Source organism: Micromonospora sp. TSRI0369 (assembly GCF_001905625.1).
Taxonomy (GTDB): Bacteria; Actinomycetota; Actinomycetes; order Mycobacteriales; family Micromonosporaceae; genus Micromonospora; species Micromonospora echinospora_A.
Map to the genome: position 1 here is coordinate 1 of NZ_LIVU01000009.1, position 175,349 is coordinate 175,349.

155 protein-coding genes, 1 tRNA gene and 3 pseudogenes are annotated in these 175,349 nt (G+C 73.5%); 51 read left to right on the top strand and 108 right to left on the bottom strand.

Annotation, left to right across the window (positions count from 1 at the left end; genetic code table 11):
• A partial coding sequence (locus AMK25_RS32545; protein ID WP_206744915.1) for a hypothetical protein occupies positions 1-183 on the top strand: 183 nt, incomplete at its 5' end.
• On the opposite strand, the pseudogene AMK25_RS33275 reads toward AMK25_RS32545, so the two are convergent.
• Together AMK25_RS33275 and AMK25_RS25365 are read right to left on the bottom strand one after the other, a co-directional pair.
• A pseudogene (locus AMK25_RS33275) lies at positions 138-437 on the bottom strand (sigma factor-like helix-turn-helix DNA-binding protein); the annotation flags it as partial. The gene AMK25_RS32545 and the pseudogene AMK25_RS33275 sit on opposite strands and share 46 nt — an antisense overlap.
• 557 nt (positions 438-994) lie before the next feature.
• Positions 995-1,660 carry a class I SAM-dependent methyltransferase gene (locus AMK25_RS25365; RefSeq protein ID WP_073830906.1) on the bottom strand — a complete coding sequence of 222 codons (666 nt, stop codon included), beginning with the start codon at positions 1,658-1,660 and terminating at the stop codon, positions 995-997.
• Positions 1,661-1,721: 61 nt separating this feature from the next.
• On the opposite strand from AMK25_RS25365, the gene AMK25_RS25370 reads away from it, so the two are divergent.
• Positions 1,722-2,588, top strand: a complete 867-nt coding sequence (locus AMK25_RS25370; protein WP_073830907.1) for a serine hydrolase — start codon at positions 1,722-1,724, stop codon at positions 2,586-2,588.
• A gap of 5 nt (positions 2,589-2,593) precedes the next feature.
• On the opposite strand, the gene AMK25_RS25375 is transcribed toward AMK25_RS25370, so the two are convergent.
• Positions 2,594-3,391, bottom strand: a complete 798-nt coding sequence (locus AMK25_RS25375; protein WP_073830908.1) for a tyrosine-protein phosphatase — start codon at positions 3,389-3,391, stop codon at positions 2,594-2,596.
• Positions 3,392-3,435: 44 nt separating this feature from the next.
• Between AMK25_RS25375 and AMK25_RS25380 the strand changes: the two genes are divergently transcribed.
• Positions 3,436-4,533, top strand: a complete 1,098-nt coding sequence (locus AMK25_RS25380) for a mandelate racemase/muconate lactonizing enzyme family protein (RefSeq protein WP_073830909.1) — start codon at positions 3,436-3,438, stop codon at positions 4,531-4,533.
• A 59-nt stretch (positions 4,534-4,592) separates the two neighbouring features.
• A complete protein-coding gene (locus AMK25_RS25385) occupies positions 4,593-5,501 on the top strand; it encodes a C40 family peptidase (protein WP_073830910.1) in 909 nt (302 codons plus the stop codon).
• Between the two features lie 60 nt (positions 5,502-5,561).
• On the opposite strand, the gene AMK25_RS25390 is transcribed toward AMK25_RS25385, so the two are convergent.
• Positions 5,562-6,560 (bottom strand): TerC family protein, encoded by a 999-nt coding sequence (locus tag AMK25_RS25390; protein WP_073830911.1) that lies wholly within the window; start codon positions 6,558-6,560, stop codon positions 5,562-5,564.
• 384 nt (positions 6,561-6,944) lie between these two features.
• Here AMK25_RS25390 and AMK25_RS25395 point away from each other — a divergent pair, with 384 nt between their 5' ends.
• The gene (locus tag AMK25_RS25395) at positions 6,945-7,238 is read left to right on the top strand and encodes an antibiotic biosynthesis monooxygenase family protein (RefSeq protein WP_073830912.1); all 294 of its coding nucleotides are present in this window, start codon (positions 6,945-6,947) and stop codon (positions 7,236-7,238) included.
• Positions 7,239-7,354: 116 nt separating this feature from the next.
• On the opposite strand, the gene AMK25_RS25400 is transcribed toward AMK25_RS25395, so the two are convergent.
• The 4 genes from AMK25_RS25400 to uvrB form a co-directional block, all read right to left on the bottom strand.
• Positions 7,355-8,251, bottom strand: coding sequence for a DUF5753 domain-containing protein (locus AMK25_RS25400; protein ID WP_073831034.1), 897 nt, complete (start codon positions 8,249-8,251; stop codon positions 7,355-7,357).
• A 95-nt stretch (positions 8,252-8,346) separates the two neighbouring features.
• Positions 8,347-8,715, bottom strand: coding sequence for a VOC family protein (locus AMK25_RS25405; protein WP_073830913.1), 369 nt, complete (start codon positions 8,713-8,715; stop codon positions 8,347-8,349).
• A 24-nt stretch (positions 8,716-8,739) separates the two neighbouring features.
• Positions 8,740-9,573 carry a helix-turn-helix transcriptional regulator gene (locus tag AMK25_RS25410; protein WP_073830914.1) on the bottom strand — a complete coding sequence of 278 codons (834 nt, stop codon included), beginning with the start codon at positions 9,571-9,573 and terminating at the stop codon, positions 8,740-8,742.
• 25 nt (positions 9,574-9,598) lie between these two features.
• A complete protein-coding gene (uvrB, locus tag AMK25_RS25415; RefSeq protein WP_073830915.1) occupies positions 9,599-11,704 on the bottom strand; it encodes an excinuclease ABC subunit UvrB in 2,106 nt (701 codons plus the stop codon).
• 434 nt (positions 11,705-12,138) lie between these two features.
• On the opposite strand from uvrB, the gene AMK25_RS25420 reads away from it, so the two are divergent.
• Entirely contained in the window at positions 12,139-13,623 is a 1,485-nt protein-coding gene (locus AMK25_RS25420; protein WP_241826487.1) for a hypothetical protein, read from the top strand.
• 54 nt (positions 13,624-13,677) lie between these two features.
• Here the strand turns inward: AMK25_RS25420 and coaE are convergent, their stop codons facing one another.
• Positions 13,678-14,856, bottom strand: a complete 1,179-nt coding sequence (gene coaE / locus AMK25_RS25425; protein WP_073830916.1) for a dephospho-CoA kinase — start codon at positions 14,854-14,856, stop codon at positions 13,678-13,680.
• Positions 14,857-15,018: 162 nt separating this feature from the next.
• Positions 15,019-16,551, bottom strand: a complete 1,533-nt coding sequence (gene rpsA / locus AMK25_RS25430) for a 30S ribosomal protein S1 (RefSeq protein ID WP_073830917.1) — start codon at positions 16,549-16,551, stop codon at positions 15,019-15,021.
• A gap of 312 nt (positions 16,552-16,863) precedes the next feature.
• On the opposite strand from rpsA, the gene AMK25_RS25435 reads away from it, so the two are divergent.
• The 7 genes from AMK25_RS25435 to AMK25_RS25465 are packed head-to-tail and all read left to right on the top strand — an operon-like array spanning position 16,864 to position 21,030.
• Positions 16,864-17,667: a class I SAM-dependent methyltransferase gene (locus tag AMK25_RS25435; protein WP_073830918.1), complete on the top strand. Its 804-nt coding sequence runs from the start codon at positions 16,864-16,866 to the stop codon at positions 17,665-17,667.
• Positions 17,668-17,723: 56 nt separating this feature from the next.
• Complete coding sequence (locus tag AMK25_RS25440; protein WP_241826488.1) at positions 17,724-18,326, top strand: Uma2 family endonuclease; 603 nt, start codon at positions 17,724-17,726, stop codon at positions 18,324-18,326.
• A gap of 41 nt (positions 18,327-18,367) precedes the next feature.
• Positions 18,368-18,586 carry a DUF2945 domain-containing protein gene (locus AMK25_RS25445; protein WP_013287506.1) on the top strand — a complete coding sequence of 73 codons (219 nt, stop codon included), beginning with the start codon at positions 18,368-18,370 and terminating at the stop codon, positions 18,584-18,586.
• Positions 18,573-18,920, top strand: coding sequence for a DUF3140 domain-containing protein (locus AMK25_RS25450; protein ID WP_073830920.1), 348 nt, complete (start codon positions 18,573-18,575; stop codon positions 18,918-18,920). The genes AMK25_RS25445 and AMK25_RS25450 overlap by 14 nt, the downstream gene beginning before the upstream one ends.
• A gap of 39 nt (positions 18,921-18,959) precedes the next feature.
• Positions 18,960-19,826 carry a CPBP family intramembrane glutamic endopeptidase gene (locus AMK25_RS25455; protein WP_073830921.1) on the top strand — a complete coding sequence of 289 codons (867 nt, stop codon included), beginning with the start codon at positions 18,960-18,962 and terminating at the stop codon, positions 19,824-19,826.
• 48 nt (positions 19,827-19,874) lie between these two features.
• The gene (locus tag AMK25_RS25460) at positions 19,875-20,624 is read left to right on the top strand and encodes an SDR family NAD(P)-dependent oxidoreductase (protein ID WP_073830922.1); all 750 of its coding nucleotides are present in this window, start codon (positions 19,875-19,877) and stop codon (positions 20,622-20,624) included.
• A 31-nt stretch (positions 20,625-20,655) separates the two neighbouring features.
• The gene (locus AMK25_RS25465) at positions 20,656-21,030 is read left to right on the top strand and encodes a MerR family transcriptional regulator (RefSeq protein ID WP_241826489.1); all 375 of its coding nucleotides are present in this window, start codon (positions 20,656-20,658) and stop codon (positions 21,028-21,030) included.
• A 101-nt stretch (positions 21,031-21,131) separates the two neighbouring features.
• On the opposite strand, the gene polA is transcribed toward AMK25_RS25465, so the two are convergent.
• From polA to AMK25_RS25520, 11 genes are all read right to left on the bottom strand, one after another.
• Complete coding sequence (polA, locus tag AMK25_RS25470) at positions 21,132-23,831, bottom strand: DNA polymerase I (RefSeq protein ID WP_073830923.1); 2,700 nt, start codon at positions 23,829-23,831, stop codon at positions 21,132-21,134.
• Between the two features lie 72 nt (positions 23,832-23,903).
• Positions 23,904-24,707: an amino acid ABC transporter ATP-binding protein gene (locus AMK25_RS25475; protein ID WP_073830924.1), complete on the bottom strand. Its 804-nt coding sequence runs from the start codon at positions 24,705-24,707 to the stop codon at positions 23,904-23,906.
• On the bottom strand, positions 24,704-25,678 hold the full coding sequence (locus AMK25_RS25480; protein ID WP_073830925.1) for an amino acid ABC transporter permease: 975 nt from the start codon (positions 25,676-25,678) through the stop codon (positions 24,704-24,706). The genes AMK25_RS25475 and AMK25_RS25480 overlap by 4 nt, the downstream gene beginning before the upstream one ends.
• A gap of 2 nt (positions 25,679-25,680) precedes the next feature.
• A complete protein-coding gene (locus AMK25_RS25485; RefSeq protein WP_073830926.1) occupies positions 25,681-26,592 on the bottom strand; it encodes an ABC transporter substrate-binding protein in 912 nt (303 codons plus the stop codon).
• Positions 26,593-26,624: 32 nt separating this feature from the next.
• On the bottom strand, positions 26,625-27,335 hold the full coding sequence (locus AMK25_RS25490) for an ABC transporter ATP-binding protein (RefSeq protein WP_073830927.1): 711 nt from the start codon (positions 27,333-27,335) through the stop codon (positions 26,625-26,627).
• Positions 27,325-28,170 (bottom strand): ABC transporter ATP-binding protein, encoded by an 846-nt coding sequence (locus AMK25_RS25495; RefSeq protein WP_073830928.1) that lies wholly within the window; start codon positions 28,168-28,170, stop codon positions 27,325-27,327. The genes AMK25_RS25490 and AMK25_RS25495 overlap by 11 nt, the downstream gene beginning before the upstream one ends.
• The gene (locus AMK25_RS25500) at positions 28,163-29,302 is read right to left on the bottom strand and encodes a branched-chain amino acid ABC transporter permease (RefSeq protein WP_073830929.1); all 1,140 of its coding nucleotides are present in this window, start codon (positions 29,300-29,302) and stop codon (positions 28,163-28,165) included. The genes AMK25_RS25495 and AMK25_RS25500 overlap by 8 nt, the downstream gene beginning before the upstream one ends.
• Positions 29,299-30,249, bottom strand: coding sequence for a branched-chain amino acid ABC transporter permease (locus AMK25_RS25505; RefSeq protein ID WP_030503806.1), 951 nt, complete (start codon positions 30,247-30,249; stop codon positions 29,299-29,301). Before AMK25_RS25505 ends, AMK25_RS25500 begins: the two co-directional genes overlap by 4 nt.
• A gap of 105 nt (positions 30,250-30,354) precedes the next feature.
• Complete coding sequence (locus tag AMK25_RS25510; protein WP_073830930.1) at positions 30,355-31,515, bottom strand: branched-chain amino acid ABC transporter substrate-binding protein; 1,161 nt, start codon at positions 31,513-31,515, stop codon at positions 30,355-30,357.
• A 257-nt stretch (positions 31,516-31,772) separates the two neighbouring features.
• Positions 31,773-32,990, bottom strand: coding sequence for a hypothetical protein (locus AMK25_RS25515; protein WP_073830931.1), 1,218 nt, complete (start codon positions 32,988-32,990; stop codon positions 31,773-31,775).
• A gap of 36 nt (positions 32,991-33,026) precedes the next feature.
• Positions 33,027-33,647, bottom strand: a complete 621-nt coding sequence (locus AMK25_RS25520) for an ANTAR domain-containing response regulator (protein WP_030503803.1) — start codon at positions 33,645-33,647, stop codon at positions 33,027-33,029.
• A gap of 94 nt (positions 33,648-33,741) precedes the next feature.
• Between AMK25_RS25520 and AMK25_RS25525 the strand changes: the two genes are divergently transcribed.
• A tRNA-Leu gene (locus AMK25_RS25525) sits at positions 33,742-33,819 on the top strand.
• A 32-nt stretch (positions 33,820-33,851) separates the two neighbouring features.
• The gene (locus AMK25_RS25530) at positions 33,852-34,601 is read left to right on the top strand and encodes a helix-turn-helix domain-containing protein (RefSeq protein WP_073830932.1); all 750 of its coding nucleotides are present in this window, start codon (positions 33,852-33,854) and stop codon (positions 34,599-34,601) included.
• A 36-nt stretch (positions 34,602-34,637) separates the two neighbouring features.
• Here the strand turns inward: AMK25_RS25530 and AMK25_RS25535 are convergent, their stop codons facing one another.
• Positions 34,638-35,813, bottom strand: coding sequence for a trans-sulfuration enzyme family protein (locus AMK25_RS25535; protein WP_073830933.1), 1,176 nt, complete (start codon positions 35,811-35,813; stop codon positions 34,638-34,640).
• An 83-nt stretch (positions 35,814-35,896) separates the two neighbouring features.
• Between AMK25_RS25535 and AMK25_RS25540 the strand changes: the two genes are divergently transcribed.
• Together AMK25_RS25540 and AMK25_RS25545 are read left to right on the top strand one after the other, a co-directional pair.
• Entirely contained in the window at positions 35,897-36,376 is a 480-nt protein-coding gene (locus tag AMK25_RS25540) for an Lrp/AsnC family transcriptional regulator (protein ID WP_047894721.1), read from the top strand.
• Positions 36,377-36,437: 61 nt separating this feature from the next.
• Positions 36,438-37,433, top strand: coding sequence for an LLM class flavin-dependent oxidoreductase (locus AMK25_RS25545; RefSeq protein ID WP_192900086.1), 996 nt, complete (start codon positions 36,438-36,440; stop codon positions 37,431-37,433).
• 167 nt (positions 37,434-37,600) lie between these two features.
• Here AMK25_RS25545 and AMK25_RS25550 read toward each other — a convergent pair whose 3' ends face one another.
• The 7 genes from AMK25_RS25550 to AMK25_RS25580 form a co-directional block, all read right to left on the bottom strand.
• Positions 37,601-39,883 carry a rhamnogalacturonan lyase family protein gene (locus AMK25_RS25550; RefSeq protein WP_073830935.1) on the bottom strand — a complete coding sequence of 761 codons (2,283 nt, stop codon included), beginning with the start codon at positions 39,881-39,883 and terminating at the stop codon, positions 37,601-37,603.
• Between the two features lie 517 nt (positions 39,884-40,400).
• Positions 40,401-41,501: a sulfite exporter TauE/SafE family protein gene (locus AMK25_RS25555; RefSeq protein ID WP_073830936.1), complete on the bottom strand. Its 1,101-nt coding sequence runs from the start codon at positions 41,499-41,501 to the stop codon at positions 40,401-40,403.
• A 111-nt stretch (positions 41,502-41,612) separates the two neighbouring features.
• Positions 41,613-42,080 carry an RrF2 family transcriptional regulator gene (locus AMK25_RS25560; RefSeq protein WP_073830937.1) on the bottom strand — a complete coding sequence of 156 codons (468 nt, stop codon included), beginning with the start codon at positions 42,078-42,080 and terminating at the stop codon, positions 41,613-41,615.
• A 9-nt stretch (positions 42,081-42,089) separates the two neighbouring features.
• Complete coding sequence (locus AMK25_RS25565; RefSeq protein ID WP_073830938.1) at positions 42,090-42,989, bottom strand: acyl-CoA thioesterase; 900 nt, start codon at positions 42,987-42,989, stop codon at positions 42,090-42,092.
• A 114-nt stretch (positions 42,990-43,103) separates the two neighbouring features.
• Positions 43,104-44,552 carry a pyruvate kinase gene (pyk, locus tag AMK25_RS25570; RefSeq protein WP_073830939.1) on the bottom strand — a complete coding sequence of 483 codons (1,449 nt, stop codon included), beginning with the start codon at positions 44,550-44,552 and terminating at the stop codon, positions 43,104-43,106.
• Between the two features lie 168 nt (positions 44,553-44,720).
• Complete coding sequence (locus AMK25_RS25575; protein WP_073830940.1) at positions 44,721-46,148, bottom strand: FAD-binding oxidoreductase; 1,428 nt, start codon at positions 46,146-46,148, stop codon at positions 44,721-44,723.
• A gap of 119 nt (positions 46,149-46,267) precedes the next feature.
• Positions 46,268-46,633: a YciI family protein gene (locus tag AMK25_RS25580; RefSeq protein ID WP_073830941.1), complete on the bottom strand. Its 366-nt coding sequence runs from the start codon at positions 46,631-46,633 to the stop codon at positions 46,268-46,270.
• A 177-nt stretch (positions 46,634-46,810) separates the two neighbouring features.
• Here AMK25_RS25580 and AMK25_RS25585 point away from each other — a divergent pair, with 177 nt between their 5' ends.
• Both AMK25_RS25585 and AMK25_RS25590 read left to right on the top strand, forming a co-directional pair.
• Positions 46,811-47,677, top strand: coding sequence for an aldo/keto reductase (locus AMK25_RS25585; protein WP_073830942.1), 867 nt, complete (start codon positions 46,811-46,813; stop codon positions 47,675-47,677).
• Positions 47,678-47,766: 89 nt separating this feature from the next.
• On the top strand, positions 47,767-49,359 hold the full coding sequence (locus tag AMK25_RS25590) for a GMC family oxidoreductase (protein WP_073830943.1): 1,593 nt from the start codon (positions 47,767-47,769) through the stop codon (positions 49,357-49,359).
• Between the two features lie 39 nt (positions 49,360-49,398).
• On the opposite strand, the gene AMK25_RS25595 is transcribed toward AMK25_RS25590, so the two are convergent.
• From AMK25_RS25595 to AMK25_RS25610, 4 genes are all read right to left on the bottom strand, one after another.
• A complete protein-coding gene (locus tag AMK25_RS25595; RefSeq protein WP_073830944.1) occupies positions 49,399-50,202 on the bottom strand; it encodes a lipase family alpha/beta hydrolase in 804 nt (267 codons plus the stop codon).
• A 170-nt stretch (positions 50,203-50,372) separates the two neighbouring features.
• Positions 50,373-50,636, bottom strand: a complete 264-nt coding sequence (locus AMK25_RS25600) for a DUF6244 family protein (RefSeq protein ID WP_073830945.1) — start codon at positions 50,634-50,636, stop codon at positions 50,373-50,375.
• 166 nt (positions 50,637-50,802) lie between these two features.
• Complete coding sequence (locus tag AMK25_RS25605) at positions 50,803-51,618, bottom strand: hypothetical protein (RefSeq protein ID WP_073830946.1); 816 nt, start codon at positions 51,616-51,618, stop codon at positions 50,803-50,805.
• Positions 51,615-54,131, bottom strand: a complete 2,517-nt coding sequence (locus AMK25_RS25610) for an FtsK/SpoIIIE domain-containing protein (protein WP_073830947.1) — start codon at positions 54,129-54,131, stop codon at positions 51,615-51,617. The genes AMK25_RS25605 and AMK25_RS25610 overlap by 4 nt, the downstream gene beginning before the upstream one ends.
• Positions 54,132-54,313: 182 nt before the next feature.
• Between AMK25_RS25610 and AMK25_RS25615 the strand changes: the two genes are divergently transcribed.
• Positions 54,314-55,723 carry an alkaline phosphatase PhoX gene (locus AMK25_RS25615; protein WP_073830948.1) on the top strand — a complete coding sequence of 470 codons (1,410 nt, stop codon included), beginning with the start codon at positions 54,314-54,316 and terminating at the stop codon, positions 55,721-55,723.
• A 293-nt stretch (positions 55,724-56,016) separates the two neighbouring features.
• On the opposite strand, the gene AMK25_RS25620 is transcribed toward AMK25_RS25615, so the two are convergent.
• Positions 56,017-56,217: a DUF397 domain-containing protein gene (locus AMK25_RS25620; protein ID WP_083664827.1), complete on the bottom strand. Its 201-nt coding sequence runs from the start codon at positions 56,215-56,217 to the stop codon at positions 56,017-56,019.
• A complete protein-coding gene (locus AMK25_RS25625; RefSeq protein ID WP_073830950.1) occupies positions 56,214-56,981 on the bottom strand; it encodes a DUF5753 domain-containing protein in 768 nt (255 codons plus the stop codon). The genes AMK25_RS25620 and AMK25_RS25625 overlap by 4 nt, the downstream gene beginning before the upstream one ends.
• A 124-nt stretch (positions 56,982-57,105) precedes the next feature.
• On the opposite strand from AMK25_RS25625, the gene AMK25_RS32815 reads away from it, so the two are divergent.
• Together AMK25_RS32815 and AMK25_RS25635 are read left to right on the top strand one after the other, a co-directional pair.
• Positions 57,106-57,453 (top strand): hypothetical protein, encoded by a 348-nt coding sequence (locus AMK25_RS32815; RefSeq protein WP_241826490.1) that lies wholly within the window; start codon positions 57,106-57,108, stop codon positions 57,451-57,453.
• A gap of 26 nt (positions 57,454-57,479) precedes the next feature.
• Positions 57,480-57,719 carry a hypothetical protein gene (locus AMK25_RS25635; RefSeq protein ID WP_073831037.1) on the top strand — a complete coding sequence of 80 codons (240 nt, stop codon included), beginning with the start codon at positions 57,480-57,482 and terminating at the stop codon, positions 57,717-57,719.
• Positions 57,720-58,138: 419 nt separating this feature from the next.
• Here the strand turns inward: AMK25_RS25635 and AMK25_RS25645 are convergent, their stop codons facing one another.
• From AMK25_RS25645 to AMK25_RS25670, 6 genes are all read right to left on the bottom strand, one after another.
• On the bottom strand, positions 58,139-60,385 hold the full coding sequence (locus AMK25_RS25645) for a GmrSD restriction endonuclease domain-containing protein (RefSeq protein WP_073830952.1): 2,247 nt from the start codon (positions 60,383-60,385) through the stop codon (positions 58,139-58,141).
• A 44-nt stretch (positions 60,386-60,429) separates the two neighbouring features.
• A complete protein-coding gene (locus tag AMK25_RS25650; RefSeq protein WP_073830953.1) occupies positions 60,430-61,902 on the bottom strand; it encodes a type I restriction-modification system subunit M in 1,473 nt (490 codons plus the stop codon).
• A gap of 5 nt (positions 61,903-61,907) precedes the next feature.
• Positions 61,908-63,401 (bottom strand): restriction endonuclease subunit S, encoded by a 1,494-nt coding sequence (locus AMK25_RS31655; protein ID WP_083664826.1) that lies wholly within the window; start codon positions 63,399-63,401, stop codon positions 61,908-61,910.
• Positions 63,398-66,889 carry a DEAD/DEAH box helicase family protein gene (locus AMK25_RS25660; protein WP_073830955.1) on the bottom strand — a complete coding sequence of 1,164 codons (3,492 nt, stop codon included), beginning with the start codon at positions 66,887-66,889 and terminating at the stop codon, positions 63,398-63,400. The genes AMK25_RS31655 and AMK25_RS25660 overlap by 4 nt, the downstream gene beginning before the upstream one ends.
• Before the next feature lie 177 nt (positions 66,890-67,066).
• Positions 67,067-69,745, bottom strand: a complete 2,679-nt coding sequence (locus AMK25_RS25665) for a hypothetical protein (protein ID WP_073830956.1) — start codon at positions 69,743-69,745, stop codon at positions 67,067-67,069.
• Between the two features lie 117 nt (positions 69,746-69,862).
• On the bottom strand, positions 69,863-70,648 hold the full coding sequence (locus tag AMK25_RS25670) for an SGNH/GDSL hydrolase family protein (protein WP_073830957.1): 786 nt from the start codon (positions 70,646-70,648) through the stop codon (positions 69,863-69,865).
• Between the two features lie 196 nt (positions 70,649-70,844).
• Here AMK25_RS25670 and AMK25_RS25675 point away from each other — a divergent pair, with 196 nt between their 5' ends.
• Entirely contained in the window at positions 70,845-72,380 is a 1,536-nt protein-coding gene (locus AMK25_RS25675; RefSeq protein ID WP_073830958.1) for a M1 family metallopeptidase, read from the top strand.
• A gap of 52 nt (positions 72,381-72,432) precedes the next feature.
• Here AMK25_RS25675 and AMK25_RS25680 read toward each other — a convergent pair whose 3' ends face one another.
• The 3 genes from AMK25_RS25680 to gltB form a co-directional block, all read right to left on the bottom strand.
• A complete protein-coding gene (locus AMK25_RS25680; protein ID WP_043329534.1) occupies positions 72,433-72,960 on the bottom strand; it encodes a hypothetical protein in 528 nt (175 codons plus the stop codon).
• 144 nt (positions 72,961-73,104) lie between these two features.
• Complete coding sequence (locus AMK25_RS25685; RefSeq protein WP_073830959.1) at positions 73,105-74,610, bottom strand: glutamate synthase subunit beta; 1,506 nt, start codon at positions 74,608-74,610, stop codon at positions 73,105-73,107.
• Positions 74,603-79,261, bottom strand: coding sequence for a glutamate synthase large subunit (gltB, locus tag AMK25_RS25690; protein WP_073830960.1), 4,659 nt, complete (start codon positions 79,259-79,261; stop codon positions 74,603-74,605). The genes AMK25_RS25685 and gltB overlap by 8 nt, the downstream gene beginning before the upstream one ends.
• 145 nt (positions 79,262-79,406) lie before the next feature.
• On the opposite strand from gltB, the gene AMK25_RS25695 reads away from it, so the two are divergent.
• Positions 79,407-80,249, top strand: coding sequence for a GNAT family N-acetyltransferase (locus AMK25_RS25695; protein ID WP_073830961.1), 843 nt, complete (start codon positions 79,407-79,409; stop codon positions 80,247-80,249).
• A gap of 20 nt (positions 80,250-80,269) precedes the next feature.
• On the opposite strand, the gene AMK25_RS25700 is transcribed toward AMK25_RS25695, so the two are convergent.
• Positions 80,270-81,457 carry an FAD-dependent oxidoreductase gene (locus AMK25_RS25700; RefSeq protein ID WP_073830962.1) on the bottom strand — a complete coding sequence of 396 codons (1,188 nt, stop codon included), beginning with the start codon at positions 81,455-81,457 and terminating at the stop codon, positions 80,270-80,272.
• Positions 81,458-81,468: 11 nt separating this feature from the next.
• Positions 81,469-82,695, bottom strand: coding sequence for a prolipoprotein diacylglyceryl transferase (gene lgt / locus AMK25_RS25705; RefSeq protein ID WP_073830963.1), 1,227 nt, complete (start codon positions 82,693-82,695; stop codon positions 81,469-81,471).
• A gap of 102 nt (positions 82,696-82,797) precedes the next feature.
• Between lgt and AMK25_RS25710 the strand changes: the two genes are divergently transcribed.
• Positions 82,798-83,334 (top strand): NUDIX hydrolase, encoded by a 537-nt coding sequence (locus tag AMK25_RS25710; protein ID WP_073830964.1) that lies wholly within the window; start codon positions 82,798-82,800, stop codon positions 83,332-83,334.
• Positions 83,335-83,476: 142 nt separating this feature from the next.
• On the opposite strand, the gene trpA is transcribed toward AMK25_RS25710, so the two are convergent.
• Genes trpA through trpC form a run of 3 tightly spaced genes read right to left on the bottom strand, consistent with a single transcriptional unit; the run spans position 83,477 to position 86,350 of the window.
• The gene (trpA, locus tag AMK25_RS25715) at positions 83,477-84,280 is read right to left on the bottom strand and encodes a tryptophan synthase subunit alpha (protein ID WP_073830965.1); all 804 of its coding nucleotides are present in this window, start codon (positions 84,278-84,280) and stop codon (positions 83,477-83,479) included.
• 4 nt (positions 84,281-84,284) lie between these two features.
• Positions 84,285-85,511: a tryptophan synthase subunit beta gene (gene trpB, locus AMK25_RS25720; RefSeq protein ID WP_073830966.1), complete on the bottom strand. Its 1,227-nt coding sequence runs from the start codon at positions 85,509-85,511 to the stop codon at positions 84,285-84,287.
• A 35-nt stretch (positions 85,512-85,546) separates the two neighbouring features.
• On the bottom strand, positions 85,547-86,350 hold the full coding sequence (trpC, locus tag AMK25_RS25725; RefSeq protein WP_030271968.1) for an indole-3-glycerol phosphate synthase TrpC: 804 nt from the start codon (positions 86,348-86,350) through the stop codon (positions 85,547-85,549).
• A gap of 442 nt (positions 86,351-86,792) precedes the next feature.
• Here trpC and AMK25_RS25730 point away from each other — a divergent pair, with 442 nt between their 5' ends.
• On the top strand, positions 86,793-87,068 hold the full coding sequence (locus tag AMK25_RS25730; RefSeq protein ID WP_073831040.1) for a hypothetical protein: 276 nt from the start codon (positions 86,793-86,795) through the stop codon (positions 87,066-87,068).
• Here AMK25_RS25730 and AMK25_RS25735 read toward each other — a convergent pair.
• From AMK25_RS25735 to AMK25_RS25750, 5 genes and pseudogenes are all read right to left on the bottom strand, one after another.
• The gene (locus tag AMK25_RS25735; RefSeq protein WP_073830967.1) at positions 87,061-87,618 is read right to left on the bottom strand and encodes a Trp biosynthesis-associated membrane protein; all 558 of its coding nucleotides are present in this window, start codon (positions 87,616-87,618) and stop codon (positions 87,061-87,063) included. The genes AMK25_RS25730 and AMK25_RS25735 overlap by 8 nt on opposite strands.
• Positions 87,615-89,168, bottom strand: coding sequence for an anthranilate synthase component I (locus tag AMK25_RS25740; RefSeq protein WP_073830968.1), 1,554 nt, complete (start codon positions 89,166-89,168; stop codon positions 87,615-87,617). The genes AMK25_RS25735 and AMK25_RS25740 overlap by 4 nt, the downstream gene beginning before the upstream one ends.
• The gene (hisI, locus tag AMK25_RS32820) at positions 89,165-89,578 is read right to left on the bottom strand and encodes a phosphoribosyl-AMP cyclohydrolase (RefSeq protein WP_073831039.1); all 414 of its coding nucleotides are present in this window, start codon (positions 89,576-89,578) and stop codon (positions 89,165-89,167) included. Before hisI ends, AMK25_RS25740 begins: the two co-directional genes overlap by 4 nt.
• Positions 89,579-89,758: 180 nt before the next feature.
• Positions 89,759-90,409 (bottom strand): annotated as a pseudogene (locus AMK25_RS32825) (phosphoribosyl-AMP cyclohydrolase); the annotation flags it as partial.
• A gap of 151 nt (positions 90,410-90,560) precedes the next feature.
• Positions 90,561-90,950, bottom strand: coding sequence for a MerR family transcriptional regulator (locus AMK25_RS25750; protein ID WP_073830969.1), 390 nt, complete (start codon positions 90,948-90,950; stop codon positions 90,561-90,563).
• A gap of 110 nt (positions 90,951-91,060) precedes the next feature.
• Here AMK25_RS25750 and AMK25_RS25755 point away from each other — a divergent pair, with 110 nt between their 5' ends.
• From AMK25_RS25755 to AMK25_RS25765, 3 genes are read left to right on the top strand one after another with little or no spacing between them, the layout of a single operon-like run.
• Positions 91,061-91,783, top strand: a complete 723-nt coding sequence (locus AMK25_RS25755) for an ABC transporter ATP-binding protein (protein WP_073830970.1) — start codon at positions 91,061-91,063, stop codon at positions 91,781-91,783.
• Positions 91,780-92,535, top strand: a complete 756-nt coding sequence (locus AMK25_RS25760; protein ID WP_073830971.1) for an ABC transporter permease — start codon at positions 91,780-91,782, stop codon at positions 92,533-92,535. The genes AMK25_RS25755 and AMK25_RS25760 overlap by 4 nt, the downstream gene beginning before the upstream one ends.
• The gene (locus AMK25_RS25765) at positions 92,532-93,128 is read left to right on the top strand and encodes a TetR/AcrR family transcriptional regulator (RefSeq protein ID WP_073830972.1); all 597 of its coding nucleotides are present in this window, start codon (positions 92,532-92,534) and stop codon (positions 93,126-93,128) included. The genes AMK25_RS25760 and AMK25_RS25765 overlap by 4 nt, the downstream gene beginning before the upstream one ends.
• 43 nt (positions 93,129-93,171) lie before the next feature.
• Here AMK25_RS25765 and AMK25_RS25770 read toward each other — a convergent pair whose 3' ends face one another.
• Positions 93,172-93,903, bottom strand: coding sequence for a DUF2470 domain-containing protein (locus tag AMK25_RS25770; RefSeq protein ID WP_073830973.1), 732 nt, complete (start codon positions 93,901-93,903; stop codon positions 93,172-93,174).
• A gap of 67 nt (positions 93,904-93,970) precedes the next feature.
• Here AMK25_RS25770 and AMK25_RS25775 point away from each other — a divergent pair.
• Positions 93,971-94,285 (top strand): annotated as a pseudogene (locus tag AMK25_RS25775) (30S ribosomal protein S4); the annotation flags it as partial.
• Between the two features lie 47 nt (positions 94,286-94,332).
• On the opposite strand, the gene AMK25_RS25780 reads toward AMK25_RS25775, so the two are convergent.
• Together AMK25_RS25780 and AMK25_RS25785 are read right to left on the bottom strand one after the other, a co-directional pair.
• Positions 94,333-96,114, bottom strand: coding sequence for an ABC transporter ATP-binding protein (locus tag AMK25_RS25780; protein WP_073830974.1), 1,782 nt, complete (start codon positions 96,112-96,114; stop codon positions 94,333-94,335).
• Positions 96,111-98,009 carry an ABC transporter ATP-binding protein gene (locus tag AMK25_RS25785; RefSeq protein ID WP_241826491.1) on the bottom strand — a complete coding sequence of 633 codons (1,899 nt, stop codon included), beginning with the start codon at positions 98,007-98,009 and terminating at the stop codon, positions 96,111-96,113. Before AMK25_RS25785 ends, AMK25_RS25780 begins: the two co-directional genes overlap by 4 nt.
• A gap of 168 nt (positions 98,010-98,177) precedes the next feature.
• On the opposite strand from AMK25_RS25785, the gene AMK25_RS25790 reads away from it, so the two are divergent.
• The 3 genes from AMK25_RS25790 (at position 98,178) to AMK25_RS25800 (ending at position 101,850) form a co-directional block, all read left to right on the top strand.
• A complete protein-coding gene (locus tag AMK25_RS25790) occupies positions 98,178-98,807 on the top strand; it encodes a TIGR03085 family metal-binding protein (protein WP_073830975.1) in 630 nt (209 codons plus the stop codon).
• Positions 98,808-98,933: 126 nt separating this feature from the next.
• Complete coding sequence (locus AMK25_RS25795) at positions 98,934-99,884, top strand: terpene synthase family protein (RefSeq protein WP_073830976.1); 951 nt, start codon at positions 98,934-98,936, stop codon at positions 99,882-99,884.
• A 139-nt stretch (positions 99,885-100,023) separates the two neighbouring features.
• The gene (locus AMK25_RS25800; RefSeq protein ID WP_073830977.1) at positions 100,024-101,850 is read left to right on the top strand and encodes an AMP-dependent synthetase/ligase; all 1,827 of its coding nucleotides are present in this window, start codon (positions 100,024-100,026) and stop codon (positions 101,848-101,850) included.
• A 63-nt stretch (positions 101,851-101,913) separates the two neighbouring features.
• On the opposite strand, the gene AMK25_RS25805 is transcribed toward AMK25_RS25800, so the two are convergent.
• Together AMK25_RS25805 and yczR are read right to left on the bottom strand one after the other, a co-directional pair.
• Positions 101,914-103,185 (bottom strand): low temperature requirement protein A, encoded by a 1,272-nt coding sequence (locus AMK25_RS25805; RefSeq protein WP_073830978.1) that lies wholly within the window; start codon positions 103,183-103,185, stop codon positions 101,914-101,916.
• A gap of 113 nt (positions 103,186-103,298) precedes the next feature.
• On the bottom strand, positions 103,299-104,750 hold the full coding sequence (gene yczR / locus AMK25_RS25810; RefSeq protein WP_073830979.1) for a MocR-like transcription factor YczR: 1,452 nt from the start codon (positions 104,748-104,750) through the stop codon (positions 103,299-103,301).
• A gap of 59 nt (positions 104,751-104,809) precedes the next feature.
• On the opposite strand from yczR, the gene yczE reads away from it, so the two are divergent.
• The gene (gene yczE, locus AMK25_RS25815; RefSeq protein ID WP_073830980.1) at positions 104,810-105,445 is read left to right on the top strand and encodes a membrane protein YczE; all 636 of its coding nucleotides are present in this window, start codon (positions 104,810-104,812) and stop codon (positions 105,443-105,445) included.
• Positions 105,446-105,561: 116 nt separating this feature from the next.
• Positions 105,562-106,023: a hypothetical protein gene (locus tag AMK25_RS25820; RefSeq protein WP_073830981.1), complete on the top strand. Its 462-nt coding sequence runs from the start codon at positions 105,562-105,564 to the stop codon at positions 106,021-106,023.
• Between the two features lie 9 nt (positions 106,024-106,032).
• Here AMK25_RS25820 and hisF read toward each other — a convergent pair whose 3' ends face one another.
• The 12 genes from hisF to hisD form a co-directional block, all read right to left on the bottom strand.
• The gene (hisF, locus tag AMK25_RS25825; protein WP_073830982.1) at positions 106,033-106,800 is read right to left on the bottom strand and encodes an imidazole glycerol phosphate synthase subunit HisF; all 768 of its coding nucleotides are present in this window, start codon (positions 106,798-106,800) and stop codon (positions 106,033-106,035) included.
• 86 nt (positions 106,801-106,886) lie between these two features.
• Complete coding sequence (locus tag AMK25_RS25830) at positions 106,887-107,894, bottom strand: NADP-dependent oxidoreductase (protein WP_073830983.1); 1,008 nt, start codon at positions 107,892-107,894, stop codon at positions 106,887-106,889.
• Complete coding sequence (locus AMK25_RS25835) at positions 107,891-108,316, bottom strand: organic hydroperoxide resistance protein (protein ID WP_073830984.1); 426 nt, start codon at positions 108,314-108,316, stop codon at positions 107,891-107,893. The genes AMK25_RS25830 and AMK25_RS25835 overlap by 4 nt, the downstream gene beginning before the upstream one ends.
• 1 nt (position 108,317) lies before the next feature.
• On the bottom strand, positions 108,318-108,764 hold the full coding sequence (locus AMK25_RS25840; RefSeq protein WP_073831042.1) for a MarR family winged helix-turn-helix transcriptional regulator: 447 nt from the start codon (positions 108,762-108,764) through the stop codon (positions 108,318-108,320).
• A gap of 79 nt (positions 108,765-108,843) precedes the next feature.
• Positions 108,844-109,269, bottom strand: a complete 426-nt coding sequence (locus AMK25_RS25845) for a RidA family protein (RefSeq protein WP_073830985.1) — start codon at positions 109,267-109,269, stop codon at positions 108,844-108,846.
• The gene (gene priA / locus AMK25_RS25850) at positions 109,266-109,994 is read right to left on the bottom strand and encodes a bifunctional 1-(5-phosphoribosyl)-5-((5-phosphoribosylamino)methylideneamino)imidazole-4-carboxamide isomerase/phosphoribosylanthranilate isomerase PriA (RefSeq protein ID WP_073830986.1); all 729 of its coding nucleotides are present in this window, start codon (positions 109,992-109,994) and stop codon (positions 109,266-109,268) included. Before priA ends, AMK25_RS25845 begins: the two co-directional genes overlap by 4 nt.
• Positions 109,995-110,013: 19 nt before the next feature.
• On the bottom strand, positions 110,014-110,334 hold the full coding sequence (locus AMK25_RS25855) for a hypothetical protein (RefSeq protein WP_073830987.1): 321 nt from the start codon (positions 110,332-110,334) through the stop codon (positions 110,014-110,016).
• Positions 110,335-110,353: 19 nt separating this feature from the next.
• Complete coding sequence (hisH, locus tag AMK25_RS25860) at positions 110,354-110,977, bottom strand: imidazole glycerol phosphate synthase subunit HisH (protein WP_073830988.1); 624 nt, start codon at positions 110,975-110,977, stop codon at positions 110,354-110,356.
• The gene (locus AMK25_RS32495; protein WP_198937681.1) at positions 110,977-111,144 is read right to left on the bottom strand and encodes a hypothetical protein; all 168 of its coding nucleotides are present in this window, start codon (positions 111,142-111,144) and stop codon (positions 110,977-110,979) included. The genes hisH and AMK25_RS32495 overlap by 1 nt, the downstream gene beginning before the upstream one ends.
• Positions 111,144-111,755, bottom strand: coding sequence for an imidazoleglycerol-phosphate dehydratase HisB (gene hisB, locus AMK25_RS25865; RefSeq protein WP_030500263.1), 612 nt, complete (start codon positions 111,753-111,755; stop codon positions 111,144-111,146). Before hisB ends, AMK25_RS32495 begins: the two co-directional genes overlap by 1 nt.
• Complete coding sequence (locus AMK25_RS25870) at positions 111,752-112,825, bottom strand: histidinol-phosphate transaminase (RefSeq protein WP_073830989.1); 1,074 nt, start codon at positions 112,823-112,825, stop codon at positions 111,752-111,754. The genes hisB and AMK25_RS25870 overlap by 4 nt, the downstream gene beginning before the upstream one ends.
• Entirely contained in the window at positions 112,822-114,147 is a 1,326-nt protein-coding gene (hisD, locus tag AMK25_RS25875) for a histidinol dehydrogenase (RefSeq protein WP_073830990.1), read from the bottom strand. Before hisD ends, AMK25_RS25870 begins: the two co-directional genes overlap by 4 nt.
• Before the next feature lie 108 nt (positions 114,148-114,255).
• Between hisD and AMK25_RS25880 the strand changes: the two genes are divergently transcribed.
• Positions 114,256-114,960 (top strand): LON peptidase substrate-binding domain-containing protein, encoded by a 705-nt coding sequence (locus tag AMK25_RS25880; RefSeq protein ID WP_073830991.1) that lies wholly within the window; start codon positions 114,256-114,258, stop codon positions 114,958-114,960.
• Here the strand turns inward: AMK25_RS25880 and AMK25_RS25885 are convergent.
• The 25 genes from AMK25_RS25885 to mraZ form a co-directional block, all read right to left on the bottom strand.
• Entirely contained in the window at positions 114,926-115,759 is an 834-nt protein-coding gene (locus AMK25_RS25885; RefSeq protein ID WP_073830992.1) for a DUF2567 domain-containing protein, read from the bottom strand. The two genes, AMK25_RS25880 and AMK25_RS25885, sit on opposite strands and share 35 nt — an antisense overlap.
• 49 nt (positions 115,760-115,808) lie before the next feature.
• Positions 115,809-117,347 carry an ATPase gene (locus tag AMK25_RS25890; protein WP_073830993.1) on the bottom strand — a complete coding sequence of 513 codons (1,539 nt, stop codon included), beginning with the start codon at positions 117,345-117,347 and terminating at the stop codon, positions 115,809-115,811.
• Positions 117,348-117,488: 141 nt separating this feature from the next.
• The gene (locus tag AMK25_RS25895; protein ID WP_073830994.1) at positions 117,489-118,343 is read right to left on the bottom strand and encodes a hypothetical protein; all 855 of its coding nucleotides are present in this window, start codon (positions 118,341-118,343) and stop codon (positions 117,489-117,491) included.
• Positions 118,344-118,345: 2 nt separating this feature from the next.
• Positions 118,346-119,290: an RluA family pseudouridine synthase gene (locus tag AMK25_RS25900; protein ID WP_073830995.1), complete on the bottom strand. Its 945-nt coding sequence runs from the start codon at positions 119,288-119,290 to the stop codon at positions 118,346-118,348.
• The gene (gene lspA, locus AMK25_RS25905; protein WP_073830996.1) at positions 119,287-119,886 is read right to left on the bottom strand and encodes a signal peptidase II; all 600 of its coding nucleotides are present in this window, start codon (positions 119,884-119,886) and stop codon (positions 119,287-119,289) included. Before lspA ends, AMK25_RS25900 begins: the two co-directional genes overlap by 4 nt.
• A 66-nt stretch (positions 119,887-119,952) precedes the next feature.
• On the bottom strand, positions 119,953-120,372 hold the full coding sequence (locus AMK25_RS25910; RefSeq protein ID WP_073830997.1) for a TraR/DksA family transcriptional regulator: 420 nt from the start codon (positions 120,370-120,372) through the stop codon (positions 119,953-119,955).
• A 224-nt stretch (positions 120,373-120,596) separates the two neighbouring features.
• The gene (locus AMK25_RS25915) at positions 120,597-122,102 is read right to left on the bottom strand and encodes a potassium/proton antiporter (protein ID WP_073830998.1); all 1,506 of its coding nucleotides are present in this window, start codon (positions 122,100-122,102) and stop codon (positions 120,597-120,599) included.
• A gap of 22 nt (positions 122,103-122,124) precedes the next feature.
• Complete coding sequence (locus tag AMK25_RS25920) at positions 122,125-122,433, bottom strand: DUF167 domain-containing protein (RefSeq protein ID WP_073830999.1); 309 nt, start codon at positions 122,431-122,433, stop codon at positions 122,125-122,127.
• Positions 122,434-122,435: 2 nt separating this feature from the next.
• Positions 122,436-123,194, bottom strand: a complete 759-nt coding sequence (locus AMK25_RS25925) for a hypothetical protein (RefSeq protein ID WP_073831000.1) — start codon at positions 123,192-123,194, stop codon at positions 122,436-122,438.
• A 72-nt stretch (positions 123,195-123,266) separates the two neighbouring features.
• Positions 123,267-124,067: a DivIVA domain-containing protein gene (locus tag AMK25_RS25930; protein ID WP_073831001.1), complete on the bottom strand. Its 801-nt coding sequence runs from the start codon at positions 124,065-124,067 to the stop codon at positions 123,267-123,269.
• A 41-nt stretch (positions 124,068-124,108) separates the two neighbouring features.
• Positions 124,109-124,414, bottom strand: a complete 306-nt coding sequence (locus AMK25_RS25935) for a YggT family protein (protein ID WP_030500249.1) — start codon at positions 124,412-124,414, stop codon at positions 124,109-124,111.
• Between the two features lie 28 nt (positions 124,415-124,442).
• Positions 124,443-125,141 (bottom strand): cell division protein SepF, encoded by a 699-nt coding sequence (locus tag AMK25_RS25940; protein ID WP_073831002.1) that lies wholly within the window; start codon positions 125,139-125,141, stop codon positions 124,443-124,445.
• Positions 125,142-125,334: 193 nt separating this feature from the next.
• On the bottom strand, positions 125,335-126,081 hold the full coding sequence (locus tag AMK25_RS25945; RefSeq protein ID WP_073831003.1) for a YggS family pyridoxal phosphate-dependent enzyme: 747 nt from the start codon (positions 126,079-126,081) through the stop codon (positions 125,335-125,337).
• Positions 126,082-126,090: 9 nt separating this feature from the next.
• Positions 126,091-127,206, bottom strand: a complete 1,116-nt coding sequence (ftsZ, locus tag AMK25_RS25950) for a cell division protein FtsZ (RefSeq protein ID WP_073831004.1) — start codon at positions 127,204-127,206, stop codon at positions 126,091-126,093.
• 249 nt (positions 127,207-127,455) lie between these two features.
• A complete protein-coding gene (locus AMK25_RS25955) occupies positions 127,456-128,274 on the bottom strand; it encodes a cell division protein FtsQ/DivIB (RefSeq protein WP_073831005.1) in 819 nt (272 codons plus the stop codon).
• Positions 128,271-129,752: a UDP-N-acetylmuramate--L-alanine ligase gene (murC, locus tag AMK25_RS25960; protein WP_073831043.1), complete on the bottom strand. Its 1,482-nt coding sequence runs from the start codon at positions 129,750-129,752 to the stop codon at positions 128,271-128,273. The genes AMK25_RS25955 and murC overlap by 4 nt, the downstream gene beginning before the upstream one ends.
• A gap of 31 nt (positions 129,753-129,783) precedes the next feature.
• On the bottom strand, positions 129,784-130,890 hold the full coding sequence (gene murG / locus AMK25_RS25965) for an undecaprenyldiphospho-muramoylpentapeptide beta-N-acetylglucosaminyltransferase (protein WP_073831006.1): 1,107 nt from the start codon (positions 130,888-130,890) through the stop codon (positions 129,784-129,786).
• Positions 130,890-132,305: an FtsW/RodA/SpoVE family cell cycle protein gene (locus AMK25_RS25970; RefSeq protein WP_192900303.1), complete on the bottom strand. Its 1,416-nt coding sequence runs from the start codon at positions 132,303-132,305 to the stop codon at positions 130,890-130,892. Before AMK25_RS25970 ends, murG begins: the two co-directional genes overlap by 1 nt.
• Before the next feature lie 240 nt (positions 132,306-132,545).
• Entirely contained in the window at positions 132,546-133,673 is a 1,128-nt protein-coding gene (mraY, locus tag AMK25_RS25975) for a phospho-N-acetylmuramoyl-pentapeptide-transferase (RefSeq protein ID WP_073831008.1), read from the bottom strand.
• Positions 133,670-135,079: a UDP-N-acetylmuramoyl-tripeptide--D-alanyl-D-alanine ligase gene (locus AMK25_RS25980; protein ID WP_073831009.1), complete on the bottom strand. Its 1,410-nt coding sequence runs from the start codon at positions 135,077-135,079 to the stop codon at positions 133,670-133,672. The genes mraY and AMK25_RS25980 overlap by 4 nt, the downstream gene beginning before the upstream one ends.
• On the bottom strand, positions 135,076-136,638 hold the full coding sequence (locus AMK25_RS25985; protein ID WP_198937683.1) for a UDP-N-acetylmuramoyl-L-alanyl-D-glutamate--2,6-diaminopimelate ligase: 1,563 nt from the start codon (positions 136,636-136,638) through the stop codon (positions 135,076-135,078). Before AMK25_RS25985 ends, AMK25_RS25980 begins: the two co-directional genes overlap by 4 nt.
• Before the next feature lie 52 nt (positions 136,639-136,690).
• Entirely contained in the window at positions 136,691-138,904 is a 2,214-nt protein-coding gene (locus AMK25_RS25990) for a peptidoglycan D,D-transpeptidase FtsI family protein (protein WP_073831011.1), read from the bottom strand.
• 3 nt (positions 138,905-138,907) lie between these two features.
• On the bottom strand, positions 138,908-139,489 hold the full coding sequence (locus AMK25_RS25995; protein WP_073831012.1) for a hypothetical protein: 582 nt from the start codon (positions 139,487-139,489) through the stop codon (positions 138,908-138,910).
• Positions 139,486-140,595, bottom strand: coding sequence for a 16S rRNA (cytosine(1402)-N(4))-methyltransferase RsmH (gene rsmH, locus AMK25_RS26000; protein ID WP_073831044.1), 1,110 nt, complete (start codon positions 140,593-140,595; stop codon positions 139,486-139,488). The genes AMK25_RS25995 and rsmH overlap by 4 nt, the downstream gene beginning before the upstream one ends.
• 204 nt (positions 140,596-140,799) lie before the next feature.
• Complete coding sequence (gene mraZ, locus AMK25_RS26005; protein WP_073831045.1) at positions 140,800-141,231, bottom strand: division/cell wall cluster transcriptional repressor MraZ; 432 nt, start codon at positions 141,229-141,231, stop codon at positions 140,800-140,802.
• Between the two features lie 355 nt (positions 141,232-141,586).
• Here mraZ and AMK25_RS26010 point away from each other — a divergent pair, with 355 nt between their 5' ends.
• The 4 genes from AMK25_RS26010 (at position 141,587) to AMK25_RS26025 (ending at position 145,538) form a co-directional block, all read left to right on the top strand.
• On the top strand, positions 141,587-142,834 hold the full coding sequence (locus tag AMK25_RS26010) for a MurT ligase domain-containing protein (protein ID WP_073831046.1): 1,248 nt from the start codon (positions 141,587-141,589) through the stop codon (positions 142,832-142,834).
• Entirely contained in the window at positions 142,824-143,546 is a 723-nt protein-coding gene (locus tag AMK25_RS26015; RefSeq protein WP_073831013.1) for a type 1 glutamine amidotransferase, read from the top strand. Before AMK25_RS26010 ends, AMK25_RS26015 begins: the two co-directional genes overlap by 11 nt.
• Before the next feature lie 29 nt (positions 143,547-143,575).
• Positions 143,576-144,262 (top strand): TVP38/TMEM64 family protein, encoded by a 687-nt coding sequence (locus tag AMK25_RS26020; protein WP_443189927.1) that lies wholly within the window; start codon positions 143,576-143,578, stop codon positions 144,260-144,262.
• A 61-nt stretch (positions 144,263-144,323) separates the two neighbouring features.
• A complete protein-coding gene (locus tag AMK25_RS26025; protein WP_073831015.1) occupies positions 144,324-145,538 on the top strand; it encodes a hypothetical protein in 1,215 nt (404 codons plus the stop codon).
• Positions 145,539-145,563: 25 nt separating this feature from the next.
• Here the strand turns inward: AMK25_RS26025 and leuS are convergent, their stop codons facing one another.
• Positions 145,564-148,404, bottom strand: coding sequence for a leucine--tRNA ligase (gene leuS, locus AMK25_RS26030; RefSeq protein ID WP_073831016.1), 2,841 nt, complete (start codon positions 148,402-148,404; stop codon positions 145,564-145,566).
• A gap of 394 nt (positions 148,405-148,798) precedes the next feature.
• On the opposite strand from leuS, the gene AMK25_RS26035 reads away from it, so the two are divergent.
• From AMK25_RS26035 to AMK25_RS26045, 3 genes are read left to right on the top strand one after another with little or no spacing between them, the layout of a single operon-like run.
• Positions 148,799-149,854, top strand: a complete 1,056-nt coding sequence (locus AMK25_RS26035; RefSeq protein ID WP_073831017.1) for an AAA family ATPase — start codon at positions 148,799-148,801, stop codon at positions 149,852-149,854.
• 1 nt (position 149,855) lies between these two features.
• Positions 149,856-151,154, top strand: a complete 1,299-nt coding sequence (locus AMK25_RS26040; protein ID WP_073831018.1) for a DUF58 domain-containing protein — start codon at positions 149,856-149,858, stop codon at positions 151,152-151,154.
• 16 nt (positions 151,155-151,170) lie between these two features.
• A complete protein-coding gene (locus AMK25_RS26045) occupies positions 151,171-153,639 on the top strand; it encodes a transglutaminase TgpA family protein (protein ID WP_073831019.1) in 2,469 nt (822 codons plus the stop codon).
• Between the two features lie 701 nt (positions 153,640-154,340).
• Here AMK25_RS26045 and AMK25_RS26050 read toward each other — a convergent pair.
• The 9 genes from AMK25_RS26050 to AMK25_RS26090 all read right to left on the bottom strand — a co-directional run bounded on the left by AMK25_RS26050 (position 154,341) and on the right by AMK25_RS26090 (position 164,962).
• On the bottom strand, positions 154,341-154,739 hold the full coding sequence (locus AMK25_RS26050; RefSeq protein WP_030500228.1) for a DUF3040 domain-containing protein: 399 nt from the start codon (positions 154,737-154,739) through the stop codon (positions 154,341-154,343).
• Between the two features lie 115 nt (positions 154,740-154,854).
• Positions 154,855-156,114 (bottom strand): DNA polymerase IV, encoded by a 1,260-nt coding sequence (locus AMK25_RS26055; RefSeq protein ID WP_073831020.1) that lies wholly within the window; start codon positions 156,112-156,114, stop codon positions 154,855-154,857.
• Positions 156,115-156,198: 84 nt separating this feature from the next.
• Entirely contained in the window at positions 156,199-157,362 is a 1,164-nt protein-coding gene (locus tag AMK25_RS26060) for an alkaline phosphatase family protein (RefSeq protein WP_073831021.1), read from the bottom strand.
• Entirely contained in the window at positions 157,359-158,090 is a 732-nt protein-coding gene (locus tag AMK25_RS26065) for a methyltransferase domain-containing protein (protein WP_073831022.1), read from the bottom strand. Before AMK25_RS26065 ends, AMK25_RS26060 begins: the two co-directional genes overlap by 4 nt.
• A 31-nt stretch (positions 158,091-158,121) precedes the next feature.
• On the bottom strand, positions 158,122-158,301 hold the full coding sequence (locus tag AMK25_RS26070) for a hypothetical protein (protein ID WP_073831023.1): 180 nt from the start codon (positions 158,299-158,301) through the stop codon (positions 158,122-158,124).
• 96 nt (positions 158,302-158,397) lie between these two features.
• Positions 158,398-161,748 (bottom strand): error-prone DNA polymerase, encoded by a 3,351-nt coding sequence (locus AMK25_RS26075; RefSeq protein ID WP_073831024.1) that lies wholly within the window; start codon positions 161,746-161,748, stop codon positions 158,398-158,400.
• Positions 161,749-161,841: 93 nt separating this feature from the next.
• Positions 161,842-163,542, bottom strand: a complete 1,701-nt coding sequence (locus AMK25_RS26080) for a DNA polymerase Y family protein (protein ID WP_073831025.1) — start codon at positions 163,540-163,542, stop codon at positions 161,842-161,844.
• The gene (locus tag AMK25_RS26085) at positions 163,539-164,300 is read right to left on the bottom strand and encodes a hypothetical protein (protein ID WP_073831026.1); all 762 of its coding nucleotides are present in this window, start codon (positions 164,298-164,300) and stop codon (positions 163,539-163,541) included. The genes AMK25_RS26080 and AMK25_RS26085 overlap by 4 nt, the downstream gene beginning before the upstream one ends.
• 155 nt (positions 164,301-164,455) lie before the next feature.
• Positions 164,456-164,962, bottom strand: a complete 507-nt coding sequence (locus AMK25_RS26090) for an SAV_6107 family HEPN domain-containing protein (RefSeq protein WP_064445215.1) — start codon at positions 164,960-164,962, stop codon at positions 164,456-164,458.
• A gap of 511 nt (positions 164,963-165,473) precedes the next feature.
• On the opposite strand from AMK25_RS26090, the gene AMK25_RS26095 reads away from it, so the two are divergent.
• From AMK25_RS26095 to AMK25_RS26120, 6 genes are read left to right on the top strand one after another with little or no spacing between them, the layout of a single operon-like run.
• Positions 165,474-165,962 carry a YbaK/EbsC family protein gene (locus AMK25_RS26095; RefSeq protein WP_073831027.1) on the top strand — a complete coding sequence of 163 codons (489 nt, stop codon included), beginning with the start codon at positions 165,474-165,476 and terminating at the stop codon, positions 165,960-165,962.
• Positions 165,959-166,687: a monooxygenase gene (locus AMK25_RS26100; protein WP_073831028.1), complete on the top strand. Its 729-nt coding sequence runs from the start codon at positions 165,959-165,961 to the stop codon at positions 166,685-166,687. The genes AMK25_RS26095 and AMK25_RS26100 overlap by 4 nt, the downstream gene beginning before the upstream one ends.
• Complete coding sequence (locus AMK25_RS26105; protein ID WP_073831029.1) at positions 166,684-167,238, top strand: GNAT family N-acetyltransferase; 555 nt, start codon at positions 166,684-166,686, stop codon at positions 167,236-167,238. The genes AMK25_RS26100 and AMK25_RS26105 overlap by 4 nt, the downstream gene beginning before the upstream one ends.
• A 5-nt stretch (positions 167,239-167,243) precedes the next feature.
• Positions 167,244-168,050 carry a carotenoid biosynthesis protein gene (locus tag AMK25_RS26110; RefSeq protein ID WP_073831048.1) on the top strand — a complete coding sequence of 269 codons (807 nt, stop codon included), beginning with the start codon at positions 167,244-167,246 and terminating at the stop codon, positions 168,048-168,050.
• Entirely contained in the window at positions 168,047-169,174 is a 1,128-nt protein-coding gene (locus AMK25_RS26115; protein WP_073831047.1) for a glycosyltransferase, read from the top strand. Before AMK25_RS26110 ends, AMK25_RS26115 begins: the two co-directional genes overlap by 4 nt.
• A gap of 12 nt (positions 169,175-169,186) precedes the next feature.
• Entirely contained in the window at positions 169,187-170,674 is a 1,488-nt protein-coding gene (locus AMK25_RS26120; protein WP_073831030.1) for a phytoene desaturase family protein, read from the top strand.
• A gap of 103 nt (positions 170,675-170,777) precedes the next feature.
• Here the strand turns inward: AMK25_RS26120 and AMK25_RS26125 are convergent, their stop codons facing one another.
• Entirely contained in the window at positions 170,778-171,467 is a 690-nt protein-coding gene (locus AMK25_RS26125) for a CDP-alcohol phosphatidyltransferase family protein (protein ID WP_073831031.1), read from the bottom strand.
• A 44-nt stretch (positions 171,468-171,511) separates the two neighbouring features.
• Positions 171,512-172,429: a methylenetetrahydrofolate reductase [NAD(P)H] gene (gene metF / locus AMK25_RS26130; protein ID WP_073831032.1), complete on the bottom strand. Its 918-nt coding sequence runs from the start codon at positions 172,427-172,429 to the stop codon at positions 171,512-171,514.
• 155 nt (positions 172,430-172,584) lie between these two features.
• Here metF and AMK25_RS26135 point away from each other — a divergent pair, with 155 nt between their 5' ends.
• Both AMK25_RS26135 and AMK25_RS26140 read left to right on the top strand, forming a co-directional pair.
• Positions 172,585-174,075 carry a helix-turn-helix domain-containing protein gene (locus AMK25_RS26135; RefSeq protein ID WP_241826493.1) on the top strand — a complete coding sequence of 497 codons (1,491 nt, stop codon included), beginning with the start codon at positions 172,585-172,587 and terminating at the stop codon, positions 174,073-174,075.
• Positions 174,076-174,084: 9 nt separating this feature from the next.
• A complete protein-coding gene (locus tag AMK25_RS26140) occupies positions 174,085-175,167 on the top strand; it encodes a polyprenyl synthetase family protein (RefSeq protein WP_073831033.1) in 1,083 nt (360 codons plus the stop codon).
• The last annotated feature ends 182 nt before the right edge of the window (positions 175,168-175,349 follow it).

Below are 175,349 nucleotides of genomic sequence, written 5' to 3' on the forward strand. Positions count from 1 at the left end.
CGATGCGCCAATACATCGATGATCGCCAACGTGTCCCACGACTCGGTCGGCGCGGTGGTCCGTCGCGAGGCCCAACCTCTGCCTCATTCGTCGTTTTCCGCCGCCTATCTGAGTAATCAGCCACAATCGGAGACCGACCGCCGCCGGGCCGCGTCAGCCCGCCTCTGCGCCCACTGCGCCTGATACCCCCACCGATACGGACGCCGAGCCCGCCCGGACGGCAGTGACCGCCCGAGCGGGTTCTTCGTCCCGTGCCGCGCACTGTTGTTCCGCGCCACCTCCCGCGACACCGTGCACACCGGCACCCCGAGAACCTCCGCAATCTGCGAGATCGTCCGACCCGACCCCCACAGATGCTCCAACACCTGCCGATGCCCGAACGTCAACACACCCGGCCTCGCCACCCGCACCCCCAGCCCAACCAAGATCAGTTGCACTGAAGCCTAGAAACCGCCTCTCCATAACCGCCGCTAACCTCATGATCGACCGCCAAGCGCGAGATCTTGGTACGAAATGGCCCCTCCAGGGGCCGATTCCTACCAAGATCTACACGGATCTCGGGATATGACCTTCGAGATCCCGGATAGTGGGAGACCGGGCGGTCTCCGCGGACGGCATGAGAGCGGCCGTCGGATGACGCGGAACTGGCGGACTGAGCCAGGAGTGGACGGCCCGGCGCAGGCCGGAACCGGTGGGCGGAGGAGAAGCGAGCGGGCCGACGCAGGCGGAAGCCGGCGGATGGGGCAGGAGCGGGCGGGCGGACACAAGCGGAAGCCGGACGGGCCGACCGACATGCGAGCCGGCAAGCGGGCGGACGCGGAAGCCGCAGGCGAGCGCACGCGGGAATGGGCAACCGGGCGGACCCGGAAGCGAGCAAGCGGGTGGACCCGGAAGCGGGCGGACGAGTGGCCGACCACGGTGGAGGTCGGGCGACAGCGGTGGCGGCACCGCCCCGGACGAACGCCCGTAACAGGACGATCGCGGGGACGAGGCGTCAGCGGGGTTTGGTGGCGGCGATCGCCAGGGCGTCGGGCACGGGGCCGGAGCCGGACTCGACCACCCGGTTCACCACCAGACCGGCGGCCGCCACGGCGTTGAGCAGGTCGGCCAGGGGCAGGTGCCAGGCGCCGACCCGCGCCCGCACCCCCACCGAGTTCCACGACCGCAGCGTGTGCTCCCGTGAGGCGTACCCGCCGTCGATGACGATCCGCTCCGGCTCGGACCGGTCGGCGAACGCGCCGACGTAACACGGGTGCACCCCGACGTGCACCAGCCGGCCACCGGGCGCCAGCACCCGCGCCGCCTCCGCGATCGCGGCCGGATAGTCGGGCATGTCGGTGTGCGCGAGTACGCACACAGCGGCCGGCACCGCGCCGGTGGCCAGCGGCAGCGCTGTCGCGTCGGCCCGGGCCACCGGCAGCCGGGACCGGGCGTGACGCAGTTGCCCGCCGGACAGGTCCACGCCCACCGGTGTCCATCCGAGACGGCGCAGCTCGGCCGCGTGCGCGCCGGTGCCGCAGCACAGGTCCAGGCAGCGGCCCGGGCCCTCGCCCAGCAGGCCGGCCAGGACCGACCGGATCCGGTCCATGTAGACCGACGAGGTCTCGCTGGCGTACTCCTCGTACCAGTCGGCGATGTCGTCGTACAACGGGGTCGTCATCTCCGCACGCTAGCCCCGCACCGGGCCCGCCGCTGCCCCGCAGATCGGCTACGGTGCCCCCATGACCTGGGAGGAGCTCGACGCGCACCTGGACAAGGTGCCCGGCACCGTCTCCGCGTACGTGGGCCGCCCCGGCGCGCGGCCTACGTGGACGCGGCGCGCCGACGCCACCCACTACGCGGCGAGCACGATGAAGCTCGCAGTGCTGGTGGCGCTGTTCCGCGCCGCCGAGACCGGCCGGCTCGACCTGGACGCGCCGGTGCCGGTGCGCAACTCGTTCGACTCCGCGCTGCCGGGCGCGCCCCGGTTCGCCAACGCCCGCGACTACGACAACGACGAGGCGGTCTGGGACCGGGTCGGCGGGGACGCGCCGCTGCGCTGGCTCGCCGAACGGATGATCGTCCGGTCCAGCAACCTGGCCACGAACATCTGCATCGGCCAGGTGGGGCTGCCCGCGGTGGCGCAGGCGTGGGCGCTCGCCGGTGCCCGGCACAGCGTCACCGGGCGCGGCATCGAGGACTTCGCCGCCCGCGACTCCGGCATCGACAACCTGGTCACCGCCGCCGACCTGGCCGCCCTGCTCGGCGAGCTGGCGCTCGGCGCGACCCGCCCCGGCCCGCTGGCCCCGCCGTCCGCCTGCGCGGCCATGCTCGACGTGCTGGCCGCCCAGGAACACCGCGAGGACCTCGCCGCCGGGCTGCCCGACGGCACCCGGATCGCGCACAAGAACGGCTGGGTACGCGGTGTGCGCCACGGCGCGGGCGTGGTGTTCCCGGACGACGCGCCGCCGTACACGATCGTCGTCTGCACCACCACCGACCTGGCCGACGGCGGCGCGGACGACGACGAGGTGGAGGACGACGCCTGCCGGCTGATCGCGCACGTCTCCGAGCGGGTCTGGGCGGCGCGGCACGACCTGGCCGGCTGACCCGGCTACTCCAGCAGCCGCTCGCGCAGCGCCGCGCGGTCCGCGTCGGTCACCCCCAGACCGTCACGCAGGTACGCCTCGAACGAGCCGTGTGTCCGGCGCACCTCGTCGTAGGCGGCGTCCAGGTATTCCGGGCGCACCTCCAGCAGCGGCCGCGCCGCCGCCGGGTCCAGGTCCGGCCGGCGCCGGATCATCGCCGAGAGCAGCACCTCGCGCAGGCTCTCGGTCAGCTCGTTGTGCACCAGGTAGTCGGCGCGGATCGCCTCCTCCTCGACCCCCAGCGCGGTCAGCAGCACCACCGACAGCCAGCCGGTGCGGTCCTTGCCGGCGGAGCAGTGGAAGAGCAGCGGCAGGTTCGCGTCCTCGACGGCCAGCCGCACCGCCGCGCTGAAACCGGCCCGCGCCGACTCGCCGGTGACGAACCAGCGGTAGATTGCCGTCATCGCCCCCGGCATGCCCTCGCGGGCCAGCGCCGCGTACGCGTTCAGGTCGTGGCCCTGCAACACCGCCGAGACGTACGTGAACACGGGGTGCGCCGCGTCGTAGACGGGCAGGTGCACCACGCGGGGCGCACCTGCCAGCCGGTCCGGCGGCGCCACCGCCTGCTCGTGGGCGTCGCGCAGGTCCACCACGCAGGCCGGGCCGAGTTTGCCCAGCACCGGCAGGTCCTCGTCGGTGAGCCGGCCCAGCGCGGGCGTGCGGATGAGCCGTCCGGCGCGTACCCGCCGCCCGTCGGTCGTCGGCAGTCCGCCCAGGTCACGCGCGTTCGGCGCACCCACCAGCTCCCAGTCCCGCCCGGTCATCGGCCCTCCCCTGCTCGCCGCCAGTTGGCTATAGGGTGCCCCACATGACCATCGCCGCGGTACGCACCCACCGTCTGTCGGCCCCCTTACACACCCCGTTCGTCACCGCGCTGCGCCGTACCACCACCGTGGACACGCTGGTCGTGGAGGTGATCGACGGCGACGGCCGTTCGGGTTTCGGTGAGTCGCCGCAGGTCTGGCAGGTCACCGGCGCGTCGGTGGCCGGCGCCGAGGCGTGCGTACGCGAACTGCTCGCGCCGCTGCTGATCGGCCGGGACGCCGACGACCTCCAGGCGGGTTGCGCGCTGCTGCGTCGCGCCGTGGTGGGCAACGAGTCGGCGAAGGCGGCGCTCGACGTGGCGCTGCACGACCTGGCCGCGCGGCGGCTCGGCGTACCCCTGGTGCGGCTGCTCGGCGGCACGGCGCTGCGCGTGCCGACGGACGTCACGCTCGCCGCCGGCGACGCGGTCGACCTGGCCGCGACGGCGGCGCGGCGCGGCGCCGAGGGGTTCGGGGTGCTCAAGCTCAAGGTCGGCACCGACGCCCGCGGCGACCTGGACCGGGTCCGCGCGGTGCGGGCCGCGGTCGGGCCGGACGTGCGGATCCGGCTGGACGCCAACCAGGGCTGGACGCCGCGGGAGGCGGTCCGGGTGATCCGCGCGATCGAGGACGCGGGGCTCGACGTCGAACTGGTCGAGCAGCCGGTGCACCGCCGTGACCTGGACGGACTGGCCTGGGTCAGCGACCGGGTCGGGCTGCCGATCCTGGCTGACGAGTCCGTCTTCGACACGCGTGACCTGGTCGAGGTGATCCGGCGGCGCGCGGCGGACATGGTGAACGTGAAGCTGGCCAAGTGCGGCGGCCTGCAGGCGGCCCGCACGCTGCTGGACCTGGCCGCCGCGCACGGCATGGGCACCATCGTCGGCTCGATGATGGAAGGGCCGGTCGGGGTGGGCGCCGCCGCCAGCCTGGTCGCCGCCTACGGCACCACTGCGGTGTCGGACCTCGACGCCGCGTGGTGGCTGGCCTGGTCGCCGGTCACCGGCGGCATCCGGTACGAGGGCGCGAGCGTGCTGCTGCCGGACGCGCCGGGGCTCGGCATCACCGGCCTACGTGAAGCTAAAATTCAGTCACATGGTTGAGTGGCGGTAGAATCTTTCATAGGGTCGCCCGGAGAACCACTGCAGAGAGGGGTACGCGCGTGGCGCCTCAACCGTGCCGGCAGGCCGTCGTACGGGTGCCGGTGGCGACCCTATGGGCAGCACCCGACGCGGTGCGCCCGATCGACCGGCCCGCTCTCGCCGACTGCCCCGACGTCGCCGGCTGGATCGCCGGAATGGACCGCGAACAGCGGGTCGGTGACTGCGTCCTGACCCAGTTGCTGCTCGGCGAGCGGGTACAGGTCACCGAGACGCGGACGGACGGCTGGACCCGGGTGGTGGCGCTCGGGCAGCCCGCCGCGAAACACGGCGCCGACGGTTACCCGGGCTGGGTGCGGACCGCCCACCTGACCGCCGCCGACCCGGTCGACGCCGCGCTGACCGTCGACGTCGCCCACACCACGCTGCGCGTCGCGCCGGGCGGCGCTGCGGCGCTCAGCGGCCTGGTGCTCGGCACCCGCCTCGCGTCGGCCGGGCGGCCGGTGGACGGCGGGCGCCCGGTCCGCGTACCGGGTCGGGCCGACCCGCTGTGGGCCCCGGAGGGCGACCTGGTGCCGCTGCCGGCCGAACGCCCCGAGGCCAAGGAGGTGCTCGCGGTCGCCGAGCGGCTGCGCGACCTGGTCTACATCTGGGGCGGCCTGTCCACCGACGGCATCGACTGCTCCGGGCTGGTCCACCTGGCCTGGCGGCGGTACGGGATCACGCTCCCCCGCGACGCCGACGACCAGGCGGACGCGACGACGCCGGTGGCGCTCGACGACGAGCGTCCCGGCGACCTCTACTTCTTCGCGCGGCCCGGCCGGCGTGTCCACCACGTCGGGATCGTGTCGGCCGAGCCGCACGCCGGCCGGCGCCGGATGCTGCACGCCTGCTACCTGACCCGCCGGGTGGTCGAGGAGGAGCTGCCCGCCGACCGGGTCGCCACACTCGTCGGCGCGCACCGCGTCTGACCCTGCGGAAACGCCGCTGGGCGCCCCCGGCACGAGGACGCCCAGCGAATGGTGATCCGGTCAGCGGCGGGCCTTGACCAGCTCCCGCCGCCGGTCCCGCGACGACTTCGCCAGGCTCGCCGCGGTGGCCACGGCCAGGGTGCCGAGGATGACGGTGAGCGACAGCCAGATCGGGATGTGCGGGGCCCACCCCACAGGCTCGCCGCCGTTGATGAACGGCAGGTGGTTGTCGGCGAGCGCCTCCAGCATCAGCTTCACGCCGATGAAGCCGAGCACCACCGCCAGCCCGTAGCTGAGGTAGATGAGCCGGTCCAGCAGGCCGCCGAGCAGGAAGTAGAGCTGCCGCAGACCCATCAGCGCGAACACGTTCGCGGTGAAGACCAGGTACGGCTCCTGGGTGATGCCGAAGATGGCCGGGATCGAGTCGAGCGCGAAGATCAGGTCGGTGGTGCCGATCGCGATCATCACGATCAGCATCGGGGTGAACAGCCGCCGCCCGTGCTCCCGGGTGGTGATCTTTGCCCCGTCGTAGTCCCGGGACAGCGGCAGCGCCCGGCGGCTCCACCGGATCAGCAGGTTCTCGCTGAACTCGTCCTCGTCCGGCTCGCCCTGCCGGGCCAGGTTCACCGCGGTGTAGATGAGGAACGCGCCGAAGATGTAGAAGACCCAGGAGAACTGGGAGATCAGCGCCGCGCCGGCCGCGATGAAACCGCCGCGCATGACCAGCGCCAGGATGATGCCGACGAGCAGCACCTTCTGCTGGTACTGCCGGGGCACCCCGAAGCGGGCCATGATGATGACGAAGACGAAGAGGTTGTCCACCGAAAGGCTGTACTCGGTGAGCCAGCCGGTGTAGAACTCGCCCGCCACACCGGCGCCCGAGGTCAGCCAGAGCACAGCGCCGAAGATCAGCGCCAGGCCGACGTAGAAGCCCACCCAGAGGCTCGACTCGCGGACGCTGGGCTCGTGCGGTCGCCGGCCGATGATGAACAGGTCGGCGAGCAGGACCGCGATCATCGCGATCAGCGTTACCGCCCACACCAATGCGGACACGTTCAAATCCATCCTCCGGCAGACACGCGGCGTCGGGCACACCGTACGCCGGGTGGGGTGCCGGGGTGCGTCGACGCTGACAGGGGTGACTGTCGGAGGTCTCTTCCGCCGGAGCCCGGTAGCCGGTTCCGACCGACGGAGCCGGGTCGAGCCACCGTGGGGGTACCGGGGCTCTTCCGTGCTGACGACTCCGCCGCGAGGGAATACTCCCCTCCTCGGCCGCCATTGTTCACCATCACACCCAGGGGCCGCATCTCCGGGCCGTCGTCCGGCTGAGTGACGTGTGCCGCCTCACGTCGCGTAATGCTTCCTAGGAGGCTAGCCCATCAACCCCGCCGGGCGTCTCCCCCGGTGCGTACACACGGCGGGGTGGCATGGCAGGCTGCGGGCATGGTTCTTGAGGTCGCGCTTATCGATGTGACGCCCGGAAACGAGGACGACTTCGCCGCCGCCTACGCGCAGGCGCGGCCGATCCTCGCCGGCGCCGAGGGCTGCCGCTCCGTGCGGATGACCCGGGGCGTGGAGTCGCCCACCCGGTTCGTCCTGCTGGTCGAGTGGGACTCGGTCGAGGCGCACGACGTGAACTTCCGCCAGACCGAACGGTTCGCGCAGTGGCGCGGGCTGATCGGCCCGTACTTCGCCGGGCCGCCGCTGGTCGAGCACTTCACCGACGTCCCGGCCTGAACTGTCGTACCCGTGCCGTAGCCTGCGCGCTGCGCGGCCACCGGCCCCGACGGTCATCGGGGGCGCCGGGTCCGGTGGTCGCGCCAGGTCGCGCCGGTCAGCCCAGGTCGTACGGGTCAGTCCAGCTTGTGCGGATCGCGCTGCCGGGGCACCGGCGCGGCGCCCAGCCGCCGGGCCACCAGCTCGGCCGTGGCATCGGATGGCAGCGCGACCGCGAGCAGCCGTTCGATGACCCGCTCGTAGTGGGTCACGTCCGTCTCGGACACCAGGCGCACGTCGGTGGTGAGCGTCTCCACCAGCACGGTGCGCGGGTCCGCCGGATCGGGGTAGGCGTAGTAGGAGAACGGCGCGAGCGGGTGCGGGCCGTCGCCGCAGGACGCGCCGGGCAGCAGCCGGACGCTGACGCGTGGCCGCTCGGCGAGGGCGAGCAGATGCCGCATCTGGTCGCGCCACACGTCACCGGGCAGGCCGTCCGGGTCGCAGACCCGCTCGTCGATCAGCGCCGTGTAGTGCGGCGGGTCCGGCCGGATCAGCAGCTCCTGACGCGCCGCGCGGGCGCGGACCTCGGCCTCCACGTCCACGTCGCCGGTCAGTGCCGCGCCCGCCGACACACGCAACCGGGCGTACGCCGGGGTCTGGAGCAGGCCGGGCACGAGCGCGCACTGGTACTCGACGATGCGCTCGGCGCCCGCCTCCAGCTCGACGTACGCCCGCTGCCGTTCGCCCATCTCGCCGAGCGCCCGGGACCAGCCGCGTCCGGTGGCGGCGTCCCGGGCGATGACTATCAACTCGTCCCGCTGCGGTGACGGCACCTGGTAGACGTCGAGCAGGTCGAGCACGTCGGCCAGGTCGGGCCGGCTCTGCCCCAGCTCGATGCGGGACAGCTTCGAGGTGGACGCCCAACCCAGCCTGACGCAGACCTGCTCCAGCGTGAGCGACTCGCGACGGCGCAGCCGGCGCAGCTCCACACCGAGCCGCGCCCTCCGGACCACGGGACTTGCTGACAACGGCATGCACGCCTCCCAGGGGAGGAGCGTACGCATGACCATCACGCTCGGCAATACCTCGCCCACACAGCGCTACCACGCGCGAAGTAGGCGCCAGTCGTTCAGGGGCGGTAGGTGCCGAACGACCAGACCACTCCGGACAGGTCGCGGGCGATGTAGTCACGGGAGCCGTAGTCGGTGTCGAACGGCGCCCGGACGATCTCCGCGCCGGCCGCCCGGGCCCGCTCGTGATGCGCGTCGACGTCGTCGATCGCCAGGTAGACGCGGTAGTCGTCGTCGGCCGGGCGGGGCTGCGGCGCCGGCCCCGGGCCGAGCATCACGAGGTCGCCGGCGTGCTCCAGCTCGACGTGGACGAGGGTTCCGTCGGGCAGCTCGTGCAGTTCACGCACGGTGAGGCCGAACGCGGAACAGAGGAAGTCGACTGCTGCGCGCACATCGGGATACCGCAAGACGGGATAAACGCTCTGCATGCCGCCAGTCTGCCGTGGGGCCGGTCAGGCCGGATTGGACGAATGGGATCCCGGCCCCGCCAGCGCGGCCGGGGTGGCACCGGCGAACTCGCGGAACTCACGGATGAGATGCGACTGGTCGTAGTAGCCCCACCGGGCCGCCCGCTCCGCCCAGCCGGTCTCGCCGGTCACGGCGGCGGGCGCGGTGAGCACTGTGCGGCCCAGGCTCGCGTACGCCCGGCCGAAGCGCAGCAGGCGGGCGACGGTCCGCGGCGGCAGGCCGAACTCCCGCCGGAACCGGACCGACAGGTGGCGGCGCGACCAGCCCAGTTCCCCGGCCAGCGTGGCCACGCCCACCCCGTCCTCGCCGGCCAGCCGCCGCCAGGCCGCCAGCAGGTACGCGTCCACCGGCTCGGTCTCCGCCAGCCGCGCGGCCAGGGCGGCGTCGAGCCGGGCGAAGCGCTGCGGCCAGTCCCGCGCCACGGCCAGCTCGTCACGCAGCCGGACCAGCCAGCCCGCCACCGCGTCGACCGGCACCGCCCGGTTGGCCAGGTCGGCCAGCGGCAGCCCGAGCAGGCGGCGGGCCGCCGGGGCGGTCAGCAGCACCTGGACCCCGGTGCCCGTCCCCACGGTGCGGGTAACGCACCAGCCGTCGAACGGACCGGCCAGGAAGGCGTTCGTGCCGTACGCGCCCCGGGCCGGGTCACGCGGATCGGTGACGTCCAGCGGGTCGCCCCAGCCGAGGATCAGCACCACGAACGCGCCCGCCGCCTCCCGGCGCGCCAGCGGGACGGGAGCGTCCTCGCGGTAGCCGAGGTAGCGGTCCACCCACTGGCGCAGTCGCGGGTCGGGGCGCGCGACGACGGCCTCGGTCAGCATCGCGCCGCCCCGGCCGTCACGCCGCTCACCGGACCCCTGCGGCGTCCATCCCGCGCAACTCCTTCTTGAGGTCGGCGACCTCGTCCCGGATCCGGGCGGCCAGCTCGAACTGCAGCTCCCGCGCGGCGGCGAGCATCTGGTCGTTGAGCTCCTGGATGAGGTTGGCCAGGTCGGCCCGGGCCATCCCCTCGCGCGACGGGGTCCCCGCGGCGCCGCGGCGGCTGCGCGTCTCCTTCACCGGCGCCTTGCCCCGGGAGAGCTGCCGCACGGCCCCGCCGACGTTGCTGTTCTCGGTGTCCTCCGCCTCGCGGTAGATGTCGTCGAGGATGTCGTGGATCTTCTTGCGCAGCGGCTCCGGCTTGATGCCGTTCGCCTCGTTGTGCGCGATCTGCTTGGCCCGGCGCCGGTTGGTCTCGTCGATCGCGTTCGCCATCGACGGCGTGATCTTGTCGGCGTACATGTGGACCTGGCCGGAGACGTTACGGGCGGCCCGGCCGATGGTCTGGATCAGCGACCGGCCGCTGCGCAGGAACCCCTCCTTGTCGGCGTCGAGGATCGCCACCAGTGAGACCTCGGGCAGGTCGAGACCCTCCCGGAGCAGGTTGATGCCGACGAGCACGTCGTAGTCGCCCTTGCGCAGCTCGCGCAGCAGCTCGACCCGGCGCAGCGTGTCGACCTCGGAGTGCAGGTAGCGCACCCGGATGCCGTTCTCCAGCAGGTAGTCGGAGAGGTCCTCGGCCATCTTCTTGGTGAGCGTGGTGACGAGCACGCGCTCGTCCCGCTCGGTGCGCAGCTTGATCTCGTGCATGAGGTCGTCGATCTGGCCCTTGGTCGGCTTGACCACGACCTCGGGGTCGATCAGGCCGGTGGGGCGGATCACCTGCTCGACGAACTCGCCCTGGGCCTGCTCCAGCTCCCACGGGCCGGGGGTGGCGGAGAGGTAGACCGTCTGGCCCACCCGCTCCAGGAACTCGTCGAAGCGCAGCGGCCGGTTGTCCGCGGCGCTCGGCAGGCGGAAGCCGTGGTCGACGAGCATGCGCTTGCGGGAGGCGTCACCCTCGTACATGCCGCCGATCTGCGGGATCGTCACGTGCGACTCGTCGACCACCGTGAGGAAGTCGTCCGGGAAGTAGTCGAGCAGGCAGTGCGGCGGGCTGCCGGGCAGCCGGCCGTCGATGTGCATGGAGTAGTTCTCGATGCCGGAGCAGAAGCCCACCTGGCGCATCATCTCGATGTCGTAGGTGGTGCGCATGCGCAGCCGCTGGGCCTCCAGCAGCTTGCCCTGCCGCTCCAGCTCGGCCAGCCGCTCGCCCAGCTCGGCCTCGATGTCGCGGATCGCCCGTTCCATCCGCTCCGGACCGGCGGCGTAGTGCGTGGCCGGGAAGATCATCAAGCTGTCGACCTCGCGGACCACATCGCCGGTCAGCGGGTTCAGGTAGTAGAGCTTCTCGATCTCGTCACCGAACAGCTCGATCCGGACCGCCAGCTCCTCGTACGCCGGGATGATCTCCAGCGTGTCGCCGCGGACCCGGAAGGTGCCGCGCTGGAAGGCCATGTCGTTGCGGGTGTACTGGATGTCGACCAGCCGCCGCAGCAGCTGGTCGCGGTCGAGCTCCTGCCCCACCTTGACTCGGACGGCGCGCTCGAGGTATTCCTCCGGCGTGCCCAGGCCGTAGATCGCCGAGACGGTGGCGACCACGATGACGTCCCGCCGGGTGAGCAGCGACATGGTGGCCGAGTGCCGCAGCCGCTCGACCTCCTCGTTGACCGAGGAGTCCTTCTCGATGTAGGTGTCGGTCTGCGGGATGTACGCCTCGGGCTGGTAGTAGTCGTAGTAGGAGACGAAGTACTCCACCGCGTTGCGCGGCAGCAGCTCGCCGAACTCCTTCGCGAGCTGGGCGGCGAGGGTCTTGTTGGGGGCGAGCACCAGGGTCGGCCGCTGGAGCCGCTCGACCAGCCATGCCGTGGTGGCGCTCTTGCCGGTGCCGGTCGCGCCGAGCAGCACCGTGTTGCGGTCGCCGCGCCGCACGCGCCGCTCAAGCTCGTCGATCGCCGCCGGCTGGTCACCGGCCGGCTGGAACTCACTGACGACCTGGAAGCGGCCGTCGAGCCGGGGAATGTCGAGCGCCATGCCACCAACGGTACGCCCGAGGTCCGACACTTCGGCCACGACCACGGACCGTCCCTGATCAGCTTCGATATTCCCATTGTGTGGCTCATCTCACGGGTTTACCCTCGTACCGTAGGCCGCTCGCGGCGGCCGACCGGGCCGGCGACCGCCCCCTTCCGGGGCCCGGTTGCCCCCGGCGCCAGGGCCGCAGCACCCGGGTCGACCGGCGTGCGCGCCGACGGTGGTCGCGCGCAGGCGCTGACCGGCCGCCGCGAGCGCCCCTGCTCGTCACCGAAACCCCGCTCTCGCGTTCTCCACTCGTGGGGACCTCTCCCGACCGCCGGCCGCGACGCGAGCCCGACACCGGCGTGCCCCTGCCCGCTGACGACGCCGGCCGGCCGCGCGGCGCGGGTCGTCCCCACCGGCTCACCGCCCGTGGGAGCGGCGACCAGGCCGTGCCCCGTGAGCCCGGTCGGCGGCACCGCCGCGCCCGCACCAGCACACCGGCCCGGCCCGCCACGGTGGCCGGCCGGCGCCGCCGCGCCGAGGCCGGCGCCGGCCGCTCCCCCGCTCTCCCGGCCCGGGCGGGAGGCGACCCGGAACTGGACGGCGCCGACGACCCGCCGGACGGGCCGGGCCGCCGCCGGATCATGCTCGCCGCGCTCGCGGGCGCCGCCGTGATCTCCGCGACGGCGCTGGTCGCCGCGCTGCTGGCCTGGGTACCCGGGCGGAGCGAACCGGCCGGGACGGCCCGCCCGCTCACCCCGGCCGAGGCCGACCGGGTGGCCGCGCTGCGGGTCACCAACCTGCGCGACGTGCGCGCCGGCGTCCGGGTCACAGTGGGCGCCGGCGGCACCCGTACCGAACTCGTCGGCTGGATCGACTGGGCCCGCCCCCTGGTCTACCTGGACGTCGGCGGTCCCGGCGCGGGCGCCGACCGGGGCCTGGCCCAGGCCACCACGTCCGCGCTGCTCGTGCGCCCCGACCCCGCGGCGCTCCCCACGCCGGCCCGGCCCCCGCTGGTGCCGCCCGCGGACCGGTGGCGGATGCGGGACCCGGCCGGCGGGCACGGCCTGGGCGCGGTACGCGACCTGCTGATCGGGCTCGGCGCCGCGCGGGTCGACCCGCCCGGCACGGACGGCCGGTGGCTGCGTCACGACAGCGTCGACGGTGTGCCGGTGGACGTGCTCCAGGCGCCGCTTCCCGTGCCGGGCGACCCGCGGCCCACGCTCTGGCTGGACGCGGACGCCCGCCTGCACCGGCTCACCGGGCGGCTGGCCGACGGCACCCCGGTCACCGTCGAGCTGAGCCGCGCGGACCGGCCCACGCTGCACCCGGTGGACGCCCTCGGTGGCCGGCCCGGACAGCCCCGTGACCTCACCGACGACGAGGCCGAGCGGCTGGCCGCGCTGCCCGCCCGGCTACGCGCCGTCGGCGGCGCGGCGGTGACCGCGACCGCCCCGCTCGGCCCGTCCACCACCCTGCGCGGTACGGGCACGCTGAGCTGGACGACCTCGTCGGCGTACCTGGTGGTGATCGAGGACGGCAGCGGCCGTCGCACCCTGCGCTGGGCCCGGCCGGGCCAGGTGGCCGAGGTGCACCGGTCCCCCGACGGGCCGGCGACACCCCCGACGCCGGTACCAGCCGCGCTGCTCTCGGCGCCTGCGCGCCCGCCCGGCGACGACCTGGACCGGCTGCTCGACGCGGCGCTGCGGGCCGCGGTGCGCGCGCCGGAAGGCGCTGCCGTCCGGGTGCGGGAGGACCGGCTCGCCGACCGGGCCGTCGACGTCGTCGAGGTGCCGGGCGGCAGGCGCTGGTGGCTCGACAGCGGTGGGCTGCCGCGCCGGCTGGAACTGCGTACCGGGTCCGGCGTCTGGGTCCGGCTCGACCTCACGCCGGGCCGCGTGCCCGCCGGTTCCCCGGTTTCGACGTCGCGCTGACCCGCCCGGCGCCGCGCCGGATCCGTGCGGGAACGCGGCGGGGCGGGAGCGCGGTCAGGGGCACCAGCCGGTCTGCGCGGCCCACTCCTCGGCGCGCAGGTGCTCCTCGTCGAACCACGGGTCGTTGACGGTGCCGCACGTGGCGCGCTTCGGCGCGGTGGCCGCCAGATCCCGCTTCACCTGCAGGTAGTCGGCCCGCCGCGCCGGATCGGCGCGCAGGTGGTCGCGCATCAGCAGCGCGTGCCGCCAGCCGGGTGAGCCGGCCTCGCGCAGGTGCAGCCGCACCGGACGCCCCGGGTCCGCGCCGCCGTGCAGCCGCTTGGCCCAGCGCGCCGGCTCGGGCTGCCGGGGCGCGTCCCACCACTCGCCCGGCAGCCGGGGGAAGCCCGCATCGGCCAGCCGCTGCGCGAGCGGGCCGTCCGCCTCGTCCAGCGAGGACACCGTCACCTGGATGTCGATCACGTCCGGGGCGGCGATCCCCGGCACCGCTGTGGAGCCGACGTGGTCGACCCGGAGGTCACCGCCGGCCGCGTGGCGGATCCGGGCGGCCAGCCGGGCGTACTGCTCGGGCCAGGTCGGGTCCGGCGCGGCGAGCGCCTCCAGGTCGGGCGGCACGGCGCGGCGCTCGCGGACGTTGCGCTCGTAGGGCGCCAGGCGGTCCCGCCAGAGGGCGTCCACGGCGGCGTGCAGCTCGGTGAGCGTGCCGTCGTTGGTGAGCAGCACGTCGGCGACCGCGCGGCGGGTGGCGTCGTCGGCCTGCGCCGCGATGCGCCGCTGCGCCTCCGCCGCGGCCATGCCCCGGTCGCGGGTCAGCCGGGCCATCCGGGTCGGCACGGCCGTCTGCACCACGACCACCAGGTGGTACGTCGGCGCGAGTCCCACCTCCACCAGCAGCGGTACGTCGTTGACGACTATCGCGTCGGCGGGGGCGGCGGCGACCAGTTCGGCGCTGCGCGCGCGTACCCGGGGATGGGTGATCCCTTCGAGCGTGCGGCGGGCGGCCTCGTCGCCGAAGACCAGCGCGCCCAGGGCGGCCCGGTCCAGCGCCCCGTCGGCGTCGAGGACCTTGTCGGAGAAGGCGGCGACCACCTCGGCCAGCCCGTCGGTGCCGGGCGCCACGATCTCGCGGGCGATGCGGTCCGAGTCGACGATCACCGCGCCCAGCGCGGCGAGGCGGCTCGCCACCGCGCTCTTGCCCGATCCGATTCCGCCGGTCAGCCCCACCTTCAGCACCCGGACAGTCAACCGGATCGCTCGTCCGCATGCCAAACCCGCCCGGCACACGACGCGGGCCCCGCCCCCGGCGCTCCGCTGGTGCGGAACGCGGGGACGGGGCCCGTCGTTCAGAGGCAGTCGCCGGCTCGTCCGGTGGGACGAACAGGCGTCAGCGTCCGGTCACTTGCCGCCGGCGAGCTTCTCCCGCAGCGCGGCAAGTGCCTCGTCGGTCGCGAGCGTGCCGGCCGGCTCCTCGGCCTGACGGCTCGGGGCCGAGGTCGAGGTGGTGGTGCCGCCGCTGGTGGCGGGCGGAGCCGGGTTGGCAGCGGCCTCGGCGTCGGCGGCGCGGGAGGTCTGCACCTGCTTGGTGTGGGCCTCCCAGCGCTGACGCGCCTCGGCGTACTGCTGCTCCCAGGTCTCGCGCTGCTTGTCGTAGCCCTCGAGCCACTCGCCCGTCTCCGGGTCGAAGCCCTCCGGGTAGATGTAGTTGCCCTGCTCGTCGTAGGTCGCGGCCATGCCGTAGAGGGTCGGGTCGAAGTGCTCCTCGCCCTCGACGAAGCCCTCGTTGGCCTGCTTGAGCGACAGCGAGATCCGGCGGCGCTCCAGGTCGATGTCGATGACCTTGACCATGACCTCGGAGCCGACCTGCACGACCTGCTCCGGGATCTCCACGTGGCGCTCGGCCAGCTCGGAGATGTGGACCAGGCCCTCGATGCCGTCGTCCACCCGGACGAACGCACCGAACGGCACCAGCTTGGTGACCTTACCCGGCACGATCTGCTGGATCGCGTGGGTGCGGGCGAACTGACGCCACGGGTCCTCCTGCGTCGCCTTCAGCGACAGCGAGACCCGCTCGCGGTCCAGGTCGACGTCCAGGACCTCGACCTCGACCTCCTGGCCCACCTCGACGACCTCGGACGGGTGGTCGATGTGCTTCCAGGACAGCTCGGAGACGTGCACGAGGCCGTCCACGCCGCCCAGGTCGACGAACGCGCCGAAGTTGACGATCGAAGAGACGACGCCCTTGCGGACCTGCCCCTTCTGCAGCTTGTTGAGGAACTCGGTGCGCACCTCGGACTGCGTCTGCTCCAGCCAGGCCCGGCGGGACAGGACCACGTTGTTGCGGTTCTTGTCCAGCTCAATGATCTTGGCTTCGAGCTCGCGGCCGACGTACGGCTGCAGGTCACGCACACGCCGCATCTCGACGAGCGACGCGGGCAGGAAGCCGCGCAGGCCGATGTCGAGGATGAGACCACCCTTGACGACCTCGATGACCGAGCCGCGGACGACGCCGTCCTCGTCCTTGATCTTCTCGATCGTGCCCCAGGCCCGCTCGTACTGCGCCCGCTTCTTGGAGAGGATCAGCCGACCCTCCTTGTCCTCCTTCTGGAGGACGAGGGCCTCGATGTGGTCACCCACCGAAACGACCTCGGCCGGGTCCACGTCGTGCTTGATCGACAACTCCCGAGAGGGGATGACACCCTCGGTCTTGTAGCCGATGTCGAGCAGGACCTCGTCCCGATCGACCTTGACGACGGTGCCTTCGACAATGTCGCCGTCGTTGAAGTACTTGATGGTCTCGTCGATCGCGGCGAGGAAAGCTTCCTCAGAGCCGAGGTCGTCGTGGGTGACCTTGTTGGCGCTCGAGGTGGCCTCGATGCTGCTCGTCATGTGGGCGGTTGCTCCGGTCGGATGGGTTGTCACAGCGGGCATGGGTGTCGCAGTGACTCTTCCGCGCCAACGGATCCGTCGCCGGGCACACCGAACGATCGACGCGAGAAGATCATTAGTGGCTCCGGTGACCGCGCACCTGCTCCCTGCCGAGGCACACGATCCGCGAGCGCATCGTCTAGCCTACCCGCTGCATTACCACAGCGTGCAAGCCCTCCCGGGTCCGCGCGAACTCATCGTCTGCGAAAGCGGAGATTTTACTCGGTAAGGTGCCACAGCTGTCTCGTCCGTCACATCCGCCCCAACCGTCACCCCACCCGACCGGCCCGGCGCCGCCGGACCTAGCGTGGACGGGTGGACGACGACAGGGTGACCCGCCGACGGGTCGAGGCCGGTGAGATCCGCCGCGCCAACCGCGGCTGGTGGGACACCGACGCCGACGCGTACCAGGCCGAGCACGGCGCGTTCCTCGGCGACGTCGACTTCGTCTGGTGCCCGGAAGGGCTGCGCGAGGCCGACGCCCGGCTGCTCGGCGACGTGACCGGCCGCCGGATCCTCGAACTCGGCGCCGGCGCGGCCGCCGCCGCCCGCTGGCTCGCCGCCCAGGGCGCCCGGCCGGTCGCGCTGGACCTCTCCGCCGGCATGCTGCGGCACGCCGCCGACGCCGCCGACCGCACCGGGGTACGCGTGCCGCTGGTGCAGGCCGACGCGCTCGCCCTGCCGTTCGCCGACGCCGCGTTCGACGCCGCCTGCACCGCCTTCGGCGCGATCCCGTTCGTGGACGACTCGGCGGCGGCGATGCGCGAGGTGGCAAGGGTGCTGCGCCCCGGCGGCCGGTGGGTCTTCTCGGTCACCCACCCGATGCGCTGGATCTTCCTGGACGACCCGGGCGAGGGCGGGCTGACCGCCGTGCACTCGTACTTCGACCGCTCCCCCTACGTCGAGCAGGACGAGCACGGCGTGGCCACGTACGTCGAGCAGCACCGCACGCTCGGCGACCGGATCCGGGAGCTGGTCGGCGCCGGTTTCCGCCTGCTGGACCTGGTGGAGCCGGAGTGGCCGGCCGGGCACGAGGGGATCTGGGGCCAGTGGAGCCCGCTGCGCGGACGGCTCTTCCCCGGCACCGCGATCTTCGTCGCCGAGAAGCCGGCGGACTGAGCGCGTCGCACGTCCGGTGCGACACGGGCTCCGGCACCCGGCGGTACGCTCGCCGCATGACCGCCGAGCCCATCCCGACATCACCTGGCCCCTGGTGTCCGGACCCGATGCGGCAGCAGCGTGCGGACTACACGCTGGAGGATCTGCTCACCCTGCCGGACGACGCCCCCCGCGTCGAACTCGTCGACGGAGTCTTCCAGGTGACACCCTCCCCCACTCTGGGCCACCAGGACATATCCCTGCTGCTCAGCCTCTGGCTGCGGTCGCACGCCCCGGCCGGTCTGCGGGTCGCCCAGGCCATCGGGGTCGGGCTCAGCCCGAACACCAGCCGCCAACCGGATGTGCTGCTCCACCACGCCGGGCTGCCGAGCGACCGGTCCCTCCTGCGACCGGCGGACGTCGTCCTGGCCGTCGAGATCGTCTCCCCCGGCACCCGGCGGGTCGACCGGTTCGCCAAGCCGGGCGAGTACGCCGCCGCGGGGATCCCGTTCTACTGGCGGATCGAGCAGGACCCGGTGCACCTCTACGCGTACCGCCTCGGCGACCGGATCGGCCCGGGCGGCGAGCGGCAGTACGAACTGGTGGACGACAGCAGCGAGGTGATCGAGCTGTCCGAGCCGTTCGCGATCAAGCTGCCGATCGCGGAGATCCGGCCCTGACGACGCCGTTACTCGGTACCGGCCGCGGGTAACCGGGCGGCATGGCCGAGAACGAGTTCCGCGCCGGCGACCACGTCTCCTGGGCCAGCCACAGCGGCCGGGCGTACGGGGTCGTCAAGGAGAAGCTGACCGAGCGCACCCACGTCCGCGGGCACACAGTGAACGCCTCCCCGGAGCAGCCGCAGTACCGGATCACCAACGACGACTCGGGCCGCGACGTCGCCCACCGACCGGAGGTGCTGCGCCATGAGTCGCGCTGAGGACCCGCAGCAGACGTACCGGGAGTTCACCGACGCGGTGAACATGAAGCCGGGCGAGCTGACCCGCTGGCTGGAGACCGAGGAGTCCAAGCACGTCGGCTGGCACAAGAAGGGCACCCAGGGCGGCGAGTCGGTCGGGCACGACTCCGGCCGCCGGATCGTCGACCTGCTGCGCCGCAAGCGCGCCGACCTCACCGCCGCCGACTACAAGCACATGCGCAAGGTGATCGGATACGTCCACCGCCACCTGGCCCAACGCCCCTCCGGGGACGTCCGCGACACGAGGTGGCGCTGGTCGCTGATGAACTGGGGTCACGACCCGCTCAAGAGCTGAGCGGCCGGTCGTTCGCCCCACGTTGGTACCGTCCGGGCGATGACGACAGACGTCTCGACCGCCGGCCGTCATCCCCGCGCCGGACGGGTGGTCCTCCTGGCGGGCCTCGGGCTCGTCGCCGCCGCGGCGATCGTCCTGGTGGCGACCGGGAACACCGGTGTCCGGTACAGCGCCGACCACGACGGCACCGTACCGATGTGGAGCCGCTGGATCCCGGCGCTGGCCGGGATCGTGCTGATCCGCCTGATCCCACCCGCGCCCGACCCGAGGTGGCCGGACCCGGTGGCGCCGTACCGCGAGGCGGTGCCGCTGCTGCTGGCCGGGATCGCGTTCGCCGCCGTCATGCCGCTGCTGGGTGGCGAACCCGCGTACACGGTGTTGAAGCTCGCGCTGCTGCTCGGCGTACCCCTTGTGGTGTTCCTGGTCGCGCGCCGCCGGCCGCCGCGATGGCGACCGGCGCCGGCCCCGGCGGACGCCGCCCACCGGTGGGGTCCAGCGCTGCCGGTGGCGGTGTGGCTGGCGCTCAGCTACGCGACGCCGCTGGCCGTGCCGGCCAGCGACTGGGGGCGGACCGTCACGCCGGTCGAGCTGGTAGTGACGCTGCTGGTGGCCTTCGCGGTCAACGCGCTGCTGGAGGAGGTCTTCTACCGGCGGTGGCTGCAGACCCGGTGGGAGTCACTGCTGGGCCGCTGGCCGGCGATCGTGCTCGCGTCGCTGGTGTGGGCGGTCTGGCACGTGGCCATCCAGGGCAGCGGACGGCCCGGCGTCGACCTGGCCACGGTGCTGGTCAACCACGGGGTGCTCGGGCTCTTCCTCGGCTACCTGTGGTCCCGGTACCGCCGGATGTGGCCGCTGCTGGTGGTGCACGGCGCGGTCAACGCGGCGCCCGTCCTGCTCGGTCTCTGACCGGCCCGCTTGACCCTGCCACCGGCGGCAGGGTCGGACGATGCCGGCATGGAACGCCGTACGCCACGCGTCGTCGTGGTCACCGGTGCGGGGACCGGCATCGGCCGGGCCACCGCACATGCCTTCGCCACCTCCGGGTACGCCGTGGTCGCCGTTGGCCGGCGCGCCGCGCCGCTCTCGGAGACCGCCGCCGGCCGCCCGGACATTACGCCGCTGACCGTCGACGTCACCGCGCCCGACGGGCCCGGCCGGATCGTCAGCGCCGCGCTCGACCGGTACGGCCGCCTCGACGTCCTGGTCAACAACGCCGGGGTGGCGGGCGGCGGGCCGCTGGCGGACCTGGACGAGAACGCCGCCCGGCGGCAACTGGAGACGAATCTGCTGGCCCCGATCCGGCTGGCGCACGCCGCCGTCGAGGCGCTCGCCGCGACGCGCGGCGTGATCGTCAACGTCACCACGTCGGTCGGCCTGCGTGCCTGGCCGGGCAGTTCGGTGTACGCGGCGGGCAAGGCGGCGCTGGACTCGCTGACCCGGAGCTGGGCGGTGGAACTCGCGCCGCGCGGCGTCCGGGTGGTGGCGGTGGCGCCCGGCGCGATCGACACCCCCATCGGGGTGCACAGTGGCCTGTCCGCCGAGCGGCGCGCGGCGGTGCGGGACTGGCAGCTCGCGCACACGCCGGCGGGCCGGATCGGCCGCCCGGAGGACGTAGCCTGGGCGATCCGGCGGCTGTGCGAGCCGGAGGCGGACTTCGTCACCGGTGTGGTGCTGCCGGTGGACGGGGGCGCGGTGGTCGCGTGAGGGGACGGTGGCGGCGGTGCGGATCGGCGCGGTGGCGAAGGCGACGGGCTGCACGCCGCGTGCCCTGCGGCACTACGAGGAACACGGGCTCATCGCCTCGGCCCGGGCTGCAAACGGCTACCGCGAGTACGACGACGCGGCGGTCACCCGGGTCCGCAACATCCGTCACCTGCTCGACGCCGGGCTGACCCTGGACGACGTGCGGGTCTTCCTGCCCTGCCTGGACGGGGACGTGGCGTCGGCGCCGCCGTCACCGGCCGGGCTGCGGGTCGGCCGGGAGCGGCTGGCCGTGCTGGACGCCCGGATCGCCGCCCAGGTGGCCGTCCGCGACCGCCTGGCCACAGCCCTCCAGGCCGCCTCCCTCGACCCCGCCCTCTCGCCGTCCCCGCCGCCTCTTGCGCGGTGATCAAGGAGTTTGTGTCACGCCAGAGCCCGTTCGGGGACACAAACTCCTTGATCACCGCCGGGGCGGGCGGGTGGTGGCGCGGGTGGGGCGGCGGTGGGGTGTCAGTGGTCGGCGCTGTTCCAGTCGCGGCCCTCGCCCACCGACACCTCCAGCGGCACCGACAGCGGGTACGCCTCGCCCATCTGCTTACGCACCAGCGCCTCCAGCGTCTCCCGCTCACCCGGCGCGACCTCGAAGACCAGCTCGTCGTGCACCTGCAACAGCATCCGCGACCGCAGCCCGGCGTCGCGCAGCGCGCTGTCGACGTGCAGCATCGCGACCTTGATGATGTCGGCCGCCGAGCCCTGGATCGGGGCGTTGAGCGCCATCCGCTCGGCCATCTCGCGGCGCTGCCGGTTGTCGCTGACCAGGTCGGGCAGGTAGCGGCGGCGGCCCAGGATGGTGGAGGTGTAGCCGTCCTGGCGGGCGCGCGCCACCACCTCCTGGAGGTAGTCGCGGACCCCGCCGAACCCGGCGAAGTAGTTCTCCATCAGCCCGCGCGCCTCCTCGGCGGAGATGCCGAGCTGCTGGGACAGGCCGAACGCGCTGAGCCCGTACGCCAGGCCGTAGTTCATCGCCTTGATCTTGCGGCGCTGGTCGGCGGTGACGTCGCCGACCTCGACGGTGAAGACGGAGGACGCGGTGGCGGCGTGGAAGTCGTGCCCCGAGTTGAACGCCTCGATCAGCGCGTCGTCCGAGGACAGGTGCGCCATGATCCGCATCTCGATCTGGCTGTAGTCAGCGGTGAGCAGGCACTCGTAGCCCTCGCCGACGACGAACGCCCGCCGGATCCGCCGCCCCTCCTCGGTGCGGATCGGGATGTTCTGCAGGTTCGGCTCGGTGGAGGACAGCCGACCGGTCGCCGCCACCGTCTGGTTGAACGTGGTGTGGATCCGGCCGTCGTCGGAGACCGACTTGAGCAGACCGTCGACTGTCGACTTGAGCTTCGCGACGTCGCGGTGGCGCAGCAGGTGGTGCAGCAGCGGGTGCTCGGTCTGCGCGTAGAGCCACTGGAGCGCGTCGGCGTCGGTGGTGTAGCCGGTCTTGATCCGCTTGGTCTTGGGCAGGCCCAGCTCGGTGAAGAGGATCTCCTGCAGCTGCTTCGGCGAGCCCAGGTTGAACTCGCGGCCGACCACCTCGTACGCGCTCTGGGCGGCGGCCTTCACCTCGGCGGCGAAGTGTGCCTCCAGCTCGGAGAGGTAGTCGGTGTCGGCGGCGATGCCGGTGCGCTCCATGGTGGCGAGCACCCGCATCAGCGGCAGTTCCACGCCGGCCATCAGCCGGGCCGACTGCTCGCCGTCGCGGGACAGCTCGGCGTCGATCGCGTCGGCCAGGTCGAGCGTGGCGCGGGCCTGGAGCATGAGGTTCTGCTCGGCCACGCCCTCGTCGCCGAGCCCGTCGAGGGTGAGCTGACCGGTCTCCGGCGCGTCGACGCGCAGCTCCCGGTGCAGGTAACGCAGAGCCAGGTCGGTCAGGTCGTAGGAGCGCTGGTCGGGGCGGGCCAGGTAGGCGGCGATCTGGGTGTCGCGGGCGATGCCCTGCAGCTCCCAGCCGTGCGCGGCGAACGCCAGCACCGCTGGCTTGCTGTCGTGCAGCACCTTCGGGCGCTCGGCGTCGGCCAGCCACCCGGCCAGCGCGGCCTCGTCGTCCGCGCCCAGCCGGCTCGGGTCGAACCAGGCGCCCGCGCCGCCGGCGGTGGCCAGCGCCATCGCTGTCACGGTGGCGGTGTGCCGGCGGTTCGGGCCGGTGTCGAGCGTGACCGCCAGGCCGACCGGCGTGCCCGCCGGGGCGTGCGTGTCGAGCCAGCCCGCGAGCGCGCCCGGCTCGGTGAGCACCTCGCCGTCGAGGTCGAAGCCCGCCTCGGCCTCCGGCTCGACCGCCTCCAGGTATTGGTAGAGCCGGTCGCGCAGGATGCGGAACTGGAGCGTGTCGAAGACCTGGTGCACCGCTTCACGGTCCCAGCCCTGCCAGCGGGCGTCCTCGGGGCGGACCGGCAGCTCCAGGTCGGAGACCAGGCGGTTGATCTCGTAGTTGCGGATCACGTCGGCGAGTCGCTCGCGCAGGCTGTCGCCGGCCTTGCCCTTGATCTCGTCGGCGCGGGCCACCACGCCCTCGACGCCGTCGTACAGGTTGATCCACTTGGCCGCGGTCTTCGGGCCGACGCCCGGCACGCCGGGCAGGTTGTCGCTGGTCTCGCCGACCAGCGCGGCCAGGTCGCGGTAGCGGTCCGGGGTGACGCCGTACTTCGCCTCCACCGCGGCCGGGTCCATCCGGGCCAGGTCGGAGACGCCCTTGCGCGGGTAGAGCACAGTGACCCGCTCCCCGACGAGCTGGAACGCGTCCCGGTCGCCCGTGGTGATCAGCACGTCCATGCCCTGGTCGCGGGCCTGGCAGGCGAGCGTCGCGATCACGTCGTCGGCCTCGTAGCCCTCCCGCTCGACCACCGGCACGCGCAGCGCGGCGAGGACCTCCTTGACCAGGCTGACCTGGCCCTTGAAGTCGGTCGGGGTCTCGCTGCGGCCGGCCTTGTACTCGGCGTACTTGTCAGTGCGGAAGGAACGGCGGGAGACGTCGAACGCCACGACGATGTGCGTCGGCTGCTCGTCGCGCAGCACGTTGATCAGCATCGAGGTGAAGCCGTAGACGGCGTTGGTCGGCTGCCCCGTGGTGGTGGAGAAGTTTTCCACAGGCAGGGCGAAGAAAGCCCGGTATGCCAGGGAATGTCCGTCGACGAGGAGCAGGCGCGGCGTCGTAGCTGTCACGGCAGCGACTCTAGTCCGTACGCCCGACAACTCCGGCCTCCGGTGCGGCGCGCGCCGCACCGGAGGCCGAGGTCAGAGAACCTTGGCCAGGAACGCCTTGGTCCGCTCGTGCTTCGGCGCCGAGATCACCTCGCGCGGGTCGCCCTGCTCGACCACCACGCCGCCGTCCATGAACACGAGGTGGTCGCCCACCTCGCGGGCGAAGCCGATCTCGTGGGTCACCACGATCATCGTCATGCCGTCGCGGGCCAGGTCCTTCATCGTGTCCAGCACCTCGCCCACCAGCTCCGGGTCGAGCGCGCTCGTCGGCTCGTCGAACAGCATCAGCTTCGGCCGCATGGCCAGCGCCCGGGCGATCGCCACCCGCTGCTGCTGGCCACCGGAGAGCTGACCGGGGTACGCGCCGAGCTTGTCGCCCAGCCCCACCCGGTCCAGCAGCTGCGCGGCGTGCTCCCGGGCCTGCGCCTTCTTGGCCTGGCGCAGCAGCACCGGAGCCTCCATGACGTTCTGCAGCACCGTCATGTGCGGGAACAGGTTGAAGCGCTGGAACACCATGCCGATGGCGCGGCGCTGCGCGGCCACGTCCTTGTCCCGCATCTCGTACAGCTTGCCGCCACGCTCCCGGTAGCCGATCAGGTCGCCGTCCACCCGGATCCGGCCGGCGTCGATCTTCTCCAGGTGGTTGATGCAGCGCAGGAACGTCGACTTGCCGGAGCCGGAGGGCCCGAGCAGGCAGCACACCTCGCCGGAGCGGACCTCCAGGTCGATGCCCTTGAGCACCTCCAGCGGCCCGAACGACTTGTGCACCTGCTCGGCCCGCACCATCAGCCCGGACCCGGCGCCCGGCGCCTGCGGGGAAACCGTCGCCTCGGTCATGATTCCGCCGTCCCACTCGTGGTGCCGCCGCTCTCGGCGGCGAGACCCCGGAGCCGCTGCCGGGCCCGCCCGCTGCGTCCGACGCCCTTGGAGTAGTGCCGCTCCAGGTAGTACTGCCCCACCAGCAGGACGCTGGTCAGCAGCAGGTACCACAACGTCGCGGCGACGTACATCGGGAAGGGCTGGAAGGTCCGGGAACCGACGGCCTTGAGCTGGAAGAACAGCTCCATCGACACCGGCACGAAGGCCACCAGCGAGGTGTCCTTGAGCATCGCGATGGTCTCGTTCCCGGTCGGCGGAATGATCACCCGCATCGCCTGTGGCAACACGATCCGCCGCAGGATCTGAGCCCGGCTCATGCCCAGCGCCTGAGCCGCCTCGGTCTGCCCCTCGTCCACCGACTGGATGCCGGCCCGGACGATCTCGGCCATGTACGCGGCCTCGGACAGACCCAGCGCCAGCATGCCGGCGACGAAGCCGGTCAGGATGTCCACCGCGCTGAACCCGAACAGCCGGGCCTCGAAGTCGTGCAACCCGAACAGGGCGCCGATCTGCCTGTCGAACGGCAGACCGAACTCCAGCCGCGACCAGAGGATGCCGAGGTTGCCGAAGAGGATCGCCAGCACCAGCCGCGGCACCGCCCGGAAGAACCAGGTGTAGACCCAGGCCACGCCGCGCAGCACCGGGTTGGGCGACAGCCGCATGATCGCGATGACGATGCCCAGGCCGATGCCGATCACCATCGACGTGATCAGCAGCAGGATGGTGCCGCGCAGCCCTTCGATGATCGGCGGGCGGAACATCTCGTCCACCATGAACGACCACTGGAACGCGGAGTTCGTGACCAGCATGTGCACGAACATCGCCACCAGCACGGCGATGACCGCCACACCGGCCCAGCGCCCGGGGTGCCGCACGGGCACGGCCTTGATCGGTTCAGGCCGTGCCCGTCCGGATGTGTCGGCCGACATGGTCAGACCGACGGGTTCAGTTCAGCGTTGGTGATCGCGCCGCCCTCGACACCCCACTTGCTGAGCGCCGCCTTGTAGCTGCCGTCGGCGATGACCGCCTGCACGGCCTCCTTGAGCACCTCGGCGAACGCCTGCTGCTCCTTGTTCACCGCGTAGCCGTACGGCGCCGACTCGTAGATGTCGCCGAGCACCTCGAGCTGGCCGTTGCTCTGCTTCACCGCGTACGCGCCGACCGGGGAGTCGGCCAGCATGGCGTCGTTCTTGCCGCTGCCCACGGCGGCGGTGGCGTCGCTCTGCGCCTGGTACTGGTCGATCTTGATGGCCGGCTTGCCGGCGTCGGTGCACTTCTTCGACCGGGCGGTGATGTCGTCGAGCTGGACCGTACCGACCTGCACGGCGATCTTCTTGCCGCAGGCGTTCTCCGGGTCCACCCCGGCCGGGTTGCCCTTCTTGGTCGCCCACTGGGTGCCCGCCGAGTAGTAGCTCACCATGTTGACCGTCTTCAGACGGTCGGCGTTGATGGTGAACGACGAGACGCCGACCTCGTACTTGCCCGAACCCACGCCGGGCAGGATCGCGTCGAACGGCGCCGACTCGTACTCGGCCTTGAGGCCGAGCTTCTGCGCCACCGCGTTGAACAGCTCCACGTCGAAGCCGACCACCGTCTTGCCGTCGGCGTCGAGGAACTCGGCCGGGGCGTACGTCGAGTCGGTGCCGACCTTGATCACGCCGTCGGCCTTGATCGCGTCCGGCACCTTCGCGGCGAGGTTGGAGTCGGCCGTGGCGGACACCGACGGGCCGTCGCCCGGCTCGGCCGAGTTCTCCTTCTCGCCGCAGGCGGCGAGGGAGAGCAGCAGGACGGCCGCACCGGCGACGCCGAGCGCCGCCCGCCGTCCGGGGTTGGGGTGGAACATGGCTGTACTCCTTATTGCGAGGGGTCGGTCGGTCAGGCCACGCCGAGGTAGGCCTCTTTGACCGAGGGGTCGTGCAGCAGGTCCGTGCCGGAACCGGTCTTGACGATCCGGCCGGTCTCCAGCACGTACGCCCGGTGGGCGCGCGCCAGCGCCTGCTGGGCGTTCTGCTCCACCAGCAGGATCGTGGTGCCCTGCTGGTTGATCTCCGTGATGATCGTGAAGATCTGCTGGATCAGCATCGGCGCGAGACCCATCGACGGCTCGTCGAGCAGCAGCAGCTTCGGCCGGCTCATCAGCGCCCGGCCGACCGCCAGCATCTGCTGCTCGCCGCCGGAGAGCGTGCCGCCGGCCTGCTTGCGCCGCTCGGCCAGCCGCGGGAACAGGTCCAGCACCCGGGCGAGGTCCTGCGCGATGCCGGCCTTGTCCCGCCGGGTGTACGCGCCCATGTCCAGGTTCTCCAGCACCGACATGCCGGGGAAGATGCCCCGGCCCTCGGGCGCCTGGCACAGCCCGCGCCGGACCCGCAGGTCGGCCCGGAGCTTGGTGATGTCCTCACCGGCGAACTTGATGGTGCCGGAGGCGACCGGCCGGATGCCGGAGATCGCCCGCATGGTGGTGGACTTGCCGGCGCCGTTCGCGCCGATCAGCGCGACGATCTCCCCCTCGTCCACGGTCAGGCTGATGCCGTGCAGCGCCTGGATCCGCCCGTAGAGCAGGCTCACGTCCTCGATCTCAAGCAGCATCGTCCGGCACCCCCAGGTACGCCGCGACCACCTTCGGGTTGTCCCGCACCTCGGCGGGCAGCCCCTCGGCGATCTTCTTTCCGAACTCCAGGACCACGATCCGGTCGGTCACGCCCATCACCAGGCGCATGTCGTGCTCGATCAGCAGCACCGTCACGCCCTGGTCCCGGATCTGCCGGATGAGCTGGAGCAGCTCCTCCTTCTCCGCCGGGTTGAAGCCGGCGGCCGGCTCGTCCAGGCAGAGCAGCTTCGGGTCGGTGGCCAGCGCGCGGGCGATCTCCAACCGCCGCTGCTCGCCGTAGGACAGGTTGCGGGCGAACTCGTGCATCCGGTTGCTGATGCCGACGAACTCCAGCAGGCGCTCGGCCTTCTCCCGGCCCTCGCGCTCCTCCTTCCAGTGCCGCGGCAGGCGCAGCAGGGCGGAGATCACGCTGGTCTTGTGGTGCGCGTCCGCGCCGACCTGGACGTTCTCCAGCGCGGTCATCTCCGGGAAGAGACGGATGTTCTGGAAGGTACGGGCCATGCCCATCCGGGTGATCTGGTGGCGCTTCTTGCCACTGATCTTCTGGCCCAGGAACCGGATCTGCCCCTCGGTGGGCTGGTAGATGCCGGTCATCGCGTTGAAACAGGTGGTCTTGCCGGCGCCGTTCGGGCCGATCAGACCGAGGATCTCACCCTTGTAAAGGGTGAAGTCCACGTCGTTGAGGGCCACCACGCCGCCGAAGCGCAGCGTGACGTGGTCGACCTCCAGCAACGGCTCCCGCTTGTCGACCGCCTCGACGGCGGGGGCCGCCGCCTGGACCGGAACCTTCGGGTTCTGCTCGGTGTCACTCACCGACGATCACCTCCTTGCGGCGGTCCTTGAACTCCGCCGCTCGTCGCCGGTTCGGGATCAGGCCCTGCGGCCGGAAGATCATCATCACCACGAGCACCAGGCCGAAGAAGAGGAACCGGTACTCGTACAGTTCGATGCCGAACAGCTCGATGCCACGGAACCGCTCGATCATGTACGCCACCAGGCCACCGCCGACGATCGCGCCGACGATGTTGCCCGAGCCGCCGAAGATGACGGCTGCCAGGATGATGATCGAGTTGAGCAGCTCGAAGTTCTGCGAGTTGACGAAGTTCTGCTTACCGGCGAACAGCGCACCGGCCAGGCCGGCGATGGCCGCGCCGGAGGCGAACGCCCACAGCTTGAACTTGAACGTCGGCACACCCATGAGCTGGGCGGCGTCCTCGTCCTCGCGGATCGAGATCCAGGCCCGGCCGACCCGGCTGTGGGTCAGGTTCCGCACCCCGATCACCACCAGGATGATCAGCGTGAGCACCAGCCAGTAGTACGGGCGGGCGTCGAGCACGCCGAACCACGGCCGGCCGTCGGCGTACTGGCCGGGCGGGTGCGGGATCTGGTTGAAGCCGCGCTGTCCCTTGAGGAACTCGGAGCTGACCGCCGCGATCCGGATCATCTCGGCGAAGCCGAGCGTCACCAGCGCCAGGTAGTCGCCGCGCAGACGCAGCGTCGGCGTACCGAGCATGACGCCGGAGACCATGGTCAGGCCGATCGCGATCGGCACCACCAGCAGCCACGGCCACAGCGTCTTGAGGTCGCTGCTCGGCGAGGTCAGCACGGCGACCGTGTACGCGCCGACGGCGAAGAAGCCGAAGTAGCCGAGGTCGAGCAGGCCGGCGAAGCCGACCACGATGTTGAGCCCGACGGCCAGCAGCACGTAGATCGAGACCGTGAACATCACCTGGGTGAAGTTCGCGCCGGGCGTCGGGATCGGCCCGAGGTACTGGTAGAACTCCTTGTTCGGCAGCGCGTAGAAGAACGCGATGACCGCGACCAGCAGCACCCAGCGCACCCAGCGCGGCGCGTGGTGCCAGCGCTCCGAGATCGCGTGCCGGCCCTGCCGCAGCTTGTCCGCCGCCGTCTCCCGCCGCTCCGGCGGGTCGATGGTGGTCGTCATGCGCGTGCCCTCCCCAGTGATTCGCCGAGCAGACCGGTCGGCCGGAACATCAGCAGCACGACCAGCACCGCGAACGCGGCGAAGTCCTTCCACTGACTGCCGAACAGGCCCGCGGCGTAGTTCTCCACGACGCCGAGCAGCAACCCGCCGACGAGCGCGCCGCGCAGGTTGCCGATACCGCCGAGCACCGCCGCGGTGAACGCCTTGAGGCCCAGCAGGAAGCCGACGCTGTAGGTGAGCGTCTGGATCCGCACGTCGTACAGCAGGCCCGCGACGCCGGCCATGGTGCCACCGGCGATGAAGACCATCAGGATGATGCGGTCCTTGTTGACGCCCATCAGCGCCGCCGTGTTGGCGTCCTGGGCCACCGCCCGGATGCCGCGGCCGGTACGGCTGCGGTTGATGAACTGGTCCAGCGCGAACATCATCACGAGCGCGGAACCGATCGTGAGCAGCTGCACCGCGTCGATCGGCACCCCGGCGATGTGGAACAGCGGCTCCGAGCTGACCAGGATCGGCGCACCCTCCGGCCGGCGCCGGGTGTAGACGCCGAACGCCTCGGAGATGGCGATCGAGGCGCCGATGGCGGTGATGAGGAACGCCAGCGGCGGCGCGTTGCGCCTGCGCAGCGGCCGGTACGCCACCCGTTCGATCACCGTCGCGGTGCCCGCCGAGGCGATGGCCGCCACGATCATCGCCACCAGCAGGTAGAACAGGATCGAGCCGATGCCGCTGACCTGCGAGTTCTGGTCGAGTCCGAAGCCGTTCCAGGTCCAGATCGCGGCGAACGCGCCGGCGATGAAGACCTCGGAGTGGGCGAAGTTGATGAGCCTTAGCACGCCGTACACGAGCGTGTAGCCGAGCGCGACCAGGGCGTAGATCGCGCCCTGCGTCAAGCCGGTCGTGGTGAGTTCCCCGAAGTTGGAGAACAATCCGTCGAAGTCCAAGGGAGGGACGCTCCGTCGCTCAAGAGAAAAAGAGGGTGCGGCCGGGAGCCAGCTCCCGGCCGCACCCGCGATCACTACTCAATCGCCAGTCCAGCGATCGAACGATCAGGACTTGGGGATCTCCTGGTCCGGGACGACCTTGCCGCCCTGCACCTTGAACGCCCAGACCTTGACCTGCGCCGGGTCGAGCTCGCCGCCCTCGACGAACTTGTAGCTGGCGGCAACGCCCTCGCCGCTGTAGCCCTTCACGAACTCCAGCAGGTCGGCACGGGTGCTCTTGCCGGCCTTGATGCCCGCCAGCAGGATGTTCGCCGCGTCGTAGGCGGTGTCGCTGTAGGTGCCCGGCTCGGTGCCGTTGAGCGCCTTGAAGTCGGCGACAAAGGTGCCGCGGGCCTCGGTGGACGGAGCGCAGGGGCAGGTGAGGATGGTGCCCTCGGCGGCGGCCGCACCGGCGGAGGTGATGTACGCGCCGTCGTTCACGCCGTCACCGGCGACCAGCGGGGCGGTGACGCCGGCAGCGGTGAGCTGCTTGCGGATCAGGCCGGCCTCCTGGTAGTAGCCGCCGTAGAAGACCGCCTTCACGTTGGCGGCCTTGACCTTGGTGACCACACCGGAGAACTCGACCTGCTTGCCCTCGCCCTGGACCTTGTCGCTGCCCACGACCGCCGGGCCGAGGACCTTCTTGACCTCGTCGGCCAGGCCGGCGCCGTACGCGGACTGGTCGTCGATGACGTAGACCCGGTCGGCCTTCATCACGTTCTTCATGTAGTTACCGGCGGCCGGACCCTGGCTGAAGTCGTTGCCGACCGCGCGGAAGAAGGTCTTCCAGCCCTGCTCGGCGAGGCTGGGACGGGTCGCGGAGGGGGTGATGGTGACCAGACCGGCCTCGTTGAACAGCGGACCGGCGGCCTCGGACTCGCCCGAGTAGGCCGGACCCACGACACCCAGGATCTTGGTGTCGTCGATCGCCTTCTGGGCCAGACCCGGCGCCTGGTCCGGGCTGCCCTGCGAGTCGAGCTCGGCGAGCTCCACCTTGCAGTCCGCGTTCTCCTTGTTGTACTTGTCGACGGCCAGCTTGACGCCGTTCTTCTCGTTGATGCCCAGCGCGGCCGAGCTACCGGTCAGCGCGCCGAAGAAAGCGATCTTGCTCCCGCAGGCGCTGCCCCCGGACGCCTCATCGTCGCTGCCGCTGGAACAAGCGGTACCACCGGCGACGAGCGCCAGCATGGCGACCCCGCCGATCACGCGTGCGAGCTTCTGCCTCAAGGCCCGAACCCTCCTCCGTCCATGATCCGAACCACCCACCGCCGATTGGCCCTTGCGGGGTGGACGAACCAAGACCGTCGTCGCCGGTCTGGGGCGGGACGTTATCCCACCGCGAGCGGCGGCGTAAGACCTGGAAAGCGGGGTTGACCGAACCGTTACACGCGGTGGCGGATTCAAGCCGATCGCCGTAAGAACCGTAGGCGGGGAAAGGCTCTGACCAACTAATCCTCGGTAACGGGCCCATCCCCGCTCACCCGCTACCGATCGATGGCCGGCAACACCCCCCACCAGGCACGGGACGTTTTCCCGTCGTCAGCGACCACGAACAGCCCGTCGTCGCCGACGGCCACCGCCAGCGCGGCGTCGCCACCGTCCGGCACCGGCACCGGAGTGATCACCGGAAGCCACGACGCGCCGCCGTCACGCGACATCCAGAGCCGTCGCTGAGCCCCGTCACCGGTCACCGCGACGAGCCGCCGACCCGCCGCCGCGAGCGCGGCCACCGACGACACCCCGGGACCCGATGTACCGAACCCGCCGACCCGCCGCCACCCCTGCGCCGCACCCGGCCCGGCGGACGGCGAGCCGCAGTCGTCGCACCCGCGCCACACCGCGAACCGGTCGCCCACCGGCCCGAGGACCACCGGCCCGCCGTCGGCCGGCGCCACCCGCTCCGCCGCCCCGGCGGCGCCCTTCGGCACCGGCAACGCCGCCCGCCGCCACACCCGGCCGTCGGCCGAGAACCACGCGAGCGGCGCCCGGGCCGCACCGCCGGGCGGCAGCAGTGACCCCACCACCAGCCAGCCCGAGCCCACCGCCGCCACGTCATAGGCGGCAGTCCGGCCCCGGCCGTCACTTCCCAGCTCGTCGACGCCCTCGCGCAGGACGAAACCCTCGGCGTCCGGCGACGTCCACACCGCCGCGCCGCCGACGCGCGCCCCGGCGACCAGCCACCCGCCCGGCCCGGCCGCCAGCCGCGACGCGCTCACCGCGCGCGGGCCGCCGAACAACTCGAACGCCGCCGGTGCCTCCCGCAACGGCCCGCCCGGCCGCCAGACCCATGTCCCGGTACGCGGATTGCCGTGCACGCCACCCGTCTTCGCGCCCAGCGCCGCCATCCCGTCGCCCCGGCAGGCCACCGCGTAGAGCACGTGCTGGCGGCCGTAGAACGTCTGCGCGCGTACCGGGATCGGCAAGAAGGTCACGCCGTCCAATGAGGACCACGCCGCCGGCCGGGTCTCCCCCGCCGGATCGATCAGCCCGCCCACCACGTACCAGCGGCCGGCGCAGCGCGCCGCGTCACGTGGCACCGGGCGACCTGCGGCACCGGCGGGAAGCGCCAACTCCACGGCCCGCCACTGCGGACGCACCGGCGCGGGCACCGGAAGCGGCCGCGGGGTGGCGTGACAGGCTGCCAGGAGCAACACGACGGCGGTCACGGCGACGAGCGCCGGCCGGACGCGCGCGGAAGGCATGGATCCGATCCTATCGATCGGACGCCTCCCGGCAGGTCAGGAAGCCGGCTGCTCGACCTCGCCGCCGGTGGTCTCGGCGAGGATCCGCTCGGCGACCTCCTTCATGGTCATCCGGTGGTCCATCGCGGTGCGCTGGATCCACTTGAACGCCTGCGGCTCGGTCATGCCGTACGTCGTCATCAGCGCGCCCTTGGCGCGCTCCACGGTCTTGCGGATCTCCAGCCGGTCGGTGAGGCCGGCCACCTCCGACTCCAGCGCGGCGATCTCCGAGTAGCGGGACAGCGCGATCTCGACCGCCGGCACCAGGTCGCTCTTCTGGAACGGCTTCACCAGGTACGCCATCGCGCCCGCCGCCCGCGCCCGCTCCACCAGGTCACGCTGGCTGAACGCAGTCAGGATGATCACCGGGGCGATGCGCGCGCCGGCGATCCGCTCGGCGGCGGCCAGCCCGTCCATGATCGGCATCTTGATGTCGAGGATGACCAGGTCCGGCTTGAGCTCCTCGGCGAGCTTGACGGCGGTCTCGCCGTCACCGGCCTCGCCGACCACCTCGTAGCCCTCTTCGACGAGCATCTCGGCCAGGTCCAGCCGGATGAGCGCCTCGTCCTCGGCGATCAGAACGCGCTTGCGCTCGGCGTCCGCCTGCATCTCGCCCACGAGCCACTCCCACCGGTTCGAACTCGACACCCGCCCTGCCGGGTGTCGCCGCCTTCAGCCTAGCGGGTAGGCTGTCGAGGCCGAATCACGGAACGCCCTCGTAGCCCAACTGGCAGCAGGCAATGGATTCAAACTCCATACAGTGTGGGTTCGAATCCCACCGAGGGCACCAGAAATGTCATACAGGCGTTCGACCATGGGGCTGTGCATCCACCCGAACTGCGCGCCCGGGCGCGGCGTCTCTACCTCGACGGCGCAACCGTCGCCGAGGTGGCGCGGACCGTGGGGCTCTCCTATCCGACGGTCCGCCACTGGTGCAAGGATCGGCCGACGCCGAAGCAGCAGGGCACCGCGCTGCGATGCTTCCGCTGTCGTGACGACATGCACGCTCCGACAGACCCGGCGGCCTACGCCTATCTCCTCGGCCTCTACCTCGGCGACGGGCACCTCGTGACCAGGGCCCGGGTGCCGGTGCTCCGGATCGCCTGCAGCGACTGCTGGCCCGGGCTGATCGAGGCGTGCGACAACGCCATGCGACGGGTCCTGGCAGAGAAGGTCCAGCGCGTCCAGAAACCGGGCTGCGTCAATGTGCAGAGTTACGGCAAGCACTGGCCGTGCCTACTACCGCAGCACGGGCCCGGCAAGAAGCACCAGCGTCCGATCGTCCTCGCGGACTGGCAGCGCCCGATCGTCGAGGCCCAGGCGGGCGACTTCCTGCGCGGCCTCTTCCACTCCGACGGCTGCCGCTTCGCCAACCGGGTCGTCGTCCGGGGAAAGGAGTACGTCTATCCGCGCTACATGTTCGTCAACGAGTCGGCCGACATCATGGGCCTCTGTCAGCAGGCCCTTGACCGGCTCGGCATCGCCTGGCGGATGAACCGGCGCAACTCTCTCTCCGTGGCCCGCCGGGAGGCAGTGGCCGCCCTCGACCAGCACGTCGGCCCGAAGTCGTGACCCGACGACGCCAGGGACGCGGGCGACCGACCGCCGTCAGATCCGCGCCAGCGCCCGGGCGAGATCCGCCCGCAGGTCCTCCGGGTCCTCCAGGCCGACCGAGACGCGCAGCAGCCCGCCGCACGGTTTGGCGTCGCCCTCGACCGGCCGGTGGGTGAGCGAGGCCGGGTGCTGGATCAGCGTGTCGACGCCGCCGAGCGACACCGCGTGCGTGATCAGTTCGCAGGCGCCGGCGACCTCGGCCGCGGCGGGCGCGCCGCCGCGTACCTCGAAGGCGAGCAGGCTGCCGGTGCCGGACATCTGCCGGCCGACCAGCCCGGCCGGGTCGTGCAGCGACGGGTGGTGGACGCGCTCGACGGCGGGGTGCCCGGCGAGCCAGGCGGCGAGCTTCTCCGCGCCGGCCTGCTGGGCGCGGACGCGCAGCGGGAGGGTCTGGATGCCGCGGTGCAGCAGGTACGCGCCGAGCGGGTGCAGGACGGCGCCGGTGACGGCGCGGACCTGGCGCAGCCGGGCGGCCCACTCGGGGGCGCAGGCGATCACACCGGCGAGGACGTCGCCGTGGCCGCCGATGCTCTTGGTGGCGCTGTGCAGCACGAGCGCGGCGCCGTGGCGGGCGGGCTGCTGGAGCACCGGGGTGGCGACGGTGTTGTCGACGAGCAGCGGGACGTCACCGGCGGCCTCGGCGAGCGCGGCGATGTCGACCAGGTCGAGGCTGGGGTTGGCCGGCGTCTCGACCAGCACCAGCGCGGTGTCGGGGCGGATCGCGGCGGCCACGTCGGCGGGGGTGGCCCAGGTGACCTCGGTGCCGAGCAGGCCGGTGGCGAGGACGTGGTCGGTGCCGCCGTAGAGGGGGCGCACGGCGACGATGTGACGCTTGCCGTCCCGGGTGGCGGCGAGCAGGGCGGCGGTGAGCGCGGCCATGCCGCTGGCGAAGGCGACGGCCTCGGCGGTGCCTTCGAGCTGGGCGAGCGCGGTCTCGAACCGGGCCACCGTCGGGTTCCACAGGCGCTGGTAGACGGCGCTGCCGCCGGCCGGGAGGGTGCCGCCGGTGGCGAGCGTCTCGTAGTCGTCACCGCCGCCGGCCACCGAGGGCAGCGGGTTGGTGGTGGACAGGTCGATGGGCGGGACGTGGACGCCGAGCCCGGCGAGGTCGGCGCGCCCGGCGTGTACGGCTGCGGTGTCCACGGAAGTCATGACGGAACTGTCGAACATGACGACGGTGGGAAGCAAGAGCAGCGAAGAACATTCTGTCCGTCGCGCTTTCGCCCGGCGGGGATTCGGTGAAAGATGGTCACATGCCTGCCGCACCGAATGATGTACGGCCGTTCGCCGGCCTGGACGACACCGACCGCGCGATCCTCACCGAGCTGGCGGCCGACGGCCGGCTGCCGAACAACGCGCTGGCCGAGCGCGTCGGGGTGGCACCGTCGACGTGCCTGACGCGTACCCGGGCGCTGCGCGAGTGCGGGGCGATCCGCGGGTTCCACGCCGAGGTGGACCCGGCGGCGGTGGGCCTGCCGCTGCAGGCGCTGGTCTCGGTGCGGCTGACAGCGCACGAGCGGGCCGCCGTGGACGCGTTCCGCGCCCGGTCGGTACGGCTACCAGGGGTGGTGTCGGTGTTCCACGTGGCGGGCGCGGAGGACTACGTGCTGCACGTGCGGGCCGCCTCCGGCGACGCGCTGCGGGACTTCGTACTCGACCATCTGGCTGTCGATCCGGCGGTGCAGCACACCCAGACCAGCCTGATCTTCGAGCAGGCCCGGGGTATGGGATAGCGCACCCGGCGGAACAATTCCGGCACGTGGCCTGTTGCACCACGCTGTGATCGACGTACCCATGTCTGTTCTTGATCTTGCCCCGGTGGCGGCGACCGGCAACGCCGGTGAGGCGCTGCGGTACACCACGGAGCTGGCCCGCCGCACCGAGGAGCTGGGCTACCGCCGGTTCTGGGTGGCCGAGCACCACAACATGCCGGCCATCGCCAGCTCCGCCCCGGCGGTGCTGCTCGCGCACCTGGCCGCGAACACCAGCACCATCCGGCTCGGCTCCGGCGGGGTGATGCTGCCCAACCACGCGCCGCTGGTGGTGGCCGAGCAGTTCGGCACCCTGGAGGCGCTGCACCCGGGGCGGATCGACCTGGGCATCGGCCGGGCGCCCGGCACCGACCAGGTGACCGCGCTAGCGCTGCGCCGCACCATGGAGGGCCTGTCCGCCGAGCACTTCCCGCGCGAGCTGGCCGACCTGATGAACTACTTCTCCGGCGCCGAGCCGGGCCCGATCACCGCGACGCCGGGGCGGGGCCAGTCGCCGCAGGTGTGGCTGCTCGGGTCCAGCGGGTTCAGCGCGCAGCTGGCCGGTCTGCTCGGGTTGCCGTTCTCGTTCGCGCACCACTTCAGCTCGCAGAACACGATCCCGGCGTTGCAGCTCTACCGGCAGAACTTCCGGCCGTCGCAGTGGCTGGACCGGCCGTACGCGATGGTGGCGGTGAACGCGGTCTGCGCGGAGACCGACGAGCGGGCCGAGTGGCTCGCCGGGCCGGCCGGGCTGTCGTTCCTGAAGCTTCGGTCGGGGCGGCCGGAGCCGCTGGTCACGCCGGAGGAGGCGGCGGCGTACCCGTACTCGGAGTTCGAGCGGGAGTTCGTCGCCCAGCGCCGCGACGGGCAGGCGACCGGCTCGCCGGAGACGGTGGCCCGGCAGCTCGGCGAGCTGCTGGAGCGCACCGGCGCGGACGAGCTGATGCTCACCACGATGGTCTACGACGTGGCCGACCGGGTCCGCTCGTTCGAGCTGATCGCCGAGAAGGTGGCGGGCGGGCTGCGCCGGGAGGGCTGAAACACGCTCTTCATAGCCACGTCACCGCAGCGTCGCGCGGGACGCATAACTTTATCCCCGGTGGTGGTACGGCATTCCCGGTCGGGACGGGTCGGGAATGCTGCGGTGTGGAGCACCGGGTCGCCGGCGGAGCGGATTCCGCGGCCGGCGACCCGGTGCCTGCCGTTTCAGCGCAGGTAGATGTTCGGCGCCGGCGGGGTGCTCATGCCGTCGCCCAGGTAGAAGCCCGGGTGCGGCGGCTGGTTGTACGCGGTGTTCTGCCAGGCCACCGCCACCCGGTACTGCGGGTCGTGCATCAGCGTCGGCAGTCGCAGGCCGGTGGTGACCGGCGTGCTGTAGATCCGTAGCGCGGTGCTGTCGCTGGTGCGCCAGACGACCTCCTCGCGCCAGTCGCCGAGCAGGTCCGCCGAGAGGGCCGGGGTGGACTTGGTGCCGTTGTTGGACGCGACGCCGCTGCCGGTGAGCAGCCGGGTCTCGCCGCCGGTGCCGTACTTGTCGATCTTCGTGGCGTCGAGCAGTTCCCGTACCGGGTCGCCGTCCCACCAGATCAGGAAGTTCGCCGACGACGGTTTGCGCCCGACGTTCTGCCCCCGGGTGTTCAGCAGCCCGTCGACCGCCGACGACCACGACTCCGCGCCCGGGCTGCCGGCCCAGACGTCACCGGAGACGCCGCGTCCGTTGTCGCCGTTCGGCGCGGTCTGCCAGAGGATCTGCCCGGTCCGCGCGTCGGCCATCCAGGAACTGGGCTTGCTGCCGTCCTCGTCGACCTTGAACACCTCCAGGCCGGAGCGGGAGGGGTCGAGGTCGCCGACGTGCAGCGCGTCGCCGTGGCCGTTGCCGGTGGAGTACAGCAGCCGGCCGTTGTCGTCGATCGTGGCGGCCCCGTACACGATCTCCTGGCGGCCGTCGTTGTCGACGTCGGCCACGGAGAGCTGGTGGTTGCCCTGCCCGGCGGCGGCGCCGTTGCCGGAGGCGTTCGAGTCGAACGTCCAGCGCTTGCGCAGCGTGCCGTCGCGGAAGTCCCAGGCCGCGACGACGGCCCGGGTGTAGTAGCCGCGCGCCATGATCAGCGAGGGGCGCTGCCCGTCCAGGTACGCGGTGCCGGCGAGGAACCTGTCGACCCGGTTGCCGTACGAGTCACCCCAGGACGAGACGGTGCCGCGCGGCGGGTCGTAGTCGACTGTGGACAGCGCCGCGCCGGTGCGCCCGTCGAACATGGTCAGGTACTCCGGGCCGGCGAGCACGTATCCGCTGGAGTTGCGGTGGTCGGCCGAGCCGTTGCCGATCACCTGGCCGGTGCCGGAGCGGGTGCCGTCGGCGGTCTTCATGGCCACCTCGGCGTCCCCGTCGCCGTCGTAGTCGTACACCTGGAACTGGGTGTAGTGGGCGCCGGCGCGGATGTTGCGGCCCAGGTCGATGCGCCACAGCCGGGCGCCGGTGAGCGTGTACGCGTCGACGTAGACGTTGCCGGTGTAGCCGGACTGCGAGTTGTCCTTGGCGTTCGACGGGTCCCACTTGAGCACGAACTCGTAGCGACCGTCGCCGTCGAGGTCACCGACGCTCGCGTCGTTCGCCGAGTAGCTGTACCCCTCACCGCTCGGCGTGGTGCCGCCGGGCGGCGGCTGGATCGGCACGTCCAGGTAGCCGTTGGCGAACTGGAGCGCCGGGGCGGACGCCGCCTGTTCGGCGCCGTTCACCACGGCCCGCACGGTGTACGCCGATCCGGCCGCCGCGCCGCTGTCCAGGTACGTGGTGGCGCCGGTGATCGGGCTGGCGTTGACCTTGGTGCCGCCCCGGTAGAGGTTGAACGACACACCGGTGGTCTCGGTGCCGAGCAGCCGCCAGGAGACCAGGTTCCCGCTGCCGGAGCGGACGCTGACCAGCCCTCGGTCGAGTTTCTCCATCTGCTTGGCGCCGGCCGGCGGGTCGGTGGGCGGTGGCGTGGTGGGCGGTGGTGTCGACGGCGGCGGGGTGCTGGGCGGTGGTGTCGACGGTGGCGGCGTCGACGGTGGCGCGCTGGTGGACGGCGCGCCGGTGCAGGCGGTGCCGTTGAGCGTGAACGCGGCCGGCACCGGGTTCGACGCGTTGTTCCACGAGCCGTTGAAGCCGAAGTTCGCGGTGCCGCCGGTGCCGAGGGCCGCGTTGTAGCCGGCGTCGCGGGCGCTCACCTGCGCGCCGGACTGGCTGACGGTGGCGTTCCACGCCTGGACGACCTGCTGGCCGGCGGCGAAGCTCCAGCCGAGGGTCCAGCCGTTGACCGGGTCGCCGAGGTTGGTGACTGTCACGTCGGCGCCGAAGCCGCCGCTCCACTGGTTGGTGATCCGGTAGTCGACCCGGCAGGCGGCGGCGGCCGCCGCGGCGGTCATCGTGGTGAGCGCGCCGGCCGACAGGGTGACCGCCGAGGCCGCGGCGATCAGCGCGAGCCGGCGGCGTGGGGTGGTGAGGTGCACGGGGATGCCTTTCGCGGAGGTCAGGCACGCGACGACGCCGGCCTGCCCGGACCGGCGGGGAAGGTACGTGCCCTGCTGCGACGGGCGACGTCAACGTATCGACGTCGGTGATTCGGCTCCGCGCTCCGTCAGCCTAGGTCACCGCCGGACACACCCACAAGCGCGGCGGCGCGGCGTGGGCAGCGCGGCGCGGCGGCGCGGGCGGGGCGGCGCGGCGGCGCGGGCGGGGCGGCGCGGCGGCGCGGGCGGGGCGGCGCGGCGGGGCGAGGCGAGGGAGGCGGCGCGGGGCCGGGCGGGGCGGCGAAACGGCGCGGTGGAGTGGCGGCGCAGGATCGCTGCGGCCAACAGCCGATGCCGACGCCGACGCCGACGAGAAGAGATGCCTGAAAGTCGATATACCTCAGAGTCATAATTATGACCGAGAGGCATATCGGTCAGCAGGACATGTCTCTACGGCGGGCGACACGCCGAGACAGAACACTCCTGGGCGATGGCGCGGCCCGGGAACGCGAGCGGCTCAGCCCTCGACGGCGGCGGCGAGCTTCCGCGACTCCGCGGCCTCGGCCGGCTCGGAGGTCTCGGCGGTGACCACCGGCTCCGGGGCTTGCCCCGACTTCGCGGCCCCTGCCGACCCGACGGATTCCCCCGGCCGAGCGGGCTCCCCCGCCTCCGCGGGCGACGCGGAGACGGGCGCGGCCTCGACCGGCGGCGCGGAGGCCGGCGACGCGGAGGCCAGCGCTGCCTCGACGGTGGCGCGGGCGCGGCGGGTACGGCGCAGCGCACGCACCGCCAGGACGATGGCGACCACCCAGGCGACGCCGAGCAGCGCGTAGACCACCACCGGCGCCGAGCCGCTCACGCCACCGGCGCTCAGCAGCGTGCGGGCGTTGGTCAGCACGATCACGCCGCCGATCACGGCGCCGAGCAGCTGGGCGGGAACGATGCGGACCAGCCAGGCCGCGATCGGCGCGGCGATCAGGCCACCGACCAGGAGCGCGGCCACCGTGGGCAGCAGGAAGCCCTCGGTGCCCAGGCCGATCAGGAAGCCGACGCTCGCCGCGCCGGCCACGACGAACTCGGAGGTGTCCACCGAGCCGATGACCTTGCGGGGTTCCATCCGGCCGGAGACCAGCAGCGCCGGGGTGGCGACCGGGCCCCAGCCTCCGCCGCCGGTGGCGTCGACGAAGCCCGCGACCAGTCCCAGCGGGGCGAGGAAACGGCTACGCAGCCGGCCGGCGGCGCGGTTGGCCCGCAACGGCCGGGAGAACCGCACCAGCAGGTACGCGCCGAGCGTGAACAGGATGGCCGCCATCCACGGCGCGGCGGCCTCGGTGGAGATGGAGCTGAGGAACGTGGCCCCGGCGAACGCGCCGATCGCGCCGGGCAGCGCGATCCGGCCGACCACCCGCCAGTCGACGTTGCCGAAGCGCCAGTGCGAGACGCCCGCGGCGAGCGTGGTGCCGATCTCGGCCAGGTGCACCGAGGCCGACGCGGCGGCCGGCGCGACACCGGCGAAGAGGAGCAGCGTCGAGGAGGTCAGCCCGTACGCCATGCCGAGCGAGCCGTCGACCAGTTGCGCGGCGAGCCCGACGAGGGCGAGGACCAGCAGCTTGCGCACGAGCGCCCCCTGACTTTTCGGTATCTCCTATCAACTTGGTCGACAATGCGGCACGGAGGCGGTCCCGGTCAAGTCCCCCATCCGGTTGGTAGGACGCGCCGGACGGCGCGATCAGCTCCAGGCGCGCGGGTCGGCAGCCAGCTCGTTGACCCGGCCGGGCAGTGCGCCGGAGGCCACGTCGGCGATCGTGACCAGCTCCAGGATCTCCCGCTCGCTGGCCCGCAACGCGATCCAGACGTCCTGCAACGCGCGGGCCGCACCCTGGTAGCCGAGCTGTTCCGGACGCTGGCCGCGCACGTGCGCGAGCGGACCGTCGATGACGCGGATCACCTCGGCCAGGGAGATCTCCCCCGCCGGCCGGGCCAGCCAGTAGCCGCCCTCGGGGCCACGCTGGGCGTGCACGATGCCGCCCCGGCGAAGCTGGAGCAGAATGCTCTCCAGGAACTTCGGCGGGATTTCCTGGGACCGGGCGATCTGCTCGGCGGTCACCGGGCGACTCCGCTCGGCGGTCCCGTCCGCGACCGAGGCCAGCTCAGCGGCCGCGCGGAGGGCGTAGTCGACCCGGGCGGAAAGACGCATACGGCCAGGCTAGTCCGCTGCCTCGCGAGCCGCCCCGCCGACCCGGCGCAGCAGTCCCTCCTGCACGGCGCTGGCGATGTGCCGCCCGTCGGCGGTGAACATGCGGCCGGTGGCCAGGCCACGGGCGCCCGACGCGGACGGGCTCCAGCAGTCGTACAGGAACCACTCGTCGGCGCGGAACGACCTGTGGAACCACAACGCGTGGTCGAGGCTCGCGCCGACCACGCCGCCCGGACCCCACACCTCGCCGTGCACCGACAGCACCGAGTCCAGCAGCGTCAGGTCGGAGGCGTACGTCAGCGCGCACGCGTGCAGCAGCGGGTCGTCCGGCAGCTTGCCGTCCACGCGCATCCACACCCGCTGGTGCGGTTCGGCCGGGCGGTCGCCGGGGCGTACCCAGCCGGGCTCGCCGACGTAGCGCACGTCGATCGGGCGCGGGATCATCCCCCAGATGCCGAGCCGCTCCGGGTAGCGGGCGAGCCGGTCGGCCATGGTCGGCACGTCGTCCGGGCCGGGCACGTCCGGCGGCAGCGGGGCGTGGTGGTCCAGCCCTTCGTCCTGTCGCTGGAACGACGCCGACATGAAGAAGATCGGCTTGTCGTGCTGCAGCGCCACCGAGCGGCGCACCGAGAAGGACCGGCCGTCCCGGACGTTCTCCACCTGGTACTCGATCGGCTCGGCCGGGTCACCGGGGCGCACGAAGTAGCCGTGCAGGGAGTGCACGGCCCGCTCCGCGTCGACGGTGCGGCCGGCCGCGACCAGTGCCTGCCCGGCGACCTGCCCGCCGTAGACCCGCTGCGGGCCCACCGGCGGGCTCATGCCCCGGAAGGCCATCTCCCCGGTACGGGCGAGGTCGAGCACCTCCAGCAGCTGGTCGACCGCCACCTGCCCGGTCGCCGCAGCACTCACTGCGTCACCTTCGTTCGCGACTGCGGGGCTCGCAGACCCGGCTCACTCCTCGCGCTCACTGCGTCACCTTCGTTCGCGACTGCGGGGCTCGCAGAACCGGCTCACTCCTCGCGCTCACTGGAGCGCTCGCGCCGAGGCCGCGTCCACGAGCGAGCCCAGCTGGTGCACGCGCAGCGTGTTGGTGGAGCCGGGGGTGCCGGGCGGGCTGCCCGCCACGATCACCACGTAGTCGCCCGGGTTGGCCCGGTTGAGGCCGAGCAGCGCCTGGTCGACCTGGCGGAACATGTCGTCGGTGTGCTGGACGAACGGCATCAGGAACGTCTCCACGCCCCAGGAGAGCGCGAGCTGGTTGCGCACCTCCGGCACCGGCGTGAAGGCCAGCAGCGGCAGGTCGCAGTGCAGCCGGGCGAGCCGCTTGACGGTGTCGCCGGTCTGCGAGAACGCCACCATGGCCTTCGCGCCGATGGCCCGGGCGATGGAGGAGGCGGCCACGGTGAGCGCGCCGCCGTGCGTACGCGGGTCGTGCTGCAACCGGGGGACGGCGATCGAGCCGGCCTCGGTGGTGGTGATGATCTTGGCCATGGTGCTGACGGTGAGCACCGGGTACTTGCCGACGCTCGTCTCGCCGGAGAGCATCACCGCGTCCGCGCCGTCGAGCACCGCGTTCGCCACGTCGGAGGCCTCGGCGCGGGTCGGTCGGGAGTTCTCGATCATCGAGTCGAGCATCTGGGTGGCCACGATGACGGCCTTGGCGTTCTCCCGGCACAGCTGCACGGCGCGCTTCTGCACCAGCGGCACCTGGTCCAGCGGCAGCTCGACGCCGAGGTCGCCGCGGGCGACCATGACGCCGTCGAAGGCCAGCACGATCGCCTCCAGGTGGTCCACCGCCTCCGGCTTCTCCACCTTGGCCAGGACCGGGCGGCGCACGCCCTCCTCGTCCATGATCGAGTGGACGAGCTTGATGTCCTCGGGCGAGCGGACGAACGAGAGCGCGACCAGGTCGACACCGAGGCCGAGGGCGAAGCGCAGGTCCTCCGCGTCCTTGTCCGACATGGCCGGGACGCTGACCGCCACGTTCGGCAGCGAGACGCCCTTGTTGTTGGAGACCGGGCCGCCCTCGGTGACCAGGCACCGGATGTCGTTGCCGGTGACGTCGCTGACCTCGACCGCGACACGGCCGTCGTCGATCAGCAGCCGGTCGCCCGGCTTCACCTCCTGCGGCAGCTTGCGGTAGGTGCAGGAGACCCGCTCCTTCGAGCCGACGATGTCGTCACCGGTGATCACGACCGAGTCGCCGGTGCGCCACTCGTGCGGACCGTCGGCGAACCGGCCCAGCCGGATCTTGGGCCCCTGGAGGTCGGCGAGCACCGCGACCGGCTTGCCGGACGCCTCGGCGGCCTCCCGGACCAGGCGGTAGACCGATTCGTGGTCGGCGTGACTGCCGTGGCTGAAGTTGAGCCTCGCCACGTTCATGCCCGCCTCGACAAGCCCTCGGATACGCTCCGGGGACGAGGTGGCGGGGCCGAGAGTACAGACGATCTTCGCGCGGCGTGTCACGCCCATCAGGCTAGTCTCTCCTCCGGATCGGCCTCCCGGCCGACCCCTTGCGGACAGCGGAACAGTTGTCCAACGACGCGCGTCTACGCGCGGGCGGGCGGTTGGCGTACCGCACCGGAACGTCGTGAGTGGCGGGCATCGGCGACCGCGCGGCGGAAATGGTACCCCTCGCCGTCACGTGCCGACCGGGTGCTCCCGTGGATGCCGCCCGCCCTCGCCGTGGCGCGGCCCCGGCGGACCGGCCGGGGGCAGCGTCGGTACGGCCGAGAACATCCCGCGCGGGTCGTAACGGCGCTTGGCCCGGCGCAGCCGCTCCCAGTTCGATCCGTACGCGAGGCGCACCCGGTCGGTCTCCTCGGGCGCGAGCAGGTTCGGGTAGCCGCCGGGCAGCGCGTGCGCAGCCAGGGCCGCGCTGGTGTGCTCGGCCCACGCCCGGTGCGGCGCCGGGTCGCCGCCGGGCGTCCAGACCGCGATGATCTCGGCGAGCAGGTGGTCGGCGCGCAGCCCGAACGCGGTCCGCTCCACCGGGACCCGGCTCGCGGCGCCGTGGAAGTGGTGCAGCGCGATCGCCGAGAACGGCGACGAGACCGCCCCGGCCGCCGCGGTCAGCGCCGCCACCACCGGCTCGTCCACCCGGGCCAGCCATCGGGTACGCAGCAGGTAGTGGTTGCCGTCGGCCATGCCGCCGTCGAACAGGCGCAGCACGTCCTCGTACGCCAGTGGGGCGACCTGGTCGACGATCGGGGTGCCGAGCGCGCGCAGCCGGTCCACCGCGGCCTGTCCCGCCGCCGCGTCGTCGCCGGTGAAGACCGGGGCGAGGAACACCACCGGCTCCCCGGCCGGGCCGGGCAGGAACCCAGCCATCACGGTCAGCTCGTCCGGGGCGTCCCGCACGGCCTGCCCGTAGCCGCGCAGCACCGCCGTCGCCTGGGCCGCCGGGAACAGCAGCATGCCGGCGAGCGCGGCGGCCAGCGGGTGGGTACGCAGGCGCAGCGCGGTGACCACGCCGAAGTTGCCGCCCCCGCCGCGCAGCGCCCAGTACAGCTCGGGCTCGTGCTCCGCGTCGGCGGTGACCCGGCGGCCGTCGGCGAGCACCACCTCGGCGCCGAGCAGGTTGTCCAGCGCCAGCCCGTGCCGGCCGCAGAGCGGGCCGTACCCGCCGGCCATGGTCAGCCCGGCCAGCCCGACCGCGCGCACCACGCCGGTGACCACGACCCGGTCGTACGGCCGCAGGGCGGCGAGCGCGTCGGCGGCCGTCGCCCCGCCGCCCACCGTGACAGTCGACGCGCCGGGGCCGACGTCGATCTGCCGCATACCGGTGAGGTCGACGACCAGGCCGCCGTCGCGCAGCGCCCGGCCGGCCCAGTCGTGGCCGCCGCCGCGCACCGACAGCGGCAGTCGGCACCGCCCGGCGACGCGGACCGCGAGCGCGACCTCGTCGGCGTCCTGGCACTGTGCGACGAGCGCGGGCGTGCCGGCCGGGGCGCCGTTCCAGAGCCGGACGGCGGCCGGGAAGCCCGGTTCGGCGGGGGTGAGCAGGCGGGCGCCGAGCGCCTCGCGGAGCAGGCCGGTGGCGCGGGGCAGGTCCGGGGCGGAGGTCATGGCGACTCCTCGGCCGACCCGGGCCGGCGGCGCCGGACGCGCCGGGATCGGCTCACTGCGCCGGACGCTAGCACCGCCACAGCGGGCCCGCCGTCGCCCGCACGACAGTGCCCCGGCCGTCAGCTCTCCGTCTTGACCAGCGGGAACTCCAGCGAGCCGGCCGGGCAGAGGAAGGTCAGCACCTCGACCCGGTAGAGACCGGCCTGCACCGCCGGGTCGGCCTCCATGACGCTGCGCACGTCGTCCACCGAGCCGGTGCGCGCCAGGCCGAAACCGATCGGCGGGTCCGGTTCCCGGGCCGGGCCGTCCACCGAGCCGTCGACGAGCACGATGCCGCGCCGTTGCAGCGCCCGCATGTGCTGCAGATGCTCGGCCTGCAGCCGCTGCACGGTCTCCTCCGGCAGGGCCCGGCCGGAGGGCCCCGGGTAGAGCACGATGCACTCGTACGTGTCCAGCGCGAAGTCGAGCTGTGGCGTCGCGCCCATGCGCACCTCCTGACCAGCGTTGCGCTCAGCCTCGCACGGCGGTCCGGTGCGCCGGGCCCGCTCGCCGCAACTGCCCCGCCGGTCGTCCCGCTGGCTTCGCCGCCGCGATTCGGGGAATGTCCAGGGGTCGGGGCGCGCGCCGCCCCGCGACCGCGTACGAGCACAGGAGGATCACGAATGGCCACCAGCACCCAGCCCGCCAAGGCGTCGGGCAGCTACCGGATCGGTGGTGACCTGCGGGTCGACCGCCTCGGCTACGGGGCGATGCAGCTCACCGGCCCCGGTGTGTGGGGTGACCCGAAGGACCCGGCCGAGGCGGTGCGGGTGCTGCGCCGCGCGTACGAGCTGGGCGTCACGTTCATCGACACCGCGGACTCGTACGGGCCGTTCGTCAGTGAGCTGCTGATCCGCGAGGCGCTGCACCCGTACGCCGACGACCTGGTCATCGCGACAAAGGCCGGGCTGACCCGGTCCGGCCCGGACGACTGGCGGCCGGTGGGCCGCCCGGAGTACCTGCGCCAGCAGTGCGAGCTGAGCCTGCGTCACCTGGGCCTGGACTGCATCCCGCTCTACCAGCTGCACCGCGTCGACGCGACTGTGCCGCTAACCGACCAGCTCGGCGAGCTGGCGCTGCTGCGGCAGGAGGGCAAGATCCGGCACATCGGGCTCTCGCAGGTCAGTGTCGAGCAGATCGAGGCGGCCCGGGAGATCGTCCCGATCGTGTCCGTGCAGAACCTGTACAACCTGGCCGACCGCGGCGCGGAGGACGTGCTGGCGCACTGCGAGCGTCACGACCTGGCGTTCATCCCCTGGTTCCCGATCGCCACCGGCAACCTGGCCCGGCCCGGCGGCCCGCTGGACGCGATCTCGACCGGCCACGGCGCCACCCCGGCGCAGCTCGCGCTGGCCTGGCTGCTGCGCCGGTCGCCGGTGATGCTGCCGATCCCGGGTACGTCGTCGGTGGCGCATCTGGAGGAGAACGTCGCGGCGGCCGAGGTGGAGCTGACCGACGACGAGTTCGAGGCGCTGGCCAAGGCGGCCTGAGTCGGCTGTCACACCCACCCGAGCGGCCCTTTCGCGGAATGTGATCGAACAACTACCGTCAGAAGGATTCTCGCGAGTGGGGGTCCGCTGTGGAGGAGTTCGACTACGTCATCGTGGGGGCCGGCGCGGCGGGATGCGTGCTGGCCAACCGGCTCACCGAGGATCCGGGGACGCGGGTGCTGCTGCTGGAGGCGGGCGGCTGGGACCGCAGCCCGTACGTGCGGGTGCCGAAGGCGTTCTCCCGGCTGATGGACGACGAGCGCACCGCCTGGCACTACCCGGCCGGCACCGGGCCGGGCCGCGAGGAGATCTGGCAGCGCGGCCGGATGATCGGCGGCTCGACGTCGGTCAACGGCATGATCTGGAGCCGCGGCGCGGCCCGCGACTGGGACGCCCTCGACCCGCTGGGCTGGGGCTGGTCGACCATGCGGCAGGTGTTCACGCGGCTGGAGGACCACCCGCTCGGTCCCGCGCCGCACCGGGGCGTGGGCGGCCCGGTGCGGCTGTCCATCGCCACCGGCACCGACCCGCTCGCCGAGGAGATGGTGGCCACCGGCGCCGAGCTGGGCTGGCGCCGGGCCGACGACCTGGACGCCGACGACGACGAGCGGATCGGCTACCCCACCGCGACCATCCACGACGGACGGCGGGTCAGCGCCGCCGACGCGTTCCTGCACCCGGTACGGCGCCGGCCCAACCTGACCGTCGAGGTCGGCGCCGTCGTGCTGCGGGTGCTCGTCGAGGGCGGCCGGGCGGTCGGCGTACGGGTGGCGCGCGACGGCCGGGAGGTCGAGCGCCGGGCGGCCGCGGAGGTGATCCTCGCCGCGGGCGCCCTCGCCACCCCGCACCTGTTGCAGGTCTCCGGCATCGGACCGGCGGACACGCTGCGCGCCGCGGGCGTGCCGGTGCTGCTCGACCGGCCCCGGGTCGGCGCGGGGCTGCGCGAGCACCGGTCGATGGTGCTCCAGTACCGCCTCGCCGAGCCCGGCGGCCACAACATGACCATCGGCAGCCCGTTCGGGCAGGCCCGGGCGGCGCTGCGCTGGCTGCTCACCCGGGGCGGCCCGCTCGCCCTGCCGGTGCTCGACGTGGCGGCCCACGTCAAGTCCCGGCCCGACCTGGACCGCCCGGACGCACACCTGCTGATGGCGCCGTTCTCCGCCGCGCCGCCGCGGCCCGGCAAGGCCCTCGAACTGGAACGGGAGCCGGGCCTGATGTGCCTGGGCACCGTCACCCGGCCGGACAGCGAGGGCAGCCTGGCGATCACCGACGCGGACCCGCGTACACCGCCGGCCATCGTGGCGAACTACCTCACCACCGAGCACGACCGGCGGGTGGCGGCGGACCTGTTCCGCCGGATGCGGGAGTTCTTCGGCACCGGGCCGATCGCGAAGCGGATCAAGGCCGAGACGGTTCCCGGCCCGGCGGTCCGGACCGACACGGAGATCGTCGAGGCGGCGGTGGCGCGCGGCTATTGCGGTTACCACGCCATCGGCACCTGCGCGATGGGCGACGGCGACGACCACGTGGTCGACCCGCGGCTGCGGGTACGCGGCGTCGACGGGCTGCGGGTGGTCGACGCGTCGGTGCTGCCGGTGATGGTGGCGGGCTGGACCAGCGCCCCGGTGAGCGCGCTGGCCTGGCGGGCCGCCGACGTCATCCGCGGGCGGGACGGGAGCTGACCGTGCCCGGGCCCACGGCGGCGGGCCCGGGCACGGCTGTCAGACCGCGAAGCAGTTCGGCTGGACCGGGGCGCCGGCGAGCACCTGGCGCACCACCGTGTACGTGGTGCCGTCCAGCACCAGCCCGAGGTGGCCGACGACCCGCAGCGGGCACCACGCCTGCACCAGGACGTTGGTGGCGCCGTCGGCGAGCAGCGCGTTGTCCACCGGCCGGACCAGCTCGTCCTGCCAGGTGCGCACGGTGGCCCAGCGGACCGGCCCTGGGGTGTCGTCACCGGCGTTGAGGTCGGCCAGGAAGCTCGACCCGATCGTCATCTGCTGGCAGGCGATCACCCCCGCGCAGCTGCCCAACCCGAGGAAGGCGACCAGGTTGGCGACGTAGGTGCCGTACTGCGGGCTGCCGAGGCTGACGTACTGGTCGACGGTCGCGGCGCCGCCGAGGTATTTGACGTACCAGCGGCTGACCAGGCCGCCCTCGGAGTGGCCGACCAGGTCGACCCGGGCCGCTCCGGTGGCGGTGCGGACCCGGTCCACGTAGGACGACAGTGCCCGGGCGGACTCGCGGATGTCGCCGAGGCCGAGGTTCGGCAACTGGTAGATCGAGACCCGGTAGCCGTCGGCGCGCAGCCGGGCGGCGAGCGGCTCGTACGCGATGGAGATTCCACTCAGGCCGCCGACCACGATCACCGGGTCGGCGGCCGCGGCGGCGGCCCGTTGCGCGGCGGTGGTGACGGCGGCCGTGTTCGACGGGGCGCCGGGTTCGGCGGCGGCCGCCTGCGCGGCGGCCGGGACGAGCAGGACGGTGGCGACGGTGGTGGCGGCAAGGATCGTTCGGAGCAGCATGGGCTGCACCTCCGGGGGGAGGCACCCGGGCGGACCGGGAGGGGACGGGTGGGATCCGATCGATCGTGGACACGATGATGCGTGTCCGATTTCACACACGTCAATGAAAAGTTACGCGGCGGTAACCCTTGTCGCGCCCTCCGCGCAAACCGGCAAGCCGGGCCGGCCCCTCAGTTGCCCAGCGCCTGGACCTTCGCGATGGTCTCCTGGACGTGCTGCCGGGCCGGCTCCCCGCCCTGCGCGGCCTGCGCCAGCGCCTGCCGGTAGGAGTCGATGGCGCCGATCAGCGGCCCGGCCGTGGCCCCCTCCAGCGCGCCCGCCACCAGCGCCCGCGCCTCCGCCGCGTCCTGTGCCGCGGCGGCCGTGCGCGCCTTGGCCTCGTCCAGCTTCTGCGCCGCTGCCGCCAGCCTCGCGATGATCTCCGCCGCGCTCACAAGCCCTCCCCCAGCTCACCACCCGCGCCGAGCCTACCGCCCTCCCCCACCCCCACGCCTTCGCGATCTTGCAGTTTCCGCCCCGGCAAAAGCCACATCAAGCCCACCACAGGGGCCACAAGTCCATGATCGACGGGGCGAGGCGGGACGGGGGGCGGGCGGAGCGTCAGCGGAGGAGGCGGAAGAGGAGCAGGTAGACGCAGAACAGGGACGGGGAGACCAGGGCGCAGATCACGAAGCCCAGCGGCACGTACCGGCCGGTCGTGGCCTCACCGCCTGCCAACGCGGGGCGGCCCCAGCGGGCCAGCACGACCTGACCGGCCACGAAGGACAGCAACGGCACCCCGGCGCAGGACAGCGTCGCCACCAGGTCCAGCCCGGCCACCGGCACCGGCGACCCCACGAGCGCGACCAGCATCAGCAGCGAGCCGACGAGCGCGCAGCCGCCGTACACCGCGACCGCCCGGGCCGGCGCGGACCAGGTCGGCAGCAGCACCGGCGTGCGCGCCAGCGCGTCGGCCTGCTGCCCGTACCCGTCGGCCTCCCCGGCCAGCCGCTCCGCCGCCGCCAGCTCCGCCGCCGGGTCGCCCGCCCGGGGCGCGGGCACACCCGGAGAGGGGTACGCCCCGACGCCCGCCTGCCCCGGCGCGGCGGCTGCGCCGCCGGTCGCGCCGTCCCCCGGTCCGGCGCCCGTCCGCCCGCCCGGGTCGGCCGAAGCCGCCGTCTCCGGCGCGGCCGGTCCGGCGGCGACAGCGACCGCCGGAGCGGGCGCCTCCGCCGGGACCGAGGTCATCGGCACGCCGATCGCCTGCCCCAGCCGGTCCAGGTGCTGCCCCTGGGCGGCGAGCCGCTGCCCCAGCTTGTCGACGGCGTCCTGCAGGCCACGGCGGCGCTCCGCCTCGGCCGCGATCTCCCGCTCCCCGCCCCGCTGCCGGGTGGACAGCTCCCGCAGCAGCGCCGCGTACTCGTCGAATCCACTCATGGAACGTCACTCCCGGCGGCGAACGGCACGATCAGCGCGGTGCGGTGCTCGTGCCGGTCGACGAGCAGGGCGCGGCCCTCGCGCGGCACGTACGCGAGGTCGTGCACGCCGAGGTGCAGGCCCAGGTCGGCGGCGGGCACGTTGAGCGCGACCAGCCCTGTGACGTCGTCGCGCTGCCCGCTGCCGCCCAGGTCGTCGGCGAGCCGGCGCAGCCCGCGCCACCAGCCGAGCACGTGCACGCCGCGCGCGGGCCCCTGGCGCAGCACGGCGCGCAGGTCGTCGTACCCGGATCGGAACGTCGCCGGGTCGGAGGCGGCGAGCGTCGTGGCGGCGGCGTCCATCCCGAACACCACCAGGTAGGTGCGCCCGGAGGGCGCGTCGTCACCTGCGGCGGCCTCGGCGAGCTGGGCGCGCAGCGCCTCGGCGTCCAGGCGGCGGACCGGGTGCCCGGCGGCGGCGAGCGTCATGGCCAGGTCGTCGGCGGCGTCTGTGGTGCCGGGCGCCAGCGGCGCGAACAGGAACCGGGCGGTACCGGGCGCATGCTGCCGGGCCAGGGAGAGCGCGGCCGACCGGAGCACCTCCGCGCCGACCGCCGCGGTGCCGACCACCGCCAGGTGCCGGCCCGGGCTGGCGTCGAGCGCGAACCCGGCCGGGCTGCCGGCGACGTCGACCACGCGGCCCACGAGCGCGTACGGCGGGTCGGCGCCGGGCGCCAGCGCTGCCCAGGCGCTGTCGTCGGCGAGCCGGGGCGTCTCGTGTCCCCGGAACACGGCCGGTGGGCGCGATCCGGCCGGGCGGGCCGCGTGCAGCTCGTGGCGCAGCGACGCCAGGTCGGCCGAGGCGGCGTGCGCGTCCGGGAACCGCACCTCCGCGTCCGCACCGGGCGCGCCGGCGGCGGTGTTGACCACTGCCGTGCCGACGGTGAGCCCGCGCGCGGCGTCGTTGCGCGGGTCCAGCACGGCGTCCCCGCCGGGCAGCGCGATCCGCAGCGGGAACTGGCCGAAGATGGCCTCGGCCCGTCCGTAGAGCGCCTCGATCCCGGTGGTGCTCTGGCTGGCCAGCACCAGGTGCAGGCCGTACGAGCGGCCCTTGCGGGCCAGCTCCTCGATCAGGTCGACCGCCTGCCGGGCCAGCGCGTCGTTGCCGGCGAACAGCACGTGAAACTCGTCGATCACGGTGACGATCCGGGGCGGCCGGGCGTTGGGCGGCAGGTCGGCGAGCCGGCTGACCCCGTGCCGCTTGAGCAGGTCGGCCCGGCGGCCCAGCTCGGCGCGCAGCTCGCGCAGCACCGCCACGCCGTACTCGCGGTCGGACTCGATGCCCACCGCGTCGGCGTGCGGCAGCCAGGACGGGTCCCGGTCGGTGGGCACGAACTCGGTGAAGCTCACGCCCTCCTTGAAGTCGAGCAGCATCAGCCGCAGCTCGGCCGGGGAGTAGCGGGCGGCCAGCCCGTAGAGCACGTCGAGCAGCAGCACCGTCTTGCCGGCGCCGGTCCGCCCGCCGATCAGCCAGTGCGGCGTGGCGTCGTCGAACGCCACTGCGAGCGGGCGGCGGCCGGCCCGGCCGAGCACGGTACGCAGGCCGGAGGCGGCGGACCCGGCCCAGCGCTGCGCCGGCAGCAGGTCGGCGAACGTGACGCCGTCCTGGTCGGCGGCCTCGGCGTACCGGCGGGCCAGCGCGGTCACCGCGGCGTGCGACGGGTCGCCGTCGAGCACCACCGGCGCGGCCAGCCCGCTGCCGTCGGCGCTGAACGGGCGGCCGGGCGGGTCACCGACGAGCGTGTACCGCTCGGTGATCCGCAGTTGGGTGGTGGCGCCCAGCGGCGGCGCGGCGCTCGGGCCGGCGGGCGGGTGGCCGGCCAGCAGCACGCAGACCGCCGCTGCGGGGCCGGCGTGGGTGAGCGCCGCCAGCCGGGCCAGCTCCCGGGGCGGCGGCGCGGACGCGGCGACCACCACCAGCAGCTCCCGGTCCTCCGGCGCGGATCGCTGGGCGGTACGCGCGTGCCGCTCGGCCGCGTCGAGCAGGGCCGTCGTCTCCGCCTCGGTGGTCGCCGCCGCGGCGAGCACCCCGGCGTCCTGGAGTGGGCGCAACGGCAGGAACGCCGCGCCGAAGGCGGCCTGATCGATGCCGACGACCCGGATCGTCCCGGCCGGAGCGGCGGTCAGCAGCCGCACCACCACCGCCCGCAGCAGCTCGCCGACGCGCGGATCGCGGGCGTCCTGATCGAGCGCCAGGTGCGCGCCCGCCCCCACCGGCACGAGCACCGGGAACGCGCCGTCGACAGTGGTCGCCGCGCCGAGGCGTACCGGAACGGGGTGGGTCGCGACCCGGGCGGTGCCGGGCACCGCGGCGGCCAGCTCACCGCCGAGGCGGGCCAGCCGCGCGACCAGTTCCGGGCTGCCGACCGGCGCCGGACCGGCGGCGCCGAGCAGGTGCCGGGCCGCTTCCCAGTGGCGCAGGGCCCGCCGGTGCCGATCGACCGCCTGCCGGTACGCCGAAGCGAGTCTTCCCACCGTCCGCCCTCCGACGTCATGCGATCGAGGGAACCCTAACGGACGCGCACCACAGCGGCACGTGGCGCTCCGCACCGGGGATTCGTCCACTGTTCACCGGCGGCGGGCGGGCGCGCCGCCCGCCGTTCCCCCGGCCCCGCTTGCCTTCCTCCAGGCAATCGTGCGCACAGGAAGGCGACGACGTGACCTCACCTCTTCCCCGACGGTCCGTGCTGCGCGGCGGCGTGGCCGGCGGGCTCGGCATCGTGGTGGCCGGCAGCCTGGAGGCGATCGCCGGCCCGGCCGCGGCCCGGCCCGCGTGCCGTCCCGCCGTCGGCTACGGCGACCTGGTGCCGGACCCGGCCGGTCTGCTGGCGCTGCCGCCCGGCTTCTCGTACACGGTGGTCGCGCAGGCGGGCGCGACGCTGCTGGAGTCCGGGCAGCCCACCCCGAGCGACGCCGACGGCACCGGCTGCTTCCGCGGCCCGCGCGGCTCGGTGCTGGTGAACAACCACGAGATCGGCGGCGACGAGCCGTACCCGGTGCCGGCGCTGGCAGGTCTCACCTACGACCCGGGCGCCCGCGGCGGCACCACCACCATCGAGGTGGACCGGCACGGGCGGCGGCTGCGCGAGTACGTGAGCGTGGCGGGCACGCACAACAACTGCGCCGGTGGCATCACCCCGTGGGGCACGTGGCTGACCTGCGAGGAGACCGAGCAGCGGGCCGGTGGGCGGTATCTGAAGGACCACGGGTACGTCTTCGAGGTCGACCCGCACGACCGGTCCGCCAACACCGACCCGGTGCCGCTGACGTTCCTCGGGCGCTACTCGCACGAGGCGGTCGCGGTCGACCCGTACACGCACTCGATCTACCTGACCGAGGACGCGAGCGGGCCCAACGGCCTGTACTTCCGGTGGACGCCGCCGCCCGGCTTCCGGGCCGGCAAGGGCGCGCTGCGGGCGCTCGCCCAGCGGCCCGACGGCGACACCGCCGGCAGCCTCGCCGCGATGCGCTGCCTGCGCGGCGACGACCACGTGGCCGACCTGTCCGAGGCCACCACGCCCGGCACCCGCTACCGGGTCCAGTGGGTCGAGGTGCCGGACCGCGACGCTCGGACCGTCTCGGTACGCAAGCAGTTCACCGACGCGGAGGTGACCCGCAGCCGCAAGCTGGAGGGCGCGTGGTGGGGCGACGGCGGCGCGTACTTCGTGGCCAGCTACGCCCGGCACGACGACGGCAGCGCCAACGAGCACGACGGGCAGGTGTGGTTCTACGACCCGCGCCGGCAGACCGTGACGCTGAAGACGATCTTCGGGGTGAACACCGACCCGGAGGCCGACAACGGCAACTACGACGGGCCGGACAACATCACCGTCTCACCGTACGGCGGGGTGATCCTGGCCGAGGACGGCGAGGGCGTGTCGCACCTGGTGGGCGTCACCGAGCAGGGCAAGGCGTACCCGCTGGCTCGCAACGAGCTGAACGACAGCGAGTTCACCGGGCCGACGTTCAGCGCGGACGGGAAGACGCTGTTCGCCAACATCCAGTCGCCGGGGTACGTGTTCGCGATCACCGGGCCGTGGGGGCGGCCGGGCAACGGGCACCGCTGAGAAGACGCCGGCCGGCGGTTCCCGGAGAGGGGCCGCCGGCCCGCCGCCACAACGACACGTGGACGTGACGGCGCCTCTTCAGCAATCAGATCAACTCGGCAGTCAGGGCTGGGTCCACATCTCCTGCGCTGCTTGACGCGAACGCTCGCGCAGCATCACTCGGCGGCCGGGCGGCCACTGCTGCTCCACCTGAACGCGTTGCTTCCGTGCGCGAGCGCAGCCCTGGGCAGAGACGGCCATACCTCTCCGGGCCAGTTCAGCATCGAGATCCTCAGCCAGCGTCGGTGCTGGTGTCATCGGCGCTCGCTCGCGCCGATGACCTTGGCCAGACTGACGAAGCGCTGCCATGCTGCTGGCTCGAAGGCCAAGGTTCCCCCGGCTCGATCTTTAGTGTCCCGGACCAGTACGACCTCCGCGAGATTGTCGGCAACCTCGACACAGGAGCCGCCGTTGTTGCCGCTCTTTGTGCTCTTGCGCCATCGCGCACCGGTCATGTCCATGCTCTCGCCGCTTCCCTGATCAGGTCTAGTGACTGGGTTCGGGAAAGGGAGTCGCCTCTGATGCGCTCCCATCTACGGCTGAGCGTAGCAATGGCCGCAGCCTCATTTAGGAGCTGCGCGGACGCCTGACTGTCGACGTGCGCGACATGTTCGCCGGTGGGCAGTTCGGCGAGGATGAAGCCACCACCGAGCCCCGGATACATGCCGATGTCCCTCGGCACGAGGTGTAGCTGCACACCGGGCAGGGCTGCGCAGCGGAGCAGGTGCTCAAGCTGCTCTCGCATCAGCTCGCGGTCGCCGTAGGCCGACTGATGCAGCACACCCTCGAAGATGACCGCGACGACCAGGGGCGGGCGGTCCCGACGGAGGATCGCCTGTCGTTCGAGCCGCGAGGCGACCAGCTCATCGATCTCCGCCGAGGTCAGCGCCTCACCCCTGAGCGTGGCCCGCGCATACGCCTCCGTCTGCAACAGTCCGGGCACCCAGGTGTGCTCGAACCAGCGGATCGACACGGCGTCCCGCTCCCAGTCGACCCACTCACGCAGCCACGGCGGCTCACGGCGCTTGAGGACATCGGGCCAAAGGTCCCCGACGTCCCGCCCGAGGAGCGCCGCCACCTGCGCACGTCGGCGAGGTTGCGGAACGCGTCCCGGAGAGATCCAACGAGCCGCCGTCTTCGGATCCACACCGGTCTGAGCTGCGAGGCTCTCTGCCGTTTCGCCAGCTTCGGTCATCGCCACCTGGAGTGCGTGATTCATCCTTCCTCCCCTATGGACGTCCAGGACACCCCGACACCATACGACAACGCTGTGTATTGGTCCGGTAGCCGTCGGCAAGGTGGGGCACAGGTTGATGCCGCCGATATCCCAAGGGGGAGAACCCATGCCCGACGACAGGCCGAAGGCGAGGCGTGCCGGCGCACCGCCGACCGCGCCGACAAACACTCGACCGATCAAGGCGGGCGACCTCCTGCGCCTCGGCCGCGCGGCGAGCGTGCAGTTCTGCCGCCCGATCACGGTGCGCGTCATTCGGGAGATCGCCGAGCGCCACCCGTACGACGGTTGGGCGTGGATCGAGGCGTACGAGTTGAACGGCAAGGGCGTCGCGGTCGCCAAGCGAGAGCTGTTCGTGCGGCTCGCCGGGCTGCGCTGGCTTAATGCCGGTGCCGGGCAGGGGGCGGCCATTGGGCACCGTGTTCGGATCGCCGCCCGGCCACAGGTGCCGGCGTGAGCACCGGCACCCGTCCGCATCTACCGATGCGTCCACTCTGGATCTGCAAGCGCTGCGCTCACCCGTGGCCGTGCGCGGAGGCCCGGCTGGCGCTGCTGACCGAGTACGCGGGTGACCGCCTCGCCCTGTCGGTCTATCTGTGCGGGCAGCTTTACGACGCAGCTCAGGAGCTGCATCGCCTCAACCCGCACGAGGCCCCGAGCCCGCAAGCGCTGTTCGCCCGCTTCGTCGGCTGGGCGCCCTTGCGCTCGCCGCCGTTGCCGTGAGGTCGAGCCCGCTAAACCTCCTAAAGTGCTCGCGCGACGGGCCGAAAAAAGTTGCCGCCCCCGCGGGAAGCATTTCACGCCCTGTCGCGTGACCGAGCAGGGCAAAGCGTCCCCGCCAGCCCGCAATAAGCTCAATCGACAGCGAGTTCACCGGGCCGAACTCAGCGGGGACGGGAGATTGCCGTCGCCAACACCCACTCCTCCGGGTGGCGCATGTTCGCGATCAACAGACCGTGGGTCTGCCGCGCGACGTGCACCGTCAAGAACGCGAAGGCCGGCGATTCCTGATTGGAAGCCGCCGGCCCTTGCCAACTCGGGCCACTACGGCGGCCTTCGCAGTCGTCCATAACCGCCATAGCTACGGAGCGTTCAAGTCGCTCGCGGCAACGTCATTGGTCTTCAAACTCACAGCAGTGGAGTTAGTTTACGCCCTCCGCCTCGCCGATTTCCTCCAGGAGACCTCGCCTTAACGCATCCGCGCGAATATCGAAGAGAGGCGTCAGGTTGCCACCCCGACGCACCTTCCACGCGCTCCAGCCATTCATCGTTGGCTTACCGGTGACTGTCGAACCGGCAGGAGATGGGGATTCGAATACCTCGCCGCTATCCAGCTGAATATTCCCCGCCTGGTTAATTCGCGCCGTGTGCGAAACCCGCTTGTAGGTCAGATGCAGTTGCTCGCCCACGGTTAGTGCACCGGCGGCGACAAGTCGGGCGACCGTTACACCACCGAAGTGGGCGCGGGTGCGCCTCGCGGCCCGGGACGGCACTTGCCGGACAGGCATAGCCAGCTCCGCCTGGCTGGCTTCGACAGCCGTCGCTCTTATTCCGGGCGGCAGGATGAAGCCAAGATCTTCTGGGTTCCAGATGAGTTCACACAGCCGCTCGTAGAGCTGCTGCCGGACCTCAATCTCCGTTCGACCGAAACTGGGCATTGGGCGGAAAAGCCGACCCAATTCATGCTTTTTGATAAACCCTGCCGTAAACGGCTTGTTTCGCTGATGCGTGGCCGCATGCAGCGAAGCGGCAAGATGGTTCTGGCCGCGGTACCACTCGACTTTCTGTTCGTACGGGGCATCCTGGTAACTTGCGTTGTGCGACTTCCTTAGCAGCAGAAGCGCTCCCACCCGGTTTCGAGCGACACGGAAGGCCGCTTCCGTCTTCACCTCCGGCTGATGGCGCTCGAACTTGTTCGCCCAAATATGCTCGATCTCGAAGGGTTCATCCTTGTCCAAGTATCGCGGCATCTCGTTGGGTCGACCGCTCTCGGTCTCCACGAATGCAGTCAAGCGGGCCAGCAGGTATCTGACCTGAGGCCGGTTGTCCGCACGGAGACCGTAGCCCTTGACCCCGGTGAAATCGACGTCAAGCAGAGCGATCCGACGTCCAAGTGCCTTGGCTACACCGTCGACGTCTCGGGTCGACCGCAGGTCGAGCAGGACGGGTATGCGATCCGCCTCGACTCCGCCTAGTTTAGTAAGACGGTTGTTGACGGCCATACGCACGAAGACCAAATCGAGATAGGCGGCGACAAGGAACGCCTTGTCCCGGAACTGAGCCTCTGTGTCGTCCGGGTCGATCGCCGCCATCAGAAATGGCATCTGGTCAATTTCGTTCTTTGCGTTGCAGAAGACCGGTTCCAAACCTGATTCGAGAGTGGCAGAGGCCGCCTTCAGCGTTGCATATCGGGTCGATAGCTTAACCAAGTCACGTTCGACGAAGCGAGCGAAGTCCGGTGCATTGATGAGGCCCATGCGGCTTGCGTGGTGCTCCTGCACCCATCCGTGAAAGGACACCGAGATGTCCGCCGCCTCATCCTCGTTTTGGGCATGACGGCCGATCAACAGCGACTGCAAGAATTTGGCCGCCGCCTGAGGGGCGCGATTGTCAATCCGAGTCAGGACGCGACCCCATGCATCGCCGAGTCGCGGCAGGTTGTCCCGGTTGCTGGCCTTTCGAAGCAAGAAACTTTTCAGAAGATCTGCGGGGCCGAGTTGCACGCCCCGATCATTCATAGTCTCGAAGATCTCCCAGCCCTGTCGGCGATCGTTGGCATTGATGCCGACGAGGCATACCCGATTCAGTAGCCAATGGATGAAGAGTGGGAGCGCCTCATCCCGGATCGCCTCCGGGAGCAACTCGTACAACTCTTGGCTTCGCTTGTACAGGTTCTCCACCGAGGGCCCAGCATCAGCCGGTGGCACGTAGGGCTTGTCCTCATAGATCGCTTCCAGCACAGGAGCTCGCTTCTCAGAGCGGATGGCATAGGCCCGCTCCCCGTACGAGGTGCCAGCGATCAAGGGTTCCAGGGCGGCGAGGTCGTTCTGATACTCCGGTCGGTCAGCATCTATCGCAAGCCGGCGAAGCTGCAGCAATAGAAGGTGAAGCGTCGTGATACGTTGCTGGCCGTCGACCAAGGCGGCGAGGTCGTCATCGCGGTAGTAGACGAATGGCCCGAGAAAGTACGGGCGGTAATGCCGAACCTCACGACGATCGTCGCCCGGAGTCCAGTCCTCAATGAAGTGGCCGGTCAAATCGTCGATGAGCATCTTCACGTCTTCGCGGGCCCAGCTGTACTCCCGCTGGTAGGGGTCGAGCCGGAACTGGAACTGGTTAAACAGCTGCTGGATCGTAAAGCCGTCGCCACGGATCGGCGCTTCCGGCATGCGATCACCCTCCCCAATGCACTCAGCCTTGCCCTAGTCCGCGACTAGCTTCTAGACCCAAGGGTCTCGGCGATGGCGGCGAACTCCGCGAGAGCCGCCTGGAGGTCGTCGACGATCTCCTGAGCGATCACCTCGGGCGGCAGTAGCGAGTCGGCGTCCTCCAGTGAGGCGTCCTTGAGCCAGGTGATGTCGAGGTTCACCTTGTCCCTGGCGATCAACTCGCCGTACGAGAACGCGCGGAAGCGCTCGGTCTCCTCCCGCTCGGCGCGGTCCCTGCCCGGCAGGTAGCGGTCGACGAAGTCCTGGAGGTGCTCACGCCGCAGCGGGTTCTGCTTGAGCGTGAAGTGCTGGTTGGTGCGGAAGTCGTACACCCAGAGTTTTTGGGTCCACGGCTCCTCACGGGCACGCTTGCGTTCGAAGAAGAGCACGTTGGCCTTGACGCCGCCCGCGTAGAAGATGCCGGTGGGCAGCCGCAGCATGGTGTGCAGGTCGTACTGCTTGAGCAGCCGGCGGCGGATGGTCTCTCCCGCGCCGCCCTCGAAGAGCACGTTGTCGGGAAGCACGACGGCGGCCCGGCCGTCGATGTCCAGCAGGGAGGCGATGTGCTGGACGAAGTTGAGCTGCTTATTCGCGGTGGTAGCCCAGAAGTCACCCCGCTCGATCTCCCGTTCCTCGCGGCTGGACCGACCGTCCCCACCGACGACCCGGATCGAGGAGCTGCGGCCGAACGGCGGATTGGCCAGCACCAGGCTCACCCGCCTGGCTGGCTCCTTGCCGAGCGCGTCCCCGACCGTGATGAGCGACGGCCCGTTCGGCGTGCCGATGCCGTGCAGCAGCATGTTCATGGCAGCCAGTCGGGCAGTGCCGTCGACCAGCTCGGTTCCGGTGATCGCGTTGTGCGCGAGCCGTCGCCGCTGGTCGGGGGTGAGAGCGCTGCCGTGGTGGCGCTGAATGTGCTCGTAGGCGGCGAGCAGGAAGCCTCCGGTCCCGCAGGCCGGGTCGGTGATCGTGTCGTCCGGCGTGGGCAACATGCAGTCGACCATCGCGGCGGTCAGCGCGCGGGGGGTGAAGTACTGCCCCGCGCCGGACTTGGCGTCCTCGGCCCCCTTGGCGAGCAGTTCCTCGTAGGCATCGCCCTTGACGTCGACACCGGTGCCCGACCAGGACTCCTTGTCGATCAGGTCCACGATCAGGCGCTTGAGCTTCGCGGGATCCTGGATCTTGTTCTGCGCCTTGCGGAAGATGGTGCCGAGGGTGCCGCTCTCCTTACCCAGCCCGGTCAGGATGTGCCGGTACTGCACCTCCAGCGCGTCACCCTCAGCATCGAGCAGGGTCTGCCAGCTCAGCTCGTCGGGCACGATCTTCTCGGGCCTCATCGGCCGACGGGCCCGCTCGTCGGCCATCTTGAGGAACAGCAGATAGGTTAACTGCTCCACGTAGTCAATGGTCGAGACGCCGTCGTCGCGCAGCACGTCGCAGTAGTTCCACAGCTTCTGCACCAGCCGGCGCGAATCCATAGTGCTCACAGCGGCAGTGCCTCCTGCTGATAGTTGTCGCCGGTCACCCTGGTCGGCGGTGCCGCCAACTGTTTCCGGGTACGCGTAGCGCGTGCTTTCTGCTTCGGCGCAACGGCTTCCCGCTCGGCCCGAATCCGGGCAAGCAACTCTGACGCCGGCTCGTCGTCTGGATCCTGCGGCACGAGCCGCCCCGCAAACGCTTCCGTCAACAGGGATGCACGCAGGCGCGTTGCCTTCTCTCGGGCCGACGACACCGCGCTCTCCATGCTGTCCAACAAGGACAGATACTCTTCCGCCACTTGGACGAGGCGGTCCTGTTCCGGTCTGGGCGGAATCGGAACGGGGAACTTCTTCATCTTGCCAAGACTGATCGATGCCAGGTTCACGCTCTGAAGCCCGTTGACCTCAAACCAACGTCGCCCGAAGCCGTTAGCGTGCCAGGCGAGCAGTTTGGGATGGAGGACATCGCCCTTTATACGAGCACGGAAGACATGATTCTGGTGAATGCAGTTCGGCAACTGCCCCTCCCAGACCCAGCCACGGCCCAGCTTGTCCCGATCACCACCCTCATTCAGCAGCACGTCGCCCGGTTCGAGTCGCAGTTGATCAGCCTTCTTCGGTGACACCTTAATATGTGCCACTTCCGACAAGTCAAGGCGAGCCCGTTGCACGTTCGCCACCCGCAGGTACGGCACCTCAACAAATCCCGGGTCGGATTGACGCTTACTGTCCTTGGTCACCCCGCCGACAACCTCAGCGATCTCATCCAACCGCTTCCATTGCCAAGTATCAGGAATCGACGGCAATTCGCCGTCGTGCACCCCCGCCCACTCGGGCGGCTCAGCCAGTTCACGCGGTTCAGCGCTCCCCAACCCACCCACACCGGCGAGCAACATCACCTGGTCACGGAAACGGCTAATTCGACGGGTGCTTCTGAGGAGCTGCGATAGCCCTGACCCCCACGGCGCAAGGGAGCCTTCAAGAGCAGCGATTACGCGCTTTTGCTCGACGAGCGGCGGCAGAGGTATGCGGATGACCCGCAAGCTGGCGCCTGAGATGCCAGACTGGCCCGCGGTCGTGCGTACAACTCTCCTCACGCGCGCCCGCACTAGTGGTGACTGGAAGGCATACAGTACAAATGCAGGGTCAGCAACTCTTGCGTCAACCCTTACCCGGATAAGCTTGTCAGGATAGGTAAGAGCAGCAGCAATCGGCGGAACTAGGGCACAAGCTCCGACGTAATCAGCATTTCCGTTGTATCGAGTGAAAAGCAAGTCACCGGGGGCTAGGAGCGAATCGGAAGCCGCCAGATCTTCCTCGCTCATTGCGCTGTAGCGCACGTCATCTAGTTGCAGCGTGCCTGGCCGGACCGCGCTGATACGCAGGACCGGCACACCGTTCGGCTCGACTCCGGGTCGAGACACGAATATGCCGTTCTTCACTGAGTCGGCGACCTCCCCGAGGGTCACCTCCGTCCACCCCACCGGAAGCTCCGTCACGCGGACAGCTCCTCGTTCAGCTCGGTCAGCAGGGGTTCGGCGCGTTCGCCGAACGCTCCCGCGTACCCGTCGATACCGCCCCGCTCGGTGAACGGTGCGCCCTCCAGGTCGTCCGGGCTGATTTCCACGCTGACCGCTATCACGTCCTTGATCCTCTCCAGCCACCACGCCTGATCGGCAGTGAACGTAGCGCCCGCCTGCTCCTGTCGCAGCAGCCACCCACGGAAGCGTTCCTCGACCAGGCTGCGGTACGGGCGCAGCTCCTGGTCCAGCCCCAACTCATACCGCACGAGGCTGACAAGATCAGTGATGCCCCGGTTGCCGGGAGCCTCGGCGGTGCGCCCGAGCAGCACGTACGACTTCCACAGCGACTCGGGCGTCCACGCCTGCGGCGGCCGGGCGATCCGCGCGGCCAGTTCCTTGAGCTGCTCGTAGCCGACTCGGCCCCGGCCCTCGTAGAAGACCTGCAAAGCGGTGATCTCGTCGCGGTGCTCCTCCAGGTAGTCGTGCCAGCTCTTGACGGTGACCTGGGCGCGTTCCTCGGCCGGCACTCCCTGCGCCGAGATCAGGCGGTCGGCGTTCACCTCGTCGATGGTGATGTCGTGTGCCCGGCGGATCTCCAGGATGCGTTCCCGCAGCGGCGGGTTCGCGGCGAGCGGGCGCAGCGCGCCGGCAAGCAGGTCCCGCACCGCTGCCGGGCCGGCTTGGGTGGCCGGGTTGAGCTGTTCCGGGGCCACCGCGTCGGTGAGCCCACGCACGATGTCCCACAGCGGCTGCCCGGCAAGGTCGGCCAGTTCGGCCCGTTCGTCGTCGGTGAGCTGCTGGTTGAGGCGGGACAGCCGTGAGGCGAGCGTGGCCACCTCGTCGGCGTCGGCGGTCAGGGTGCCGGCCTTGCGAAGCAGGTCGCGCAGCGAGATCTGGCGTTCGGTGTGGCGTTGCAGCGGGACCGCCTCGTCCAGGTCGGCCTCGGTGACGCCGACCGCGTCGACGATGACGAAGCGGTCCTTGACCTCGGCATCGGGCGTGACGGCCTGGAAGTCGGCGGCGTCGATGGTTCGGGCGCCGCGCCCCTTCATCTGCTCGAAGTAGGTGGAGCTGCGCACCGGGCGCAGGAAGAAGACGCACTCCAGCGGCCGGACGTCGGTGCCGGTGGCGATCATGTCCACGGTCACCGCGATCCGCAGCTCGGGGCTGTTGCGGAACGCCTGGATCAGTGTGTCCGGGTTCTCGCCCTCGCGGCGCGAGGCGTACGTGATCTTTTTGACGAAGTCGTTGCCCCGGCCGAACACGAGCCGGACCATCTGCACGATCTCCTCGGCGTGGTTGTCGTCCCGCGCGAAGATCAGCGTCTTCGGCACTGTCGAGCGGCCCGGGAAGATCTCCTCGAAGAGCTTGTCTCGGAACGTCTCCAGCACCAGCTTGAGCTGGCCCTTCGAGATCACCGACCGGCCGACCTGGCTGCCGCCGTACGTGAAGTCGTCCTCCAGCTCCTGGTAACGCTCGGCGCGGGTCCGCCGGTCCCGCAGCGGCACGACGGTGCCGGCCTCGATGTCCGCACCGCTCTCGGTGATCTCCGTCTTGATCCGGTAGACGTCGAAGTCGACATTGACCCCGTCGGCGACGGCCTGCTCGTAGGTGTACTCGGACACCAGGTTCTGCTGGAAGAAGCCGAGCGTCTGCTTGACCGGCGTGGCGGTCAGCCCCACCACGAACGCGTCGAAGTACTCGATGACCGCCCGCCACTTGCCGTAGATCGAACGGTGGCACTCGTCCACCACGATCAGGTCGAACGTCTCCGGCGGGAGCTGCGGGTTGTAGGTCACCTCGGCCGGCTCGTCCAGGTCGTAGCTGTCGTAGTCGCGGTCGTCCAGGTCGACGTCGGGCAGCTCGACGCCGCGCAGGGCGCCGTAGAGGCGCTGGATGGTGGAGATGACCACGGCGGACGAGTCGAGCATGCCGGTGCCGGAGAGCCGGTCGACGTTGTAGAGGTCGGTGAACTTCCGCCCGTCGTCGGGGGCCTGGTAGCCGGCGTACTCGCGCAGCGTCTGCTTGCCGAGGTTGTTGCGGTCGACCAGGAAGAGGATCCGGGCGGCGCGGGCGTGCTTGAGCAGCCGGTAGCTGGCGGTCACCGCGGTGAAGGTCTTGCCCGCACCGGTCGCCATCTGGATCAGCGCTCGCGGGCGGTCCTCAGCAAGCGACCGTTCCAGCCCTGCGACGGCATCGACCTGCGCGGGTCGCAGACCCAGCCGGTCCAGCGCCGGCATCCGCCGCAGCCGGGCCCGCAGCGTCGGCACGGCCGGATCGTCGTCGGCCTCCCGCATCCACCGGGCGAGGGTCGCCGGCTGGTGGAAGGCGAAGACCTCCCGGGTACGCGGGAACGGGTCCAGCCGGTTGACGAAGGCGGTCTCCGTGCCGGTGGCGACGTACCCGAACGGCAACGGCTCGTCCCGCCGCCAGGCGCTGAGCTTCTGCGCCGGGGTGAGCCCGCTCAGGTAGCGGTCGAGCTGCGCCTCGACTCCGCGCGGGGCGGTGCCCTCCCGCTTCGCCTCGATCACCCCGACAAGTCGCTGGTCCACGTAGAGCAGGTAGTCGGCGCGGCCGGTGGCGAGCGTCACCTCGCGGACGGCGACGCCGGTGGCCGCGAACAGGTTGATCTGGTTCTCGTCCTGCACCACCCAGCCGGCGGCCCGCAACTGCCTGTCGATCTCGGCCCGGGTCTGCACCTCGTTGAGCGGTTCGTGGGAGGCGCGGCGGGCACGGGCGATGAACTCCTCCCGCCGGGCGGCGGAGACACGTTCCGGCTTCCGCTGCTCGGCGGCCCGCTGCGCCTCGTGCGCCGCCGGCTCCAGGCTCGCCACCAGGGCGGCGGCCTCGCCCTGGCGGGCGCTCGCCGCGCGGACCGCCTGTTCCGCCGCCGCCTGCGCGTCGGCCTGGGCCTGCACCAGGGACAGCTTGCCGTCGAGCAGCAGCTTGGTCTGCGCCAGCTCGTTCTTGTAGCGCTCAAGCTCGGCCGCGAGCGCGTCGGCGACGCTCTGGGGCACCTGCTGGGGAGGCGGCGTGGGCGGGACGAAGCCGATCGGCGAGCGGTCGCCCGTCAGCGCGCGGTGGAACCAGACGCCCAGCTCGAAGCAGGTCCGCAGCAGCTCCAGCGCCGCGCGCACCTCACCCAGATGATCGTGTACGGCGCGGTTGCCCTGGTCACGAAGCCGATCGAACGCGCGGTAGATCTCCGGGACGAGCGTGCCGTTGGCCTGGAGCGCCTGCACGCGGTGGAAGAACTTCTCCGACTGCGGCCGGGCGTCGGTGCGGCGCACCAGATCCTTCGCCAGCTCGTCGCCGAAGGCGCGGATCTTGAACATCGCCGCCTGCGCGTCGACGTAGACGAGCAGCTCGGCTCCGGCGCCGTACCAGACCAGGAGCGGATGATCCTTGAGGAAGCCGAAGTTGGCGGACTGCTCCGCCAGCCGTCGTACCTGTCGCTGATCCACAGCTCTCCACACGCGTCACCGGGGAATGAACACGTCAGGATAGAAACGATCGATGCTTTCCGCAGCACAATCAAACGCCGGAATCAGGTATCCGACAGAACGCGCTGAGCCCCTTGTTGCCGTCGATCTTGGTACGCGCACGCCCCGCGAGGGGCGCCCGCGTACCAAGATCTCGCCCTAGCGTGGGGCGACGCGGCAGCCGGGGTCGGGACCGGTGTCGGCCACGCCGCAGTGGAACACCTCGACCGGGGCGGCGTCCACGTCGGGCACCTTCGCGACGGTGAGCAGCGCCAGCCGCTTCGCCACCGGTTCGCCGGAGTCCGGGGCGTACCGGATGAGGCCGCTGACCCCCGGGTAGCCGCCGGCGGCGTTCTGCCGCAGCACCTCGGCGTGCACCCCGACCGGGTTGACCGAGCGGGGCTCCCAGCGGCGGCCGGTGTCGGCGTGGCGCAGGCGGGCGGCGAGGCTCTCCAGCGCGCGTACCGTCATCATGGTGGCGTCGTAGGCCAGGCTGACCCGCTCGCCGACCGGCGGGCCGGTCCCGGCGCGGCATCGGGGCGGGTCGAGCAGGCCGTCCGCGCCGATCCAGGTGAGGAAACTGCCCCGGGCGTCGTCGCGCCCGGCCTGCGCGGCCCGCAGCGACGCGCACGTGGCCAGCGCGGCCTTCGACACGTACGTGACCGGCAGGTTGCCCGGCGCGCTGGCGCGCAGCCCCGGGTTGGCCATGTAGCGGTTCACCGAGTCGTCGGCGACCAGGTGCCGGGGCGGGTTCGCGCCGCACTCCTTGAGCGCGCGCATGAACCCGTCGAACTCCGACCAGCGGCCGGCGAAGAAGAGCATCCCGGGGTAGCCGCACTCCTGGGTGAGCCGCCGCCCGCTGCGCCACTCGTCGAGCCGGGTGATGCGGTCGCCGAAGCCCTCCCGCAGTCCGTCGACGAGGGTGGCGACGTACAGGTCGTCGGCGAGCGAGCTGCCCTCGCCGGTGGTCCAGTAGACGTGCGCCTCCCCCACCCGCAGCACCTGCCGGGCGTACGCCTCGACCATCCGCACCTGGTCCCGGTTCGGCGCCGACATGGCCAGGTAGAGGCTGGAGTTGGCGTCCATCCGGTCGGCCGACAGCGTGGGGGCGAGCACCGGCAGGCCGACCCGGTTGAGTTCGCGCAGCGCCGCCGCCGTGCTGGTGCGGCTGTCCACCAGCCCGACCACGCCGAGCACGGTGGGGTCGTCGCGGGCCAGCCCCTCCAGCATCCGTACCGCGTCGTCGGCGTGCCGCATCTGCCGCCCGGCGTTCGCCACCACGATGTGCAGAAGCGCCGCGTCGTCCGCCGCCGCCGACTCCTGGAGCAGGGCGTACTGGGCGGTGGCCATGCCCTCCAGTTCCTCCCGCTCGGAGACGTAGGACTCCTCGTCCGCGCGGGTCCGGTTGCCGGTGAGGCTGCCCAGGTAGACAAGCGTCAGGTAGGGGCGGCGGTGCTCGCTGCGCCGCCACACCTCCTCGGCGGCCCGGTTCTGAGCGAAGATGCGCCGCTGCACGGCACGCAGCCGGTCCTGCCCGGGTTCGCTGTTGAAGACCTGCCCGGCGGTGTCGCTGTAGCCGACGCACTCCCCGGCCACGAGCCGGACGGCGACCCGGTCGGCGGGCCAGGGGCGGCAGTCCGGCGCCCACCGCCCGTGCGCCCACACACCCAGCCCGGCGACGAGCGCCAGGGCCACCGCTGCGGGAAGGAACCGCCGTGCCCACCAGGGCGGGTCGGGCGCGACAAGGGCGGGCGGGACGCCTCCCACCGGGACGTCGACGTCCCTGTCGTCCGCCTCCAGCAGCATCAGCCAGGCGCCGGGGCGGCGCAGCCGGCGGTTCTCCGGCAGCGCCTCGGCCCACTCCTCGTACGCCTCCTCGGCCTGGTCCAGCGGCCGGGCCGCGGCCGGTTCCGGCGGCGGGCCGGCGGCGACCGCGACGACGAGCAGCGGGTCGTTGCGGCCGGTCTCGTTGCGCACCTCGTCGACGAGCCGAACCAGCGTGTGCCCGACGTCGTCCGGCCGCGCGCCGTCGAGCACCAGCACCGGATAGGCGGTGCGGCGCCAGTCGCCGGGCCGCCAGAACCGCCTTCGGTACGCCAGGCGGAGGTCCTCCAGGAACGCGTGCAGCAGCAGCTTCTCCACCTGGGCCGGGTGTTCGCCGTCGCGCCAGCCGGCGGTGAGCCGCTCGGCGAAGCCGAGGAACGTCACCGACTGCCGGGGCGCCAGGTACTGCTGGCGCATGAACCAGCGGTACTGCCGTCCGACGAGCGGCACCCGGCCGGAGACGGCGATCCGGAACACGACGCTGGGCACGGCCCGCCAGAGCAGCCAGAGCAGCAGGTGCAGTGCGGTGCCGAGGCCGGAGTCGCCGCCGACCTGGGGGTCCTCACCGGCCCGTCGCCCGCGCCAGTCCCGCAGCCGGCGCACCAGCGCTGCCCGGCCGCCGTCGGCGGCGTCCAGGTCCACGGCGAGCGTCTGGTGCATCAGCCAGTCGGCCAGCGGGTAGTGCCGGAACCGCAGCCGGGGCGCGCCGAACGCCTCCACGGAGAGTTGCCGGTGCAGCTCGCGCAGCACGGCCGCGACGTCGTCTTCGGCCGGGCGGCCGGTCAGATCCAGCACGGCGTGCGGTACCCGCCGCCCGGCCCGGCGCGCCGCGAAACGCCGTAGCAGGGCCGCGACCGCGCCGTCCCCGGTGGGCCGGACCAGCCAGAGCAGCGGGAGCCGGCGGTCGCCGCGGCGTGGACGCCGCAGCAGCCGGGCCAGCAGGGTGAGCAGTTCCGGGCCACCGGCCGGGAACTGCTCGCGGACCGGCCGCGGCCGGGTCGCCGGTTCGCGCATGGTCACCTCCGGGTCACACGGGGTGTCGCACCATTGTCGACGCTCGATGCAACCCGGCAAGGGCGGGGCCCCGCTCGACGGACGGTTGTCGAGCGGGGCCCTCTCCTCACATGCGGATCAGCCGATCGCCGCGGTCAGCGCGGCCAGGTAGCCGTAGCGGTAGCCGTTCGCGTTCGGGTGGTACGCCTCGATGACGCCGCTGACGTCACGGATCCACGGCTCGGCGGCGCACACGCCGTGCCCGGCGAAGAACGGCCGCGCGTCGACGAACGTGCCACCGGCGGCGGCGACCCGGCCGGCGATGACGCCGTTGAGCGTGTCGGCGGCCTGGTTGAGGATGGTGCGCTTGTAGCTGCTCATGGCGAGCAGTCCACAGGAGCCGGTCTCGAACAGCCGCGGGTAGCCGAGCACCACCAGCCGGGCGTTCGGGGCCCGGTTGCGGATCGCGGTGTACGTGGCGTCGAGCCGGCCGGGCAGCGTCGCGGTGGTGAACGCCTTCGACTCGTTGACCGCGCTCTCGCAGCTGGACGTGCTGCCGAACCGGCAACTGGTCATCACGTCGGCGAAACCGGCGTCGTTGCCGCCGATGGTGATGGTGACCAGCGTGGTGCTGCTGCTGAGCTGGCCGACCTGGTTGTTCAGCACGTCGGCGGTGACCGCGCCACCGCAGGCCGGGAACTTGAAGCTGGTGACCGAGTGGGCGGCGGCCCAGAGCGGGGCGTACGACTTCTGGCTGCGCAGGCAGGTGGACAGGTCGTACGGGCTGGCGCCGACCCCGGAGGAGTAGGAGTCGCCGAGGGCGACGTAGTTGACGGTGGCCGCCCGGGCGGCGCCGGGCAGGAGCACGGCGCCGAGAACGGCCGCCAGGACGGCGGCGAACGCGGTACGGACGCGACGGGACATGACAGAGCCTCCACGGGGCAGGGGTGGTGGAGCCCGTTGACCGCGCGCGTGGCCGAGGGATCGGTGCTGTTACTGGTCGGTAATGCTATCGAAACATTCGCAAAAATTGAATAGCCGAGATCGACCGGACGGGACAGATGCGTTCACATGTGTCGATTAGTTTGGCGGTGACGACACCCGACGGAGGGAGTCCCCCGTGCGACGCGCACTCACGGCGGCCATCGCCGCCCTGACCCTCACCGCGGCCGGCACCACAGTGACCGGCGCGCCCGGCCAGGCTGCCCCGGCCGGATGGGGCCGGCCGCAACCCGCGGCGGCCACCCCGACGCCCGGCAGCCCCGGGCTGGGCGACAGCTACTTCCCCGACTACGGCAACGGTGGCTACGACGTCGGGCACTACGACATCCGGCTGCGCTACGAGCCGGCCACCGACCGCCTCAGCGGCACCACCACGATCCTGGCCACCGCCACAAAGGACCTGTCCCGGTTCAACCTGGACTTCCTCCTCGACGTCGAGTCGGTGCGCGTGAACGGCTGGGTCGCCGGCTTCGCCCGCGCCGGCGACCACGAGCTGGTCGTCACCCCGGCCCGGCCGCTGACCAAGGGACAGCAGCTCACCGTCGTGGTGAAGTACGCCGGCGTGCCGTCACAGACCACCGTGCAGGGATACACCGCGTGGACCCGTACCGCCGACGGGGCGCTCGCCGTCAACGAGCCCGAGTCGGCCTGGTGGTGGTACCCGAGCAACGACCACCCGAAGGACAAGGCCACCTGGGACATCTCGGTCTCGGTGCCGACCGGCGTCGAGGTGATCAGTAACGGCGTGCAGCCGCGTGACCCGCTGCCCGAGGCAAGCAACCGCACCCGGTGGAGCTGGCGCAGCGTCAAACCCGGCGCCACGTACCAGGCGTTCCTGGCCATCGGGCAGTACGAGATCGTCACCGACGTCGCGCCGAACGGGCAGCCGGTGGTGAACGCGTACAGCACCACGCTGGGCGAGCGCCTGCCCGCCGCGCGGGCCAGCATCGAACGCACCGCCGAGATCGTCGACTGGGAGAGCGGGCTGTTCGGCCCGTACCCGTTCGAGGCGCAGGGCGGCGTGGCCGGGCCGGTCGACGGCATCGGCTTCGCGCTGGAGACGCAGACCCGCCCGGTGTACGGCCCCGGCTTCTGGCGGCGCGGCGCCAACCCGTACGTGGTGGTGCACGAGAACGCCCACCAGTGGTTCGGCGACTCGGTGTCGGTGGCGGACTGGCGGCACATCTGGCTCAACGAGGGCTTCGCCTCGTACGCGGAGTGGCTCTGGTCCGAGGAGCAGGGCGAGGGCACCGCGCAGGAGCTGTTCGACTTCACCTACGACAGCTACCCGGCCGACTCCGAGTTCTGGCAGGTGCGCCCCGGCGACCCGGGTCCGAGCGGGATCTTCGACGACGCCGTCTACGACCGGGGCGCGATGGCGCTGCACCAGATCCGCCTCGCCGTCGGCGACACCGCGTTCTTCCGCATCCTGCGCACCTGGACCGCCAAGCGGCAGTACGGCAACGGCACCGTCGCGCAGTTCCAGGCGCTCGCCGAGCGGATCTCCGGGCGGGACCTCGACGCGGTGTTCACCACCTGGCTGTTCACGCCCGGCCGGCCCGATGTGGCCGCCGCCGCGCGGACGAGCGCCGCACCGGCGCAGCCGGCCTCGTGGTCGAAGATCCGCGCGGCGCACGACCTGCTCGGCCGCTGACCGGGTGCTGGCCGCGCCGCTCCCCCACGACGGGGGCGGCCCGGCCGGCCGGTCAACCGGCGGTCGGCACGGGTGCCGCAGTCGACGCCGTCCAAGGCTGTGCCGCCTCGACCGCGCGGATGTGGCGGTAGGCGAACCAGAGCGGCGGGAACGCGCCGACAGCGAACGAGAGGTCGACGAGCGTCCAGAACCAGGGGATGTCCCGGATCGGACCGCAGATCACCGCCAGCGGCACGATGCCGGCGCAGGCGATCATTCCTACCTGGACCACCCACACGTTGCGGACCGGGTCACGCAGCGGCCCCCAGAACGCCACCGCGAGCACCAGGTGCGCGAAGGCCAGCCAGTCGGTGCCGTACCGCAGGAACGGGTAGTCCTCACCGGCCGCCACCAGTCCGACGTGGACCCGCTCGATCCAGTCGACCAGCGCCGGGAACTGCCCGGCGAGCGGGTCGGACGCCGCCAGCAGCCAGCGCACCTCGACCTCCAGCGGGAACGCGGTCACCCCGCTGAGGAAGAGCCCCGCCACCACCAGCCAGAGCCAGCGGCGGATGCGCCGCAGGCGTACCTCGACGTCCATGGCCGCAGCCTAACGACGGTCGTCGTGCCGCCGGGGCCCCGTTCGGCATGACCTGGGCCACCCTTCCCGGACGGCCGCGCGGCGGCGGCGGGCGTTAAGAAGGGCCCCTCCTCTACCTGAGGCGTTAAGAGGGGGCCCTTCCTTTCACCTGGCGGCGAGTGGCTGGCGGGCCGGGTCGACCGGGGCGGGCAGGTCGCCCACCCCACCCAGGTACGTGTGGATCGCCGCCGCGGCGGCGCGTCCCTCGGCGATCGCCCAGACGATCAGCGACGCGCCCCGGTGCATGTCACCGGCGACGAAGACGCCGTCGGTGGCCTGCCAGTCCGGGCCGGAGTCGATCGCGCCCCGGCCGTTGCGGGTCACGCCGAACTGCGCCAGCAGCGGCTGCTTCTCGGTGCCCTCGAAGCCGATGGCGAGCAGCACCAGGTCGGCCGGGATCTCCCGCTCGGAGCCGGGCAGCGCGGTGACGATGCGGCGACCGTCCACCTTCTCCACCGTCACCTCGGCGATCCGGACCGCGCGGACCTGGCCGGTGCCGTCGTCCACGAACTCCTGCACGGCGACCGCGAAGACCCGGTCGCCGCCCTCCTCGTGCGCCGGGTAGTTGCGCAGCACCCACGGCCAGGTCGGCCACGGGTCGCGCTCCGCGTCCCGCTCCGACGGCGGCTGCGGGTAGAGGTCGAGCTGGTGTACGCCCGCCGCGCCCTGCCGGTGCGCCACGCCGAGGCAGTCCGCGGCGGTGTCGCCACCACCGATGATCACCACGTGCTTGCCGGCGGCGTCGATCGGCGTGCCGTCGGGCAGCGTGGCCAGGGCGGGCTTCCCCTCCCCGGCGGCTGCCACGACCCGGTTCGCGGCGACCAGGTGCGCCATCGCCTGATGGACGCCGCGCAGCGCCCGGCCCGGCGTCTGGGGGGTGTCCCGGCCCTGCAACGCGCCGCAAGCAAGCAGCACCGCGTCGTGCTCGGCGCGCAACTGCTCGGCGGTCACGTCGACGCCGACCTCGACGCCGGTACGGAACCGCACGCCCTCGGCGGTGAGCTGGGCCAGCCGCTTGTCGATGTGCTGCTTCTCCAGCTTGAAGTCGGGGATGCCGTAGCGGAGCAGCCCGCCGATCGCGTCGTCGCGCTCGTACACGGTGACCGTGTGACCGGCGCGGGCGAGCTGCTGCGCGGCGGCCAGCCCGGCCGGGCCGGAGCCGACCACCGCCACCGACCGGCCGGTGGACACGGACGCGGGCCGGGGCCGCAGGCCGTCGCGGGCCACCGCCGCGTCGGCGATCTCCACCTCGACCTGCTTGATGGTGACCGGCTGCTGGCCGCCCAGGCCGAGCACGCAGGCCGCCTCGCACGGCGCCGGGCAGAGCCGGCCGGTGAACTCGGGGAAGTTGTTGGTGGCGTGCAGCGAATCCACCGCCGCGTCCCAGTTGCCGGTGCGGACCAGGTCGTTCCAGTCCGGGATGCGGTTGCCCAGCGGGCAGCCGTCGTGGCAGAACGGGATGCCGCAGTCCATGCACCGGGTGGCCTGCTCGCGGATCAGCTCCTCACCGGCCGGCGGGTACACCTCCCGCCAGTCGGAGATCCGCACCGGGACCGGACGGCGGGCCGGCAGCCGCCGGTCGTAGCGCAGGAAACCGTTCGGGTCAGGCACGAGCCACCTCCTGGGCGACCGCCCGGGGCGCGGGCGGTACCGGCGCGGGAGCGAGGGCGCTCATCACCGCGTCGTCGACGTCTCGGCCGGCGGCTTCGGCGGCCCGCATGATCTCCATGACCCGGCGGTAGTCCCGGGGCACCACTGCGGTGAACTCCTCCACCGCCTGCGGCCAGCGCTTGAGCAGGTCCTCGGCGACCGCCGAGTCCGTCTCGGCGAAGTGCCGCTGGACCAGCTCGTGCAGCCGGTCGCGTTCCTCGTCGCGCAGCGGCGACAGGTCGACCAGCTCGGTGTTCACCAGTCGCTGGTTGAGCCGGTGCACGAACGCGGTGCCGCCGGACATGCCGGCGGCGAAGTTGCGCCCGGTCGGCCCGAGCACCACCACGGTGCCGCCGGTCATGTACTCGCAACCGTGGTCGCCGAGGCCCTCGACCACCGCGACCGCGCCGGAGTTGCGCACCGCGAACCGCTCCCCCACCCGGCCGCGCAGGTAGACCTCGCCGCCGGTCGCGCCGTACAGGATGGTGTTGCCGGCGATGATCTGGTCCTCGGCCCGGCGGCCCGGCGCGGCGTCCACGCCGACGAACGGCGCGTCGGTGTCCGGCCGGACCACGATGCGCCCGCCGGACAGTCCCTTGCCGACGTAGTCGTTGGCGTCGCCGTGCAGGCGCAGCGTGACCCCGCGCGGCAGGAACGCGCCGAACGACTGGCCGGCGGTGCCGCGCAGCAGGAACTCGATCGTGTCGTCGGGCAGCCCGGCGCCGCCGAACCGGCGGGTCACCTCGCCGCCGAGCATCGCGCCGACGCTGCGGTGCTCGTTGCGCACCTCGACCTCGACCCGGACCGGGGTGCTGTCGCGCAGCGCCGGCCCGGCCAGCTCGATGAGCCGGTTGTCCAGCGCCGCGTCGAGGCCGTGGTCCTGGGCGCGGACACCGCGCCGGGCCGCGCCCTCGGGCAGTTCGGGCAGGTGCAGCACGCGGCTCAGGTCGAGCCCGTGGCCCTTCCAGTGGTCGATCGCGCCGACCACGTCGAGCAGCTCGGTGTGCCCGATCGCCTCGTCGATGCTGCGGAAGCCCAGCTCGGCCAGGTAGCCGCGGACCTCCTCGGCGAGGAAGAGGAAGAAGTTCTCCACGAACTCGGGCCGGCCGGTGAAGCGCTCACGCAGCACCGGGTTCTGGGTGGCGATGCCGACCGGACAGGTGTCCAGGTGGCACACGCGCATCATCACGCAGCCCTCGACGATGAGCGGCGCGGTGGCGAACCCGAACTCCTCGGCGCCGAGCAGCGCCGCGATCAGCACGTCCCGGCCGGTCTTGAGCTGGCCGTCGACCTGCACGGTGACCCGGTCGCGCAGCTTGTTGAGCAGCAGCGTCTGCTGCGCCTCGGCCAGGCCCAGCTCCCACGGGGTGCCGGCGTGCTTGAGCGAGTTCAGCGGGGACGCGCCGGTGCCGCCGTCGTGCCCGGAGATCAGGATGACGTCGGCCTTGAGCTTGGCCACGCCGGCCGCGACGGTGCCCACGCCCACCTCGCTGACCAGCTTCACGTGCACCCGGGCGGCCGGGTTGACGCATTTCAGGTCGTGGACGAGCTGGGCCAGGTCCTCGATGGAGTAGATGTCGTGGTGCGGCGGCGGGGAGATCAGGCCGACACCGGGGGTGGCGTGCCGGGTCCGGGCGATCCACGGCCAGACCTTGTTGCCGGGCAGCTGCCCGCCCTCACCGGGCTTCGCGCCCTGCGCCATCTTGATCTGGAGGTCGTCGGCGTTGACCAGGTATTCGCTTGTCACGCCGAAGCGGCCGCTGGCGATCTGCTTGACCGCGGAGCGGCGCGCCGGGTCGTGCAGCCGCTCGACGTCCTCGCCGCCCTCGCCGGTGTTGGACTTGCCGCCGAGCCGGTTCATCGCGATGGCGAGCGTCTCGTGCGCCTCCGCCGAGATCGACCCGTACGACATGGCGCCGGTGGCGAAACGCTTCACGATCTCAGTGGCCGGCTCGACCTCGTCCAGCGGCACCGCCGGGCGTACGCCGGTGCGCAGCGTGAACAGCCCGCGCAGCGAGCCCGCCTTCGCGGCCAGCTCGTCGACCTTGGCGGTGTACTGCCGGAACACGTCGTACTGGCGGCTGCGGGTGGCGTGCTGGAGCAGGAAGACGGTCTCCGGGTTGAACAGGTGCAGCTCGCCCTCGCGGCGCCACTGGTACTCGCCGCCGACCTCCAGCCGGTCGTCGGCCTGCGTGCCCGGCGCCGGCCAGGCCCGCGCGTGCCGGGCCGCCACCTCGGCGTGGATCTCGGCCAGCCCGATGCCGCCGATGGTGCTCGGCGTGCCCCGGAAGTACCTGTCGACCAGGCGGGTCTCCAGGCCGACCGCCTCGAAGACCTGCGCCCCGCAGTACGACGACACGGTCGAGATTCCCATCTTGGACATGATCTTCAGGACGCCCTTGCCGAGCGCCTTGACGTAGTTGCGGACCGCCTTGACCCGTTCCACGCCGGGCAGCACGCCGGTGGAGATCATGTCCTCGACCGACTCGAAGGCCAGGTACGGGTTGACAGCCGCCGCGCCGTACCCGATCAGCACCGCCGCGTGGTGCACCTCGCGGCAGTCGCCGGACTCGACGACCAGCGCCACCTGGGTACGGGTCTGCTCGCGCACCAGGTGCTGGTGCACCGCGGCGGTGAGCAGCAGCGACGGGATCGGTGCCAGGTCGGCGTTGGAGTCCCGGTCGGAGAGCACCAGGATGCGCACGCCGTCCTCGATCGCCTCGGAGACGTGCCGGCAGATCTCGGTCAGCCGGGCCTTGATGCCGGCGCCGCCGTCGCGCAGGCGGTAGAGCCCGGAGACCCGGACCGCCTTGAAGCCGGGCAGATCGCCGTCCTCGTCGATGGAGAGGATCTTGGCCAGCTCGTCGTTGTCGATCACCGGGTACGGCAGCACGATCTGCCGGCAGCTCGCCGGGCCCGGGTCCAGCAGGTTGCCCTCCGGCCCGATCGTGGACGCCAGGCTGGTCACCAGCTCCTCCCGGATGGCGTCCAGCGGCGGATTGGTGACCTGTGCGAAGAGCTGATGGAAGTAGTCGTAGAGCAGCCGCGGCCGGGTGGACAGCGGGGCGATCGGCGTGTCGGTGCCCATCGAGCCGATCGGCTCCGCGCCGCTGCGGGCCATCGGGCCGAGCAGGATCTTCAGCTCCTCCTCGGTGTAGCCGAACGCCTGCTGGCGGCGGCGCACCGAGTCGTGGGTGTAGACGATGTGCTCGCGGGCGGGCAGGTCATCCAGCTCGATCAGGCCGGCGTGCAGCCACTCCTGGTACGGCTGCTCGGCGGCCAGCTCGGTCTTGATCTCGTCGTCGGAGACGATCCGGCCGTTGACGGTGTCGACCAGGAACATCCGGCCCGGCTGGAGCCGGCCCTTGGCGATCACCGTGGACGGGTCCAGGTCGAGCACGCCCGCCTCGCTGCCCAGCACCACCAGCCCGTCGGCGGTGTGCCACCAGCGGCCCGGGCGCAGCCCGTTGCGGTCGAGCACCGCGCCGACGACCTCGCCGTCGGTGAAGGCCACCGAGGCCGGGCCGTCCCACGGCTCCATCAGGCTGGCGTGGAAGCGGTAGAACGCGCGCTTGTCGGCGCGCATGTCCGGGTCGTTCTCCCACGCCTCGGGGATCATCATGAGCACCGCGTGCGGCAGGCTCCGCCCGGCCAGGTGCAGCAGCTCCAGGACCTCGTCGAAGTTCGCCGAGTCGGACGCGGCCGGGGTGCACACCGGGAAGACCCGGCGGATGTTGCCGGGCAGGTTCGGGCTGCGCAGCAGCGCCTCGCGGGCCTGCATCCAGTTGCGGTTGCCGCGGATCGTGTTGATCTCACCGTTGTGCGCGATGAACCGGTACGGGTGCGCCAGCGGCCAGGACGGGAACGTGTTCGTGGAGAAGCGGGAGTGCACCAGCGCGATGGCGCTGACCACCCGCTCGTCGGTCAGCTCCGGGTAGAACTCCGGGAGCTGGTCCGGGGTGAGCATGCCCTTCCACACCATGGTGCGGCCGGACAGCGACGGGAAGTACGCCGGCACGCCCCGCTCGGCGGTCTCCCGCTCGACCTGCTTGCGCAGGCAGAACGCCACCCGGTCCAGGTCGAGCCCGGTCAGCGGGGAGCCGGCCGGGCCGGCGGGCGAGTCGGTCAGCCGGCGCGCGGAGAGGAAGAGCTGCCGGACCCGGGGCATCGCCGCGAGGGCCGTCTCCCCCAGCCCGGACGGGTCGGTCGGCACCTCGCGCCAGCCGAGCACGTCGGCGCCCTCGACCAGCGCGTACTTGTCGACCACCTGGCGGGCGCGGGTCTCGGCCGCGTCGTCGTCGGGCAGGAACACCAGACCGGTGGCGTACTGGCCGGCCGGGGGCAGCGGGAAGTCGACGGTGGCGCGCAGGAACGCGTCCGGCACCTGGATCATGATGCCGGCGCCGTCCCCGGTGTTGTGCTCCGCGCCCCGGGCGCCCCGGTGGTCCAGCCGGCACAGGGCCCCGAGGCCGTTCGCGACGACCTGGTGCGAGCGCCGCCCGTGCAGGTCGGCCACGAAGGCCACACCGCAGGCGTCGTGCTCGTACGCGGGGTCGTAGAGCCCGGTCGTCGGTGGGGCCGACTGCGGGCTGTGAGGGTACGGAAAGGCCACCGGGCCTCCTGTCGTCACTCAGGATGGATCATGATGGGGACGACGTCGGCCCTCTGCGGTTTATTGAGTCTACGTTAGGGCTTCCGGCGCAAGGCCAGTTCAGATTGATCACACTTCCAGATGCTGGGACGTGTAGTCTCGCGCGGTGGATCTCGCACGCGCTGACGTACTCGACCGGTTGGAGCGGTTCTACGACGCGGTGCCCCGCGACGGGGCCCGCTGCGAGGAGTACGACGCCCTGGTGCTCTTCGTCCGGGAAGGCGCCGGATGGCCGTTCTACGCCCGGCCCCGGCTCGACGCCACCGGGCACCCCACGCTCGCCGACGTCACGGCGGTCCGCGCCCGCCAGCGGGAGCTGGGCCTGCCGGAGGCGTTCGAGTGGGTGCACGAGCATCAGCCGGACCTGCTGGCGGTGGCCCGCTCGGCCGGGCTGAGCGTGCTGGAGGCGCCGCTGATGCTGCTGGAACCGGAGCGGCTGCCCGAACCGGGGACGTTCAGCGACGTACTGGTGCGGGTGCTGGACCCGGCCGAGCCCGGCTTCGCCGCGGACATCGCGCTGCGACGGGCAGTCGCCGCGGTCGGTTTCGCCAACGGCGGCACCGCGCGCGGCGAGGCCGGACCGGCCGAGCGGGACGCCGCCGTCGCCGGGCTGGACGTGGCCGCGCTGGAGGAGGAGGCGAGCCGGGTCGCCGACGGCCGGCGCGTCTCCGTGCTCGCCGGGACGCCCGAGGAGGGCGCGCTCGCCAGCGGCATGGCCATGCGGGTGGGCGACGTGGCGGAGATCGCCGGGGTGGCCACGCTGCCGTCCGCGCGGCGGCGCGGGCTCGGCGCGGCGGTGACCGCCACCCTCGCGCGGGAACTGCGCGCCGCCGGCACCGAGCTGATCTTCCTGAGCGCCGGCAGCGAGGACATCGCCCGGGTCTATCTGCGGGTCGGATTCCGCCGGATCGGCACCGCCTGCATCGCCGAGCCCGCCGCGGTCATCTGAGGCCGCACGCCCGGCGGAGGTCAGGACGGCGGCTGCCAGGCGGCGGCCGCCGCGGCGGCCGTGTTGCGCATCCGGGGGCTGATCGTGCCGAGGGCGGCGTCGCGGGCGCGCAGCGCCAGCCGGCCCCGGGCCTGCAGGACCGCCGACATCCGCCGGGTCTGCCGGACCATAGTGGCCGCGCGGGGGCGGCGCAGCCGGTCGTACGCGGTCACCGCGTCCGGCAGCCGCGACTCCCGCAGCAGCCCGGCCAGCGTCGCCGCGTCCTCGAACGCCAGGCAGGCGCCCTGGCCGAGGTGCGGCGGCATGGCGTGCGCGGCGTCGCCGAGCAGCACCACGCCGCCCGGCCCGGCCGGGAAGCCGTACGCCTTCGGCAGCGGGCGCAGCTCGCGGATCTCCTGCTGCACCACGTCGTCCGGGTCGGTCGCCTCCAGCAGCGTGCCGATCGGCGCGGGCCAGCCGGCGAACCAGCGTTTGAGCAGGGCGAGCTGGACCTCGGGCGGCTCCGGGCGGGGCGCGCCCGCCGCGGTGGCCACCCAGTAGACGCCGCCCCGGCGGGAGGCCCCGGCGTTGCCCCGCTCGCCGAGCGAGGCGGCCAGGAACCGGTAGCCGGCGCCCAGCGTCTCGCCGTGCAGCGGCTGGTCGTCGGGCAGCTGCGGGGCCCGGTACCAGGGGATGACCGCCCGCCACGCGGCGCACCCGGAGCTGACCACCGAGCTCTCCGGCGCCAGTTGCCTGCGGATCTCGCTGTCCACGCCGTCGGCGGCCACCACCAGATCCGCCTCGTAGGTGTGCCGGCCGTCGCCCACCGCCGGGCGCTCACCGGAGGCGGCGCGCACCGTCCGCACTGTCACGCCGGTACGCAGCTCGACCCGGTCACCGAGGCCGGCGATGAGCGCGTCGTGCAGGTCCTCCCGGTGCACCACCACCGGCATCCGCTCGGCCGCTGTGGACCGGGGCTGCACCAGCCAGTGCCCGTCCGGGCGGCGCACGCCGCCGTCGGGCAGCGGTGTGGCGATCGCGTCCAGCCCGTCGCCCAGCCCGAGGGCGCGCAGCGCGCGCACCCCGTTGGGCCAGAGCACCACGGCGGTCGCCTCCGGCCGGACCCGGTCGGCGCGTTCCAGCAGCGTGACCTGCCATCCCGAGCGGGCCAGCACGCCGGCCACCGCCATCCCGCCGAGGCCGGCGCCGACCACCACCGCGCTGCGCATGACTCCCCCGCTCAGCTGTCCCGGTCGGTGGGGCGCGCGCCGGCGTCGGCCCGGCCCGCGTTCGTGCGCTCGGCGTCGGTTCGTTCCGGGCCGGAGTCGGAGTCGGAGTGGGCGCCGTCGGCGTCCGCGCGGTCGGCGTCGTCCGAGTCGGCGGTGGTGGCGTCGGGCGCTTCGGCCGCGGTGGGGTCGTCGTCCGGGGATTCGGCCCGCTCGTCGTCGGCCGGGGGCAGCACGCCGGTCTTGCGGTACGTGTCGAACTGCTCCTCGCTCACCACCCGGTAGCCCTCCGGCACGACCGGCCGGGCGGCGGCTTCCCGGGCGGAGAGGTCGACCTGGGAGACGTCCCCGGACGGGGTCGGCACGGCGGCCGGCTCGCCCACCGGCACGAGGTATTCGCGAGGGCCCCGGACCCGGACGAAGTAGGCAAGCGCGCCGAGGAAGACGAGCACGGCGGTCCAGACGTTGAGCCGTACGCCGAGGATGAGGTTGGCCTCGTCGGTGCGCATCAGCTCGATCCAGAACCGGCCCGCCGTGTACCCCATCACGTAGAGCGCGAACGCCCGGCCGCGCCCGAGCCGCAGCTTGCGGTCGAGGTAGAGCACCAGCGCGGCGACGCCGACGTTCCAGAGCGCCTCGTAGAGGAACGCCGGGTGGTAGAGCCCGGGCTGGAGCACCGGGTTGCCGGCGTCGTCGCGCAGCGCGTGACCCGGGTTGTCCGGGTCCATCACGTGCACCTCAAGGCCCCAGGGCAGCGTGGTCCGCCCGCCGTACAGCTCGTTGTTGAACCAGTTGCCCAGCCGGCCGACGGCCTGTGCCAGCGGCAGCCCGGGCGCCAGCGCGTCGGCGATCACCGTGAACGGGATGCCGAGCTGCCGGGCGGCGAGCCACGCGCCGACCGCGCCACCGGCCACCGCGCCCCAGATGCCGAGCCCGCCCTCCCAGATGTAGAGCGCCTTGATCGGCTCACCGCCGGCGCCGAAGTATTTCTCCGGCGACGTGATCACGTGGTAGATCCGCGCGCCGATGATGCCCGCCGGCACCGCCCAGACGGCGATGTCGAGCACCGCGCCCGGAGCGACGCCGCGGCGGCGCAGCCGGTACTCGGTGACCACGCAGGCCACCACGATGCCGAGGATGATGCAGAGCGCGTACGCCCGGATCGGAACCGGACCGAGCTGCCAGACGGCGGTGCTGGGGCTGGGCATGGCCGCCAGTGGGGTCATCGGGGCGAGGGTCACGGGTGCACACGGTACCTGTGCGGACTGTGTGTGCGGCACCCCGGTCGGCCTGCCGCGCGGGTCGGATGACTTCTGGTTTGCGCGGTCGTAGGCTCTTTGTCCATGAGCCCGCTCACATGGGCGGTCGCCGCGGTCGTCATCGACGGGTCGGGCCGGCTGCTGCTCTGCCGCCGCTCCGACGGGGCGCGTCGCTGGGCGCTGCCGGGCGGGCGGCTGCGCCACGACGAGAGCCCGGCGGACGCCGTCGTCCGGGCGGTCCGCGCGGAGACCGGCTGGGCGGTCGAGCCGGTCGACCTGGTCGGCCTCTACCGGGTGATCGGCCCGCGGGCGCCCGCGCCACCGGCCGGGCGGTGCGGCGCGCGCCCCGACGTGCTGGTGCACGTGTTCCGCGCCGGGCCGGCCGGCGTCGAGCCGCTGAGCGAGCCGGCGGCCGGGTGCCTGCCGCGGTGGTGGCCACCGCAGGAACTGCCCGACGTGCTGACCCCCGCAACGCGCGCGGCGATCGCGGACGCGCTCGCCGGCCGCTCCGGCGTGCTGCGCCACACCGCTTCCGGTGACGCGCTCACGCCGTCCGGTGACGGGCAGCCCGCCCCGCCCGGCCAGCGCGCTTCCGAGCAGGCCGACAGCAGCAGCCGCTGACCGCCCTCCCGCTCGCTTGATCGACACCAGTTCGGCGAGGTGGCGGTGTCCCGGCGTTCCCGACCACGCCAGCTCGGCGAAATGGAGTCGATCAAGCAGGTGGGCGGCGGTAGGGCTGGACCGGGCGGAGCAGACCGCGCCGTCAGCGGGCCGGGTTGCGGACGCCCTCGGCCAGTTCGGCGCTGAGCTTGCGCAGGGCGGTCAGGCCGGTGGCCTGGTCCGGGGCGTCCAGCACGCAGCGGACCAGCGCGCTGCCCACGATCACCGCGTCGGCGTACCCGGCGACGGTGGCGGCCTGCGCGCCGGTGCCCACGCCCAGCCCGACGCCGACCGGGATGTCGGCGACCTCGCGCAGCCGGGAGACCAGCACCGGGGCCGCCTCGGAGGTCTGCGCCCGGGCGCCTGTGACACCCATGATCGCGGTGGCGTAGACGAAGCCACGGCAGTGCTCGGCGGTCATCCGCAGACGCGCGTCGGTCGAGGACGGGGAGACCAGGAACGTCCGGTCCAGGCCGTGCGCGTCCGAGGCGGCCAGCCACTCGGCGGCCTCGTCGGGGATCAGGTCCGGCGTGACCAGGCCGGTGCCACCGGCGGCGGCCATGTCGCGGGCGAACGCGTCCACGCCGTACTGCTCGATCGGGTTCCAGTAGGTCATGGTGACGACGCTGGCCCCGGTCGCGGCGACCGCCTCGACGGCGCGCAGCGTGTCTGCGACGCGGACGCCCCCGGCGAGCGCGATGTCGCTCGCCTTCTGGATGACCGGGCCGTCCATCACCGGGTCGGAGTACGGGATCTCCACCTCGATGACGTCCACGCCCGCCTCGACCATGGCCTTCATGGCGGCGATGCTGCCCTCGACGGTCGGGAAGCCCGCCGGCATGCAGCCGACCAGCACGGCCCGTCCGTCCGCACGCGCCTTGTCGAAGGCGACCCCGATGCGGCTCACGCTGTCACTCCTTGTCGAGGATGCCGAAGTACGCGCCGGCGGTGTGCACGTCCTTGTCGCCCCGGCCGGACAGGTTGACCACGATCAACGGCTCGCGGCCCAGCTCCTCGGCGAGCCGGGGGGCGATCGCGCGGGCGCCGGCGAGCGCGTGCGCGCTCTCGATCGCCGGGATCACGCCCTCGGTGCGGCAGAGCAGCTCGAACGCGGCCATCGCGTCGGCGTCGTCGACCGGCAGGTAGGTGGCCCGGCCGGTGTCGTGCAGCCAGGCGTGCTCCGGCCCGACGCCCGGGTAGTCCAGGCCGGCCGAGATCGAGTGCGACTCGATGGTCTGCCCGTCGGCGTCCTGCAGGACGTACGTGCGGGTGCCGTGCAGCACGCCCGACGAGCCGCCGGTGATGCTGGCGGCGTGCCGGCCGGTGTCGACGCCCTCGCCGCCGGCCTCGAAGCCGTAGAGGCGCACCCCGGCGTCGGGCACGAACGCGTGGAAGATGCCGAGCGCGTTGGAGCCGCCGCCGACGCAGGCCGCGACCGCGTCCGGCAGCGTGCCGGTCAGGTCCAGGCACTGCTGGCGGGCCTCCACGCCGATGCCGCGCACGAAGTCGCGGACCATCTCCGGGAACGGGTGCGGTCCGGCGGCGGTGCCGATCAGGTAGTGGGTGCTGTCGACGTTGGCGACCCAGTCCCGCATCGCCTCGTTCATCGCGTCCTTGAGCGTGCGCGAGCCGGTGGTCACCGGGACGACAGTGGCGCCGAGCATCCGCATCCGGGCCACGTTGAGCGCCTGCCGCTCGGTGTCCACCTGGCCCATGTAGACGACGCATTCCAGGTCGAACAGCGCGGCGGCGGTGGCGGTGGCCACGCCGTGCTGGCCGGCGCCGGTCTCCGCGATCACCCGCTGCTTGCCCATCCGCTTGGTGAGCAGCGCCTGGCCCAGCACGTTGCGGACCTTGTGCGCGCCGGTGTGGTTGAGGTCCTCGCGCTTGAGCAGGACCCGCGCGCCGACCTGCGCGGAGAAGCGCCGGGCCTCGTAGAGCATCGAGGGCGTCCCGGCGTAGTCACGCAGCAGCGAGTCGAACTCGGCGAGGAAGTCCTCGTCGCCCATCGCCTTGCGGTACGCCGCGTCCAGCTCGTCCAGCGCGGCGACGAGCGCCTCGGGGACGAACCGGCCGCCGAACCGGCCGAAGTGACCGGCGGCGTCGGGAACCTGGCCGGCTGCGGGTACGGCGCTCATCGCGGGCGTCCTCTCGGATCGGGTGGCCCGGCGGCTCAGCGCACCGGACGGGGCGTGGCCGGGTGGTTGCCGGCGTTGACCAGCTCGGCGACCGCTTCGCGCGGGCTCTTCTGGGTGACCAGGCCCTCGCCCACCAGCACGGCGTCGGCGCCGGCCGAGGCGTACCGGATCAGGTCGTGCGGGCCACGCACGCCGGACTCGGCGATCTTGACGACGCTGCTCGGCAGGCCGGGCGCGATCCGCTCGAACACCGAGCGGTCGACCTCCAGCGTACGCAGGTCACGGGCGTTGACGCCGATGACCTGGGCGCCGGCCTCCAGGGCGCGGTCCGCCTCCTCCTCGGTGTGCACCTCGACGAGCGCCGTCATGCCCAGCGACTCGATCCGCTCCAGCAGCCCGACCAGCACGTTCTGCTCCAGCGCGGCGACGATCAGCAGCACCAGGTCGGCGCCGTGCGCGCGGGCCTCGTGCACCTGGTAGCTGGAGACGACGAAGTCCTTGCGCAGCACCGGCACGTTCACCGCGGCCCGCACCGCCGCCAGGTCGTCGAGCGACCCGCCGAACCAGCGGCCCTCGGTGAGCACGCTGATCGCCCGCGCTCCCCCGGCCGCGTAGTCACCGGCCAGGTCCGCCGGGTCGGCGATCTCGGCCAGCCGCCCCTTGGACGGCGACGAGCGCTTCACCTCGGCGATCACGGCCACGCCAGGGCGGCGCAGGGCCGCGTACGCGTCCAGCGGTGGCGGCGCGGCGGCGGCCAGTTCACGGATCCGCTCCAGCGGAACCTGCTCCTGGCGCCGGGCCACGTCCTCGCGTACGCCGGCCAGGATCTCGTCGAGCACCCCTGCGGACGGCGCCGCTCCGGCGTCGTCCCCCTCCGCGTGCGCATGCTCTGCAGTCACCAACGGACTCCCCTCTCCGGGCGTCATGGGCCGATGCTAGGGGGCGCCACCTGGCGACGAGTGCCCGGGGGTATGGCGCACCTCACGACATGGGCTGTGGCATGATGGCCGACTTCCGGTGAACGCCATGTCACGCAGCGCCACGCTGGCATCGACCGTCACCCATCCCCTATCTCACCACGATCGCTCCGGGCCCGCAGGACCGGTTCCGGCGACGTCTGTGACCAAGCTCAAGGACCTCCGGCCCTGCCCAGGTCGGGCCCGCTGCAGGACCGTTGACCTGTGCTTCATGAGGGCGAAACGTGAGCCCGGCAGCATCGTCCTCAGGCAGACTCGACACCGGCGGCCGCGACCGCCGACAACCATCTCGTGCGGGGTGACCATGAGCGCCAACGGGCCGACCCAGACCATCGGCTTGACCACCATCTCCCGGACCGTCGCCTCCCTCGCCTTCGGCGTGGTGCACACGCTGGAGCGCGCGGTGGCCGGTGACGGCCGGACGCGCACCGCCCAGGGCAACGCCTGGGAGGCCGTCTGCGCGGACCGGGCCCGTGCCGCCCAGCGCCGCGAGCTGGAGCGGCTGGTGGCCGAACTGACCGCCGCACGGGCCGCGGCCCGGCAGCGGCGCGACGCGCGCGAGGCCCAGCCGGTCAGCTGACCGTCGGGTCCTCGCCCCGGTCCAGCGCGTCCCACGCGTCCCGGGTGCCCCGCTCGACCGCGGGCCGGCCGGGCTCGGCCGCCGGCGCGGCCCGTCGCTCGTAGCGCGCGCCCATCGCCGGCCAGTCGTCGCCGCGCAACGCGGTGAACGCGCCGCCGGCCGCGAGGGCCAGGCCACCGGCCAGCACCAGCGCCGGCCACTGCCGGCTCACCCCGGCCTCGGTGAGGCCGATCCCGCCGCCGACCGCCACGGCCAGGCCGACCGCGCCCAGCAGCAGGCCGAGCAGCCGGCGCAGGCGGCCCCGGGTGGCGAGCACCGCGCCGCCGCCGGCCAGCCCCACGTAGGTCAGCGCCAGCACCCAGGGCAGCAGGTCCGCGCCGGTGCGGTCGGCCCGGCCGGGCGGCAGCGAGCCGCGGGCGGTCACCTCCGCCGACCAGGTCCGGGTCACCGCCCAGCAGGCCAGGCCCGCGCCGGCCAGGCAGAGCAGCACCGCGTACGCGAGTTCGCGCCGGCCGCGGGCCGCCGGCGCGGTGGCTCCGGGCGCGCTCACCGGGCTGCCCGCAGCGTCTCGGCGGCGGCGATCGCGGCGAGGACGGCGGCGGCCTTGCTCCGCGTCTCCTGGTCCTCGGCGGCCGGATCGGAATCGGCCACGATCCCGGCCCCGGCCTGCACGTAGGCGCGACCGTCGCGGATCAGCGCGGTACGGATCGCGATGGCCATGTCCAGGTCGCCGCCGAAGGCGAAGTAGCCGACGGTGCCGCCGTAGACGCCGCGCCGGACCGGTTCCAGCTCCTCGATGATCTCCATGGCGCGTACCTTGGGCGCGCCGCTGAGCGTGCCGGCCGGGAACGTGGCTGCGAGCGCGTCGAACGCGGTGCGGTCGGCGCGCAGCTCGCCGACGACTGTCGAGACGATGTGCATGACGTGGCTGTAGCGCTCGATGGTGGCGAACTCGGGCACCTCCACCGTGCCCGGCCGGCAGACCCGCCCCAGGTCGTTGCGGCCCAGGTCGACGAGCATGACGTGCTCGGCGCGCTCCTTGGGGTCGGCGAGCAGCTCGGCGGCGAGCCGGGCGTCGGCCTCCGGGGAGCGGCCGCGCGGCCGGGTGCCGGCGATCGGGTGCAGCAGGGCCCGCCGCCGCCCGTCCGGGCCGGCGCTGACCTTGAGGTGCGCCTCCGGGGACGACCCGACGATGTCGAAGCCGTCGAAGCGCAGCAGGTACATGTACGGGCTGGGGTTGGTGGTGCGCAGCACCCGGTACACGTCGAGCGGGTCGGCGTCGGTGGGCCGCTCGAAGCGCTGGCTGAGCACGATCTGGAAGCACTCGCCGGCCCGGATCGCCTCCTTGGCCGCCGCCACCGCCTTCGGGTAGCCGCCCTCCGGGGTGCGGCTGACCACCTCGCCGACGCCCGGGCGGCCGACGGTGGAGACCATGGGCGGGATCGGTCGGGACAACGCGCTGGTCATGGCGTCCAGGCGACCGACTGCGTGGTGGTACGCGGCGTCGACCCGCTCGGCCCGGTCGGGGTCGTCCAGCGGCGGCAGCACCGCGTTGGCGACCAGGATCGCCGAGCCCTCGTAGTGGTCGAGCACCACCAGGTCGGTGGCGAGCATCATGCCCAGCTCGGGCACGTCCAGCTCGTCCTCGGTCAGCTCGGGCAGCCGCTCGAAGCGGCGGACCAGGTCGTAGGCGAGGAAGCCGACCAGCCCGCCGGTGAGCGGCGGCATTCCGCCGGCCGGGTCCCAGGCCGGGCCGGCGAGCGCGTCGACCGACTCGCGGAGCACGGTGACCGGATCGCCGGTGGTCGGTACGCCCGCGGGCGGCGTGCCGGTCCAGCTCGCCTCGCCGTCGCGCTCGGTGAGCGTGGCGCTGCTGCGGACGCCGATGAACGAGTACCGCGACCAGGCCGTGCCGGCCGAGCCGACGCCCTGCTCGGCGGATTCCAGCAGGAACGTGCCGGGACCGCCGGCCAGCTTGCGGTAGACCCCGACCGGGGTCTCGGCGTCGGCGAGCAGCCGCCGGGTCACCGGCACGACGCGCCAGCGGGCGGCCAGGTCGGCGAACGTGGACCGGTCCGGGCTGACCGCACCGTCGGTCACGGGGTCACCTCCGGGGAGCTGACCGGCAGGTCGGTGAAGAAGCACGTGCGCTGCCCGGTGTGGCAGGCCGCGCCGACCTGCTCCACGCTGACCAGCAGCGCGTCGCCGTCGCAGTCCAGCGCCACCGAGCGCACGTACTGGTGGTTGCCGGAGGTGGCGCCCTTGACCCAGTACTCGCCGCGGCTGCGCGACCAGTAGGTGGCCCGGCCGGTGGTGAGCGTGCGGTGCAGCGCCTCGTCGTCCATCCAGGCGACCATCAGCACCTCGCCCGAGTCGTGGGCGCGGACCACGGCGGCGACCAGGCCGTCCGGGGTGCGGCGGAGCCTGGCCGCGATGGCCGGGTCGAGCCGGGACGGGCGGGCCGGGCCGGGAGCGGGGGCGCCGTTCAGCGGCGCGTCAGGGGCGGGCACGGTTGACCATTCTCCCGCACGCGGCCCCGGCACCGCCGACGTGTCCCGGGAGGCGGGCGTCACCGTCGCCGGCGCCTGGCCCAACTGCCGCAGGTAGCGGTCCACCCGGCCGTCGGTGAGCGCCTCGGCCAGGTCGGTCCCGGCGACCCGGGCGATCTCCGCCGCGTACGGGCGCACCAGCGGGAGGATGCCGGTGACCAGCCGTCCGGCGGCGGCGGCGACCTCGGCCGGGTCGCCGTGGCGCAGCCCGAGGCAGAGCAGCATGTCGTCGCGGTAGCCGGGCGGGGCGACCGGCAGGTCCAGCGCGGCGGTCAGGGCCGCCCGGCGGGACACCACGCGCACCGACGGGTTGGCCGGCCGCAGCACCGAGGGGCAGAGCCGGGCCAGGTCGGCCGCGGCGAGCCGGACCCCGACCGGGTCACCGGCCCAGCGGTTGGCGGCGACCTTGCCCAGCGTGGCGATCAGTTCCTCCAGACGCGGCTCGTCGGCGGGCTGGCAGAGCACGGGCAGGTCGATCCGGCGCCGCCATTCCGGCACCGCCCAGAGCAGCCGGGCCGGCGCGGTCACCGGCAGACCGAACGCCCAGTCGGCGGGCTGGCCGAGCCGGCGCACCCAGGACCGGACGTCGCGGGCCGCCACCGAGACGTGCACGAGGCGACCGCCGAACTCGGTCAGGTACGCCCGCCGGGCGGCGTAGTGGCCGCCGCGCCGGGCAGCGGCGCGGGTTCCCGCGCCGGTGGCGGCGCGCCCTTCGTCGGCGACCACGAGCACGTCCACGTCCACGTCGCTGTGCTCGGTGGCGGCCCGCCGGGCGTGGCTGCCCCGCAGCATGATCCCGACGACTGGACGGTCGGCGGTCTGCCGCAGGCGGGCGGCCCAGTCGTCGAGGAATCCGGTGTCGGGCAACTGCGCTGGACCCACGGCGTCATGGTGCCGAGATCCGATCTTCCGGTGCCGGACTCCCTGTCCGCCACCGAGGCGTTCAGCTCGACTCCTCCTCTGCCCGCCGGTACGCGTCGATCTTGTACTCGAGAACCTTCAGGTCCTCCTCCAGCTCGGCCATCCGGGCCAGCACCCGGGCCCGGTGCGCCTCGAACAGCGCCCGGCGCGCGCCGAGCGTGCTGTCGCCGTGCCGGGCCAGCTCGGCGTAGCGGCGCATGTCGCGCACCGGCATCCCGGTGCGCCGCAGCCGGGTGAGCAGGAACAGCCAGTTGACGTCGGACTCGGTGTAGCGCCGGCGGCCCGAGGAGTCCCGTCCGACGCGGCCCACCAGGCCCTCCTGCTCGTACCAGCGCAGCGTGTAGGTGGTCAGGCCGACCCGTTCCGCCGCCTCACCCACGGTGAGGCTCATCTCCCGCGTGCTGATGTCCACGCCCTCCAGGCTTCCAGTTCGAGCGCACTCGAAGTCAAGTCCCTCGTTGCCTCGCAGACGGAATTCATCTACCGTTGAGTTCAACGAGTGATGAATTGACGGAGGCGAGCATGGACGACGCGGTGTCGGTCCGCGAGCTGGTGGTCGACCGGGGCGGGCGGCGGGTGCTGCACGGCATCACCTGCGGGGTGCCCCGGGGCACCGTGACCGGGCTGCTCGGGCCCAGCGGCAGCGGCAAGACCACGCTGATGCGCGCGGTGGTCGGCGTACAGACGGTCGGCTCCGGCGCGGTCGACGTGCTCGGCCGCCCGGCCGGCTCGGCCGACCTACGCCGCCGGGTGGGCTACCTGACCCAGGCGCCGAGCGTCTACGCCGACCTGACCGTGCGGGAGAACGCCCGCTACTTCGCGGCGCTCCAGGGCCGGGGCCGCGCCGAGGCCGACCGCGCGGTCACCGACGTCGGCCTGGGCAAGGCGGCCGGCCAGCTCGTCGGCACGCTCTCCGGCGGCCAGCGCAGCCGCGCCTCGCTCGCCTGCGCCCTGGTCGGCGAGCCGGAGCTGGTGGTGCTGGACGAACCCACTGTCGGCCAGGACCCGGTGCTCCGCGCCGACCTGTGGGCCCGGTTCCACGCCATGGCCGCGAACGGCACCACGCTGCTCGTCTCCAGCCACGTGATGGACGAGGCGGCCCGCTGCGACCGGCTGCTGCTGATCCGCGAGGGCCGGCTGGTCGCCGACGACGCCCCCGCGGCGGTCCGCGCCGCCACCGGGACCGACGACCTGGAGGAGGCGTTCCTGCGCCTGATCCGCGAGGCCGAGGGAGAGGCACGATGAACGGACGAATCCTGGCCGCCACCACCGGACGCATCCTGCGCCAGCTCCGGCACGACCGGCGGACCGTGGCGCTGCTCGTGGTCGTGCCGTCGGTGCTGCTCACGCTCGTCTACTTCATGTACGTCGACCAGCCCACCCCGCCCGGCGCGCCCAGCACGTTCGACCGGGTGGCCCTGATCATGCTCGGCTTCTTCCCGTTCATCATCATGTTCCTCGTGACCAGCATCGCCATGCTCCGCGAGCGCACCACGGGCACGCTGGAGCGCCTGCTCACCACGCCGCTGGGCAAGCTCGACCTGCTCTTCGGGTACGGCATCGCGTTCGGCCTGGCCGGGGTGCTCCAGTCCACTGTCGCCTCGCTCGTCGCGTACCGGGTGTTCGGGCTGGAGACCGCCGGCAGCGCGTGGCTGGTCGTGCTGATCGCGGGGGTGAACGCGGTGCTGGCGGTGGCGCTCGGGCTGTTCTGCTCGGCGTTCGCCCGCACCGAGTTCCAGGCGGTCCAGTTCATGCCGGTGGTGGTGGCCCCGCAACTGCTGCTGTGCGGCCTGTTCGTGCCGCGCGACCAGATGGCCGGCTGGCTTCAGGCGGTCAGCGACGCGCTGCCGCTGTCGTACGCGGTCGAGGCGCTGCAGGAGGTCGGCGCGCACGCCGAGCCGACCGGGACGATGTGGCGGGACGTGGCGATCGTGGCCGGGGCGGCGGTGGCGGCGCTGGTGCTGGCCGCCGCGACGCTGCGCCGGCGCAGCGGGTGAACGCGCGGCGCACCGGGCGGCGGCCCGGCACTCCGGACACCCGGGACACCATCCTCGCCGCCGCGCGGGAGGCGTTCGCCGAGCGGGGCTTCGACGCCGCGTCGATCCGGGCCATCGCCGCCGCGGCCGGCGTGGACCCGGCGCTCGTGCACCACTACTTCGGCGGCAAGGAGGAGCTGTTCCGGGCCGCGACGGCGTTCCCGGCCGACCCGGGACGGCTGCTGCCGGCGGTGCTCACCGGCGGCCCGGACGGGGTCGGCGAGCGGATGGTCCGGGTGTTCCTGGAGGTCTGGGACTCCCCCGCCGGGAGCGCCGCGGTCGCGCTGCTGCGCTCGGCGGTCAGCAACGACTGGAGCGCCCGCCTGCTGCGCGAGTTCCTGGTCACGCAGGTACTGCGCCGGGTGCTCGACCATCTCGACGTCGACCCGGCGCAGCGCGCGCTACGCGGCGGGCTGGTCGCCACCCAGCTCGCCGGGCTGGCCATGATGCGGTACGTGCTGCGCCTCGACGCGGTCGCCACCGCCGAGCCGGCGACGCTGGTGGCCGCCATCGGACCGACGGTCCAGCGGTACCTCACCGGCGACATCACCTGAGCCGCCGCCGCGCCCCGCGGCGTCGACGGCGGTCCGGCCCGCCTCAGGCCGCGGCCCTGGGGCACAGCATCGGGTGCAGCAGGCGGGACAGCTCCGCCACGTCGGCCACCGGCCGCGCGAAGGCGATCCGGGCCCGCCGGGTCGCGCCGGGCCGCCCGTGCGCGACCAGCAGGCCGTACCTGTCGATCCGCACCACCCGCGGCGTCCGGTCGCCGGGCAGGTCCAGCCGCCGCCGCAGGTAGTCACCGACCTGCTCGACGTGGTGGTCGGCCAGGTCGGCCAGCAGGGCGGCCTCGACCGGGTGCAGCGGGTCCGGCTCGGCCTCGGCGAACGCCTCCGGGTCGATGCGCCGCACCCGACCGGCGCGCTCCCAGCGGGCCTCCGCCACCTCGAAGCGGTGCAGGTGGAACCGGCGGCCCACGTCGAGCAGGTCGCCGGTGGGTTCGGTGACGGCGAAGTCGACAGCGGCCCGGCGCGCCTCGTCCCCGTCGAGGCGGGCCGCCCAGCCGGACACCCAGGCCCGGCCGAGCGAGGGCGCGCCGGCAGTCGGCGGCAGGTCCAGCACGTCGAGCACGGTGGCCACGTCGGTGTCGCTCGGCGGCGGCACGAGCGCGGCGGCCAGGTCGCTGACCACCGGTACGAGCAGCAGCACCCGCCCGTCCGGGTCGACGGCGTGCCGGACCTGATGCGGTCCGGGGTGCCGGGCCAGGTGGACGAGGGCGGGCAGCCGGCCCGCGACCAGGGTACGCACGATCTCCGCCGGGCTGGGCCGCATGATCCCGACCTCCTCAATATAGGTTAGGCTTACCTAAGAAGCAGGCTAGACGATCGGAGACGCCCCCGTGAACCACCCCCGGCCCAAAGCCCGGCTCTCCCGGGCCCTCGGCATCCCGCTCACCCGCAAGTGCGTGCGGTACTTCGAGCGGCGCCCCTATCCCCCGGGCGTGCACGGCCGGTCCCGCCGCACCACCTCCGACTACCAGGTGCGGCTGCTGGAGAAGCAGCGGCTGCGCCACCAGTACAACGTCAGCGAGGCCCAGCTGCGCCGGCTCTTCGACGAGGCCGCCCGGGCCGCCGGCAAGACCGGCGACACGCTCGTCGCGCTGCTGGAGCGGCGTCTCGACGCGGTGGTCCTGCGCGCCGGGCTGGCCCGCAGCGCTGCCGCCGTTCCAGCTCGCCGCCGCCGGCGCGTCCCGCTGATCCGTCAGCGGGTCTGCTCCAGCCAGGACGCGTACAGCAGCGCGTAGACCGAGTCGGTGTCGCGGACCAGCTCCTCGTGCGGGCCGCGCTGCACGATCCGGCCCCGGTCCACCACGATCACCTCGTCGGCCGCCTGCGCGGTGGAGAGCCGGTGCGCGATGGCGAGCGTCGTCCGCCCCCGGGTCACCGCGTCGAGCGTGCGTTGCAGGCGTACCTCGGTGGCCGGGTCGACAGCGCTCGTCGCCTCGTCGAGCACCAGCAGGTCCGGGTCGGCGACGTACGCGCGGGCCAGCGCCACGAGCTGCCGCTCGCCGACGCTGAGCGCCTCCCCGCGCTCCCCGACCGGCGTGTCCAGCCCGGACGGCAGCCCGTCCAGCCAGTCGGCCAGGCCCAGCTCGCCGAAGGCGGCGGTGAGCTGCCCGTCGGTCAGGTCGGGGCGGGCGAAACGGACGTTCTCCCCGACCGTGGCGTCGAACAGGAAGCCGTCCTGCGGCACCATCACCACCCGGGCGCGCAGCGAGTCGAAGCGCACCTGCCGCAGGTCGACCCCGGAGAGCAGCACCGCGCCCTCGGACGGGTCCATCAGCCGGGTGAGCAGCTTGGCGAACGTGGTCTTGCCGCTGCCGGTCTCGCCCACCACCGCCACCCGGCTCTTCGCCGGGATGTCGAGCGTGACGTCGTGCAGCACCGGCGGGCCGCCCGGATAGGCGAACGTCACACCGGCGAACCGGACGTCGAGCGGGCCGGCGGGCAGGTCCCGCCCCTGCTCGCCCGGATCGGCCACGTCCGGCGCGACGTCCAGCACGTCCAGCACCCGGCGCCAGCCGGCGATCGCGTTCTGCGCCTCGTTGAGCACCTCGGTGGCGATCTGCACCGGCTGGATGAAGAGCGTGACCAGGAACAGGAACGCGGTGAGCTGGCCGATCGACAGCGTGCCGTCGACGCCGAGGCTCACCCCGACCACCACCACGCCGGCCAGCGCCAGCCCGGCCGCCAGCTCCCCCACCGAACTGCCCATGATGCTGATCCGGATCGCCCGCTGCTGGGCCACCCGCTGGCCGTCGATCGCCGTGTCCAGCCGCCGCGCGGTCCGCCCGGCGATGCCGTACGCCCGGATCACCGGCGCGCCCACCACGCTCTCGCCGATCGCGCCGAGCAGCGTGCCGGTGCGCTGCCGCACCAGCCCGTACGCCCCGGCGAGGCGGCGCTGCAACTGCCGGATCACCAGCACCGCCGGCGCGAACGCGACGAGCACCACGAGCGTCAACTGCCAGGAGTACGCGAGCATCACCGCTGTGGTCACCAGCAGCTGGCCCAGGTTGACGATGAGGATCACGCCGCCCCACTGGAGGAACTGGGTGATCTGGTCGACGTCGCTGGTGACCCGGGAGACCAGCGAGCCGCGCCGCTCGGACTGCTGGTGCAGCATCGACAGGTCGTGCACGTGCCGGAACGCCCGCGTGCGCACGCCGGCCAGGGCGGTCTCGCTCACAGTGAACAGCCGGCGCATCATCAGGTAGCCACAGATGGTGGTGACGACCAGCACCCCGGCGGTGATCGCCACGGTGAGCGAGATGACGTCCAGGTCGAGCCCGCCGACGATGCCGTGGTCGATGCCGCGCTGCACCGCGACCGGCACGGCGACCCGGCCGACCATGTAGACAAGCGCCAGCGCGATCGTGCCGGCGAGGCCGGTGCGCAGCTCCGGGGAGAGCGCCAGCCCGCGCCGCAGCGTCTGCCAGGTGGTCTCGGTGCTCTCGGTGTTCTCCCCCGTGGTCGTACTCACCGGTCAACCTCGATCTCCAGGCCGGAGGTCATCGGCGTGACCTCGTCGTACGTCTGCTTCTGCTCGCGTTCCTGCTCGGCCTGCTCGTACGCGGTGACCAGATCGGCGTAGCCGGGCACGGTGGCCAGCAGCTCGGTGTGGGTGCCGCGGGCGACCACCCGGCCCTGCTCCACGTAGATCACCTCGTCGGCGAGCGCGATGGTGGCCCGGCGGTACGCGACCACCAGGATCGACGCGGGGGCGCCGCCGTCGGCGGGGGCGCGCAGCCCGGCCAGGATGGCCGCCTCGACGCGCGGGTCGACAGCGCTCGTGGCGTCGTCGAGCACCAGCAGCCGGGGGCGGCCGGCGAGGGCCCGGGCCAGCGTCAGCCGCTGGCGTTGCCCGCCGGACAGCGAGGTGCCCCGCTCGCCGACCATGGTGTCCAGCCCGTCCGGCAGCGCGGCCACGAAGCCGTCCGCCTCGGCCAGCCGCAGCGCCGCCCACACCTCGTCGTCGCCGATGCCGGCCCGGTCCAGCGCGATGTTGGCCCGGACCGTGTCGTCGAAGACGAACGGCACCTGCGCCACCAGCGCCACGGTGCCGGCGAGCGAGGCGGCGGTCAGCTCCCGCACGTCCACGCCGTCCAGTGTCACCCGCCCGGCGCCCGGGTCGACCAGCCGCACTGCGAGCGAGGCGATCGTGGACTTGCCCGCCCCGGTGGGCCCCACCAGGGCGACCGTCTTCCCGGCGGGCACTGTGAACGTCACCTCGCCGAGCACCTGGGCGCCGGGCAGGTGCGCCTCGGCCGGCTCGTACGCGAAATGCACGTCGTGGAAGGCGAGCGTGGCCGGCGTGCGGGTGGCCGGGTCGAGCGTCCTCGTGCCGTACGGCATCTCGCCGGTCGCGTCGAGCACGCGCCGGACCCGGTCCCACCCGGCGACGCTGCGCGGCAGCTCGGCCAGCACCCAGCCGATGGCGCGCACCGGGAAGGCCAGCACGGTGAACAGGAAGGCGACGCTGATCAGCTCGGTCACGGTAATCGCGCCCTGCCGCAGCCGGATCGCGCCGACCACCAGCACGGCGAGCGTGCCGAGGCTGGGCAGCGTCTCCAGCATCGGGTCGAAGACGCCGCGCAGCCGGCCGACCGAGATCAGCGCGTCCCGCAGGTCACCGGCGCGGGCCGCGAAGCGGGCGGTCTCCTGCGCCTCGCGGCCCATCGTCTTGACCACCAGCGCGCCGTCGAAGCTCTCGTGCGCGATGCCGCTGACCTCGGCACGCAGCCGCTGCGCCCGGGCCTGGCGGGGCGCCATCCGGCGGGAGTAGACCACGTTGAGCGCGAACAGCGCGGGAAAGACCGCCAGGCCGACCAGGGCCAGCGCCCAGTCGGTGAAGAACAGCGAGGCCACCGCGCCGACCAGCATCACCAGCGTGCCGACAGCGAACGGCATGGGCGCGATCGGGTACCAGGCGGCCTCGACGTCGGAGTTGGCGTTCGACAGCAGCGTGCCGGTGGAGTTGCGGTGGTGCCAGGCCAGCGGCAGCTCCAGGTAGCGGCGGGTGACCCGGCGGCGGTAGGCGGCCTGGAGCCGGTACTGCATGTAGCCGGCGCCGAGCCGCCGGCCGAAGATGCCGACGACCCGCAGCACGCTGATGCCGAACAGCGCCGTCGCGGCCAGCGCCAGGGCCCCGCGTGCCACCTCGCCGCGCTCGACCGCCGGCACGACGACATTGCCGACCACCCCGCCGACCACGTACGCGCTGGCGATCACCAGGAGGCCGAAGAGCACGCTGCCGCTGACCGCCACCGCGAAGATCCGCGGCTGTTCCCGGATGGCCTGGCCGAGCACCCGTAGCCCTCTGCCGAGGACGTCCCGACTTGTCTTGCTCGCCACGCTCTCCCCCGCCGTAAGCCGCATCTTTCTCCCCCATCCTTACCGCTCGTCGCCAACTCCGCCGACCCGGCCGGGATATGTCCGCCGTCACGTTCCGCTCGACCTGGGCGGACAGCGGCCGCTGACGCTCCCGGCCCATCCTCGCGCCGGGCGTGGCGCGCCGAACTGCCCGGACGGGCCTACGATCGGGCCATGCCGCGGTACGCCCGAGCGGAGCGCGAGGCGCTCGCCGACCTGATGCTGGAACTGGGACCGGACGCGCCGACCGTCAACGAGGGGTGGACCACCCGGGACCTGGCCGCGCACCTGCTGGTGCGGGAACGCCGGCCGGACGCGGCCGGCGGCATCCTGCTGCCGCCGCTGCGCGGCTACGGCGAGTCGGTGCGCCGGCGGATCGCCGCCGGGCCGTACGCCGACCTGATCGCCCGGGTCCGCCGCCCCCCGGTGTGGAGCCCGGTGAGCAACCCGCTCACCGACGAGCTGGCGAACGGGATGGAGTTCTTCATCCACCACGAGGACGTCCGCCGGGCCCGGCCGGGCTGGCAGCCGCGGAACCTGCCCGCCGGGCAGCAGGCGGTGCTCTGGAAGCGGGTCGCCCTGCTGGCCCGGATGGCGCTGCGGCGCTTCCCGGCCGAGGTGCTGGTGCAGGCGCCGGGGCACGGCGAGCTGCGGGCCGGTGGCGGCGGCGAGCGGCTGCGGCTCGTCGGCGCGCCGGGGGAACTCGTGCTGTTCCTCACCGGGCGGCAGCGGGTGGCCCGGGTCCAGGTGGACGGCCCGGCCGAACGCGCCGAGCGCCTGCGTAACGCCGAACTGGGCCTGTGAGCGACGTTTCCGCCCGTTCACAAGTGATCGTAGAATGTGGACACCCGGCATTCGATAACGTTCGCCGGCTGCCGTACGCTCCTGCGAACCGTCCCGACCCCGCGGGACGGCGGACAGGGGACGACGATGCGGGACTTCGCGCTCTCGGCGCTGCACGAGCCGCCCTTTCCCTCCCGATGTCACCCGGCCACCGACGAGGTGGCCGCGCAGAGCGTCGCCTGGGTGCGCGGGTTCGGCCTGATCAAGGACCGGGCCGGCCTGCTCCGGCTGACCGGGGCCCACGCCTCGGAGCTGGCCGGACGGGCCTGCCCCGATGCCTCCCCGGCCGGCCTGCGGCTGCTCACCGACCTGATCAACTGGCTGTTCGTGGTGGACGACGCCTGCGACGACGACGGGCTGGGCGCCGCACCGACAGTGCTCGCGCCCACCCTGGCGGCGCTGCTGGCGGTGCTCGACCGGCACGGTGACCCGGACGCGCCCGCGCCCACCGACGCCGGCCCGATGGGCCTGGCGTTGCACGACCTGTGCCGGCGGGCCCGCGGCCGGGGGCGGCCGGCGCACCTGATGCGACTGGTGAGCCAGTTGCGGGAGTACCTGCTGGCGCTGCTCTGGGAAGCCGCGAACCGGGAGCGCCGGCGCGTGCCCGGGGTCGCCGAGTACGTGCAGATGCGCCGCCACACCGGAGGCGTACGCCCCAGCTTCACGGTGACCGACCTGGCCCGCCCGTCCCTGCCCCGGCCCGACCAGCGGGCGAACCCGGCGCTCACCGCGCTGGACGCCCTCGCCACCGACCTGGTCTGCTGGTGCAACGACATGTTCTCCTACGGCAAGGAGCGGGGCGTCGCCCCGGAGGCGCACAACCTGGTGACCACCATCGCGGGCGAGACCGGGAAGGACGAGTCGGCGGCGTTGAACGCGGCGGCGAACTGCTTCAACACGGCCCTCGCGTCGTACGCGGAGCGGGACGCGGCGTTGAGCGCCGGGGCCGACGAGGGGATGCGGGCGTTCCTGGACACCCGCCGGGACTGGATCCGGGCCACCTACGACTGGTCCCGCGCCGCCAGCCGGTACGCCTGATCCGGTTCCAGCAGTCGGGACCGGTGGCGACTCGGCCGATCAGGGCTAGCCGCTGGCCGGGTGCAGGCAATACCCTTCGGTAACCGCAGATCGACGTGACCCCCGTCACGTCCCTCCACCCCTGAAGGCGGCTACAGCGATGGCTCTCGATGTACCGTACCGTTCCGTACCCGACATGTTCCTCAAGCGCGTGGCGGATTCCCCCGACCGGCAGGCGTTCGCCCACCCCGCACCCGACGACTCGGGCCCGGTCTGGCTGACGTGGGAGCAGGTCGGGCAGCGCGCGAAGGCGATCGCCGCCGGGTTGCACGGGCTCGGTGTCGGCCTGGAGAACCCGGTGGCGATCCTGGCCAACACCCGGCTGGACTGGGTGCTGGCCGACTTCGGCATCATGTGCGCCGGCGGGGCCACCACCACCGTCTACCCGACCACCGAGCCCGACGACGCGGTCTTCATCATCGCCGACTCCGGCTCGAAGGTGCTGTTCGCGGAGAACCCGGCCCAGGCGGCGAAGATCGCCGGGGCGGACCTGCCCGCGCTGACCCACGTGGTGCTCTTCGACGGCTCGCCCGATCCGGCCGCCGCCGTCCCGCAGCTCACCCTGGCCGAGCTGGAGGAGCGCGGCGCCGCCGCGCTGAGCGCCGAGCCCGACCTGATCGACATGCTCGTCGCCGGCATCGGCCCGGACCACCTGGCGACGCTCATCTACACCTCGGGCACCACCGGCCGCCCGAAGGGCGTGGAGCTGCTGCACGGCGGCTGGTGCTGGGAGGGCGTGGCGCAGGCCGAGCTCGGCCTGCTGCGCACCGACGACCTGCAGTACCTGTGGCTGCCGCTGTCGCACTCGTTCGGCAAGACGCTGCTCTGCGGCGCCACCCACGTCGGCCTGCCCACGTACGTCGACGGCCGGGTGGACAAGCTGGTCGACCTGCTCGGCGTGGTCCGGCCGACGCTGATGTGCGGCGCGCCCCGGGTCTTCGAGAAGGTCTACAACAAGGCGGTCACCACCGCGCAGGGCGCGGGCGGCGCGAAGGCCAAGATCTTCGCCTGGGGCGTCGCGGTCGGCAAGGAGAAGGTGGCGCTGGAGCAGGCCGGCAAGCCGGTGCCGGCCGGGCTGCGGATGAAGTACGCGCTGGCCGAGAAGCTGGTGTTCAGCAAGCTGCAGGCCCGGCTCGGCGGCCGGATGCGGGTGCTGGTCTCCGGCGCGGCGCCGCTGAGCAAGGAGATCGCGACCTTCTTCGCCGCCGCCAACCTGCCCATCTCCGAGGGCTACGGCCTGACCGAGACCAGCGCCGGCGCGTTCGTCAACCCGCCCGACGGGCTGAAGATCGGCAGCGTGGGCCGGGCCATGGGTGACCTGGAGTGCCGGATCGACAGCGACGGCGAGGTCCTCATGCGGGGCAAGCCGGTCATGCGGGGTTACCACAACCTGCCGGAGGAGACCGCCGCCGCGTTCACCGAGGACGGCTTCTTCCGCACCGGTGACATCGGCACGCTCGACTCCGACGGCTACCTGCGCATCACCGACCGGAAGAAGGACCTGGTCAAGACGTCCGGCGGCAAGTACGTCGCGCCGTCGCACATCGAGGGCATGTTCAAGGCGGTCTGCCCGTACACCTCGCAGGCAGTGGTGATCGGCCAGGCGCGCAACTACTGCACAATGCTCGTCACGCTGGACCCGGACGCGATCAAGGGCTGGGCCGCCGGCACCCCGCTGGAGGGCAGCGACTACACCACGATCGTCACCTCGCCGCAGGCGCGGGAGATGGTCGAGGGCTACGTGGCCGAGCTGAACGCGAAGCTCAACCGCTGGGAGACGATCAAGAAGGTGTCGATCCTCCCCCGTGACCTCACCATCGAGGACGGCGAGGTCACGCCGTCGCTGAAGATCAAGCGTCGCAGCGTGGAGACGAACTTCGCCTCCGAGATCGACAAGATGTACGAGGGCACGCTCGCCGAGCTGTAGCCCGCACCACCAGTCGGTAGCGCCGGCCGTGCCCCACCGTCCCGGGGCACGGCCGCGTGCCGTTCAGAGGTGCTGTTGCCGCCAGTGGCTCTGCTCGGCCTCGGCGGCGATCTGCTCCTCCAGCGCGAGCTGGCGTACCCGGCGCCGGTGACCGTCCTCGCCCCGGGTCTCCCAGGCCACGCCCGCGCCGGTGAGCATCGCCAGCACGATCAGTGCGACCAGCTCCGGCACACGGAACACGAATGGGGCGACCGCGGTCAGCGCCACCACGGTGGTCAGCAGCCGCCAGTGGATCTCGCGCAGCGCCACCCACCAGCACCCGGCGACGCCGAGCAGGTGCAACGCGACCCCGCCGAACAGGATCGCGCCCCAGAAGTCGCCGAGCGGCAGCCCCCAGGCGGGCGTGTGCGGATCGGCGGCCTCGGCCAGCAGGTCCTTGAGGCCGAGCGCGTAGAGGATGATCCCGGCGACTATCGGCAGGTGCAGGAACGTGTACGCGGTGCGGGCGAGCCGCAGCCGTGTGGCGCGGTCCCGGGCTTGGTGCAGGACCTGTTCCATGGCGAACGCCAGCGTGTCGAAGTACGCCCACCACAGCGCCGCCACGACCGTGATGCCGAGCAACGCGGCGATCGCCACCGGGCCGGTGAGCGGCAGCCCGCGCTTCGGGCCGAGCCCCAGCGCGATGATCGACTCGCCGAGTGCGACGAGCACGATGAGCGCGTGCCGTTCCGCCCAGTGCCCGGCCGAGAGCACCACCCACCACTGCTGGCCCAGGACCGTCCCGGCGACGTACTCGACAAGCAGCGCCAGCGTCCAGAGCGCCAGTTGCAGCCACACCGCGACCCGCTCCTGCGCCAGCCGGCCGGGAAGGGTGCCGGCGACGACAAGCAGCGCCGTGGCCACGGTCGGGGCCAGGAAGCGCATCCGCAGTCCCCGGCGCCGGGCCGGGTCGGCACGGTCGGCCCAGGCGAAGACGGTGAGCTGGGCCGTGCGGATCACGAAGTAGCACCCGGCGAAGACGAGCGGCCCGGGCAGCCAGCCGCCGCGGTTGGCGAACGCGCTGGGTGTGCTGAGCACGAGCAGGAACGTCGCCGCCACGGTGACGAAGCCGACCAGCGGCAGCACCCCCTGGTCGGCGCGGAAGGCGTTGCCCATCCGCGCGAAGCCGGTCCACGACCACCAGAGCAACGCCAGCACCAGCAGGAAGCGGTAGAGGTTGACCGGCGTGAGCACCGAGGCGGTGAGCGTGGTGACGCTCAGGAACGCGAAGACGAAGACCAGGTCGTAGAAGAGCTCCAGCCGGGTGGTGCGGGAGCCCGGCGCGCTGCGCCGCACCGTCCACGACCACCGGACCCCGCCCCCGTTCCCCACTCGGGCAGTCTGCGGTCGCCGTCCCGCCCGGAGCCGGGGTTCGGAGCTTCACCACCGGATCGGGCGGGCGCGCCGGGTCAGGCGATGACGCCGGCCTCGCGCCACTGCGGCCGGCCGGCCCGGTCCAGGTCGTAGCGCACCGCGGCGAGCCGGCCCACCGCCTCCACCAGCTCCTCGGCGGCCAGTGTGAAGGGCAGGCGCAGGAAGCGCTCGAGCGTCCCGTCCAGGCCGAACCGGGGTCCGGGCGCCAGCCGTACGCCGACCTCCTCGGCGGCCCGGGCCAGCGCGCTGGAGATCGGACCGTCCAGCTCGGCCCAGAGCGTCACGCCGCCGCGCGGCACCGTGACCCGCCAGTCGGGCAGCTGCTCGGCGAGCGCCGCGACCAGGGCGTCCCGCTGGGCGGCGAGCTGGGCGCGGCGGGCGGCCACGATGGCGGGCGCCTCGGCGAGCAGGTGCACGGCGACGAGCTGGTCGAGCACCGGGCTGGCCATGTCCACCCCGACCCGGGCCGCAGCCAGCCGCTGCACCTGGGGCGCGGAGGCGCGGACCCAGCCGATCCGCAGCCCGCCCCAGTAGGGCTTGCTCATCCCGCCGATGCTGATCACCCGGGAGTGCCTGTCGAAGACCGCCACGGGTGGCGGCAGCGGGGTGTCGTCCAGTGGCAGGTCGACGAAGGACTCGTCGACGACGAGGTCGGTGCCGGCCGCGTGCGCCGCGCCGACCAGCCGTTCGCGCAGGTCGGCCGCCATCAGGTGGCCGGTCGGGTTGTGGAACTCCGGGATCACGTACGCGAGCTTCGGCCGGGTCTGCCGGATGCTGCCGAGCAGCAGCTCGGCGTCCCAGCCCTCGTCGGACAGGCCGTGCGTGGCGATCCGGGCCCGCCGGGCGGACAGCGCGGCCAGGGCGTTGGGGTAGGTGGGTGACTCGACGAGCACCGCGCCGCCGGGCGACAGGGCCAGCCGCAGCACCAGGTCCAGCGCGTGCTGGGTGCCGCTGGTGACCATGATCTGCTCCGGGCTGGTGGGCAGCCCGCGCTCGGTGTACCCGCGGGCCACCGCCTCCCGCAGCTCGATGATGCCGGTCGGGTGGTAGCCGGCGCCGCCCAGATAGCGGGGCAGGTCCTCGGCGGCCGCCCGGGCGGCCGGGACGAGCTGCGGCGGCGCGGACAGCGCGGCCACGCCGAGGTCGATCATGTCGCGGTCGTCCAGCGGCGTCCACAGCCCGGTGCTGGCCACCCGGTGGCCGCCGGGCAGCATGGTCCAGCTCCCGGCGCCCCGGCGGCTGGCCAGGTGGCCGCTCTCCCGCAGTTCCCGGTACGCGGCGGTGACAGTGGTCCGGCTGATCCGCAGCGCCTCGGCCAGTTCCCGCTCGGCCGGCAGGCGTACCCCCAGCGGCAGCCGGCCGTCGGCGAGCAGGCCCCGGACGGCGGCGGCGAGCGCGGCGTAGTCGGGGCTGCGCCGGCGGCCCGGCAATGCGTGCCACTGGCCGAGGAGTCGCGCCAATTGGACGCCGCGCACCTGGCTGGTCATGGCCACACCTCCAGAATTGGCCCCCTTGCGGCCTGCAATTGGCCCCTAGGGTGGCATGCATGGCACCGCTTGGCAATCTCGGGCACCGCCCGGCGCGACGACTCACCCAGCTCTACGCCGGGCTCGTTCTGTACGGCCTCAGCATGGCGCTGATGATCCGGTCGGAGCTGGGCCTGGACCCGTGGGACGTGTTCCACCAGGGGCTCTCCCGGCAGACCGGTCTCTCCTTCGGCACCGTCACCATCGCCGTCGGCGCCCTGGTCCTGCTGCTCTGGATCCCGCTGCGGCAGCGGCCCGGCCTCGGCACGGTCAGCAACGTCGTGGTCATCGGGCTGGTCGTCGACGCCACGCTCGCAGTGCTGCCGCCCGGTGACGGCATGCCGGCGCGCACCGCGATGCTGGTGGCCGGGATCGTCGCCAACGGCGCCGCCACCGGGCTCTACCTCGGCGCCGGGCTCGGCCCCGGACCCCGCGACGGTCTGATGACCGGCTTCGTCGCCCGCCACCCCCGCTTCTCGGTCCGGCTGGTCCGCACGAGCATCGAGATCACCGTGCTGGGCCTCGGCTGGCTGCTCGGCGGGACCGTCGGTCTCGGCACCGTGGCGTACGCGCTGACCATCGGCCCGCTCGCCCAGTTCTTCATCCCGGTCTTCGCGCTCCCAGCGCGGCCGCCGAGCGGCGCTTACGCTACGTGATCAGCGCCGGGCCGACCGCCACGGTCCGCAGCGCTCCGCAACGCGCTGAGCTGCGGTGACACAGAACAGCGAAACCAGGTGTTTCCTCCGCCGTCGCGGCCGGGCATCATTCCTGCATGGGGGAGAACGGATGGCGTTGGAGCGACGCCTGGATCTTCGTCGCGCTTGTCATCGCCAGTGGCGCCGGCCGGCACCGGCGGTCCGCGTCGACACGCCGCCCCGAAGGCGTACGGCTGGCCGACGTCCTCTCCACAGCCGACCACCTCAACCAGGCCATCCCCGAGCGGCACGAGGTGGAGGGCGCGGTCCGGCGGCTCGTCGGCGCCGGCCTGGTCAGCGTCTCCGACGGCTGGTTCCGGGTCACCCCGGACGGTGAGCGGCTCTGGCGCACCCGTCCCAGCGCCGGGCTCGGCACCACAGTGGACACGGTGCAGGGCGTGCTGACCCGCCGGCACCCGCCCGGCGAATCCGAGTGGCAGCTCGACGAGGACGACCACGCCGCCGCCGTGCAGGAGTACGTGGTCCGCTCGATCCCGATGCCGCGCCGCTCCCCCGAGGGGCGCTCCGGCCGGCAGTGACCGCCCGCCTCAGCGCACCGGGTGCCCGGCGCCGCGCAGCGCGTCCTTGACCTGGCCGACGGTCAGCTCGCCGAAGTGGAAGACGCTCGCGGCGAGCACCGCGTCCGCTCCCGCGCCGACGGCCGGCGGGAAGTGCGCCACCTCGCCCGCGCCGCCGCTGGCGATCACCGGCACGTCGACCACCTCCCGCACCGCCTGGATCAGCGGCAGGTCGAACCCGGCCTTGGTGCCGTCGGCGTCCATCGAGTTGAGCAGGATCTCACCCGCGCCCAGCTCGGCGCCGCGCGCCGCCCACTCGACCGCGTCCAGGCCGGTGCCGCGCCGCCCGCCGTGCGTGGTCACCTCGAAGCCGCTCGGCGTCGTGCCGTCCGGGGCGCGGCGCACGTCCAGCGAGAGCACGAGCACCTGGCGGCCGAACCGGTCGGCGATCTCGGCGATCAGCTCCGGACGGGCGATGGCGGCGGTGTTCACGCCCACCTTGTCCGCCCCGGCCCGCAGCAGCGTGTCGACGTCGGCGACCTGACGGACGCCGCCGCCCACCGTGAGCGGGATGAAGACCGACTCGGCAGTGCGCCGCACCACGTCGAGCATGGTGCCCCGGTCGCTCGACGAGGCGGTGACGTCGAGGAAGGTCAGCTCGTCCGCGCCGGCCCGGTCGTACGCCGCCGCCAGCTCCACCGGGTCGCCCGCGTCACGCAGGTCGAGGAAGTTGACCCCCTTGACCACGCGCCCGGCGTCCACATCCAGACACGGGATCACCCGTACCGCCACCGTCATGCCCCGAGCCTAGCCAACGCGGGGGCGGTGGTGACCGGCCGGTGAGGCCGGTCACCACCGCCCGTGGTGGTGTGCGTTCGCGCCGGTCAGAGACGAACCAGCATCTTGCCGAGGTTCTCGCCGCGCAGCAGGCCGAGGAAAGCCTCCGGGGCCTGCTCGATCCCGTCGATCACCGTCTCGTCGCACGACAGCCGGCCCTCGCGCAGCCAGCCCGCCACCTCCTGCACGAACTGCTCCCGCAGGTGACCGTGGTCACTGACGAGGAAGCCGCGCAGCGTCAGGCGCTTGCCGATCACGAGCGCCAGGTTGCGCGGGGCGGCCGGCGGCTCGGTGGCGTTGTACTGCGCGATCATGCCGCAGATGGCGGCCCGGCCGTGCAGGTTCATCGCCCCGATCGCGGCCTCCAGGTGGTCGCCGCCGACGTTGTCGAAGTACACGTCGACACCGTCCGGGGCGGCCGCCCTGAGCTGCTTGGACACCGGGCCGTCGTGGTAGTCGAACGCGGCGTCGAAGCCGAGCGCGGTGAGCCGCTCGACCTTGGCCCGGGAACCGGCGCTGCCGATCACCCGGCCGGCGCCGCGCAGCTTCGCGATCTGGCCGACCATGCTGCCCACCGCGCCGGCCGCGCCGGAGACGAACACGGTCTCCCCCGGCTTCATGGCGGCCACGTCCAGCAGCCCGGCGTACGCGGTCAGCCCGGTCATGCCGAGCACGCCCAGGTACGCGGTCACCGGTGCCAGGTCGGGGTCGACCTTGCGCGCGCCCCGGGCGTCCACGAGCGCGTACTCACGCCAGCCGAGCCCGTGCAGCACGACGTCGCCGGGCTTGACGCCCTCGGCCTCGCCGGCCACCACCTCACCGATCGCGCCCCCGTCGAGCGGGGCGTCGAGCGCGAACGGCGGCACGTACGACTTGACGTCGTTCATCCGCCCGCGCATGTACGGGTCGACGGACATGAACCGGTTGCGGACCACGACCTGGCCCGGGCCCGGCGTCGGCACCTCGGTGGTGACCAGCCGGAAGTTCTCCGGAGTCGGCCAGCCCTGTGGCCGGGACGCCAGATGGATCTCCCGGTTCATCGGGCCCTCACTCATCGGGCCTCGCGGACCGTGCGGGTGACCTCGACGTTGCCACGGGTCGCGTTGGAGTAGGGGCAGACCTGGTGGGCCGCGTCGACGAGTTGCTCGGCTGCCGAGCGCTCGACCGCGGGCAGGTCCACCACGAGCGTCACGGCCAGACCGAAGCCGCCGCTGCCGTTCGGGCCGATGCCCACCTCGGCCTCGACGACCGAGCCGGAGACGTCCGCCTTGGCCTTGCGGGCGACCACGCGCAGCGCGGAGTGGAAGCAGGCCGCGTAGCCGGCCGCGAAGAGCTGCTCCGGGTTGGCCGCGCCGCCGGCGCCGCCCATCTCCTTCGGTACGGCGAGGTCCAGCTCGACGGTGCCGTCGGAGGTGCGGACGTGACCGTCGCGGCCGTCACCGGTGGCGCGGGCGGAGGCGGTGTAGAGCACCTGCATGTCACTGCTCCTTCTGTCGGTGGATCGTCTCGGTGACCCGGGTGAGGATGCCGTGGAGGAAGACCAGTTCGGTCTCGGTGAGCCCGGTGGCGGTGGCCACCTGCCGCGGCACGTCGCACATCCGCTCCCGCAGGGCCCGGCCCTGGCCGGTGAGGCCCACCTCGACCCGGCGCTCATCGGCGGCCGAGCGGGTACGCACCACCAGCCCGGCCGCCTCCAGCCGCTTGAGCAGCGGGGAGAGCGTGCCGGAGTCGAGCCGGAGCGCGGCGCCGAGCTCGGAGACCGTGGGGGCGTCGTCGTCGCGCTCCCAGAGCACCAGCAGTACCAGGTACTGCGGGTAGGTCAGGCCGTGCTCGTCGAGGATGGGCCGGTAGACGTCGGTCAGGGCGCGCGACGCCGCGTAGAGGGCGAAGCACACCTGCCGGCGCAGCACCAGATCATCGGTCACCGTGAAACCGTAGCCCACAATCAAGTTGTGCACAACCGATCGGTGTGCGGTCCGGGGCGGGCGACGCGCCCCGGCGCCGTCAGCCGACGGGGAGGTACGCCTCCAACTCGACCTCGACCAGCATGTCCGGGTCGATCAGCGCGGCCACCACCACCATCGTCGCCACCGGGCGCACCGGACCGAACACCGCGTTGTGCGCCCGGCCCACCTCGTCGGCGTAGATCCGGTCGGTCACGTACATCCGCGTCCGCACCACGTCGCCCGGCCCGGCGCCGACCTCGGCCAGCGCGTCCAGGCCGATCCGGATCGCCTGCGCGGTCTGCGCCGCCGCGTCGCCCGCGTGCGCCACCCGGCCGTCGACTGTGGAGGTGCAGCCGGCGGTGATCGCCAGCGAACCGGCCCGGACCACCCGGGAGTAGCCGTACAGCGCCTCCCACGGGCCGCCCGATCCGAGCCGGGTCACCACCCCGGCGTCCGCCGAGGACTCCGCCGGCCCGGCGGTCACGCGCCGGCCCGCAACGTGGCCAGCGCCTCGGCGACGGTGAACGCGCCCGCGTAGAGCGCCTTCCCGGCGATCACGCCCTCCACGCCCACCGGCTCCAGCGCGGCCAGCGCCCGCAGGTCGTCGAGCGTGGACACGCCGCCGGAGGCGATCACCGGGGCGTCGGTGCGCCCGCACACCTCGCGCAGCAGATCCAGGTTCGGCCCGCGCATGGTGCCGTCCTTGGTGATGTCGGTGACCACGTACCGCGCCGCGCCAGCCGCGTCGAGCCGGGCCAGCACCTCGTAGAGGTCACCGCCGTCGCGGGTCCAGCCGCGCGCCGACAGGGTACGGCCGCGCACATCCAGCCCGATCGCCACCCGGTCGCCGTACTCGCCGCAGATCCGGTCGCACCACTGCGGGTCCTCCAGCGCGGCGGTGCCGATGTTGACCCGGGCCGCCCCGGTGGCCAGCGCCGCCCGCAGCGACTCGTCGTCCCGGATACCGCCGGACAGCTCCACCTGCACGTCCAGCTTGCCGACCACCTCGGCCAGCAGCGCGGCGTTGGAGCCCCGCCCGAACGCGGCGTCCAGATCCACCAGGTGGATCCACTCCGCGCCGTCGGACTGCCAGGCCAGCGCCGCGTCCAGCGGGTCGCCGTAGGTGGTCTCGCTACCGGCGGCGCCCTGCACGAGCCGGACGGCCTGGCCGTCGGCGACGTCCACGGCGGGCAACAGGGTGAGGCTCAACGCTTCTCTCCTCGGGTCCTCAACGACGGTCCAGCGCGATCACCACGACCGCGGGCAGGACCAGCAACAACAACGCGACCAGCACCAGCCGCAGCGCCAGGTCGTCCACCAGGCTCCAGATCGCGACCACCGCCACCGCCGTGAGCACCAGGATCGTCGCCCGCTCGCGCCGGGTGTGCCGGCGCAGCCGCCCGGTACGCCCGCGCCGCAGCGACGGCGTCAGCCGGCGTACCAGAGAGTGCCGCCGCTCCCGGCGGGCCACCCGGCGGGCCCGGACGGCGCGCTCCCGCTCCTGCTCGGCCTCGCGCTCCGCCCGGCGGCGGGCCCGCTCCTTGCTCACGCGGACGCCCGCGGGCCGGTCACAGCGTGCCGAGCCAGTTGCGCAGCAGCGCGGCCCCGGCGTCGGCCGACTTCTCCGGGTGGAACTGCGCGGCCGACAGCGCGCCCCGCTCCACCGCCGCCACGAAGTCCGTGCCGTGGTGCGCGGTGGTCACCGTGGCGCCCGCCTCGGCCAGCGCCGCCGGCTCGGTCACCCCGTAGGAGTGCACGAAGTAGAACCGGGTGTCGGCCGGCAGGCCGGCGAACAGCGTCGAGCCGGCCGGCGGACGCACGGTGTTCCAGCCCATGTGCGGCAGCCGCCGCGCGGGCAGCCGGCTCACCCCGCCGGGCAGCAACCCCAGCCCCTTGGTGACCACGCCGTGCTCCTCGCCGTGCCCGAAGAGGATCTGCATGCCGACGCAGATGCCCAGCACCGGCCGCCCGGCGGCGACCCGCTCGGCGATGACCGGCCCGGCGCCCAGCGCCTCGATCCCGGCCATGCAGGCGGCGAACGCGCCGACGCCCGGCACCACCAGGCCGTCAGCCGACGCGGCGGCGGCCAGGTCGTCGGTGACTGTCACCTCGGCGCCGGCCCGCGCCACCGCGCGCTCGGCCGAGCGCAGGTTGCCCGAGCCGTAGTCGAGCACCACCACCCGCCGCGCCATCAGCTCTCCCCCGGCAGCAGCCAGAGCAGCCCGGCGACGGTGGCCAGCACGGCCAGCAGGCCGGTGACCACCACAGCGGCGCGCGGCGCGCCCTGCTTGATCAGCGACCACGTCCCGCCGACCAGCAGCCCGGCCAGGATCAACACCAGAGTGGGCAGCACCTTCATCAGAGCGCGCCCTTCGTGGACGGCACCACGCCCGCGTTACGCGGGTCCAGCGCGGTGGCCTCGCGCAGCGCGCGGGAGACGGCCTTGAACTGCGCCTCGACCACGTGGTGCGCGTCCGGGTGGCCGCCGGGACGGGCCGCGCGCAGCACGTCCACGTGCAGCGTGATCCGGGCCGACTGGCCGAACGACTCCCAGATGTGCCGGGTCATGCTCGTCGGGTAGACCGGCCCGATGTACGGGGCCAGCGCCGGCTCGTCGTGCACCACGTACGGGCGGCCGGACAGGTCGACGGCGGCCCGGACCAGCACCTCGTCCATCGGGACGGTGGCCGAGCCGTACCGCCGGATGCCGGCCTTGTCGCCCAGCGCCCGGTCGAACGCGGCGCCCAGCGCGAGCGCGGTGTCCTCCATCGTGTGGTGCGCGTCGATCTCCAGGTCGCCGACGGTGTGCACGGTCAGGTCGAAGCCGCCGTGCCGGGCGATCTGGTTGAGCATGTGGTCGTAGAAGCCGACGCCGGTCTCGATATCGGCCTTGCCGGTGCCGTCGAGGTCGATCTCGACGAGCACCTTGGTCTCGTTTGTGACCCGCTCGATCCGGGCGATCCGGCTCATGAAACGTTCTCCATCGCGGTGAGGAAGGCGTCGGTCTCGGTCGGGGTGCCGGCGGTGACGCGCAGCCAGCCGGGCAGGCCGACGTCACGCACCAGCACGCCGGCATCGAGCAGGGTACGCCAGGCCACCGCCTGGTCCCCGTCGACGGCGAACAGCACGAAGTTGGCGTCGCTGTCGGCCACCCGGTGGCCCCGGGCGCGCAGCTCGGCGACGATCCGGTCGCGCTGCCGCATGATCGCGGCCACGGTGCCGAGCAGGGCATCCCGGTGCGCCAGCGCCGCGCGGGCGGCGGCCTGGGTGAGCGCGGACAGGTGGTACGGCAGCCGGACCAGCTGCACCGCGTCCACCACCGCCGGGTCGGCGGCCAGATAGCCGAGCCGGCCACCGGCGAAGCCGAACGCCTTGCTCATGGTGCGGGTCACCACCAGCCGCGGGTGGCCGGGCAGCACTGCCAGCGCGCTCACCGTGCCGGGCCGGGCGAACTCGGCGTACGCCTCGTCCACGATCACCATGCCGGGCGCCTCGTCCAGCACGGCGGCGACCACCGCCGGGTCGAGCGCGGTGCCGGTCGGGTTGTTCGGCGAGCAGAGGAACACCACGTCCGGCCGGTGCTCCCGGACCTGGGCCACCGCCTCGTCGGCGGTGAGCCCGAAGTCCTCGCCGCGCCGGGCGGGCACCCACCGGGTGCCGGTGCCGAGCGCCAGCAGCGGGTGCATCGAGTACGCCGGGGTGAAGCCGAGCGCGGTGCGCCCGGGACCGCCGAACGCCTGCAGCAGCTGCTGCTGGATCTCGTTGGAGCCGTTCGCGGCCCACACGTGGTCGGCGGTGAGCCCGTGCCCCAGGTAGGCGGCCAGGTCGGCGCGCAGCGCCACCGCGTCCCGGTCCGGATAGCGGTTGAGGTCGCGCAGCTCGGCGGCGACCGCCTTGCCGATCGCCTCGACCACCGGCTCGGGCACCGGATAGGAGTTCTCGTTGGTGTTCAGCCGCACCGGCACGTCGAGCTGCGGCGCGCCGTACGGCGTGCGTCCGCGCAGGTCGTCGCGGATCGGCAGGTCGTCGAGCGTGGTCACGACGCGCCGCCGTCGGGGAACCGGACGCTGACCGCCTGGCCGTGCGCCGGCAGGTCCTCCACCGTCGCCAGCGTGACCACGTGCGGGGCCACGTCGCGCAGCGCGTCCTGCGTGTACTCGATCAGGTGGACGCCGCGCAGGAACGACTGCACGGACAGCCCGGAGGAGTGCCGGGCGCAGCCGCCGGTGGGCAGCACGTGGTTGGAGCCCGCGCAGTAGTCGCCGAGCGACACCGGCGACCAGGCGCCCACGAACACCGCCCCGGCGTTGCGGACCCGCAGCGCCCACTCGCGGGCGTTCTCGGTCTGGATCTCCAGGTGCTCGGCCGCGTACGCGTCGACCACCCGCAGCCCCGCCTCCAGGTCGTCGACCAGGACCACGCCGCTCTGCTCGCCGCGCAGCGCGGTGCCGATCCGCTCGGCGTGCTTGGCCGCGGGCGCCTGCCGGGCCAGCTCGGCGTCGACCGCGTCGGCGAGCGCCGTGGACGGGGTGACCAGCACGCTGGCCGCGAGGGGGTCGTGCTCGGCCTGGCTGATCAGGTCGGCGGCGACGTGCGCCGGGTCGGCGGTGTCGTCGGCCAGGATCGCGATCTCGGTCGGGCCGGCCTCGGCGTCGATGCCGACCACGCCGCGCAGCAGCCGCTTCGCGGCGGTGACCCAGATGTTGCCCGGGCCGGTGATCATGTCGACCGGCTCGCAGCGCTCGTCCCCGGCCGGGTCGACGCCCGCGCCATACGCGAGCATGGCGACCGCCTGGGCGCCGCCGACGGCGTACACCTCGTCCACGCCGAGCAGCGCGCAGGCGGCGAGGACCCGCCGGTCGGGCAGGCCGTCGTTGTCCTTCTGCGGCGGGCTCACCACCACCAGCGAGCGCACCCCGGCCGCCTGGGCCGGCACGACGTTCATCACCACCGTCGACGGGTACATGGCCAGGCCGCCGGGGACGTAGAGACCGACCCGGTCGACCGGCACCCACCGCTCGGTCACCGTGCCGCCGGGCACCACAGTCGTCGTGTGGTCGGTGCGGCGCTGGTCGTCGTGGACTTTGCGGGCCCGGTTGATCGACTCCAGCAGCGCGGCGCGGACCTGCGGGTCCAGCTCGCCCTCGGCGGCGCGGATCGTCTCGACCGGCACCCGCAGCCGCTCCGGGGAGACGCCGTCGAACCGTTCGCTGGCCTCCCGGATCGCCGGGTACCCATGCTCCCGGACCGCCTCGACCAGGGGGCGGATCCGCTCGACCGCCACGGAGACGTCGAGCTGGGCACGGGGCAGCAGGCGGCGCGGGTCACGTGCCCCGCCGCGCAGGTCGATCCGATTCAGCACGCCTGCGAGTCTAGGCCGCCGCCCCGGCGACCGGCCCGGGCCGCCCGCACGCCGGGACGGTGAGCCGGGACACGCGCGGGCGGGCACGTTGGGGATACGCTCGATCGCGTGAGCGCACGGCTGCCGGTGTTCCCGCTCGGGACCGTCCTCTTCCCGGGGCTGGTCCTTCCGCTGCACATCTTCGAGGAGCGCTACCGGGCGCTGGTGCGCCACCTGGTGGCGCTGCCCGAGGGCGCGCCGCGCGAGTTCGGCGTGGTGGCGATCCGGGCCGGCTGGGAGGTCGCGCCGGCCGGGCCGCCGGGGCGCTTCGGGCTGACCGCCGGCGAGGTCACGCTGCACGAGGTGGGCTGCACCGCCGAGCTGCGGCAGGTCACCGAGCTGGCCGACGGCGGGTTCGACATCGTCACCGTGGGCCGGCGCCGGTTCCGCCTGGCCGAGGTCGACCACGCCGCCGAGCCCTACCTCACCGCGGAGGTGCGGTGGCTGCCCGAGCCGGGCGGTCCGGACGAGGTCGCCGACCTGCTGGCGGCCCGGGTGATCTCGGTGTTCCGGCAGTATCTCGGCCTGATCCGGCCGGACCAGCAGGAGATCTCCGAGCAGTTGCCGGAGGACCCGACGGTGCTGTCGCACCTGGTCGCCGCGACCGCCGCGCTGACCGTGGACGACCGGCAGCGGCTGCTCGCGATCGACGACACGGCCGCCCGCCTGCGGGCCGAGCTGCGCCTGCTCAACCGGGAGACGGCGTTGCTGCGGCAGGTCCGGGCGGTGCCGGTGCCGCTCAGCGAGCTGGCTGGTCTCCCGGCGCCGAACTGAACCCCGGCGGGGGCGGCGGCCACCCGCCGTCGAACTCCGGCTCCGGCCGCAGCGACGGCCACCGCGACCAGCCCGCAAGCAGCGTGTACGTCACAGCCGCGCCGAACGCGGCGAGCAGCAGGTTGCCGTGCGGCAGCGGGAGCGGGCCGAACCAGTCGACGCCGCCGGCGCGCAGGTCGACGGGTTTGGTGAAGGCGGTGCCCGGCGGGGCGGTCTCCACCAGCCGCTGGAACGTGGACAGGCCGATCCGGCGGCCGACCTGCCAGGCCACCACCGCCGCGCCGAGACCGCCGAGGGTGACCGCGAGCAGGCCCGCCGGGCCGCGCCGGCGGCGTAGCACCACCCACAGGGTGATCGCGGCGAGCACGCCGAAGCCGAGCGTCAGGAGGCTGAACCAGCCGTCCGCGGCGATCGGCTGCTCCGGCTGCGTGGTCGCGTAGACCGCGCCGGCCGGCGTCTGCCGTACCGGAGTGGCGGGCGCCGCCCACGCCCAGAGCAGCCCGAGCGGCGCGCCGAGCGCGGTGAGCAGCGCGGCCACGCCGAGGGTGGTCGTCACGGCCCGGCCGGCGGATCGCCGGGCCGCGGGCGACGCCCCGGGCAGCTGCGCCACGACGCCCGGATGCCCGGCCAGCGGGTCGGCGCCGGGCGCGGTGACGGGGGTGCCGGCCGGCACCGGCAGTCCACCGGGCCAGCCGGGCGGTCCGCCGGGCCAGCCGGGCGGCTGCTCGCCCTCGGGCCGCGCCTCGCCGCCGTCGGTACGCTCGCGCGTCCGCTCGGGATCAGGGGTGTCCGGAGTCACCCGTTGATCCTCTCAGGCCGGGGCACGGCGCGGGGCGGTGGTCGCCGCCTCAGCGCGCGAACGGTTCCACCATCACCGCGGCGGCTTTGAGCCAGGCGTTGCGGGTCTCGGCCTGGAGCTGGTGGTACTCGATCGAGGAGCCGGTCTCCAGCGCCGGGTCGTAGGGCACCACCGCGACCGCCCGGGTCCGGGTGGCGAAGTGCCGTTCCAGGTCGTCCTGCAGAGAGGTGCGGCCCGGCGTCGGGCAGGAGATCAGCGTGACCGCGTTGTCGGCCAGCTCGCCCATGCCCTCCTCGTGCAGCAGGTCGAGCATCCAGTCCGCGCTGAACGCCGCGTCCTCGCGCGGCACGGTGGTCACCACGAGCTGGTCGGCGGCCTGCATCACGGTGCGCCAGTTCGGGCTCTCCACGTTGTTGCCGGTGTCCACGCAGACCACCTCGTGGGTGCGGCGCAACAGCTCCAGCACCCGCTTGACGGTGAACTGGTCGAGCCGCTGGGCGAAGCGCGGGCTCTCCTCGCCGGCCAGCACGTCGTACGAGCCGTCGGAGGCGTGCCGCAGGTAGTCGTCGAGGTGGGACAGCAACGTGTTGCCCTCGAGGATCTCGATCTGCGCCAGGTCGTGGATCAGGTGCCGGATGGTGCGGGCGTGCCGGGCGCTGCCGGCCCGCAGGCCGAGCGTGCCGCGCAGCTCGTTGTCGTCCCAGGCGAGCACGCCCCGCCCGCGGACGCTGCCGACGGTGGCCGCGGCGAGCACGGTGGCGGTGGTCTTGTGCACCCCGCCCTTGGGGTTGGCGAACGCGAGCACCCGGGGCGTGCCCAGCTCGCGGCGCAGCACACTGGTGGCGCGTTCCAGCTCGGCGTCCGGCTCGGGGGCACGCCACTTCGCCTGGGCCGGCGCGGCCCGGCCCGCCCGGCCGGAGCGGCCCTCCAGCGGGCTGCGCGGCGCGGGCACCACCGGTTCCGGTGCGGGCGGGACGTCCGGCCGGTATCGGCCCCGGTCGAGCAGGGCGTACCGGGACTCGGCCGGCGGCGGCGCGGGCCGGTAGCCACCGTCGAGGAGGGAGTACCGGGACTCGGCCGGCGCCTCGGCCCGGCCGTGCGGCTCCGGCCGTGCCGGTTCGGCGCGCCAGGACGGCTCCGGCCGGGGCTCGGCGGCGAAGGACGGGTCCGGCGCGATCGACGGCTCGGCGCGCCAGGACGGCTCGGCCGGGTAGGGCTGCCCGGTGCGCCAGGACGGCTCCGGGTCGGTGCGGTACGCCGGCTCGGCCCGGTAGGCCGGTTCGCCCTCGTGGCGCGGGTCGGCGCGGAAGGCGGGGTCGACCCGGAACGTGGCCTCGGCCCGGTAGCCGGGCTCGGCGCCGTACGACCCGTCGGGGGCGCGGCCGACGGCCGCGGCGCGCCCGGTCCATCCGGTGCCGGTGCCGCGGCGCGGCAGCGGGTCGGGCGGCGGAGCGTGGTGCTCCTCGCCGTGCCGGTCGGCGTCGGCGTGCTCCGCGCCGCGACCGCTGAGCCGGGCCCGGTCGAGCAGCGCCCGCCACCGCGGTGCCGGCTCGCCCTGCCGACCCCAGCCGGTCTCGCTGCCGTCCAAGGATTCGCCCTCCCCCAGCCCATCGATCTCCGCCTGACAGGCTACGAACGAAACCCTATTCGGACCACTCCCCGCGCCGCACATCGCCCGGTGTCCCGCCGCACCGTGGGATCGACCGGGCAGCCGGGCCCGGCCGATGTCTCAGGAGGTGGGAGCGGGATTGGGTGACCCGGATCCGGGGACCGGCGCGGGGGCGGTCGGTGAAGGTCCGCTCACCGTCCGTGCAGCTTCCGACGAATCGCCCATTCCGCCACCCAGGTCCGCTCCGGTGTCCACCGGCGGCCGGGCCACGTCACGCTGCTCGGGCAGCGGCGGGGTGAACACCGTCCGGTCCAGCCGGGCGACCTCCGGCGCCGGGTCCACCACCCGCACACCGGGACGCCCGGCGAGCGCCCGCAGCGCGTCCGGCGCGGCACGGACCACCGCGGCGTACACACAGGCGCATCCGGACCGGTAGGCGGCCGCCTCCCGGGCCGCGACCACGGCCCCGCTCTCGTACACCCGGCGCAGCTCCGGATCGGCGGTGGCCGCCGGGGCGCCCGCGCGCGCCCGGTAGTCGGCGGCCTCCCGGTCCTTGCGCCCGGCGACGTCGGCCATCCCGGCGACCACGTCGCCCGGCAGCCGCAGCGCCGCGATCCGGACGATCTCGGTCTGCCGGCCGGGCAGCGGCACCCGCGCCACCACCGCCGAGACCGGCGCGCCGTCCAGCGCGGCGGCCACCCGCGCCGGGGTGAGGTAGTCGGCGAACGAGACGAGCGCGTAGGCGTCGGGCGCGTCGAGCCGGGCCAGCTCCTCCCCGGCGGCGCGCAGGTACGCCGGGATGCTCGCGCCGCCGGCCACCCCGACCCGGGTCACCTCGCCGACCGTGCGGTCGCTCACCGGACGGTCCCGCCGCTGCGCCACCGCGACCACCAGCACCACCAGCGCGCAGACCAGCGCGAGCCAGGTCAGCGCGGCGAAGCGGGACCGGCGCGGCGGCACGGCGTCGTCGCTCATGGTCAGTCGCGCAGGATCTCCAGCGCCCGGGCCAGATCCTCCGGGTAGTCGCTGACGAACGTCACCTCGTCGCCGGTGCCCGGGTGCGCGAAGCTCAGCGAACGGGCGTGCAGCCACTGCCGGGCCAGCCCGAGCCGGGCCGACAGCGTCGGGTCCGCGCCGTAGGTCAGGTCGCCCACGCAGGGGTGCCGCATGCTGGAGAAGTGCACCCGGATCTGGTGCGTACGCCCGGTCTCCAGCCGTACGTCGAGCAGGCTGGCGGAGGGGAACGCCTCCAGCGTGTCGTAGTGGGTGATGCTCGGCTTGCCGCCGGAGACCACGGCCCAGCGGTAGTCGTGGTGCGGGTGCCTGTCGATCGGCGCGTCGATGGTGCCGCGCAGCGGGTCCGGGTGGCCCTGCACCACGGCGTGGTAGCGCTTCTCCACCTCGCGCTCCTTGAACGCCCGCTTCAGCGCGGTGTACGCGCGCTCGCTCTTGGCCACCACCATGATGCCGGTGGTGCCCACGTCGAGCCGGTGCACCACGCCCTGCCGCTCGGCCGCGCCGCTGGTGGAGATGCGGTGGCCGATGCCGGCCAGCCCGCCGATGACGGTCGGGCCGGTCCAGCCGGGGCTCGGGTGCGCGGCCACCCCGACCGGCTTGTCGACCACCACGATGTCGTCGTCGGCGTACACCACTGTCAGGCCGGGCACCGCCTGCGGCACCACAGTCGGCGGGGCGGGCGGCGCGGGCAGCGTGACCTCCAGCCACGAGCCCGCCTTGACCTTGTGCGAGTTGGGCCGGGCCACGCCGTCGACGAGCGCGTCCCCGCCGTCGATCAGGCCGGCGGCGGCGGTCCGGGAGAGCCCGAACAGCCGGGACACGGCCTGGTCCAGGCGCATGCCGTCGAGCCCGTCCGGGACGGGCAGGGAGCGGGTGTCGCCGCCGGCGGCGAATGCGGAGGTCACGCCGTCTCCCGCTGCTCGGCCGGGGCGGCGTCGCGCTTCTCGTCGCGCAGCCGGGAGCCGTCGCGCTGCCGGCCGGTCAGCTCCAGGAAGACCGCCAGCACCACGCCGCAGACCAGCGAGCTGTCGGCCAGGTTGAACACCGGCCAGACCTGGCCGTACGGGTCGAAGAGGCTGATCATGTCGACCACGTGGCCGACGAAGTGCCCGGGCGCGCGGAAGATCCGGTCGATCAGGTTGCCCAGCGCGCCGCCCAGCACCAGGCCGAGCGACACCGCCCACGGCAGCGAGCGCAGCCGCAGCGCCATCCAGGCGATCCACCCGATCACCACGAACGTGATGATCGGGAAGACCCAGGTGTGGTCGGAACCGATGCTCCAGGCGGCGCCGCTGTTGCGGGTCAGGCTGAAGTAGACCGCGCCGCCCAGCACCGACACCGGCTCCCGGCCGGTCAGCTCGGCCAGCGCGAGCTGTTTGGTGCCCAGATCCGCCAGCAGCGAGAACAGGGACACGCCGAGCAGCAGGCCGACGGCCCTGCGGCGGGGCGCGCCGGCACCCGACTCGGTGGTGCCGGATCCGGCGGGCGGTGCTGCGGTCATCTGCTCCCCATCGACGCTTGCGACGGCGTGGTCACCGTCTGCCGTACGGCCGCCGGGGAGCGGTGATCAGCGCCGCTCCGCCAGCTGCTTGCAGGTCACGCAGAGGGTGGCCGACGGGAACGCGGCGAGCCGCTCCACCGGGATCGGGTTGCCGCACCGCTCGCACCAGCCGTAGCCGCCCTCGTCGAGGCGCTCCAGCGCGCGCTCGACCTGCGTGATCCGCTCCTTGATGCTGTTGGCGAGAGAGATCTCCTGCTCCCGCTCGAACGTCTTGGTGCCGGTGTCGGCCTGGTCGTCCCCTGCCGAGTCGGTCAGCCGCTCGCGCTGCAGCTCGGTGATCTCGCTCAGCGTCTGATCGTACTCGGCGTTCAGCTCGTCCCGCCGCGCCGCCAGGGCGGCCCGGATCTTCTCGGTCTCCGCGGCGCTGCGGGTGGCCTTCGGCGCGGGCTTGCGGCCGGCGGTCCTGGTGTCGGCTGGCTTCGCCATGTCAGCTCCCTCAGCCGCGTGGCGCGGCGGTCAGTGGTACGTGAGCGGGGACGCCTTCGTCGGCGTCGTCCGCGTACGGAAGGGTGCACGGCGAGCGGGCCCGCCGTGCACTCCGGAGGTTGGCAAGAATACGGAACGTACAGGCGTCCGACAACGTGCCGCACCGTCGTCCCACGTATCCGCCCCGGACTGCCATCAATCGGGGCAAAAGGAACCGTAGCAGATCAGCGGGCCGTCTCCTCGCCGTACTCCCCGAACCACCGCGCCAGCCGACCCCGGCGGCTCACCGCCCGCAGCCGCCGCTCGGTCTCGTCCCGTGCGCCAGCGGTGGCGACGATGAGCAGGCTGTCCCCGACCTTGAGCCGGGTGTCCGGGCCGGGCACGAAACCGACGCCGTCGCGCAGCACCAGCGTGACCGCGGCGCCCACCGGCAGCCGCAGCTCGTCCACGTGCACCCCGGCCAGCCGGGACCCCTCGGGCACCTCCAGCTGGAGCAGGTCCGCGCGCATCCGCTCCAGCGGGGCGGTCTCCAGCATGATCTCGTTCGGCTCGGCCGGGGCGATCACGCCCAGCCGGCGGGCCGCCGACGCCAGCGTGCCGGCCTGGAGCAACGTGAAGATCACCACCAGCACGAAGACCGCGTCGAAGAGCCGGTCCGCCCCCGGCACGTGCAACGACAGCGGGATGGTGGCCAGCACCACCGGCACCGCGCCGCGCAGCCCCGCCCAGGACAGGAAGAGCTGCTCGCGCAGATTGACCCGGAACGCCAGCGCGGAGACCGCCACCGACAACGGCCGGGCGAGCAGCAGCAGGGCCAGGCCGGTGATCACGGCGGGCAGCACCGCGGCGTCCAGCCGGCTCGGCGAGACCAGCAGGCCGAGCAGCACGAACAGGCCGATCTGGGCCAGCCAGGCCAGTCCGTCTGCGAAGCCGAGGATGGCCTGCCGGTGCGGCAGGCGGGAGTTGCCGAGCAGCACGCCGGCCACGTACACGGCGAGGAAGCCGGAGGCGTGCAGCACCGAGCCGGCCGCGTACGCCAGCACGGTGAAGCCGACCACCGCGATCGGGTACAGGCCGGCCGACGGGAGCGCGGCCCGGCGCAGCGCGTACCGCCCGGTCAGCCCGGCGCCGACCCCCACCGCCGCGCCGACGCCCAGCTCGTAGCCGAGCAGCAGCCCCTCGTACCACCACGGGTGAGCCACCTGGGCTCCGGCGCGGGAGAGCAGCAGCACCACGAGCACGACGGGCGCGTCGTTCACCCCGGACTCGGCCTCCAGCGCGGCCACCAGCCGGGGCGGCAGGCGCAACCGGCGCAGCGTGGCGAACACAGCAGCGGCGTCGGTCGAGGAGAGCACCGCGCCGTAGAGCAGCGCCAGCCGCCAGTCCAGGTCGAGCAGCAGGTGCACCACCACGCCGACGACCACGATGCTGACCACCACGCCGACAGTGGACAGCGTGGCCGCCAGCCCGAGCACCGGCCGCAGCGTGCTCCACCGGGCGGTCAGGCCGCCCTCCGCGATGATCACGATGAGCGCGCAGAAGCCGAGCACCCGGGTCAGCTCGACGTCGTCGAAGCGGATGCCCAGCCCGGCCTCGCCGAGCAGCACCCCGAGCGCCAGGTAGACCAGCAGGCTCGGCACGCCGAGCCGGGTGGAGAACCGCACCGCGCCCACCGCGACCAGCAGCACGGCGGCGCCCACCAGCAACGCGACGTCCAGCCCGGGGGTCATCGCCGACCGGCCCGGGCGGATCTCACGGCGTGCTGCCGTCGCGCAGTCGCAGCAGCACCCCGGGCAGCCCGTCGTGCGGGCGTTCCACCTGGAAGAGCTTGTCCCGGCTGGCCGCGCCGGAGCGCAGCGACACGGTCGCCGGCCGGACGCCGAGCGCGTCGGCGAGCGCCCGCCGGGCCGCCTCGGTCGCGCGGCCGTCCACCGCCGGCGCGTGCACCGCGACGACGAGCGCCGGACCGTACGGCCCGTCGTACCGGCCGCCGACCCGGGCCCGGGCCGCGCCGGGCTTCACCCGCACCGCGACGGTGAGCGTGTCGTCCGCGATCGTCATGGTCAGCGGGGCCGGGCCTCGGCCAGCAGGGTGGTGGCGGCGGCGCACTGCGCGCACGGGGTGAAGCCCAGCCCGACCGCCTCGGCGACCGGAATCGGCTCGTCATCCCGGCCCACCAGATGCGGGCAGTCGGGCAGGTGGAAGCGGGGGTGGCCGTCGACCACCAGGACCTCGCCGGGCAGCCGCACCAGCCGGGCCACCTGCCCGGGGGAGAGGAACTCGGCCGGCGGGTCGCCGTCGAACGGCTCGCCCGGCGCGGGCGAGGTGGGCCGCGTGGTCTCCGTGGCGCGCCGGCCGGGCGGCGAGTAGGGCGTCGGTTCCGCGTCGGCCACCGGCTCGGCGACGGCGCGCTCGTACGACTCGGCGGCCGGTTCGTAGGGCGCGGTGTACGGATCGGCGTCGAACGGATCGGCCGGTGGTGAGTACGCGGCTGGCGGCGGGGCGTCCGGCTCGGTCACCGGCGACCCGGGCGGTTGCCGCCACCCGGATCCACCGGCGCTGACCGTGGACGTGTGGTGCGGGACCGGGCTCACCGGGTCGTCCGGGGACGGGACGGTGTGCGCGGTCCGGGTACGCGGCCCGGTCGCCCTGCCCGCCGTGGCCCGAGTCGCTGCCGCCTGGCGGGCGAACGCGACGAAGACGACGGCGGACAGGACGCTGGCCGCGATCGAGACGATGAGCAGGAGGCTGGATCCGCCGGCGAGCCCGGCGACCAGCAGCACGACCGCGACGAGGATGAGCAGGATGCTGGCGGCTACCACGGCTCACCCCCGGCCGCGTCGTGTCGGTCTGGGCCGTCGGTGGCCGTCACGGGGACGGCCACCGACGCGGGATCAGCGGCCGGACTCGAGCGAGCCCGCGCGGCCACCGCCGTAGGAGCCGGCGAGGCCGGCCGCGGCGAGACCGTTGCTGCCTGCGGCACGGGTGCCCTCGCGGTTCATCTCGACCTCGAGGCCCTGGCCGCGACCGTCGAGGTCACGCAGCTGGCTCTCCAGGTACGCCTTGAGCCGGGTGCGGTACTCGCGCTCGAACTGCTTGAGCTCCTCGATGTGCTTCTGCAGAGCGGTGCGCTTGGCGTCCAGGCCGCCCATGGCCTCCTGGTGCCGCTGGCGGGCGTCCCGCTCCAGGGCGTCGGCCTTGGCGCGCGCCTCCCGGGTGACCTCCTCGGCCTTGGAACGGGCCTCGGAGAGCAGCTGGTCGGCCTCGCGACGGGCGTCGGAGACGTGGTCGTCGGCGGTGCGCTGGGCCATCATGAGCACCCGCAGCGCCTGCTGCTCGCCGTCCCCGGTCACCCCGGCCGGGCCACCCTGCGCGCGTACCTGCTCCAGCTCGGCCTGCATCGCGCGGGCCGCCTGCTCGGCGGCCGCCTTGTCGCGCTGCACCCGGTCGAGCTGGGCCTTGACGTCGTTGAGCTCCGCCGCGAGGCGGGCGTCACCGCCGGGGCCGGCGGGAGCGCCACCCCGACCGCCGCGCTCCACCTGGGCGCGCAGCTCGTTGTTCTCCTCGATCAGACGGGCCAGCTCGCGCTCGACCTCGTCCAGGAAGGCGTCGACCTCCTCCTCGTCATACCCCCGCTTGCCGATCGGCGGCTTTTTGAAGGCGACGTTGTGAACGTCGGCCGGGGTCAGCGGCATCGAAACTCCTCGGGTCAGTTGCGGCCGCGAAAGCGCTCTGGTCAGGCAAACGCGAAGATCAGGCGCCTAAACACGAACTCCATCAGCACGAACAGGATAACCAGGAGCACAAGGGAGGCCAGGTCGATGCTCACGGTACCAATTCGCAGTGGCGGGATCACACGCCTCAACGCTCGCAGGGGCGGATCAGTGACGCTCCACACGACTTCCAGTCCCGCCGACGCTCCCCGGCCCGGTTGCCAGCGGCGACCATAGGCCAGTACCGCCCCCATAACAAATCGCGCCAAAAGGACAATTAGGAAGATGTACAGCAGCAGGTAGAGCACCTGGAACAGGATCGACAACACGGCAGGCGACGTCCCTCGGTCATGTGGGTCAGCTCAGGCTGAAGAAGCCGCCCTCAGCGATCTTGGCCTTGTCCTCAGCGGTGACCTGGACGTTGGCCGGTGAGAGCAGGAACACCCGGTTGGTCACGCGCTCGATCGTACCGCGCAGGCCGAACGCGAGCCCGGCGGCGAAGTCGACAAGGCGACGGGCGTCCGCCTCGTCCATCTCGGTGAGATTGATGATCACCGGTACGCCGTCGCGGAAGTGCTCGCCGATGGTCCGCGCCTCGCGGTAGGTGGTCGGGTGCAGCGTCGTGATCTGGTAGCGCTGCTCGTCCTCCGGCGCCACCACCCGCTCGCGCGGCTGGGCCTGCGGCGCGAGCGCGAGATTGTCCCGCGTGTGGTAGGTCAGGGCGCCCGACGTGTCGCCGCCGGAGGACCGGGTGATCGACCGGACGCTGGAGCGCTCGCCCCGCTCCGGGCGCTCGACCTCGGCCCGGTCGGTGTCGACCGCCCGGCTGGAGGCGCGCTCGCTCAGCCGGCCCCGGTCACCGAGGCGGGACCGCGTCGCCGGCGGCTCCTCGGCCTCGTCGTCGTCCTCGTCGGCGAACTCCTCGGCGTACCGGCTCGACCGGTAGCGCGACGAGTCCCGGTAGCCACCCTTGTCGTAGCCACCGTCCTCGTACGCCCGCTCGTCGTCCTCCTCGACCAGACCGAGCCAGACCCCCGCCTTGCGCAGTGCACCCATCCCCGCGCCCTTCCGTCCGCCGTGCGGCACGCGCCCCCGTGCCGTGTCGCTTGATCACGAGTGGACGATCATGCCCACCGGACCGGATCGGCAATCCCCTGACGTGCGGTTCGCGGTCCGCCCGTCACGGCCCCCGGCTACGGGAACGCCGTCCTGAACAACACTGATGTAATTTGCTTCCGTCGTGCTGAGGCTACCGCAGCGCAGGGCGCATTCCGAGCAACGCGCTGCCGACACGGACATGTGTCGCGCCGTGCCCGATCGCGCTTTCCAGGTCTCCGCTCATCCCCGCCGACAGCACCGTGGCGCCCGGATGGTCGGCCCGCAGACGCGCCGCCACCTCGGCCAGCCGGGCGAACGCCCGGTCCGGCTCCCAGCCCAGCGGCGCCACCGCCATCAGGCCGGCCAGCCGCAGCGCGTCCGCGCCGGCCACCGCGGCGGCCACCGGGTCGAGCCCCCGCTGCGGATCGGCATCGCCCGGCAGCGCCCCGCCCCGGGCCGGATCGCCGTCGATGCTCACCTGCACCAGCACGTCCAGCGGCCGGTCCCGGACCGCGCCCGCGGCGGCGTCCAGCGCGGCGGCCAGCCGCACGCTGTCCACCGACTGGACCACGTCGGCGTACCGGACCACCGACCGGGCCTTGTTGCGCTGCAACTGGCCGATGAAGTGCCAGCGCGGCGCCTCCCCGGACTCGGCCACCGCCGCCGCCTTGCCGGCCGCCTCCTGGTCCCGGTTCTCCCCCACGTCGGTCACGCCCAGCCCGGCCAGCGCGACCACGTCGGACGCCGGGTACGTCTTGGTCACCGCGACCAGGGTGACCTCGTCCCGCTGCCGCCCTGCCGCCGCGCACGCGTCGTCGATGCGGGCCCGGACCCGGGCCAGCCCGGCCGCGATTTCGGCGCGGCGCTCGGGCCGCACCGTCGTTGCTGACTCCGTCATCGGCGCGGCTCAGGAGCCGTTCTTGAGGAAGTCGGGCACGTCGACGTCGTCGAAGAGCACCCGCCGTGACGGCTGCTGCGGGGCCGGCATGGTGGCCGGCGGGCTCACCGGCGCGTTCTGCTGCGCCGGCGGGTTCTGGTTGCTCTTCCGCGGCGGCTCGACCGCCTTGTACGCGGGCGTACCGCCGTCGAAGCCCGCCGCGATCACGGTGACCCGCACCTCGTCGCCGAGCGCGTCGTCGATGACCGCGCCGAAGATGATGTTCGCGTCCGGGTGGGCCGCGTCGGTGACCAGCTGAGCCGCGTCGTTGATCTCGAACAGGCCGAGGTCCGACCCGCCGGCGATGGACAGCAGCACGCCGCGCGCGCCGTCCATGCTCTGCTCCAGCAGCGGGCTGGAGATGGCCGCCTCGGCCGCCTCGACGGCGCGGTTCTCGCCCCGGGCGCTGCCGATGCCCATGAGCGCGCTGCCGGCGCCGCTCATCACGCTCTTCACGTCGGCGAAGTCCAGGTTGATCAGACCCGGCGTGGTGATCAGGTCGGTGATGCCCTGGACACCGGAGAGGAGCACCTGGTCCGCGGTGCGGAACGCGTCCATCATGGAGATGTTGCGGTCACCGAGCGCGAGCAGCCGGTCGTTCGGGATCACGATGAGCGTGTCGCACTGGTTGCGCAGCTCCTCGATGCCCGCCTCGGCCTGGACCTGCCGGCGCTTGCCCTCGAACGAGAACGGCCGGGTGACCACGCCGATGGTGAGCGCGCCGAGCTTACGGGCGATGTTCGCCACGACCGGGGCGCCGCCGGTGCCGGTGCCGCCGCCCTCGCCGCAGGTCACGAACACCATGTCGGCGCCCTTGAGGACCTCCTCGATCTCGTCGCGGTGGTCCTCGGCGGCGTTCTTGCCGACGTCCGGGTTGGCGCCCGCGCCCAGTCCCCGGGTCAGCTCCCGGCCCACGTCGAGCTTGACGTCGGCGTCGCTCATCAGCAACGCCTGCGCGTCGGTGTTGATCGCGATGAACTCGACGCCCTTGAGCCCAACCTCGATCATCCGGTTGACGGCGTTGACGCCGCCGCCCCCGATGCCGACGACCTTGATGACCGCCAGGTAGTTGTGCGGAGGTGTCATCTCCGGTCCTTTCCCTTCGAGATTGGCATGGGCCGACCCCACACGGCTTGGCCGGATCAGCGGTCGAACACGTCCCTCGCGGCCTCCGACAGGGCTGAACCCTCACCCTCTACTAGAGGCTTAAGGTTATGTCAACCACTGATCTCTTCGGGGCAACGTATGCGCCGCCGCGCCAGGAGCCAAGGACCTGTTCCGGCGTGTCGCCGACCGAGCGATCGGGGACACAGCGCCCGATCGCTGAGCCGCGGGTCACTCGAACGTGACCACGTCCGGCGCGCTGACGTCGATCCGGTCCGCCTTGCGGCTCAGCAACGCGGTGGCCACGGTGGACTTGTCCGCGCCCCGGGAGGCGTCGCCCCAGAAGACCTGACGCTCACCGCGCAGCAGCAGCGTGATCCGGGCCAGCCCGGCCACGTCCACCGCGACCAGCTCCGCGCGCAGCTTCTCGCCCAGCGCGGCGAGCACCGCCAGGCCGGCCCGCGTACCCGGGTCGTCGGGACCCGGCCGGGCCACGTTGACCAGCGGCAACCGCTCCGGCGCCCGGTCCAGGCGCTGGAAGACCACACCCGAGCCGTCGACCACCACGAAGCCATCACCCTGCGGCACCGCCGCCACCGGCGTGCGCTCCTGCACCCGGATCACCAGCGTGCCCGGCCACTCCCGCTCCACCGTGGCGCGGGCCACCGGCGGCAGCGTGCCGACCCGGCGCGCGGTAGCGGCCAGGTCCACCCGGGCCAGCGGCTCGTTGTCCCGTACCGCCGCCGCGTCGCGGATCTGCACCGGGGTGACCAGCCGCGCGCCGACCACCCGTACCTCGCGCACGCCGAACAGGCCGGTGCCCAGCACCGTCCACGCCACCAGACCCGCGACGGTCAGCACCGCGGCCGCCACCGCCCAGGGCAGCGCGGCGCGCATCCGCCGCTGCCGGGCCCGGGCCATGAACCGGCGGGCGGACGGCGGCACCGCGTCCGAGTTGGCCCGCACGAGCTGCCAGCGCCGCGCCGGGCTGCGCCGGCCCGCCCCGCCGTCCGGGCCGGGGGTACGGCCGCGGGCCGGGCCGGGACTCATCCGGCGGTGGCCGCCGCGCCGTCCGGGCCGACGCCGGCGCCGAGCTCCGTGCCGCCGCCGGAGCGGGCCAGCAGGGCGTCGAGCAACTGGTCCCCCATCAGCGAGATCGGCGGCGCGCCCATGGTCACCACCACGTCGCCGGCCAGGGCCCGGCGGGCCACCTCGGCCGGCACGTCGTCCCACGCCTCGACGAACACCTTGCGCTCGGCCGGCAGCGGCACGTCCTGGATCAGCGCGGCCGAGCCCTCACCGGGGCGGCGCGCCTCGCCGGGGCCGAACACCTCCAGCAGCACCACCTCGTCGGCGATGCCGAGCGCGGCTGCGATCTCCGCATGGTTGTCGCGGGTGCGGTAGAGCCGGTACGGCTGGAACACCACGATCAGCCGGCCGTCGCCGGCCACCTCACGCAGCGTCTGCAGCGCCAGCGTCATCGAGGTCGGATGGTAGGCGTACTCGTCGTAGACCAGCACGCCGTCGGCCACGCCCTTGCGCTCGAAGCGCCGCCGCACGCCGGGGAACGCGCCGAGCGCGGCCTCCGCCGCCGAGACCGGCAGCTCCAGCAGGTACGCGGCGAGCACCGCGGCGGCGCTGTTGAGCGCCATGTGCCGCCCCGGTACGGGCAGCCGGAACTCGCCGAACGCCCGGCCCTCGATCTCGGCCTGGTAGCGCACGCCGTGCGCGGACGAGACCACCTCGCTCATCCGCAGATCCGCGTCGGCGGACTCGCCGTACGTCCAGACCCGGCGGCCCTCGGCGCGCAGCGTCTCGGCCAGCCGCCGCCCGCCCGGGTCGTCGGCGCAGGTGACCACGAAGCCGGCCGGGTCGGTGAGCCGGGCGAACTCGGCGAAGGCCGCCTCCAGCGTGGCCAGGTCACCGTAGGTGTTGAGGTGGTCCGCCTCGATGTTCGTGATGATCGACACGAAGGGGCGGTAGATGAGGAAGGAGCGGTCGCTCTCGTCCGCCTCGACCACGAAGTGCTCGCCGGTGCCGTGGTGCGCGCCGGAGCCGACCTCGGAGATCTCACCGCCGATCACGAAGGACGGATCGGTGCCGGCCTGCTGGAGCACCATGGTGACCATCGAGGTGGTGGAGGTCTTGCCGTGGGTGCCCGCCACCGCCACCGTGCGACGGCCGGTCATCGCCGCGGCGAGCGCCTCGGACCGGTGCAGCACCCGCAGGCCCCGCCGGCGCGCCTCCACCATCTCCAGGTGGTCCTGCGGGATCGCCGAGGAGTAGACGACAGTGTCCACCCCGTCGAGGTTGGACGCCTCGTGGGCGGAGTGGATGGTGCCGCCGAGCGCCCGCAGGCCGGCCAGCGACGGCCACTCCCGCAGCTCGCTGCCGGAGACCGGCAGGCCACGGGTGAGGAACAGCCGGGCCAGCCCGGCCATCCCGACCCCGCCCACGCCGATCAGGTGGATCCGGCCCAGGTCCTCCGCCGTCATGGTGCCGGCGGGCGTGAACTGCGCGGTGTTCATCAGACGTACCTTCCCGTCGCGGTTGCGCACATCAGCGGGCCACCGCCTCGTAGACGAAGTTCAGCAACGCCACGTCGCCGTCGCGGCGGCCGTAGCCGGCTGCGGCGTGGCTCATCGCCCAGAGCCGCTGCGGGTCCCGGATCAGCGGGATCACCGTCCGCTCCACCCAGGCCGGGGTCATCTCGGCGTCGTCGACCAGCAGGCCGCCGCCCGCCTCCACCACCGGCAGCGCGTTGCGCTTCTGCTCCTGGTTGCTGTGCGGGTAGGGCACGTAGACGGTGGGCAGGCCGATCGCGGCCACCTCGGCGCAGGTCATCGCGCCGCCCCGGGCCAGCATCAGGTCGGCCGCGGCGTAGCCCAGCTCCATCTCGGACAGGTAGGGCAGGGTGACGTACGGCACCGGCAGGTCGGTGGGCACCGAGACCGGCTCGTTGCGGGCGCCGATGACGTGCAGCACCTGCACGCCGTTGCGGGCCAGCTCCTTCGCCGCGCCGGAGACGGCCAGGTTGATCGAGCGGGCGCCCTGCGAGCCACCGGCGACGAAGAGCACCGGCAGGTCGGGGCGGAGTCCGAAGTGGGCGCGGGCGGCGTCACGCAGGGCGGCCCGGTCCAGCCCGGCGATGCCCCGGCGCAGCGGCACCCCGACCACCCGGGCGTCGCGCAGCGCCTCGGCCTGGGCGGGCTGGTGCGGGAAGCCCACCGCGACGTTCTTGGTGAACTTCATCCCGAGCCGGTTCGCCACGCCCGGCGGCACGTTCACCTCGTGGATGACGATCGGCAGCTCCCGCCGCCACGCGGCCAGGTAACCGGGCACCGAGACGTACCCGCCGAAGCCGACCACGGCGTCGGCCTGGACCTCGTCGATCACCTTGCCCGCGGCGCGGGCCGCCTTCCACATCCGGTCCGGGGTACGCACCAGGCTCATGTTCACCGACCGGGGAAGCTGGTACGCCGGGATCTGCCGCAGGTCGTAGCCGGCCGGCGGGATCAGCTCGTTCTCCAGCCCCTTCGGTGTGCCCAGACAGGTGATCCGGACGCTCGGGTCGTGTCGGCGCAGGCAGTCGGCGAAGGCGAGCAGCGGGTAGATGTGCCCGCCCGTACCCCCTCCGCAGAGCACCACCGAACGCAGCGGACCCATCAGCGTCTCCTCTCGCTCGCCGCGCCGGAGCGCGCCCGGTCGGACCGGGCGCCGCGGGGCGCGGCCTGGTCGTCCTGCCGCCGCTGCCGGGACCGGGGCACGGACCCTCGGTCGGCCGGAGGCGGCGCCGGTCGGCGGCGCCGGCCGGGAAGCGGCGGCAACGGGGCCCACACTAGTCGGACCCATCGGGCGGGCGGACGGGCATGCAGCGCTCGCGCCGCGTCCGGCTCGGCGCGGGCGAAGGAGGCGAGCATGCCGATCGCGGCGAGGGTCACCACGAGGGCGCTGCCGCCGTCGGAGATGAACGGCAGCGGTACGCCGGTCAGCGGCAGCAGCCCGGTCACGCCACCGATGTTGATGACGGCCTGGCCGACCAGCCAGGCGGTCACGCCGGCGGCGGCGAGCCGGCGGAACGGGTCCTCGACCCGGCGGGCGATGCGCATCCCGGTGTACGCGAGCACGGCGAACAGCACCAGGATCACGGTGCAGCCGACCACCCCCAGCTCCTCGGCGATGATGGCGAAGATGAAGTCGTTGTGCGCCTCGGGCAGCCAGCCGTACTTGAAGCTGCTCTGGCCCAGGCCGACGCCGAACCAGCCGCCGTTGCCGATCGCGTAGCGGGCCTGCACGAGCTGGTAGCAGTAGTCCAGCTCCTGCTCGAAGCAGGTACGCGGGGACGGCGGGTCGAGCCACATGGTGAGGCGGCCGAGGCGGTAGTTGTCGGCGCCCCGGGAGCCGGAGCCGGCGCCGAGCGAGGCCGCGGCCACCAGCAGGCCGACGCCGGCCAGGCCGATCCCGGTGAGCGCGGCGAAGACCCGGGTCCGTACGCCCGCCGCCCAGAGCATGCCGACCACGAGCGCGAGCAGGCAGAGCATGCTGCCCAGGTCGTTGTAGCCGACCAGCACGAACAGCAGGCCGACCACCGGGAACAGCGGTGTGGCCAGCTCCTTCCACCAGCCGAGCGCCGCGCCCTTGCGGGCGAGCACGTGCGCGCCCCACAGCGCCAGCGCGAACTTCGCCACCTCGACCGGCTGCACGGAGATCGGGCCGAGGTAGAGCCAGAGCAGGTGCGCCTTCAACGGCCCGATCGACGCCACCCCGAACAGCGAGTTCAGCGCCACCAGCAGGTTGAGCAGCAGCAGCAGCGCCACCGCCACACCCAGCGCCGGGCGGCTGACCGCCCGGAACGTGCGCGCGGGCAGCCGCTGGCAGGCCCAGAACGCGCCGATGCCGATCACCGCGAAGACGGTCTGCTTGGTCAGCGACGCCGTCGCGGCGCCGTCCATGACGTAGTCCCGCACGCTGGTCGCGGAGAAGACCATCGTGAGGCCGATCAGCAGCAGCAGGCCGGCGCTGGACAGCAGCAGGTAGTACGAGGCCAGCGGCCGGGCCAGCAGACCGCGCAGCGCGGCCAGGCCACCGGCCGCGTCCCAGCGCGCGGCCGGCGGTTCGGCCGGGGGCGTGGCCGCCGGCGCACGGCGGGCCGGCGGGTCGGTGGTCACCTGGTTGTCTCGTCCCTCCCCCACAGGCCCATCATTGCCGCTCGGCCCGCCCGCCCGTGGCGCAACCGCCCGGTCGGCGTGTCGGATCTGAAGGAAGGGCCCCTTATTAACAGACGTCTGTTAATAAGGGGCCCTTCCTTACACCCGGGGGCGTCAGCTCACCGCGGCGAGGAACTCGCTGTAGAACAGGCCCAGCGCGATGGCCACGCCGATGCCGGCGATGATCCAGAACCGGACGACGATGTTGACCTCGCTCCAGCCGGCCAGCTCGAAGTGGTGCTGCAGCGGCGACATCCGGAACACGCGCTTGCCGGTGGTACGGAACGAGATGATCTGGATGACCACCGACATCGTGATGATCACAAACAGGCCGCCCAGGATCGGCAGCAGCAGGATCGTGCGGGTGGACATCGCCATGCCGGCGATCAGGCCGCCCAGCCCGAGCGCGCCGGTGTCACCCATGAAGATCCGCGCCGGGGACGTGTTCCACCAGAGGAAGCCCACGCAGGCGCCCGCGGCCGCGCCGGCGATCAGCGCGATCTCCAGCGGATCGCGCACGGTGTAGCAGTACGCCTCGGTGTAGTTCGGGTCGGCGCACCAGTGCCGGTACTGCCAGAACGCGATCAGCGCGTACGCCGCGAGCACCATCACCGAGGCGCCGGTGGCCAGGCCGTCCAGGCCGTCGGTGAGGTTGACGCCGTTGGTGGCCGCCATGACCACCATGATGATGACGATCACCGAGCCGATCTTGCCGATCTCCAGCGCCGGGATGTCCCGGATGAAGCTCAGCGTGGTGCTGGCCACCGTCTCGGTGTTCGTCGCGTTCCCGCCGGCGTCGGTCATGCTCGACGGGAAGTAGACCGCCACCGCGCCGAAGACCGCGCCGACCAGGATCTGCCCGGCCAGCTTGCCCCGCTTGTTGAGGCCGCCGCTGTGCCGCTTGCGCACCTTCAGGAAGTCGTCGATGAAGCCGACCGCGCCGGAGAACACCATCAGCCCCAGCAGCACCAGCGCCGTGATGGTCGGCTCGACCTGGGCGATCTGCGCGTCCGGCAGCGTGGTCAGGGCCAGGTGCCCGGCGACGTACGCGATGACCGTGGCCAGGATGAAGACCACGCCGCCCATCGTCGGCGTGCCCTTCTTGCCCTCGTTGCTGGCGAGCCCGAGGTTCGACCGGATCGGCTGGCCGGCCTTCAGCCGGGCGAACACCTTGATCGCGATCGGGGTGCCGAACAGCGAGATCAGGAACGCGACCCCGATGGCGACGATGACCGCCCTCATGCGGCGCCGCCCTCCGTCGCACCCTCGCGGGCGTCCGCGCGCAGCGCGTCGGCCACCTCCCAGGTCCGGTACCGGGAGCCCTTAACCAGCACCACGTCTCCCGGACGCAGCTCGCTCCGCAGCACCTCGACGGCCGCCGCCTGATCGCTGAGCAGCACCGACTCTCCTCCCCAATTGCCTACCGCTGTCGCGCCCTCGTGGATCGGCGCCGCCGGCTCGCCCACCACGAGCAGCCGGTCCACTCCCAGCTCGGCCGCGAGCCGGCCGACCTGCTGATGCCCCTGAAGTTCGAAGTCGCCCAGCTCGGCCATGTAGCCGAGCACCGCGACCGTACGCCCCTCGCCGCGCATGCTGGCCAACGCCCGCAGCGCCACGCCGGTGGAGGCCGGGTTCGCGTTGTACGAGTCGTCGATCACGGTCACCCCGTCGGGACGCTCGAAGACGTCCATCCGCCGGGTGGAGACCAGGCCCAGCTCGTTCAGCGCCGCCGCCAGGTCGGGCAGCGCGAGGCCCAGCTCGCGGCCGACCGCCGCCGCGGCGAGCGAGTTGGAGACCTGGTGCCGGCCGGTCAGCCCGAGCCGCACCGGCGCGCTCCCCTCCGGGGTGACAAGGGTGTACGACGGCCGGCCCCGGCCGTCGAGCGTCACGTCCACGGCGCGCACGTCGGCGCGCTCCGACTCGCCGTAGCGCACCACTCGCGCCTGCGTACGCGCCGACATCGCGTCCACCCGCGGGTCGTCGGCGTTGAGCACCGCCAGCCCGTCCGCGGGCAGCGCCTCGACCAGTTCGCCCTTGGCCAGCGCGATGGTCTCCACCGAGCCGAACTCGCCCAGGTGCGCCACGCCGACGTTGAGCACCACCGAGATCCGGGGCGGCACCACCTCGCACAGGTACCGGACGTGCCCCACCCCGCGGGCGCCCTTCTCCATCACCAGGTAGCGGGTCTCCGGGGTGGCCTGCAACGCCGTGTACGGGTGCCCCAGCTCGTTGTTGAACGAGCCGGGCGGGGCCACCGTCGGGCCGAGCCGGACCGCGAGCTGGGCGATCAGGTCCTTGGTGGTGGTCTTGCCGGAAGAGCCGGTCAGCCCGATCACCAACAGCCCCGGCAGGCGGTCCACCACCGCGCGGGCCAGCCGGCCCATCGCGTCGAGCGCGTCGCCGACGAGCACCATCGGCACGCCCGGCACCTCCCGGGTGCCGAGCACGGCGACCGCGCCCGAGTCGATCGCCCCGGCCGCGTAGTCGTGGCCGTCGACCCGCTCGCCGGGGAAGGCGACGAACAGCCCGCCCTGGCTCACCTTGCGGGAGTCGAACTCGACAGTGCCGGTGACCCGGGCGTCCGGGTCGGCGCCGGCCAGCCGGCCGTCGACAGCGGCGGCCACCTCGGCCAGCGTCAGCGGGATCACCGCTGACCCACCGGGTCGCCGAAGCGGGCGCGCAGCGCCGCCGCCAACTCCACCCGGTCGTCGAACGGCAGCACCTCGCCGCCGATCTCCTGGCCGCGTTCCTGGCCCTTGCCCAGCACCGCCACCACGTCACCCGGTTCGGCCACCCGGACCGCCTCCTCGATCGCCGCCCGCCGCCCGGGCACCTCGATGACGCGGGCCGGGGTCGCGGCGGCGTACGCGCCGGCCAGCACCTCGGCCCGGATCGCGGCCGGGTCCTCGGTCCGCGGGTTGTCGTCGGTCACCAGCACCACGTCGGCGCCGCGCGCGGCCACGCCGCCCATCACCGGCCGCTTGCCCCGGTCCCGGTCGCCGCCGGCGCCCAGCACGCAGATCAGCCGGCCGCCGGTCAGGTCGCGCAGCGCGGTCAGCACCGCCTCGATCGCGTTGGCCTTGTGCGCGTAGTCGACCACCCCGCGTACCGGGGCGTCGCCGCTGACCAGTTCCAGCCGGCCGGGCACGCCGCCGCAGGCGGCCACGCCGCGCGCCGCGGTCTGCGCGTCCACCCCGACGGCGACCAGGAGGGCGACCGCCAGCAGCGCGTTCGCCACGTTGTGCCGGCCGGGCAGCGCCACGCCGGTGGGCAGCGTGAGCCCGTCCGGCCCGTGCAGCGTGAAGCGCTGCGCGTACCCCTCGCCGTCGACCCGGTCGGCCCACCAGGTCGCGGCCGGGTCGCCGGCCGCCGAGTAGGTGACGGTGCCCGGCTTGTACAGCGGGCGCAGCGCCGGGTCGTCGTGGTTGAGCACCTCGACGCGGCAGCGGCCGTCGAAGAGCCGGGCCTTGGCCGCGAAGTAGTCGGCCTCGTCGGCGTGGAAGTCCAGGTGGTCGGAGCCGAAGTTGGTGTAGCCGCCGACGTCGAACCGGACCCCGCCGACCCGGCCCATGGCGAGGGCGTGGCTGGACACCTCCATGACCACGGTGTCCACCCCGTGCTCGCGGGCCACCGCGAGCATGGCGTGCAGGTCGGTGGCCTCCGGGGTGGTCCGGACGCTGTCGATCACCAGGTCGCCGAGGCGGGTCTCCACGGTGCCGATCAGGCCGGTGACACGCCCGGCGGCGCGCAGCCCGGACTCGACCAGGTAGCTGGTGGACGTCTTGCCGGCGGTGCCGGTCACGCCGATCACGGTCAGGCCGGCGGTCGGGTCGCCGTAGACCGTCGCGGCCACCTCGCCGAGCGCCTCGCGCGGGTCGTCGACGACGAGCACGGGCAGGTCCGTGCCGGCGGCCAGCGCCACGCCGGCCGGGTCGGTGAGCAGCGCCACCGCGCCCGCCTCGGCGGCGGCGGCGGCGAACTCCGCGCCGTGGCGCCGGGCGCCGGGCAGGGCCGCGTACAGGTCGCCGGGGCGGACTTCCTGGCTGGCGTGGGTCACGCCGGTGACAGCCACCTCGGCGGCCCCCTCCGGCGGGGTCACCGCCACGCGGGCGGCGAGATCGCCGAGCCGTACGGGAAGCACGGTGGCGGGACGTGGATTGCCGGGCACGGCGTCAGACCCTACCCGGTCGTCCGGTTCCGACCGCACAGCCGCCCCGGTGGTTCGTCGCCACTCACCGATGATGTCCCGCCGTCCCGGCTCAGCGCGGAAAGACCTCGAACTTCGGGGACTTGTTGGTCAGCGACGGCGGCACCCGGTAGTGGCGGAGAGTGAAGCCCATCATCTCCCGGAACGCGGGCGCGGCGACCGCGCCGCCACCGCCGCCGGGGCTCCACACGAAGACCGCCACCACGTACCGCGGGTTCTCCGCCGGGGCCATGCCGATGAACGAGCCGACCTCGCCGGGCTGCTGCTTGCCGTTGTCGTAGCGCAGCCCGGTGCCGGTCTTTCCGGCCACCCGGTAGCCGGGCACGGCGGCGGCCAGCCCGGTGGCCTGCCCCTCCGGGCCGTCGACGGTGGTGACCGCCTCCATCATCCGGCGCAGCGCGGCCGCGTTGGCCGGGCTGAGCACGGACCGGGTGGTCGGCTTCGCGGCGGGGCTGCGATCGCCGTCCGCGCCGACGGTCTCCTTGACCAGGTGCGGCTGCACGTACGTGCCGTTGTTGGCGATGGCGGCGTACGCGGCGGCCATCTGCAGCGGCGTGGCGTCCACGCTGTGCCCGATCGGCACCGACCCGTACGCCGAGCCGCTCCACTGGTCGGGCGGGAGCAGCCGGCCGGGTGCCTCACCCGGCATGCCCTCACCTGTCGCCTGGCCCAGCCCGAACCGCTTCTGGTAGTCGAACAGCCGTTCCTTGCCCAGCCTCTCGCCGATCTCGATGGTGCCGACGTTCGACGAGAAGGCGAGCATGCCGGGGATGCTCAGGGTGCGGCCGTCGACCGGGTGGGTGTCGCGGAAGGTGACCCCGCCCCGTTCGACGGTGTTGGCGACCGGGAACGCGGTGTCCGGGGTGATCACGCCTTCTTGGAGCGCCGCGCCGAAGGTGATGGCCTTGTGGATCGAGCCCGGGTCGACGACGAACGTGGTGGCCGCGTCGTCCCGGTCCGACGGTGAGGCGACCTTGGTGGGGTTGGCCGCGTCGTACGTCGGCTGGCTGGCCTGGGCCAGCACCTCGCCGCTGGGGATCTCGATGATCACCGCCGCGCCGACGCTGCCTTTCACCGCCGCCGTCTGCTTGGCCAGGATCCGCTGCGTCATGAACTGCAGGTCCCGGTCGACTGTGAGCTGCAGCGAGCTGCCCGGCTTCGGCTGGGTGGTCCGGCTGTAGCCGCCCGGGATGGGCGCGGCCAGGTCGCCCTGGCCCACCTCGTAGGTCCGTTTGCCGGCCTGCCCGCGCAGCACGTCGTCGTACTTGGCCTCCAGCCCTTCCAGGCCGTTCATGTCCTGGCTGACGAAGCCGATCAGGTTGGCGGCCAGGTCGCCGCCGGGCACCTCGCGCCGCTCGTCCCGGTGCGTGTTGATGCCGGCCAGGTCGAGCGCCATGATCTGCTTGGCGGTGCCGATCTCGACGCCCCGGGCCAGGTAGACGAACTGCAACGGGGTGTCGGTGCCGGGCAGGGTGCGCTCGCGCATCTTCTCGGCCAGGTCCGAGGCGGGCACGCCGAGCAGCGGGGACAGCGCCCGCGCGGTGGCGAACCGGTCCTTGACCCGGGTCGGGTCGGCGAAGACGTACCGGGCCTCCACGCTGTGCGCCAGCGGCTCGCCGTTGCGGTCGAGGATCGCCCCGCGCGGGGCCGGCAGCTCGACCACGGCGAGCCGGTTGGGCAGGCCGCCGTCGGCGTACGCCGGGGTGTCGACGGTCTGGAGGTAGACCAGCCGCACGCCGATGCTGGCGAACAACGTCAGCGCCAGCAGCGTGCCGAGGCGCAGCCGCCGGCGCGGGTCGCCCAGCCGAGGCGGCCGGCGCGGCTTGCGGACCGGGCGGCGCGGCTGGGCGGCGGGACGGCGCGGCTGGGACCGGCGGCGCGGCGGCGGCGCGTCCTCCTCGTCGTCGAACGGCTCCCGCACCGGGCGGGGCGAGACGGTCCGCACCACGCCCGCACGGCCGCCCGCCGCGGTGGCCCGGCGACCGGTCCGGCCGCCGTCACCCGCGGTATCGCGCTGGCCGCCGCGCCCGGTCCGGCCGCCGTCGAGCACCTGCAGCGCGGGCCGGAACGGGTCGCCGGACCGGGTGCTGCGGGGGGTACGCCGTTGCTCGGCGCCGCCGCCCTCGCGCACGGTCCGCCCCCGTGGCGTGTACGCCCGGGCGTCGGAGATCCCGCCGAGACCCGGCTCGCGCGGCTCCGACCCCCGCGACGATCCGCGCCGGGAGCCCGTGGCGTCCCGGCGCGGATCCTCCGATCTCGGCGGCACCGCTCAGCCTCCGTTGCCCTGCTGACTGGTGACCGACGGGGCGCCCTGGGCGGGGTGCGGCACCCCGATGGTCTGCCCGTCCGGCAGCCGGATGTAGGCCGGGTCCTCGGACTCGACCAGGCCCAGCTTGCGGGCGTTGGCGGTCAGGTTGCCCGGCGCCTTCTGCTCGGCGATCTCCTTCTTGAGCTCCTGCTCGTCCACGTCGAGCTTGGCCTGCTGCTGCTGGAGCTTCTCCAGCTTGAAGGCGTTCTCGTTGATCTTGGTGTTGACGGTCAGGATGCCCAGCACCCCACCGACCACGAGCACCAGGATCAGTGCGACGAAGGGCGCCCGGGGCACCCGGATCGGCGCCGGCGGAGCGACCCGCAGGCGCGGCGCCGGCGTACCGGTGACCCGGGTCCGCTCGGCCGGCCGCAGGGCGGCGCTGCCCTGCGTCGGGAACTCGCGCGCCCCCCGGGCGCGAGTGGCCTCCCGGCGGTCGGTCGAAGTCGTGTCCCCCGTGGTGCGCTGCGCCGCGGTCCGGCCCCCCGACCGCGGTGCGCGCTGCCCGACGGCTCCCCGGCCGTCGCGCTTCTCGACGTTCATGTCCCCTCCCCCTCCTCGTCCGTCCCGATCCCGTCCCCCGGAGCCGACGCGGGGTCCGTCACGGACCCCGGTGACCCCGTCCCCGGTTGGTGCATCGCCTTCGCCCGGCGGCGGTACCGTTCGCGGTCGGTACGCCCCTGCTGGGCCGCCTCCGGGTCGAGCCGTTCCGCTGCCCGCAGCCGCACCGAGGCGGCGCGCGGGTTCGCGGCGACCTCCGCCTCCCCGGGCAGCTCGGCGCCCCGGCTCAACAGCCGGAACGTCGGGCCCGACCCGGGCAGTTCGACCGGGAGGTCGACCGGGCCCTTACTGCGGACCCGGTCGGCGAGCGCGTGCTTGGTGAGCCGGTCCTCCAGCGAGTGGTAGGACAGGACCACCATGCGGCCGCCCACTGTGAGCTTGTCCAGAGCGGCCGGCAGCGCTGTCTCCAGCGCTGCCAGCTCTCTGTTTACCTCGATCCTCAAAGCCTGAAACGTTCTCTTTGCCGGGTGTCCACCGGTTCGTCGGGCCGGCGCCGGAATGCTGTCCCGGACCAGCTCGGCCAGCCGGGCCGACGACGTGATCCGGGCCCGCTCCCGTTCCCGGATGATCGCCGAGGCGATCTTCCCGGCGAACTTCTCCTCGCCGTACACCCGCAGCAGGCGGGCCAGGTCCGGGTGGGAGTAGGTGTTGACCACCTCCTCGGCGGTCACCCCCCGGGTCTGGTCCATCCGCATGTCCAGCGGCGCGTCCTGCGCGTACGCGAACCCGCGGTCGGGCGCGTCGAGTTGCAGGGACGAGACGCCGAGGTCGAACAGCACCCCGTCGACGGCCGGGTAACCGAGCCGGTCGAGCACCTCGGGCAGCTCGTCGTAGACGGCGTGCTCCAGGTGGATCCGGTCGGCGAACCGGGCCAGGCGGACCCGCGCGTGGGCGAGCGCCTCGGTGTCCCGGTCCAGGCCGATCAGCACCGTGTCCGGATGTGCCGTGAGCACCGCCTCGGCGTGCCCGGCCAAGCCGAGCGTGGCGTCGACGTGGACGGTGCGACCGGGCCGGCCCAGTGCGGGGGCCAGCAGCTCGAGACACCGCTCGAGCAGCACCGGCACGTGCGTGCCGCGTAGCTCCCCCATCTCGACCCCCACCCCGTTCGTCAACCGTTCCGTCACGTGTCCGTCGTCGCCACGACGCCTCGCCATACCGCCAGATCCCCATCCGCTCCCGCCCGCCGGAGGCCGCGGCCCTCCGTGTCGGATCGTGCGCCTGGCACCGGGGAAGGGGTGCCAGGAACTCGAAAGCGGCTGGAGATCTCGCAGTACGTCGGGCGCCGTCACGCCCTACAGACCGCCGGGCAGCACCCCCTCCTCGATGTCGGCGAAGTCGTCTTCGCTCTCCGCGAGGTAGGCCTCCCAGGCCGCCCTGTCCCAGATCTCCACCCGGGTGCTCGCCCCGATCACGACCAGATCCCGGTCCAGTGCCGCGTACGACCGCAGGTGGCCGGGAATGGTGACCCGCCCCTGCTTGTCCGGCACCTCGTCGTGCGCGCTGGCGAAGAAGACCCGGCTGTAGGCCCGGGCCGCCTTGCTCGTCATCGGCTGCGCGCGCAACTGGTCGGCGATCCGCTGGAACTCGGGCATCGGGAAGACGTAGAGGCAGCGCTCCTGCCCTTTGGTGATCACGACACCCCCCGCCAGTTCGTCCCGGAACTTCGCCGGCAGGATCAACCGGCCTTTGTCGTCCAGGCGCGGAGTGTGGGTGCCGAGGAACATCGGCCCAACCCCCTCGCCCTGAGCGGCGTTCGCGGCGCCGCTGACCCCCCGGGCCGGTGTGGCCCTCCCGGCCTCACCATCGCGCCCCACTCTACTCCACTTCCCTCCACCTGCAACCAGAATCGCCCGCGCGGCGTGGCGTTTCCGCGCGCAAAACAGCACGTCAACGCGGGTGGGGCGGAGTGGAGGGGGTGGGGAGCGCCCGGCACCGTCCGCTACCCGACATCGACCGACGCCGTCCGGCCCAGCGCGCTCCGGCCGTCCGCCGGGCCGTCCCCGGCCGAACGGTTCGCGGTCGGCGGCGATCTGGTGAGGGTGGCGGTCCGGTAACCTCGCTCGCGTGACGGACGCGAAGATGCCCTTGCGGGCAAAGGTGGCCAGCTCCGTGTCGCGCACCGCCGCGGCGCTGTCGCGGGCCGCGGGCCGTGGCGACGGTTCGGTGATCGGCGGCTGGATCGGCCTCAAGATCGACCCGGACCTGCTCGCCCACCTCTCGGCCGGGCGCGCCATCGCCCTGGTGTCCGGCACCAACGGCAAGACCACCACCACCCGGCTCACCACCGCCGCGGTCGGCGTGCTGGGCCGGGTCGCCACCAACTCCTTCGGCGCGAACATGCCCACCGGCCACACCTCGGCGCTCGCAAAGGCCGGCAGCACCCCGTACGCGGTGCTGGAGGTGGACGAGCACTACCTCGCCCAGGTGCTGGAGGCGACCGAGCCGCACGTGGTGGCGCTGCTCAACCTCTCCCGCGACCAGCTCGACCGGGCCAAGGAGGTCGCCATGATGGCGCAGCTCTGGCGCGCCGCCCTGGTCCGGCACCCGCGGGTACGGGTGGTCGCCAACGCCGACGACCCGATGGTGGTGTGGGCCGCCTGCCCGCCGGCCGACCCGGCCCAGGGTCACGTGCCGCCGCACGTCACCTGGTTCAGCGCCGGGCAGCGCTGGCACGACGACTCCTGGGTCTGCCCCGAGTGCGGCTCCACCATCCAGCGCTCCGGTGAGCAGTGGTGGTGCACCGGCTGCCCGCTGCGCCGCCCCGAGCCGAACTGGACGGTCGAGGACGACGGCGTGCTCGACCCCACCGGCGCCTGGCACAAGATCCAGCTCCAGCTTCCCGGCAAGGTCAACCTCGGCAACGCGGCCACCGCCCTGGCCGTCGCCGCCGAGTTCGGCGTACGCCCGGTGGACGCGGTCTCCAGGCTCGGCAGCGTCACCTCGGTGGCCGGCCGCTACGCCCAGGTGGATCGCGACGGGCGCAACATCCGGCTGCTGCTGGCGAAGAACCCGGCGAGCTGGCTGGAGGCGTTCGACATGGCCGACATCGCGCCGACACTGCTGTCCATCAACGCCCGCGACCCCGACGGGCTGGACACGTCCTGGCTGTTCGACGTGGACTTCTCCCCGCTGACCGGCCGGCAGGTGCTGATCACCGGCGACCGGGCGTACGACCTGGCGGTGCGGCTGGAGGTCAACGGCGTGCCGTTCCAGCACGTCCGCAGCTTCGACGAGGCGGTCCGCGCGGTGCCGCCGGGCCGGCTGGAGGTCATCGCCAACTACACCGCCTTCCAGGACATCCGAGCGGAGCTTGACCGTGTCAACTGAGAGCCTGCGCATCGTCTGGATCTATCCCGACCTGCTGTCCACCTACGGCGACCGGGGCAACGCGCTGATCCTGGCCCGCCGGGCCCAGCTGCGCGGCATGCCGGTCGAGGTGCTGGAGGTCCGCTCCGACCAGCGGCTGCCCGCCACCGCCGACATCTACCTGATCGGCGGCGGCGAGGACGGCCCGCAGGCGCTCGGCGCCCAGCGCCTGCTCGCCGACGGCGGCCTGCACCGGGCGGTGGCCCAGGGCTCGGTGGTCTTCGGCGTCTGCGCCGGCTACCAGCTGCTCGGCACCTCCTTCTTCGCCAAGGGCACCCGGTGCGCCGGCCTGGAGCTGCTCGACCTCTCCTCCGACCGCGGCCCCACCCGGGCCGTCGGCGAGCTGGCCGGCGAGGTCGACCCACGGCTGGGCATCCCGCACCTGTCCGGGTTCGAGAACCACGGCGGCCGTACCCACCTCGGGCCGGGCGTGTCCCCGCTGGCCCGGGTCACCGCGGGCGTCGGCAACGACGGCGCCACCGAGGGCGCGTGGCGGGGCAAGCTGCTCGGCACCTATTCGCACGGCCCGGCGCTGGCGCGCAACCCCGACCTGGCGGATCTGCTGCTGCGCTGGGCGACCGGCATCCACCAGCTTCCCCCGCTCGACGACACCTGGGCCGACCGGCTCCGCTCCGAGCGCCGCACCGCGGTGGCCGCCGCCCCGAGGCCGTGACCGACGCCGCCCGGCCGGGGCGGCGACCGGTGGCCCGCCGGCTCGCCGGGTTGCTGCGGCAGCCCTCGGCGCGCCGGTTCGGGCTGCTTCTGCTGCTGCTCACCGGGTTCGGCGTGACGCTGCTGCTGGTGCCCCGGCCGGATCCGGCCGACCTGCCCCGGCTCGCCGACTCGCTCGGCGGCTACGGCCCGCCCGCGGCGGTTCTCGGCGGCGCGCTGCTGCTGGTGGCGCTGGTGCCGCGCACGTTCGTCACGCTGGCCGCGGGCGCGATCTTCGGCCCGGTGCAGGGCGCCGCGTACGCGCTGGGCGCGGCGCTGCTCGCGGCGGCCATCGGCTTCACAGTGGGCCGGGTGCTCGGGCGCGACTTCGTCGCCGAGCGGGTACGCGGCCGGCTGGCCCGCCTCGACGGCTGGTTCGCCCGGCAGAGCGTCGTCGGCGTGATCACCGTACGGCTGCTGCCGATCGCCGGGTTCGGGCTGGTCAGCTACGGCTACGGCACCACCGCCGCCCGGGTGATGCCGTTCCTGGCCGGCAGTGTGATCGCCTCCGCTCCCACCGCCATCGGCTACGCGGCGATCGGTGCCGCCGCGACCAGTCCCGGGTCGATCAACTGGTACGCCGCCGCGCCGGCCAGCCTCGGCCTGATCGCCAGCGTGCTGCTCGTCCACCGGTGGTGGCGGGCGGAACGGCGACGCGCTGCCGGCCCGGCTGGTTGACCCTCGGGCGGGAGAGCGGCCGGGCGCCGCGCGTTGCCGGCGCTGCCTACCATTCGCGGGCATGAGGCTCTCGTCCCACGCCGGGACCCGCTCCCGGACCGCGACCGTCCTCGCTCCGGTTCTCACGGCGTCGCTGCTCGCCGCGTGCGTCCCGGACAACGTGGCGCTCCCCTCGGGGACCGAGCACCTGCCCTCGACGCAGGTGACTGCCGCGCCGCGTAGCGACTTCTGCCCGGTCGCCGTGCCACAGAGCTGGCAGGACGCGGTCCGGGACGGTCGTCTGCCGCGGGAGCCCGGGGAACGGTGGGTCGGGCTCACCCCGGCGCCGGACGGCCGCTCCGTGTTCGCCACTGTGGAACGCGACGGTCTCCCGAAGGTGCTGGTCAAGCAGGAGCGCAACGGCGACCGACTGATCGTGGCCACCATGCCGGACCTGTTCACCTTCCCGCTGCTCGCGGACTTCGACGGGCGTTGGCTGGTCTACGCGCGCACCGACATTCGCCGGGCCGCGCCGCACGGGGGTGGTGGCGCCGAGGTCTTCGCCTGGGACGCGCAGACGGGGGGTGAGCCGCGGCAGGTCACCGGCACCGTGCAGGGTGCCCGCCCGTTCCATCTGCACGACGGGAAGCTCGCCGTGACCCGGGTCGTCGACCAGTACCGGACCGAGCTGGCCCTGCACGACCTGGCGGCCGGAACGGCCCACCGGGTGGCCATCGGCCGGGTGAGCGCCGTCGGGTTCCGCGGCGCCGACCTGCTCTGGCACGACTGGTCGAAGCGCCGTCTGAACACCTTCCGTCCGAGCGGGAACCTGGTTTCCCAGCACGGAGCCTTCCTCGGCCGGGTCGAAGCGCCGGACATGACGACCGACGGCCGTACCATGGCCTGGATCTCCCCGGGCGACGGTGAGGTGAACGTCTGGCGGTCGGGCTGGAACGGACCCGTCCGGGTCCTGTCGGCGGCGCTGTCCACCCCGGTACCGGCGTCCGGCGGGCCCACTGTCCCGCCGGATGCCGTGCCCCCGGCCGGCGGCGCCGTGAGCCGGGTCGCCAGACCCGCTGTCGTCGGCGACCTGATGGTCTTCCGGTACAACCTGGGCTGGTACGTGGCCGACCTGCGGACCGGCTCGTACGCCCGGCTCACAGCGGACCACGCCGGGGCGGCGGTCTCGGGCCCGGCGCTGCTGATGGATTCGGACGACAGCTCCGTCCCGGCGGAACGGCGCGCGTACTCACTGCTGCTCCTGGACCGGCTTCCGCCGCTGCCGGCATGCCCGTGACGTACCACGGGCATGCCGGCACCGGTCAGGCGACGACCGAGACCATGCGGCCCTTCACCACGATCACCTTGCGCGGCTCCTTGCCGGCCAGCGCGCCGGCCACCGCTTCCAGCGCCGCCGCGCGGACGGTCTCCTCGGTCGCGTCGGCCGGCACCTCGACCCGGCCCCGGACCTTGCCGTTGACCTGCACCGGGTACGTGACCGACTCGGCCACCAGCAGAGCCGGGTCGGCGACCGGGAAGTCCGCGTACGTCAGCGATTCCTCGTGGCCCAGCTTGCGCCACAGTTCCTCGGCCATGTGCGGGGCGAACGGGGCGACCATCAGCACCAGCGGCTCGGCCACCTCACGCGGGGTCTGCGCCAGCCGGGTCAGGCCGTTGGTCAGCTCGATCAGCTTGGCGATGGCGGTGTTGAAGCGGATCCCGTCCATGTCGGCGCGGACCCCGTCGATCGCCTTGTGCAGCAGCCGCCGGGTCGCCTCGTCGGCCGGCTCGTCGGTGACCCGCAGCTGGCCGGTCTGCTCGTCGACAACGGTGCGCCAGACCCGCTGCAGGAACCGGTACGAGCCGACCACGGCCCGGGTCTCCCACGGGCGGGACACCTCCAGCGGGCCCATCGACATCTCGTACACCCGGAACGTGTCCGCGCCGTACGCCGCGCACATGTCGTCCGGGGTGACGACGTTCTTCAGCGACTTGCCCATCTTGCCGTACTCGCGCCGGACCTCGGTCTCGCCGTGGAACCAGCGGCCGTCGACCTCGACGACCTCCTCGGCGGGCACGTAGGCGCCGCGCGGGTCGACGAACGCGTACGCCTGGATCATGCCCTGGTTGAACAGGCGGCGGAACGGCTCGAACGACGAGACGTGGCCCAGGTCGTACAGCACCTTGTGCCAGAAGCGCGCGTACAGCAGGTGCAGCACGGCGTGCTCGGCGCCGCCGACGTACAGGTCGGTGCCACCGCAGTCGCCGTCGCGGCGCGGGCCCATCCAGTACGCCTCGTTCTCCGGGTCGGCGAAGCGCTGCGAGTCGGTCGGGTCCAGGTAGCGCAGCTCGTACCAGCAGGAGCCGGCCCACTGCGGCATCACGTTGGTCTCGCGGGTGTAGCGCTTCGGCCCGTCGCCCAGGTCCAGCTCCACCTCCACCCAGTCGCGCCGCCGCGACAGCGGGGTCTCCGGGGTGCTGTCGGCGTCCTCCGGGTCGAACGTCTTCGGCGAGAAGTCCTCCACCTCGGGCAGCTCGACCGGCAGCATCGACTCGGGCAGCGCGATCGGCGCGCCGGACTCGTCGTAGACGATCGGGAACGGCTCACCCCAGTAGCGCTGCCGGGAGAACAGCCAGTCGCGCAGCCGCCAGGTGACCGCGCCGGCGCCGTGCCCGTTCGCCTCCAGCCACTCGATGATCCGGGCCTTGGCGTCGGCCACACCCAGGCCGTCCAGGTCGATGCCGCGCTCCGGCGCGGCGCTGTTGATCGCCGGGCCGTCACCGGTGTACGCCTTGCCGTCGAAGCCCTCCGGCGGCTGCACGGTCCGCACGATCGGCAGCTCGAAGACCTCGGCGAAGTCCCAGTCCCGCTCGTCCTGGGCGGGCACCGCCATGATCGCGCCGGTGCCGTACCCGGCCAGCACGTAGTCGGCGATGAAGATCGGGATCTGCCCGCCGGTCACCGGGTTGGTCGCGTAGGCGCCGACGAAGACGCCGGTCTTCTCCTTGCTGTCCGCCTGCCGCTCCACGTCCGTCTTGGCCGCGGCGGCCTTCCGGTACGCCTCGACGGCCTCACGCGGGCCGGCGTGTCCGCCGGTCCAGGCGTCCTTCGTCCCCTCCGGCCAGGCGGCCGGCGTCAGCACGTCGACCAGTTCGTGCTCGGGCGCCAGCACCATGTAGGTGGCGCCGAAGACGGTGTCCGGCCGGGTCGTGAACACCCGCACCGGGGCGGCGTCGGTCGGGAAGTCGATGTGCGCGCCGGTCGACCGGCCGATCCAGTTGCGCTGCTGCAGCTTGATCGGCTCTGGCCAGTCCAGCGTGTCCAGATCCTCCAGCAGCCGGTCGCCGTACGCGGTGATCCGCATCATCCACTGCTTCAGGTTGCGCTTGAAGACCGGGAAGTTGCCGCGCTCGGACCGGCCGTCGGCGGTGACCTCCTCGTTGGCCACCACGGTGCCCAGTCCCGGGCACCAGTTCACCGGCGCCTCCGAGACGTACGCCAGGCGGTGGTCGTCGACGATGCGCCGCCGCTCCCCCACGGTCAGCTCGGCCCACGGACGCCCGTCCGGGGTGGCGCGGGTGCCGCCCTCGAACTCGGCGATCAGCTCGGCGATCGGCCGGGCCTTCTTGGCGTCCGCGTCGTACCAGGAGTTGAAGATCTGCAGGAAGATCCACTGCGTCCAGCGGTAGAAGTCGGTGTCGATGGTCGCCACCGAGCGCCGCTCGTCGTGGGCCAGCCCCAGCCGGCGCAGCTGCGCCTTGAACCGCTCGATGTTGGCCTCGGTGGTGGTCCGCGGGTGGGTGCCGGTCTGCACCGCGTACTGCTCGGCGGGCAGGCCGAACGCGTCGAAGCCCATCGCGTGCAGCACGTTGCGCCCGGCCATCCGCTGGTAACGGGCGTAGCAGTCGGTGCCGATGTAGCCCAGCGGGTGACCGACGTGCAGGCCGGCACCGGACGGGTACGGGAACATGTCCAGCACGTACATCTTCTCGGCGCCCGCCCGCGGATGACCCGGGTCGGCCAGCGGGCCGACCGGGTTCGGCGCGTGGAAGGTGCCGTCCCGCTCCCAGGTGTCCTGCCAGCGGTGTTCGATCTCGTCGGCCAGGGCGGCGGTGTACCGGAACGGGGGAATGTCGGTCGCCGGTGCGGCTGCCTCACTCATGGCGTCTCCTCGGCGCGGATCAATTCGAAAAATATGGGAGGTCTGCTGCGGGCACAAAAAAGCCCCTCGCGCAGGAGGGGCGGCCGTGCTGTCGCGCTTCAGCGCATCAACACGGCTCGGTAAGAAGCAGGAAGAACCCGGCCATGCACGGCAGTGTACCTCGCCCGCCGGCCGGTCGGCGCGCCCGTTCCGGGTCGGCGGCCGATCCCCCGGTCCGGCGAATATTCCGGGCGTAACCGACCGACCACCTGCGGGAGTCGGCGATAACGACAAACATGGTTAGCCTGAGAGGCCAGTGAGATTAATGCGGCAGACGAGGCTCGGCGTCGCGAACCCAACGGCGGGTCCAGGTGCTCTATACAGAGCTGCCGTCCATGCGACGAGGAGGAGGCCCGTGACACAACAGACCTGGGACGAGGTGGGCGGTCTGCTGCCGCACGACGAGTTCCGTGCCGCCAGCGAGGCCATCGTGGCCAACATCGAGCAGGTCATCGAGGGCAAGACCGCCACCGTCCGGCTCGCCCTGGCGGTGCTGCTGGCCGAGGGCCATCTGCTCATCGAGGACGTGCCCGGCGTCGGCAAGACCAAGCTCGCCAAGGCGATGGCGCGTTCCATCGACTGCTCGGTCCGGCGGATCCAGTTCACCCCCGATCTGCTTCCCAGCGACGTCACCGGCGTCAGCGTCTACAACCAGGAGACGCACGACTTCGAGTTCCGCCCCGGCGCGGTCTTCGCCAACCTGGTGGTCGGCGACGAGATCAACCGGGCCTCGCCGAAGACCCAGTCGGCGCTGCTGGAGTGCATGGAGGAGCGGCAGGTCACCGTCGACGGCGTCACCTACCAGCTGCAGACGCCGTTCATGGTGATCGCGACGCAGAACCCCATCGAGATGGAGGGGACGTACCCGCTGCCCGAGGCGCAGCGGGACCGCTTCACCGCCCGCATCGCGATGGGCTACCCCGACCCGCGGGCGGAGCTGGCCATGCTCGACGGGCACGGGGCCACCGACCCGCTGTCGGCGCTGCGCCCGGTCTCCGACGCGGCCACCGTCCGCCGGCTGATCGGCCACGTCCGGCAGGTGCACGTCGCCGACGCGGTCAAGCAGTACGCGATCGACCTGGTCACCGCCACCCGGGAGGCGCCGGACCTGCGTCTGGGTGCGTCCCCGCGGGCCACGCTCCAGCTGCTGCGCACCGCCCGCGCGGTGGCCGCCCTGGAGGGTCGCGACTACGTGCTGCCGGACGACCTCCAGGTCCTCGCGGTGCCGGTGCTGGCGCACCGGATCATCCCGACCGCCGACGCCCAACTGGCCCGGCGCACCACCGACGCGATCGTCGCCGAGCTGGTGCACCGCCTGCCGCTCCCGCACGACCGGCAGCGCTCGCCGTACGACACCCGCCCCGGCAGCGGCAACAACGGCCGCGGGCCGTACGAGCCGCGGAGGCCGTGACGTGCGCGACGGCCTGCGTGGGCTGACCACCCGCGGCCGCTCCTTCCTGGCGGCCGCGGTGGCCGCCGCGATCTCCGCCGGCATCCTGGGCGAGAAGGACCTGCTCCGGGTGGCCGTCCTGCTCGCCGTGCTGCCGCTGCTGGCCGCCGCGTACGTCGGGCGCAGCCGGTACAAGCTGGCCTGCAACAGGTCGCTGGAGCCGCACCGGGTGCCGGTCGGGGCCAGCTCCCGCGTGGTGCTGCGGCTGCAGAACCTGTCCCGCCTGCCCACCGGCACGCTGCTGCTGGAGGACCGCCTGCCGTACGCGCTGGGCAGCCGTCCCCGGGTGGTGCTGGAGCGGCTCGGCGCGCACCAGGCCAGCTCCGTGGCGTACACCGTCCGGGCGGACGTGCGCGGCCGGTACGAGGTGGGCCCGCTGGTGATCCGGCTGACCGACCCGTTCGGGCTGTGCGAGCTGACCCGCTCGTTCCCCAGCACCGACCACCTCACGGTGATCCCGCAGGTCACTCCGTTGCCGTCGGTCCGGCTACCGGGTGAGTACGCCGGCAGCGGCGACAGCCGGGCCCGCTCGGTGGCGGTGCACGGCGAGGACGACGCCGCCACCCGGGAGTACCGGATGGGCGACGACCTGCGCCGCGTGCACTGGAAGTCCACCGCCCGCACCGGCGAGCTGATGGTGCGCCGCGAGGAGCAGCCGTGGGAGAGCCGCGCCACGGTGGTGCTGGACACCCGCGCCGGCGGGCACCGGGGCGAGGGGCCGACGGCGAGCTTCGAGTGGGCGGTCTCGGCGGCCGCCAGCATCGCCGTGCACCTGCGCCAGGCCGGCTACAAGCTGCGCCTGGTCACCGGTAACGGCGCCGACGTCGCGGCGACCGAGGCCGGCGGTGAGGGCCTGCTCCTGGACCAGCTCGCCGACGTGCACCTGGACCGGCGCGGCGAGATCACCACGCTGGTGCAGCAGGTCCGGCAGCGGGCCGACGGCGGCCTGATCATCGCGTTGCTCGGCACGCTCGGCGCCGCCGAGGCGGAGCTGCTGGCCGGGTTGCGCGGCAACGGCGCGACCTGCGTGGCGTTCCTGCTCGACAGCAACACCTGGCTGAACCTGCCGCCGAAGGCCCGCACCGAGGCGGAACGGGCGCACGGCGCCGCCGCGCTCGCGCTGCTGCAGAGCGGCTGGCGGGTCATCGGGGTGGAGCACGGCAGCCGTCTGCCGGCGCTGTGGCCGCAGGCCGGGCGCGGATCGCAGGGATTCGCGCTGCGGGCGGCCCTGGCCGAGACGGTCGCCGGAGGCATGCGATGACCGGAAGGAAGCTCCCGTGACCCCCCATCGCAACATCGGGTTCGTCGCCGCGGCGGCGACCCTGCTGGCGGCGGCCCCGCTGTCGGCGATCTTCGAACGCTGGACGTGGCTGATCCAGGCCACCATCGTGGTCGCCGTGGTGGCCGGCTCGGCCGCGTTGAGCCGGCTGGCCCGGGCGCCGCTGTGGGGCCAGGTGCTGGCGATGCTGGCCGGCCTGACACTGGGCCTGACGTGGATCTTCCCGGGCGGCACCGAGCTGCTCGCGTTCATCCCGACCCCGGGCACGTTCGCCCACTTCGGCGAGCTGACGCAGACGTCGCTGGAGGACATGCGCTCGTACGGCGTGAAGGTGCCCGACGTCGACTCGCTGCTGTTCCTCGCGGTGCTCGGCATCGGCGCGGTCGCCGTGGTGGTGGACGTCCTCTCGGTCGGGCTGCGCCGGCCGGCGCTGGCCGGCCTGCCGATGCTCGCCATCTACTCGGTGCCGGTGGCGGTCTACCTGGACAGCGTCCCCGCCACCCCGTTCGTGGTCGGCGCCGCCGGCTACCTGTGGCTGCTGGTCACCGACAACGTCGACCGGGTACGCCGGTTCGGCCGCCGGTTCACCGGCGAGGGGCGCGACGTCGACGTCTGGGAGGCGTCGCCGCTGGCCGCGGCGGGCCGCCGGCTGGCAGTGGTCGGCGTGGCGGTGGCGGTGGCGCTGCCACTGGCCGTGCCCGGGATGACCGGCGGGCTGATGAACAACGTCGGAGCCGGGCCCGGTGAGGGCAACGGCCGGCCCGGCCAGGGTGGCAGCCCGGGCCGGATCGACCTGTTCGCGGCGCTCAGCGGCCAGCTCAACCAGAGCCAGGAAACCGAGCTGGTCAAGGTCAGCACCAGCGAGCCGAGCCCGTTCTACCTGCGCCTCGGCGTGGTCGACGACCTGCGGCCGAGCGGCTTCCAGGCGCGCGTGCCCACCGGGCGGCCGGTCACCCGCGGCCTGCCCGACCCGAGCGAGCGCGCCCCGCGTGGCGTCGAACGGCAGCGCTACCGGGCCACCGTCGAGGTGTCGAAGAACCTGAACATGCCGCTGTTGCCGGTCTACGCCGAGCCGGTGAAGGCGGACGACCTCAACGGCAACTGGCTGTACGACTCGAGCCAGCAGATCGTCTTCTCCAACCGGGAGAACGCCCGCGGCAAGAACTACTCGTTCGAGTACGTACGCTCGACGTTCAGCCCGGCGGCGCTGCGCGCCGCCCCGTCGCTGCCCTCGGACAGCCAGGTGAAGCGGCAGCTGACCGACCGGCCGTCGGTCCCGGCCGTCGAGGACCTCGTCGAGGAGCTGGTGAGGGGCAAGTCGAACGACTACGACAAGGTCCGCGCGATCTACGAGTACTTCTCCGTGGAGAACGGCTTCACCTACTCGCTGTCCACCCGCGACGGCAGCAGCGGGGAGGACATCACCGACTTCCTCGCCACCAAGGTCGGCTACTGCCAGCAGTACGCGGCGGCGATGGCCTGGCTGGTCCGGGCCGCCGGCATTCCGGCCCGGGTCGCCGTCGGCTTCACCAACGGCAGCAAGGCCGACGGCGGCACGTACGTGCTGACCAACCGCAACCTGCACGCGTGGACCGAGGTCAACTTCGGCAACGGGATCGGCTGGGTGCCGTTCGACGCCACCCCGGCGGCGAGCGTGCAGGGTTCGGTCCGCTCCGCCTGGGCGCCGGACACCGACGCCCCCGAGGAGGTCGCCCCGTCGCCCGGCAGCACCGTCGCTCCCGGCGCGGCCGACCCGTCGGCCGGCCCGAACGAGGCGGACCGGCTCGACAAGGACACCGACCAGGGTCTGACCCTGGGTGGGAGTGACCCGGCCGAGCAGAACCCGGTGTGGCCGTGGTGGCTGGCCGCGGCGCTGGCGCTGCTGGCGCTGTTCGCCGTACCGGCCCTGCGCCGCTCCGCCCTGCGCCGCCGCCGGCGCGTCCGGGTCCGGGCGCCCTCGGCGACCGCGCTCGCGGTGCCGGGCCAGCGGGGCGAGACACGGGAGGTCGTCGTCGGCGTGGACGCAGAGTCCGCCCGCGCCGACGCGCACGCCGCCTGGGACGAGCTGCTCGACACGCTCGTCGACTTCCACGTCCGGGTGGACCGCACGGAGACCCCCCGCGCGACCGCCGAGCGGCTGGCCCGGGAGGCGCTCACCGAGAACGGCGACGCCGCGACCGGGGTACGGCTGCTGGGCCGGGCCGAGGAGCGGGCCCGATACGCGCGGGATCCGCTTGCCGGCGCGGAGTTGCAGCCGGCGCTGCGAACGGTCCGGGGCGCGCTCGCGGCCGGGGCGGACCGCCGCACCCGGCTGCTGGCCGCGCTGCTGCCCCCGTCGGTGCTGCAGCGCTGGCGCACCGCCCTGGCCGAGCAGTCGGAGCGGATCGTCACCACGAGCGGGCAGGCCCGGACGCAGATGCTGCGCTGGAGCCCACGCCGCCTGTTGGCGGGCCGCACGGCCCGCTGACCCGTTCCGCCCGCCGGCGCTCCCCCGCCGGCGGGCGGCCCCTCTCCCCTCCCCCTCCCCCCGCCCACCCCGGCCCCGTTGATCAAGGAGTTTGTGTCTCCGCGAGGCCGAATTCCGCCCGCAAACTCCTTGATCACCGACTGCTCAGTGGGCTGGCGGGGGTGGGAAGCGGGGGCGCTTTGAGATCTTGGTAGGAAACGGCCCTCATAAGGGCCCTCATAAGGGCCTTTTTGTACCAAGATCTTTGCGTTTCCCGCGCTTTGGAAGATCCATCTCTGTCCGTAGACCATCAGGAGCCGGCAGGGATCGACTTCGCGAAGCCTGAACCGCGGAGCCAACTGCGGGGGCCCTTTGCCACTCACCCCGGCACATCGGAACAGGAGAGGGCGGGACTCACGCCGCGGCCGGGAAGCCAGGGGGGCCACCGCCACACTGGCCGGCACCAGGCGTCGACGGGCACGGCGCAGTCAACACCGGCCGGTACCGACGACGTCAGCGTGCACGACGCGGTCGACCGCTTCGGAGCACCGGTCGGCCGTGGAGCGGGCTCGGCCCGATCGGCCGATTCGGAGCACTGGTCGGGTGGAGCGGTCTTCGCGCGATCGACCGCTGCGCGCACCGACTGCCATGGAGCGGGCACGACGAAGCGAGCGCCGACGGGCGTCGCCGCGACATCCGCCCCGGTCAGGGGCGGAGCGCGGTCAGCGGTGTCCCTCCGGGCGCTGCCGCCAGCGGTCCTCCATCCGGTCGAGGAAGGAGCCCCGGCGGCCACTGCTGCGGCCACGGGGACGACGCCGGCTCGTTGTGCCGCCGACCACGTGCAGGTCGGGCGACTGGGATCGGCGGTGCGACTGCACCGCGTAGCCCAACGAGGCCAGCATGACGACGAAACCCGCCACGGCCACCGCGGGAATCTTGATCACGGCACCATAGATCAACAGGGCCAGACCAGCGACGACCACGCCGGCAGCGACGAGCACGCGACGCCGCGCGTGGAAACGCGGGTCGCTGGCGCGCACGGCCGAGGCGAACTTGGGGTCCTCGGCAAGCGACCGCTCGATCTGCTCGAACAGCCGCTGCTCGTGCTCCGAGAGCGGCACGGCACTCCTCCCCGGTCACGTTGGTCGGCCCGGGCGGGCCGACAGACCGTGGCAGCCAACCGGCTGCTTACCCGCAAGTCTACGAGGGCCCCCGCGCGTCGGAAAGCGGGACGACCTACGGCCGGGTCGGTTTTTCGACTGGCCGGGTATCGCGACGGCTGAGAAGACTGGCCGGACCTATGACGGACCGCCCGAATCGGGCGGCCGCCGCGTCGGCTGCCGCCTCCGCCTCACGCCAGCCACGCTCGGGCGCACCGAGGGTGAGCTGCTGCGGGGTCTCCCCCGCGGGGGCGAGACCTTCCATCCGGACACCGACCAGCCGAACCGGCTCGCCGGGGGCGAGTGCCTCCCACAGCGCCCATGCCGTGTCGAACATCTCCCGGGCGGTGTCGGTGGGCACGGGAAGCGTGCGGGAGCGGCTGATCGTCCGGAAGTCGGCGAAACGGACTTTGAGCGACACTGTGCGGCCCACCTGCCCGGCCGCCCGCAGCCGGGCGCCGGCCTTGTCGGCGAGCGCGAGCAGGGACCGCCGGATCTCGTCCGGGTCGCTCACGTCGGTGTCGAACGTGACCTCCGCGCCGATCGACTTCTCCACGTGTTCCGGCGAGACCCCGCGCGGGTCGCGGCCCCACGCCAGCTCGTGCAGGTGGGCGGCGGACGCCTCCCCCACGGCCCGGCGCAGCAGGCCGGCCGGCGCCTCGGCCAGGTCGCGTACGGTGCGCAGGCCGAGCCGGCGCAGCGCGTCCGCGGAGCGCTCCCCCACGCCCCACAGGGCGGAGACCGGCAGCGGGTGCAGGAACTCCAGCACCCGGTCGGCCGGCACCACGAGCAGGCCGTCGGGTTTGGCCCGGGTGGAACCCAGCTTGGCCACGAACTTGCTCGGCCCGACGCCCACCGAACAGGTCAGCCGCTGCTCCTCGGCGACCCGCCTGCGGATCAGCCGGGCGATGGCGGCGGGCGGCCCGAACAGCCGGCGGGCGCCGGCCACGTCGAGGAACGCCTCGTCCAGCGACAGCGGCTCGACCAGCGGAGTGACGTCCCGGAAGATCCGCATGACCGCCCGCGACGCCTCGTTGTAGGCGGTGAAGTCGGGCGGAAGGTAGACCGCGCCGGGACAGAGCGCCCGGGCGCGGGAGGTGGGCATGGCGCTGCGGACGCCGTATCGCCGGGCCTCGTAGCTGGCGGAGCTGACCACCCCGCGCGGGCCGACGCCGCCCACCACCACCGGCCGCCCGCGCAGCTCGGGGCGGCGGCGCACCTCGACCGAGGCGTAGAACGCGTCCATGTCGACGTGCAGGATGGTGCAGCCGGTGTCGTCGGCGTCCGCCCCGAAGCGCGGGTCACCGCCTCGGGGCAACGACTGGCTGCGGCCCATGTCAGCAGGCTAGCCCGCCGGTCCGACAACCCCACCGCCCAGGCCCGCGGCCACCGACGCGGCCGGAGCCGCGGACGAGCCGGGTCAGCCCCGGATCACCAGCAGCGGGATGGTCATCTCGGCTGCGGTGTCCGCGCCGTGGTACGCCACCAGCCGCGACGCCATCGGCGGCTCGGAGCGGGTGGCGACCACCGCGTACGTGTCCCGGCACACCACCACCACGTCGCCGATCCGTCTCAGGTGCGCCTCCGGCACCGGCCCGAACCAGCCGGTCGCCACCGCCTCGGCCCGGGTCAGCACGTGCGCGGCCGGGCCCAGCAGCTCGGTCCAGGCGGCCATCACGTCGGCCTCGGCGCCCGGCTCGGCGTGCAGGTAGCGGACCCGGGGCTCACCGGCGACCACCCGTACCCCGGTGCGCAGCCGGGGGTCGGCGTCCAGGTCGATCCGGTGCCCGGCGGGCACGTCGAGCTGGCCGTGGTCGGCGGTGACCAGCAGCGCGGCGTCCGGCGGCAGCCCGTCCACGAGCCGGGCCAGCAGCGTGTCCACATCGGCGGCGGCCAGCCGCCAGGGCTCGGAGTCGACGCCGCTGAGGTGCCCGTGCCGGTCCAGGTCGGGGTGGTACCCGGAGACGAGCGCGGGCCCGTCCCCGGCGGCCAGCGCCGCCAGCATCCGCGCGGCGAGCGCGTCGACGCCGGCCGCGCCCCGGTAGTCGCCGCCCCGGTTGGCGGCGAGCGTCAGACCGCTGCCGGCGAACTCGGGACGGCTGACCACTGTCACCGCGATCCCGGCGGCGCGGGCCCGCTGGTACCAGGTGGGTACCGGCTGCCAGCTCACCGGATCGGGGTCGCCGGCCCAGTCGACGTGGTTGAGCACCCGGTCGGTGCCGGGCACCCGGACGGTGAAGCCGAGCACGCCGTGCGCGCCCGACGCGGTGCCGGTGCCGAGGCTGACCAGGCTGGTCGGGGTGGTGGACGGGAAGCCGGTGGTGAGCGGCCGGCCGGTGGTGGCGGCCAGTCCGGCGAGCGTCGGGGCGTACCGGGCGGCGGTGGGGATCTGGTACCAGCCGAGGCCGTCGACGAGCAGCACCGCGATCCGGCGTACCCCGGCCAGCCTCGGTGTCAGGCCGAGCCGGTCGGCCGCACCGGGTACGCCGAGCACCGACAGCGCGCTGGGCAGCACGTCGGCCAGGCTGCCGCCGTCGTAGCGCGGCGGAACCCGGTCCAGCAGGCCGGGCGTCGGGCCGGTCATGCCGGGCGGCGGGCGAACAGGTGCAGTTGAGCGGCGAGATCACGGTACGGGGGCCGGGCCGCGAGCGCCCGTTCCAGCTCCACCAGGGCGGCCGGGTGCCCGTCGGCCACGGCGGCCGGAAGCAGGTCGGCGAGCACCCGTACCCCGTGGATCTCCTCCACGGCGAGGCCCGCGGCGGTGAGCAGCGCGCCCGCGTCGGCGGCGTCGTAGCGGCGGCGCAGCGTGTCCCGGCGGCCGGTGGTGCCCTGCGGGTCGGCGGCGAGCGCGGCGGCGGCGTCCAGTTGCCCGTTCATCGCCCGGCCGAACACGGCGGCGGCCCGGCCGGCGACGAGCACGCTCGCCGCGCCGCCCGGCCGCAACGCGGTGACCAGCGCGGAGACCACCGGTTCCGGCTCGTCGACGACTTCGAGGACGGAGTGGCAGAGCACCAGGTCCACGGTGGCCGGTTCGACCAGCCCGGCGAGCGCGTCGGCGTCGCCCTGCGTCGCGCGTACCCGGTCGGCGACCCCGGCCTCGGCGGCCCGGCGGGTCAGCGCGGCGAGCGCGTCGGGGCTGGCGTCGACAACTGTGACCCGGTGACCGGCCTCGGCGAGCGGAACGGCGAAGCCGCCGGTCCCACCGCCGACGTCGAGCACGGAGAGTCGTTCGCCGGCCCGCCGGTCCAGCTCGGCCCGGAGCACCGACCAGATGACGGCGGTGCGGGGGGTGAGGGTTCGGATCTGCTCCACGCGCCGAGCCTAGTCACCCCCCGGCCCGGGTTCAGGACTCGCCGCCGCCGGCGGGGTCGTCCTCGGCGCGGGAGCGCTCGGTGTTGGCCACCGGGCCCTCGGTCACCTGGTATTCCCGCGGCTCGGCCTCGTGGGTGGGCGCCCAGTCGGCGCCGAGGCGGGTCCGTCGGGCGTTGGCTACGCCACCGGCGTACGTGCGGTGAAAGGTCATCGGTTCATCCCCCATACCCCGGGTGAGCCACTCTGCCCACCCGCGTCGGGAGTCTCCCGCCTCCGGCTCCCGGAAACCGTAATGTGGATCACTCCATCAACGGAAATCCCTGGATGCCGGTGTGACGGGCGGCTCGATCGCGTCCAGCCGGTCCGCGGTGAGGTTCGTGACGCCCTCGTGCCGCTGCAGCCGGCCCCGCACCACCAGTGCTCCACTGGTGCGGGCGATTCGACGGTAGCGCTGCCACAGCCCCGGGGAGCAAGTGACATTCAGCATTCCGGTCTCGTCCTCCAGGTTGAGGAACGTGACGCCGCCGGCGGTCGCCGGGCGCTGCCGGTGGGTGACGATCCCGCCGACCCGGATCCGCCGCCCGGGCGGCACCTGGCCGAGCCGGGCGATCGGCACCGCGCCCAGCGCGTCGAGCCGGTCCCGGATGAACCGGGCCGGGTGGCTCTCCGGGGACAGGCCGGTGGCCCAGACGTCGGCGACCAGGCGGTCCACCGCGGCCATGCCGGGCAGGGTGGGCGGGTCCGCGCCGGTCACCGTGCCGGGCAGCCGGCCGGGCCGGTCCTGGGCCGCCGCGCCGGCGGCCCAGAGGGCCTGGCGCCGGGTCAGCCCGAAACAGGCGAAGGCGTCAGCGGTGGCCAGCGCCTCCAGCTGCGCGGCGGTGAGACCGACGCGGCGGGCCAGGTCCGGCATGTCCCGGTACGGCCCGTGCGCGGTCCGCTCCGCCTCGATCCGCTCGGCCACGTCCTCGCCGAGGGTACGGACGCTGCCCAGCCCGAGCCGTACCGCCGGGCCGCCCAGCCCCCAGGCGTGCGGCGGCTCGCCCGGCACGCTGCCCCACCGGGTTTCCGGCGTGGACTCCAGCACCGCCTTGGCGCCGCTGGCGTTGATGTCCGGCCGGCGTACCTCCACGCCGTGCCGGCGGGCGTCGTCGGCGAGCGTCTGCGGCGAGTAGAAGCCCATCGGCTGGGCGTTGAGCAGCGCGGCCAGGAACGGGCCCGGGTGGTAGCGCTTGAGCCACGAGCTGGCGTACACCAGGTAGGCGAAGCTCATCGCGTGGCTCTCCGGGAAGCCGTAGCTGGCGAACGCGGTGAGCTTGCGGTAGACGTCGTCGGCCAGCTCGCCGGTGATGCCCCGCTCGGCCATCCCGGCGTAGAGCCGGTCGGCGATCTGCGCCATCCGTTCCACCGACCGTTTCGCCCCCATGGCCCGGCGCAGCTGGTCGGCGCCGGCCGCGTCGAACCCGGCCAGGTCGATGGCGAGCTGCATGAGCTGCTCCTGGAACAGCGGCACCCCGAGCGTCTTCTCCAGCGCGTTGCGCATCAGCGGGTGCGCGTACGTCACCGGCTCCTGGCCGTTCTTGCGCCGGATGTACGGGTGCACCGAGCCGCCCTGGATCGGGCCGGGCCGGATCAGCGCCACCTCCACCACCAGGTCGTAGAACTCGCGCGGCTTGAGCCGGGGCAGCGTGGCCATCTGGGCGCGGCTCTCCACCTGGAACACGCCCACCGAGTCGGCCCGGCAGAGCATGTCGTAGACCTCGGGGTCGTCCAGGTCCATGTCACCGAGGTCGAGGCTGGACCCGATCAGGTCGTAGCCGTAGTGCAGCGCCGAGAGCATGCCGAGGCCGAGCAGGTCGAACTTGACCAGGCCGACGGCGGCGCAGTCGTCCTTGTCCCACTGGAGCACGCTGCGGCCGGGCATCCGGCCCCACTCCACCGGGCACACCTCGATCACCGGCCGGTCGCAGATCACCATGCCGCCGGAGTGGATCCCCAGGTGCCGGGGGAAAGTCTGCAGCTCGTTCGCGTACGCGACCACCTGCTCGGGGATGTCCGCCACGTCGACCGCGGCGACCGAGCCCCACCTGTCGATCTGCTTGCTCCAGGCGTCCTGCTGGCCGGGCGAGAAGCCGAACGCCTTCGCGACGTCGCGCACCGCCGACCGGGGCCGGTACGAGATGACGTTGGCGACCTGGGCGGTGTGCTCCCGGCCGTAGCGGGCGTAGACGTGCTGGATCACCTCCTCCCGGCGGTCGGACTCGATGTCCACGTCGATGTCGGGCGGGCCGTCGCGTTCCGGGGCGAGGAACCGTTCGAACAGCAGCCGGTGCCGGACCGCGTCCACGTTGGTGATGCGCAGCGCATAGCAGACCGCCGAGTTGGCCGCCGACCCCCGGCCCTGGCAGTAGATGTCCTGCGCGCGGCAGAACGCGACGATGTCGTAGACCACCAGGAAGTAGCCGGGGAAACCGAGATCTTCGATCATCCGCAGCTCGTGCTCCAGTTGCGCGTACGCCTCCGGGTGCGCCTCGGGCGGGCCGTAGCGCTCGCGGGCGCCGTCCATGGTCAGCCGGCGCAGCCAGCTCATCTCGGTGTGCCCGGGCGGCACCGGGTACGCCGGCAGCTTCGGCGCCACGAGCTGCAGGTCGAAGGCGAGTTCCGCGCCGTACTCGGCGGCCCGCGCCACCGCGCCCGGGTACGCGGCGAACCGCGCCGCCATCTCCGCGCCGCTGCGCAGGTGGGCGGTGGCCGCGGCGGGCAGCCAGCCGTCGATCTCGTCGAGGCTGCGCCGGGCCCGGACCGCTGCGACGGTGGTGGCCAGCCGCCGCCGGCCCGGGGTGGCGTAGTGCACGTTGTTCGTGGCCACCGTGGGCAGCCCGGCCGCGGCGGCCAGCTCGGCGAGCGCGTCGTTGCGGTCGGCGTCGACCGGGTGGCCGTGGTCGGTCAGCTCCACCGCCACCGTCTCCGCGCCGAACAGCGCGGTGAGCCGGTCCAGTTCCCGGGCCGCCGCGTCGACGCCCTCGGTGAGCAGCGCCGCGGGCACGTGCCCCTTGCGGCAACCGGTGAGCACGAGCACGTGGTCGCGCAGCTCGGCGGCGATCTCCTCCAGCTCGCCGTAGACCGGGCGGCCCTTCTCCCCGCCGCGCAACTGGGCCCGGGAGATGGTGGCCGCCAGTCGCGCGTACCCCTCGTGGCCGTGCGCGAGCACCAGCAGGTGCCGGCCGAGCGGGTCGGGCTCGCCGTTCTGCGGGCCGGGCAGCCCGAGGGACAGTTCCGCGCCGAAGATCGTCGGCAGCCGCAGCGCGCGGGCCGCCTCGGCGAAGCGCACCACGCCGTAGAAGCCGTCGTGGTCGGTGACGGCGAGCGCGGTGAGCCCCAGCCGGGCCGCCTCCTCGGCCAGTTCCTCCGGGTGGCTGGCCCCGTCGAGGAAGCTGAAGTTGGAGTGCGCGTGCAGCTCCGCGTAGGGCACCACGCCGTCCGGCCGGTCCAGCTCCGGCGGCCGGTACTCCTGGCGCTTGCGGCTCCACGCCGGTGAGTCGCCGCCGTCGGCGTCGACCGCGAGCGGGTCGACCACGTGCAGGTGCCGCTCGCCCGTGGCCCGCCCGGAGAGCACCTGCTCCAGCTTGGACCAGGGCATCTTCGGGTTGTGGAAGCTCACCGGCGCCCGCCTCGCCCTACATCCGACCGCCCGAGATCTTGGTACGAAAAGGCCCCTGGAGGGGCGCTTTCCTTCCAAGATCTTCCCCGGCGCTCAGTCATAGATCGCCTCCACCAGCCACTGCCCGCCCTCGACCGCGAGCAACAGGGCGGCGCCGTCAGCCAGGCACACCTGGAACCGGGCCCGGCGGCGCGCCTCGGCCGGCGCCCACCAGCGCTCGTCCACCGGCCACGGACCGGCCCACCCGGTGATCTCGGCCGGGCGGCCGTCGCCGACGGTGAGCCGGGCCGGCGCCGCGCTGACCGCCAGCCGGGCGCTCACCACGACCGGCTCCCCGGCGGCGTCACGCACGTCGGCCGACAACGGGGTGGGCAGCACCACAGCCGGCGACGGCGGCGGAATCCGTCCCGGCCACGGCGGCTCGGCCACCGCCCGGCCCCGCCCGCCCCGTCGCACCGCACGGCCCCCAGGGGGTACGACGACAGAGGTTCCCGCCGCCGCCGAGCCCGCAGGAACGTCTTCTGAACGGTGTCCGGACACCGGTGCCGGAGCGGGTGGCGGGCCGGGACGGGCGGGCACCCGCTCGTCGCCCCACGGCACGAGGCGCACCTGGTCGGCCGGGGAACGCCCGCCGCCGAGCACCGCGGTGACCACCGCCTCGGGGCCGAGGATGCCCTGCACCCGGCTCAGCGCGCGATGCGCCCGCTCCCGCTCCGCACCGGTCTCCCCCCACAGCCCGGGTTGCAGGCCCGCCTGGGCGAGCACCCCGTCGGGCACCAGCCGCAACCGGACGATCCCGGCGGTCGGGCGGGCCGGACGGGCCCCGCCCCGGCCGTTGCTGCCGGAGAGCCAGCCGTCGAGCTGCCAGCGGACCCGGTCGGCGATGGCCGCGGCGGTGAGCAGGCCGTCGTGCCGCCACACCCGGTGCAGCTCCTGGCCGTGCGCGGTGACCGCCTCGATGCCGAGCCGGGTGCAGGCCAGCCCGTACGCGGCCAGCCGCTCGTGCAGCCGTTCGGCGAGCGTCCGGGCGGCGAACGCGGCGGCGTCGACCCGGTCGACCGGCTCGTCGTAGTCGGCGGTGACGGCCAGGTCGGCGGGCGGCTGCCGGACCGCGAGCGGGCGGTCGTCCCGGCCACCGGCGAGCCGGTGCGCCAGCGCGCCGTCGAAGCCGAACCGGGCCAGCACGTCCCCGGCGGGCAGCGCCGCGAAGTCGCCGAGGGTGCGGACGCCGAGCCGGCGCAGCAGGTCCGCCAGGGCGGGCCGGCCGAGCGCCTCGACCGGACGGCCGGCCAGGAACTCGCGGGTGCCGCCGGGGACCACGATCCGCCCCTCCCGGGCGGCCAGCCCGGCCGCGAACACCCCGTCGGCGATGCCGGCCTGGCTCTCCACCGCGCAGCTCTGCGCGACGTGCTCGACGATCCGCTCGGCCGCCGCCTCCTCGCCGCCGAGGTAGCGGCTCGGCCCCCGGGCCGCTGTCGCGCAGGCGCCGGGCCGGATCACCTCGACGCCGGCGACCACCTCCTCCACGGCGGCCACCACCGGCTCGAACGCCCGCGCGTCCCGGCCGGGGTCGTGGTCGACCACCGTCAGGTGCGGGCACCGCCCCTGCGCCTCCCGGCGGCGCAGCCCGCGCCGGATCCCCTCGGCGCGGGCCCGCTCGGAGCAGGCGACCACCCGGTTGGCGTGCAGCACCACGACCGGGTCGGTGGCGGGCACCCCGTCGACGATCTCGGCGGCGAGGACCGGCCAGTCCGGGCACCAGAGCAGCAGCGTCCGCTGCGGTACGCCGCTCACGCCGGACCGGCCGCGGCGAGCGTACGGGCGGGCGGGGCCACCACGCGCAGCCGGCGCGACGGCGCGGCGGACGGTGCGCCGAGCCCGGCCGAGCGGGGGATCACCCGGGTCAGCTCGTCGCCGGGCAGCCATACCTTGATCTCCTTGGGGCGGGCGGCGGCGCCTCGCCCACGGGCCGAAACGGTCACCTCGCGGCGGCGCAGCCGCCCGCGACCGGGGCCGAGCCCCTGCCAGACGCCCCGGACCACCTGGAGCGTCACGTCCGCGCCGTCCCACCGGCCGTACGGAACCAGCACGCTTCCGCGCTGCCGGGCACGGGCGGCCAGCCGGGTGGCGACCGAGGCGGCGACAGTGGCCGGCACGGCGGTGACCACCACGTCGACCCCGTCGATGAGCGCGGCGACCACAGTGGGCCACTCCGGCCCGGGGTCGGGCACCAGGGCCAGCCGGTCCAGGGCGATGCCCGCCTCGGCCGCCGCGCCGGCCCCGAAGGCGGGTACGCCGACCACGGCGCACCACGAGCCGGCCCGGGACGCCTCGGCGAGCAGCGCGAGGATCAGCGAGGTGGCGCCGCTGCGCCGGGGCTGGCCGGCGCCGACCGCGACGGTGCTGCCGCGGCGCAGGCCGCGGTTGGGCAGCAGCCCGGTCAGCTCGGCCCGGACGGGAAGCACCCGGTGGCCGCCGGCCGGGTCGGGCGCGCTCGCCGGACGGACCAGCTCGGCCAGGGCGGCGGAGCCGACCACCATGCGGCCCGCCATCGGACCAACCCCCCGTCGTGTTTCGCCACGGGTCCCGCCCGTGGATGGTGCTGTGGATCGTGTGCTGTGGATCGTGTCGGTGCTGCGGCACGTGGTGCCGTTGGTGCGGCGCCCGGCCACCCGGGGTCCCGCCGGTGGTAGCCGGGCGCCACGAATCAGGCGGCTGCCGCTCCGGGCCGCGACGGCGGGGAGTCGGAGACGCCGCGCCGCAGGGGCCGGGGCAGGCCGTCGAGCGCCGGCTGGTGCGCCAGGCCGAGCGCGGTCTCCACCACTGTCACGAACTCCTCGGCGGCGCGCAGCAGGTCGTCGGCCTCCCGGGCGGTGACCACGCGGGGGATGCCGGCCTCGGCGGCGGCCCGCTTGCTCGCGCCGGCCGCGAAGTAGGCGGCCCACTCGTCCAGCTCGGGGGCGACGGTGGCGAGCAGCACCCAGACGCTGGTGATCCGGTTCCGCCGGGTGGGCGCGGGGCGGGCCCGGGCGGCGAGCACGGCGGCGGCGGCGCGCAGCGCCGCGAGGTGGGCGGCGGCGTACCGGAGGCCGTCGGGACGGGTGCGGGCGGCCTCGGCCAGCCCGTCGCGGGCCACCGCGAGCAACTGGGCGGGGGTGCGGTGCGGCAGCACGTGCGCGGGCACCGTGGGCGCCTGGGCCGGACTGGTCGGCATGGGTCTCTCCTCCGCGTGTGGCCGGGGCGGGCGGTCGCGCGACGGAAAACCGTCGCCCGGTCGCCCGGAGCGGTCGGTGCGGAGGAAGACGCACCTTGAGGTGGCTGGCCGGCCGGGTGTGGACGCTTCCCCACACCCACCCCCGGCCGGCGTACCGGCGGGTCCGTCGCCCGCCGCCCGGGGGTCGTGGGCGGCGGGCGACGACCTGCCTGACGGGCCCGGACTCGCGACTGTCCGAACCCGGTGCGGCCCGCGGTGCCGCACCTCCCGGAAGCCGGTGCCGCGAAACACCGCTTCCGGAGCGTTCGACGGGTGCGCGACCGGCTCGAACCGGGGCCGGTCAGCCGGGGAGCTGAGCCGCTTGCCGTTCGGGCCGAATCGAACACTCGTTCTAACTACCCTGACAGTACACCTCCCCCCCGACGAAAACGCAACGTGTGACGCGCCGGGGACACACGGGAGGGCCACGGCCCCCGGCGGGGCCGTACCGGGGTGAGGGAAGAATGGGGTCATGCAGCCACACCCGAACGTGCAGGCGGTGCAGCGCGCGCTCGACGAGGCGGGCGCGCGGGACGGATCGGGCGAGGCCAGACTCGTCCGACTGCTGCCCGACGCGGTGCACACCGCGGCCGCCGCGGCCGAGGCGCTCGGCGTCGCCGTCGGCGCCATCGCCAACTCGCTGATCTTCGACGCGGACGGCGCGCCGCTGCTGGTGCTCACCTCCGGCGCGCACCGGGTGGACACCGCCGGGCTCGCCGCCACGCTGGGCGTGACCCGGCTGCGCCGGGCCACCCCGGAATTCGTCAAGCAGCACACCGGGCAGGTGATCGGCGGCGTCGCCCCGGTCGGCCACCCCGCGCCGCTGCGCACCGTCGTCGACACCGCCCTGACCGGGTACGACGAGGTGTGGGCGGCCGGCGGCGTACCCCGGGCGGTGTTCCCCACCACGTACGCGGAACTGCTGCGGATCACCGCCGGCGCTCCGGCCGAGGTGGCGTGAACCCCGAACTCGTCACGCTGCACGTGTGGCGTGTGCCCCGACGGGCCGTACCCGGTGTGCTGGCCCGGATGGCCACCCACCCGGCGCGGCTGCGCCGTCTGCCCGGCGTCCGCTTCGCCAAGCTGCTCGGCACCGGGACCGGCACCGGATTCGGCCCCGGCGACGCCGACCTGACCCGGTGGGCCGCGCTCGTGGTCTGGGACTCCCCCGCCGACGCGGCCGGCTTCGACGCCTCCCCTGTTGCCCGGTCCTGGGCCCGGATCGCCCGCGCCGCGGTACGGGTGGACCTGCGCCCGCTGACCAGCCGCGGCCGGTGGTCCGGCCGGGAGCCGTTCGGCACGCCGTCGGGCGGACGGGTCACCGGGCCGGTGCTGGCGCTGACCCGGGCCCGGCTGCGGACCCGCCGGGCGGCCACGTTCTGGCGGGCGATCCCCCCGGTCGCCGCCGAGCTGCACGCCGCGCCCGGCCTGCTCGCCCGCTTCGGCGTCGGCGAGGCGCCGCTGGGCTGGCAGGGCACGGTGAGCGTGTGGCGCGACCCGGCGGACCTGGTCGCGTTCGCGTACCGTTCCCCCGAGCACCGCGCCGCGATCACCCGCACCCCCACCGAGGGCTGGTACGCGGAGGAACTGTTCGCGCGGTTCGCGGTGGGCGACGTGGCCGGCGACCGCACGGTGCTCGGCTGGGCCGCCGAGGACGACCCGGAAACAGCGAGAGGGTACGCATGAGGCTGGTGCGGTGGACGCCGGACGACCTGGTCCGGCGGCTGGACGACGTGGTGGCCGTCTACGGCGAGGCGATGGGCTACCGGCCCGACCTGCTGGAGGCCCGCCGCGGCTACATCGCCACCCACGTACGCCGGCCCGGCTTCCGCGCCGTCGCCAGCCTGACCAGCGAGGGACACCTGGCCGGCTTCGGGTACGGCTACCGGGGCGCCACCGGGCAGTGGTGGCACGACCAGGTGCACCGGGCGCTGAACGCGCAGGCCCGGCAGCGCTGGCTGACCCACCCGTTCGAGGTGGTCGAGCTGCACGTCCGCCCGCCGGCGCAGGGGCACGGCCTGGGCGCCCGCCAGTTGCGCGCGCTGCTCGCCGTGGCCGAGGGCGACACCACGCTGCTGTCCACCCCGGAGGCCGACGAGGAGAAGTCCCGGGCCTGGCGGCTGTACCGCCGGTTCGGCTTCGTCGACGTCCTGCGGCACTTCCACTTCCCCGGCGACGAGCGGCCGTTCGGCGTGCTCGGCCGGGACCTGCCGCTCCCCCCGCCGGACGCCCCGTGAGCACGGTGATCCGCGCCCGGCTGCCCTGGGCGCCGCTGGCCGCGCTGATCCTCGCCCAGATCTGCTACCCGCTCACCGGCGGCACGACCCGGGCCGGGCTCACGGTGGCCACCGTGGTGCTCGGCTGGCTGCTCTCGGTCGGCCACGCGCTGCTCACCCGCGGCGCCCATACCGCCGTCGCGCTGGTCGCGGTCGTCACCGGCGGCGGGTTCGCGGTGGAGGCGATCGGCGTGGCCACCGGCTTCCCGTTCGGCACCTACGACTACTCCGGCGAGCTGGGCCCGAAGCTGGCCGGGGTGCCGCTGATCATCCCGCTCGCCTGGACCTGGATGGCCTGGCCGGCGTGGCTCACCGCGGTCCGGCTCGTCCGCTCCCGCCTCGCCCGGATCGCGCTCTCGGCGGTCGGGCTGGCCGCCTGGGACCTGTTCCTCGACCCGCAGATGGTGGCCGAGGGCTACTGGACCTGGCGCGACGCCACCCCCGCGCTGCCCGGGCTACCCGGCATCCCGGTCAGCAACTATCTGGGCTGGCTGGGCTTCGCGGTGCTGCTGGCGGTCGCGCTGCGCCCGCTCGCCGGGCCGTCGGTGGACCGGGTCGACGGCCGGGACGCGCCGATGTTCGCGCTCTACCTCTGGACGTACGCCTCCAGCGTGCTGGCGCACGCGGTGTTCCTGCGGCTGCCCGCGTCGGCGCTGTGGGGCGCGGCCGGGATGGCGGTGGCGGCGGTGCCGCTGGCAGTGACGCTGTGGCGGGCCCGCCGGGACCGGGCCGCCGAGCCGGAGCCGGCGCCGCGCGTCGACGCCCCGGCATGATCGCCGCCCTCGCGCTGGCCGCGGCGGTCGCCGCGCTCACCGGGCACACGCTCGTCAACGCGTACGCCTGGCTGCGCCGCCCCACCACCGGCCCGGCCGAGCTGACCGAGCCGGTGGCGGTGCTGCTGCCGCTGCGCGACGAGGCCGAGCGGGTCACCCCGTGCCTGCGCGCGCTGCTGGCCCAGCGCGGCGTGCCGGACCTGCGGATCGTGGTGCTCGACGACGGCTCGACCGACGGCACCGCCGACGTGGTCCGCGCGGTGGCCGGCGACGATCCCCGCCTCACGCTGCTCACCGGCGTCGCCCCGCCGCCCGGCTGGCTGGGCAAGCCGCACGCCTGCTGGCAGCTCGCCACCCGTACCGCCCCGGAGCCGACGGTGCTGGCCTTCGTCGACGCGGACGTGGTGCTCACCCCGTACGCGGTGGCGGCGGCCGTGACCGAGTTGCGCGCGGCCGATGCGGCGCTGCTGTCGCCGTACCCCCGGATCGTGGTGCGGACGGCGGCCGACCGGCTGGTGCAGCCGCTGCTGCAGTGGTTGTGGCTGACGTTCCTGCCGCTGCGCGCGATGGAGCGCTCGCGGCGGCCCTCCCTCGCGGCGGCGGGCGGACAGTTCCTGGTCGTGGACCGGGCCGGCTACCTGCGGGCCGGCGGGCACGCGGCGGTGGCCGACAAGGTGCTGGAGGACATCGAGCTGGCCCGGGCGGTGAAACGAGCAGGCGGGCGGATCGCGCTCGCCGACGGGTCCCGGCTGGCGTCCTGCCGGATGTACGACACCTGGCCGCAGCTGCGCGACGGCTACACCAAGTCGCTGTGGGCGACGTTCGGGCACCCCACCGCCGCGGCGGCGGTGCTGGCGCTGCTGGTCGCGCTCTACGTCGCGCCGCCGCTGCTGGCCCTCGGCGCGTTGCTGGCCGGCGCGCCGGCGGTGGCCGCGGTGGCGTTCCTGGCCTACCTGGCCGGGGTCACCGGGCGGGTGGTCAGCGCCCGCGCCACCGGCGGGCGGGCGTGGCCCGACGCGCTGGCACACCCCGTGTCGGTCGTGGTCCTCGGTTGGCTGACCGTCCGGTCGTACCATCTGCGGAAGCGACGCCGGCTCACCTGGCGGGGTCGCCCGGTCACCTAGGAGGGGCACGCCATGGCGCGCATCGTGGTCATCGGCGCCGGCGTGGGCGGGCTCGCCGCCGCCGCCCGGCTCGCGGTCACCGGGCACGAGGTCACCGTCCTCGAACGGGCCGGCACGGTCGGAGGAAAGCTCGGCCGGTACGCCCACCACACCCCGGAGGGGGTGTGGCACTTCGACACCGGGCCGAGCCTGTTCACCCTGCCGCAGGTCTTCCACGACCTGTTCGAGGCGACCGGCGCGAAGCTCGACGAATACCTCGACGTGGTCCCGCTGGACCCGATCGTGCGGCACGTCTTCCCCGGCGGCGGGCCCACGCTCGACTCCTGCGCCGACCCGGACGAGTTCGCCGCCCGGATCGGCGCCGCGTTCGGCGACCGGTCCGCCGCCGACTGGCGCGGGCTGTGGCGGCGCGCCGGCCGGGTGTGGGCGGCCTCGCACCGGGACATCCTGCGCCGTACCGTCGACTCGCCCCGCGACCTGGCCGCGCTGGCCTGGCGGCTGGGCGACCTGGCCGCCATCGGCCCCGGCCGCAGCCTGCGCGGGCTGGGCCGCCGCCACCTGTCCGACCCGCGGCTGCGGATGCTGCTGGACCGGTACGCCACGTACACCGGCGCCGACCCGCGCCGCGCCCCGGCCGCGCTCGTCGCCGTCCCCTACGCCGAGCTGGCGTACGGCGGCTGGTACCTGCGCGGCGGGCTGGGCACGCTCGCCGACGCGCTGCTGTCGCGCTGCCTGGACCTCGGCGTGGTGGTACGCACCGACGCCACGGTCACCCGGATCGACGCCGCGGGCGGCCGGGTGCACGGGGTCCGCGTGGCCGGGTCCGCCGCGCCGGTGCCGGCCGACGTGGTGGTCGCAAACGTGGACGCGCTCACCGTCTACCGGAACCTGCTGCCCGACCCGCGCCGGCTGGCCGCGCTCACCGACCGCAGCCTGGCCGGGTTCGTGCTGCTGCTGGGCGTACGCGGCGACTCCGGGCTGGCCCACCACAACGTCTTCTTCCCCCGCGACTACGACGCCGAGTTCGACGCCGTCTTCGGCGACCCGGGTCGCGGGGTGCGGGCCCGCCCGGCGCCGGACCCGACGGTGTTCGTCACCGCGGCCGACGACCCGGCGGTCCGCCCCGACGGCCACGAGGCGTGGTTCGTGCTCGTCAACGCGCCCCGGCACGGCACCGCCGCGAGCGCCGTGGACTGGCGGCGGCCCGGCCTGGCCGAGGCGTACGCGGACCGGATCCTCGACGTGCTGGCCGAACGCGGAGCCGACGTGCGCGACCGGCTGGTGTTCCGGGAGATCCGCACCCCGGCCGACCTGGACGCGGCCACCGGCGCGCCGGGCGGGGCGATCTACGGCACCGCGGGCGGGCTGCTGCGCCCGGCCAACCGGGGCCCGGTCGCCGGGCTCTGGCTGGTCGGCGGCTCCAGCCACCCCGGCGGTGGCCTGCCCATGGTGACGCTGTCCGCGGAGATCGTCGCCGAGGCGGTCGGCCCGGCCTGGTGAGGGTGTAAGGAAGGGCCCCTTGTTAACGCCTCCGGTAGAGGAAGGGCCCCTTCTTAACGCGGGCAGCCCGCCGCGCGGCAGGCAGCGCGGGTGCGCGCGGCGGTCAGCCGGCGTCGACCAGGGCGCGGCGGACGGCGGAGAGCAACTGGCCGAGGCCGAACCCGGCGAGCAGCACCCAGACCGTGGTGGCCATGGTGATGGTGCCGGCGGTCAGGTCGGCGTCGATCAGGCCGGTGAGCCCGGCGACCAGCAGCCCGACCAGCGCGACGCTGACCCGGGTCGGCCGCTCGCCCACCGTCACCGCGCCGATCTCCCGCATCCCCGCCGACACCGCGCGCGCCCGCACGTACTCGTGCAGCCAGGACAGGCCACCGGCCGCCGCAACCAGCGCGCCCGGCGCGCCGAGCAGCCAGAACGCGATCAGCCAGGCAACCTCGCCGAGCCGGTCGGCGACCGAGTCGTAGACGTAGCCCAGGCGGGTGGTGCGGCCGGTGGCCACCGCCACCGCGCCGTCGACGCTGTCGGCCACCGCGGCCAGCAGCACGAACAACGCGCCCAGGAACGGCCCGTCGCCGGGCCGCTCCACGAACAGGGGTACGCAGAAGCAGAGCAGCACCCCGAACACGGTCACCGGGGTCGGGCCGACGCGCAGCCGGCCCAGCACGTAGCCCACGTGGTAGGCGAAGCGCAGCCAGGCACGCACCACCGGCGCGGCGGTACGCGGATCGAAGCCGCCGTGCAGCCGCGCCCACGCCGTCGCGTACTGGTCCCAGTTCAGCTGTGTGCCCACCACGGATCAACCGTAGAAGCACGGCGCGGGTGTCGTGTGGCGGGTGGTCACACCCGTGCGGCCGCGCGCAGCCGCTGCCACACCTCGCGGGTCGCGGTGGACCGGTTGAGCGTGATGAAGTGGATCCCCGGCACGCCCTCGTCGAGGAGCTTCTCGCACATCTCGCTCGCCTGCTCGACGCCGAGGCGGCGCACCGCCTCGGGGTCGTCGGCCACCCGCTCGAACCGCTCGGCGAGCGCCGGCGGGAACGGCGCGCCGGACAGCTGCACCGAGCGTTCGATGGTGCCGATCTGGGTCACCGGCATCACCCCGGCCAGGATCGGCGTGTCGCAGCCCGCAGCGGCCACCCGGTCGCGCAGCCGCAGGTAGTCGTCGGCGTCGAAGAACATCTGGGTGACGGCGAACTCCGCGCCCGCCCGGCACTTGCGGACGAAGTACGCGGTGTCGCTGGCCACGTCCGGCGATCGCGGGTGCTTGTACGGGAAGGCGGCCACCCCGACGCTGAAGTCACCGCTGTCCCGTACCAGCCGGACCAGGTCCTCGGCGTACCGGACGCCTTCGGGGTGGGCGATCCACTCGCCGCCCGGGTCGCCCGGCGGGTCGCCCCGCACGGCCAGCACGTTGCGCACCCCGACCGAGGCCAGCCGGCCGATCACGTGCCGCAGCTCGGCCACCGAGTGGTTCACGGCGGTGAGGTGCGCCATCGGCAGCAGCGTGGTCTCGGTGGCGATCCGCTCGGTCACCGCCACCGTGGTGTCGCGGGTCGAGCCGCCCGCGCCGTAGGTGATCGAGACGAACGAGGGGCGCAGCGACTCCAGCTCCCGGATGGCCTGCCAGAGCAGTTTCTCCCCGGCCTGCGTCTTCGGCGGGAAGAACTCGAAGGAGAACGTCGGGCGGCCGTCACGGATCAGCTCCCCGATGGCCGGCTGGGGATTGGGGAGGACCGAGGGAAGACCGAGCGCCACGGACCGACTGTAGCCGGGAGCGCCCGGCTCACCGAGCGTCTTCCCAGCCCGCGAACACTCCGCGGCGCGACGTCGTACCCCGGGGGTAGAAAGACCACAGCGCGGTGGGGCGGCCGACGGCCGTTTCGGGGGCCCGCGCGGGGGTCGCCACGACTGTGACGCGCCGGCGCCGGCCGGGCGTCCGCGTCGCCATCCGCGCCGTCGCCCCGGAGGTCACCATGATCCCGTCCTCGCCGCCCGGCCCGCGCCTGCTCGGGCCGCTCCTGGCCGAGCTGCGGGCCGCCCGCGGCTGGAGCCAGCAGCGGCTCGCCGCCGAACTCTGCGCCGCCTCCGGCGTGCCCACCCTGACCCGGCACGAGGTGTCCCGCTGGGAGCGCCAGCTCCGGCTCCCCGGCGACTTCTGGTCCGCCTGGCTGGCGACGGTCCTGGGCGTGCCGGGCGAGCTGCTCGCCGGGGCCGCCGCCAGCAGCCGCCGGCTCGGCGCGACGCCCGTGGCCGTCGACCCGGCCGGGTCCCGCGCCCGGCTGGCGCTGCTCACCCTGGCGCACCGCTGGGCCGCCGACCCGGGCGGCGGCACGCTGGCCGGCCCGTTCACCGGCCCGGCCACGCCGCCGGTCGCCGACCCGGCCACCGGCGACGGGTACGGGCCACCCGCCGCCGACGACAGCGCCAGCTCCGGTCGGCGGCACCCGGCGGACGGGGCGTCGCTGGCCACGCTGCGGCGCTGGGACGACCTGCTCGGCGGCGGCGACCTCGCCGGGCTCGGCACGCGCCGGCTGCGCCGCTCGGTCCGCGGCTACCGGCGCGCCGGGCCCGCCGGCCGACGGCGGATGCTGCCATCGCTGGCCGAGTCGGCGCAGCTCGCCGGGTGGCTGGCCGCCGACGCCGGCGACCTCACCGGCGGCCTGGTCGCCTACCGGCTGGCGCTGCGGGCCGCGGTGGCCGCCGGGGAGCCGCCGCTGGCCGGGCACGTGCTCGGGTCGGCCAGCCACCTGCTGGCCGACGCCGGCGACCCGGCCGGCGCGCTGGTCCTGGCCCGGATCGGGTACGCGGCCAGCCGCGCCGCCGCCTCCCCCGGGCTGCGGGCGCTGCTGCTGCACCGGGTCGCGCTCGCCGCCGCGCTCGGCGGGCGGCGCCGCGCCGCCGGTCAGGCGCTGGCCGGCGCCGACCGGGCCGGGCCTCCGGAGCCCGGCCGGGAGCCGCCCTGGCTGTACTGGCTGGACGCGGCCGAGCTGGCCGCGATGACCGGGCGCACGCTCGTCGCGCTGGGTCGTCCCGCGGCGGCCGTGCCGCTGCTGACGCCCGTGGTGACCGCGCCGGGCCGCCCGCGCCGCTCAGCGGTGTACGGCGGCTGGCTGGCCCGCGGGCACCTGGGGCTCGGCGCGGAGCCCGAGGCGTGCGCGGTGGCCGGCGAGGCGCTGCTCGACGCGGTCCGCTCCGGTTCGCCCCGGGCCGTGGGCCAGCTCACCGAGTTCCGCCGCGGGCTGGCCCGCCGTCCGCCCGGACCGACGACCCGGGGGTACGCGCGGCTGATCGCGGCGGCCCGTCCGTACCTGCCGTCGCGGCACCGATGGCGATCGTCACCGCCGGTGAGCTGCGAGGCACGCCGGGACGGTGGCACGACGGGAGCGGGCCCGAACCGCTAGCGTCGTGGCGTGACCCACGCTGCTCCTGTTTCCCCCGTCGACCGTGCCGGCCTGCGTCAGCGGATCGACAAGGCGCTCACCGAGTTCCTGGCCGGCCAGCGCGGCTGGCTGACCGCCGTCGACGACGGCCTGCTGCCCGTCGCCGAGGCGATCGAGGCGTTCGTGCTGGGCGGCGGCAAGCGGCTGCGCCCGGCCTTCGGCTACTGGGGCTACCGGGGCGCCGGCGGGGTCGACTCCGACCAGGTCGTCGCCGCCCTGGCCGCGCTGGAGTTCGTACAGGCCAGCGCGCTGATTCACGACGACCTGATGGACCGGTCGGACACCCGGCGGGGCGAGCCTGCGGTGCACCGCAGGTTCGCCGCCCGGCACCGGGCGGCCGGCTGGGGCGGCGACGCGGACGCCTTCGGCGACTCGGCCGCGATCCTGCTGGGCGACCTGTGCCTGGTCTGGTCCGACGAGCTGCTGCACTCCTCCGGCCTGGCGCCGGCGACGGTGGCCCGGGCCCGGCCGGTCTTCGACGAGATGCGCACCGAGGTGACCGTCGGGCAGTACCTGGACGTGCTGACCCAGGCGACCGCGGACACCTCGCTCGACCGGGCCGCCAAGGTGGCCCGGTACAAGTCGGCGAAGTACACGGTCGAACGGCCGCTGCTGCTGGGCGCCGCGCTGGCCGGCGCCCCGCCCGAGGTGCACGCCGCCTACTCCGCGTACGGGCTGCCGCTGGGTGAGGCGTTCCAGCTCCGCGACGACGTGCTGGGCGTGTTCGGCGACCCGGAGCTCACCGGCAAACCGGCCGGTGACGACCTGCGCGAGGGCAAGCGGACGTACCTGGTGGCGGCGGCCCTGGAGACGCTCGACCAGGCCGGCCGGGAGGCGCTGCTGGCCGGGCTCGGCGTACCGGACCTGGACGCGGCCGGGGTGGACCGGCTGCGCGAGCTGATCACCACAAGCGGCGCGCTGGAGCGCGCCGAACAGCACATCGCCGCGCTCACCGAGAGCGCGCTTGCCGCGCTCACCACCGTCGACCTGGACACCGAGGCCCGCCAGGCGCTGGTGGACCTGGCCATAGCCGCCACCCGCCGCCCCGCCTGACCGCCACCCTCCCCCGCCCACTCTCCCCCGCCCCGCCCGCCTCCGAAGCGGTCGATCATGAAGTTGGCGGCACTTTCGGAGAGAGGCGGGGTCAAGGGGTGAGTGCAATCGTCAGGTGGTGATGAGTTGTGCGAGGCGTTGGGCTGGTGTGTTCCAGCCCAACGTTTCGCGGGGTCGGGTGT

Bases quoted from the DNA above. Each gene is read 5' to 3' on its own strand.
- AMK25_RS25730 (WP_073831040.1), top strand. From the start codon at position 86,793: ATGAGCGCCAACGGGCCGACCCAGACCATCGGCTTGACCACCATCTCC.
- AMK25_RS25995 (WP_073831012.1), bottom strand. From the start codon at position 139,489: ATGAACGTCGAGAAGCGCGACGGCCGGGGAGCCGTCGGGCAGCGCGCA.
- AMK25_RS25680 (WP_043329534.1), bottom strand. From the start codon at position 72,960: ATGGACGTCGAGGTACGCCTGCGGCGCATCCGCCGCTGGCTCTGGCTG.
- uvrB (WP_073830915.1), bottom strand. From the start codon at position 11,704: ATGGCGCTCGACATTCCCCGGCTCGACGGCCGCTTCCAGGTCGTCAGT.
- AMK25_RS32815 (WP_241826490.1), top strand. From the start codon at position 57,106: ATGCCCGACGACAGGCCGAAGGCGAGGCGTGCCGGCGCACCGCCGACC.
- rsmH (WP_073831044.1), bottom strand. From the start codon at position 140,595: ATGGGGGAGCTACGCGGCACGCACGTGCCGGTGCTGCTCGAGCGGTGT.
- mraY (WP_073831008.1), bottom strand. From the start codon at position 133,673: ATGAGGGCGGTCATCGTCGCCATCGGGGTCGCGTTCCTGATCTCGCTG.
- yczE (WP_073830980.1), top strand. From the start codon at position 104,810: ATGGCACCGCTTGGCAATCTCGGGCACCGCCCGGCGCGACGACTCACC.
- AMK25_RS25650 (WP_073830953.1), bottom strand. From the start codon at position 61,902: ATGGATTCGCGCCGGCTGGTGCAGAAGCTGTGGAACTACTGCGACGTG.
- AMK25_RS25480 (WP_073830925.1), bottom strand. From the start codon at position 25,678: ATGTCGGCCGACACATCCGGACGGGCACGGCCTGAACCGATCAAGGCC.
- AMK25_RS25500 (WP_073830929.1), bottom strand. From the start codon at position 29,302: ATGACGACCACCATCGACCCGCCGGAGCGGCGGGAGACGGCGGCGGAC.
- AMK25_RS25460 (WP_073830922.1), top strand. From the start codon at position 19,875: ATGGAACGCCGTACGCCACGCGTCGTCGTGGTCACCGGTGCGGGGACC.
- AMK25_RS25620 (WP_083664827.1), bottom strand. From the start codon at position 56,217: ATGACCGGTGCGCGATGGCGCAAGAGCACAAAGAGCGGCAACAACGGC.
- AMK25_RS25540 (WP_047894721.1), top strand. From the start codon at position 35,897: ATGCCTGCCGCACCGAATGATGTACGGCCGTTCGCCGGCCTGGACGAC.
- AMK25_RS25490 (WP_073830927.1), bottom strand. From the start codon at position 27,335: ATGCTGCTTGAGATCGAGGACGTGAGCCTGCTCTACGGGCGGATCCAG.
- AMK25_RS25380 (WP_073830909.1), top strand. From the start codon at position 3,436: ATGACCATCGCCGCGGTACGCACCCACCGTCTGTCGGCCCCCTTACAC.
- AMK25_RS25785 (WP_241826491.1), bottom strand. From the start codon at position 98,009: ATGCGGCTTACGGCGGGGGAGAGCGTGGCGAGCAAGACAAGTCGGGAC.
- AMK25_RS25545 (WP_192900086.1), top strand. From the start codon at position 36,438: ATGTCTGTTCTTGATCTTGCCCCGGTGGCGGCGACCGGCAACGCCGGT.
- AMK25_RS25955 (WP_073831005.1), bottom strand. From the start codon at position 128,274: ATGAGTCCCGGCCCGGCCCGCGGCCGTACCCCCGGCCCGGACGGCGGG.
- AMK25_RS25920 (WP_073830999.1), bottom strand. From the start codon at position 122,433: ATGACGATCGCGGACGACACGCTCACCGTCGCGGTGCGGGTGAAGCCC.
- AMK25_RS25575 (WP_073830940.1), bottom strand. From the start codon at position 46,148: ATGACCTCCGCCCCGGACCTGCCCCGCGCCACCGGCCTGCTCCGCGAG.
- AMK25_RS25450 (WP_073830920.1), top strand. From the start codon at position 18,573: ATGAGTCGCGCTGAGGACCCGCAGCAGACGTACCGGGAGTTCACCGAC.
- AMK25_RS26070 (WP_073831023.1), bottom strand. From the start codon at position 158,301: ATGACCTTTCACCGCACGTACGCCGGTGGCGTAGCCAACGCCCGACGG.
- hisH (WP_073830988.1), bottom strand. From the start codon at position 110,977: ATGGCGCGGCGGGTGGTGGTGCTCGACTACGGCTCGGGCAACCTGCGC.
- AMK25_RS25535 (WP_073830933.1), bottom strand. From the start codon at position 35,813: ATGTTCGACAGTTCCGTCATGACTTCCGTGGACACCGCAGCCGTACAC.
- AMK25_RS25915 (WP_073830998.1), bottom strand. From the start codon at position 122,102: ATGACCCCCGGGCTGGACGTCGCGTTGCTGGTGGGCGCCGCCGTGCTG.
- murC (WP_073831043.1), bottom strand. From the start codon at position 129,752: ATGAACACCGCGCAGTTCACGCCCGCCGGCACCATGACGGCGGAGGAC.
- AMK25_RS25645 (WP_073830952.1), bottom strand. From the start codon at position 60,385: ATGCCGGAAGCGCCGATCCGTGGCGACGGCTTTACGATCCAGCAGCTG.
- AMK25_RS25370 (WP_073830907.1), top strand. From the start codon at position 1,722: ATGACCTGGGAGGAGCTCGACGCGCACCTGGACAAGGTGCCCGGCACC.
- AMK25_RS25790 (WP_073830975.1), top strand. From the start codon at position 98,178: ATGCCGCGGTACGCCCGAGCGGAGCGCGAGGCGCTCGCCGACCTGATG.
- AMK25_RS26090 (WP_064445215.1), bottom strand. From the start codon at position 164,962: ATGCCGACCAGTCCGGCCCAGGCGCCCACGGTGCCCGCGCACGTGCTG.
- AMK25_RS25395 (WP_073830912.1), top strand. From the start codon at position 6,945: ATGGTTCTTGAGGTCGCGCTTATCGATGTGACGCCCGGAAACGAGGAC.
- AMK25_RS26120 (WP_073831030.1), top strand. From the start codon at position 169,187: ATGGCGCGCATCGTGGTCATCGGCGCCGGCGTGGGCGGGCTCGCCGCC.
- AMK25_RS25800 (WP_073830977.1), top strand. From the start codon at position 100,024: ATGGCTCTCGATGTACCGTACCGTTCCGTACCCGACATGTTCCTCAAG.
- AMK25_RS25625 (WP_073830950.1), bottom strand. From the start codon at position 56,981: ATGAATCACGCACTCCAGGTGGCGATGACCGAAGCTGGCGAAACGGCA.
- AMK25_RS25635 (WP_073831037.1), top strand. From the start codon at position 57,480: ATGCGTCCACTCTGGATCTGCAAGCGCTGCGCTCACCCGTGGCCGTGC.
- AMK25_RS25895 (WP_073830994.1), bottom strand. From the start codon at position 118,343: ATGAGCGACGACGCCGTGCCGCCGCGCCGGTCCCGCTTCGCCGCGCTG.
- AMK25_RS26055 (WP_073831020.1), bottom strand. From the start codon at position 156,114: ATGGGCCGCAGCCAGTCGTTGCCCCGAGGCGGTGACCCGCGCTTCGGG.
- trpB (WP_073830966.1), bottom strand. From the start codon at position 85,511: ATGAGCGCCGTACCCGCAGCCGGCCAGGTTCCCGACGCCGCCGGTCAC.
- AMK25_RS26060 (WP_073831021.1), bottom strand. From the start codon at position 157,362: ATGACCGGCCCGACGCCCGGCCTGCTGGACCGGGTTCCGCCGCGCTAC.
- AMK25_RS26085 (WP_073831026.1), bottom strand. From the start codon at position 164,300: ATGGCGGGCCGCATGGTGGTCGGCTCCGCCGCCCTGGCCGAGCTGGTC.
- AMK25_RS25405 (WP_073830913.1), bottom strand. From the start codon at position 8,715: ATGCAGAGCGTTTATCCCGTCTTGCGGTATCCCGATGTGCGCGCAGCA.
- murG (WP_073831006.1), bottom strand. From the start codon at position 130,890: ATGGGTCCGCTGCGTTCGGTGGTGCTCTGCGGAGGGGGTACGGGCGGG.
- AMK25_RS25665 (WP_073830956.1), bottom strand. From the start codon at position 69,745: ATGCGCGAACCGGCGACCCGGCCGCGGCCGGTCCGCGAGCAGTTCCCG.
- AMK25_RS25830 (WP_073830983.1), bottom strand. From the start codon at position 107,894: ATGAGTGAGGGCCCGATGAACCGGGAGATCCATCTGGCGTCCCGGCCA.
- rpsA (WP_073830917.1), bottom strand. From the start codon at position 16,551: ATGCCCGCTGTGACAACCCATCCGACCGGAGCAACCGCCCACATGACG.
- AMK25_RS25445 (WP_013287506.1), top strand. From the start codon at position 18,368: ATGGCCGAGAACGAGTTCCGCGCCGGCGACCACGTCTCCTGGGCCAGC.
- AMK25_RS26095 (WP_073831027.1), top strand. From the start codon at position 165,474: ATGCAGCCACACCCGAACGTGCAGGCGGTGCAGCGCGCGCTCGACGAG.
- AMK25_RS25580 (WP_073830941.1), bottom strand. From the start codon at position 46,633: ATGGGCGCGACGCCACAGCTCGACTTCGCGCTGGACACGTACGAGTGC.
- AMK25_RS25365 (WP_073830906.1), bottom strand. From the start codon at position 1,660: ATGACGACCCCGTTGTACGACGACATCGCCGACTGGTACGAGGAGTAC.
- AMK25_RS25515 (WP_073830931.1), bottom strand. From the start codon at position 32,990: ATGCCTTCCGCGCGCGTCCGGCCGGCGCTCGTCGCCGTGACCGCCGTC.
- yczR (WP_073830979.1), bottom strand. From the start codon at position 104,750: ATGACCAGCCAGGTGCGCGGCGTCCAATTGGCGCGACTCCTCGGCCAG.
- AMK25_RS25835 (WP_073830984.1), bottom strand. From the start codon at position 108,316: ATGCAGGTGCTCTACACCGCCTCCGCCCGCGCCACCGGTGACGGCCGC.
- AMK25_RS25400 (WP_073831034.1), bottom strand. From the start codon at position 8,251: ATGCCGTTGTCAGCAAGTCCCGTGGTCCGGAGGGCGCGGCTCGGTGTG.
- AMK25_RS25700 (WP_073830962.1), bottom strand. From the start codon at position 81,457: ATGCGCAGCGCGGTGGTGGTCGGCGCCGGCCTCGGCGGGATGGCGGTG.
- mraZ (WP_073831045.1), bottom strand. From the start codon at position 141,231: ATGTTCCTCGGCACCCACACTCCGCGCCTGGACGACAAAGGCCGGTTG.
- hisB (WP_030500263.1), bottom strand. From the start codon at position 111,755: ATGAGCCGGATCGCCCGGATCGAGCGGGTCACAAACGAGACCAAGGTG.
- AMK25_RS26025 (WP_073831015.1), top strand. From the start codon at position 144,324: ATGAGGCTCTCGTCCCACGCCGGGACCCGCTCCCGGACCGCGACCGTC.
- AMK25_RS25455 (WP_073830921.1), top strand. From the start codon at position 18,960: ATGACGACAGACGTCTCGACCGCCGGCCGTCATCCCCGCGCCGGACGG.
- AMK25_RS25410 (WP_073830914.1), bottom strand. From the start codon at position 9,573: ATGCTGACCGAGGCCGTCGTCGCGCGCCCCGACCCGCGACTGCGCCAG.
- AMK25_RS25940 (WP_073831002.1), bottom strand. From the start codon at position 125,141: ATGGGTGCACTGCGCAAGGCGGGGGTCTGGCTCGGTCTGGTCGAGGAG.
- AMK25_RS25595 (WP_073830944.1), bottom strand. From the start codon at position 50,202: ATGCTGCTCCGAACGATCCTTGCCGCCACCACCGTCGCCACCGTCCTG.
- AMK25_RS25585 (WP_073830942.1), top strand. From the start codon at position 46,811: ATGGCCACCAGCACCCAGCCCGCCAAGGCGTCGGGCAGCTACCGGATC.
- AMK25_RS25375 (WP_073830908.1), bottom strand. From the start codon at position 3,391: ATGACCGGGCGGGACTGGGAGCTGGTGGGTGCGCCGAACGCGCGTGAC.
- AMK25_RS26115 (WP_073831047.1), top strand. From the start codon at position 168,047: ATGATCGCCGCCCTCGCGCTGGCCGCGGCGGTCGCCGCGCTCACCGGG.
- AMK25_RS25910 (WP_073830997.1), bottom strand. From the start codon at position 120,372: ATGGCGAAGCCAGCCGACACCAGGACCGCCGGCCGCAAGCCCGCGCCG.
- AMK25_RS25710 (WP_073830964.1), top strand. From the start codon at position 82,798: ATGAGCCCGCTCACATGGGCGGTCGCCGCGGTCGTCATCGACGGGTCG.
- AMK25_RS25485 (WP_073830926.1), bottom strand. From the start codon at position 26,592: ATGTTCCACCCCAACCCCGGACGGCGGGCGGCGCTCGGCGTCGCCGGT.
- AMK25_RS25670 (WP_073830957.1), bottom strand. From the start codon at position 70,648: ATGTCCCGTCGCGTCCGTACCGCGTTCGCCGCCGTCCTGGCGGCCGTT.
- AMK25_RS25795 (WP_073830976.1), top strand. From the start codon at position 98,934: ATGCGGGACTTCGCGCTCTCGGCGCTGCACGAGCCGCCCTTTCCCTCC.
- AMK25_RS26010 (WP_073831046.1), top strand. From the start codon at position 141,587: ATGCCCTTGCGGGCAAAGGTGGCCAGCTCCGTGTCGCGCACCGCCGCG.
- AMK25_RS25475 (WP_073830924.1), bottom strand. From the start codon at position 24,707: ATGACCGAGGCGACGGTTTCCCCGCAGGCGCCGGGCGCCGGGTCCGGG.
- AMK25_RS25930 (WP_073831001.1), bottom strand. From the start codon at position 124,067: ATGCCGCTGACCCCGGCCGACGTTCACAACGTCGCCTTCAAAAAGCCG.
- leuS (WP_073831016.1), bottom strand. From the start codon at position 148,404: ATGAGTGAGGCAGCCGCACCGGCGACCGACATTCCCCCGTTCCGGTAC.
- lspA (WP_073830996.1), bottom strand. From the start codon at position 119,886: ATGACCGCAGCACCGCCCGCCGGATCCGGCACCACCGAGTCGGGTGCC.
- AMK25_RS25560 (WP_073830937.1), bottom strand. From the start codon at position 42,080: ATGCGTCTTTCCGCCCGGGTCGACTACGCCCTCCGCGCGGCCGCTGAG.
- AMK25_RS25755 (WP_073830970.1), top strand. From the start codon at position 91,061: ATGGACGACGCGGTGTCGGTCCGCGAGCTGGTGGTCGACCGGGGCGGG.
- AMK25_RS26105 (WP_073831029.1), top strand. From the start codon at position 166,684: ATGAGGCTGGTGCGGTGGACGCCGGACGACCTGGTCCGGCGGCTGGAC.
- AMK25_RS25945 (WP_073831003.1), bottom strand. From the start codon at position 126,081: ATGACGGAGTCAGCAACGACGGTGCGGCCCGAGCGCCGCGCCGAAATC.
- AMK25_RS25770 (WP_073830973.1), bottom strand. From the start codon at position 93,903: ATGCGGCCCAGCCCGGCGGAGATCGTGCGTACCCTGGTCGCGGGCCGG.
- ftsZ (WP_073831004.1), bottom strand. From the start codon at position 127,206: ATGACACCTCCGCACAACTACCTGGCGGTCATCAAGGTCGTCGGCATC.
- AMK25_RS25605 (WP_073830946.1), bottom strand. From the start codon at position 51,618: ATGAGTGGATTCGACGAGTACGCGGCGCTGCTGCGGGAGCTGTCCACC.
- pyk (WP_073830939.1), bottom strand. From the start codon at position 44,552: ATGGGCGTGACACGCCGCGCGAAGATCGTCTGTACTCTCGGCCCCGCC.
- AMK25_RS25440 (WP_241826488.1), top strand. From the start codon at position 17,724: ATGACCGCCGAGCCCATCCCGACATCACCTGGCCCCTGGTGTCCGGAC.
- hisF (WP_073830982.1), bottom strand. From the start codon at position 106,800: ATGACGGTGGCGGTACGGGTGATCCCGTGTCTGGATGTGGACGCCGGG.
- AMK25_RS32495 (WP_198937681.1), bottom strand. From the start codon at position 111,144: ATGAAGGTGCTGCCCACTCTGGTGTTGATCCTGGCCGGGCTGCTGGTC.
- AMK25_RS25760 (WP_073830971.1), top strand. From the start codon at position 91,780: ATGAACGGACGAATCCTGGCCGCCACCACCGGACGCATCCTGCGCCAG.
- AMK25_RS25820 (WP_073830981.1), top strand. From the start codon at position 105,562: ATGGGGGAGAACGGATGGCGTTGGAGCGACGCCTGGATCTTCGTCGCG.